Annotated in this window: 219 protein-coding genes, 2 tRNA genes, 1 other RNA gene and 1 riboswitch (1 of these 223 only partly in view); of the genes, 87 read left to right on the top strand and 135 right to left on the bottom strand. The window is 69.7% G+C overall.

Going from position 1 to position 224,805, the window contains the following annotated elements:
- Both gltX and ABTX24_RS03820 read right to left on the bottom strand, forming a co-directional pair.
- Positions 1-1,326, bottom strand: the 5' portion of a protein-coding gene (gltX, locus tag ABTX24_RS03825; protein ID WP_350716443.1) for a glutamate--tRNA ligase. It extends 201 nt beyond the left edge of the window; only the first 1,326 of its 1,527 coding nucleotides appear in the window; it begins with the start codon at positions 1,324-1,326; the stop codon falls past the left edge of the window.
- 11 nt (positions 1,327-1,337) lie between these two features.
- Positions 1,338-2,150 (bottom strand): fumarylacetoacetate hydrolase family protein, encoded by an 813-nt coding sequence (locus tag ABTX24_RS03820; protein ID WP_350837525.1) that lies wholly within the window; start codon positions 2,148-2,150, stop codon positions 1,338-1,340.
- 70 nt (positions 2,151-2,220) lie between these two features.
- On the opposite strand from ABTX24_RS03820, the gene ABTX24_RS03815 reads away from it, so the two are divergent.
- The 3 genes from ABTX24_RS03815 (at position 2,221) to ABTX24_RS03805 (ending at position 4,879) form a co-directional block, all read left to right on the top strand.
- Entirely contained in the window at positions 2,221-3,066 is an 846-nt protein-coding gene (locus ABTX24_RS03815; protein WP_350837523.1) for a 3-methyladenine DNA glycosylase, read from the top strand.
- Between the two features lie 67 nt (positions 3,067-3,133).
- A complete protein-coding gene (locus ABTX24_RS03810; protein ID WP_160024570.1) occupies positions 3,134-4,222 on the top strand; it encodes an alpha/beta fold hydrolase in 1,089 nt (362 codons plus the stop codon).
- A 48-nt stretch (positions 4,223-4,270) separates the two neighbouring features.
- Positions 4,271-4,879 (top strand): pentapeptide repeat-containing protein, encoded by a 609-nt coding sequence (locus ABTX24_RS03805; protein ID WP_350837521.1) that lies wholly within the window; start codon positions 4,271-4,273, stop codon positions 4,877-4,879.
- Positions 4,880-4,886: 7 nt separating this feature from the next.
- Here the strand turns inward: ABTX24_RS03805 and ABTX24_RS03800 are convergent, their stop codons facing one another.
- Positions 4,887-5,456, bottom strand: coding sequence for a TetR/AcrR family transcriptional regulator C-terminal domain-containing protein (locus tag ABTX24_RS03800; protein ID WP_160024572.1), 570 nt, complete (start codon positions 5,454-5,456; stop codon positions 4,887-4,889).
- A 111-nt stretch (positions 5,457-5,567) separates the two neighbouring features.
- Between ABTX24_RS03800 and ABTX24_RS03795 the strand changes: the two genes are divergently transcribed.
- Genes ABTX24_RS03795 through ABTX24_RS03785 form a run of 3 tightly spaced genes read left to right on the top strand, consistent with a single transcriptional unit; the run spans position 5,568 to position 7,464 of the window.
- Entirely contained in the window at positions 5,568-6,179 is a 612-nt protein-coding gene (locus ABTX24_RS03795) for a biotin transporter BioY (protein WP_350837520.1), read from the top strand.
- Positions 6,176-6,865: an energy-coupling factor ABC transporter ATP-binding protein gene (locus ABTX24_RS03790; RefSeq protein WP_160024574.1), complete on the top strand. Its 690-nt coding sequence runs from the start codon at positions 6,176-6,178 to the stop codon at positions 6,863-6,865. The genes ABTX24_RS03795 and ABTX24_RS03790 overlap by 4 nt, the downstream gene beginning before the upstream one ends.
- Positions 6,862-7,464 carry an energy-coupling factor transporter transmembrane component T family protein gene (locus tag ABTX24_RS03785; RefSeq protein ID WP_350837519.1) on the top strand — a complete coding sequence of 201 codons (603 nt, stop codon included), beginning with the start codon at positions 6,862-6,864 and terminating at the stop codon, positions 7,462-7,464. The genes ABTX24_RS03790 and ABTX24_RS03785 overlap by 4 nt, the downstream gene beginning before the upstream one ends.
- A 117-nt stretch (positions 7,465-7,581) precedes the next feature.
- Here ABTX24_RS03785 and ABTX24_RS03780 read toward each other — a convergent pair whose 3' ends face one another.
- From ABTX24_RS03780 to ABTX24_RS03745, 8 genes are all read right to left on the bottom strand, one after another.
- Complete coding sequence (locus tag ABTX24_RS03780) at positions 7,582-8,988, bottom strand: amidase (RefSeq protein WP_350716430.1); 1,407 nt, start codon at positions 8,986-8,988, stop codon at positions 7,582-7,584.
- Between the two features lie 9 nt (positions 8,989-8,997).
- Entirely contained in the window at positions 8,998-9,957 is a 960-nt protein-coding gene (locus tag ABTX24_RS03775; RefSeq protein WP_160024577.1) for a GNAT family N-acetyltransferase, read from the bottom strand.
- A gap of 102 nt (positions 9,958-10,059) precedes the next feature.
- Positions 10,060-10,599 (bottom strand): NADPH-dependent FMN reductase, encoded by a 540-nt coding sequence (locus ABTX24_RS03770; RefSeq protein ID WP_160024578.1) that lies wholly within the window; start codon positions 10,597-10,599, stop codon positions 10,060-10,062.
- Positions 10,600-10,663: 64 nt separating this feature from the next.
- Positions 10,664-12,274, bottom strand: a complete 1,611-nt coding sequence (cimA, locus tag ABTX24_RS03765; RefSeq protein WP_350837517.1) for a citramalate synthase — start codon at positions 12,272-12,274, stop codon at positions 10,664-10,666.
- A 180-nt stretch (positions 12,275-12,454) separates the two neighbouring features.
- On the bottom strand, positions 12,455-13,960 hold the full coding sequence (locus tag ABTX24_RS03760) for a protein kinase domain-containing protein (protein WP_350837515.1): 1,506 nt from the start codon (positions 13,958-13,960) through the stop codon (positions 12,455-12,457).
- A 224-nt stretch (positions 13,961-14,184) separates the two neighbouring features.
- Positions 14,185-15,264, bottom strand: coding sequence for a branched-chain amino acid aminotransferase (locus tag ABTX24_RS03755; RefSeq protein ID WP_350837513.1), 1,080 nt, complete (start codon positions 15,262-15,264; stop codon positions 14,185-14,187).
- Positions 15,265-15,367: 103 nt separating this feature from the next.
- A complete protein-coding gene (locus ABTX24_RS03750) occupies positions 15,368-16,423 on the bottom strand; it encodes a 3-isopropylmalate dehydrogenase (protein WP_350837511.1) in 1,056 nt (351 codons plus the stop codon).
- Positions 16,424-16,432: 9 nt separating this feature from the next.
- On the bottom strand, positions 16,433-16,588 hold the full coding sequence (locus ABTX24_RS03745) for a hypothetical protein (RefSeq protein ID WP_160024583.1): 156 nt from the start codon (positions 16,586-16,588) through the stop codon (positions 16,433-16,435).
- 267 nt (positions 16,589-16,855) lie between these two features.
- Between ABTX24_RS03745 and ABTX24_RS03740 the strand changes: the two genes are divergently transcribed.
- Positions 16,856-17,425, top strand: a complete 570-nt coding sequence (locus tag ABTX24_RS03740; protein WP_160024584.1) for an O-methyltransferase — start codon at positions 16,856-16,858, stop codon at positions 17,423-17,425.
- 19 nt (positions 17,426-17,444) lie between these two features.
- Here ABTX24_RS03740 and ABTX24_RS03735 read toward each other — a convergent pair whose 3' ends face one another.
- Complete coding sequence (locus tag ABTX24_RS03735) at positions 17,445-18,140, bottom strand: DsbA family oxidoreductase (protein WP_350837509.1); 696 nt, start codon at positions 18,138-18,140, stop codon at positions 17,445-17,447.
- A 148-nt stretch (positions 18,141-18,288) separates the two neighbouring features.
- Here ABTX24_RS03735 and ABTX24_RS03730 point away from each other — a divergent pair, with 148 nt between their 5' ends.
- Together ABTX24_RS03730 and ABTX24_RS03725 are read left to right on the top strand one after the other, a co-directional pair.
- On the top strand, positions 18,289-19,206 hold the full coding sequence (locus tag ABTX24_RS03730) for an ABC transporter ATP-binding protein (protein WP_160024589.1): 918 nt from the start codon (positions 18,289-18,291) through the stop codon (positions 19,204-19,206).
- The gene (locus tag ABTX24_RS03725) at positions 19,203-20,036 is read left to right on the top strand and encodes an ABC transporter permease subunit (RefSeq protein WP_160024590.1); all 834 of its coding nucleotides are present in this window, start codon (positions 19,203-19,205) and stop codon (positions 20,034-20,036) included. The genes ABTX24_RS03730 and ABTX24_RS03725 overlap by 4 nt, the downstream gene beginning before the upstream one ends.
- 105 nt (positions 20,037-20,141) lie before the next feature.
- Here ABTX24_RS03725 and ilvC read toward each other — a convergent pair whose 3' ends face one another.
- The 3 genes from ilvC to ABTX24_RS03710 are packed head-to-tail and all read right to left on the bottom strand — an operon-like array spanning position 20,142 to position 23,517.
- Entirely contained in the window at positions 20,142-21,167 is a 1,026-nt protein-coding gene (gene ilvC, locus ABTX24_RS03720; RefSeq protein ID WP_160024591.1) for a ketol-acid reductoisomerase, read from the bottom strand.
- Between the two features lie 35 nt (positions 21,168-21,202).
- Positions 21,203-21,766: an acetolactate synthase small subunit gene (gene ilvN, locus ABTX24_RS03715; RefSeq protein WP_141792540.1), complete on the bottom strand. Its 564-nt coding sequence runs from the start codon at positions 21,764-21,766 to the stop codon at positions 21,203-21,205.
- Positions 21,766-23,517, bottom strand: a complete 1,752-nt coding sequence (locus ABTX24_RS03710; RefSeq protein ID WP_160024592.1) for an acetolactate synthase large subunit — start codon at positions 23,515-23,517, stop codon at positions 21,766-21,768. Before ABTX24_RS03710 ends, ilvN begins: the two co-directional genes overlap by 1 nt.
- 362 nt (positions 23,518-23,879) lie before the next feature.
- Here ABTX24_RS03710 and ABTX24_RS03705 point away from each other — a divergent pair, with 362 nt between their 5' ends.
- Positions 23,880-24,404: a nitroreductase/quinone reductase family protein gene (locus ABTX24_RS03705; protein ID WP_350837507.1), complete on the top strand. Its 525-nt coding sequence runs from the start codon at positions 23,880-23,882 to the stop codon at positions 24,402-24,404.
- Here the strand turns inward: ABTX24_RS03705 and ABTX24_RS03700 are convergent.
- Positions 24,345-26,465, bottom strand: a complete 2,121-nt coding sequence (locus ABTX24_RS03700; RefSeq protein ID WP_350837505.1) for a prolyl oligopeptidase family serine peptidase — start codon at positions 26,463-26,465, stop codon at positions 24,345-24,347. The two genes, ABTX24_RS03705 and ABTX24_RS03700, sit on opposite strands and share 60 nt — an antisense overlap.
- A gap of 134 nt (positions 26,466-26,599) precedes the next feature.
- Here ABTX24_RS03700 and ABTX24_RS03695 point away from each other — a divergent pair, with 134 nt between their 5' ends.
- Entirely contained in the window at positions 26,600-27,937 is a 1,338-nt protein-coding gene (locus ABTX24_RS03695; protein WP_350837503.1) for an ABC1 kinase family protein, read from the top strand.
- A 3-nt stretch (positions 27,938-27,940) separates the two neighbouring features.
- Here ABTX24_RS03695 and ABTX24_RS03690 read toward each other — a convergent pair whose 3' ends face one another.
- Both ABTX24_RS03690 and ABTX24_RS03685 read right to left on the bottom strand, forming a co-directional pair.
- A complete protein-coding gene (locus ABTX24_RS03690) occupies positions 27,941-28,351 on the bottom strand; it encodes a VOC family protein (protein ID WP_350837501.1) in 411 nt (136 codons plus the stop codon).
- Between the two features lie 33 nt (positions 28,352-28,384).
- Positions 28,385-28,702, bottom strand: coding sequence for an SHOCT domain-containing protein (locus tag ABTX24_RS03685; RefSeq protein ID WP_350837500.1), 318 nt, complete (start codon positions 28,700-28,702; stop codon positions 28,385-28,387).
- 158 nt (positions 28,703-28,860) lie between these two features.
- On the opposite strand from ABTX24_RS03685, the gene ABTX24_RS03680 reads away from it, so the two are divergent.
- Genes ABTX24_RS03680 through ABTX24_RS03665 form a run of 4 tightly spaced genes read left to right on the top strand, consistent with a single transcriptional unit; the run spans position 28,861 to position 32,867 of the window.
- A complete protein-coding gene (locus tag ABTX24_RS03680) occupies positions 28,861-29,892 on the top strand; it encodes an iron-siderophore ABC transporter substrate-binding protein (protein WP_160024598.1) in 1,032 nt (343 codons plus the stop codon).
- A 1-nt stretch (position 29,893) separates the two neighbouring features.
- The gene (locus ABTX24_RS03675; protein WP_350837498.1) at positions 29,894-30,952 is read left to right on the top strand and encodes a FecCD family ABC transporter permease; all 1,059 of its coding nucleotides are present in this window, start codon (positions 29,894-29,896) and stop codon (positions 30,950-30,952) included.
- Positions 30,949-32,028, top strand: coding sequence for a FecCD family ABC transporter permease (locus tag ABTX24_RS03670; RefSeq protein ID WP_350837496.1), 1,080 nt, complete (start codon positions 30,949-30,951; stop codon positions 32,026-32,028). The genes ABTX24_RS03675 and ABTX24_RS03670 overlap by 4 nt, the downstream gene beginning before the upstream one ends.
- Positions 32,025-32,867 carry an ABC transporter ATP-binding protein gene (locus ABTX24_RS03665; protein ID WP_160024600.1) on the top strand — a complete coding sequence of 281 codons (843 nt, stop codon included), beginning with the start codon at positions 32,025-32,027 and terminating at the stop codon, positions 32,865-32,867. The genes ABTX24_RS03670 and ABTX24_RS03665 overlap by 4 nt, the downstream gene beginning before the upstream one ends.
- On the opposite strand, the gene ABTX24_RS03660 is transcribed toward ABTX24_RS03665, so the two are convergent.
- From ABTX24_RS03660 to ABTX24_RS03630, 7 genes are all read right to left on the bottom strand, one after another.
- Positions 32,864-33,565, bottom strand: coding sequence for a GNAT family N-acetyltransferase (locus ABTX24_RS03660; protein ID WP_350837494.1), 702 nt, complete (start codon positions 33,563-33,565; stop codon positions 32,864-32,866). The genes ABTX24_RS03665 and ABTX24_RS03660 overlap by 4 nt on opposite strands.
- A 62-nt stretch (positions 33,566-33,627) precedes the next feature.
- On the bottom strand, positions 33,628-34,860 hold the full coding sequence (locus ABTX24_RS03655; RefSeq protein ID WP_350837492.1) for an MFS transporter: 1,233 nt from the start codon (positions 34,858-34,860) through the stop codon (positions 33,628-33,630).
- Between the two features lie 91 nt (positions 34,861-34,951).
- Positions 34,952-35,515, bottom strand: a complete 564-nt coding sequence (locus tag ABTX24_RS03650) for a pyridoxamine 5'-phosphate oxidase family protein (RefSeq protein ID WP_350837490.1) — start codon at positions 35,513-35,515, stop codon at positions 34,952-34,954.
- Positions 35,516-35,520: 5 nt separating this feature from the next.
- The gene (gene ilvD, locus ABTX24_RS03645) at positions 35,521-37,368 is read right to left on the bottom strand and encodes a dihydroxy-acid dehydratase (RefSeq protein WP_350716395.1); all 1,848 of its coding nucleotides are present in this window, start codon (positions 37,366-37,368) and stop codon (positions 35,521-35,523) included.
- Positions 37,369-37,424: 56 nt separating this feature from the next.
- Entirely contained in the window at positions 37,425-38,399 is a 975-nt protein-coding gene (locus tag ABTX24_RS03640; protein WP_350837488.1) for a M28 family metallopeptidase, read from the bottom strand.
- Positions 38,396-39,295, bottom strand: coding sequence for a CapA family protein (locus tag ABTX24_RS03635; RefSeq protein WP_350837486.1), 900 nt, complete (start codon positions 39,293-39,295; stop codon positions 38,396-38,398). Before ABTX24_RS03635 ends, ABTX24_RS03640 begins: the two co-directional genes overlap by 4 nt.
- Positions 39,296-39,522: 227 nt before the next feature.
- On the bottom strand, positions 39,523-40,590 hold the full coding sequence (locus tag ABTX24_RS03630) for a WD40/YVTN/BNR-like repeat-containing protein (RefSeq protein WP_350837484.1): 1,068 nt from the start codon (positions 40,588-40,590) through the stop codon (positions 39,523-39,525).
- 128 nt (positions 40,591-40,718) lie between these two features.
- Here ABTX24_RS03630 and ABTX24_RS03625 point away from each other — a divergent pair, with 128 nt between their 5' ends.
- The 5 genes from ABTX24_RS03625 (at position 40,719) to ABTX24_RS03605 (ending at position 46,341) form a co-directional block, all read left to right on the top strand.
- Positions 40,719-41,474, top strand: coding sequence for an HAD family hydrolase (locus tag ABTX24_RS03625; RefSeq protein ID WP_350837483.1), 756 nt, complete (start codon positions 40,719-40,721; stop codon positions 41,472-41,474).
- A complete protein-coding gene (locus ABTX24_RS03620) occupies positions 41,471-44,116 on the top strand; it encodes a glycoside hydrolase family 65 protein (protein ID WP_160024609.1) in 2,646 nt (881 codons plus the stop codon). The genes ABTX24_RS03625 and ABTX24_RS03620 overlap by 4 nt, the downstream gene beginning before the upstream one ends.
- Before the next feature lie 29 nt (positions 44,117-44,145).
- The gene (locus ABTX24_RS03615) at positions 44,146-45,045 is read left to right on the top strand and encodes an EamA family transporter (protein ID WP_160024610.1); all 900 of its coding nucleotides are present in this window, start codon (positions 44,146-44,148) and stop codon (positions 45,043-45,045) included.
- A gap of 118 nt (positions 45,046-45,163) precedes the next feature.
- Positions 45,164-45,421 carry a hypothetical protein gene (locus tag ABTX24_RS03610; protein ID WP_160024611.1) on the top strand — a complete coding sequence of 86 codons (258 nt, stop codon included), beginning with the start codon at positions 45,164-45,166 and terminating at the stop codon, positions 45,419-45,421.
- Complete coding sequence (locus ABTX24_RS03605) at positions 45,418-46,341, top strand: alpha/beta fold hydrolase (protein ID WP_350837480.1); 924 nt, start codon at positions 45,418-45,420, stop codon at positions 46,339-46,341. Before ABTX24_RS03610 ends, ABTX24_RS03605 begins: the two co-directional genes overlap by 4 nt.
- Here ABTX24_RS03605 and ABTX24_RS03600 read toward each other — a convergent pair.
- Genes ABTX24_RS03600 through ABTX24_RS03585 form a run of 4 tightly spaced genes read right to left on the bottom strand, consistent with a single transcriptional unit; the run spans position 46,338 to position 50,204 of the window.
- Positions 46,338-47,120: a GumC domain-containing protein gene (locus ABTX24_RS03600; protein WP_160024613.1), complete on the bottom strand. Its 783-nt coding sequence runs from the start codon at positions 47,118-47,120 to the stop codon at positions 46,338-46,340. The genes ABTX24_RS03605 and ABTX24_RS03600 overlap by 4 nt on opposite strands.
- Positions 47,117-48,706, bottom strand: a complete 1,590-nt coding sequence (locus tag ABTX24_RS03595; protein ID WP_350837478.1) for an ABC transporter ATP-binding protein — start codon at positions 48,704-48,706, stop codon at positions 47,117-47,119. The genes ABTX24_RS03600 and ABTX24_RS03595 overlap by 4 nt, the downstream gene beginning before the upstream one ends.
- Positions 48,703-49,818: a CbiQ family ECF transporter T component gene (locus ABTX24_RS03590; RefSeq protein WP_350837476.1), complete on the bottom strand. Its 1,116-nt coding sequence runs from the start codon at positions 49,816-49,818 to the stop codon at positions 48,703-48,705. Before ABTX24_RS03590 ends, ABTX24_RS03595 begins: the two co-directional genes overlap by 4 nt.
- Positions 49,815-50,204: a hypothetical protein gene (locus ABTX24_RS03585; protein ID WP_350837474.1), complete on the bottom strand. Its 390-nt coding sequence runs from the start codon at positions 50,202-50,204 to the stop codon at positions 49,815-49,817. Before ABTX24_RS03585 ends, ABTX24_RS03590 begins: the two co-directional genes overlap by 4 nt.
- A 12-nt stretch (positions 50,205-50,216) precedes the next feature.
- Between ABTX24_RS03585 and ABTX24_RS03580 the strand changes: the two genes are divergently transcribed.
- Positions 50,217-50,345: a hypothetical protein gene (locus ABTX24_RS03580; protein WP_350837472.1), complete on the top strand. Its 129-nt coding sequence runs from the start codon at positions 50,217-50,219 to the stop codon at positions 50,343-50,345.
- Between the two features lie 86 nt (positions 50,346-50,431).
- On the opposite strand, the gene ABTX24_RS03575 is transcribed toward ABTX24_RS03580, so the two are convergent.
- Positions 50,432-51,505: a prenyltransferase/squalene oxidase repeat-containing protein gene (locus ABTX24_RS03575; RefSeq protein WP_350837470.1), complete on the bottom strand. Its 1,074-nt coding sequence runs from the start codon at positions 51,503-51,505 to the stop codon at positions 50,432-50,434.
- A 255-nt stretch (positions 51,506-51,760) separates the two neighbouring features.
- On the opposite strand from ABTX24_RS03575, the gene ABTX24_RS03570 reads away from it, so the two are divergent.
- The gene (locus ABTX24_RS03570; RefSeq protein WP_350837468.1) at positions 51,761-52,408 is read left to right on the top strand and encodes a hypothetical protein; all 648 of its coding nucleotides are present in this window, start codon (positions 51,761-51,763) and stop codon (positions 52,406-52,408) included.
- A 10-nt stretch (positions 52,409-52,418) separates the two neighbouring features.
- Here the strand turns inward: ABTX24_RS03570 and ABTX24_RS03565 are convergent, their stop codons facing one another.
- From ABTX24_RS03565 to ABTX24_RS03545, 5 genes are all read right to left on the bottom strand, one after another.
- Positions 52,419-53,183, bottom strand: coding sequence for an NYN domain-containing protein (locus tag ABTX24_RS03565; RefSeq protein ID WP_350716369.1), 765 nt, complete (start codon positions 53,181-53,183; stop codon positions 52,419-52,421).
- Between the two features lie 129 nt (positions 53,184-53,312).
- Positions 53,313-54,806, bottom strand: a complete 1,494-nt coding sequence (gatB, locus tag ABTX24_RS03560; RefSeq protein ID WP_350837466.1) for an Asp-tRNA(Asn)/Glu-tRNA(Gln) amidotransferase subunit GatB — start codon at positions 54,804-54,806, stop codon at positions 53,313-53,315.
- Positions 54,803-56,296, bottom strand: a complete 1,494-nt coding sequence (gene gatA / locus ABTX24_RS03555) for an Asp-tRNA(Asn)/Glu-tRNA(Gln) amidotransferase subunit GatA (protein WP_350837464.1) — start codon at positions 56,294-56,296, stop codon at positions 54,803-54,805. The genes gatB and gatA overlap by 4 nt, the downstream gene beginning before the upstream one ends.
- Positions 56,293-56,592, bottom strand: coding sequence for an Asp-tRNA(Asn)/Glu-tRNA(Gln) amidotransferase subunit GatC (gene gatC / locus ABTX24_RS03550; protein WP_091049380.1), 300 nt, complete (start codon positions 56,590-56,592; stop codon positions 56,293-56,295). The genes gatA and gatC overlap by 4 nt, the downstream gene beginning before the upstream one ends.
- A gap of 66 nt (positions 56,593-56,658) precedes the next feature.
- Positions 56,659-58,926 (bottom strand): glycosyltransferase, encoded by a 2,268-nt coding sequence (locus ABTX24_RS03545; RefSeq protein WP_350837462.1) that lies wholly within the window; start codon positions 58,924-58,926, stop codon positions 56,659-56,661.
- Between the two features lie 145 nt (positions 58,927-59,071).
- Between ABTX24_RS03545 and ABTX24_RS03540 the strand changes: the two genes are divergently transcribed.
- Positions 59,072-59,632 (top strand): mycothiol transferase, encoded by a 561-nt coding sequence (locus ABTX24_RS03540; RefSeq protein ID WP_350837460.1) that lies wholly within the window; start codon positions 59,072-59,074, stop codon positions 59,630-59,632.
- A gap of 28 nt (positions 59,633-59,660) precedes the next feature.
- Here ABTX24_RS03540 and ligA read toward each other — a convergent pair whose 3' ends face one another.
- Complete coding sequence (gene ligA, locus ABTX24_RS03535; RefSeq protein ID WP_350837458.1) at positions 59,661-61,760, bottom strand: NAD-dependent DNA ligase LigA; 2,100 nt, start codon at positions 61,758-61,760, stop codon at positions 59,661-59,663.
- 243 nt (positions 61,761-62,003) lie between these two features.
- Here ligA and ABTX24_RS03530 point away from each other — a divergent pair, with 243 nt between their 5' ends.
- Entirely contained in the window at positions 62,004-63,515 is a 1,512-nt protein-coding gene (locus tag ABTX24_RS03530; RefSeq protein ID WP_350837456.1) for a hypothetical protein, read from the top strand.
- A gap of 6 nt (positions 63,516-63,521) precedes the next feature.
- Here the strand turns inward: ABTX24_RS03530 and ABTX24_RS03525 are convergent, their stop codons facing one another.
- From ABTX24_RS03525 to ABTX24_RS03510, 4 genes are read right to left on the bottom strand one after another with little or no spacing between them, the layout of a single operon-like run.
- A complete protein-coding gene (locus tag ABTX24_RS03525; protein WP_350837454.1) occupies positions 63,522-64,619 on the bottom strand; it encodes a hypothetical protein in 1,098 nt (365 codons plus the stop codon).
- Positions 64,620-64,628: 9 nt separating this feature from the next.
- Entirely contained in the window at positions 64,629-65,627 is a 999-nt protein-coding gene (locus tag ABTX24_RS03520) for a uroporphyrinogen decarboxylase/cobalamine-independent methonine synthase family protein (protein ID WP_350837452.1), read from the bottom strand.
- On the bottom strand, positions 65,624-66,724 hold the full coding sequence (gene mnmA / locus ABTX24_RS03515; RefSeq protein WP_160024627.1) for a tRNA 2-thiouridine(34) synthase MnmA: 1,101 nt from the start codon (positions 66,722-66,724) through the stop codon (positions 65,624-65,626). Before mnmA ends, ABTX24_RS03520 begins: the two co-directional genes overlap by 4 nt.
- Positions 66,721-67,914 carry a cysteine desulfurase family protein gene (locus ABTX24_RS03510; protein ID WP_350837450.1) on the bottom strand — a complete coding sequence of 398 codons (1,194 nt, stop codon included), beginning with the start codon at positions 67,912-67,914 and terminating at the stop codon, positions 66,721-66,723. The genes mnmA and ABTX24_RS03510 overlap by 4 nt, the downstream gene beginning before the upstream one ends.
- A gap of 108 nt (positions 67,915-68,022) precedes the next feature.
- Between ABTX24_RS03510 and ppk2 the strand changes: the two genes are divergently transcribed.
- Positions 68,023-68,913, top strand: coding sequence for a polyphosphate kinase 2 (gene ppk2, locus ABTX24_RS03505; protein ID WP_160024629.1), 891 nt, complete (start codon positions 68,023-68,025; stop codon positions 68,911-68,913).
- Positions 68,914-68,926: 13 nt separating this feature from the next.
- On the opposite strand, the gene ABTX24_RS03500 is transcribed toward ppk2, so the two are convergent.
- Positions 68,927-69,733, bottom strand: coding sequence for a phosphotransferase enzyme family protein (locus ABTX24_RS03500; RefSeq protein WP_350837448.1), 807 nt, complete (start codon positions 69,731-69,733; stop codon positions 68,927-68,929).
- A 648-nt stretch (positions 69,734-70,381) separates the two neighbouring features.
- Positions 70,382-71,653, bottom strand: a complete 1,272-nt coding sequence (locus tag ABTX24_RS03495; protein WP_350837446.1) for an HNH endonuclease signature motif containing protein — start codon at positions 71,651-71,653, stop codon at positions 70,382-70,384.
- 449 nt (positions 71,654-72,102) lie between these two features.
- Between ABTX24_RS03495 and ABTX24_RS03490 the strand changes: the two genes are divergently transcribed.
- A complete protein-coding gene (locus ABTX24_RS03490; protein WP_350837444.1) occupies positions 72,103-72,642 on the top strand; it encodes a GNAT family N-acetyltransferase in 540 nt (179 codons plus the stop codon).
- A 12-nt stretch (positions 72,643-72,654) separates the two neighbouring features.
- On the opposite strand, the gene ABTX24_RS03485 is transcribed toward ABTX24_RS03490, so the two are convergent.
- From ABTX24_RS03485 to obgE, 3 genes are all read right to left on the bottom strand, one after another.
- Positions 72,655-73,629, bottom strand: a complete 975-nt coding sequence (locus tag ABTX24_RS03485; protein ID WP_350837442.1) for an endonuclease/exonuclease/phosphatase family protein — start codon at positions 73,627-73,629, stop codon at positions 72,655-72,657.
- A complete protein-coding gene (gene proB / locus ABTX24_RS03480; protein ID WP_201451076.1) occupies positions 73,626-74,738 on the bottom strand; it encodes a glutamate 5-kinase in 1,113 nt (370 codons plus the stop codon). The genes ABTX24_RS03485 and proB overlap by 4 nt, the downstream gene beginning before the upstream one ends.
- Before the next feature lie 97 nt (positions 74,739-74,835).
- Positions 74,836-76,386: a GTPase ObgE gene (gene obgE, locus ABTX24_RS03475; RefSeq protein WP_160024634.1), complete on the bottom strand. Its 1,551-nt coding sequence runs from the start codon at positions 76,384-76,386 to the stop codon at positions 74,836-74,838.
- A gap of 86 nt (positions 76,387-76,472) precedes the next feature.
- Between obgE and ABTX24_RS03470 the strand changes: the two genes are divergently transcribed.
- Positions 76,473-77,327 (top strand): LLM class flavin-dependent oxidoreductase, encoded by an 855-nt coding sequence (locus tag ABTX24_RS03470; RefSeq protein ID WP_350837440.1) that lies wholly within the window; start codon positions 76,473-76,475, stop codon positions 77,325-77,327.
- A gap of 66 nt (positions 77,328-77,393) precedes the next feature.
- Here the strand turns inward: ABTX24_RS03470 and rpmA are convergent, their stop codons facing one another.
- Both rpmA and rplU read right to left on the bottom strand, forming a co-directional pair.
- The gene (rpmA, locus tag ABTX24_RS03465; protein WP_141803598.1) at positions 77,394-77,651 is read right to left on the bottom strand and encodes a 50S ribosomal protein L27; all 258 of its coding nucleotides are present in this window, start codon (positions 77,649-77,651) and stop codon (positions 77,394-77,396) included.
- 36 nt (positions 77,652-77,687) lie between these two features.
- Positions 77,688-77,990: a 50S ribosomal protein L21 gene (rplU, locus tag ABTX24_RS03460; protein ID WP_160024636.1), complete on the bottom strand. Its 303-nt coding sequence runs from the start codon at positions 77,988-77,990 to the stop codon at positions 77,688-77,690.
- 298 nt (positions 77,991-78,288) lie between these two features.
- Between rplU and ABTX24_RS03455 the strand changes: the two genes are divergently transcribed.
- The 5 genes from ABTX24_RS03455 to ABTX24_RS03435 all read left to right on the top strand — a co-directional run bounded on the left by ABTX24_RS03455 (position 78,289) and on the right by ABTX24_RS03435 (position 83,821).
- Positions 78,289-79,071 (top strand): DeoR/GlpR family DNA-binding transcription regulator, encoded by a 783-nt coding sequence (locus ABTX24_RS03455; protein WP_350716332.1) that lies wholly within the window; start codon positions 78,289-78,291, stop codon positions 79,069-79,071.
- Between the two features lie 166 nt (positions 79,072-79,237).
- Complete coding sequence (locus ABTX24_RS03450; protein ID WP_350837438.1) at positions 79,238-80,557, top strand: ABC transporter substrate-binding protein; 1,320 nt, start codon at positions 79,238-79,240, stop codon at positions 80,555-80,557.
- The gene (locus tag ABTX24_RS03445) at positions 80,557-81,516 is read left to right on the top strand and encodes a carbohydrate ABC transporter permease (RefSeq protein WP_350837436.1); all 960 of its coding nucleotides are present in this window, start codon (positions 80,557-80,559) and stop codon (positions 81,514-81,516) included. The genes ABTX24_RS03450 and ABTX24_RS03445 overlap by 1 nt, the downstream gene beginning before the upstream one ends.
- Positions 81,513-82,349, top strand: a complete 837-nt coding sequence (locus tag ABTX24_RS03440; RefSeq protein ID WP_160024640.1) for a carbohydrate ABC transporter permease — start codon at positions 81,513-81,515, stop codon at positions 82,347-82,349. The genes ABTX24_RS03445 and ABTX24_RS03440 overlap by 4 nt, the downstream gene beginning before the upstream one ends.
- Positions 82,346-83,821 carry a mannitol dehydrogenase family protein gene (locus ABTX24_RS03435; protein WP_350837434.1) on the top strand — a complete coding sequence of 492 codons (1,476 nt, stop codon included), beginning with the start codon at positions 82,346-82,348 and terminating at the stop codon, positions 83,819-83,821. The genes ABTX24_RS03440 and ABTX24_RS03435 overlap by 4 nt, the downstream gene beginning before the upstream one ends.
- A 58-nt stretch (positions 83,822-83,879) precedes the next feature.
- Here the strand turns inward: ABTX24_RS03435 and ABTX24_RS03430 are convergent, their stop codons facing one another.
- Positions 83,880-87,434: an Rne/Rng family ribonuclease gene (locus tag ABTX24_RS03430; protein WP_350837432.1), complete on the bottom strand. Its 3,555-nt coding sequence runs from the start codon at positions 87,432-87,434 to the stop codon at positions 83,880-83,882.
- Between the two features lie 481 nt (positions 87,435-87,915).
- Between ABTX24_RS03430 and ABTX24_RS03425 the strand changes: the two genes are divergently transcribed.
- Positions 87,916-88,812, top strand: a complete 897-nt coding sequence (locus ABTX24_RS03425) for an ABC transporter ATP-binding protein (RefSeq protein ID WP_350837431.1) — start codon at positions 87,916-87,918, stop codon at positions 88,810-88,812.
- On the top strand, positions 88,809-89,534 hold the full coding sequence (locus ABTX24_RS03420; protein WP_350837429.1) for an ABC transporter permease: 726 nt from the start codon (positions 88,809-88,811) through the stop codon (positions 89,532-89,534). Before ABTX24_RS03425 ends, ABTX24_RS03420 begins: the two co-directional genes overlap by 4 nt.
- 21 nt (positions 89,535-89,555) lie before the next feature.
- Here the strand turns inward: ABTX24_RS03420 and ABTX24_RS03415 are convergent, their stop codons facing one another.
- Entirely contained in the window at positions 89,556-90,752 is a 1,197-nt protein-coding gene (locus ABTX24_RS03415) for a winged helix DNA-binding domain-containing protein (protein WP_350837427.1), read from the bottom strand.
- A gap of 24 nt (positions 90,753-90,776) precedes the next feature.
- Complete coding sequence (locus tag ABTX24_RS03410; RefSeq protein ID WP_350837425.1) at positions 90,777-91,505, bottom strand: TIGR03936 family radical SAM-associated protein; 729 nt, start codon at positions 91,503-91,505, stop codon at positions 90,777-90,779.
- Between the two features lie 100 nt (positions 91,506-91,605).
- Between ABTX24_RS03410 and ABTX24_RS03405 the strand changes: the two genes are divergently transcribed.
- Together ABTX24_RS03405 and ABTX24_RS03400 are read left to right on the top strand one after the other, a co-directional pair.
- Complete coding sequence (locus ABTX24_RS03405; RefSeq protein ID WP_350837423.1) at positions 91,606-92,595, top strand: endonuclease/exonuclease/phosphatase family protein; 990 nt, start codon at positions 91,606-91,608, stop codon at positions 92,593-92,595.
- 47 nt (positions 92,596-92,642) lie between these two features.
- The gene (locus tag ABTX24_RS03400) at positions 92,643-93,395 is read left to right on the top strand and encodes a DUF4190 domain-containing protein (protein WP_350837421.1); all 753 of its coding nucleotides are present in this window, start codon (positions 92,643-92,645) and stop codon (positions 93,393-93,395) included.
- A gap of 19 nt (positions 93,396-93,414) precedes the next feature.
- Here ABTX24_RS03400 and ABTX24_RS03395 read toward each other — a convergent pair whose 3' ends face one another.
- Positions 93,415-93,783, bottom strand: a complete 369-nt coding sequence (locus ABTX24_RS03395; protein WP_160024648.1) for a nuclear transport factor 2 family protein — start codon at positions 93,781-93,783, stop codon at positions 93,415-93,417.
- A gap of 48 nt (positions 93,784-93,831) precedes the next feature.
- Here ABTX24_RS03395 and ABTX24_RS03390 point away from each other — a divergent pair, with 48 nt between their 5' ends.
- The 3 genes from ABTX24_RS03390 to ABTX24_RS03380 all read left to right on the top strand — a co-directional run bounded on the left by ABTX24_RS03390 (position 93,832) and on the right by ABTX24_RS03380 (position 95,439).
- Positions 93,832-94,254 (top strand): GNAT family N-acetyltransferase, encoded by a 423-nt coding sequence (locus tag ABTX24_RS03390; RefSeq protein ID WP_350837419.1) that lies wholly within the window; start codon positions 93,832-93,834, stop codon positions 94,252-94,254.
- Between the two features lie 51 nt (positions 94,255-94,305).
- Positions 94,306-94,689 carry a RidA family protein gene (locus tag ABTX24_RS03385; RefSeq protein ID WP_160024650.1) on the top strand — a complete coding sequence of 128 codons (384 nt, stop codon included), beginning with the start codon at positions 94,306-94,308 and terminating at the stop codon, positions 94,687-94,689.
- 72 nt (positions 94,690-94,761) lie between these two features.
- The gene (locus ABTX24_RS03380; RefSeq protein WP_350837418.1) at positions 94,762-95,439 is read left to right on the top strand and encodes a hypothetical protein; all 678 of its coding nucleotides are present in this window, start codon (positions 94,762-94,764) and stop codon (positions 95,437-95,439) included.
- 119 nt (positions 95,440-95,558) lie between these two features.
- Here ABTX24_RS03380 and ABTX24_RS03375 read toward each other — a convergent pair whose 3' ends face one another.
- From ABTX24_RS03375 to ndk, 10 genes are all read right to left on the bottom strand, one after another.
- The gene (locus ABTX24_RS03375) at positions 95,559-97,529 is read right to left on the bottom strand and encodes a TIGR03960 family B12-binding radical SAM protein (RefSeq protein WP_201451078.1); all 1,971 of its coding nucleotides are present in this window, start codon (positions 97,527-97,529) and stop codon (positions 95,559-95,561) included.
- A 114-nt stretch (positions 97,530-97,643) separates the two neighbouring features.
- Positions 97,644-97,997 carry a hypothetical protein gene (locus ABTX24_RS03370; RefSeq protein ID WP_350837416.1) on the bottom strand — a complete coding sequence of 118 codons (354 nt, stop codon included), beginning with the start codon at positions 97,995-97,997 and terminating at the stop codon, positions 97,644-97,646.
- A gap of 102 nt (positions 97,998-98,099) precedes the next feature.
- Positions 98,100-99,317: a S8 family peptidase gene (locus ABTX24_RS03365; RefSeq protein ID WP_350837414.1), complete on the bottom strand. Its 1,218-nt coding sequence runs from the start codon at positions 99,315-99,317 to the stop codon at positions 98,100-98,102.
- Between the two features lie 361 nt (positions 99,318-99,678).
- On the bottom strand, positions 99,679-101,361 hold the full coding sequence (locus tag ABTX24_RS03360; protein ID WP_350837412.1) for a S8 family peptidase: 1,683 nt from the start codon (positions 101,359-101,361) through the stop codon (positions 99,679-99,681).
- 93 nt (positions 101,362-101,454) lie between these two features.
- Complete coding sequence (gene rodA / locus ABTX24_RS03355) at positions 101,455-102,678, bottom strand: rod shape-determining protein RodA (protein WP_160024655.1); 1,224 nt, start codon at positions 102,676-102,678, stop codon at positions 101,455-101,457.
- Between the two features lie 18 nt (positions 102,679-102,696).
- Complete coding sequence (gene mrdA / locus ABTX24_RS03350) at positions 102,697-104,799, bottom strand: penicillin-binding protein 2 (protein ID WP_160024656.1); 2,103 nt, start codon at positions 104,797-104,799, stop codon at positions 102,697-102,699.
- A gap of 1 nt (position 104,800) precedes the next feature.
- Positions 104,801-105,355 (bottom strand): rod shape-determining protein MreD, encoded by a 555-nt coding sequence (mreD, locus tag ABTX24_RS03345; RefSeq protein WP_160024657.1) that lies wholly within the window; start codon positions 105,353-105,355, stop codon positions 104,801-104,803.
- Complete coding sequence (gene mreC / locus ABTX24_RS03340; protein ID WP_350837409.1) at positions 105,352-106,305, bottom strand: rod shape-determining protein MreC; 954 nt, start codon at positions 106,303-106,305, stop codon at positions 105,352-105,354. Before mreC ends, mreD begins: the two co-directional genes overlap by 4 nt.
- A 73-nt stretch (positions 106,306-106,378) precedes the next feature.
- Entirely contained in the window at positions 106,379-107,404 is a 1,026-nt protein-coding gene (locus tag ABTX24_RS03335; protein ID WP_160024659.1) for a rod shape-determining protein, read from the bottom strand.
- A 261-nt stretch (positions 107,405-107,665) separates the two neighbouring features.
- Complete coding sequence (gene ndk / locus ABTX24_RS03330; RefSeq protein ID WP_008358543.1) at positions 107,666-108,070, bottom strand: nucleoside-diphosphate kinase; 405 nt, start codon at positions 108,068-108,070, stop codon at positions 107,666-107,668.
- A gap of 102 nt (positions 108,071-108,172) precedes the next feature.
- Here ndk and ABTX24_RS03325 point away from each other — a divergent pair, with 102 nt between their 5' ends.
- Together ABTX24_RS03325 and ABTX24_RS03320 are read left to right on the top strand one after the other, a co-directional pair.
- The gene (locus tag ABTX24_RS03325; protein ID WP_350837407.1) at positions 108,173-110,599 is read left to right on the top strand and encodes a Tex family protein; all 2,427 of its coding nucleotides are present in this window, start codon (positions 108,173-108,175) and stop codon (positions 110,597-110,599) included.
- 82 nt (positions 110,600-110,681) lie between these two features.
- Positions 110,682-111,047 (top strand): hypothetical protein, encoded by a 366-nt coding sequence (locus tag ABTX24_RS03320; RefSeq protein ID WP_350837405.1) that lies wholly within the window; start codon positions 110,682-110,684, stop codon positions 111,045-111,047.
- Positions 111,048-111,100: 53 nt separating this feature from the next.
- On the opposite strand, the gene ABTX24_RS03315 is transcribed toward ABTX24_RS03320, so the two are convergent.
- Positions 111,101-111,796, bottom strand: a complete 696-nt coding sequence (locus ABTX24_RS03315; protein WP_350837403.1) for a pyridoxamine 5'-phosphate oxidase family protein — start codon at positions 111,794-111,796, stop codon at positions 111,101-111,103.
- Positions 111,797-111,869: 73 nt separating this feature from the next.
- Here ABTX24_RS03315 and pdxR point away from each other — a divergent pair, with 73 nt between their 5' ends.
- The gene (pdxR, locus tag ABTX24_RS03310; RefSeq protein WP_350837401.1) at positions 111,870-113,219 is read left to right on the top strand and encodes a MocR-like pyridoxine biosynthesis transcription factor PdxR; all 1,350 of its coding nucleotides are present in this window, start codon (positions 111,870-111,872) and stop codon (positions 113,217-113,219) included.
- On the opposite strand, the gene ABTX24_RS03305 is transcribed toward pdxR, so the two are convergent.
- From ABTX24_RS03305 to ABTX24_RS03295, 3 genes are read right to left on the bottom strand one after another with little or no spacing between them, the layout of a single operon-like run.
- Positions 113,216-113,485, bottom strand: coding sequence for a competence protein CoiA family protein (locus ABTX24_RS03305; RefSeq protein WP_160024663.1), 270 nt, complete (start codon positions 113,483-113,485; stop codon positions 113,216-113,218). The genes pdxR and ABTX24_RS03305 overlap by 4 nt on opposite strands.
- 10 nt (positions 113,486-113,495) lie before the next feature.
- Positions 113,496-113,927, bottom strand: coding sequence for a DUF4233 domain-containing protein (locus tag ABTX24_RS03300; protein ID WP_350837399.1), 432 nt, complete (start codon positions 113,925-113,927; stop codon positions 113,496-113,498).
- The gene (locus ABTX24_RS03295) at positions 113,917-115,359 is read right to left on the bottom strand and encodes a bifunctional folylpolyglutamate synthase/dihydrofolate synthase (protein WP_160024664.1); all 1,443 of its coding nucleotides are present in this window, start codon (positions 115,357-115,359) and stop codon (positions 113,917-113,919) included. The genes ABTX24_RS03300 and ABTX24_RS03295 overlap by 11 nt, the downstream gene beginning before the upstream one ends.
- Before the next feature lie 103 nt (positions 115,360-115,462).
- Here ABTX24_RS03295 and ABTX24_RS03290 point away from each other — a divergent pair, with 103 nt between their 5' ends.
- Positions 115,463-117,241 carry a M48 family metallopeptidase gene (locus tag ABTX24_RS03290; RefSeq protein WP_350837397.1) on the top strand — a complete coding sequence of 593 codons (1,779 nt, stop codon included), beginning with the start codon at positions 115,463-115,465 and terminating at the stop codon, positions 117,239-117,241.
- A 71-nt stretch (positions 117,242-117,312) separates the two neighbouring features.
- Here the strand turns inward: ABTX24_RS03290 and ABTX24_RS03285 are convergent, their stop codons facing one another.
- Complete coding sequence (locus ABTX24_RS03285) at positions 117,313-118,182, bottom strand: GNAT family N-acetyltransferase (RefSeq protein WP_160024666.1); 870 nt, start codon at positions 118,180-118,182, stop codon at positions 117,313-117,315.
- A gap of 79 nt (positions 118,183-118,261) precedes the next feature.
- On the opposite strand from ABTX24_RS03285, the gene valS reads away from it, so the two are divergent.
- Positions 118,262-120,889: a valine--tRNA ligase gene (gene valS, locus ABTX24_RS03280; protein ID WP_350837394.1), complete on the top strand. Its 2,628-nt coding sequence runs from the start codon at positions 118,262-118,264 to the stop codon at positions 120,887-120,889.
- A gap of 149 nt (positions 120,890-121,038) precedes the next feature.
- Here the strand turns inward: valS and ABTX24_RS03275 are convergent, their stop codons facing one another.
- From ABTX24_RS03275 to ABTX24_RS03255, 5 genes are all read right to left on the bottom strand, one after another.
- Complete coding sequence (locus ABTX24_RS03275; RefSeq protein ID WP_350837392.1) at positions 121,039-121,965, bottom strand: hypothetical protein; 927 nt, start codon at positions 121,963-121,965, stop codon at positions 121,039-121,041.
- A 116-nt stretch (positions 121,966-122,081) separates the two neighbouring features.
- On the bottom strand, positions 122,082-123,374 hold the full coding sequence (clpX, locus tag ABTX24_RS03270) for an ATP-dependent Clp protease ATP-binding subunit ClpX (RefSeq protein WP_160024669.1): 1,293 nt from the start codon (positions 123,372-123,374) through the stop codon (positions 122,082-122,084).
- A gap of 100 nt (positions 123,375-123,474) precedes the next feature.
- Positions 123,475-124,080, bottom strand: coding sequence for an ATP-dependent Clp protease proteolytic subunit (locus ABTX24_RS03265; protein WP_091049270.1), 606 nt, complete (start codon positions 124,078-124,080; stop codon positions 123,475-123,477).
- A gap of 4 nt (positions 124,081-124,084) precedes the next feature.
- Positions 124,085-124,747, bottom strand: a complete 663-nt coding sequence (locus ABTX24_RS03260; RefSeq protein WP_396982905.1) for an ATP-dependent Clp protease proteolytic subunit — start codon at positions 124,745-124,747, stop codon at positions 124,085-124,087.
- Positions 124,748-124,868: 121 nt separating this feature from the next.
- Positions 124,869-125,855 (bottom strand): lipase family protein, encoded by a 987-nt coding sequence (locus tag ABTX24_RS03255; RefSeq protein WP_350837390.1) that lies wholly within the window; start codon positions 125,853-125,855, stop codon positions 124,869-124,871.
- Between the two features lie 209 nt (positions 125,856-126,064).
- On the opposite strand from ABTX24_RS03255, the gene ABTX24_RS03250 reads away from it, so the two are divergent.
- Positions 126,065-126,832 carry a hypothetical protein gene (locus ABTX24_RS03250; RefSeq protein WP_350837388.1) on the top strand — a complete coding sequence of 256 codons (768 nt, stop codon included), beginning with the start codon at positions 126,065-126,067 and terminating at the stop codon, positions 126,830-126,832.
- A gap of 71 nt (positions 126,833-126,903) precedes the next feature.
- On the opposite strand, the gene tig is transcribed toward ABTX24_RS03250, so the two are convergent.
- The 7 genes from tig to ABTX24_RS03215 form a co-directional block, all read right to left on the bottom strand.
- A complete protein-coding gene (gene tig / locus ABTX24_RS03245) occupies positions 126,904-128,292 on the bottom strand; it encodes a trigger factor (protein WP_160024672.1) in 1,389 nt (462 codons plus the stop codon).
- Positions 128,293-128,349: 57 nt separating this feature from the next.
- Positions 128,350-128,422: transfer RNA gene (locus ABTX24_RS03240), tRNA-Pro, on the bottom strand.
- A 35-nt stretch (positions 128,423-128,457) separates the two neighbouring features.
- Positions 128,458-128,531: transfer RNA gene (locus tag ABTX24_RS03235), tRNA-Gly, on the bottom strand.
- A 117-nt stretch (positions 128,532-128,648) separates the two neighbouring features.
- Positions 128,649-129,725 carry a PP2C family protein-serine/threonine phosphatase gene (locus tag ABTX24_RS03230; RefSeq protein ID WP_350837386.1) on the bottom strand — a complete coding sequence of 359 codons (1,077 nt, stop codon included), beginning with the start codon at positions 129,723-129,725 and terminating at the stop codon, positions 128,649-128,651.
- 66 nt (positions 129,726-129,791) lie between these two features.
- Positions 129,792-130,634 carry an Fpg/Nei family DNA glycosylase gene (locus tag ABTX24_RS03225; protein ID WP_350837384.1) on the bottom strand — a complete coding sequence of 281 codons (843 nt, stop codon included), beginning with the start codon at positions 130,632-130,634 and terminating at the stop codon, positions 129,792-129,794.
- 7 nt (positions 130,635-130,641) lie between these two features.
- Positions 130,642-131,160, bottom strand: coding sequence for a ribose-5-phosphate isomerase (locus ABTX24_RS03220; protein ID WP_141792457.1), 519 nt, complete (start codon positions 131,158-131,160; stop codon positions 130,642-130,644).
- 503 nt (positions 131,161-131,663) lie between these two features.
- Positions 131,664-132,935, bottom strand: coding sequence for an HNH endonuclease signature motif containing protein (locus tag ABTX24_RS03215; RefSeq protein WP_350837382.1), 1,272 nt, complete (start codon positions 132,933-132,935; stop codon positions 131,664-131,666).
- Between the two features lie 596 nt (positions 132,936-133,531).
- Between ABTX24_RS03215 and ABTX24_RS03210 the strand changes: the two genes are divergently transcribed.
- Positions 133,532-134,593, top strand: coding sequence for an inositol monophosphatase family protein (locus tag ABTX24_RS03210; RefSeq protein WP_350837380.1), 1,062 nt, complete (start codon positions 133,532-133,534; stop codon positions 134,591-134,593).
- 10 nt (positions 134,594-134,603) lie between these two features.
- Here the strand turns inward: ABTX24_RS03210 and ABTX24_RS03205 are convergent, their stop codons facing one another.
- The 3 genes from ABTX24_RS03205 to ABTX24_RS03195 are packed head-to-tail and all read right to left on the bottom strand — an operon-like array spanning position 134,604 to position 136,745.
- Positions 134,604-135,176 (bottom strand): LURP-one-related family protein, encoded by a 573-nt coding sequence (locus ABTX24_RS03205; protein ID WP_160024677.1) that lies wholly within the window; start codon positions 135,174-135,176, stop codon positions 134,604-134,606.
- A gap of 19 nt (positions 135,177-135,195) precedes the next feature.
- Complete coding sequence (locus ABTX24_RS03200) at positions 135,196-135,840, bottom strand: class I SAM-dependent DNA methyltransferase (RefSeq protein WP_160024678.1); 645 nt, start codon at positions 135,838-135,840, stop codon at positions 135,196-135,198.
- Entirely contained in the window at positions 135,837-136,745 is a 909-nt protein-coding gene (locus tag ABTX24_RS03195; RefSeq protein WP_350837378.1) for an alpha/beta hydrolase, read from the bottom strand. Before ABTX24_RS03195 ends, ABTX24_RS03200 begins: the two co-directional genes overlap by 4 nt.
- A gap of 597 nt (positions 136,746-137,342) precedes the next feature.
- On the opposite strand from ABTX24_RS03195, the gene ABTX24_RS03190 reads away from it, so the two are divergent.
- From ABTX24_RS03190 to ABTX24_RS03170, 5 genes are read left to right on the top strand one after another with little or no spacing between them, the layout of a single operon-like run.
- Positions 137,343-138,929 carry a TROVE domain-containing protein gene (locus tag ABTX24_RS03190; protein WP_350837376.1) on the top strand — a complete coding sequence of 529 codons (1,587 nt, stop codon included), beginning with the start codon at positions 137,343-137,345 and terminating at the stop codon, positions 138,927-138,929.
- Positions 138,922-139,182, top strand: coding sequence for a hypothetical protein (locus tag ABTX24_RS03185; RefSeq protein ID WP_350837374.1), 261 nt, complete (start codon positions 138,922-138,924; stop codon positions 139,180-139,182). The genes ABTX24_RS03190 and ABTX24_RS03185 overlap by 8 nt, the downstream gene beginning before the upstream one ends.
- A 40-nt stretch (positions 139,183-139,222) precedes the next feature.
- Positions 139,223-140,671: a cardiolipin synthase gene (gene cls, locus ABTX24_RS03180; protein WP_350837372.1), complete on the top strand. Its 1,449-nt coding sequence runs from the start codon at positions 139,223-139,225 to the stop codon at positions 140,669-140,671.
- Between the two features lie 44 nt (positions 140,672-140,715).
- Positions 140,716-141,195: a thioredoxin gene (locus ABTX24_RS03175; protein ID WP_350837370.1), complete on the top strand. Its 480-nt coding sequence runs from the start codon at positions 140,716-140,718 to the stop codon at positions 141,193-141,195.
- On the top strand, positions 141,192-141,908 hold the full coding sequence (locus tag ABTX24_RS03170) for a cytochrome c biogenesis CcdA family protein (protein ID WP_350837368.1): 717 nt from the start codon (positions 141,192-141,194) through the stop codon (positions 141,906-141,908). Before ABTX24_RS03175 ends, ABTX24_RS03170 begins: the two co-directional genes overlap by 4 nt.
- Here ABTX24_RS03170 and ABTX24_RS03165 read toward each other — a convergent pair.
- The 8 genes from ABTX24_RS03165 to ABTX24_RS03130 form a co-directional block, all read right to left on the bottom strand.
- Positions 141,892-142,659, bottom strand: a complete 768-nt coding sequence (locus ABTX24_RS03165) for a 2-phosphosulfolactate phosphatase (RefSeq protein ID WP_350837367.1) — start codon at positions 142,657-142,659, stop codon at positions 141,892-141,894. The two genes, ABTX24_RS03170 and ABTX24_RS03165, sit on opposite strands and share 17 nt — an antisense overlap.
- 36 nt (positions 142,660-142,695) lie before the next feature.
- The gene (locus ABTX24_RS03160) at positions 142,696-143,127 is read right to left on the bottom strand and encodes a hypothetical protein (RefSeq protein ID WP_350837365.1); all 432 of its coding nucleotides are present in this window, start codon (positions 143,125-143,127) and stop codon (positions 142,696-142,698) included.
- A 1-nt stretch (position 143,128) separates the two neighbouring features.
- Positions 143,129-143,539 carry a RelB antitoxin-like protein gene (locus ABTX24_RS03155; protein WP_350716248.1) on the bottom strand — a complete coding sequence of 137 codons (411 nt, stop codon included), beginning with the start codon at positions 143,537-143,539 and terminating at the stop codon, positions 143,129-143,131.
- Positions 143,540-143,618: 79 nt separating this feature from the next.
- Positions 143,619-144,245 carry an RdgB/HAM1 family non-canonical purine NTP pyrophosphatase gene (gene rdgB, locus ABTX24_RS03150; RefSeq protein WP_350837363.1) on the bottom strand — a complete coding sequence of 209 codons (627 nt, stop codon included), beginning with the start codon at positions 144,243-144,245 and terminating at the stop codon, positions 143,619-143,621.
- On the bottom strand, positions 144,235-144,942 hold the full coding sequence (gene rph / locus ABTX24_RS03145) for a ribonuclease PH (protein WP_350837361.1): 708 nt from the start codon (positions 144,940-144,942) through the stop codon (positions 144,235-144,237). Before rph ends, rdgB begins: the two co-directional genes overlap by 11 nt.
- Positions 144,943-144,951: 9 nt before the next feature.
- Entirely contained in the window at positions 144,952-145,710 is a 759-nt protein-coding gene (locus ABTX24_RS03140; RefSeq protein ID WP_350837359.1) for an SGNH/GDSL hydrolase family protein, read from the bottom strand.
- A gap of 73 nt (positions 145,711-145,783) precedes the next feature.
- Positions 145,784-146,623: a hypothetical protein gene (locus ABTX24_RS03135; RefSeq protein WP_160024688.1), complete on the bottom strand. Its 840-nt coding sequence runs from the start codon at positions 146,621-146,623 to the stop codon at positions 145,784-145,786.
- Positions 146,620-147,549 carry an ABC transporter ATP-binding protein gene (locus tag ABTX24_RS03130; RefSeq protein ID WP_201451081.1) on the bottom strand — a complete coding sequence of 310 codons (930 nt, stop codon included), beginning with the start codon at positions 147,547-147,549 and terminating at the stop codon, positions 146,620-146,622. The genes ABTX24_RS03135 and ABTX24_RS03130 overlap by 4 nt, the downstream gene beginning before the upstream one ends.
- A 133-nt stretch (positions 147,550-147,682) precedes the next feature.
- Between ABTX24_RS03130 and ABTX24_RS03125 the strand changes: the two genes are divergently transcribed.
- Together ABTX24_RS03125 and ABTX24_RS03120 are read left to right on the top strand one after the other, a co-directional pair.
- A complete protein-coding gene (locus tag ABTX24_RS03125) occupies positions 147,683-148,843 on the top strand; it encodes a sensor histidine kinase (RefSeq protein WP_350837357.1) in 1,161 nt (386 codons plus the stop codon).
- Positions 148,840-149,526, top strand: coding sequence for a response regulator (locus ABTX24_RS03120; protein ID WP_160024691.1), 687 nt, complete (start codon positions 148,840-148,842; stop codon positions 149,524-149,526). Before ABTX24_RS03125 ends, ABTX24_RS03120 begins: the two co-directional genes overlap by 4 nt.
- A gap of 118 nt (positions 149,527-149,644) precedes the next feature.
- Here ABTX24_RS03120 and ABTX24_RS03115 read toward each other — a convergent pair whose 3' ends face one another.
- Together ABTX24_RS03115 and murI are read right to left on the bottom strand one after the other, a co-directional pair.
- Positions 149,645-150,415 (bottom strand): MBL fold metallo-hydrolase, encoded by a 771-nt coding sequence (locus ABTX24_RS03115; RefSeq protein WP_160024692.1) that lies wholly within the window; start codon positions 150,413-150,415, stop codon positions 149,645-149,647.
- Positions 150,412-151,269 carry a glutamate racemase gene (gene murI, locus ABTX24_RS03110; protein WP_160024693.1) on the bottom strand — a complete coding sequence of 286 codons (858 nt, stop codon included), beginning with the start codon at positions 151,267-151,269 and terminating at the stop codon, positions 150,412-150,414. The genes ABTX24_RS03115 and murI overlap by 4 nt, the downstream gene beginning before the upstream one ends.
- Positions 151,270-151,387: 118 nt before the next feature.
- Here murI and ABTX24_RS03105 point away from each other — a divergent pair, with 118 nt between their 5' ends.
- The 4 genes from ABTX24_RS03105 (at position 151,388) to ABTX24_RS03090 (ending at position 155,155) form a co-directional block, all read left to right on the top strand.
- Positions 151,388-152,386 (top strand): alkaline phosphatase family protein, encoded by a 999-nt coding sequence (locus tag ABTX24_RS03105; RefSeq protein WP_350837355.1) that lies wholly within the window; start codon positions 151,388-151,390, stop codon positions 152,384-152,386.
- A gap of 42 nt (positions 152,387-152,428) precedes the next feature.
- Positions 152,429-153,478 carry an alkaline phosphatase family protein gene (locus ABTX24_RS03100; protein ID WP_350837353.1) on the top strand — a complete coding sequence of 350 codons (1,050 nt, stop codon included), beginning with the start codon at positions 152,429-152,431 and terminating at the stop codon, positions 153,476-153,478.
- 75 nt (positions 153,479-153,553) lie between these two features.
- Positions 153,554-154,780 (top strand): FAD-dependent oxidoreductase, encoded by a 1,227-nt coding sequence (locus ABTX24_RS03095; protein WP_350837351.1) that lies wholly within the window; start codon positions 153,554-153,556, stop codon positions 154,778-154,780.
- Between the two features lie 30 nt (positions 154,781-154,810).
- Positions 154,811-155,155 (top strand): hypothetical protein, encoded by a 345-nt coding sequence (locus ABTX24_RS03090; RefSeq protein ID WP_350837349.1) that lies wholly within the window; start codon positions 154,811-154,813, stop codon positions 155,153-155,155.
- Positions 155,156-155,165: 10 nt separating this feature from the next.
- Here ABTX24_RS03090 and ABTX24_RS03085 read toward each other — a convergent pair whose 3' ends face one another.
- The 3 genes from ABTX24_RS03085 to ABTX24_RS03075 all read right to left on the bottom strand — a co-directional run bounded on the left by ABTX24_RS03085 (position 155,166) and on the right by ABTX24_RS03075 (position 156,903).
- Positions 155,166-155,462, bottom strand: coding sequence for an addiction module antidote protein (locus tag ABTX24_RS03085; RefSeq protein ID WP_350837347.1), 297 nt, complete (start codon positions 155,460-155,462; stop codon positions 155,166-155,168).
- Positions 155,452-155,772: a type II toxin-antitoxin system RelE/ParE family toxin gene (locus ABTX24_RS03080; protein ID WP_502890860.1), complete on the bottom strand. Its 321-nt coding sequence runs from the start codon at positions 155,770-155,772 to the stop codon at positions 155,452-155,454. Before ABTX24_RS03080 ends, ABTX24_RS03085 begins: the two co-directional genes overlap by 11 nt.
- A gap of 183 nt (positions 155,773-155,955) precedes the next feature.
- Positions 155,956-156,903 (bottom strand): PLP-dependent cysteine synthase family protein, encoded by a 948-nt coding sequence (locus ABTX24_RS03075; protein WP_350837345.1) that lies wholly within the window; start codon positions 156,901-156,903, stop codon positions 155,956-155,958.
- 90 nt (positions 156,904-156,993) lie between these two features.
- Between ABTX24_RS03075 and ABTX24_RS03070 the strand changes: the two genes are divergently transcribed.
- Genes ABTX24_RS03070 through ABTX24_RS03055 form a run of 4 tightly spaced genes read left to right on the top strand, consistent with a single transcriptional unit; the run spans position 156,994 to position 160,520 of the window.
- Positions 156,994-157,929, top strand: coding sequence for an ABC transporter ATP-binding protein (locus ABTX24_RS03070; RefSeq protein ID WP_350837343.1), 936 nt, complete (start codon positions 156,994-156,996; stop codon positions 157,927-157,929).
- Entirely contained in the window at positions 157,926-158,669 is a 744-nt protein-coding gene (locus ABTX24_RS03065) for an ABC transporter permease (protein WP_160024699.1), read from the top strand. Before ABTX24_RS03070 ends, ABTX24_RS03065 begins: the two co-directional genes overlap by 4 nt.
- A gap of 13 nt (positions 158,670-158,682) precedes the next feature.
- Positions 158,683-159,897, top strand: a complete 1,215-nt coding sequence (locus tag ABTX24_RS03060) for a sensor histidine kinase (protein WP_350837341.1) — start codon at positions 158,683-158,685, stop codon at positions 159,895-159,897.
- Positions 159,894-160,520 (top strand): response regulator, encoded by a 627-nt coding sequence (locus tag ABTX24_RS03055; RefSeq protein WP_350837339.1) that lies wholly within the window; start codon positions 159,894-159,896, stop codon positions 160,518-160,520. The genes ABTX24_RS03060 and ABTX24_RS03055 overlap by 4 nt, the downstream gene beginning before the upstream one ends.
- 5 nt (positions 160,521-160,525) lie before the next feature.
- On the opposite strand, the gene ABTX24_RS03050 is transcribed toward ABTX24_RS03055, so the two are convergent.
- From ABTX24_RS03050 to ABTX24_RS03040, 3 genes are all read right to left on the bottom strand, one after another.
- On the bottom strand, positions 160,526-160,801 hold the full coding sequence (locus ABTX24_RS03050) for a MoaD family protein (RefSeq protein ID WP_008358635.1): 276 nt from the start codon (positions 160,799-160,801) through the stop codon (positions 160,526-160,528).
- A gap of 32 nt (positions 160,802-160,833) precedes the next feature.
- Complete coding sequence (locus ABTX24_RS03045; RefSeq protein ID WP_350837337.1) at positions 160,834-161,262, bottom strand: M67 family metallopeptidase; 429 nt, start codon at positions 161,260-161,262, stop codon at positions 160,834-160,836.
- Positions 161,263-161,345: 83 nt separating this feature from the next.
- Positions 161,346-163,178, bottom strand: a complete 1,833-nt coding sequence (locus tag ABTX24_RS03040) for an ABC transporter ATP-binding protein (RefSeq protein WP_350837335.1) — start codon at positions 163,176-163,178, stop codon at positions 161,346-161,348.
- Between the two features lie 74 nt (positions 163,179-163,252).
- Here ABTX24_RS03040 and ABTX24_RS03035 point away from each other — a divergent pair, with 74 nt between their 5' ends.
- Positions 163,253-163,681 carry a MarR family winged helix-turn-helix transcriptional regulator gene (locus tag ABTX24_RS03035; protein ID WP_350837333.1) on the top strand — a complete coding sequence of 143 codons (429 nt, stop codon included), beginning with the start codon at positions 163,253-163,255 and terminating at the stop codon, positions 163,679-163,681.
- Here ABTX24_RS03035 and ABTX24_RS03030 read toward each other — a convergent pair whose 3' ends face one another.
- Together ABTX24_RS03030 and clpS are read right to left on the bottom strand one after the other, a co-directional pair.
- Positions 163,682-164,272 (bottom strand): DUF2017 domain-containing protein, encoded by a 591-nt coding sequence (locus ABTX24_RS03030; protein ID WP_091049194.1) that lies wholly within the window; start codon positions 164,270-164,272, stop codon positions 163,682-163,684.
- On the bottom strand, positions 164,272-164,565 hold the full coding sequence (gene clpS / locus ABTX24_RS03025) for an ATP-dependent Clp protease adapter ClpS (protein WP_201451084.1): 294 nt from the start codon (positions 164,563-164,565) through the stop codon (positions 164,272-164,274). Before clpS ends, ABTX24_RS03030 begins: the two co-directional genes overlap by 1 nt.
- A gap of 26 nt (positions 164,566-164,591) precedes the next feature.
- Here clpS and ABTX24_RS03020 point away from each other — a divergent pair, with 26 nt between their 5' ends.
- From ABTX24_RS03020 to ABTX24_RS03010, 3 genes are read left to right on the top strand one after another with little or no spacing between them, the layout of a single operon-like run.
- Entirely contained in the window at positions 164,592-165,884 is a 1,293-nt protein-coding gene (locus tag ABTX24_RS03020; RefSeq protein WP_350837331.1) for a nicotinate phosphoribosyltransferase, read from the top strand.
- Between the two features lie 36 nt (positions 165,885-165,920).
- Positions 165,921-166,505, top strand: a complete 585-nt coding sequence (locus ABTX24_RS03015) for an isochorismatase family protein (RefSeq protein ID WP_502890826.1) — start codon at positions 165,921-165,923, stop codon at positions 166,503-166,505.
- Between the two features lie 55 nt (positions 166,506-166,560).
- On the top strand, positions 166,561-167,805 hold the full coding sequence (locus ABTX24_RS03010) for an MFS transporter (RefSeq protein WP_350837327.1): 1,245 nt from the start codon (positions 166,561-166,563) through the stop codon (positions 167,803-167,805).
- A gap of 13 nt (positions 167,806-167,818) precedes the next feature.
- Here ABTX24_RS03010 and ABTX24_RS03005 read toward each other — a convergent pair whose 3' ends face one another.
- On the bottom strand, positions 167,819-168,421 hold the full coding sequence (locus ABTX24_RS03005) for a TetR/AcrR family transcriptional regulator (RefSeq protein ID WP_350837325.1): 603 nt from the start codon (positions 168,419-168,421) through the stop codon (positions 167,819-167,821).
- Between the two features lie 59 nt (positions 168,422-168,480).
- Here ABTX24_RS03005 and ABTX24_RS03000 point away from each other — a divergent pair, with 59 nt between their 5' ends.
- Positions 168,481-169,998 (top strand): flavin-containing monooxygenase, encoded by a 1,518-nt coding sequence (locus ABTX24_RS03000; RefSeq protein WP_350837323.1) that lies wholly within the window; start codon positions 168,481-168,483, stop codon positions 169,996-169,998.
- Positions 169,999-170,020: 22 nt separating this feature from the next.
- Here ABTX24_RS03000 and ABTX24_RS02995 read toward each other — a convergent pair whose 3' ends face one another.
- Positions 170,021-170,560 (bottom strand): DUF1697 domain-containing protein, encoded by a 540-nt coding sequence (locus ABTX24_RS02995; protein WP_160024711.1) that lies wholly within the window; start codon positions 170,558-170,560, stop codon positions 170,021-170,023.
- A 58-nt stretch (positions 170,561-170,618) separates the two neighbouring features.
- Here ABTX24_RS02995 and ABTX24_RS02990 point away from each other — a divergent pair, with 58 nt between their 5' ends.
- A complete protein-coding gene (locus tag ABTX24_RS02990) occupies positions 170,619-171,092 on the top strand; it encodes a MarR family winged helix-turn-helix transcriptional regulator (protein WP_160024712.1) in 474 nt (157 codons plus the stop codon).
- Here the strand turns inward: ABTX24_RS02990 and ABTX24_RS02985 are convergent.
- The 5 genes from ABTX24_RS02985 to ABTX24_RS02965 all read right to left on the bottom strand — a co-directional run bounded on the left by ABTX24_RS02985 (position 171,089) and on the right by ABTX24_RS02965 (position 175,185).
- The gene (locus tag ABTX24_RS02985; RefSeq protein WP_350837321.1) at positions 171,089-171,820 is read right to left on the bottom strand and encodes a copper homeostasis protein CutC; all 732 of its coding nucleotides are present in this window, start codon (positions 171,818-171,820) and stop codon (positions 171,089-171,091) included. The two genes, ABTX24_RS02990 and ABTX24_RS02985, sit on opposite strands and share 4 nt — an antisense overlap.
- 14 nt (positions 171,821-171,834) lie before the next feature.
- Entirely contained in the window at positions 171,835-173,616 is a 1,782-nt protein-coding gene (locus ABTX24_RS02980) for a DEAD/DEAH box helicase (RefSeq protein WP_160024714.1), read from the bottom strand.
- Positions 173,613-173,891 (bottom strand): DUF3039 domain-containing protein, encoded by a 279-nt coding sequence (locus ABTX24_RS02975; protein WP_160024715.1) that lies wholly within the window; start codon positions 173,889-173,891, stop codon positions 173,613-173,615. Before ABTX24_RS02975 ends, ABTX24_RS02980 begins: the two co-directional genes overlap by 4 nt.
- A gap of 21 nt (positions 173,892-173,912) precedes the next feature.
- Complete coding sequence (locus tag ABTX24_RS02970) at positions 173,913-174,479, bottom strand: YqgE/AlgH family protein (RefSeq protein WP_160024716.1); 567 nt, start codon at positions 174,477-174,479, stop codon at positions 173,913-173,915.
- A gap of 175 nt (positions 174,480-174,654) precedes the next feature.
- Positions 174,655-175,185 carry a hypothetical protein gene (locus ABTX24_RS02965; RefSeq protein WP_350837319.1) on the bottom strand — a complete coding sequence of 177 codons (531 nt, stop codon included), beginning with the start codon at positions 175,183-175,185 and terminating at the stop codon, positions 174,655-174,657.
- Between the two features lie 125 nt (positions 175,186-175,310).
- Here ABTX24_RS02965 and ABTX24_RS02960 point away from each other — a divergent pair, with 125 nt between their 5' ends.
- Positions 175,311-176,000, top strand: coding sequence for a TetR/AcrR family transcriptional regulator (locus ABTX24_RS02960; RefSeq protein WP_350664140.1), 690 nt, complete (start codon positions 175,311-175,313; stop codon positions 175,998-176,000).
- Positions 176,001-176,018: 18 nt separating this feature from the next.
- Here ABTX24_RS02960 and ABTX24_RS02955 read toward each other — a convergent pair whose 3' ends face one another.
- From ABTX24_RS02955 to ftsE, 13 genes are all read right to left on the bottom strand, one after another.
- A complete protein-coding gene (locus tag ABTX24_RS02955) occupies positions 176,019-177,059 on the bottom strand; it encodes a DUF3048 domain-containing protein (protein WP_160024718.1) in 1,041 nt (346 codons plus the stop codon).
- Positions 177,060-177,158: 99 nt separating this feature from the next.
- Positions 177,159-177,926 (bottom strand): SDR family NAD(P)-dependent oxidoreductase, encoded by a 768-nt coding sequence (locus ABTX24_RS02950; RefSeq protein ID WP_350837317.1) that lies wholly within the window; start codon positions 177,924-177,926, stop codon positions 177,159-177,161.
- 107 nt (positions 177,927-178,033) lie between these two features.
- Positions 178,034-179,185, bottom strand: coding sequence for a glycerophosphodiester phosphodiesterase (locus tag ABTX24_RS02945; protein WP_350837315.1), 1,152 nt, complete (start codon positions 179,183-179,185; stop codon positions 178,034-178,036).
- Between the two features lie 76 nt (positions 179,186-179,261).
- Positions 179,262-180,173 (bottom strand): glycerophosphodiester phosphodiesterase, encoded by a 912-nt coding sequence (locus ABTX24_RS02940; RefSeq protein WP_350837313.1) that lies wholly within the window; start codon positions 180,171-180,173, stop codon positions 179,262-179,264.
- Positions 180,174-180,288: 115 nt separating this feature from the next.
- The gene (locus ABTX24_RS02935) at positions 180,289-180,696 is read right to left on the bottom strand and encodes an HIT family protein (protein WP_350837311.1); all 408 of its coding nucleotides are present in this window, start codon (positions 180,694-180,696) and stop codon (positions 180,289-180,291) included.
- Complete coding sequence (locus ABTX24_RS02930) at positions 180,693-181,520, bottom strand: hypothetical protein (RefSeq protein ID WP_160024723.1); 828 nt, start codon at positions 181,518-181,520, stop codon at positions 180,693-180,695. The genes ABTX24_RS02935 and ABTX24_RS02930 overlap by 4 nt, the downstream gene beginning before the upstream one ends.
- Positions 181,521-181,557: 37 nt before the next feature.
- Complete coding sequence (locus ABTX24_RS02925; protein WP_350716189.1) at positions 181,558-182,439, bottom strand: phenylalanine 4-monooxygenase; 882 nt, start codon at positions 182,437-182,439, stop codon at positions 181,558-181,560.
- Positions 182,440-182,661: 222 nt separating this feature from the next.
- Positions 182,662-183,033: a transfer-messenger RNA gene (gene ssrA, locus ABTX24_RS02920) on the bottom strand.
- Between the two features lie 73 nt (positions 183,034-183,106).
- Positions 183,107-183,586 (bottom strand): SsrA-binding protein SmpB, encoded by a 480-nt coding sequence (gene smpB / locus ABTX24_RS02915; RefSeq protein WP_350716188.1) that lies wholly within the window; start codon positions 183,584-183,586, stop codon positions 183,107-183,109.
- Between the two features lie 53 nt (positions 183,587-183,639).
- Positions 183,640-184,911: a peptidoglycan DD-metalloendopeptidase family protein gene (locus tag ABTX24_RS02910; protein ID WP_350837309.1), complete on the bottom strand. Its 1,272-nt coding sequence runs from the start codon at positions 184,909-184,911 to the stop codon at positions 183,640-183,642.
- 76 nt (positions 184,912-184,987) lie between these two features.
- On the bottom strand, positions 184,988-186,253 hold the full coding sequence (locus ABTX24_RS02905; RefSeq protein WP_350837307.1) for a murein hydrolase activator EnvC family protein: 1,266 nt from the start codon (positions 186,251-186,253) through the stop codon (positions 184,988-184,990).
- A gap of 23 nt (positions 186,254-186,276) precedes the next feature.
- The gene (ftsX, locus tag ABTX24_RS02900) at positions 186,277-187,185 is read right to left on the bottom strand and encodes a permease-like cell division protein FtsX (protein ID WP_160024728.1); all 909 of its coding nucleotides are present in this window, start codon (positions 187,183-187,185) and stop codon (positions 186,277-186,279) included.
- A gap of 84 nt (positions 187,186-187,269) precedes the next feature.
- Positions 187,270-187,959, bottom strand: coding sequence for a cell division ATP-binding protein FtsE (gene ftsE, locus ABTX24_RS02895; protein ID WP_008358693.1), 690 nt, complete (start codon positions 187,957-187,959; stop codon positions 187,270-187,272).
- A gap of 74 nt (positions 187,960-188,033) precedes the next feature.
- On the opposite strand from ftsE, the gene ABTX24_RS02890 reads away from it, so the two are divergent.
- Positions 188,034-188,657: a hypothetical protein gene (locus ABTX24_RS02890; RefSeq protein ID WP_350837305.1), complete on the top strand. Its 624-nt coding sequence runs from the start codon at positions 188,034-188,036 to the stop codon at positions 188,655-188,657.
- A gap of 207 nt (positions 188,658-188,864) precedes the next feature.
- Here the strand turns inward: ABTX24_RS02890 and ABTX24_RS02885 are convergent, their stop codons facing one another.
- From ABTX24_RS02885 to ABTX24_RS02860, 6 genes are all read right to left on the bottom strand, one after another.
- Positions 188,865-189,566 (bottom strand): alpha/beta fold hydrolase, encoded by a 702-nt coding sequence (locus ABTX24_RS02885; RefSeq protein WP_350837303.1) that lies wholly within the window; start codon positions 189,564-189,566, stop codon positions 188,865-188,867.
- 4 nt (positions 189,567-189,570) lie between these two features.
- Positions 189,571-190,689, bottom strand: coding sequence for a peptide chain release factor 2 (gene prfB, locus ABTX24_RS02880; protein WP_160024731.1), 1,119 nt, complete (start codon positions 190,687-190,689; stop codon positions 189,571-189,573).
- Positions 190,690-190,812: 123 nt separating this feature from the next.
- A complete protein-coding gene (locus tag ABTX24_RS02875; RefSeq protein ID WP_350837301.1) occupies positions 190,813-191,628 on the bottom strand; it encodes a C40 family peptidase in 816 nt (271 codons plus the stop codon).
- Between the two features lie 2 nt (positions 191,629-191,630).
- Positions 191,631-191,793: riboswitch (cyclic di-AMP (ydaO/yuaA leader) on the bottom strand.
- Positions 191,794-192,020: 227 nt separating this feature from the next.
- Complete coding sequence (locus ABTX24_RS02870; protein ID WP_176884042.1) at positions 192,021-192,701, bottom strand: response regulator transcription factor; 681 nt, start codon at positions 192,699-192,701, stop codon at positions 192,021-192,023.
- A 14-nt stretch (positions 192,702-192,715) separates the two neighbouring features.
- Positions 192,716-193,633 carry a non-homologous end-joining DNA ligase gene (gene ligD, locus ABTX24_RS02865; RefSeq protein WP_350837299.1) on the bottom strand — a complete coding sequence of 306 codons (918 nt, stop codon included), beginning with the start codon at positions 193,631-193,633 and terminating at the stop codon, positions 192,716-192,718.
- Positions 193,633-194,601: an ATP-dependent DNA ligase gene (locus ABTX24_RS02860; protein WP_350837297.1), complete on the bottom strand. Its 969-nt coding sequence runs from the start codon at positions 194,599-194,601 to the stop codon at positions 193,633-193,635. Before ABTX24_RS02860 ends, ligD begins: the two co-directional genes overlap by 1 nt.
- Positions 194,602-194,711: 110 nt before the next feature.
- On the opposite strand from ABTX24_RS02860, the gene ku reads away from it, so the two are divergent.
- From ku to kynA, 7 genes are all read left to right on the top strand, one after another.
- On the top strand, positions 194,712-195,566 hold the full coding sequence (ku, locus tag ABTX24_RS02855; protein WP_160024736.1) for a non-homologous end joining protein Ku: 855 nt from the start codon (positions 194,712-194,714) through the stop codon (positions 195,564-195,566).
- A 110-nt stretch (positions 195,567-195,676) separates the two neighbouring features.
- Positions 195,677-196,036, top strand: coding sequence for a YciI family protein (locus ABTX24_RS02850; RefSeq protein WP_160024737.1), 360 nt, complete (start codon positions 195,677-195,679; stop codon positions 196,034-196,036).
- Positions 196,033-197,352 (top strand): RNA polymerase sigma factor, encoded by a 1,320-nt coding sequence (locus ABTX24_RS02845; RefSeq protein ID WP_350837294.1) that lies wholly within the window; start codon positions 196,033-196,035, stop codon positions 197,350-197,352. The genes ABTX24_RS02850 and ABTX24_RS02845 overlap by 4 nt, the downstream gene beginning before the upstream one ends.
- Positions 197,353-197,360: 8 nt before the next feature.
- The gene (locus ABTX24_RS02840) at positions 197,361-198,176 is read left to right on the top strand and encodes an alpha/beta fold hydrolase (RefSeq protein WP_350837292.1); all 816 of its coding nucleotides are present in this window, start codon (positions 197,361-197,363) and stop codon (positions 198,174-198,176) included.
- A 128-nt stretch (positions 198,177-198,304) separates the two neighbouring features.
- The gene (gene kynB, locus ABTX24_RS02835; RefSeq protein ID WP_350837290.1) at positions 198,305-198,937 is read left to right on the top strand and encodes an arylformamidase; all 633 of its coding nucleotides are present in this window, start codon (positions 198,305-198,307) and stop codon (positions 198,935-198,937) included.
- The gene (gene kynU, locus ABTX24_RS02830; protein ID WP_350837288.1) at positions 198,934-200,190 is read left to right on the top strand and encodes a kynureninase; all 1,257 of its coding nucleotides are present in this window, start codon (positions 198,934-198,936) and stop codon (positions 200,188-200,190) included. Before kynB ends, kynU begins: the two co-directional genes overlap by 4 nt.
- Positions 200,187-200,984 carry a tryptophan 2,3-dioxygenase gene (kynA, locus tag ABTX24_RS02825; RefSeq protein ID WP_350837286.1) on the top strand — a complete coding sequence of 266 codons (798 nt, stop codon included), beginning with the start codon at positions 200,187-200,189 and terminating at the stop codon, positions 200,982-200,984. The genes kynU and kynA overlap by 4 nt, the downstream gene beginning before the upstream one ends.
- 19 nt (positions 200,985-201,003) lie before the next feature.
- Here the strand turns inward: kynA and ABTX24_RS02820 are convergent, their stop codons facing one another.
- From ABTX24_RS02820 to ABTX24_RS02810, 3 genes are all read right to left on the bottom strand, one after another.
- On the bottom strand, positions 201,004-201,924 hold the full coding sequence (locus ABTX24_RS02820) for a methylenetetrahydrofolate reductase (protein ID WP_350716160.1): 921 nt from the start codon (positions 201,922-201,924) through the stop codon (positions 201,004-201,006).
- A 71-nt stretch (positions 201,925-201,995) separates the two neighbouring features.
- Positions 201,996-202,904 (bottom strand): HpcH/HpaI aldolase/citrate lyase family protein, encoded by a 909-nt coding sequence (locus ABTX24_RS02815; protein ID WP_350837284.1) that lies wholly within the window; start codon positions 202,902-202,904, stop codon positions 201,996-201,998.
- A gap of 113 nt (positions 202,905-203,017) precedes the next feature.
- Complete coding sequence (locus ABTX24_RS02810; RefSeq protein WP_350716156.1) at positions 203,018-203,602, bottom strand: ArsR/SmtB family transcription factor; 585 nt, start codon at positions 203,600-203,602, stop codon at positions 203,018-203,020.
- 67 nt (positions 203,603-203,669) lie between these two features.
- Between ABTX24_RS02810 and ABTX24_RS02805 the strand changes: the two genes are divergently transcribed.
- Complete coding sequence (locus ABTX24_RS02805) at positions 203,670-204,971, top strand: MFS transporter (RefSeq protein WP_350837282.1); 1,302 nt, start codon at positions 203,670-203,672, stop codon at positions 204,969-204,971.
- A 59-nt stretch (positions 204,972-205,030) separates the two neighbouring features.
- The gene (locus ABTX24_RS02800; protein WP_160024746.1) at positions 205,031-207,088 is read left to right on the top strand and encodes an MSCRAMM family protein; all 2,058 of its coding nucleotides are present in this window, start codon (positions 205,031-205,033) and stop codon (positions 207,086-207,088) included.
- On the opposite strand, the gene ABTX24_RS02795 is transcribed toward ABTX24_RS02800, so the two are convergent.
- Complete coding sequence (locus ABTX24_RS02795) at positions 207,048-210,998, bottom strand: NAD-glutamate dehydrogenase (protein ID WP_350837280.1); 3,951 nt, start codon at positions 210,996-210,998, stop codon at positions 207,048-207,050. The genes ABTX24_RS02800 and ABTX24_RS02795 overlap by 41 nt on opposite strands.
- 184 nt (positions 210,999-211,182) lie before the next feature.
- Here ABTX24_RS02795 and ABTX24_RS02790 point away from each other — a divergent pair, with 184 nt between their 5' ends.
- From ABTX24_RS02790 to ABTX24_RS02780, 3 genes are all read left to right on the top strand, one after another.
- Positions 211,183-211,656, top strand: coding sequence for a DUF2505 domain-containing protein (locus ABTX24_RS02790; protein WP_160024748.1), 474 nt, complete (start codon positions 211,183-211,185; stop codon positions 211,654-211,656).
- A 51-nt stretch (positions 211,657-211,707) separates the two neighbouring features.
- Positions 211,708-212,184, top strand: coding sequence for a DUF2505 domain-containing protein (locus ABTX24_RS02785; protein ID WP_160024749.1), 477 nt, complete (start codon positions 211,708-211,710; stop codon positions 212,182-212,184).
- A gap of 124 nt (positions 212,185-212,308) precedes the next feature.
- Positions 212,309-213,901: a lysyl oxidase family protein gene (locus ABTX24_RS02780; RefSeq protein ID WP_160024750.1), complete on the top strand. Its 1,593-nt coding sequence runs from the start codon at positions 212,309-212,311 to the stop codon at positions 213,899-213,901.
- A gap of 1 nt (position 213,902) precedes the next feature.
- Here ABTX24_RS02780 and ABTX24_RS02775 read toward each other — a convergent pair whose 3' ends face one another.
- Both ABTX24_RS02775 and ABTX24_RS02770 read right to left on the bottom strand, forming a co-directional pair.
- Positions 213,903-214,247 carry a DUF6912 family protein gene (locus ABTX24_RS02775; RefSeq protein ID WP_160024751.1) on the bottom strand — a complete coding sequence of 115 codons (345 nt, stop codon included), beginning with the start codon at positions 214,245-214,247 and terminating at the stop codon, positions 213,903-213,905.
- A 15-nt stretch (positions 214,248-214,262) separates the two neighbouring features.
- Positions 214,263-215,717, bottom strand: coding sequence for a wax ester/triacylglycerol synthase family O-acyltransferase (locus ABTX24_RS02770; protein ID WP_350837279.1), 1,455 nt, complete (start codon positions 215,715-215,717; stop codon positions 214,263-214,265).
- 92 nt (positions 215,718-215,809) lie between these two features.
- Here ABTX24_RS02770 and ABTX24_RS02765 point away from each other — a divergent pair, with 92 nt between their 5' ends.
- From ABTX24_RS02765 to ABTX24_RS02755, 3 genes are all read left to right on the top strand, one after another.
- Positions 215,810-216,184 carry a hypothetical protein gene (locus tag ABTX24_RS02765; RefSeq protein ID WP_160024752.1) on the top strand — a complete coding sequence of 125 codons (375 nt, stop codon included), beginning with the start codon at positions 215,810-215,812 and terminating at the stop codon, positions 216,182-216,184.
- A complete protein-coding gene (locus tag ABTX24_RS02760; RefSeq protein WP_350837277.1) occupies positions 216,181-217,509 on the top strand; it encodes a hypothetical protein in 1,329 nt (442 codons plus the stop codon). The genes ABTX24_RS02765 and ABTX24_RS02760 overlap by 4 nt, the downstream gene beginning before the upstream one ends.
- Positions 217,510-217,632: 123 nt before the next feature.
- Positions 217,633-217,893: a helix-turn-helix domain-containing protein gene (locus tag ABTX24_RS02755; protein WP_091049065.1), complete on the top strand. Its 261-nt coding sequence runs from the start codon at positions 217,633-217,635 to the stop codon at positions 217,891-217,893.
- Positions 217,894-217,984: 91 nt separating this feature from the next.
- On the opposite strand, the gene ABTX24_RS02750 is transcribed toward ABTX24_RS02755, so the two are convergent.
- Complete coding sequence (locus ABTX24_RS02750) at positions 217,985-218,473, bottom strand: MarR family winged helix-turn-helix transcriptional regulator (RefSeq protein ID WP_350837275.1); 489 nt, start codon at positions 218,471-218,473, stop codon at positions 217,985-217,987.
- Positions 218,474-218,555: 82 nt separating this feature from the next.
- Between ABTX24_RS02750 and ABTX24_RS02745 the strand changes: the two genes are divergently transcribed.
- Together ABTX24_RS02745 and ABTX24_RS02740 are read left to right on the top strand one after the other, a co-directional pair.
- Positions 218,556-220,442: an FAD-binding protein gene (locus ABTX24_RS02745; RefSeq protein WP_350837273.1), complete on the top strand. Its 1,887-nt coding sequence runs from the start codon at positions 218,556-218,558 to the stop codon at positions 220,440-220,442.
- A complete protein-coding gene (locus tag ABTX24_RS02740) occupies positions 220,439-221,347 on the top strand; it encodes an LLM class flavin-dependent oxidoreductase (RefSeq protein WP_350837271.1) in 909 nt (302 codons plus the stop codon). Before ABTX24_RS02745 ends, ABTX24_RS02740 begins: the two co-directional genes overlap by 4 nt.
- Here the strand turns inward: ABTX24_RS02740 and ABTX24_RS02735 are convergent.
- The 3 genes from ABTX24_RS02735 to sigE all read right to left on the bottom strand — a co-directional run bounded on the left by ABTX24_RS02735 (position 221,344) and on the right by sigE (position 223,872).
- The gene (locus ABTX24_RS02735) at positions 221,344-222,741 is read right to left on the bottom strand and encodes a S1C family serine protease (protein WP_350837269.1); all 1,398 of its coding nucleotides are present in this window, start codon (positions 222,739-222,741) and stop codon (positions 221,344-221,346) included. The genes ABTX24_RS02740 and ABTX24_RS02735 overlap by 4 nt on opposite strands.
- Before the next feature lie 70 nt (positions 222,742-222,811).
- Complete coding sequence (locus tag ABTX24_RS02730; RefSeq protein WP_160024758.1) at positions 222,812-223,279, bottom strand: anti-sigma factor; 468 nt, start codon at positions 223,277-223,279, stop codon at positions 222,812-222,814.
- Entirely contained in the window at positions 223,276-223,872 is a 597-nt protein-coding gene (sigE, locus tag ABTX24_RS02725) for an RNA polymerase sigma factor SigE (protein ID WP_201451088.1), read from the bottom strand. Before sigE ends, ABTX24_RS02730 begins: the two co-directional genes overlap by 4 nt.
- Before the next feature lie 178 nt (positions 223,873-224,050).
- Here sigE and ABTX24_RS02720 point away from each other — a divergent pair, with 178 nt between their 5' ends.
- Positions 224,051-224,686, top strand: coding sequence for an O-methyltransferase (locus ABTX24_RS02720; protein WP_160024760.1), 636 nt, complete (start codon positions 224,051-224,053; stop codon positions 224,684-224,686).
- The last annotated feature ends 119 nt before the right edge of the window (positions 224,687-224,805 follow it).

Genomic DNA, 224,805 nt, shown 5'->3' with positions numbered 1-224,805 from the left:
GAGACCCACGAGCGCGTCGTACGAAGCCCGGACGACACCCAGGCCCTCCTCGTCGAGCAGCTTGGCGGCGTCCTCCTCGTCGAGCGCGAAGTCGGCCTCCGGGACGAAGAGGAACCGCAGCATGTCGGAGGCCTCGCCCAGCTTGTTGATCCGCTCGGCGACCAGCGGCATCGCGGCCTCGAGCATCTGCGCGTCGGCATCGTTGACCGGGTCGCTGATGATCCCGTCGGCCTTGAGGTAGGGAATCACCCGGTGGGTGATGTCCTCGACCGGCAGCAGCCGCATGTGGGAGGCGTTGATCGCCTCCGCCTTCTTGATGTCGAAGCGGGCCGGGTTCTTGACCACGTCGTGGATCTCGAAGGCCTCGACCATCTCCTCCATGGTGAAGATGTCGCGGTCGGCCGCGATCGCCCAGCCGAGCAGCGCGACGTAGTTGAGCAGCCCCTCCGGCAGGAACCCCTCCTCGCGGTACTTCAGCGCGTGCGCCTCCGGGTCGCGCTTGGAGAGCTTCTTGTTGCCCTGGCCCATGACGTACGGCAGGTGGCCGTACTCCGGTGCCCGCTCGGCCAGGCCGACCTCGACGAATGCGTCGAAGAGCGCGATCTGCCGAGGCGTCGAGGACAGCAGGTCCTCGCCGCGGAAGACGTGGGTGATGTTCATGGTGGCGTCGTCGACCGGCGCGGTGAGCGTGTAGAGCGGGTCGCCGTTGGCGCGCGCGAGCGCGTAGTCGGGGACGTGCTTGGTCTCGAAGGTCACCTCGCCGCGGACGAGGTCGTTGAAGGTGATCGAGCCGTCGGGCATGCGGAACCGCGGGACCGAGGAACGGCCCTCGGCCTCGTACGCCTTGATCTGGTCCTCGCTCAGGTCGCGGCAGTGGTTGTCGTAGCCCTGGGCCGGGGCCTCGCCCTTGATCCCCTCGGCCTTCGCGGCCTTGTAGGCGGCCAGGCGCTGCTCGTAGCGGGCGGTGGTCTCCTCGCCGGTGCAGTAGCACTCGTAGACGTGGGACGAGGCGCGCAGCCGGCCGAGCGCGTCGGCGTAGATCTCCGAGCGCTCCGACTGGCGGTAGGGGCCGTAGGGGCCGCCGACCTCGACGCCCTCGTCCCAGTCGAGGCCGAGCCAGCGCATCAGGTCGATGAGCCCGTCGTAGGACTCCTGGGTGTTGCGCGCCTTGTCGGTGTCCTCGATACGGAAGACGAAGGTGCCACCGTGGTGGCGGGCGAAGGCCCAGTTGAACAGGGCGGTGCGGACCAGGCCGACGTGGGGCGACCCCGTCGGCGAGGGCGCCATCCGGACCCGGTAGTCCTTGGGCTCGAGTGAGCCGGTCATTCCATTGCCAGTCAACGCTGTGCCACCTTGTTGGTCAGAGCTCCGAGCCCCTCGACGAAGATCTCGATCTCGTCGCCGGGCTCCATGGGGCCGACACCCTCGGGGGTGCCGGTGAGGATCACATCGCCCGGCAGCAGCGTCATCACGCTGCTGATGTGGGCGATCAGCTTCGGGATGTCGTGGACGAGGTCCTTCGTGGACCCGTCCTGGACGACGTCACCGTTGAGGAAGGTCTGGATGCGTACGCCGGCGGCGAGCTGCTCCGGCTCGACGTCGGTCTCGATCCAGGGGCCGAGCGGGCAGAAGGTGTCGTAGCCCTTCGCCTGGGAGAAGTGCTTGAGCCGCCGCTGGATGTCGCGCGCGGTGACGTCGTTGGCGACCGTCATCCCGTAGATGACGTCCTTCACCTTCTCCACCGGTACGTCGCGGCAGATCCGGCCGATCACGATCGCGAGCTCGCCCTCGAAGTGGAGGTCCTCGACCCCTGCCGGCCGCTGGATCGCGTCGCCGGGACCGCAGACCGCGGTGTTGGGCTTGATGAAGAAGAGCGGCTCCTCCGGCACCTCGTTGCCGAGCTCGGCCGCGTGCTTGGCGTAGTTGCGGGCGACCGCGACCACCTTGCTGCGCGGGATCACCGGCGCGAGCAGCTTGACGTCTTCGAACTTGTGGACCTGGTCGGTGATGTTGACACCCGAGAACAGCGGGTCGCCCTGGAGCGCGACGACGGTCGCGTCCTCGCTGAGCTGGCCGTAGCCGTCGAGGTCCCCCATGACGACGCCGAACTGGGGCTCGCCACCCTTGGTCGTGAATCTGGCGATGCGCACGTGCTGAGCCTATCCGGACCCGTCGCCACGATTCACTTCACTATGCGCCGCCTTCGTAGGCTTGTACGTCGTGGAGGTGCTGTCGCGTTCGGAGTGGACCGCTCGCGCGGCCGCTCACCGCGCGCGTCTGGCGCCCTATGTCGAGCCGCATCTCGCCCGCCGCGGCGCCCGGGTCAAGCACCCGGTCAACGACTTCCTCTTCACCTACTACTCCTACCGGCCCGCCCAGCTGCTGCGCTGGCACCCGGGGTTCGGGGTCGTCCTGGACGATGCGGCGGAGTACGAGTCGCTGCGCGGCTACGCCTCCGGCACGGTCTCCTCCGGCTTCCTCGCCGACAAGCGCCTGCTCGTCGAGACCCTCCTCAAGCTGCTCCGCGCCACCGCCTCCCGCGACGCCAACTTCGGCTGCTTCGGCCTCCACGAGTGGGCGATGGTCTACCGGCTGACCCCCGAGCAGGTACGCCACGCCGACTGGCCGCTGCGGCTCGGCACCACCGGCACCGACCGGGTGGTCGAGTCCCACCGCATCGCCTGCAGCCACTTCGACGCGTACCGCTTCTTCACTCCCCCGGCGGCGCCGCTCAACACCCTCTCCCCGCGCTCCGACGACCGGGCGGCCTTCGAGCAGCCGGGCTGTCTGCACGGCAACATGGACCTCTACAAGCACGCCTTCCGGCTCTCACCCCTGGTCTCCTCCGACCTCGTCGCCGACTGCTTCGAGCTCGCCTGGGACATCCGCACGATGGACATGAAGGCCGCTCCGTACGACCTCTCCGAGCTCGACCTCGACCCGATCCGCATCGAGACGGCCGCCGGGAAGCAGGAGTACGCCGCCGCTCAGCGCGCCTTCGCCGAGCGCGCCGCCCCGCTCCGCGAGCGCCTGATCACCGAGTGCGAGCGACTCATCGAGGCGTAACAGACGTCACACACCGTGCGCGCTCCTCCCGGCGTGACCCGGGAAGGCGGGTTACGTTAAGCCCACAATGGCCATCCTCCCCCACCCCCGACAAGCTGCCGCCTCGATCGCCACCACGGTCGGCGCCGCCGCGGGGAACGTCGCGCACTCGCTGCTCTACGGCGGGCTCGCCGACCTGCGGCCGATGCCGCGTACGTTGATCGACGACGGCAACCGACGCGAGCTCTACCACTACCGGCCGGTGGCGGGGACGACGCCGGAGGGCGACCCGGTGCTGCTGGTGACGCCTCTGGCGGCGCCGGCGATCTGCTACGACCTGCGGCGCGGCTGCTCGGTCGTCGAGCATCTGGTGGGGACGGACCGGCCGACCTACCTGGTCGAGTACGGCGAGGTGAACTTCGCCGACCGCAGCCTCGGCATCGAGCACTGGATCGCGCACGTCGTGCCGGAGGCGATCCGGTCGGTCTCCGAGCACGCCGGCGGGCGGCCGGTGCACGTGGTCGGCTGGTCGCTGGGCGGGATCTTCACGATGCTCGCCGCCGCGGACGCCCCCGACCTCCCGATCGCCTCGTTGGCAGTGCTCGGCTCGCCCTGCGACGTACGTCAGGTGCCGTTGATCGCGCCGTTGCGGCCGCTGCTCAACCTGCCGCCGGGCAACCTTGTCACCACGGCTTACCAGGCCTTCGGGGGCGCCCCGAAGCCGCTGGTCAGGTGGGCTTTTCAGATCTCCTCGGTCGACAAGATGTTCACCAAGCCGGTCGCGAAACTGTCCAACCTGGCCGACCGCGAGTTCCTCGCCCAGCTGGAGGCGGTCGACCGGTTCACCGACAACATCATCGCCTACCCGGGGCGTACGTTCGGGCAGCTCTACCACCACTTCTTCCGCACCAACGCGCTGTTCAGCGGGCAGATCGACCTCAGTGACGAGCACTCCGTCTACCTGCGCGACGTCAAGCAGCCCACGCTCGTCGTCGCCGGTGCCAACGACGGCATCGGCCCGGTCGCCTCGGTACGGCCGCTGGTCGACCTGCTCACCGGCGCCGAGGAGCTCCGCTTCGAGATCGTCCCCGGCGGCCATCTCGGCCTGCTCACCGGCCGCGCCGCCCGGGACAACACCTGGCCGCTCCTCGACGAGTGGTTCACCCAGCACGACTGAGAGCCCGCGCAGCCGGAAATGTCGGTGGCGGGTGGCAGGGTGTGCGCCATGCCGAACCCACCCGCCGAGGCGATCGACGAGCACTTCCGCAGCGAGGACTGGTACGCAGCGGACCTCACCGGGGCTCGGTTCGTCGACTGCGTCTTCACCGATGTCGATCTGACCGAGGCGACGACGTCGGCGGCGCTCTTCGAGAACTGCACGTTCCACGGCGGCCGCTTCAACGCCTCGACCCATGTCGGGTCGGCGTTCGTCGGCTGTGACTTCCGGCGTACGAACTTCTTCGACTCGACCTTCGAGGGCTGCAAGCTCAGCGGGAGCGAGTTCTCGAACTGCACCCTGCGGCCGCTGAAGGTCACCGGCGGCGTGTGGCGCGGGGTCTCGTTGCGCGGCGCCAACCTCGCTCGGCTCGACCTGTCCGGGCTGGACCTCCGCGACGCCGACCTGTCGCTGGCCGACCTCACCGACGCGGTCCTGCGAGACACCCAGCTCGACGGAGCCACGCTCCAGGAGACGACACTGCACGGTGCCGACCTCCGCGGGGCCGGGCTCGACCGCGTCGACCTCACGGCCGCATCGCTGCGCGGCACCAGACTCGACCTCGCCGGCGCCGTGATGCTCGCCGAGCAGCACGGAGCGGAGGTCGACTCCGTCTGAGCGTCCCTCAGCGGTCGGCCGAGGCCTCGCGGACGGCCTTGGCCATCGAGATGCCGGCGGCGATCAGGCCGAGGCCGGTGACGAAGTCGTCGGTGTCGCGTACGTCGTCCTCGATGGCGCCCGCGGCGGCGGCCTGGAGGTGGGTCTGCTCGTCGACGGCGTGACCGTAGACGAAGTGGAGCAGCGTGCGGGCGGCGACCGGGGCGAGATCGCCGAGGCCACCGTCGCTCAGCGCCGCGACGAGGTCGTCGTGGGGCTGGGTCGCGCCCAGTCCGAAGGCCCAGACGGTGGCGACGACCTCGGCGCCGTCGCGGTAGGCCAGCAGCGAGTCGCGCAAGTCGGTGCAGATGCCCGTGACGCGTACGTCCCAGGCGCCCGACGGCTCGTGCCGCCCCCGGAGCAGGATCTCGTCGGCCACCGCTGCCAGCAGGGACTGCTTGTTGGCGAAGTGGTGGTAGAGCGCGCTGGGGCGTACACCGAGCTCGGTGCCGAGCCGACGCATCGTCAGGTCGGCGAGACCGTAGTCGTCGAGGACCTGCAGCGCGCGGGCGACGACGTCCTCACGGCGGTATCGCATGTTGCTCCCAGGGGCCGGGTAGTGGGACGAAGTGGACGAAGACGTACGTCGACCTTAACCTGAACACCGTTCACCTGACCAAGGTTCAGGTCTGAGTACGCAGGAGCGAGTATGACCGAGTCCCCTACCAGTGCGACGTCGACCCCGGAGGCCGACGAGTCGAAGCCGGCCCGTTTCACCACCACCGACATCGCCCTGATCGCCGCGTTCACCGGGCTGATCTGCGCGTCCACCCTGGTCGGCGACATCCCGACCGGCACCGCCGTGCCGATCACCCTGCAGACCTTCGCGGTCGCGCTCTCCGGCGCGCTGCTCGGTCCCCTGCGTGGGTTCCTGGCCGTCGCTCTCTACCTGCTGCTCGGCGGCATCGGGCTGCCGGTCTACGCCGACCACACCTCCGGCTTCGCGAAGTTCGCCGGGATCTCCGGCGGCTACCTGATCTCGTTCCCGCTGATGGCGGCGCTGGTCGGCTTCCTGGTCAAGTACGTCGCCGGGCCCGCCCGCACCCGTGCCGTCGTGGTGTTCCTGTGCTCGATCGCCGGCTCGATCCTGATCGTCCACCCTCTCGGCATCGCGGGGATGATGATCTACTCCGGCGAGCCGCTGAGCACCGTGTGGAAGTGGGACCTGCCGTTCTGGTTCGGCGACCTGGTCAAGACCGGGCTCGTGGCGATCGTCGCGGCCGAGGTGCACCGAGCCTTCCCGAACCTCCTGCGCCGATGATCGAGCTCGACGCCGCCACGGTCGCGCTTCCGGAGGACGAGGGCGGCCGGGTGCTGCTTTCCCCCACCTCGCTGACGCTCACCGAGCGCCGGATCGCGATCATCGGCGGCAACGGCTCCGGGAAGTCGACGCTCGCCAGGCTGCTGAACGGCCTGGTGTCCACGACCTCGGGCCGCGTCCTGGTGGACGGCCTCGACGTCGCCCGCAAGGGCAAGGAGGTACGCCGCAGGGTCGGCTTCTGCTTCACCGACCCGGCCGCTCAGCTGGTCATGCCGACCTGCGTCGAGGACGTCGAGCTGTCGCTGCGGCGGCTGGTGCGCTCCTCGTCGGAGCGGCACGCCCGGGCTCTCGAGGTGCTGGCGCGGTTCGGGCTGGACGGGCTGGCCACGCAGTCGGTGCACACGTTGTCGGGCGGGCAGCGGCAGCTGCTCGCCCTGGCTGGCGTGCTCGCTGCGGAGCCGTCGATCGTCGTCGCCGACGAGCCCACCACGCTGCTCGACCTGGCCAACACCCGGCTGGTCGCCGACGCGCTCTTCGCGCTCTCGCAGCAGCTCGTCCTGGTCACCCACGACCTCGACCTCGCCGCGCGGTGCGACCGCGCGCTCGTCGTTGCCGGCGGGGCCGTGACCTTCGACGGACCCGCCCCCGAAGCCGTCGCGCACTACACGCAGTCGGTGGGCGTGTGAGCTACCTACTCGGCGCCTACCTGCCCGGCGACAGCCTCCTGCACCGGACCCCCGCCGGTGCGAAGCTGCTCGGGCTGCTGGTGTTCAGCACACTGCTCGTGGTGCTCCACGGGCTGGTCGCCACCGGGGTGCTCTTCGGGATCGCGGTCGTGGCCACGCTCGTCGCCCGGCTGCCGATGCGGCAGGTGGGACGGGCTGCCCGCGGCGTACTCCTGATCGCGCTCGTCCTCTCCGCGCTCCAGGGCTACGCCCACGGATGGCCGCGGGCGGTCGAGGCCGGCGTCGACCTGATCTCCCTCGCGCTCGGCGGTCTCATCCTCACCGCCACCACCGAGGTCAACGCGATGCTCGACCTGTTCACCCGGCTCATCACGCCGCTGAAGCCGATCGGCGTGAACCCGGACGGGGTCGCGCTCGTGATCGGCCTGGCCATCACCAGCATCCCGGCGAGCATCGCTCTGCTCCTCGAGACCCGCGATGCGGCTCGCGCTCGCGGGATCCGGCACCCCAGGGCGTACCTCTCCCCCTTCGTCATCCGCGTCGTCGCCCGCGCCCACGAAACCGGCGACGCCCTCAAGGCCCGCGGCCTCGGCGACTGACCCCCTGCCGAATCCGTAGTTCTGTCGCGCGAATCTGTAGTTGTGGGCGACGGAGGTCGACCTTCGTCGCCCACGACTACAGATTCGGCGCGCCATTTCTGCGGTCTCGGCGAGGCTTCACCAGCCGGGCGGGAGCCGGTGGTCCCAGAGGGCGGCGTCCTCGATCTGGGCCGCGAGGGAGAGCAGGAGGGGCTCCTCAGCGGGGCGGGCGGCGAGCATGACGCCGACAGGAAGACCGGACGGGGTCCAGTGGAGGGGCAGGGAGATGGCGGGCATGCCGGTGACGTTCCAGGCGGAAGTCCAGGGGGTGAACGCCTTCTGCGCCTCGAAGTCGGCGGCGGGGTCGGCGTCGTCACGGATCGCACCGACCTTCGGCGGCGGGGTGGCCAGGGTCGGGGTGAGCACGGCGTCGTAGGGCGCCAGCGCCTCCAGGGCCATGGCGGCGTACCGACGCAGCTCGGCGATCGCCAGCCCGAACTCCGGGCCGCTGAACGCCTCTCCCCGCTCGGTGAGCCAGCGGGTCAGCGGCCGGATCTGGGATCGCTGATCCGGGGTGAGGTTGACGACCGACATCGCGGTCCCGACCGCCCAGACCGTCTCGAAGACCGCGACCGCCTCGACCGGCAGCGGCCGCGGGATGTCGACGATCTCGTGGCCCAGCGATTCCAACAAGGCAGAGGCGTTCTCCCAGGCGGCGACGCACTCGGGATCGACCGAGGTCGGGGCGATCAGCGGCTCGATGAACCGGGCGATGCGCAGCCGCCCCGGCGGCCGCTCGCACGCGTCCAGGAACGGGAGCGGCTCCTCGGGAGCCCAGAAGGGATCGCCCGTACGCCGCCCCGCGAGCACGTCGAGGAAGGCCGCCGCGTCGCGTACCGTCCGAGCGATCGGGCCGGCGGTGGCGAGCCCGGCGGCGTCGCCGTACATCGGCGACGGGGATATCCGCCCGCGCGTGGGCTTGAGGCCGACCAGCCCGCAACACGAGGCCGGGATCCGGATCGATCCGCCGCCGTCGGAGCCCTGCGCGACCGGCACCAGGCCGGCGGCGACCGCGGCGGCAGCACCTCCGGAGGAGCCGCCGGCGATCCGCGTACGGTCCCAGGGGGTGACGGCGGGCGGCGCCACGTCCGGCTCGGTGTAGCAGGGCGAGCCGAACTCAGGAGTGTTGGTCTTCCCGAGCGAGATCATCCCGGCCGCCTCGATGGACAGGGTGACGTTGTCGGAGATGTCGGGTACGAAGTCGGCGAAGGCAGCCGACCCGAAGGTCGTACGCACCCCGCGGGTGAGGTTGAGGTCCTTGATCGCGGTGGGTACGCCCCACAGCGGTGAGGCACCGACCGGCTTGACCACGAGCTCACGAGCGCAGGTCGAGATCCGCTCCTCGGCCACGGTGACAAAGGCGCCGACGTCGTCGAGCCTCGCGATCCTGTCGAGGTAGTGCTCGGCGAGCTCTCCTGGGGAGACCTCGCATCGATGCAGCAGCTCTCCCTGTTCCAGGGCGGTCAGATCATGAAGCTCGGCCACCCCTGCAGACTAGTGGCCCGAGCGCCACTCGTCCTCGAGCATCGCGTAGTGCACCAGTGTCGTCCACTCACCCTTGAACCACTCGGCCTCGCGCTCGACGGCTTCCTTCCGCATCCCGAGCCGCTCGATCACCCGCGCCGAGGCGGTGTTGCGCTCGTCGACCCGGGCGGTCACCCGGTGCAGGCCGAGCCCGTCGAAGGCCAGCCCCAGGAGCGCCCGCGCGGTCTCGGTGGCGAAGCCGCGGCCGCTGAACTCGGGGTTGAAGGCATAGCCGATCTCCCCCGACCGCTGCTCCTTGCTGTGCCAGAAGAGCACCACGTCGCCGATCAGCCGGCCCTCGTGCTCGACGGCGAGGCAGAGCACCTCACCCTCGCGGCGCAGGACGGAGAGACGCCTCTCGGGTGCGTACGCCTTTCGCAGTTCGTCGCGGTCACGCGGAACCGGCGGGATGTAGCGGCACACCTCCTCGAGCGAGAGATAGGCGTGCAGGTCGTCGAGGTCGCGCTCGACGTCGATCGGGCGCAACGCCAGCCGCTCGGTGGTGACCGGATAGTCCGGCGCCAGAACGGGCTCGGCGAGCTCCTGGAAGACACTCAGATGCAGCCCCGCCGGCCCGTCGAGACGGGCGTTGAGCGACTCCCACGGGGTGCGGGTGGGTGGCGCGACGAGGGTGGCGCCGCCATCGACGAGCCGGGAGGCGACGGTGGCGGAGTCCTCGACCTCGAACGCCACCCGGACGTGCCCGGCCGCCGGCTGCCCGACCTCGACCTCGTCGATGTAGGCGTGCTGGGCGGAGTTGGCGAGCTCGAGCGTGGCCAGGCCGGCGTCGAGGATCGTCACATGGGCCTCACCGGGGCCGGAGAAGGCGGCCTGCTCCGGCAGGCCGAGGGTGTCGCGGTAGAAGGCCACCGCCTGCTCGTAGTCCTTCGCCTCGACGACCAGGCGGAGCTGTTTCACGGGTCCACTCATGGCCGCAACGTACGGCCGAATCGCCCGTCGCGCACGCGATAAATCACCAAGGGCAGGTCTCCCCCCGCAGAGACCTGCCCTCGTGGTGCTGCAGGTTGGGGCTCAGACAGCGGCGGGCTGGAAGCCCGCGAGCTTCTCGACGGCCTCACGGAAGCGGCCCTGGGCCTCGGCGTCGGTGAAGACGTCGATCTCGTGGACCGGCTGGGAGACGATGGCGTCCTCGACGACGATGGCGCCGCCGATGCCGGCCGAGCGGGCGGCGTCGGCGTGGGACCACTTGGCACCGTAGGGCGTCGGGGCGACGCCGACGACCGAGAGGATCTTGCCCTTGAGCACGCCGGCGGCGTAGGGGCGCGAGAGCCAGTCGATCGCGTTGTTGATGACGGCGGGCATCGTGCCGTTGTACTCCGGGGTCACGATGAGGACGCGGTCGGCCTCGTCGATCACCTTGCGGAGCTGGCTCACGGCCTCGCCCGGGTCGGCCTCGAGGTCCTCGTTGAAGAACGGCACGTCCGCGAGTCCGTCGACGATCTCCAGGACGACACCCTCAGGCGCTTCGGCGACGAGCTTCTCGGCGAGCTTGCGGTTGATGGAGTCGGCGCGCAGGCTGCCAACGAGTACGGCGATACGGGTGTCGGTCACGGGTTCTCCTCGTAGGACGCGGATAGTTCAATGTTGAAGTGTTCAACGCCCGCGTCCCGGGGATTCATTCCGTGACAACAGCCTCCGACGGTGTGGTCTCGCCCACATGCCGGCGCAGCCCGAAGGTGAGCCCGTCGACCAGCGCCTCCCACGACGCCTCGATCACGTTCGACCCGACCCCGACTGTCGTCCACGACGTCGAGCCGTCGGAGGTCTCGATCAGCACCCGCGTCCTGGCATCGGTGCCGTGTCCCTGGTCGAAGAGCCGCACCTTGAAGTCGATCAGGTCGAAGTCGGCGACCACCGGGAAGGCACGCGTGATCGCGGCCCGCAGCGCCTGGTCGAGCGCGTTGACCGGGCCGTTGCCCTCGCCGGTCTCGACGTGACGTACGCCGTCGGCGTGGATCTTCACGATCGCCTCGGTGGTCGAGCCGGTCTCTGCACCGCCACCGCGGGCCTCGGAGATGACCCGCCAGGACTCGACGTCGAAGAAGGACGGCCGGGCGCCCTCGACCTCCTCGATCAGGAGCAGCTCGAAGGAGGCGTCGGCCGCCTCGAAGGTGTAGCCACGCTGCTCGGCCTCCTTGACCCGCTCGGTCACCCGGGCCACCAGGTCGCGGTCGTCGGAGAGGTCGTAGCCGAGCTCGCGCCCCTTCAGCTCGATCGAGGCCCTCCCGGCCATGTCCGAGACCAGCAGCCGCATGTCGTTGCCGACACCGGCCGGGTCCATGTGCTGGTAGAGGTTGGGGTCCACCTTGATCGCGGAGGCGTGTAGCCCGGCCTTGTGGGTGAACGCGGAGGCACCGACGTACGGCTGGCGGCCCGCGGGCGGCACGTTGGTCACCTCGGCCACCGCGTGGGCGACGCGGGTCGCCTCGCCAAGCAGCCCCGTCGGCAGCACGTCGCGGCCCAGCTTCAGCTGCAGGTTGGCGACCACGGAGACGAGGTCGGCGTTGCCCGTACGCTCCCCGTAGCCGTTGATGCAGCCCTGGACGTGCATCGCGCCGGCGTCCACGGCGGCCAGCGAGTTGGCGACCGCGCACCCGGTGTCGTTGTGGCAGTGGATGCCGACCGCTCCCTGGGTGGCGCCGCGGACGTCGTGGACGACGTCGGCCACCCAGCCCGGCAGCATCCCGCCGTTGGTGTCGCACAGCGCGACCACCTCGGCACCCGCCTCGTAGGCGGTCTTCAGGACCTCCAGCGCGTAGTCGCGGTTGGCCCGGTAGCCGTCGAAGAAGTGCTCGGCGTCGAGGAAGACCTGCTGGCCCTCTTCGCGCAGGTGGGAGACCGTGTCGCGGATCATCGCGAGGTTCTCCTCGAGCGTGGTGCGCAACGCGAGCTCGACGTGGCGGTCGTGGGACTTGGCGACGAGGGTGACGACGGAGGCCCCGGAGTCGCGGAGGGCGGCGACCTGCGGGTCGTCAGCAGCCCGCACGCCGGCCCGGCGGGTCGACCCGAACGCCGCCAGCCGCGCGTGCTTGAGGTCGAGCTCGGAGACGGCCCGCTTGAAGAACTCGGTGTCCTTCGGGTTCGCACCGGGCCAGCCGCCCTCGATGAACCCGACGCCCAGACCGTCGAGGTGCCGGGCGATCGCGAGCTTGTCGGCGACGCTGAGGTTCAGGCCCTCCTGCTGCGCACCGTCGCGCAGGGTGGTGTCGTAGACGTGGAATTCCATGGCTCTGTGTCCTCGGGTCCTCGGGCTGGGCTGGGTTGGGTTGGGTTGGGCAACAAAAAACCCTCTCGGGAACGAGAGGGTGGCGCGTCGGGCAAGGCTCGACGCGCTAGCGAATGATGATGACGTACGTCGTCATAGCCCTGATACTGCCACGAAATCTTTCTCCATGGGACGGGCGTCTCACCAGCCGAGGAGCTCGACCCACCACGGCTCGTCGCCACCGGAGAACTGCGAGCCCTCGTCGGCGAGGGTCTGGATCGGGAAGAGCGCCAGGGTGATGACCACCGCGAACCCGAGGATCCACGGCACCCATCGCGCCGAGATCCGGTGGACCGCCTTGGTCACCGGGTCACGCAGCCGGTCGCGCCCGGAGCCGGTCCACAGAGCGCCGACGAACGCCAGGCCGGCAAAGCCCAGCGTCGCCTCGAGGGAGAGCTGCAGGGCGAAGCCGATCAGCACCGCCGCCACCACGAACCCGAAGCCCCACACCCCGACGACGAACGTCTTCGGGAGCGAGCGGACCAGGCGCCAGGGAGCGCCGATCAGCAGCCGGGGCGCGTCATGCCACTTGCGACCGCGATACCACCGCCACCGGCGCAGATCGCCGGCGGCAAGCGTGCCGGCGCGGATCAGCCACGCCGCGCCGAGCACGGCCCAGAAGCCGACGCTCGGGAACGCAGCGATCACGCCGACGGCGAAGGCGAGCAGGCCGAGCCAGACGGCACCCCGGCGCAGCTTCTCCAGGCCGCTGTCCTGGCGCGGGCCGAGCTTCTGGATCGGGGTGAACGGCGCGGCCGGCGTGGTGGCCTTCTCGCGCTCGGCCCGGTCGCTCAGCGAGAGCTGCTCCACCGGCCGGTGCACGAACGGCCGGCGCGGCGTACGCAGCCACTCGCGCACCTCGTCCAGCGTCGGGCGGTCTGCGGGGTCGGGCGACAGCGCCTGGCCGAGCAGCCCGCGCAGCGGCTGCGGCACCCCCTCGAGGTCGTGCTCACCGCGCCGGGCGCGGTCCATCAGCTTCATCGAGTTGCCCTCGCCGAAGGGCGGGCGGCCGGTCGCGGCGTACGCCACCACGGAGGCCCACGAGTGCACGTCCGAGGCAGGAGTGGCCGGCTCGCCGACCGCGATCTCGGGCGGAAGGTAGCCGGGGGTGCCGATCAGCAGACCGGTCACGGTGATCTTCGGGTCGTCGGCGACGCGGGCGAGCCCGAAGTCGATCAGGATCGGGGTGCGCCCCTCGACGATGATGTTGGCCGGCTTGATGTCACGGTGGAGGACGCCGACGGCGTGGCAGTCGGCGATGCCTTCGGCCAGGTCGCTGGCCAGCTGCTCGACGTCGTCGCGCGACAGCGGCCCCTCGTTGATGATCTTGTCGTGCAGCGTCGGCCCCGGCACGTAGCGGGTCGCCAGCCAGGGCACCTCGCCCCACGGGTCGGCGCCGACGACTCCGGCCACCCACCTGCTCCGCACCCGCTGCAGCGAGGAGACCTCGCGCGCGAGCCGATGGCGGCCCTCCTCATCCCCCACGAACTGGGTACGCAGCACCTTCAGCGCCACCCGCTCACCGCTCGTGCGGTGGCTGGCCAGATGGACCCGTCCCATCCCGCCCTGCCCCAGCAGGGAGAGCAGGTCGTAGTCACCAACGGTGTCCCGTTGGGTCGCCGGGAGACGGCGAGGGGCTGTCGTCACGAGACAAACCTTATCCGCCACAGACGACACCCCGCCCAGACGACCGGAGCGAGGTCGAGCGGCGAGCTTGCTCGTCCGCTCGCGCCGAGCGAGGGAGTAACCGCGCGAAGCGCGGAGGCGTCAGCTACGTCGGCCGAGGCGTCGCTCCCGTCGGCCGAGATGGCACCGATCTGCCATGTCGATTCGCGGGAGTGACGCCTCGGCCTGCGCACGTGACGTCTGGGCTAGACGATCTTGCGCATCCAGCCGAAGGTGTCCTCGGCCCGGCCGAACTGGATGTCGACGAGCTGCTTGCGGATGGTCTTCCAGACCTCGCCGTCACCGGCGGAGGCGATGGAGCCGCCGTTGTAGACGAGCTCACCGACCGGGGTGACGACGGCGGCGGTGCCGCAGGCGAAGACCTCGGTGATCTCGCCGGACTCGACGCCGGACTTCCACTCGTCGATGGCGAACTTGCGCTCCTCGACGGTGTAGCCGAGCTTGCCCGCGAGCTCGATGATGGAGGCGCGGGTGATGCCTTCGAGGATCGTGCCGGTCTCGGGGGTGACGATCCGGCCGTCGGCGTGGACGAAGTAGAGGTTCATGCCGCCGAGCTCCTCGACGTACTTGCCCTCCTGCGCGTCCAGGAAGACCACCTGGTCGCAGCCGTTGGCCGAGGCCTCGGCCTGGGCAACGAGGGAGGAGGCGTAGTTGCCGCCGGTCTTGGCCGCGCCCATGCCGCCGCGGCCGGCGCGGGTGTAGTCCTCGGTCAGCCAGATCCGTACCGGCTTCACGCCGCCCTTGAAGTAGGAGCCGGCGGGCGAGGCGATGACCATGTAGGTCACGTGCTGGGCCGGGCGCACGCCGAGGAAAGACTCCGAGGCGAACATGAAGGGCCGCAGGTAGAGGCTCTTCTCATCGCTCTCCGAGGCCTCGGGCACCCAGCGCCGGTCGACCTTGACGAGGTCGAAGACGGTCTGCACGAAGTCCTCGATCTCGAGGACGGGCAGCGCGAGCCGCTCGCTGGAGCGGGCCATCCGGGCGGCGTTGGCCTCGGGCCGGAACGACCAGATCGAGCCGTCGGCGTGCCGGTAGGCCTTCATCCCCTCGAAGATCTCCTGGGCGTAGTGCAGCACGGCTGCCGACGGGTCCAGGCTGAGCGGTGCGTACGGCTCGATGCGACCGTTGTGCCAGCCCTGTTCGGGCGTCCACTCGACGGTGAGCATGTGATCGGTGAAATGGTTGCCGAAGCCTGGGTTCGCCAGGACCTCCGCGAGCTGCTTGTCGGTGGCCGGTTGGGTCGACAATGTGGTGCTGATCTCCATGACCATGAGATTAGTCCTGTTCTGCGGTCGAAACGTAAGTGATGAGGACAGACGAAGGGCCGGGCGCAGAAACTCTGCGCCCGGCCCCTTCGGGGATGAGCGGCTAGCCGGCTACGCGGGCGGCGATCGCGTCGCCGACCTCGGAGGTCGTACGTGGCTCGGTGCCGCGCTCGGAGAGATCGGCGAGCACGGCGGCGTCGATGGCGGCGGCAGCCTCGGGGTGACCGAGGTGCTCGAGCAGAAGGGCCCCGGACAGGATGGCCGCGGTGGGGTCCGCCTTCTGCTGGCCGGCGATGTCGGGGGCGGAGCCGTGGACCGGCTCGAACATCGAGGGGAACTCCCGGGAGGAGTTGATGTTGCCGGAGGCGGCCAGGCCGATGCCACCGGTGATGGCGGCGGCGAGGTCGGTGATGATGTCGCCGAAGATGTTGTCGGTGACGATCACGTCGAAGCGGGCCGGGTCGGTGGCCAGGAAGATCATCACCGCGTCGATGTGGAGGTAGTCCACGGTGACGTCGGGGAACTCCTCGGCGACCTGCTGGCTGATCCGCCACCACAGCGAGCCGGCGTTGACGAGCACGTTGGTCTTGTGGACCAGAGTCAGCTTCTTGCGCGAGCGCGCCTGGGCACGAGCGAAGGCGTCGCGTACGACCCGCTCCACGCCGTAGGCGGTGTTGACCGAGGTCTCGGTGGCGACCTCGTGCGGGGTTCCGACCCGCATCGCGCCACCGTTGCCGGTGTAGAGGCCCTCGGTGCCCTCGCGCACCACGACGAAGTCGATCTCGCCCTTGTCGAGCACGGCCGGCGACAGCGGGGAGATCGCCCCCGGGAAGAGCCGCGACGGGCGCAGGTTGACGTAGTGGTCGAGCTCGAAACGGAGCTTGAGCAGCAGCCCGCGCTCAAGGATGCCGGGAGGCAGGTTCGGGTCGTTCGGCTTGCCGCCGATCGCGCCGAGCAGGATGGCGTCCTGCTCCTTGATCTCGTCGAGAACGGACTCGGGGAGCACCTCACCGGTGGCGAGATAGCGCTCGGCGCCGAGGTCGTAGCGGGTCTGCTCGAACTTCACCGGAGAGGCGATCTCGAGCACCTTCAGCGCCTCGGCGGTCACCTCCGGTCCGATGCCGTCGCCGGGGATCACTGCGAGGTTGGTCGTAGACATACGGCGAGACTAGTTGTCGTCGGGCAGCTGGCCGCCGTTGTCCCGCAGGTCGAGCGCCTGCTGCACCGCAGCGATGGTGTTCTCGACGCTGTGCGGGTTGTCCGGGTTGTGGCTCGCCGGCCCCCACTCGCGGTACTCAGGGCTTTCGGGGTACATCGCGTACATGGCTTCTTCCTTCACACTTCGGGTCAACAGAGGGGTGTGGGAGAGAAGCCGGGGTCTTTAGAAGACGGAAGCCACCGCGACGAGGTGGCTTCTCCTGCGGTCGTTACCGCCGGGCCCCGTCGCGGCACTCGAGTACGAGAAAAATGCTCCGCATGGTGTTCTGACGTTAACCCGGGAGACGCTTCCAGAGAGCAGATCTGGACGAATGGTCCGCCATCCGAGACACCCGTGCGCGCGCTCACACGCGATATCGGGAAGACTGGCCCTGTGAGTGCACCCCCAGAGCTTCCGGACATCGTGACCCGCGCCTTCGACGTCTCCCGTCGCGCGGGCTATGTGTCGTTCTGCCGCAACGAGACCGGGCGGCTGCTGGCGACTCTGGCGGCCACCCGAAGCGGCACGATGGCGGAGTTCGGCACCGGTTGCGGTGTCGGCACCGCGTGGCTGCGAAGCGGCGTACGCGGCCAGGCCGCCCAGATCGTCTCCGCCGAGCTCGACGAGCACCTCGCCAAGGAGGCCGCCGAGATCTTCGCCGACGACGCGCAGGTCGAGGTCATCGCCGCCGACTGGGGCATCCTGCGCGACCGTGGCCCGTTCGCGCTGCTGTTCCTCGACGCCGAGACCCCCGGCGGGGTCTCCCCCGACCAGCTCTCCGACCTCGTCGAGGAGGGCGGCATCGTCGTCATCGACGACCTCATCCCCACCGACCTGTGGCCGCCGATCGTCTACGGCCGCGTCGACAGCCTGCGCGAGTCCTGGCTCACCGACGAGCGCTTCACCACCGTCGAGGTCATGGTCGCCGCCGACACCAGCGTCCTGCTCGCCACCAAGCGCTAGGCCGTTCCGGCCCGGCGGCTCAGATCGCGCAGCCGTCGGGACCGCAGGCGTCGCCCTCGCCGACGAGCGTGAGCGCCGGCTTGGTCTCGGCGTGCACCTTCTCCAGGAGCTGGCTGAACAGGTCGGTCGGCTGAGCGCCTGAGACGCCGTACTTCCCCTCAACGACGTAGAAGGGAACCCCGGTCGCCCCGTAGGCGCGGGCCTGGTCGATGTCGGCCTGCACGTCGTCGGCGAACTCGTCGCCCGCGAGGACCTCGTCCACGCGGCCGGCGTCGAGACCGACGTTCACCGCAGCCTGCTTCAGGACGGCGTGGTCGCCCATCGACTCACCGCGGGTGAAGTACGCAGCGAGCAGCTCCTCCTTGAGCACGGCCTGCTTGCCCTCGGCCTTGGCCAGATGGAGCAGCCGGTGAGCGTCGATGGTGCGCGCGTGCGGGGTGTCCTCGTGACGGAACTCGAGACCGGCCGCGGCGGCGGGCACGTTGGCCTGCTTCATCATCTCGCGGGCCTGGTCGACGGAGGCGCCGAACTTCTTTGCCAGGGCCTCGACCGTGGTCTCGACGGGCACCTGCGGCGCGGTCGGGTCGAGCTCGAAGGAGTGGTAGACGATCTCGACGTCGTCGCTGTGCTCGAAGCGCTCCAGGGCTTCCTCGAGGTGGCGCTTGCCGATGTAGCACCAGGGACAGACAACGTCGGACCAGACATCAATACGCATGCCCTGAGAACGTTTCGTCCGGTACGAAACATTCCACAGTGGACCGATCTACCCCGAGACGGTCTCAGGGGAGATCAGGGGAAGGTCCAGGCACCCGCCAGGGATCTGCCCGACGCGCCCGGGGGTCGCCTGGCACCAGGCTCGGAGCATGATCCAGATCGATGCCCTCTCCAAGAGGTACGGCAGGTTCACGGCCGTCGACAACGTGACCTTCACCGCCGAGCCCGGTCGGGTGACCGGCTTCCTCGGCCCCAACGGCGCCGGTAAGTCCACGACCATGCGCATCCTGGTCGGACTCACCGATCCGTCCTCCGGCAGCGCCCACCTGCTGGGCCGCCACTTCTCCCAGCTGCCCAACCCCGGTCGCGAGGTCGGCGTGCTGCTGGACGCCTCCGCCCAGCACGGCGGGCGCACCGGCCGCGAGATCCTCACCCTGGCCGCCCGCACCATGGGGCTGCCGAAGTCCAGCGTCGCCGAGACCCTCGACCGGGTCAGCCTGACCGAGGAGGAGGCCGGTCGTCGCGTACGCAACTACTCACTCGGGATGCGGCAGCGGCTCGGCATCGCGACGGCTCTGATCGGCGACCCCGAGGTGCTGATCCTCGACGAGCCGGCCAACGGCCTCGACCCGGCCGGCATCCGCTGGATGCGCGACCTGCTGCGCGGCTTCGCCGACGACGGCGGCACCGTGCTGCTCTCCTCGCACCTGCTGCACGAGATCGAGGTGATCGCCGATGACATCGTGGTGATCGGCAACGGCCGGATCGTGGCGCAGGGCACCAAGCAGGAGCTGCTCACCAGCGGCGAGACGTACGCCCGCTCCAGCGACCCCACCTCGCTCGGCCGGGCCCTCCAGCGGGCCGGCCACACCGCCGAGCTCACCACCGAGGGGGCGGTCCTCAGCGACGCCGACCTCACCACCGTCGGCCAGATCGCCTTCGACACCGGGCTGGTGCTGACCGAGCTCCGCGCCGCCGACGGCGCCGGCCTGGAGGAGATGTTCCTCCAGCTCACCGCCGAGACCCAGCGCGACCACCTCGAGACTCCCGAAGGGAATGCAGCATGACCACCACGACCCTCGCCCCTGAGCCGGCCACGCCGGCCGGACGCAACCCCGAGGCAGTACGCCGCCGCGAGCGGGCCGTGCCCGCCCCGATCCCCTTCGGCCGGATCGCCGGCGTCGAGCTGCGCAAGATGTTCGACACCCGCTCAGGGTTCTGGCTGATGGCCAGCCTGGTCGTGCTCTCGCTGGCCGCGACCGCGGTGACGATCATCTTCGTCGACGCCGACAACCTCGACTACGAGGGCTTCGCCAGCGCCTGGGGCATGCCGATGTCGGTGGTCCTGCCGATGATCGCAGTGCTGGCGGTCACCAGCGAATGGAGCGCCCGCAGCGCACTGACCACCTTCACCCTGGTGCCCGGCCGCGGCCGCGTCATCGCCGCGAAGGCCCTGGTCACCGCCGTGGTCGGCGTCGTCGCCATCGCGGTAGCGGCGGCCGTCGGGGCGCTCGGCTACCTCGGCGTGGCAGCCGTCATGGACCTCGACCCGGTGTGGAACATCTCGTTCACCGAGCTCGCCCAGGTGACCCTGGCCAGCGAGATCGGCATGTTCATGGGCTTCATGCTCGGCACGGTCTTCCGCAGCTCGCCGGGTGCGATCGTGGCGTACTTCGTCTACGCCCTCGTCCTCCCCGGCGTCTCCTCGGCGCTCGCCTCGACCAACACCTGGTGGGCCGAGCACGCCACCTGGTTCGACCTCAACTGGGCGACGATGAACCTCTACTCCGAGATGACCGACAAGATGTGGGCCCAGCTGGGCGTCGCGGGCCTGATCTGGCTCGTGGTTCCGATGCTCGTCGGCCTCCGCCTGGTCCTCAAGTCCGAGGTCAAATAACCCGTCGAGTCGGCGCAAATTGACCACAGAACCAGCCGAGTCGGCGCGTTAGAACGCGCCGACTCGGCTGGGTTTTCTGTCAGTTTGTGCCGACTCGGCACCTTGTCAGCGGGCGGCTGAACCCTCGGTGTAGTCGTCGTCGGACTGGCTCCACGAGAAGTGGGCACGCAGGGCCTTGCCGGTGGCCTCGATCGGGTGACCGGCCTCCTCCTCGCGCAGCTTCTGGAACTCGGCCGCACCGTTGTCCTGGTCGGCGATGAAGCGGGCGGCGAAGGAGCCGTCCTGGATCTCGGCGAGCACCTGCTGCATGGTCTCCTTGACCTGCGGGCCGATGACGCGCGGGCCGGAGACGTAGTCGCCGTACTCAGCAGTGTCGGAGATCGACCAGCGCTGCTTGGCGATGCCGCCCTCCCACATCAGGTCCACGATGAGCTTGAGCTCGTGGAGCACCTCGAAGTAGGCGATCTCGGGCTGGTAGCCGGCCTCGGTGAGCGTCTCGAACCCGGCCTGGACCAGGTGGGACACACCGCCGCAGAGAACGGCCTGCTCGCCGAAGAGGTCGGTCTCGGTCTCCTCGGTGAAGGTCGTCTTGATGACGCCGGCGCGGGTGCCACCGATGCCCTTGGCGTACGACTTCGCGAGGTCCCAGGCGGAGCCGGAGGCGTCCTGCTCCACGGCGATGATGTCCGGGATGCCGCGGCCGGCGACGTACTCGCGACGGACGGTGTGGCCCGGGGCCTTCGGGGCGACCAGGATCACGTCGACGCCCTCGGGCGCCTTGATGTAGCCGAAGCGCACGTTGAAGCCGTGGCCGAAGACGAGGGTCTTGCCGGCGGTCACGTGGGGCGCGAGCTGGTCGTTGTAGAGACCACGCTGGTGCTGGTCGGGGGCGAGGATGACGATCACGTCGGCCTCGGCCGCGGCGTCGGCCGGCGCGAGGACCTTGAAGCCCTCCTCCTCGGCCTTGGGGGTCGACTTCGAACCGGGCTGCAGGCCGATGCGCACGTCCACACCGGAGTCACGCAGGTTGAGCGCGTGGGCGTGGCCCTGGCTGCCGTAGCCGATGACGGCAACCTTCTTCGCCTGGATCAGCGCGAGGTCGGCGTCGTCGTCGTAGAAAATCTCAGCCACGAGGGCTTCTCCTTTAGTTGTGTTTGATAGGGGATTCAGACCGCGGAAGGCGGAGCGGGCACAGCCACGGATCGCAGGCTGCGCTCGGAGATCGACCGGGAGCCGCGGCCCATGCCGACCATGCCGGACTGGGAGAGCTCACGGATGCCGAAGGGCTCGATGACCCGGAGGAAGTCGTTGAGCTTCCCGGTGTTGCCGGCGAGCTGGACGATGACCGTGTCGGTGGACACGTCGACGACCTTCGCCCGGAAGAGCTGGATGGTGTCGAGCACCTGGCTGCGGGTCTCCGTGGTGGCGGTGATCTTGACCAGCATGAGCGCGCGCTGGACGCGCGTCTCAGGCTCGAGCTCGACGATCTTGATCACCTCGACCAGCTTGTTGAGCTGCTTGGTGACCTGCTCGAGGGGGGTGTTCTCGAGATTGACCACGACCGTCATGCGGGAGAGCTCGTCGTGCTCGGTCGGACCGACCGCGAGAGACTCGATGTTGAAGCCGCGACGCGAGAAGAGCGCGGCCACGCGGGCCAGGACGCCGGGCTTGTTCTCGACCAGGACGCTCAGCGTGTGCTTGCCGCCGGTCTTCACGGGCTGAATGCTCATCACAGGTCGTCCTCGTCGAACTCGGGCGCGAGGTCGCGCGCGTACTGGATCTCGTCGTTGGAGGAGCCGGCGGCGACCATCGGCCACACCATGGCGTCCTTGTTGACCCGGAAGTCGACGACGACGGGCATGTCGTTGATCTCCATGGCCTTCTCGATGGTGGCGTCGACGTCGTCGGCAGAGTCGCAGGCCAGGCCGACGCAGCCCATGGCCTCGGCCAGCTTGGGGAAGTCAGGGATGCGCTTGGGCTGGCCGTGGGACTGCAGGTTGGTGTTGGAGTAGCGCTCGCCGTAGAAGAGCGTCTGCCACTGGCGCACCATGCCGAGGTTGTCGTTGTTGATGATCGCGACCTTGATCGGGATCCCCTCGATCGCGCAGGTGGCCAGCTCCTGGTTGGTCATCTGGAAGCAGCCGTCGCCGTCGATCGACCACACCGTGGAGTCCGGGCAGCCGACCTTCGCGCCCATCGCGGCCGGGACGGAGTAGCCCATCGTGCCGAGGCCGCCGGAGTTGATCCAGGTGTTGGGGTGCTCGTAGCCGATGAACTGCGCGGCCCACATCTGGTGCTGGCCGACGCCGGCGGTGAAGATCGTCTCCTCGCCGGAGATCTTGCCGAGCCGCTCGATGACGTACTGCGGAGAGAGGCCCTCGGCGGGAAGGTCGTAGCCGAGCGGGTACGCCTTCTTGATCCCGGCCATGAACGCGACCCAGCCCTCGTAGTCGCCCTCCTTGCCGGCTTCCTTCTCGGCGGTGAGCACCGCGATCAGGTCGGTGAGGACCTCACGCACGTCGCCCACGATCGGGACGTCGGCGTAGCGGTTCTTGCCGATCTCGGCCGGGTCGATGTCGGCGTGGATCACCTTGGCGTTGGGGGCGAAGGAGTCCAGGTTGCCAGTGACGCGGTCGTCGAAGCGGGCGCCGAGGCTGATGATCAGGTCCGACTTCTGCAGGCCGGCGACGGCGGGGACGGTGCCGTGCATGCCTGGCATCCCGAGGTGCTGCGGGTGGGAGTCGGGGAAGGCGCCGCGCGCCATCAGGGTGGTCACGACCGGGATCCCGGTGAGCGTGGCCAGCTGCAGCAGCTCGCGGTGGGCGCCGGAGCGGATGGTGCCGCCACCGACGTACAGGACCGGCTTCTTGGCCTCCAGCATCAGGCGCGCCGCCTCGCGGATCTGCTTGGCGTGCGGCCTGGTCACCGGGCGGTAGCCCGGCAGGTGGAGCTCGGTCGGCCACCGGTAGGTGGTGGTGGCCTGCAACGCCGACTTGGTGACGTCGACGAGGACCGGACCCGGCCTCCCGGAGGAGGCGAGGTGGAAGGCCTCAGCGACCCGCAGCGGGATCTCCGCGGGGTCGGTGATGAGGAAGCTGTGCTTGGTGACCGGCATCGTGATGCCGCGGATGTCCGCCTCCTGGAAGGCGTCGGTGCCGATCATCGCCGCGCCGACCTGGCCGGTGATGGCCACCATCGGCACGGAGTCCATGTTGGCGTCGGCGAGCGGGGTGACCAGGTTCGTCGCACCCGGGCCGCTGGTGGCCATGCAGACCCCGACCTTGCCGGTCGCGGCGGCGTAGCCCTGGGCGGCGTGGCCGGCGCCCTGCTCATGACGTACGAGAATGTGGCGGATCTTCGAGTCCATCAGCGGGTCGTAGGCCGGAAGGATCGCTCCTCCCGGAATGCCGAAGATGTTCTCGGCTCCCGCTGCTTCCAGCGACTTGATCAGGCTCTGTGCGCCTGTCATCTGCTCGCTCATGTCCGCCGTCCTACTCATCGGAGCTTCTACTCATGGGATCTCGTGGTGGGCTGCTTGTGCAACAAAAAACCCTCCGGCCCGGCGGGCAACGGAGGGAGACGCGTCGTCTGGGGCCAGTGGCTCCTAGGCGACGCGCCTGATAAGTACGAGAATGCTGTTCAGCATGCCCACACGTTAACCCCATGTGTCGCGCCGTGTCACCACACCCTATCGCGCGTCCCATGATCTGAGATCACCGTCCCAGTATCTGTCAGTCGTTCGGTTGCGGATCTCAGGGTTCTCACCGAGGCGAACGGCCCGCGGCCGTCGATACGCTGGCCGGACACATGGTTCTCGGGTCTGACTGCCCTACGGAGGCATCGATGTCGACCGACGAGAAGCAGAAGTCCCCGTGGCTGCCGCCACGCTGGTTCATCCGCGCCGCGTGGTGGTTCCACCGCCGGTTGTACGCCGCGGGCGGAGCCCGCTTCCTGCGCCGCCCACGCGCCGACCGGGCCGGCATGCTCCGGCTGACCACGGTCGGGCGCCGCACCGGACAGGAGCGCTCGGTGATCGTGTCCTACGTCCCCGACGGGTCGAGCTACGTCACGTTGGCGATGAACGGCTGGGCCGACCCGCCGCCCGCCTGGTGGCTCAACCTGCTGGCGCACCCCGATGCCGTCGTCGAGACCGTCGACGGCCGGCAGCGGGTTCGCGCCCGCGAGGCCACCGGGCCCGACCGGGAGCGGCTGTGGAAGGTGCTCGCGGCCTCCGACGACGGGTGGGGTGAGCTGGACGACTTCGCCGCCCGCCGCTCGCACCCCACTCCGGTCGTGGTCCTGGAGCTCTCAGACCAGTCCGAGCCGCTCGCGCAGGAAGGTCCACGCGAAGGCGGAGAGATGGGCTGACTGGGCGTTGTTGGCAGCGCCGCCGTGGCCGCCCTCGATGTTCTCGTAGTAGGTGACGTCCTTGCCGGTCGCGGCCAGGAGCGCGGCCATCTTGCGGGCGTGGCCGGGGTGGACGCGGTCGTCCTTGGTGGAGGTGGTGAGCAGGACGGGCGGGTAGGTCCTGGCGGCGTCCAGCAGGTGGTAGGGCGAGAAGGTCCGGATGTACTCCCACTCCTCCGGGACGTCCGGGTCGCCGTACTCGGCCATCCAGCTCGCTCCGGCGAGAAGATGCGAGTAGCGCTTCATGTCCAGCAGCGGCACCTGGATCACGACCGCGCCGAACAGCTCGGGGTAGAGGGTGAGCATGTTGCCGGTCAGCAGCCCGCCGTTGGAGCCACCCTGGATCCCGAGGTGCTGGGCGTCGGTCACACCGGTCTCGGCGAGGTGGCGGGCGACCGCGGCGAAGTCCTCGTACGCCTTGTGCCGGTTCTCCTTCAACGCCGCCTGATGCCAGGCCGGGCCGTACTCCCCTCCCCCGCGGATGTTGGCGACGGCGTAGACACCGCCCTCGCTGAGCCAGGACCGGCCGACACCGGCGGAGTAGCCCGGCGTCATCGGGATCTCGAAGCCGCCGTAGCCGTAGAGCAGCGTCGGCGCCGGTCGACCGCCGCCGGCGAGGGCAGCCTCGGCGCCGACGATGAAGTAGGGGATCCGGGTGCCGTCCGCCGAGGTCGCGAAACGCTGCTCGGCGCGGAGCCCCTCGGTGTCGAACCAGGCCGGCGCCGACTTGAGCGGCTCGATCGTCTCCGCGCCGATCTCGGTCAGCCCGTACGTCGTGGGGGTCAGGTAGCCGCTGGTGACGACCCAGACCTCGTCGGACTCGACCGCGTCGACGGCACGGGTGCCGACGGCGGCCACCGGGTCGGTCACGGGGAACTCCGAGCGCCTCCACTCGCCGGAGGGCGAGGGGGTCAGCACATGCAGCTGGTTCTTGACGTCCTCGAATACGTTGAGGACGAGGTGGTTGCGGGTCCAGGTCGCCCCGGCGAGAGAGGTCTTCGCGGTGGGCTCGAAGAGCACGGTCAGGTCGCGCTCACCGGCCAGGAACCGCTCCGCGTCGGTCGCGAGCAGCGAGCCGGCGGCGTACGTCGCTCCGGCGACCGTCCACTCCTCGCGCAGCTCGATGACCAGCCACTCGCGGTGGAAGCCGGCCTCGGCCGAGTCGGGGATGTCGAGCTTGGTGAGAGTCTGCTCGGGGGTGCCGGGGTCGGTGGCGACGTACGTCTCGGACTTGTAGAACGCGATCGAGCGGCTGACCAGGTCGCGCTCGAAGCCGGGGGTGTGGATGCGGCGGGCGGAGATGTACATGTCCTCGTCGGTGCCCTCGTAGACCACCGCCGCGTCCTCGAACGGGGTGCCGCGGCGCCACAGCTTCACGATCCGCGGGTAGCCGCTCGGCGTGAGCGATCCCGGGCCGAAGTCGGTGTAGACGTAGACCGCGTCGGGGCCGCACCAGGAGAGCGCGCCCTTGGCGCCGCCCTGCTCGACGGCACGGGTGAAGCCACCGTCCGCAGGCGCGACGAACGCCTTCTCGACGAGGTCGAACTCCCTGGTCACGTCGGCGTCCGAGCCGCCCGGGGAGAGGTCGACGAGCACCTTGCGCCACGGCTCACCGGGCTCGGGGCGGAGCACCGAGGCGCCGTGCCAGACCCAGCTCTCGCCCTCCTTCTCGGCGAGCGCGTCGAGGTCGAGCAGGATCTCCCACTCGGGATCGTCGGTGCGGTAGGATTCCGGCGTGGTGCGCCGCCAGATGCCGCGTTCGTGGTCGGCGTCGCGCCAGAAGTTGTAGAGATGCTCGCCGAGGCGCGAGACCTCGGGCACCCGGTCGTCGGAGTCGAGGACCTCGAGGATCTGCGCCTCGATCTTGGCGAAGACGGGATCGGCGCCGACGCTCGCGTGCGCCTCGTCGTTGCGGGCCCGGACCCAGGCCAGCGCCTCGACCCCTTCGACCTCCTCCAACCAGCCGAACGGGTCCTCCCCGGCGGGGTCGAGCGGGGTTACGATCGTCAGCTCAGAGGTCATGCCACCGCCTCCGTAGGGCAGGGCAAAGAGTACGGATGCGGTGGCATGACGCTTGTCGTCGTTCGCTGGCGCTCACTCATGCGGGAAGGCTACTTCGCGGTGTGCAAGTTGCAGCCGACAGGCACACTGGCCTCATGAGTGACGCGGAGGGGTCGTCGAAGGGGTTGCCGCGGCGAGCGGCGACACGGACGGCGAAGCTGGCCGCACTGCCTATGGGGTACGCCGGGCGCAAGGCGCTCGGGCTCGGGAAGCGGATCGGGGGCAAGCCCGCCGAGGCGGTGCTTGCCGATGTGCACCAGCGTACGGCCGACCAGCTGTTTCGCACCCTGGGCGAGCTCAAGGGTGGCGCGATGAAGTTCGGGCAGATGCTCTCGGTGATGGAGGCGGCGCTGCCGGAGTCGCAGGCGGCCCACTACCGCGCCCAGCTCACCCGGCTCCAGGACTCCGCTCCCCCGATGCCGACCGGGATCGTACGCGGCCTGCTGGCCCGCGACCTCGGCCCCGACTGGTCTGAGCAGCTGATCGAGCTCTCCGACGAGCCAGCGGCCTCGGCCTCGATCGGGCAGGTGCATCGCGGCCGGTGGGCGGATGGTCGCGAGGTCGCGGTGAAGGTGCAGTATCCGGGCGCCGACGAAGCGCTGCGCGCCGACCTGCGCCAGATCGGCCGGGTCGCGGCGATCGGCAACGCGGTGGTTCCCGGGATGGACGTCAAGGCGCTGGTCGCCGAGCTGCAGGAGCGGGTCGTCGAGGAGCTCGACTACCCGAAGGAGGCCGAGGCCCAGCGCGTCTTCGCCGAGGCGTACGCCTCCCATCCCCTCATCGACGTACCCGATGTCGTCGCCGTGGGCCCCTCGGTGCTCGTCACCGAGTGGGTGGAGTCGGAGGGCTCGATCGCGAAGGTGATCGCCGAGGGCACTCCCGAGGAGCGCGACCACTACGGCGAGCTGCTCGCCCGGTTCTGGTTCTCCGCGCCCGGGCTGACCGGGATGCTCCACGCCGACCCGCACCCCGGCAACTTCCGGGTCCTTCCCGACGGCCGTATGGCCGTGCTCGACTTCGGGCTCGCCGCGCGGCTCCCGGAGCGGGGCTTCCCCGAGCCGATGGGGCGGCTGATCCGGATCGCCGCGACCGGCGACGCGGACGCCCTGGTCGCAGGCCTGCGCGACGTGGGCTTCATCCGCGAGGGCATCAAGGTCGAGCCGCAGCACGTGCTCGACTACCTGGCGCCGTTCGTGACCCCGGCGCTGGAGGAGCGCTTCCGGTTCACCCGGGAGTGGATGCGGGAGGAGTTCAAGCGGATCAACGACCCCAAGGATCCCGCCTACACGGTCGGCCTCAAGCTCAATCTGCCGCCGTCCTACCTGCTCATCCACCGGGTCTGGCTCGGTGGTCTCGGGGTGCTGGCGCAGCTCAACGCGGAGGCGCCGTTCCGGGAGATCCTCGAGGAGTATCTGCCCGGGTTCGCGGGCTGAGGGTCAAGGCAGCACGGTCTGCCCCACCGGGCCGGGGTTGTAGGCGACCTCCCAGCGCACGCCGTCGGGGTCGGCGAAGTAGCCGGTGTAGCCGCCCCAGACCCGCTCCTCGGCGGCTGAGGCCTCACGCCCGAGCGACCGGGCGAGCTCCAGGACGCCGTCGACCTCCTCGCGGGTGGCGACGTTGTGGGCGAGGGTGAACGGCGCGACGCCGTCGGCGACGGCGATCGTGCCGACCTCCTCCTCGAACTCGCCCCGGTCCCACAGCGAGAGGATGACGTGCTCACCGACGCGGATCATGAGCACGCCGTCCGCTTCCATCTCGGGAGTCCAGCCGAGCCCGTCGACATAGAACGCCCGGCTCGCCGCCACGTCGGCGACGGCCAGGGTGATGAAGCTGATGCGCTGGTCCATGACAGCCACACTGCCATGGACCAGCGGAGGCCGTCAGGTCTCCTTCGTCCGGCCCGGCTTCTCGCGCAGAACGTCCCGGCGAGCCCGGTACTCGTTCTCGTCGATCTCGCCCGCGGCGTACCTCTCGGCCAGCCTGGCCTCACCCGCGCGCCGCGGCCCTTCGGCCACCCGCTTGCGGTTGTAGAGGACGACCGCGGTGATGATCGCCGCGATCACCAGGAACCACAGGATCGGGAAGATCGGCCAGAACGCCGGCGGCCCTCCCCCGTCCTGCCATGGTCCGTTCTCGCGCCACGGACCCCAGTTGTCGCCGGTCACGGCGAGGGTTGCCACCGTCTCGTTGATGCTCATTGCTCGTGTCCAATCTGTTGGGCTTCTCGATGCCCCCAGACTGCTGCGCTCCAGCCACCGGCACATCGGCTCAGGAGCGGAGAACAGGTACGCAATCCCGCGTAGAGTAAAGACGTCTAGTAAGGTACGCCTTACCTAATAACAGAAAGCGGGACGAGATGTTCATCGCACGGAAGGCGGCGGTGCCCGTCGCACTGATCGCGGTCGCGGCAGGCTTGGCAGCGTGTGGATCTGACGCCAAGGATTCTTCGAAGAGCGCCGCTGGCGACGGCTGGAAGCCGGTCACCGTGCAGCACGCCTTCGGCGAGACGGTCATCGAGGAGAAGCCCGAGCGGGTGGCCACCGTCGACTTCGCCAACCAGGAGGTCCCGCTCGCGCTGGGCATCGTGCCGGTGGGCATGTCGAAGATGACCTGGGGCGACGACGACGGCGATGGCGTCCAGCAGTGGACCGAGGACAAGCTGAAGGAGCTCGGCGCGGAGACGCCCGTGCTGTTCGACGAGACCGATGGCTACGACTTCGAGGCCGTCGCGGGCACGGATCCCGACGTCATTCTCGCCGGCTACTCGGGCCTGACCAAGGACGACTACAAGACCCTCAGCGAGATCGCCCCGGTGGTCGCCTACCCGGACGACCCGTGGGCGACCGAGTGGCGCGACTCCATTCTCCAGAACGCCAAGGGCCTCGGCATGGAGTCCGAGGGCAAGGACCTGGTCGCGGACCTCGAGAAGACCATCGCCGACGCCGCGGCGACGCGGCCCGAGCTCGAGGGCACGACCGGCATGTTCATGACCCACGTCGACCCGGCCGACCTGAGCGAGATCAACTTCTACAGCGCCGCTGACACCCGGTCCAAGTACCTCACCGACATCGGCATGGAGATCGCGCCGAGCATCGTCAAGGCCACCGGCGACAGCGCCGACTACTCCGGCTCGATCAGCGCCGAGCGGGCCGAGGAGCTCGCCGACGTCGACGTCATCATCACCTATGGCGGCCAGGAGCTCATCGACGCCCTCGAGGGGGACCCCGTGCTCTCCCAGCTGCCGGCCGTGAAGAACAAGGCGATCGTGACCCTCGACGGCGCCGAGGCCATGGGCACGGCTGCCAACCCGACCGCGCTGTCGGTGGCCGCCCTGGCGGAGGACTACGTCGGCCTGCTGGCCGACGCAGCTGCGTACACCACCAAGTGAGATGACGACGTCTCTCACCAGCCGCAGGGACTCCGCGCCCGCCGACCCCGCAGCCCAGCTGCGGGGCACCCGGCGGACGCGGAGCCTGGCGCTGCTCGTGCTCGCCGCGGCAGTGATGGCGGCCTCGGCCACCTCCATCATCATGGGCTCGCGCGAGGTGTCCTGGGCCGACATCTGGGCCGGGATCTCCGGCCAGGCAGAGGGATTCGCGCAGGCCGCTGTCGCCAAGCGGGTGCCACGTACCGTGCTGGCCGCCGTCGCGGGAGCCGCGCTGGCGGTATCGGGTCTGGTGCTGCAGGGCATCACTCGCAACCCCCTGGCCGACCCCGGCATCCTGGGGGTCAACACGGGCGCCTCGCTAGCCGTCGTCAGCGGCATCGCCTGGTTCGGTCTGGTCTCCCCGACCAGCTACATCTGGGTCGCCGTCCTCGGCGCAGCCCTCGCATCGGCGTTCGTGTGGACGGTCGGATCTCTGGGCCGAGGCGGGGCCACGCCGCTCAAGCTCACCCTCGCCGGCGCCGCCACCGCCGCCGCGCTGTCCTCCTTCGTCACCGCGGTCGTCCTCCCGCGACCCGACATCTCGGAGAACGTGGTCTCGTGGCAGGTCGGCGGCGTCGGCGGAGCCACCGACGACAAGCTGTGGATGATGGCGCCGTTCCTCCTCGTCGGCGCCCTGCTGTGCCTGTGGTGCGTACGCGGCCTCAACATGCTCGGCCTCGGCGACGACCTCGCCTCCGGCCTCGGCGAGCACGTGAACCGGACCAGGCTGCTGGCCGCCGCCGGCGCCGTCACGCTCGCCGGAGCCACCACCGCGATCACCGGTCCGATCGCGTTCGTCGGGCTGGTCGTGCCACACCTCGGCCGGCTCCTCATCGGGACCGACCACCGCTGGCTGCTGCCCTTCAGCATGATGGGCGGCGCCGTCCTGCTGCTGGTCGCGGACGTCCTCGGACGAGTCATCGCCCCTCCGACCGAGGTGGACGTCGGGATCATCACCGCCCTCGTCGGAGCGCCGGTCCTCATCGCGGTCGTCCGGCAGGCCAAGGTGCGTGAGCTGTGAGTCTCTCTCCGTACGTCATCGGGTCCGAGGCCGCGGGCGACGCCGACGCAGATCTGCGCCGGGTCGTCGCGGCACGGCGGAGCCGTGAGCGCCGGCGTCGCCAGCTGATCGCCCTTCTGGCGGCACTCGTGGCCGGCGCCTACCTCGGCAGCTTGATGCTGGGGTCGACCACCTACGGACTCGCCGAGGTGGCTGGTGTCGTGTTCGGCGACGACGCCGGCGGTGCCGAGTTCATCGTCGGACGGCTGCGGTTGCCCCGAGCCACCCTCGCCCTGCTGGTGGGGATCGCCTTCGGCCTGGCGGGCGTCACCTTCCAGACCCTGCTGCGCAACCCGCTCGCGAGCCCCGACGTCATCGGCGTCACCGAGGGCGCGAGCGCGGCCGCGGCCGTCGCCATCGTGAGCTTCTCGCTCGGCGGCCTCGTCGTCTCGTGGGTCGCGGTCGCGGCGGGGGTGGGCGTCGCGCTCACCATCTACCTGCTGGCCTATCGGCGCGGCACCGCTGCCGGCACACGCTTGATCCTCATCGGAATCGGCGTGGCCGCGATGATGCAGAGCGTCATCGCCTGGCAGCTCGAGCGCGCCACCAACTTCCAGCTCGCCGAGGCGCTGCGCTGGCTGACCGGCAGCCTGAACGGAGCACTGTGGCGCGACGTCCTCGTGGTCCTCACGGCGGTCGTCGTGCTGGGCGGCGCCGTGCTCCTCCAGACCCGTGCCCTCGCCGCCGCACAGCTCGGTGACGACGCGGCCTCCGCGCTCGGCGTACGCATCGAACGCACGCGGCTGCTCACCATCGTCGCCGCTGTCGGACTCGTGTGCGTCGCGACGGCTGCGTCCGGGCCGATCGCGTTCCTCGCTCTCCTGTCCGGGCCCATCGCCGCCCGGGTGGTCGGCTCCCGGGGCTCTCTCCTGGTTCCGGCGGCCCTGGTCGGCGCGCTGCTCACCCTGGTCGCCGACTTCGCGGGCCAGTACGCCTTTGGGACCCGGCTGCCGGTCGGCGTCGTCACCGGCATCCTCGGCGCCCCGTATCTCCTCTACCTCATCGTCCGTGTCAACCGAGTCGGAGGCACTCTGTGACCACCAACCAGCCCGCTGACCAGCCCGACGGCCCGCCGCGCCTTGAGATCGAGAAGCTGACTCTCGGCTACGGCGACCGCGAGGTCGTGCACGACCTGGATCTCGTCATCGCCCCGGGCGAGGTCACCGCCATCGTCGGCCCGAACGCCTGCGGAAAGTCGACGCTGCTTCGTTCGATGACGCGGCTGCTGCCGCCTCGGACCGGCCGCGTGCTCCTGGACGGCAAGGAGGTTCACGCGACTCCCGCCAAGCAGCTCGCCCGTCGGATGGGCCTGCTGCCGCAGTCGCCGATCGCGCCCGAGGGGATCACCGTCGGCGAGCTGGTGGGCCGCGGCCGGCACCCGCACCAGCGAGTTCTGGCGCGATGGTCGGAGGCCGACGACCGTGCGGTGACCGCTGCGCTTCGTGCCACGGACACCGTCGATCTGATGGGTCGCACCGTCGACGAGCTGTCCGGTGGGCAGCGGCAACGGGTCTGGATCGCGATGGCGCTCGCGCAGGAGACCGAGGTGCTGCTCCTCGACGAGCCCACCACCTTCCTCGACATCAGCCACCAGGTCGAGGTGCTCGACCTGCTGACCGACCTCAACCGCAGCGCCGGCACCACGATCGTGATGGTGCTCCACGATCTCAACCTCGCGGCACGCTACGCCGACCATCTCATCGCGCTGCACGACGGCCGCCTGCACTCCGCCGGCCGGCCTCATGAGGTCTTGGTCCCCGAGCTCGTGCGGGACGTCTTCGGCATGCGCAGCACGATCATCCAGGACCCCGTCTCGGACAAGCCGCTCATGCTGCCGATGGGGCGCCACCACGTGGTGGCGGTGGACGCGCCCTAGCCGACCTTCGGCCGGAGCCGGCTGAGCTGGCGGCCCTGCTCGTCGAAGTTCTCCGGCGCGAGCCAGCGCTCGTGGCTCTCGCGCACCTTCGGCCACTCCTCCGCGGCGACCGAGAACCAGTCGGTGTCGCGGTTGCGGCCCTTCACCACCATGTGGTTGCGGAACCTGCCCTCGTAGCTGAACCCGAGTCGTTCCGCGGCTCGCCGGGACGGTTCGTTGAGCGAGTCGAGCTTCCACTCGAAGCGCCGGTATCCCAGCGTGTCGAACGCGTGCCGCATGAGGAGGTGGATCGCCTCGGTCGCGGCCCTGGTGCGGGCCAGCGCGGACCCGAAGAGCACCCCGCCCACCTCGATGCTTCCGTTCGCCGGGTTGATCGCGTGGAAGCCCGCGACACCGCTCGCCCTGCCCTCTCCCTCGCCTTCCTTCGGGACGAACGCGAACGGCACGACGTCGGCCGCGTCGACGAGCCCCGCCAGGTGCATCCACAGGTCCTGCAGCGAGGTCGGCATGGTGATCGGCCGGTAGGTCCACAGGTCGGCGTCGTCGGGGCCACAGACCGCGGCGTAGAGGTCCGAGTACTGCGCCGACGAGAGCGGCGCGACCCGGACGTAGCTTCCCTCGAGAGTCACCGGCTCGGGCCACGGCCGCGCCTTCCAGCCTTCGACGACAGCACCTGCGGGATAGGAGAAATCGGTCACGGCGGTCATTGTCTCCGACCGCCGTGACCGTTGCTCAGGAGGCTGTTCTCAGGACGCGGCACTCAGGAGGCGGCCGCGTCCACCGTGGCGAGCGAGCGCCGGGCGCTGCCGAGGGCGAGCATCCCGACCAGGCAGCCCAGGAGCAGCACCCCGGCCAGGACCATCACCGACTCCACCGCGAACCTGTCCGCGAGCGGCCCGAAGACGATCATCGAGACCGGCATCGACACCGACATGACGATCCCGTAGAACCCGAACACCCGGCCGCGCATCGAGTCCTCGACCTGCTCCTGCAGGACCGTCGCGGCGGGCACCAGCAGCGTCTGGAAGAGGATGCAGATCACCAGGCCGGCGACCGAGAACACCCAGAAGTCGGTGGAGACGCCCAGCCCGATGACGAGCACCCCGACACCGACCGAGGCGGCCACCATCAGCCGCACCCGGCGCTTCACCTTGGGCCCGAAGATGGCGATCAGCGCGCCGCCGACGACCATCCCGACACTCCAGAACAGCTCGTTGACGCTCAGCATCCAGACCTCGTCGCCGAAGCTGCGCGTGATCATCAGCGGCGTGAGGTGCGCCGGGGCGCCCGCCATGAACATGACGACGGCCACGAGGCCCATCACCCAGCGCACCGAGGCGTTCCCCCGGACGTACCGCACCCCGGCGAGGAGGTCGCCGAAGTAGCTCACCGGTTCGGTCGAGCGGACCATCCGCGCCACCGGCACCAGAAGCAGCAGGAGTACGCCGGCCACGGCCGTGACCACGTCGATGAAGAAGACTGCGACGATGCCGGTGCTCGCGTAGACCGCGGCGGCCACCGCCGGCGCGAACAGCATCATCCCCGACTGGATCGTCTGCTGGGTCCCGTTGACCCGCATCAGGTGCTCGGCCGGGACGATCTGCGGGAGCATGGCGTTGACCGCCGGCCCCTGGATCCCGGCCAGCGCCGAGCGGACCGCCATCGCGACGAAGATCATCCACAGGTCACCGACACCGCTCAGCATCAGCAGCGCGAGCACCAAGGTCGCCACCGCGATCGCCGAGTCGGCCCCGATGATCAACAGCTTGCGCGAATGCCGGTCGGCCCATACGCCGCCGAAGACCGACACCACCGCCTGCGGCAGCATCCCGGCCGCGACGCTCAGGGTCAGCACCGCGGCAGACCCGGTCTCGACCGTGAGGTGCCACATCACCGCGTACCCGACGATCATCGATCCCAACGACGACACCGTCTGGCCGCCGAGGAAGACCAGCAGATTCCGCTTCCACCGAGCCGACTTCTGATTCGACATCGCAACCACTCCCGCATCAGGTGGGCCGCCGTGTCGGCCCCTCACCCATGCCACGAACGGATGGCGTCCGTTTCGACAGCTGCGGAGACGGCTATTCGGATGCCGGGTCGAAGTCGAATGCCGGGAGCCCGTCGAGACTGGCCAGGTTCTTCCGGCGCCGATACTCGGCCGAGCCCTCGACCCCCTTGCGCTCGAAGTACGCCGGGAGCAGGTCGCGCTCGCCGACGTAGGACATCAGCGGTACGGCGTAGCCACAGGAGTCGGAGACTCGCTCGATGTCCACGACGACGACCGCCCTGGCACCGGGAAGGTCCGTGAAGCGGCCGGCCAGGTCGGCGTACTCCTCGTCGTAGCGGGTCACGACCCGGCCGCGCCCGTGGAAGCGGACGATGTTCGGCGCCCCGTCGAAGGCACAGAACATCACCGTGATCCGGCCGTTCTCACGCAGGTGCGCGATCGTCTCGCTGCCGCTCCCGGTGCCGTCAAGCCACGCGAAGGTGAGCTCGTCCAGCATCCCGAAGGTGCCCGGGATGCCCCGGGGCGACAGGTTGACGTGGCCCTCGTCGGAGAGCGGTGCGGTGGCTACGAAGAAGACGACCTGACGATCGACGAACTCCCGCAGCCGGCCCTCGACGCGGGCATGAACCTTTCCCACGCCCGTTACTCCGGCACGAGGCGGTAGGCGCCGTCGGAGGCCGAGGTGGCCATCGAGGCGTACGCCCGCAGAGCCGCGGAGACCTTACGGTCGCGGTTGGCCGGGGTGTAGGGCTTGTCCCGCTTCTCCTGAGCGGCGCGACGCTGGTCGAGGACGAGGTCGTCGACGTCGAGGGAGATCGAGCGGTTCGGGATGTCGATGGAGATCGGGTCGCCGTCCTCGACCAGGGCGATCAGGCCGCCGCCGGCCGCCTCCGGGGAGACGTGGCCGATCGAGAGGCCGCTGGTGCCGCCGGAGAAGCGGCCGTCGGTGATCAGCGCGCACTTCTGGCCCAGGCCGCGGCCCTTGAGGAACGAGGTCGGGTAGAGCATCTCCTGCATGCCCGGCCCGCCCTTCGGACCCTCGTAGCGGATCACCACGACGTGGCCGGCCTCGACCTTCTTGGCGAGGATGCCCTCGACCGCGGCGTCCTGGGACTCGAAGACGATCGCGGTGCCCGTGAAGGTCAGGCAGTCGTCGGGGACCCCGGCGGTCTTCACGACACAGCCGTCGGGGGCGATGTTGCCCGACAGGATCGCCAGCCCGCCGTCTGCGGAGTAGGCGTGCTCGAAGTCGCGGATGCAGCCCTCGGCGGCGTCGGTGTCCAGGCTCGCCCAGAGGTTCTCGGTGGAGAACGCCTCGGTCGTACGCACCCCGCCCGGTGCGGCGAGGAAGAGGTCGAGCGCCTCCTGGCTGGGGTTCTCGGCGCGGATGTCCCAGGTGCCGAGCCACTCGTCGATGGTGTCGGAGTGGATGGTGTGGACGTCCTCGTTGAGCGCGCCGCCGCGGCGCAGCTCGCCGAGCAGGGCAGGGATGCCGCCGGCGCGGTGGACGTCCTCCATGTGGTACTTCGGGCTGTTAGGCGCGACCTTGCTCAGGCACGGCACCCGACGCGAGATCGCGTCGATGTCGTGCACGTTGAAGTCGAGCTCGGCCTCACGCGCGGCCGCGAGCAGGTGCAGAACGGTGTTGGTCGAGCCGCCCATGGCGACGTCGAGGGCGACCGCGTTCTCGAACGCGGACCGGTTGGCGATGCTCCGCGGCAGGACGGACTCGTCGCCCTCCTCGTAGTAGCGGCGGCACAGCTCGACGATCGTCCGGCCGGCCTCCTCGAAGAGCGCCCGGCGCTTGGCGTGGGTGGCCAGGGTCGACCCGTTGCCGGGCAGGCTGAGGCCGATGGCCTCGGTGAGGCAGTTCATCGAGTTGGCGGTGAACATGCCGCTGCAGGAGCCGCAGGTCGGACAGGCGGAGCGCTCGACCGTGTCGAGCAGCTCGTCGCTGACCGCCTCGTTGACCGAGAGCACCATCGCGTCGACCAGGTCGAGCTTGTCGTGGACCAGGCCTTCGACGGCGACCGTCTTGCCGGCCTCCATCGGGCCGCCGGAGACGAAGACGACCGGGATGTTGAGGCGCAGGCTGGCGAGCAGCATGCCGGGGGTGATCTTGTCGCAGTTGGAGATGCACACGATCGCGTCGGCGCGATGCGCCTCCACCATGTATTCGACCGCATCCGCGATCAGCTCACGGCTCGGCAGCGAGTAGAGCATCCCGGCGTGGCCCATCGCGATGCCGTCGTCGACGGCGATCGTGTTGAACTCCTTGGCCACTCCCCCGGCCTCCTGGATCTTCTCGGCGACGATCTTGCCGAGGTCACGGAGGTGGACATGGCCGGGTACGAACTCGGTGAACGAGTTGGCGATCGCGATGATCGGCTTGCCGAAGTCGTCATCGGTCATGCCGGTCGCGCGCCACAGCGCGCGGGCACCCGCCATGTTGCGGCCCGAGGTCGAGGTTGCGGAGCGAAGAGTGGGCATGCCAGAAGGCTAGACCGGTTCGGGTGGATCGTTCGACCAGCGACGAACCGCGGACGTCAGGCGAGCCACGCAAGCATGATCCGGCCGGTGCGCACGAGCTGGGCCGGGTCGACGACGTCGGGTGTGTCGGCGGGTGAGTGGTAGGCGGCGTATGGAGTCGAACCGAGGCGCACGCCGGGCAGGCCCGCCCGTACGAAGGACCAGTGGTCGCTGGAACGGTTGGGGGTCTGGGAGCAGCCGGTGGTCGGCACCTTCGCGCGCCTTGCCGCCGCTCGGAGGCTCGCCAGGGTGCGGTCGAGTCCTGGGCGTGCGCCGCACGCCGGGACAGCGTCCCCTACGCCGACCCGGTCCAGTGAGACCATGCCGGCCAGCGTTCTGCGCTCGACGGGCGTGAGGGACGCAACATACGCGCGAGAGCCGTAGTGGTGGTCGCCGTCGGTCTCACCTCGCGGCTCCTCGGAGCCGAAGACGACCAACCGCACCGGCACCCTCGTCGACCGTCCTGCGGCCGTCTCGGCGATCGCCAGCAGCACAGCCACGCCGGACGCGTTGTCCTCGGCACCCGGTGCCTGCGGCACGGTGTCGAGGTGGGCACCGACCAGGAGCCACGGCTGCCCGGGGCGTACGTCTCCTCTGTCGGCGACCAGGTTGACCGACTCCCCCGCGCGGACCGGGATGCCCCACGAGACTCCGGCAGGCGTCTGGAACCGCTGTCGGTGCACCTGCCAGCCGAACCCTGCCAGCTGTCCCTCGACCCAGGCTGCGGCTCGATGGTAAGCGGGCGACGTCCCGGGTCTCGGGCCGATCTCACCCGCCAGATGGCGTACGGCGTCGGTCGCTGTCCCGACGCGGAGCTGCTCGGGTGCCAATGGCGGGGCGGCCTGGGTCTCGCTCGGGGTGGGCGAGGGCTTGGCCGCGGTGGCCGGCGCTGTCGCGGTTGTTGTCGGAGAGGTCTCGGGGGTCGGTGACGCCTCACCGCACCCGGTGAGGACGAGGAGGGACCCGGCCGCGAACGCGATACGACGGATCATGGCCTCGCCTGCCCAAGGATCCGGGCCGCCTCACGACCGCCCACCACGCGTGGAGCAAACGTCTCAGGATCCATCCGGTAGGGCACGAGGTTCAGATCCTCCAGCGTGGCGCCGCGGAAGGTCGCCTCGAGAACGACGCCCTCCATCGTCTGGGACATGAAGTCCATGTCGAAGACGAAGTTTCCGAGCGAGTGGATGACCGGTACGCCGCCGACCCGCTCGAGCGGCTGGACCCAGTGCGGGTGGCCGCCGGCGACAAGATCCGCCCCGGCAGCGACGAGACGACGGGCGACATGGCGCTGGACTGCCTCGGGGCGATGGGTGTACTGCGTACCCCAGTGCGGCAGCACCACCACGACGTCGGCAACCTTCTCGGCGGCTCGGACCTCACGCTCGACCCGGCGCAGGTCGGCATCGACGAGAGGACCCGTACGTGGCGGCATCCGCACCGAGAAGGCGCCCGGGTCGCTCCTCGTCGCCCGGGGCGTCTCGCCGATCGCGTTGAACCCCAGGAACGCGAAGGTGATCCCGGCTCTCTCCAGCACGGCCGGCCGGGCAGCCGCGTCGAGATCCCGCCCTGCCCCGAACGGCACGATCCCTGCCCCCGATGACGCCTCGACCGTCTCCGTCAGCGCCCGGTCGCCGAAGTCACCTGTGTGGTTGTTCGCCAACGAGATCGCATCGAAACCGGCCTCCCGCAGAGGCCGCAGCACCTCCGGCCCAGCACCGAAGGAATCCCCACCCTGAGTCGGGCTCCCTGCTTTCGACAACGTCGACTCGAGATTGCCTACGGTGATGTCAGCGCCCGCCAAGCGAGCCTGCATCGGAGCCAGCGCCGCCGCCGCATCGGGCACCCCGCGGGTCAGCATCAGATCCCCGACGACGGTCAGCCGCACTCGCGGCTCCGCAGAAAGGGTGGGCGCCGGAACCAACGAGGACGAGGGCGGGGGCCGCGTCGTTGAGGACCCGACTGGTGTGCCGGCGCCACAGGCGGACAGCGCGCATACGAGCACGGCGGTGAGCCAGTGGCATCCCATACCTCCAGCATGCCCCCAGACCAAGGATCCTGTGCAGCCTCGACCGACCGCATCGAGGACGGCAACACGCTACGGATCCGTGCGCCTCAGATCTTCGCGGCCCTGACCACCAGCACGTCGGGGATGTCGCGGAGGATCTCGCGCCAGGTCTCGCCGGCGTCGGCAGACGCCCAGACCGAGCCGTTGCGGGCACCGAAGTAGACCCCGGCGGTCTCGTGGTCGTCGGCGCACATCGCGTCGCGCATGACGCCCACGTAGAAGTGGTCGGGCAGGCCCTTGTCGAGCGCCTCCCAGTGGTCCCCGGCATCGCGCGAGCGCCACACGATCGGCTTGGCCTCCGGTGGGTAGCGGGACTCGCCGGCGCCGATCGGGAAGGTGAAGATCGTGTCGGGCTCCTGCGGGTGGACGACCATCGCGAAGCCGAAGTCGGTGGGCAGCCCGTCGGCGATGGACTTCCAGGACAGGCCCTCGTCGTCGGAGCGGTAGACGCCACCGTGGTTCTGCAGGTAGAGCCGCTCGGGACGGGAGGAGTGGCGGGCGACCTTGTGGACGCACTGGCCGAACTCGGGGTACTGCTGCCCCTCGGGCAGGAAGACCGCGATGATGCCGTTGTTGCGGGCCTCCCAGGTCTCCCCGCCGTCGCGGGTCTGGTAGACGCCGCCGGTCGAGATCGCCGCGGTCACCGAGTCGGGGTCGGTCGGGTGCGGCAGGATCGTGTGGAACGCCTGCCCGCCGAAGCCCTCGTTCCACTCGGTGCGGTGCGGGTGGTCCCACAGCCCGCGCACCAGCTCGAAGCTCGCCCCACCATCACGGGACCGGAAGATCGCGCCGGGCTCGACACCCGCCCAGATCGTGCCTTCCGGGAGGCCGGGCTGGAGCTGCCAGACCCGGGCCAGGCTCGCGTCGACGTCCTCGGGGAACGACATCGAGGTCTCGGTCCAGGTCTCGCCACCGTCGGCCGAGGCGCGCACCAGCGCACCCAGCCACAGCGAGGAGCATCCGGCAAGGACTCGCCCGGTCCCGGGCTCGAGCATGGCGGAGTAGATCTCCTCCATGTCATGGTGCGGACCGGTGAAGTCCCAGTCCTGCCGGGCGTCGTCAGAGCGCCCTATCCACAGACCCTTGCGGGTCCCAACCAGCAGCTGCGTACCCATGTCTTCCAGCATCCACCCGCCCGGCTTCTGTGGCCAGGAGATTTCGGCGAAAGAACGGTGAGGGAAAACACCACCGCGAGCGGGGCCTGATTCTTCGGCCTGGGCCGCCCAGCCCCTAGCCTGAAGTCATGACCAGACCTGTTGCCTGGGAGACGTTCACCGCGATCCTCTTCGACCTGGACGGCGTGATCACGCCGACCGCGGTCGTGCACATGCGTGCATGGGAGGAGATGTTCAACGCCTACCTGCAGGAGAAGACCCCGGGTGCGCCGGCCTACACCGACCAGGACTACTTCGCGTACGTCGACGGCAAGCCGCGCTACGACGGCGTCCGCGACTTCCTCGCCTCCCGCGACATCCGGCTTCCCGAGGGCACCCCGGACGACGCGCCCGAGCTCGAGACCGTCTGCGGTCTCGGCAACCGGAAGAACAACGCCTTCAACATGGTGCTCGAACGCGACGGCGTCGAGGCCTACCCCGGCTCGGTGCGCTTCCTGGACTATCTGACCACCCTCGACGTCCGGCTCGGCGTGGTGTCCTCGTCGGTCAACGCGCCGACAGTGCTGAAGGCGGCGGGGCTGCTGGACCGCTTCGAGACGGTCGTGTCGGGAGCCGTCGCAGAAGAGCAGGGTCTTCCCGGCAAGCCTGCACCGGACACGTTTGTCTACGCCGGTAAGGTCCTCGGAGCCACCCCGAGCGAGGCCGTCGTCCTCGAGGACGCCGTCTCCGGGGTGCGCGCCGGCAAGGCAGGAGATTTCGCGCTCGTCGTCGGGGTGGACCGTGGCGCCGGCCACGACACCCTCACGGCCGCCGGCGCCAGTCTCGTCGTTTCCGACCTTGCTGAACTTGTCCCAGACGACCCTGCTCGAGGAGCACAGCAGTGAGAACCAACGTCGGCCCGAACCCCCTGGACCGGGCCCGTTACCCCATCGACCCGTGGCGGCTGGTGGAGACGAGCTACTCCCCCGACGACCTCGGCCTGACCGAGACGATCTTCAGCGTCGCCAACGGCTATCTCGGCATGCGTGGCACCCCCGAGGAAGGTCGCCCGACCTACGCGCACGGCACCTTCATCAACGGGTTCCACGAGACCTGGCCGATCCGCCACGCCGAGAACGCCTACGGCTTCGCCAAGACAGGCCAGACCATCGTCAACGCCCCCGACGCCAAGATCATGAAGATCTACGTCGACGACGAGCCGCTGACCTTCGGCACCTCGGACCTGGAGGAGTACGAGCGGGTGCTCGACTTCCGCGAGGGTGTGCTGCGGCGGCATCTGGTGTGGCGTACGCCCTCGGGCAAGCGGGTCGCGATCAAGTCGACCCGGATGGTGTCGATGACGCAGCGGCACCTCTCGATCCAGACCCTCGAGATCACGATGCTGAGCGGCGCGGCGCCGATCGTGGTCTCCTCCCAGCTGCTGAACCGGCAAGACGGCAAGGACGAGTACCACGTGCCGTCGGCGGCGCTGGGCGAGGGCATGGACCCGCGCAAGGCCTCCGCCTTCGACACCCGCGTCCTGCTCCCGCAGATGTCGGTCGCCGACGAGGAGCAGATGACCCTCGGCTACCGGTGTGCCAACTCCGGGATGACGATCGCGGTCAGCGCCGCCCACCAGATCGAGACGCCGGACCCGGTCGAGACCGTCGTCCGCGCCGAGGACGACCTGGCCAAGACGGTCTTCCGGGTCGACGCGACCGAGGGCAGCACGCTGCGGTTGCAGAAGACCGTGGCCTACCACACCTCCCGTGGAGTGCCGGTGCGCGAGCTGGCCGACCGCTGCGGACGTACGCTCGACCGGGCGATCCGCCTGGGCGTCAGCCACTTCGAGCGCGACCAGCGCACCTGGTACGACGAGTTCTGGTCCGCCGCCGACGTCGAGATCTCCGCCGCCCGTACGGAGGACGACGAGGACATCGCCGCGGCCCAGCAGGCGATCCGGTTCAACCTGTTCTCGCTGGCCCAGGCGACCGCCCGCACCGACGGTCTCGGCGTCCCTGCGAAGGGGGTCACCGGCTCGGGCTACGAGGGGCACTACTTCTGGGACACGGAGTGCTACGTCATCCCGTTCCTCTGCTACACCCAGCCCGAGGTCGCCCGCAACGTGATGCACGCCCGCTCGGTGATGCTCCCCGCGGCCCGGCAGCGAGCCTCGGAGATGGCCGCGAAGGGGGCGCTGTTCGCCTGGCGCACCATCAACGGGCAGGAGGCCTCGGCCTACTACGCGGCCGGCACCGCGCAGGTGCACATCGACGCCGACATCGCCTTCGCGCTGATGAAGTACGTCTACGCGACCGGTGACATCGGCTACCTCATCCGCGAGGGTGTCGACATCCTGGTCGAGACCTCGCGGATGTGGGCCGACCTCGGCTTCTGGCGCCACAACGGCGAGCCGTCCTTCCACATCCACGGCGTGACCGGGCCGGACGAGTACACCACGGTGGTCAACAACAACCTGTTCACCAACGTGATGGCCCGCTACAACCTGGAGAAGGCCGTCGAGACCATCGAGATGCTCCGGGCGGACTATCCGCGCGAGTATGCGCAGGTCATGGGCCGGCTCGACATCTCGCCCGACGAGGTCGAGGAGTGGGGTCGCTGCGCGGCCGCGATGCACATCCCCTACGAGGAGGGGCTCGGCATCCACCCGCAGGACGACAACTTCCTCGACCGCGAGGTGTGGGACCTGCCCAACACCCCGGACGAGGTACGTCCCCTGCTGCTGCACTACCACCCGCTGGTGATCTACCGGTTCCAGGTGCTCAAGCAGACCGACGTGGTGCTCGCCCTCTTCCAGCAGGGCAACCGGTTCACCCCTGAGCAGAAGCGGGCCGACTTCGAGTACTACGACCCGATCACCACCGGCGACTCGACGCTGTCGGCCGTCGTGCAGTCGATCGTGGCGGCCGAGGTGGGCTACCAGGACGACGCGCTCCGCTACTTCTACGACGCGCTCTACGTCGACCTCCACAACATGCACGGCAACACCGTCGACGGGATGCACATCGCCTCCACCGGCGGCGTGTGGGGCGGTCTGGCGTTCGGCTTCGGCGGGATGCGCGACTACGACGGCAAGCTCTCCTTCGACCCGCGCCTGCCGGTCCAGTGGGGCTCGCTGGTCTTCCGGGTCCAGTGGCACTCGACCCGGATGCAGGTCGCGCTGACCAGCGACCAGATCGTGTTCACCGTCGTGGACACCCCGGGCGAGGAGTACGACATCCCGATCAGCGTCCGCGGGGAGGAGTTCGTGGTCTCGAAGGGCTCGCCGGTCATCGTGCCGCTCGCCGACCAGGGGCCGCGGATCGGCACCCACCTCGACGAGGAGCCGCACGGCGGTATCCGCCCCGACGGATCGCGGATCACGGCCACCGTGCCCCCGCCGATCCCGCCGGAGCTCTACGAGCAGGACCACGTCGAGCATGCGATGGTCCCGCAGGAGTCGCGGCGTGGGTCCGAGCGGCTCGCGGAGGAGGCCAACAGGGCCATCAACCTCTCCAACGTCTCGCAGACGGACTCGGCGCAGTAGCGGTCTTTACGTGGTCCTAGACTGACCGGGTGGTCACACGCTTCTCAACCGGTGGAGGCTCTCTCCGGGCGAGGCTGGCCCACCCGGTCGTCCTGGTTCTGATCGGGATCGCGTCGGTGCAGGTCGGCGCGACCTTCGCCAAGTCGCTCTTCGACGAGGTCACCCCGACGGCCATGGTGTGGCTGCGACTGACTCTGTCCGCGCTGATCCTGCTGGCGATCACCCGGCCCCGGGTCCGTGGCCTCGCGCGCCGCGACTGGCTCGTCGTGATCGCCTTCGGGGCCTCGCTCGGGCTGATGAACTGGGCCATCTACCAGTCCTTCGCCCGACTGCCGATCGGGATCGCGGTCACCATCGAGTTCATCGGCCCGCTCACGATCGCGCTGGTCACCTCGCGGCGCGCCCGCGACCTGGTCTGGGTCGCGCTGGCAGCCGCAGGGGTGGTGCTGCTCGGTCTCGAGCCCGGTCGGATCTCGATCGTGGGCGTGCTGTTCGCGCTGCTCGCGGGGGCCTGCTGGGCTGCGTACATCGTGCTGTCGAAGGCGACCGGAGCGCGGTGGGAGGGGCTCGACGGGCTCGCTCTGGCCTCCACGGTCGCGGCGGTGGCGCTGACGCCTGCGGCGATGGCGTACGCCGACGGGCTGGGTTCTCCGCACGTGTGGCTGGTCGGGCTGATGGTGGGCCTGATGTCCTCGGTGATCCCCTACTCCCTCGATCTCGTCGCCCTGCGTTCGATCAAGTCGGGGCTGTACGCGATCCTGATGTCGCTGGAGCCGGCCGCCGGCGCGCTGGCCGCGATCCTGATCCTCCACGAGGGGCTCTCTGTCCTGCAGTGGCTGGCCATCGCGTGTGTCGTGGTCGCCTCCGCGGGCGCGACGCGCACCGGCAAGCCCGAACATCACGTGCCGGCGGAGTCCACCCCGGTGTAGTGCCGTGTTTCACACAAGCGACATCGGAACGTCACTGACTCCGAACGTTGAGGTCACTACAGTTCGGTGACAACTCCCCCTCGCCGCCCGGTCCCCGCCAGTCCTTGGAGTTGCTCCGTTGTCGACCATCACCGCACCCGTACACACCGCTGCCGTCGCCCAAGTCGCCGCCCTCCTCGCCGCTCGCACCGCGGGGCGAATGGTCGGTCCGTTCCTACGACCGATCCAGCTTCTGCTCGCCTGGCCGGTCGCCTCCCAGCTCGTCGCCCGGCACAACGCCAAGGCCGCCGAGGAGGCCATCCTGCTGCGTCGTGCCGAGCGTGAGGATGTGCAGAACTATCTCCAGCTGCTTGCTTCGGAGAGAATGTCTGCATGAGCATTCCACGGGCGATGGCCGAGTCGACGGTCGCGTTCCGGGACGTGCTCTCCGACGATGGCACCCTGATCCGCGCGTGGACCAACGACCCCGAAGGCGTGATCGAGGGGCCGACGGTGCTGCTGTGCAACGGCCTCGGCACCAGCCCCTGGAACTGGCCGGCGCTGCTGCACACCTCGTGCGGCGTACGCGTCGTCTCCTGGCAGCACCGCGGCACCTCTGGCTCGGCGCGGCCGAAGGATCCCGAGCAGACCACCTCGAGGCACTTCGCCGAGGACGCGCTGTCGGTGATGGACGCCTTCGCGCTCTCCCGGCCGGTCGTGATGGGCTGGTCGATCGGGGTCAACACCGCGTTCGAGCTGGCCGCGGACCATCCCGAGCGGGTCTCCGGCATCTTCGGTGTCGCCGGGGTGCCCGGCGACACGTTCAAGTCGATGCTGGGGCCTCTGCGGCTGCCCGCCCCGGCGGCCGCGATCGTGACCCGCACCGCCTCGAAGGTGCTGTGTCGCACCGGCTCCCTGATCACTCCCCTGGCGGCGCGCCTGGAGCTCGGCCCGCGAGCGATCGAGGTGTTCTCCAAGGCCGGCCTGATCGGCAAGGTCCCTGATCCCGAGCTCGCCGCGGCCGCGCTGGCGGAGTTCCTGACCACCCCGGTCGAGTGGTACTTCCACCTCGCGCTGCGCACCTCCCAGCGCCGCCCGGTCTCGCTGCGCCGGATCAAGGTGCCAGTCGTGCTGGTCGCGGGCACCCGCGACCTCATCGCCGGTGCGCGTCACATGTCGAAGGTCGCCGCCGGGGTCAAGAACGGCACCTTCGTCGAGCTCGAGGGCACCCACTTCGTACAGATGGAGCAGCCCGACCGTGTCCACCAGCTGCTGCTCGGCTTTCTCACCCGGGTCTCCGAGCACCAGCGCGTCTAGGGCGCCGAGACGACGCCGGTGACGGTGGCCCGGCGGGCGACGCGGCGCAGGGTGGCGAGGACGGCAGGACCGAGCAGGGCGATGGCGACCGCGGTGGTGATCGCGCGCACGGTGTCCCAGCTGCTGGTCGAGGTCACCAGGGTGTAGCGCAGGAACGTGGCCAGGTTCTCGCTGAGCGCGGCACCGGGTTCGTAGGAGAGGTTGCCGCTCGCGCCGGGCACCGTGACGCCGGTGAGCAACGGCCAGCCCTGCAGGTTGAGCAGGAGCCCGTAGGCGTACGAGGCGAAGATCCCGTACGCCGCCAGCAGCCCGATCTCCCGGCGGCCGCTCGCGCGCGGCAGGAGCCCGGCCCCCATCGCCACCCAGGCGGCGCCGAGCATCTGGTAGGGCAGCCAGGGGCCGACGCCCGCGGTGACGAGCGCCGCGACGAACAGGCTGGTGCAGCCTAGGACGAACCCGAAGGCCGGACCGAAGACCCGGCCGCCGAGGATGAGCATGAAGAAGACCAGCTCCACCCCGCCGGTGCCGGCGGAGACCGCGCGCAGGACGGCCTCGATCGCGCTGAGCACGCCGAGTACCGCGATCATCCGAGTGTCGATCCCGCCCGTGGAGAGCTCGCTCAGCAGCACCACCAGCATCAGCGGAATCAGCGCCAGGAAGATGAACGGAGGCTGCACCCGGTCGTAGCCGTGGAGCAGCAGCGGCCAGCCGAACATCATCAACCCGGCCACGGAGATGATCGCGAGCAGGACCGCGGTGCGGGGCGTGAACCTGATCATCTCTCGCCCACCGCCTCGACGATCTCGCGTACGTTCAGCCAGCCCGGGCCGAAGACCTTGCTCACCTGGGGCGCGAACGCCGGCGACTCCGCGGTGACGGTGCGTACGTCACCGGCGGAGACCACCTCGCCGTCGGCGAGGACCACCACGTCGTCGGCGGCCTCGGCGACGAACTCGACGTCGTGGGTCGCCACCAGGACCGCCTTGCCGGCCTCGGTGAGCTCGCGCAGGATCTCGGACAGAGCGTGCTTGGCGGCATAGTCGAGGCCGCGGGTGGGCTCGTCGAGGAGCACGACCGGCGGGTCGGCGCTCAGGATCAGCGACAGCGCCAGAGCCAGGCGTTGGCCCTCGGAGAGGTCGCGCGGGTGCTGGCCGTCGGGGATGCCGGGGACGAGGCTGTCCAGGATCTCCCTGGTCCGCGGGCCACCCGCGTCGCACTCCTCAGCGACCGTCTCCAGGTAGAGCAGATCGGCCGCGGTCTGCGGCAGCAGCCCGACGAGCTCGCGTCGCTCGTCGGGGTCGAGGGCCGCCGGATCCTTGCCGCCGACGTCCACCGATCCGGCCAGCCGCTTCTGGGTCCCCTGCAGTGTCCACAGCAGCGTCGACTTGCCCGAGCCGTTGCGTCCCATCAGCGCCGTCACCCGCCCCGCGGGCAGCTCGATCGAGACGTCGTGCAGGACCGGCGTACGTCCTCGGGTGACGGTCAGCGCGGAACTTCTCAGGCTTTTCCGTCGCTTCTCTGGCGTTGCATTGCCGGAGAAGTGCATGGATACCCGGTTAACCGGGGATTCCAACCCCCGCGCCCGCCGCCTCGCATCCCGCACGGTCAGCGGCAGCGGCGACCAGCCGAGCTCACGGCCGAGCTCGACGAGCGGCGGCACGATGGGCGAGGTCTTCAGGACCTCAGCGGGGTCGCCGACGGCGACGGAGCCGTCGCCGACGAGGAGCGCGATGCGGTCGGCGAACGGTACGACCCGCTCGAGCCGGTGCTCGGCGAGGACGACGGAGGTGCCGAGGTCGTGGACCAGCCGGGTGATGGTGGCGAGCACGTCCTCGGCGGCCGTGGGATCGAGTGCGGAGGTGGGCTCGTCCAGCACGACGACCCGGGGGTGGGTCGTGAGCACCGAGCCGATCGCGACGCGCTGCTGCTGCCCGCCCGAGAGGGTATGCAGCGACCGCTGCCGCAGCTCGGCGATGCCGAGCAGGTCGAGGGTCTCCTCGACCCGGCGCCGCATCGTCGCCGGCGGGAGGCCGAGCTGCTCCATCCCGTAGGCGAGCTCCTCCTCGACCGTGTCCGTGACGAACCCGGCCACCGGGTCCTGCCCGACGTAGCCGATGATCCCGGCGCGCTCGCGCGGCGGCGTACGGACGATCGAGGCGCCGTCCAGCAGCACGTCACCGTCGAGCACGCCGCCGGAGAAGCGCGGCACCAGGCCGGCGAGCACGCCGAGCAGGGTCGACTTCCCCGAGCCGGTCGGGCCGGAGACGAGCAGCAGCTCGCCCTCCTCGATGGTGAGGTCGACGTCCTTGAGCACGTGCTCGGAGGAGTCGGGCGGGGTGAACGTGATGCCTCGCAGCTCGATCATGCGACTGCCTCCTGGTCAACGAGCGATGATGCCGGTAGCGGGGCGGCGACGGCCGGGACCAGTCCGACGAGCACACCGGCCATGGCGATCAGCGTGACGTCCGGGACGGTACTCACGCCCGGGAAGGCGACCGGGACCTGGTAGCGGGCGACCCACCAGCCCACGGCGCCGACCATGATCCCGCTCAGAGCCACCACGACCTCCGGCCAGCGCCATCGGTCGGGTCGGTAGACGGTCCGCGTCACCCGGCGGCCGGCGAGCGCCAGCCCACCGGCGGCGGCGCCGACGCCGAGCGCGAGCATGGTGGCGGCCAGCCAGCCTGGCGTGGTGCCGTCCAGCACCGCGTAGACGCCGGCGCAGAGCCCGACGAGCGAGACCAGCATGAGCGCCGAGGTGATCCGCCTGGTGGCGACCGGGACGCCGGCCGTACGTCCGTAGCCCCGCGTGTCCATGCCCGCCGCCAGGGCCATCGACCGCTCCAGGGCGTCCTCGAGGACCGGCACCAGGAAGCGGCGCAGGCGCCTGACGTTTCCGGTCGCACCGGCACGCAGCCGTTGCGCGGCGCGCACCCGCTGCACCGACTCGGCCAGCTGCGGCAGCACCGTCACGGCGACCACGACAGCGGTGCCGATCTCGTAGAGCGCCGGCGGCAGCGAGCGCAGCAGCCGCTTCGGGTTCGCCAGCGCGTTGGCCGCGCCGACGCAGATCACGATGACGCCCAGCCGCATCCCGTCATAGAGACCGGCCAGCAGCGCCTCGCGGGTGAGCGGCCCGAGCAGCCGGATCCCGAGCACCCACTCCGGGAGCGGGATCTCGGGCAGGTCGAGGATCACGTGCCCCGGAACGGCGCCCAGCAGCACCCGGAAGAGCACCCGGGTCACGACGATGAACACCGCGAGGCCGATGTAGAGCCGGAACGCCTTCGCCCACGGTTGCTCGCCACGACGGGCGGCGACCACGACCGACACCACCCCGACCACGAGCAGGAGCAGCAGCGGGTTGATGGTGAAGGAGGCGTACGCAGCCATGCCGATCGCCCACACCCACCAGGCGACAGGGTGCAGATCACGGGGCAGGTGCGCGACCGCGGCCGTACGAAGCATGGCGCTCATCGCCGGCGCCACCACACGGCACCAGCGACGGTGAAGAGTGCGGCGATCCCCGCGGGCGCGACCCAGGCGGGCAGATGCTCGGTCTCGGAGGCCGATTCCGTCGGCTCCTCCGGAGATAACTCCGGCGACGGGCTTGAGGGCGCCCCCACAGCATCCCCAAGCTCCGTCGCCGGAGCGGTAACGACATCGTCGTCTATCCACGTGAACGCAACACCCTGCCCGGAGGTCACGCTGATTTCGGTAACATTTCTGGAGGCGTAGCTCCAGGCCCCCGAATCGTCGGTGATCCACAGCGACCAGTACGCGTCAGCAGGCGGCATCTGGGCGCAACCGGCGGCTTTCGGCCGCTCATCGATGCGACATACGACGCTGGGCATCGAGGTCACGTAGGTGAGTGGATGTCCCGCCTTCTCGAAGAGGTCGGCACCGGTGTCACCCTCCTCGGGCTGGACACAGGTGACCTCGGGGTCGCCACCCAGAGCGTTGGGCTCGACGACGACGGTGACCCCGTCGCACGCCTGAGCTGACGACGCGGAGACGGCGGAGACGGACGTGAAGACGGGGGCGGTGGCCCCGGCGAGGATCGCCAGAGCCACCGCAGCGGACCGCAGGATCAGCACGAGCTCTTCGCGGTCGCATCCTTGGGTAGGAAGACCAGCGACGGCAGCGCCTGGGCGGCGGCGAGGCGGTACATCCCCTCGGACTCCTTGGTCAGGCCCTTGGTGTTGCCCTCGGTCAGCGCGGCGTCGTCATAGGCCACCGCGCCGACGTCGTCGCCACAGGTCACGACGTGGTCGGCGACCCAGCTGGCCGCCTTCTCCGCGGCGTCGGTCTCACCGGCGCGACCGAACGCCCACCCGGCCAGGCCGGTGGTGTTGGAGTTGGCGATGTTGCCGGTGGCCGCCTTGAACGACCCGTCCTCCGCCTGGGTCTCCTTCAGCCAGTCCACGCCGGCCTCGACGGCCTTCTCAGCCTCCGGGGATGCGACCCCGGACAGGGCGATCAGCGCGAACGCGGTGGCGTCGGCGTCCGGGACGGCCTTCGGGTCGGCGTCGCAGGTCTGGTCAGCGGCGGTGGGGTCGGCCGCGAAGGTGACCCGGAACCACCCCTCTTCGCACTGCTGCCCGGCCAGGAACTCCGTCGCCGCCGCGGCCTTCTCGCTCTCGGCGTTGTTCAGTGCCCATACGGCGTACGACTGTCCGATGGTGTTGGAGTAGTCGGCCGCCTTCTTGTTCTTGGGGTCGAGCTCGTCGGCGATACGGCCGTTCTCGGCGACCGTGCCCTCGAGCTGCTTCAGCAGACCGGGGTCGGAGGCGTCGACGTTCTGCTGGAGGACCAGTGCCTTCGCGGTGGCCCCGGCCGAGGTGACGGTGCCGAACCCGGGCGAGGTGTAGGCCTTCTTGTTCTCCATCACCGCCGCGGCGATCGTGGAGATCTCCTCGTCGTAGCCGCCGACCTCAGCCAGCGCGATCCCGATGTCGGCGCTGAGCCCGAAGTCGTCGGTGCCGTACTGCGCGTTGCGGGCCACGCCCTCCGGCGCCTGGGCGACGAGCCAGTCGGCCACCGAGGTGGACACCTTGGCGTCGTAGGTGGGCTTCTCCCCCTCCTCGACGGCTTTCTCGCCACAGCCGGCGAGCGAGGTGAGGGCGAGGGTGGCGGCGATGCCACCGAGGACGGTCTTCTTCATGGTTCCTTCCGCGCTGTTCGTCGGGAAGGCCCAGGGCCGACCCGCTGCTTTCCACGACAGCGTCAGGTCAGTACGCGTCCGTCGGCAGGTGCTCCGGCTCGCTCAGGACACTCTCGGTGCCTGGGCCTACGGTTGCGGGTCAGCGCCGGGATTCGACCGGCTTCCCCCACCACGGCGTGTGTTGATTGAGACGCCCCATCCTATGCCGGGCGGGGGCCTCTTGCGGGATCGCCGTCGAGCAGTCACTCTGTCCCCATGCGCCACAGGATTCTCGGCCTTGTCGCAGCATCGATCTCGGCCACCCTTCTCGCCCTTCCCCCGACCGCGACGGCCGGCGCGCAGGAGGCACGGACATCGGTCACGTACGCCGATCTGGTCGCCATGTTCGGCGAGAAGGTCGGTGACCGGAGCACCGTCGAGACCGGGTTGCCGAGCCTGAACCGCGCGATGGCCGATGCCGGGATCACCACCGCCTACCGGCAGGCGGCGTATCTGACCACGCTCGCCAACGAGAGCTCCTTCCACCACGACGCCAAGGGCCGCGACAAGCGGAAGTTCACCGGCCGCGGCTACATCCAGCTGACCGGCGAGGCCAACTACACCGACGCCGGCGCCTACTTCGACATCGACCTACGCCGCCGCCCCGAGCTCGCCCGGTCGCTGGACTACAGCGCGCCGATCTCGCGGTGGTACTGGACCGTCGCCCGCGACATCAACCCGCTCGCCGACGCTCTCGACATGGGTGGGGTCAATGCGGCGATCGGCTACCCCCGCAACAAGGAGGAGGACACCGAGCGCTGCCGCGACTTCAAGGCCGCGCTGAAGCACCTCCACGGGTCCGTGCCCAAGGGGATCAAGTGCGCCCGCCCGAAAGCAGCCGACGACTCGGTGGCCAGGCGCTAGAAGACGTACGTCACTTCTTGGTGCGCTTGTCGCTGACCGCGATCGCGGAGGTGCCCTCGTCCTTGAGCTCGAAGAGGTCGATCGCCTTGATGAGCTTGGTCCAGGTGGCGTACCCGTAGTTGCGCGGGTCCTCGGAGGACTGGTTGCGGATGCGGGAGACCACGGTGCCGACCAGGGCCCAGCCGTCGTCGTCGGCGGCCGCGGCGATGGAGTTGCGCAACAGCTGGATCAACCGGGCGTTGCGCTTCAGCGCCTGCCCGTTGGTCGCCGAGGACGACTGCTTGCGGGTGCGCGTGGTCCCGGGCTCGGTGTCGGCCTCGGTCTCCTCCTCGGAGCCGCCGAGCTTCTCCACCACCGTGAACCGGGTGCAGGCGCTCTTGAACGGCGCCGGCGTCTTCTCCCGGCCGTAGCCGTAGACCGCGCGGCCCTTCTCCCGCAGGTAGTGCACCAGCGGGGTGAAGTCGGAGTCGGAGGAGACCAGCGCGAACGCGTCCGGGATCGCCGCATGCAGCAGCTCGACCGCGTCGATCGCGAGCGCCATGTCGGAGGCGTTCTTGTGCGCGGTCAGGTCGAACTGCTGCATCGGCCTGATCGCGGCATCGTGCAGCTCCTCGATCCAGCCCTTGAGCTCGGACTTCGTCCAGTTGCCGTAGGCCCGCCGGATCGTCACCTCGCCGTACTCGGCCAGGTCGTTCAAGATGTCGTCGATCTTCGAGGCAGGCGCGTTGTCGGCGTCGATGAGCAGTGCGATGCGGAAGGGCTCGGTCACGGTCACGCCGGACAGTCTGCCAGTGCACCCCGTCGCCGAGTCGGCTCATCCTGACCAAAACCACCGCCGAGTCGGCGCGTCATGACGCGCCGACTCGGCGGAGTTTGCTGTCAGAACGAGCCGACTCGGCGGGTCCTAGGAGAGCTTCTCCAGAATCAGCTCGCGGACACGCTTGGCGTCGGCCTTTCCGCCGGTCGCCTTCATGACCGCGCCGATGAGCGCACCGGCTGCGGCCTGGTTGCCGCCGCGGATCTTCTCGGCGACCGCGGGCTGGGCGTCGATGGCTTCGTCGACGGCTGCGCCGAGCGCGCCGTCGTCGGAGACCACGGCGAGCCCGCGGGCGTCGATGATCTCGGAAACTGTGCCCTCACCAGCGAGAAGACCCTCGAAGACCCGACGGGCCAGCTTGTCGGTCAGCGTCTTGGCGTCGACCAGCTTCTGCACCTCGGCGACCTGCACCGGGGTGACACCGAGCTCGGCGAGCTCGACGCCACGGTCGTTGGCGCTGCGGGAGAGCTCAGCCATCCACCACTTGCGAGCGGCCTGTGCGGAGGCACCTTCGGCGACCGTCGCCTCGATCAGCGACAGCGCGCCGGCGGCCCAGACGTCGCGCATCTCCAGGTCGGAGTAGCCCCACTCGACCTGCAGGCGGGCCCGCTTGTCAGCGGTGCGCTCCGGCAGGCTCGCTCGCAGCTCCTCGACCCACTCGCGCGACGGCGCGACCGGGACGAGGTCGGGCTCGGGGAAGTAGCGGTAGTCGTCGGCGTCCGACTTCGCCCGGCCGGCCGAGGTGGTGCCGGTGTCCTCGTGGAAGTGGCGGGTCTCCTGGAAGATCGCCTCCCCCGCGTCGAGGATCCCGGCGTGGCGCGACATCTCGAAACGTACGGCCCGCTCGACCGAGCGCAGTGAGTTGACGTTCTTCGTCTCGGTGCGGGTGCCGAGTTTGCCCGAGCCCTTCGGGGACAGCGACAGGTTGACGTCGCAGCGCATCGAGCCCTGGTCCATGCGTACGTCGGAAACACCCAGACCCAGCAGGATCTCGCGCAGCGCGGCGACGTAGGCCTTCGCCACCAGCGGCGCCTTGGCACCGGTGCCGAGGATCGGGCGGGTGACGATCTCGATCAGGGGGATGCCGGCCCGGTTGTAGTCGACCAGGGAGTAGTCGGCGCCGTGGATGCGGCCGGTCGCGCCACCGATGTGGGTGGTCTTGCCGGTGTCCTCCTCCATGTGAGCGCGCTCGATCTCGACCCGGAAGGTCTCCCCCTCGACCTCGACGTCGAGGTAGCCGTCGTAGACGATCGGCTCGTCGTACTGCGAGGTCTGGAAGTTCTTCGGCATGTCCGGGTAGAAGTAGTTCTTCCGGGCGAACCGGCACCACTCCGCGATCTCCCCGTTCAGGGCCAGACCGATCCGGATCGCGCTCTCCACGGCCTTGGCGTTCACGACCGGCATCGAGCCGGGCAGGCCGAGGCAGGTCGGGCAGACCTGGGAGTTGGGCTCGCCGCCGAACGTCGCCGGGCAGCCGCAGAACATCTTGGTGTTGGTGTTGAGCTCGACGTGGACCTCGAGGCCCATCGCCGGGTCGTAGCGCTCCAGCACCTCGTCGAAACCGACCAATGTCTCGGTCATCGGGCCACCTCCAGCTTGTCGATCGAGAGCACCTGGCCGACGGCGCCCTCGAGGGCGGCACCGACGCGGTAGAGACGGGCGTCCTCCAGGACCGGAGCCAGGAGCTGTACGCCGACGGGCAGCCCGTCCACGTCGGAGACCCCGGCCGGGATGGAGATGCCGGGCGTGCCCGCCAGGTTGGCCGGGATGGTGGCCAGGTCCTGCGCGTACATGGCGAGCGGGTCGTCGAGCTTCGCGCCCAGCGGGAACGCGGTCGACGGGGAGGTCGGCGAGACCAGCACGTCGACCTGCTCGAAGGCCTTCTTGAAGTCCTCGATGATCAGCGTGCGGATCTTCTGCGCCTGACCGTAGTAGGCGTCGTAGTAGCCGCTGCTGAGCGCGTAGGTGCCGAGGATGATGCGGCGCTTGACCTCGTCACCGAAGCCGGCGTCGCGGGACGCCTTCATGACGTCCTCCGCGCTCGGGTCGCCGTCGGGGGTGACCCGCAGGCCGTAGCGCATCGCGTCGAACTTGGCCAGGTTGGAGGAGCACTCCGCCGGCAGGATCAGGTAGTAGGCCGCCATCGCGTGCTGGAAGCTCGGCGTGGAGACCTCTACGACGTCGGCGCCCATCTTGGTGAGCAGGTCGACCGACTCGTTGAACTTGCGCATCACGTCGGGCGCCCAGCCCTCGCCGGCGAGCTCCTTGATGACGCCGACCTTGACGCCCTTGAGGTCACCGGTCGCACCGGCGCGGGCCGCGTCGACGAGCCCGGTCACCGGGGTCGTGGTGGAGGTCGAGTCGAGCGGGTCGTGACCGCCGATGAGCTCGTGCAGGAGCGCCGAGTCGAGCACGGTACGGGTCACCGGACCGACCTGGTCCAGCGAGTTGGCCAGAGCGACCAGGCCGTAGCGGGAGACGGACCCGTAGGTCGGCTTCACACCGACGGTGCCGGTGACAGCACCCGGCTGGCGGATCGAGCCGCCGGTGTCGGTGCCGAGCGCCAGCGGGGCCTCGAAGGCGGCGACGGCCGCGGCCGAGCCACCACCGGAGCCGCCGGGGATCCGGTCGAGCTTCCACGGGTTCTTCGTCGGGCCGTACGCGGAGTGCTCGGTGGAGGAGCCCATCGCGAACTCGTCCATGTTGGTCTTGCCCAGGATAGGCAGGCCGGCAGCCTTGATCTTCTTGACGACGGTCGCGTCGTAGGGCGGAACCCAGCCCTCGAGGATCTTGGAGCCGCAGGTCGTCGGCAGGCCGATGGTGGTCAGCACGTCCTTGACCGCGATCGGCACGCCGTCGAGAGCGTGCAGCGCGTCGCCGTTGGCCCGGCGCGCGTCGGAGGCGGCGGCCTGGGACAGCGCACCCTCGGCGTCGATGTGCAGGAAGGCGTGGACGTCGCCGTCGACCGCGGCGATCCGGTCGAGGTGGGCCTGGGTCAGCTCGACCGAGGTGGTCTCACCGGCGGCGAGCGCGTCGATCAGCTCCGCGGCGGTCTTTTCGATGAGAGTCACTGCTCGTCCCCCAGGATCCGCGGCACCGAGAATCGCTGCTCCTCGACGGCAGGCGCACCGGAGAGCGCCTGCTCCGGCGTCAGACCGGGCACGACGACGTCCTCACGGAAGACGTTGGTCATCGGAAGCGGGTGGGAGGTGGCAGGCACGTCGTCGCCGGCAAGCCCCTGGATCGAGGCGACGGACTCGAGGATCACCTGCAGCTGCGGGGCAAGGTGATCGAGCTCGGCGTCGCTGAGGTCGATGCGGGCGAGGTCGGCCAGGTGCGCGACCTCGTCGCGGGTGATTTCTGGCATGCGCACATCCTAGGTGTCAGCGGCTCCAACTCTCACGTCGGTAACGCCGAGGTGAGCAGATGACGCCTACTGCGTCTTGTTCGGGCCTCCACCGTTGGACGGCTTGTCGGTCGGCCGACCGCCGGAGCCCGGCTGGGTGGGCGCCGCCTGGGTCGGATCGGCACCGCGAGTGGGATCGGTCGTCGGGGTCGGATCGGCGGCCTGGGTGGGCCGGGTGCTGGCCGTGGCGCCGGCGGCGCCGCTCGATGACGGCTCCGCGGCCTGGGTCGGGTCCGCGGTCGGCTCCGGCGCCGGGCTCCGTGCGGGGGTGGGCCGGTCCTCCCGGTCGCGCGGCTTCTTCTCGAGAGCACCGTGGACGTCGCCGACCTCGGGTACGTCCGGGCTGCCCACCGGCGCCGCGAGCGCGACCAGCCCGGCGAGCATCACCGAGCTGAAGGCCAGCACCAGTCCACCGCGGCGAGCAGCGGGCGCTGCGGCGGCGCTCCATGCCCAGATCCGCTCCCGACGGCGTCGCAGGTCGGCGGGCAGGTCGCTGCGGATCGCCGCCCAGCTGTTGATGGGGGCCAGCAGGTAGCCGACACCCTGGAACGCAAGGAGCACGGCGATGGCGACGCCGGTCGCCCCGCCGCGCACGCCGACCACGAGGGCCATGACGAGACAGACCGACGCCGCGACGGTCTCCACCAGGTTGCCGCGAATCACGTCCCGCACCCGCGGCTGCCCCTTGATCTTCGGCGTACGCAGGAAGGTGCCCTCGCGCGAGACCAGCCCGAGCCAGGAGGCCCGTGCGACGGTCACCCCGAGCGCCAGCCAGAGCCCGAACGCGCCGAGCGCGTCGCCCCAGGAGGCACCGCCACGGAGCCGGACCAGGGCGATCGATCGGGCCGCGCCGAAGAGCACCAGCGCGACGGTGGCGAACAGGAGGAGCCCCGAGAGGCGGCGTACGACCAGTCCCCCACCCAGCATCAGGTCGAGAGCACCCGAGATCAGGAAGAAGGTGAACAGCGCTCCGGCGAGGTCGCCGAACCACTGCAGCCCGCCGACGAGGTAGGCCCAGCGCTGCGCCAGGGTCATCTGGTTGTCCTCGGTGCGGCGTCCGGGCAGCAACGAGCGCCAGTGCATGCGCAGGATCTGGATGCCACCGAAGCACCACCGGAACCGCTGCTTCTTGAGCGTCTCGAAGGTCAGCGGCATCACGCCACGGCCGTAGGAACGGTCGACGTGCATGCCGTTGTAGCCCATCTTCAGCAGCCTCAGCGACAGCTCGGCGTCCTCGGTGATGCACCACTCGTCCCAGCCGCCGGACCGGACCAGCGCGGAGGCGCGGATCAGTCCCATGGTGCCGCCGAAGATGGCGCCGTTGCGCTCGTTGCGAGAGACCTGGCTGACATCGAAGAAGTAGCCGTAGGAGTGGTAGAGCCGGCGGAAGTACGCCGAGACGTCCCAGTCCCGGTAGTCCTGCGGCGTCTGCACGAAGGCCACCGACTCGTCGCTGAACAGCGGGGCGTTATGGGCCAGGAAGTCGGGGGCGACGTGGTAGTCGGCGTCGACGATGCCGACGACCTCGGTGCGCGGGTTCATCCGGGTCAGCGCGTAGTTGAGCGCCCCGGACTTGAACCCGGGCCAGTTGGCCAGGTGGATGAAGGTGACCCCGTCGTACTGCTCGCAGAAGTCCTGCACCGGCCGCCACAGCGCGGGGTCGTCGGTGTTGTTGTCGATGACCAGGATCTCGTACGCGTCGTAGTCCAGCTCGAGCATCCGCTCGAGGGTCTCGATGACCATCTCCGGCGGCTCGTTGTGGGTGGGGACGTGCAGGCTCACGAACGGATGGCGCCAGCCCGGGTGGTGCTCGCCCCGGGTCGGCCACCCGCGCCAGCGGCGCCGCGCGAGCACGTCCACCATCTCCCACAGGTAGCCCACGCCGATCACGAAGACGAAGACCTCCAGCACCCACAGCAGGCTCGACAGCGTCGTCGTCCACACTCCGGGGTGGACCGTGACCGTCCACAGCCCCACATAGGTCAGGTAGAGCAGCCCCACGTCGATGGTGAGTGCCCAGGCGACCAGGCCGCGTACGTCCCAGTCCCGTGCCGCGGGCAGCCAGGCCAGCAGCGAGGAGCCGAGGACGACGGCTCCGATCGCGGCCTGGACGGCGTCCTGACCGAGCAGCAGGCCGGCCCCGAGGGCGACCACCGCGGTGAGGGTTGCCGCGACGACCGCGGTGCCCGCGGAGAGCGAGCCGGCACGCGGCGTACGGATCGTGAACAGCAGCACGGTCGCCGGAACCAGCAGGACCGCGGCGACCGTGAGGAGTGGGGGAAGAGCGTCGAGCACGACGCCACACTATGGGGGGTATTTTCTAGCCGAGTCCAGTCGAGCCCGCCTCCCGCAGGACCTTGAACGCCGCCTCGTCCGGGATCGGGAGGCCGGCGCTCAACTCTCACGTCGGTTCCGGCGGCTCGCGCCTAAGGTCAACACCATGAGCGAGGACAAGCGAATGAGCAGAAACCCGGGCGAGCCCGCCAAGACGGACCCGGCTGGAGCGGAGCGATGGGCCGGATACCTCGCCTGGGTGCGCGCCGACATGATCGACGCTGTCCTCGCCCTGCCTGCCGAGCAGCGCCGCCAGGCGCGCGTGCCGAGCAACTGGACGCCCATCGAGCTGCTCGGCCACGTGCTCCACATGGAGCAGCGCTGGTTCGTCTGGGGCTTCCTCGGCGAGCCGGTCGACGACCCGTGGGGCGACTGGAACGTCGAGGAGCCGTTCCGCTCCGACGACTCCGACGAGACCCGGCCAGCGGCACGGTGGGTCGTCGCTGACGACGTCACGGCGGAGCAGATCGCCGACCGGCTGACGGCGCTGGGGCAGCGTACGTCCCAGATCCTGGGGACATACGCACTCGATGCCGTCGCTTCGCCCGGCGGACGCTTCGCTGAGAACCGGCCGACGCTGGAGTGGATCTGCTTCCACGTGCTCGCCGAGTACGCCCGGCACGCGGGTCACCTCGACATCGTTGCCGAACTCAGCACCGACGGGTAGGCGTGGACGATGCCCGGCCCGTCATCGCTCAGAGCTCGGGTCCCCTCTCCAGCAGGACCTTGAACGCCGCCTCGTCGAGGATCGGCAGGCCCAGCTCCTCGGCCTTGGCGGCCTTGGAGCCCGCGCTCTCGCCGACCACGACGTAGTCGGTCTTCTTCGAGACCGACCCCGCGGCCTTGCCGCCACGGCTGATGATCGCCTCCTTGGCGCCGTCGCGGGAGAAGTCCTCCAGCGACCCGGTGACCACGATCGTCAGCCCTTCGAGCGTGCGGGCGACCGACTCGTCGCGCTCGTCCTCGAGGGAGACCCCGGCCGTACGCCACTTCTCGACGATCTCCTGGTGCCAGTCGACCTGGCGCCACTCGACGATGGCCTCGGCGATGATCCCGCCGACGCCCTCGGTGGCAGCCAGCTCCTCCTGGGAGGCCGCCCAGATGGCGTCCAGCGAGCCGAACTCCGTGGCCAGCGCCCGGGCCGCGGACGGGCCGACGTGGCGGATGGAGAGCGCGACCAGCACCCGCCACAGCGGGACCTGCTTGCGCTCCTCCAGGTTGCGCAGCAGTCCCAGCGCGTTGGCGTTGAGCACCCGGTCGCCGGCCCCGGCCTCCTTCTCGGCCTTCTTCGCGGCCCGGGTGAAGAACGCCGTGGTGGCGAGCTTGGCCTCGTCGAGCGAGAAGATATCGCCCTCGTTGGTGATCACCTCGGCGGCCAGCAGGGCGTCCGCCGCCTCGTAGCCCATCCCCTCGATGTCGAAGGCGCCACGTCCGGAGGCGAAGAAGACCCGCTCCCGCACCTGCGCGGGGCAGCCGCGGTGGTTGGGGCAGCGCAGGTCCTTGTCGCCCTCCTTCTGCTCGGCGAGCGTGGTGCCGCACGCGGGGCACTCGGTGGGCATCACCCACTCGGGCAGCCCTTCGGGTCGCAGCGGCAGCACCGGGCCGAGGATCTCCGGGATCACGTCGCCGGCCTTGCGGAGGATGATGGTGTCGCCGGGGCGTACGTCCTTCCGCTTCACCTCGTGGGCGTTGTGCAGCGTCGCGCGCTCGACGGTCGAGCCGGCGACCTTGGTCGGCTCCATGACGCCGAAGGGCGTGACCCGGCCGGTGCGGCCCACGCCGACGTCGATGGCGAGCAGCTTGGCGTTGACCTCCTCCGGCGGGTACTTGTAGGCGATCGCCCACCGCGGCGCGCGGCTGGTCGAGCCGAGGCGGCGCTGCAACGAGATGTCGTCGACCTTGATCACGACACCGTCGATCTCGTGCTCGGTGACGTCGTGGCGGTGCTCGCCGAAGTAGCTGATGAACTCCTCGACCTCGGCGAGGGTCTTGAGCACCTTGACCCGCTGAGAGGTGGGCAGCCCCCAAGCCTTCAGGGCGTCGTACGCATGCGACTGGGCGACCGGCTGGAAGCCCTCCCGGGCGCCGATGCCGTGGCAGACCATCCCGAGCGCGCGGGTCGCGGTCACTCGCGGGTCCTTCTGACGCAGCGACCCGGCGGCGGAGTTGCGCGGGTTGGCGAACATCGGCTTGCCCGCGTCGACCAGCGAGGCGTTGAGCTTGTCGAAGGCCTCGATGGACAAGAAGACCTCGCCGCGCACCTCGACCAGGTCAGGCACCGGGAACTCGTCGGTGCCGGTGAGCCGGTGCGGGATCGACTTGATGGTGCGTACGTTCGGGGTGACGTCCTCGCCGGTGCGGCCGTCGCCGCGGGTCAGCGCCCGGACCAGGCGGCCCTTCTCGTAGAGCAGGTTGATGGCCAGTCCGTCGACCTTGAGCTCGCACAGCAGCTCGGCCTGGCCGGCGCCGTCCTTGGCGATCCGGGCGTGCCAGCCGGCGAGCTCGTCGAACGAGAAGACGTTGTCGAGCGACTCCATCCGCTGGAGGTGGTCGACCGCGGTGAACTCCGTCGAGAACGTGCCACCGACCTTCTGGGTCGGCGAGTCGGGGGTGCGCAGCTCGGGGAACTGCTCCTCGAGCTCGTTGATCCGCCGCCACTTCTGGTCGTAGTCGGCGTCGGAGAGCGTCGGCTCGTCGAGCACGAAGTAGCGGTAGCGAGCATCCTCGATCTGCTCGACGAGCTCCTGGTGCTCGTTCTTCTGCTCGGGGCCCGCGTCGGTCACGTCATCGTTCACGGGCACCATCTTGCCTGGTCCCGCCGACAATTTCCGACCGCATACCCGCCCGGGCGTTTTCGGCGTTTCGTCGACCTGAACGACACTCAACCCCCTCAATATCGACGCAACCGATCAACACCTGGGTGACGCGGGTCACGACGGAAGGTAAAGACGGCTACCTTCCCCCGCGTCGGGCAAGGCGGGCCGACACCAGTCCCCCAATGACCGCCTTGTGAGGTCTCCGTGTTTTCTCGGATCGTGGTGACGCTGTCGACGGCGCTCGCGCTGGTGCTGGCCCCGGTCGGCGCCACGTACGCGCTTGGGCTGGGGAGCGCCTTCTCCGACGCCGAGGTCGAGGTGTCGATCCTCGAGCAGTCGAAGGACGGCGTGGTCCTCAGCGTCCACGGCACCGACTACACCGGCAAGGATCCGGGCATCGAGATCGCCCTCAACCCGGTCGGCTACCGCGGATCAGGCACACGGAGCACCTTCGTCAAGTCGGTCGTGATCAACCCCGACGACCCCGAGGACTGGACCTACACGTTCACCCTCGACGCCGCGCAGGTCGCCCAGCTCGACCCCGGCACCGACTACCAGATCATGACGATGCGTGCTGGTGGGCGCGACCTCTACGACTCGGCCGATTCGCGGGCGGTGGACGTTCCCTTCGACTTCGACGCGCTCTCCGAGCCCAGCAGCTCACCGACCCCGGAGGAGCCCTCGGACGACTCCGGGTCCTCGGACGGCTCGGGCTCCGGATCCGGCTCGGGCTCAGGCTCTGGCGGCGGTACGTCCTCGGGTCGACCCGCAGCCGGCGACTCCGGCGACGGCGCCGATGCCGGCTCCGGCGAGAAGCCGAGGAAGAAGGCGTCCAAGAAGCCGTGGAGCGCGCCCGAGGAGCCACCGACCGCGAAGGGTCTGAGCCTGACCGGGGTCGACGACGCCTCCGTGGACGCCGAGGACGTGATCCACGCCGAGGCCTCCGGCTTCAAGCCCAACGAGACCGGCATCAGGGTCGTCGTCTACTCGACGCCGCTGGTGCTCTCGACCAGCGTCAAGGCCAACGGTCGCGGCGTCGCGAAGTGGTCCGGCCGGCTTCCCAAGGACATCGGCCTCGGCAAGCACACCCTCACCTTCCAGGGCTCGGTGAACCGCGGGATCTCCTTCGTCGTGACCGGCACCCCGAGCGACGGCGAGTGCGTCCAGAGCGGCTGCGCCCCGAAGACGGAGGAGCTCAAGCTGGCCGCACCCGCCGAGGAGGGCGGCGTCGGCCCGCTCACCTGGATCATCGTGGCCTCGATGATCGTCCTCGCGCTCGTGGCCAGTGCCGTCGCGATGCTCTCCGGACGTCGCAGGCGTGAGCAGGAGTGGGACGAGCCGGGCTACGCCCAGGCGCCGCGGTACCCCGCTGACCCGCGACAGGCGTCGGGCCTCTACCCGGCCCACGCTCGCCAGCAGCCCCCGTCCCGGTCCGAGCCTCCGCTCCCGCGCCGGCTGCCCGAGGGCCAGGAGCCGATCCGGCGCCAGCCAGGTCCTCGCCAGCCGGGACCGCGCCAGCCCGGTCAACACCAGCCCGATCCTCGCCAGCCCGTTCCGCATCGGCCGAGCCACCGTCAACCGAGCCCCCAGCACCTGGAACCGCAGCACGCGTCTCCCCAGCAGCAGCCCGCGCATCGCCAGCCGCGTCCACCCGAGTCGTTCGCACCGCCGAGCCAGCGGGGCCAGGCCTACGACAGCCCGAACTACGAGGGTCAGCGGGTCGCCGGGCGCTGATCGCGCTCAGTCGACCAGCGACTCCCCTCGGCTGGCGGTCTCGGCCGCAACCGTCGGCCACAGCGTGCCCAGCGCCACCTCGAGCCCGGACAGGACCGGGTCGAGGTCATCACCGGGGAACGGTGCGGGCGCCTGCTCGCGTACGACCGCGCAGAAGGCGGGGAGGTCCCCCTCCGCCTTGTGGCAGCGGACGGTCTCGGCCGACCCGTCGGTCCAGCCGTCGTAACCGTCGGTATCGCCCTTGGAGCAGGTGAGGGTCGTGGGGCACTTCCGCTTCCCGGCGGGCAGGTTCGGAGCATGGATCGCGGTGACCGTGCCGCCGCCGGGGGTGGTGCCGACGACGCCGAAGGCACCCTTGCCGTAGCCCGCGACATCGGCCTTCTCGAAGGAGTCGATGTCGGCGTACGCCTTGGTCTCAAGCAGTCCCGCCGCGATCGCGCCGGCGGTCAGCGCGACCTCGTCGGTGCCGTTGGCGCCGTCCGAGGGAAAGCCGCTGACCTGGGCCTTCGTCATCTTCATGGTCGTCTTCGTGCCGAGGCGCGGGTCGGTGACCAGGGCGATGAGAGCGTCCACGCTCACCTCGAGATCGAGCTTGCGGGGGTCGCCGGTGATCTTCTCCCCGACGTACGCGGCCCGACGCTCCTCTCCCCTGGACGTGTGGGAGACCATCAGCTGACCGGGAGTGCCGTCGTCGGTGGCGACGTCCCAAGCGACGGTCGCCGTACCGGCCTCTGCCTTCACCTCGACACAGCCGGACATGCCGTCGCGACACCAGGTCGAGAGCAGGTCGTCATCGACCGCGCCGGCCTTGACCTCCAACGAATGGTCGGCTCCCCACAGGAGCACGGTGCCGACCTCGTCCTGCTCGAAGTAGAGGTCACCGCCCTCGAACTCCTCCGGCTGGACGGGCACGCGCTGGAGCGTGATCGCCGCGATCGCCTCGGGCGTCGCGGGCTGGTCACCGGGCCGCAGATCGGCCGGGTCGATGCTCGCCGTCTGCGTCGGTCTGGGCTTCTCGCCCGCGTCGTCCGCCTGACGGACCTCGTTGCCACAGCCGGCGAGCAGAAGAGCCGCGGCCAGAAGTGCCGTCCCCCATTTTTGCATGAGGGGACCCTACGCCAGGTGACGCGCGCTTTCGGTGAGGATTCGCAGGACGGTGCGAGCCCATCGCCCGTCGGCGCCGGCGAGGCCGCACGCGGGCGTCAGCACGATGTCGTGGGCAGCGTCCAGCCCGAGCATGTCGAGCCACCGCTCCACGGTCTCGGTGACCGACTTGTCGGTGGGCGCGGGGCCTGCCGGAGCGATCGCGGGGACCACGCCGAGAGCGACCGTGTCGCCCGCCTCCAGGGCCGTGGCCAGGTGGTCGTGATCGGCGGCGGTGAGCTGGGTCAGGTCGACGCTGATCCCCTTCGCGCCGGCCTTGCGGAGCAGGTCCAGCGGGGTCCCGGGTGCGCAGGAGTGCACCCACGGGATGGCGCCCTCCTCGGCGATCGCGCCGAGCACCCACTCCAGCGCCTGGGAGGCCTCGGGGAAGTCGATGCTGCGGTGCTTACCGAACCCGGAGGCGGTCGGCACCTGGGCGTTGAGCACAGCGCTCAGCGCCGGCTCGTCGACCTGGACGACCAGCGTGTCCGCGCCCGGGAGGCGGCGGCGTACGTCACGGATGTGGGTGCGTACGCCGTCGGCCAGCGCCTGCGCCAGGTCACGCCGGGCACCGTGGTCGGCGAGCAGCTTGTCACCGCGCGGCCGCTCGACGGTGGCGGCAAGGGTCCAGGGTCCGGCGACCTGGATCTTGAACGCGCCGCCGCCGGAGGTGAGCGGAGAGTCCTGGACCAGCTCCTCGATGACGTCGAGGTCCTGGGCGAGCAGGCTGCGGGCGCGCCGGTGATCGACCCCGGCGGAGCCGGAGGTGCCGGTCAGGCGCCAGCCCGCGGGCTGCAGGTCGGCGTCGAGACCCTCGAGGACCGCCAGCGCCCGGCCGGTCATGTTCGCGATCGCGCCACGCGCGGGCAGCTCGGGAAGGTGCGGCAGGTCGGTGAGCTCGCCGAGCACGACGCGGCAGGCCTCTGCGTAGTCCTCACCAGGCAGCGACCCGACTCCGGTAGCCCTCACGCGAGAGCCACCCGGCGGGTGTTGGAGATGGTGACCGAGCCGACGACGCGGGTGCCGTCGTAGATGACCGCGGCCTGTCCCGGCGCGATGCCGTAGGCGGGGTCGAGCAGCTCGATCTCGGCTCCCTCGGGGACCACGGTCACCCGGGCCCGGTGCTCGTCGCCGTGTGCGCGCAGCTGGACGGTGCCCTCGAGGACGCCCTCGGGTGCGCGTCCGGCCCACCGCGGCCGGATCCCGGAGAGGCCGTCGACGGCGAGGTGCTCCCGGGGCCCAACCGTGACGGTGCCGGAGACCGGCTCGATGTCGAGCACGAACCGTGGCTTCCCGTCGGGCGCGGGCTTGCCGAGGCGGAGACCCTTGCGCTGCCCGATCGTGTAGGCGTACGTCCCCTGGTGCTCGCCCAGGACCTCACCGGTCTCGTCGACGATGGGCCCGGACTCGTTGGGGGCCCGGTCGCCCAGCTTCTCGCGCAGCCAGCCGGCGTTGTCGCCGTCGGCGACGAAGCAGATGTCATGGGAGTCCGGCTTGTCGGCGACGAGCAGGCCACGGCGAGCAGCCTCCTCGCGCACCAGCGGCTTCGGAGTGTCGCCGAGCGGGAACAGCGAGTGCTCGAGCTGGGCCTGGTCGAGCACGCCGAGCACGTAGGACTGGTCCTTGCCGGCGTCGACGGCGCGGTGCAGCTCGACGAGCCCGTCGTCACCCGTCCGCAGCGTCGCGTAGTGGCCCGTCGCGACCGCGTCGAAGCCGAGCGCGAGCGCCCGGTCCAGCACGGCGGCGAACTTGATCTTCTCGTTGCAGCGGAGGCACGGGTTGGGGGTGCGCCCCTCGGCGTACTCCGACATGAAGTCCTCGACCACGTCCTCGTGGAAACGGTCGGAGAGGTCCCAGACGTAGAACGGGATCCCGATCACGTCCGCGGCACGGCGGGCGTCGTTGGAGTCCTCGATCGTGCAGCACCCACGGGCGCCGGTGCGGTAGGACGCCGGGTTGCGCGAGAGTGCCAGGTGGACGCCGGTGACGTCGTGGCCGGCCTCCTTCGCGCGGGCGGCGGCGACGGCGGAGTCCACTCCCCCGGACATGGCGGCAACGACTCTCATCGCTGCAACCCCGCAGCCCGGCCGCGCTCGACCGCAGGCCCGATGGCCGCGACCAGCCGGTCCACGTCCTCGGCCGTCGTGGTGTGGCCGAGCGAGAAGCGCAGCGAGGAGCGCGCCTGCTCGTCCGACTGGCCCATGGCCAGGAGCACGTGCGAGGCCTGAGGTACGCCGGCCGAGCAGGCCGCACCGGTCGAGCACTCGACCCCGGCGGCGTCGAGCAGCATCAACAGCGAGTCGCCCTCGCACCCGGGGAACGCGATCTGGGCATTGTTGGGCAGCCTGTGGCGGCCCAGCGGCGCGAGGGCCGGGCCGTTGAGGTGGGAGTCCGGAACGACCGCCAGCACCTGCTCGACCAGCTGGTCACGCAGGGCGCCGACCCTGGTCGCGTACGCCTCCTGCTCCTTGACCGCGAGCTCGACGGCGGCCGCGAAGCCGACGATGGCCGCGGTGGCGTGGGTGCCGCTGCGTACGTCTCGCTCCTGGCCGCCCCCGTGGACCAGCGCGGTCAGCTCGAGCTCACGGCGCACGACGAGCGCCCCGGCGCCCACCGGGCCACCGAGCTTGTGGCCGGTCAGGGAGAGCGCGTCGACGCCGCTGGTCGCGAAGTCGACCGGCACCGCGCCGACCGCCTGGACGGCGTCGGAGTGGACCGGGATGCCGTACTCGGCGGCGATCGCGGCGATCTCGGCCACGGGCTGCAGCGTGCCGACCTCGTTGTTGGCCCACATCACCGAGATGAGCGCCACCGACGCGGGATCGCGCTCGATGGCCTCCTGCATCGCGGCGAGGTCGATGCGGCCGGTCGCGTCGCACGGGATGAGCTCGACCTGAGCTCCCTCGGTCGACTCCAGCCAGTGCAGCGGGTCGAGAACGGCGTGGTGCTCCACGGTGGAGGCCAGGATGCGGGTGCGGGCCGGGTCCTGGCCGCGGCGGGCCCAGTAGGCCCCCTTGAGCGCGAGGTTGTCCGCCTCGGTGCCACCGGAGGTGAAGACGACCTCACCCGGCCGGGACCCGAGCGCCGCCGCGATCCGTTCTCGGGACTCCTCCAGCACCCGGCGGGCACGGCGGCCCGATGCGTGCAGCGAGCTCGCGTTGCCGACCAGCGCCAGCTCCGCGGTCATCGCCTCGATCGCCGCCGAGGCCATGGGCGTGGTGGCGGCGTGGTCCAGATAGACGGTCCGGGGGTTCATCGTCTACCAAGGGTACGGCGCAGCGGGTGTGCTCCACGAACCGCCGTCGACGGTCCGGGCGAGCTGCCGCGCTACCTGACGTTCACCTCGGATCTCTAGGTTCGTGCCATGTCCCAGGGATTCCGCGAATACATCGACAACCTGATCACCGAGGGTCACACGATCGGCGAGGATCACGATGACGACCCCGTACTCCTGGACCCGGCCGGCAAGGCCGTCGACACCTGGCGCGAGAACTATCCCTACACCGAGCGGATCGCCCGCGAGGTCTACGACGAGCAGAAGTACCTCCTCCAGGTCGAGCTGCTGAAGTTCCAGCGCTGGAACGACCGCGTCGGCGGCAAGCACGTGCTGATCTTCGAGGGCCGGGACGCGGCCGGCAAGGGTGGCACGATCAAGCGCTTCATGGAGCACCTCAATCCCCGCTACGCCCGCACCGTCGCGCTGTCCAAGCCGTCGGACCGGGAGTCGCAGCAGTGGTTCTTCCAGCGGTACGTCCAGCACCTGCCCACCGCCGGCGAGATGGTCCTCTTCGACCGCTCCTGGTACAACCGCGCCGGCGTCGAGCGGGTCATGGGCTTCGCCTCCGACGACCAGTACGAGCAGTTCATGCACCAGGTGCCGCTCTTCGAGCAGATGCTCGTCGACTCCGGCATCACGCTCACGAAATTCTGGTTCTCAGTGGGACGGTCGGAGCAGCGGACCCGCTTCATCATCCGCCAGATCGACCCGGTGCGGCAGTGGAAGCTCTCCCCGATCGACGTGCAGTCGCTGGACAAGTGGGACTCCTACACGGCTGCCAAAGAGGAGATGTTCCGCCGCACCGACACCGACTGGGCGCCCTGGACCACGATCCGCTCCAACGACAAGAAGCGCGCCCGCCTCAATGCGATGCGCTACTTCCTCGCCCACCACGACTACGACGAGAAGGACCCCGAGGTCGTCGGCACCCCCGACCCCCTCATCGTCCAGCGAGGCATCGACGCCGTCGGCGACTGACCGATCAGCCCGGTCACCGGATGCTCCGCACGTGTGCTTCGATGCCGTCCTCGAGCGAGCCGGCGTCGTCTTCCGCCAACGGAAGAACCGACTCGTACGCCGCGACGAACGCTCCGCGCACGTCGGCCGGTGTCGGGCGCCAGTGGTGATAGCGCGTCCCGAGCAGGACGGCGGCCTGAGCGAGGTCGTCCACCCGGCGGCGGTACGTCGTCTCCTCCAGGTCGAGGACCGCCGTGATCTTGCCGCCTGACCAGATGATGTTCGCCGACCTGAAGTCGTTGCCGACCAGCTGGGTGCCGAGTGCCGCCGGTTCGTCGGTGGGGATCCGCTCCGGGTAGTCGGCCATCGCGGCATGCATCCTCGCGAGCATCTCGCCCGCAGCCCGGACCTGAACGGGATCGGTGGCGTCCAACAGCTCCCCATCGATCACCCGCTGAAGCCCGAGCGAGAACCCGTCGACCTCCACCTGGACCCTGCCGTCCCGAGCCACCTGCGGCATCGACACAGGTATCCCACGCTCGCCCAGCCACACCGTGAGCCGCGCGATCGCCGCCAAGCGCGCGAACACGCGTGGGCGCATCGACCACTTGGCGATCATCCGAGAGTCGTCGACGGAGATCCACGCCAGACAGTTGGCATCGCTGATCACCAGCCGCTCACACCCGGTCACCCTCAGCCCCCAGTGCTCAGCCAGTACGCCGGTCACCCAGTCCGTCGCCTCGGCCGCGGAGGCGAAACCGAACCGCTCGATGAGCGCGGCACCTGGGTCGGCCGACTCCCAGAGCATGCTGATCCTCGGCAATTCTTCGGCTTCGGTCATGGGTTGAAGTCAAGCAGGTGGGGTCTGGCCGTTATGAGGTGTCGCGTGGTGCTCGATCTCGAATGGCTGATGGCCGCCGACCCGTTACGGATGGTGTTCTCGACGGCTCCCGGAGTCAAGGACGGCCTGCGGCCGCCGGCTTCGCCGGTCGCTTCGCGGTCCTTGACACCGGGATTCGCCGAGAATTTTGGCTGGCTATCGGGTCGGCGGCGGGGTATGGCGCGGATTCCCTGGGTTGCGTACGTGCTTGGGGACCGGCGTTGGTGAGTCCTCGAGGCTGGAGGCCTCCTCGGGCTTTTACAAGACGATGACACCTTGTGAACGCTTCACAAGGTGTCCCGGAGTACGGGGGCGACGGCCACGGCAGAGTGGACGCTGCTGCCTCAGGTGGCTACCGGCCATGCCGTTTCAGGCGGTCGCCTGACGGATGGGCATGGGCAGGGTCATCAGGTGGCGATTGATGCGCCGTGCACTGGGAGCGCCGCCGACTGCAGCGCCGTCCGGATCAGCCCTGCCCGGCGCGGAGCATCGGCAGGTTGGCCACCCGGCAAGAGTGGCACGACAGGACGGTATGAGGACACAGTTCAGCGAGCGGCCCATCGTGGGATCGGATGAGTACGGGCACGGCGGCGCTGGCCGGCCCGGGGATCAGCTGGTTCGGGTGCGCCGAGTGAACCGGATCCGCCCATCCGGAAGCCGCTCATAGGTGTAGTCGGGATCGTGGATCCGGCGATGATCGCTCCCACACAACAAGACCATGTTCGCCAGATTCGTGAGGCCGCCCTCGGACCACGGTTTCAAGTGATGCGCTTCGGTCCACGCGGCGGGTGCGTCGCAGTCCTCGGCCTGACAACACTTGTCGCGTAACCGGAGGGCCTTGTGTTGGACCGGATGCGCCAACCTCGCGGTCCGGCCGAAGTCGAGGATCTCGGAGTCGGTGCCCAACACCACCGGAACAATGTCGGCGTTGCAGGCCATCCGACGAGCCTCGGCGGCGGTGATCTGGTCCCCGTCGAAGCCCAGGGCTGCGGTGCCGAGGTCCTTGCGGAGGTCCTCGAGGCTCATGGTGATGAACACCGTGGTGCCGTGGCCACCGTGCCTGGGGAGCTGGTCGACGTCGTAGGTCTCGACCACCCGAGCGAACGCCTGGCCGAGCAGCCGGTCGTAGGGCGCTTTGCGGCCCTTGTCCTCGGCGGAGAGCTTCCTGGGCTGAGCCAGCGAGTCCAACACCGTGCGGAGCCGTACCCCGATCGCACGCGAGACCCGGGCGTGGAGGTCGATGGTGCCGTCGCCGTTGTCGCGGGAGGAGAAGAAGGTACGGCGTTGGGCGTGCTCTTCTTCCCGCTGCAGCGCCTTGGCTTCGGCGGCCTCGAATCGTTCCGGGTCGATCTCGGCCAGGATCCGGCGTCCGACGATCTTCAACTCGTTCGCGGTCAGCCGGGTCGCGTGATCGACCAGCAGTTTCTCGGCCAGGATCAGGTCCTCGACGCTGGCGGCGGGATCGGTCTCGATGGCGTGGAGGGCTTGGGTGATCACTCGGGCTTTGTCCTGAGATACGACACCTTCGGCGAGGCCGGTGGCGACGAGGGCGTACTTGCTCACCGCGGCCGCGAGTTTCACCTGGGAGCGAGCCACGCCCTTGTCGACGAGGAGTTCGGTCCGCATCCATCCGGAGGCGTCTTTGGCACCGGTCTCCTCGGCGATATCGCCAGCAGACGCCAGCACCCGCAGCTTCAACGCGGCTTGCTGGGCCTGGAGCTTCTCCAGCCGCTCCAGCAGGTCCTTCTTCTGCCTGGTCCGCCAGTAGGCCGGGTCGGTGGCCAGCAACTCTTGGAGGGCGGTCTCGATGGCGGCCAGGGCAGCGTCGATCGCATCCCCAGGGTTGGTGCCCCAGGGGTCGATCGAGCGGCCGAGACTCATCGTTCCATCCCTTCAAACGGGTGTTGTGATGGGTCTGATTCTACGCTTCCAACACCTGCTTGACCATCTATTTTCCCTGATCAACCGCCGTTTTCGCGGTGAGCGAACGACCTCGGATCTGTGGATGATAAGTGGCCCGAAGGGCCACCCTCCACCCCATCAACCTCACCCGTCCGATGCAAGATTCCGCTGCGCCACACCCGGGCCGCCGCCCCGATAGCCAGCCAAATCTTTTCTCGATCTGGTCCGGAGTCCAGGACCGCCGAAGGCGGCCGGCGAAGCCGGCGCCCGAAGGGCGTCCTTGACGCCTGTCCAGATCGAGAAGACCCTCCAAGAACGGGTCGGCGGCCCACCCCAGCCCCAAATCACAGCACTAGGACAAACCAGAACCACCCACGTACACCCAAAAAGAACCTGACCAGCCCCAAACCCAGCTACCGTCCAAGAACATGAAACCCCTGGGCGACGTCCCCTGGCCCCCAGCCCCGATCCACACCGAGCGCCTGATCCTCCGACACACCAAACCCGAGGACAGACCAGGACTGGTAGAGCTCCTCTCGGACGAGACCGTGCAGGCGTACCTCGGCGGCCCGCAGCACACCCGAGAAGAGCTGGAAGAGCTGATCCCGGAGGATCCGAACACCAGGCCCGGAATCTTCGCCGTCGAGCACGAGGGCGAGTTCATCGGCAGGATCACGATCCAGCGCCGCGATCGGGCGTGGGCGCACCACGTACGCGAGGAGGGCGACGAGGTCGAGCTCGGCTATGAGTTTCTTAGGACATCGTGGGGCGCGGGGATCGCGACAGAGGCGACCAGAGCCGCGCTCGGCTGGATCGAGAAGACGCTCCCGGGCGAGCCGGTCGTCCTCACCACCCAGGTCGCCAACGAGCGCTCCCTGCGCCTGGCCCGCAGGCTGGGGTTCGTCGAGGTGGAGCGGTTCCTGGGCTTCGGTGCCGAGCAGTGGTTCGGGGTGCTCAAGAGCAGCTAGCCCGGCGGAGCCTCACTCCTCGGGAGTTCCGAGGTAGGCGACCAGCGCCAGGTGGTCGGAGCCTGGCACCTCGACCGTCTCCGTCGCCAGCGCGACCAGGTCATCCCCGATCAGCACGTGGTCGATCGCGGTCGACGGCGGAAGAGGTACGCCGGCGAACCCCTCGGTCGGCCAGGTGGGCTGCCATCCGGCGTTGCTGGCCCGGGCCGCGTCCTGCAGGTCTGCGTCGTCGAGCAGCCGGCGGACCGTGTGGTGGTCGAGCGAGGCGTTCAGGTCGCCCAGGACGAGGTCGGGCTTCTCCGCGGCCGTCTCCTCGATCATCAGCTCCTGCTCGGCCGGCCAGGATGCGAGCGTGGGCGGCGCCGGATGCGCGACGACGACCCGCCGCTCCCCCACGTCGGCGACCCACGACCCCATCTCCGTCGCGATCCGGCGCGACTTGGTGATCGGCTGGTCGGCGAAGATCATCGTGCCCGCGGTGCCGGGGGCGGCCTCGCCGATCCAGTAGGGCAGCTGGACGCGCAGCGTCCTCGACAGCTTCGCGAACGCCTCCGGGGTGATCTCCTGGATGGCGAGCACGTTGACCTTGTGCGCACGCACCGTCTCGACCACGACGTCGGTGTCGCCCTTGCCTTCGAGAAGGTTGGTGGTCATCACGGTCAGCGGCTCACCGGCGCTGGTCGCGCGGGACCCCGCATAGAGCGGCGCCTGCCAGGCCACGTGCACCGCCAACAGCAGCGCGACGACCCCGGCGACGACCGCCAGCCGGATCCGGCCGGGGCCGCTGGCCAGCCAGACCAGAACCAGGACCGCGACCAGGCACAGCGCGTACATCCCGACGCCGAAGGGCGCGAACGCGGCCAGACGCACCGCCCGCAGATCCGTGCTCGCCAGTGCCCGGGAGAACGTGATCGCCAGCACCGGCAGGCCACAGAGGACGAGCACGCCCCACGCCAGCGCCAACGGCACCCACCGGGCCCGGCTCATAGGACGACCAGGTCGTCGCGGTGGATGACCTCCCGAGCGTACGCAGCCCCGAGGTTGGCCTCGAGATAGCCGGAGGAACGCCCGGCCAGCCGCGGGATCTCGTCGGCGTCGTAGTTCACCAGGCCGCGCGCGACGGCCACGCCCGACGGGTCGACGACGTCGACCGGGTCACCGGCGTGGAACGCGCCGGAGGAGCCGGTGACCCCGGCGGCGAGCAACGAGGCTCCGCGGCGACTGATCGCGGCGACCGCCCCGGCGTCGACGGTGATCGAGCCGACCGGCTCGGTGGCGTGCTGAAGCCACAGCAGCCGCGCCGGGCGCCGCTTCCCGACGGCATGGAACAGGGTGCCGACCGGCTCGCCCGCGAGCGCGGCCTCTGCCTGAGCGGCCGAGGTCAGCACGACCGGGACACCGTCGTCGACAGCGATCCGGGCGGCCTCCAGCTTGGTCACCATCCCCCCGGTGCCGACTCCGGCGGCGCCGGCCTTGCCGATGGTCACGCCATCGAGATCGGCCAGCGAGGCGACCTCGTCGATCCGCTGCGAGCCGGGCTGGGACGGCGGCGCGTCGTAGAGCGCGTCGACGTCGCTGAGCAACACCAGCAGGTCAGCCTTCACCAGGTGGGCCACCAGCGCCGCGAGCCGGTCGTTGTCGCCGAACCGGATCTCGGAGGTGGCCACGGTGTCGTTCTCGTTGACGATCGGGAGCACACCCAGGTCGAGCAGCTTCGACAGCGTCGCGTCGGCATTGCGATAGTGGGCCCGCCGGTTCAGGTCATCGACAGTGAGCAGCACCTGACCTGCGATGATGCCGTGCCGGGCGAGCTCGTCGGTGTAGCGGTGAACGAGCAGCCCCTGCCCCACGCTCGCCGCCGCCTGCTGCTTGGCCAGCGCCCGCGGACGCTTGGCCAGCCCCAACGGCGACAGCCCGGCCGCGATCGCACCCGAGGAGACCAGCACGACCTCCGCCCCGGTGGCACGGGTCTTGGCGAGTACGTCGACCAGCGCGCTGACGCGGGCCGGGTCGATGCCTCCCGCAGCCGTGGTCAGCGACGACGAGCCGACCTTGACCACCACCCGGCGTGCCCCGGTCACGACCTCGCGCTGCACCGATCCCCCTCGTACGTCAGCCTTCACACTTCGCTGCGCCGGATCCTACCGGCGCTCGCGCCGGTGGAAGCGCACGTTTCCGCTGGTCGAGCGCGCGCTACCGCTCCGAATCCGCCGACGGGTCGTTCTCGGCCCAGTCGCGGTCCGGGTCGTCCTCGCCACCGATCTCGTACGCCACCGGGCCGGCGCCGTCGCGCAGCCGGCGGGCGACGTCGGCGCGCGCTTCGTACTCTTCCTTGGTCTCCATCCCGGCGTCGATCTCGCGCCGGCGGGCGGCAGCGGGGCGCTCCTCGTAGAAGCGCTGGTCCTCGCCGCGGCGGCCGAGCATCTCGGCACCGGTCTCGATCGAGGGGCGGAAGTCGAAGACGACCGCGTTGGCCGGGTCGCCGATGATGACGGTGTCGCCCTCCTGGGCCCCGAGCTCGACCAGGCGCATCTCGACGCCGAGCCGGTTGAGGCGGTCGGCGAGGTAGCCCACGGCCTCCTCGTTCTCGAAGTCGGTCTGGCGCACCCAGCGCTCGGGCTGCGGGCCACGGACGAGGTATTCGCCGTTCTTCGACACCTTGACCGTGAAGCCGTTCTTGCCCTCGGCGCCCTCGGGCCGCAGCACGATCCGCGTCGGCGGAACCACCGGGACGTCCTTGCGGGAGGCGGCCACCAGCTCGGCCATCGCGTAGATCAGCTGCTGGGTGCCCTCACCGGAGGCCGCGGAGATCTCGAAGACCTTCATCCCGCGCTTCTCGAACTCGCCGATGGTCATCTCGGCGATCTCACGGCCGTCGGGGACGTCGACCTTGTTCAACGCGACCAGCCGGGGCCGGTCCTCGAGGCCGCCGTGGCGGGAGAGCTCGTTCTCGATGACGTCGAGATCGTCGATCGGGTTACGGCCCGGCTCGATGCTCGCGGTGTCGATGACGTGGACGAGCGCGGCACAGCGCTCGATGTGGCGCAGGAACTCGTGGCCGAGGCCGCGACCGTCGGCGGCACCCTCGATCAGGCCCGGTACGTCGGCGACGGTGAAGGTGATCTCGCCGCCCTTCACGACACCGAGGTTGGGCACCAGGGTCGTGAACGGGTAGTCGGCGATCTTCGGCCGGGCGCGCGAGATCGCCGCGATCAGCGACGACTTGCCGGCGCTCGGGAACCCGACGAGGCCGATGTCGGCGACGACCTTGAGCTCCAGCCCGATCTCTCGCGCCTCGCCCGGCTCGCCGAGGAGCGCGAAGCCGGGAGCCTTGCGCTTGGAGGAGGCCAGTGCCGCGTTGCCGAGCCCGCCACGGCCGCCCTCGGCGATGACCAGCTCGGAGCCCGGACCCACCAGGTCGGCCAGGACGTTGCCGTTCATGTCGGTCACCACGGTGCCGTCGGGGACCGGAAGCACCATGTCCTCGCCGTGGGCGCCGTTCTTGTGGTCACCCGCGCCCTGGCCGCCATTGGGGGCCTTGCGCTTGGGACTGTGGTGGTAGTCGATCAGGGTGGTCACGTCGGGGTCGACGCGGAGGATGATCGATCCGCCCGGGCCGCCGTTGCCGCCGTCGGGACCGCCGAGCGGCTTGAACTTCTCGCGGTGAACCGACGCCACCCCGTGTCCGCCGCGACCGGCCTCGACGTGGAGGGTGACGCGGTCGACGAAGGTGGGTACAGCCATGGCTCCAGCCTACCGACGGCACGCCCCACAGTCGCTATCCGCGATCGTCCAGCCCGCAGGCCTGCCGAGTCACTAAGTTTGAGCCCATGCGAGTAGGAACTGTGATGTGGCCGATCGAGGACTGGCCGGCGATGGGCGAGCGTTGGGTCCAGGCCGAGCAGCTCGGGTTCGAGACGGCGTGGGTCTATGACCACCTGGCCTGGCGCGGGCACAGCCCGTGGGAGGAGGCGTTCACGTCGATGGCGGCCGCGGCCGCGCTCACCTCCACGATCCGGCTGGGCACACTGGTGACCACCCCGAACTTCCGTACGCCGATCCCGACCGCCGCCGCGATCCGCAGCCTCGACCGGATCTCCGGTGGGCGCGTGACGATCGGCATCGGTGCTGGCGGTGACGACCACACCTCCGACGGAGACGTGCTCGGACGGGAGTTCACGCCTCGCGAGCGCGCCGACCGGTTCGCGGAGTGGACCCGCACCGTCGACCAGCTCCTGCGCGAATCACCGGTGACGATCGACGGCGAGCACTGGCAGACCCACGAGGTGACCGTCTCCCCCGGTCAGGTGCAGCAGCCCCGCACCCCGCTGTGGCTGGCCGGCAACGGCCCACGCGGGCTCCGGCTCGCGGCCGAGGTCGGCGACGGGTGGATCGCCAATCCGCAGAGCGACGACCCGAAGGCGTACGTCACCCAGCGGCTCGACATGCTCCGTACGGCCTGTGAGAAGGCGGGCCGAGACTACGACGCGATGCCGAAGCTCTTCATGTCCGGCTTCACCGACGAGCCCTGGACCGAGTCGGCCGACGCGTTCGAGGACCTCGCCGGCTCCTACGCCGAGATCGGGATCACCGACATCGCCCTCCACTGGCCGCGTGCCGGGACCCGCTGGGAGGTCCCGTGGGACACCTTCGAGGCGATCGCACAGCGCGCGACGGAGCTCTGAGACGTCCAAAAACCCGAAAGGGCGCTCCCCCAGCGGGGAGCGCCCTTTCGAAGAAGTGCTATCGACTCAGGCGTCAGCCGGAACGATGTTGATCACGCGGCGGCCGCGGCGCTTGCCGAACTCGACCGCGCCCGGCTGCAGGGCGAACAGGGTGTCGTCGCCGCCACGGCCGACGTTGGTGCCGGGGTGGAAGTGGGTGCCACGCTGGCGGACGATGATCTCGCCGGCGCTGACGACCTGGCCGCCGAAGCGCTTCACGCCGAGGCGCTGTGCGTTGGAGTCGCGACCGTTCTTGGTGCTTGCCGCACCCTTCTTGTGTGCCATCTTCTCAGTCCTTTAAGTGTCTCTAGAACGCCGGAATCAGGCGTTGATCGCGGTGACCTTGACCTGGGTGTACTTCTGACGGTGACCCTGGCGCTTCTTGTAGCCGGTCTTGTTCTTGTACTTCTGGATGATGATCTTCGGGCCCTTGGAGGCACCGACGATCTCAGCAGCAACCGAAGCCTTGTCGAGGCCGGTCGAGGTCACGTTCTCGCCGTCGACCAGGAGGACCACGGGCAGCGAGACGGCCGAGCCGTTCTCACCGTCGAGGCGGTCGATCTCGATGACGTCGCCGACAACGACCTTCTGCTGCTTGCTGCCAGCCTTCACGATCGCGTACACCGCGGTCTCCTTCATTGCTCCGAACTCAAAGTCTTGTGTCGACCCGCGGCAAGGCAGACCGGACCCCGAAGCGATAGGTGCCAGCAGATGCCTGCAGGAACGGCGCACTGCGCACGCCGAGATTCAATCTTACGTACGCGACGAGGTAGCCGCAAAACGCCGCGGCACCGTCCACCCCACACCGTCGTCATGGGTGCCTGCGACATGGTGCCTCAGAGAGCCCCGATCGCACCAACCGGGCGCCCGGTTCGGCCCCAACCCCTACGAACCGGGCACGATTCCGGGCATGATGGCGCCCATGACGTCGACCGAACCGTCGCTCGCGAACCAGGCCCGGCAGGAGGAGATCCTGGCGCGCGCACGTACGACCGGCCGGGTGTCGGTGACCGATCTCGCGCCCGATCTCGGGGTGAGCGTCGAGACGATCCGGCGCGACCTCAAGGTGCTCGCCGACCGCGGTGTCGTGGAGCGAGTCTACGGTGGCGCGGTCGCCCTGGAGAGCGGCAGCTTCGAGACCTCGCTCGAGTTCCGTGCGGGCCGCGACGTCGACGAGAAGCACCGGATCGCCCGGGCCGCCCTCCAGCACCGGCACGGCGCAGAGACGATCTACATCGACGAGGGCACGATGCCGCAGTTCCTCGCCGAGGAGCTTCTCGGCCAGGGACCCGCGACGATCATCACCCCCTCGCTCCCGGTGGCCACCCGTCTCTCCGCCGATCCGGACCTCACCGTGATCATCCTGGGCGGCCGGGTCCGCACCATCACCCGAGGCGTCGTGGACCAGTGGGCGACCCGGATGCTCGCCGATCTGGTGATCGACCTGGCCTACATCGGCGCCAACGGGATCTCCCGCGAACAGGGTCTGACCACCCAGGACCCCTCCGTCGCCGCGGTCAAGCGCACCGCCATCGAACGCTCCAGGCGGCGGATCTTCTTCGGCGCCCACACCAAGTTCGGGGCCTCCAGCCTGTGCCGTTTCGCCGGCGTACGCGACTTCGAGCTGCTCATCACCGGCACCGAGCTGCCGGCGTCCGAGGCCCGCCGTTTCTCGGCACTCGGACCCCGGGTCATCCGGGCCTGAGATCGGGCGGCAACCGGGCGCTTCGGGCGCAGCGACCGGGCTAGGGGGTCCGGCGAGAATTACGCCATCGTGGTCCGTGACGACAGTCACACTGCGAGGAGGCAGATCGATGCGGGTACGGAGACGGACCTCCGCAGCGCTGACAGCGCTATCACTGTGCACGGTTTTGTTGACGGCATGCGGCACCGGCGGCCTGGGCGCCGGCGGGACGAGCGCGGGCGAGCACAGCATCACGGTGCTGATGGTCAACAACCCCCAGATGCTCGAGCTCCAGGAGCTCACCGCGGAGCACTTCACGAAGGAGACCGGGATCGAGGTGAACTTCGTGGTCAAGGTCGAGCAGGACATGCGCGACACCGCGAGCACAGAGTTCGCCAATCAGTCCGGGATCTATGACGTGGCGACGCTGTCCAACTTCGAGATCCCCTACTACGCCGAGGCCGGCTGGATCTCGGACATGGAGAGCATCGCGAACGACCCCGAGTTCGACCAGGACGACATCCTGCCGCCGATGACCGAGGCACTCTCGGCCAACGGCAAGGTATACGGCCAGCCGTTCTACGGCGAGTCCTCGTTCCTGATGTACCGCAAGGACCTGTTCGAGAAGCACGGCATCGAGATGCCGCCGAACCCGACCTGGGAGCAGGTCGCCGGCTTCGCCGCCCAGATCGACGAGGCCGAGGCCGACATGCGCGGCATCTGCCTGCGTGGCCTGGCCGGCTGGGGCGACAACCTCGCCTCGATCACGACGGTGGTCAACACCATGGGCGGCACCTGGTTCGACGAGGACTGGAACGCCCAGGTCAACAAGGGCGGCTTCAAGAAGGCGGCCAACTTCTACGTCGACCTGGTCCGCGAGCACGGCGAGGCCGGTGCCGCGACCTTCAGCTTCCCGCAGTGCCTCAACGCCATGCAGCAGGGCAAGGTCGCGATGTGGTACGACGCCACCTCCGGTGCCGGGTCGCTGGAGGCCGAGGAGTCGCCGGTCAAAGGCAAGGTCGGCTACGTCGCCGCCCCGCACGACCAGACCGAGAACGCCGGCTGGCTCTACACCTGGGCATGGGCGATCCAGAAGGCGTCGCGGCACCAGGAGGACGCCAAGGAGTTCGTCGCCTGGGCCTCCAGCAAGGAGTACGAGCAGCTGGTGATGGCCGACACCGTGAACGACACCGGCGGTCCGACCAACGTTCCCGCGGGCAAGCGGGCCTCGACCTATGAGGACCCCGAGTACCTCGAGGTGGCCGGCTCCTTCGCGACCCCAACCATGAACGCGATCAAGAACGCCCAGGCCGACAACCCCGGCGTCCAGAAGCGGCCCTACAACGGCATCCAGTTCGTCGGGGTTCCGAGCTTCACCGACTTCGGCACCGAGTGCGCCAAGCAGCTCAGCAGCGCCATCTCGGGCTCGAAGACCACCGACGCGGCACTCGACCGCTGTCAGTCGCTCGCCCAGGCGTACGGCGACGTCCAGAAGGAGAAGCAGTGATGGCCACCGTGACCGCACCACTCCCCGAAACGACCGAGCCGACGGCGACCCGGCCGCCCGCGGCGTACCGGAAATGGGGGCGGGAGTCGTGGAAGCTGCGCGCGCCGCTGCTGCCCGCGCTGGTCTTCCTGATCGTGGTGACGCAGCTGCCGTTCGTGGCGACGCTGGTGATGTCGTTCATGAACTGGAGCGCCCAGCCCGACGCCCCGGAGCGCAGCTTCGCCGGTTTCGACAACTTCAAGACCGTGTTCACGACGCCGGCCTACCGTACGGCCGTCCTGAACACGATCGAGATGACCGTGGTCGTCGTCGGGGTCAGCGCCGTGCTCGCCCTCGGGATCGCGCTGCTGCTCAACCACGCCTTCATCGGCCGCGGTCTGGTCCGCACGATGATGATCGCGCCGTTCCTGATCGTGCCGATCGCGGCCGCGGTCTTCTGGGGCAACGGCATCCTGATGACCGGGTTCGGCCTGGTCGACGGTGTGCTCGGTCAGCTCGGGGTGCCCGGTGCCCAGGACATCGCGTTCCTCACCGACCATCCGAAGCTCGCCATCGAGATCGAGCTGATCTGGCAGTGGACGCCGTTCATGATGCTGATCCTGCTCGCCGGCCTGCAGTCGCAGGATCCTGAGGTCCTGGAGGCGGCGAGCATCGACGGCTGCAACGGATGGCAGACGTTCGTGCACATGACGCTCCCCCACGTACGCCGCTATCTCGAGCTCTCGATCGTGCTCGGCACGATCTTCATCGTCCAGAACTTCGACTCGGTCCTGGGTATGACCGGTGGGCTGAACTCCACCAACATCCCGTACGCCGTCTACGAGACGTTCTACTCGGCCAAGGACTACGGGGTCGCCTCCGCGCTGGGCGTCGTCGTGGTCATCGGCTCACTGATCATCGCGACCTTCGCGCTCCGCGTCGTGTCGTCCCTGCTGACCGACGAGGAGGCAAGCCGATGAACGCATGGAACCGGCAACGGGTGGCGAAGATCGTCATCCCGATCGCAGCGTGGCTGGTCGGCATCATCTTCGTGATCCCGATCCTCTACATGGTCCTGACCTCGCTGCACGCACCGCAGGACGCCCAGACGTACCCGCCGAGCTGGGGTGCCCCGCTGACCCTGGACAACTACACCGGCCTGTTCACCTCGGCGAACCCGATCACTCCGGCGCTGATCAACTCCGTCATCACCAGCGTGATCTCGACGCTGCTGGTGCTCGCCCTGGCCATCCCGGCGGCGTACGCCCTGGCGATCAAGCCGGTGAAGAAGTGGTCGGACGCGATGTTCTTCTTCCTGTCGACGAAGATGCTGCCGATGGTCGCGGGGATCCTGCCGATCTACCTGTTCACGACCCAGGTCATCAAGATGCCCGACAACGTGATCATTCTGATCCTGCTCTACACCGCGATGAACCTGCCGATCGCGGTCTGGATGATGCGCTCGTTCCTGGCCGAGGTGCCGCCCGCGATCATCGAGGCCGCCTCGATCGACGGCGCTTCGACGTTCCGGATCCTGACCCGGATCGTGGCGCCGATCTCGATGCCGGGGGTCGCGGCCACGTCGCTGATCTGCTTCATCTTCGCCTGGAACGAGCAGCTCTACGCCAAGGTGCTGACGTCGGTCGCCGCGCAGACAGGCCCGGTCTTCGTGAACACGCTGATCCAGACCGAGCACGCCTACCTCGCCGAGCTGGCCGCCGGAGCGACGCTGATCTCGCTGCCCGTGCTCATCGCCGGGTTCGCAGCTCAGGACAAGCTGGTGCAGGGCCTCTCCCTCGGGGCGGTCAAATGACTCACGCTCGACTCACGTCGGCTCGGCTCGGCGAGCTGTCTGCGGCCGTCGCCGTCCCCGCCTACGACCGCTCCGCCGTCACCCCCGGGATCGTGCATCTCGGGGTCGGTGGCTTCCACCGCGCCCACCAGGCGCGCTACGTCGACGACCTGCTCGCCTCGGGCGTCCGCGACTGGGGCATCGTCGGGGTGGGGCTGATGCCCCAGGACGTACGCATGCGGAATGCTCTCGCCGCGCAGGACCATCTCTACACGCTCGTCGAGCGGGCGCCGGACGGCGGCGTGCGGGGCCGGGTGATCGGCTCGATCATCGACTACCTCTTCGCCCCCGACTCCCCCGCGGACGTGTTGGACCTGCTCACCGACCCGCGGATCCGGATCGTGTCACTGACCATCACCGAGGGCGGCTATCACGTCAACCAGGCGACCGGCGGCTTCGACGCCTCCGACCCCGCCATCCAGGCGGACCTGGAGCCCGGGGCAGTGCCGTCGACGGCGTTCGGCTACGTCGTGGAGGCACTGGCGCGCCGTCGGGCCAAGGGGATCGCGCCGTTCACGGTGATGTCGTGCGACAACATCGCCGGCAACGGAGAGGTCGCCCGCGGGATGCTGTCCGCGTTCGCTTCCCTGCGCGACCCGGAGCTCGGCGACTGGATCGGGTCCGAGGTGGCCTTCCCGAGCTCGATGGTGGACCGGATCACCCCGGCCACGACCGACGCCGACGTCGAGGAGGTCGGCTGGCGGTTCGGGATCGGGGACGCCTGGCCGGTGGTCAGCGAGCCGTTCTCCCAGTGGGTGCTCGAGGACCACTTCCCGCAGGGACGGCCGCCGTTCGAACAGGCCGGGGTCGAGATGGTGCCCGATGTGGAGCCGTACGAGCTGATGAAGCTGCGGCTCCTCAACGCCAGCCACCAGGCGCTGTGCTACCTCGGCTACCTCTCCGGCTACCGCTACGTCCACGAGGTCTGCACGGACCCGCTGTTCGTCGACTTCCTGCTCGGCTACATGGCACACGAGGGCACCCCGACCCTGCCGCAGGTACCGGGGGTGGACCTGCCGGGCTACCAGCAGGAGCTGATCTCCCGCTTCGCCAACCCCTACATCCGCGACACCCTGGCGCGGCTCTGCGCGGAGAGCTCCGACCGGATCCCCAAATGGCTCGTGCCGGTCATCACCGCTCAGCTGGTTCGTGGCGGCTCGGTGCGTCGATCGGCGCTCGTCGTCGCCTCCTGGGCCCGGTACGCCGAGGGCGTCGACGAGCAGGGCGCGCCGATCGACATCGTCGACCGGCGCCGGGCCGATGTGACGGCCCGTGCGATCGCGCAGCGCGAGGACCCGCTCGCCTTCCTCCGCGACCCCGATCTCTTCGGCGACCTCGTCGACTCCCCTGAGTTCACCGAGCCGTACGCCGAGGCGCTGGCATCGTTGCACGCGGTCGGGGCACGGAAGACCCTCGAGATCTGGGAGGACTGAGAAGACAGCACGACGCCCCGGTGTCCGCGAGAGCGGGCACCGGGGCGTCGTGGTTGGGTCAGCTGTCCTCCGACGGCGTGGTCGAGCGGCTCGCGCCGCCGCGGGTGCGGGTCACGACCTTCGGCGCGGGGGTCGAGGCGGTGCCGTTGCTGACGATCGGCGCCTCGGACTTGGTCGCGGTCATCACCGCGCCCTCGCCGGTGCTCACGACCTCGCGGCGGGCTCCGCGGCGCTGCCGGGTGACCACCTTGGGCTTGGAGTCGACCGGCTCGGCCGCAACCGGCTCGGCCACGATCGGCTCCGGCTTCGACTCGGGCTCGGTCGCCTCGGGCTCGACGGCCGGGGCCACGGGAGCGGGCTCCTCCTCGGCGACCGGCTCGGTCGTAACCGGCTCGGACGGCGCCGGCTTCGACGCGGTCGAGCTGCCGACGACAGCGGCCAGGACCGGACGGCCGGTGGTGGCGGCACGGCGGGTGCGCGTACGCGTGGTGACCTTCGGGGCCTCCGGCTCGGCCGGGGTCGTCGGCTCGGCCGGAGTCTCGGCGGCCGGGGCCTCGGCGGGCGTCTCGACCGGCTCGGTCACCGGGGTCGACGCCTTGGACCGGCGCGAACGGGTGCGGGTCGTGACCTTGGGAGCCTCGACCGTCGCCGGCTCGGCCGCGGCCTCGACGGGCTCGGCGACCGGGGACTCGGCGGGGGTCTCGACCGGCTCGGCGACCGGGGCAGACGCCTTGGACCGACGCGAACGCGTGCGGGTCGTGACCTTGGGAGCCTCGGCGGGGTCGGCGGGGGTCTCGACGGGCTCGACGACATGGGCAGCCGGCTCGTCGGTCTTCTCCACGCTGTCGCTCTGTCCGGCCATGGCGGCGAACTCGGCGGGCGTGGGCGTCTTGGCGGACTCCTCGACGGGCTCGGCGCGGTGCTCGGTGCCGATCTCGTCCTTGCCCTTGCCGCGGCCACCGCGACCGCCACGACGGCGCGAACGCGGCTCGTCGGGGGCGACACCGGAGGACTTGCCGGCCTCGACCGGGTGCTCGTGGATCACGAGGCCACGGCCGCCACAGGCGTCGCAGTTCTCGGAGAAGGCCTCGAGCAGACCGGTGCCGATCCGCTTACGGGTCATCTGCACCAGACCCAGCGAGGTGACCTCGGCGACCTGGTGACGGGTCCGGTCGCGGCCCAGGCACTCGACCAGGCGACGGAGCACCAGGTCACGGTTGGACTCGAGGACCATGTCGATGAAGTCGACGACGATGATGCCGCCGATGTCGCGCAGCCGGAGCTGGCGCACGATCTCCTCGGCCGCCTCGAGGTTGTTCTTGGTGACCGTCTCCTCCAGGTTGCCCCCGGAGCCGGTGAACTTGCCGGTGTTGACGTCGACGACGGTCATCGCCTCGGTGCGGTCGATGATCAGCGAGCCACCCGAGGGCAGCCAGACCTTGCGGTCCAGGCCCTTCGCGATCTGCTCGTCGATCCGGTACGCGGCGAAGGCGTCGGCCTCGCCGTCGTACTTCTCCACCCGCTCCTCGAGGTCGGGGGCCACCGACTGGACGTAGTCCTTGACGGTCTCCCACGACGAGTCGCCGGAGATGACCAGCTTGGCGAAGTCCTCGGTGAACAGGTCGCGCACGACCTTGAGGGTCAGGTCGGGCTCGCCGTAGAGCAGCTGCGGGGCGTTGCCGTTGGCCTTCTTCTCGATGTCCTCCCAGCGCGCCTTGAGCCGCTCGACGTCACGCGTGAGCTCGTCCTCGGCGGCGCCCTCGGCAGCGGTGCGTACGATCACGCCGGCCGTGTCGGGGACGATCTCCTTCAGGAGGGTCTTGAGGCGGTTGCGCTCGGTGTCGGGCAGCTTGCGGGAGATGCCGGAGGTGGTGCCGTCGGGCACGTAGACCAGGAAGCGGCCGGCCAGCGAGATCTGCGAGGTCAGGCGGGCGCCCTTGTGGCCGATCGGGTCCTTCGTCACCTGGACGAGCACCTTCTGGCCGGAGGTCAGCACCGACTCGATCTTGCGGGGCTGGCCCTCCTTCCAGCCGAGCGAGGCCCAGTTGACCTCACCGGCGTAGAGCACCGCGTTGCGGCCCTTGCCGATGTCGATGAACGCGGCCTCCATGGAGGGCAGCACGTTCTGGACGCGGCCGAGGTAGACGTTGCCGATCAGGCTGGTCTGGCTCTCGCGGGCGACGTAGTGCTCCACGAGCACCTTGTCCTCGAGCACCGCGATCTGGGTGAGGTCCTCACGCTCGCGGATCACCATGACGCGCTCGACCGACTCGCGGCGGGCCAGGAACTCGGCCTCGCTCACGATCGGGGCGCGACGGCGACCGGCCTCGCGGCCCTCGCGGCGGCGCTGCTTCTTGGCCTCCAGGCGGGTCGAGCCCGCCAGCGCGGTGATCTGGTCGTCACCGGTGCGGCTCTGGCGAACCTTGGTGACGGTGTTCTCCGGGTCGTCCCCGGCGGCGGCGTCGCCCGAGGCCTCGCCGGCCCGGCGGCGACGACGGCGACGGCGCGAGGAGGTGCTGCCCTCGCCCTGCTCGGCGTCGGCGTCCTTGCCGGCGTCGTCGCTCTCGTCGGTGTCCTCGGACCTGTCCTCGGTGTCGGACGCGTCGGAGCCGTCGGCGTCGCCGTTGGCACCCTTGCGACGGCGGCGGCCGCCACGGCGGCGACGACGACGGCCGTTGCCGCCACCCTCACCGTCGTCGGCCGAGCTCTCGTCGGACTCGTTGCCGGTCTCGGACTCGGTCTCGGGCTCGGTGTCGGTCGCCTCGGGCTCCTCGTCGGCGGCCTTCTCCTCGACCGGCGCCGCGTTGCGCGAACCGCGCTTGCGGGTCCGGGTGGGGGCCTCCTCCTTCGCCACCTCAGCGGCGGGCTCAGCGGCGGGCTCGACGGCGGGCTCGGTGGCCTGCGGCTCCACCTCGGCGGGCGTCTCGACAGCGGCCTCGACAGGCTTCTCGACGGGCTTCGGCTCGGCGACCTTGCGCGTACGCCGGCGGGTGGTCGTCTTGGTCGGCGCCTGGAACAGCACCGCGGGGGCCGGCGGACCGGCCTGCTCGGCCCCGGTCTCCTCGAGGGTCTCGTCGGCGACCTCCTCGGCGGGGGTCTCGACGGGCTCCACGGGCTCGACGACGGGCGCGGCGGCCTTCTTGGCGGCCGTCTTCTTCGCGGTGGTCCGCTTGGCGGCGGTCTTCTTCGCAGCCGTCTTCTTGGCCGGAGCCTCGACCGTCTCGGCGGGAGTCTCGGGGGTCTCGGAGGTCTCGGAGGTCTCGGCCTCCGGCGCGGCGGTGGTCTCGGTGGTCTCGACCTCGGCCGGAGCCGGAGCGGCAGCCTTCTTGGTCGTACGCTTCCGGGTCGTCTTCTTCGCCGCCGTCTTCTTGGCGGGGGCCTCGTCGGCCTCAGCGGCCTCGGCGGTCCCGTCGGCGGGCGCCTCGGCAGCCTCAGCCGGGGCCGCGGCGGCCTTCTTGGTGGTGCGCTTGCGCGTGGTCTTCTTCGCCGCGGTCTTCTTCGCGGGGGTGGTCTCGCCGGTCGCTTCCGCGTCGGTCGTGGGGGTGTCGGTCACCGGAGCCTGCGCTGTTTCAGCGTCGTTCTCGGTGTTCTCGACAGTGGTCTCGTCGGCCATGCCGTTCTCCTCATCCAGGACCTTCACAGGTGCCGGATAGTCAGGTGCCGGGAAACGGGCGCTGCGCAGTATCTAACTTTTTCCACGTAGCAGCCGCGTCGCGGCGCAAAGCTTGTCAGGGGCGGCGGCATCCTCCGCAGCGGTGCGTCACAGGCAGCGGTTCGTCACCTGCCGCGGTCGCTCGGCCGTCCGGGACCTTCCCGGGCGAGTCGCTCTCACTGACCTGCTAGGCCTGCGTCGCGGTCTGGTGACGCCCTACCTCCTGTGTGCCGGAGTGCGGCCCCGGAGGACCCACGCCGGCGAGGCGTCGTCGGACTGTCCATTCCTCGGGGCGGGCCCGATTGTTTGAGCAGTCGTCTCGGAGTATCGCATACACCCTGTCAACAGATCGATATCTGGGACGACGTACGCCCCTGGACGGACCTGCCAGATCATCCCTCGGGCTGATTCGCGCGCCGGGCCGCGCGCCTAGGCTCGGCCCGTGATCCAGCTGCGCAACCTCACCAAGAGGTATGGCGACAAGACCGCCGTGGACGACCTCACCCTCGATCTCGAGCCCGGCTCCGTGACCGGCTTCCTGGGCCCCAACGGCGCCGGGAAGTCGACCACGATGCGTCTCATCCTCGGCCTCGACGCCGCGCCGTCGGGCACCGCGACCGTCGACGGCAAGGCGTACGCCGACCTCGACCGTCCCGCGCACACCATCGGCGCGCTCCTGGACGCCAAGGCGGTCCACCCGGGCCGTTCAGGACGGGACCACCTGCGCGCGATGGCTCGCAGCCAGGGCATCGCGGACCGCCGCGTCGACGAGGTCCTCGAGCTGACCGGCATGACCGCTGCCGGCCGCCGCCGTGCCGGGACGTACTCCCTGGGCATGAGCCAGCGCCTCGGCATCGCCGGCGCGCTCCTCGGCGATCCCAAGGTGCTGATGCTCGACGAGCCGGTCAACGGCCTCGATCCCGACGGCGTGCGCTGGATCCGTACGCTGCTGCGCGGCCTCGCCGCCGAGGGCCGCACCGTCTTCGTCTCCTCCCATCTGATGAGCGAGATGGAGCAGACCGCCGACCGGCTCGTCGTCCTGGGCCGCGGGCGTCTGGTCGCCGACGCACCGATGAGCGAGTTCCTCTCCCCCAGCGGCACCCGCGTACGCGGCCCCGAGCTCGGCCCGCTCGCCGAGCTGCTGGCCGGTCACGAGGTCACCTGGAACGGCGAGAACGAGCTGACCGTGGCAGTGCTGCCCCCCGAGGAGGTCGGCACGCTCGCCCATCGCGCCGGGGTGCTCCTGCACCTGCTCGAACCCGTCGAACCGACCCTGGAGGAGTCCTACGTGAAGCTGACCGCGGATGCCGTCGAATACTCCGCCGGAGGTGCCGCATGAGCGCCCTCGCCCGGGTCGTGAGCTCGGAGTGGCTCAAGATCCGGACCGTACGCTCCTCGCTCTGGTTCCTCGGCGGCGCCACCGCGATCATGCTGCTGACCTCGCTGCTCCAAGCCGACGACGGCGACCCGTCGGCGGTCGCCTCCACGGCGTCGGTGATCGGGTCGACGCAGTACTTCGTCCAGTTCCTGGCCGCCGCCTTCGGCATCCTCGCGATCACCGCGGAGTTCGCGTCGCGCTCGATCACCGTCACCTTCGCCTGTACGCCGTCGCGGACCCGGGTGCTGAGCGCCAAGGCACTGGTCGTCGCGGCGAGCGTGCTGGTGGCCGGGGTGGCCGTGGCCGGGCTCGGCCTGCTGGCCGCCGCGATCCGGCTCGGCGAGCTTGGCGACCTCACCGGCGACGACGTCGCACTCGTCCTGCGGCTCGGGGTGTTCCTGGCACTGCTCGCGACCGTCGGCCTCGGTTTCGGCGGCCTGTTCCGCCGCACCGCCGGCGCGCTCTCCTTCGTGCTCTTCCTTCTGCTGCTGATGCCGGAGCTGCTCGGGCTGCTCGCCCAGCGGTTCGGTTGGTCGTGGCTGGAGACCGCGATCGACTACACCCCGGCACCGGCCGGGTACGCGCTCGTCGCGGGTGACTGGCTCTTCGGCGGCGTACTCCTGATCTGGGCGGTCGGGCTGGTCGCCGGCTCCGCCTGGGTGCTGCGCCGCCGCGACGTCTGATCCTCGCCTGCGTACTCGCCGCTACGGGAGCCGCGCGTCCTTCATCTGCCGCGAGGCGTACACGTTGGTGATCACGACGCCGTCCAGCCAGGCAGTCAACCGCTCCGCCTCGGCCTCCAGCGCCGCGCGGCCCGCGGCGCCGATGTCGTGGCGGAGGATCACCCGCACCGTCGCGTCCGCGTCCTGAACCCAGCAGCCGACGATCCGGCCGTCCCACCAGGCGGTGTTGCCGGCGTTGCCGTTGGAGTCGAAGAGGTACGCCACGTCCTCGGCGTCCAGATAGAACCCGCGCTCCTTCCACCCCATGACGGTGGGGTCGAGGGTGGGCAGCAGCGCGGCCCACGGCTCGGTCTCGGGCTCCGGCGAGGTGGCGATCGGGTCGTCGGGAAGGACCCATCCCGTGCCACCGCCTTCGAGCCCGACCTCGGCGGCGCCGACCGCGGCGAGCGCGGCCCGTACGGCCGTCTTCGTGGACCCGAGCCACCAGACCACGTCGGCCTCGGTGCCCGGACCGAAGGTCCACAGCCAGCGGCGGACGAGCTCGGCGTAGCCCTCGGCAGAGGCGAGCGGGACCGGCACCTCGTCGAGCCATGACTCGGTCAGCGTCCAGGCAGGCTTGTTGAGCCGCCAGTGACCGAGGTTGGTCGCCCGCATCAGCCGGCCCTGCGCGGCGAGGGTGCCGATCACCCAGCGGCCGATCGCGAACTCACCGCCCCACTTCTTCCCCGGCGAGCCCATCCGGAAGCGGGCGTCGAGCTCCGGGACCAGCTCGCGCAGCTGCGTCGTGGTCCGTGGCTCTCCGTCGGCCAGCGCGGCCAGCGTCGCCGCGTACGCCTTCTCGATCCAGCCGTCCTGGTCCTCGTGAATGCCGCCGGCGGTCAGCCACTTGTGGAGGTTCTTCTCCTCCTGGGCGGCCACCCGGGCCGAGGCGCTCCCCAGCGCGGCCGGCAGCAGGTCGCGCGGGAAGGCGAAGAGGGTACGCCGCATCGCCAGCTGCTTGACCAGCGACCGCTGCTCGTAGAGCGCCCGATCGACGTCCTCGACGCCGAGGTCGTGGACCCGCGCGTGCAGGGCGAGGTGGACGGTCGCGGCCTCGGTCGCGTGCCAGGCGGTCATCGCCTGCGTCGCGGCCGCGACGTCGGCGTACCTGTGGGCGGGGGCGAGTCCGTGCCGGCGGGCCAGCCTCGCCCGTCGCTCACGGTCGGTGACCATTCTCATCGGCAGAGCCTCACCCAGGGCACGTTAGTGGAGCGGGTCGCCGATCGTGCCGGAAGCCTCGTCGAAGACTCCCTGGCTGAGCCGGGTCAGCAGCGGCAGCCCACCGTGCTCGGGGCCGACCTTCAGGCCGCCGACGCGCTCCAGACCGGTGACGACGTCGTCGGGACGTACGGTCGGGGTGCCGTGCTTGAGCAGGAGCTCCAACCGGGAGCCACGCTCGCGAGGCGCCGACCTGAGGCGTACGACCGCGCTTCGGGCATCGAACTCGCGCAGGCCCTTCTTGGTCATCCGGGAGACGATGACCTCCTCGGCTCCGAGGAACGCCTCGACGGCCGCAGCGGCGTCCTCCGGTGCCGTCGGCAGGTCGATGATCCACTCGCTGCCGGTGAGCAGGTCGGCCAGCGCACCCTTGGGCGAGGTGGCGGTGTCCACGACGTCGATCAGGTCGAGACCGTCGGGCATGACCTCGTCCAGGGCAGCCTTGGTCGCGGCCGGGTCGACCGTCTCGCGCAGTCCCAGCTCGACGTACTCGGCCTCGCTCGCCGCTCCCGTCGGAGCCGCACCGGCGTAGGAGATCCGCGGGTGCGGGTTGAAGCCCGAGGAGTACGCCACCGGGATCCGGGCCCGCGCGACCGCGCGCTCGAAGGCGCGGCTGAAGTCGCGGTGGCTGGTGAACCGGAGCCGGCCGCGCTTGGCGTAGCGGATGCGGAGGCGCTGGACCGGCGGGGCCTGCTGTTCGGGCTGTTGACGCACGAGGTCGATTATGTCGGTCCGGGGGCGCGATCACCCATCCGGCGAATGGAAAGCGAACGGTCTGTAACGGTTTGCGCACCAAAAATGGGAGACTCGCGCGGTGAGCCACCACAGAAGCAGGAAGTTCTCGGTACGCCTCAAGGAACTTTTGCCGATCTTCGCGGTGGTTCTGACGGTCGGCGCCATCGCCGCCCTGACCGTCCTCGCGCCCCGGCTGAGCGACTCCAGGCAGGCATCCGCGGACGCCTCCTCCTCGCCGAGCGCCGATCCCGAGGCCAGCCCGTCGGCCTCCGCCTCGGCGTCGTCGAAGCCGCTGCCGAAGTTCAAGACGCTCGACGCACCGCCGACGATCGACAAGGCCCCGAAGAAGCCGAAGATCGACCCGTGCGCGGTCCCGCGCAACCTGACCGTGATGACCTTCAACATCAAGGGCGGCCGGGTCTCCCCCGGCGAGCTCGGCGGCATCGCGAGCGTGATCCGGGCCTCGGGCGCCGACGTCGTACTCCTCCAGGAGGTCGACCAGAACCGCCGCCGCTCCGGCAACGTCGACCAGCCGGCGATCATCGCCTCGCACCTGGGCATGCAGTCGGTCTTCGGCGCCAACGCCTACATCACCGATCGCGGCGGCTACGGCACCGCGATCCTGTCGCGCTTCCCCATCGCCGAGTCCGGCAACACCCACCTGCCCAACCGCGACGGCAAGGAGCAGCGTGGCGTGCTCCGGGCCAACATCATGGTCGAGGGTCAGCGACTGGTCGTCTTCAACACCCACCTCGACCACACCTCCGACTCGCTGCGGCAGGCCCAGATCGGTGCGGTCATGGCCAAGGTGAACGCCTACGACGGCGCCAAGCTCCTCGGCGGCGACCTCAACGCCGGTGACGGCTCCAGCGTCCTGGGCACCGCACTGGCCACGCTGTCCGACGCCGGCGCCTCTCTCGGCGCCAGCCACGACGGCGGCGGCCGCGTCGACTACCTGCTCCCCAACTCCTGGCTCTCCGCCGGCGACGGCAACGTCACCCCCACCGGCCTCTCCGACCACCACGCGGTCAGCATCGACTTCGCCATGCGCGGCGCCGCGGACTGCTAGGACGGATTTTCCGCGGCGCGGGATCGTCCGCTGTGGGACCATCGAGAATGTCCTCCAACGCGCCGCCTCCGGGGTACGGCTCCGACCCGTACCAGCAGGTGGTGCCCGGCAGCCCGACTCCACCACCACCTCCTCCTCCTCCTCCGCCGCCGCCTGAGCAGCCCCCGTCGCAGACGATGGCCGTCGTCGCCCTCGTCCTGTGCTGCATCGTCTTCGTGCCGCTCGCGATGATCGTCGGCATCGGCCTCGCGATCGCGGTGCTGGTCAAGTCCACGCCCGGGCGGAACTACGGCACCGGAAAGGCGATCACCGGCATCGCGATCGGCGTGTGTGGGCTGATCATCTCGATCGGGCTGTTCGCGTGGCTCTCCTCGATGCGGACCGGCTCCAACGTCGACCGCGACGAGGACGGATCCGCCACCTCCAGCGGTACGGTGCTGACCACCGCGCTGCGGGTCGGCGACTGCTTCAACAGCAAGGCCGAGGTGCCCGAGACCGAGGTGGTCATGGTGGGCACCGTCGACCTGGTTCCCTGCGCCGAGTCCCACGACTGGGAGGCTTTCCACGGCTTCGAGCTCGAGGACGGCCGATGGCCCGGGGACGCGGAGGTCGCACGCCTCGCGGAGGGCGGATGTGTCGAGGCCTTCTCGGGCTTCACCGGCCAGGCCTACGAGGAGAGCACCCTCGAGGTGTACTTCTTCCTCCCCGTCGCGGAGAGCTGGGCCGAAGGCGACCGCGAGGTGCTGTGCAACGTCGGCACCGGGACGCCGACGACCGGGTCGCTGGAGGGCTCGCCGTGACGACGGACCCCGGCCGGCGTCAGTAGCGCTCGACCGACACGGTCCGCTCGGGCGGGTCGTACGCCTCCGGCCAGAAGTCGGTGACACGTGTGATCCGTCCGGCGTCGATCTCGAGGAACGTCTGCGACTGACCCGACTCGTCGCCCATCCGCCAGTCGAACCAGACCACCGCGCGCTCGTCGTCGGCGATCACCACCTTCGGTGTCAGGTGCCACTCTCCGGGATAGGTCTGATTGAACTCGAGGAACGACGCGCGCCCCTTGATCAGCTCGCGCGTCTGCGGCATGTCGTAGACGACGTCGGCGGCCAGCAGCGCCGTCCAGGCGTCCCAGTCCCGCGCCTCGAGGAGCTCGAGATATCTGCGTCCCAGTGCACTGTTGTCCGACATGGCGGCAACCTACCGGTGGGCGAGCGAGCGCGTGGGAGACTTCCCGCCGTGATCGAGTTGCGCCCCGCGGTTGTTGCTGACGTCCCCTCGCTTCTGGAGCTGTGGGAGGTGGCTGCGGAGAACGACTCGCGGCCGACGGACTCCGCGGCGAAGGTCGAGACGCTGATCGCGCGCGACCCGGAGGCCTGCACGGTCGCGGTCACCGAGGAGGGCCGCATCGTCGGCTCGTTGATCTCCGGCTGGGACGGCTGGCGCGCCCACCTCTACCGGCTGGCGGTCCACCCCGACGTACGCCGCCAGGGGCTGGCCCGCCGCCTCCTGGACCACGCCGAGACCCGCCTCGTGGCGCTCGGCGCGGGCCGGATCGACGCGATGGTCCTGGAGGGCAACGACCTGGGACAGTCGCTATGGAAGAGCTCGGGCTACGAGTCGCAGGCCGCGTGGCGCCGCTGGGTCCGCCCGGTCGGCTGATCGGCGGGTAACCGGTCGCCAAAGGGACCGAGTCGGGTCTACCTTCAGCGGATGGATTTCCTGACTCCCGAAGACCTCCCCGCACCCGCCGGCTACAGCCACGCGGTGATCACCGACCCCGGCGCCCGGCTGGTCGTGACCTCGGGCCAGGTCGGCGTCACCGACGAGGGCGCCGTGGCCGACGGCTGGGAAGCGCAGACCCGGCAGACCTTCGTCAACCTCGGCGTGGCCCTGGCTGCTGCGGGCGCGAGTTGGGCGGACGTGGTGAAGCTGACCTACTTCGTCGTCTCCACCACCGAGCTGCCGCTGATCCGGTCGGTGCGCGACGAGTTCGTCGACCTCGCGCACCCGCCGGCCAGCTCGCTGGTCCAGGTCGCCGGCCTCTTCCGCCCCGACGTACTCATCGAGATCGAGGCGACCGCCGCCATCAGCTGACCGGTCAGCCAGATCAGGTACGCCGACTCATTCCGGGGACGCCCAGGCGCTCGATGCCCTAGCCTCCGCGCCATGGATCACCCGCCGGCGGCGCTCAGCCCACAGGCCGAACAGTCGTCGCACCTGGCCTGGGTCGCTCTGGCGCTCACCTTGGTGTGGGTTCCTCCGCTCGGTCTGCTGATCGGTCCTCTGGACACGTTCTTGGGCCTGGCGTGCACATTCGGCGGCACGACCCTCGCCATCGTTGTGCTCCTGCGCTCACGCCACGGCGTCGACCACGGCAAGGTGCCGGCGTCGATCGCCTTGGCAAGTGCCGCGCTGCACCTGGCTGTCACTCTTGCGCTCGGCCTGATCCTGGTGACGACCACAGAAGCCATAGACGTTCCCGTGGTTGCGGAGGACGATATCGACATGGCGGAGGATCCCGGTTGGCCCGTTCCTCCGAAAGAATCCGTCACCGGGGACTGCCTGCTGAGTATCGAGAGCCCAACCCTCACCTCCTGCGACGAGCCTCACCGGGTGGAGGTCGCGGGCACCTACACGCTTGCCGACAAGGGCTGGTTCGAGGATGCGGAGGCCGAGGCTGATCCGCTCTGCTCCAACGCCGTAGCGAAGTACCTCGGTATCTCCGAGGACGAGGCTGCCTGGCGCTACGGATTCTCCGTCTCCGGAGACGAGCCCTACGTGGTCTCCTGCTGGGCCGTCTCCGAAGACTCCGTCACCGGCACGATGCGCGCCAATCGACCCTGACCAGGACCTATGCCGTCACAATCCCCCATGTGCGGGGAAATGACAGCTGAAGTCGCGCCGGTCCCTGCCACTTCCGTGCACATGCGAGAAAGTGACGCCTCCCAGACGAGTCGTACGACTCAGACCACGCTGAGCGGCAGCAGCTTCTTGCCGGTCGGGCCGATCTGGATGTCGGTGTTCATCTCGGGGCAGACGCCGCAGTCGTAGCACGGGGTCCAGCGGCAGTCCTCGACCTCGATGTCCTCGCCGTCGGCGACGGCGAGGGCGTCTTCCCAGTCGGCCCAGAGCCAGTCCTTGTCGAGGCCGGAGTCGAGGTGGTCCCAGGGGAGGATCTCGTCGTACTCACGCTCACGGGTGGTGTACCAGTCCAGGTCGACGCCGGTGCCGGCGAGACCGGTCTCGGCGGCGGTCATCCAGCGGTCGTAGGAGAAGTGCTCGCTCCAGCCGTCGAAGCGGCCGCCGTCGCGCCAGACGTGTTCGATGATGCGGCCGACCCGGCGGTCGCCGCGGGACAGCAGGCCCTCGACGATGCCGGGCTTGCCGTCGTGGTAGCGGAACCCGATCGCGCGGCCGAACTTCTTGTCGGCACGGACCACGTCGCGTAGCTTCTGCAGCCGCTCGTCGGTGGTCTCGTGGTCGAGCTGGGAGGCCCACTGGAAGGGGGTGTGGGGCTTGGGTACGAAACCACCGATCGAGACGGTGCAGCGGATGTCGTTGCGGCCCGAGACCTCGCGGCCCTTGGCGATGACCTTCTTCGCCAGCTCGGCGATCTGGAGGACATCCTCGTCGGTCTCGGTCGGCAGGCCGCACATGAAGTAGAGCTTCACCTGGCGCCAGCCGTGGGAGTAGGCGGCACCGACGGTGCGGATCAGGTCCTCCTCGGTGACCATCTTGTTGATCACCTTGCGCATCCGCTCCGAGCCACCCTCGGGGGCGAAGGTCAAGCCAGAGCGACGGCCGTTGCGGGAGAACTCGTTGGCCAGGGTGATGTTGAAGGCGTCGACACGGGTCGAGGGCAGCGAGAGCGACACGTTGGTGCCCTCGTAGCGGTCGGCCAGGCCGGTCGCGACGTCACCGATCTCGGTGTGGTCCGCCGAGCTCAGCGAGAGCAGGCCGACCTCCTCGAAACCGGACTTGCGGATCCCGTTCTCGACCATGTCGCCGATGGTGGTGATCGAGCGCTCGCGTACCGGGCGGGTGATCATCCCGGCCTGACAGAAGCGGCAGCCACGGGTGCAGCCGCGGAAGATCTCCACCGAGAACCGCTCGTGGACGGTCTCGGCGAGCGGCACCAGCGGGTTGCGCGGGTAGGGCCAGGCGTCGAGATCCATCAGGGTGTGCTTGCGCACCCGCCACGGGATGTCGGGGCGGTTGGGGACCACTGCCTCGATCTGGCCGTCGGCGGCGTAGTTCACGTCGTAGAACTTCGGGACGTAGACGGCGCCGGAGACGGCGAGTCGCCGCAGCAGCTCGTCGCGGCCGCCGGGGCGGCCGTCGTTCTTCCACTCACGCACGACCTCGGAGATCTTGAGCACGACCTCCTCGCCGTCGCCGAGCACGGCAGCGTCGAGGAAGTCGGCGATCGGCTCCGGGTTGAACGCGGCGTGGCCGCCGGCGAGCACCACCGGGTCGTCGTCGCCGCGGTCGACCGCATGCAGCGGGATCCCGGCGAGGTCGAGCGCGTTGAGCATGTTGGTGTAGCCGAGCTCGGTCGAGAACGAGAGCCCGAACACGTCGAACGCCTTCACCGGACGGTGGGCGTCGACGGTGAACTGCGGGATCGGCCCGTGCTCGTCGCCCTCGCGCATGATCTTCTCGAGGTCGGGCCACACGGCGTAGGTGCGCTCGGCGGCGATCCAGTCACGCTCGTTGAGCACCTCGTAGAGGATCTGGACACCCTGGTTGGGCAGGCCGACCTCGTAGGCGTCGGGGTACATCAGCGCCCACCGCACCTCGACCTCGTCCCACTTCTTGACGGTCGAGTTGAGCTCCCCACCGACGTACTGGATCGGCTTGGACACCAGCGCCAGGCGCGGCTCCAGCCGAGGGAAGACAGACTCAGGAACGAGGTCGCTCTGGGCGACGGTCACGATGGGCACCTCAAAGCTCGGGAACGATCAACCCCAAGCGTACGCCGCCTCCTGACTCCCCTACCAAACCTGGCGTCGCGGGGACGGAATGCCGGGGACGCGACCGGTTGCGGTTCAACACTCCACACGCAGGACATGGCGCCACTCCATGCCATCGACCTCGACCGGCACCACCCAGAGCGTCGTCCGAATACGGTCGCCGGGTTGAAGACAGGCCGGTCGGCCGTCCGCGTCGACGCCTGCGGAGTCACCCCACAACACGTCGGGGGGAACACCCACGGTCCAGCCGTCATCGAGCTCGCACGAGATGACCGGATCTCCAGCCACACAGTTCGCCGGCTCCGGCTGGGCCTGGGCATGACGCTGCCCGAGCTGGTAGGTGACGAGCGGAGCGACGACTGCCCCGAGGACCATCAGCCACACGAACCACACAGGACGGGAGCTGAGCCAGCTCATCGAATCAGTCACGAGGCTGGAGTCTCACACGGCATCGAGTCGAGCGGAGCGGAAATGGGTGTTGGGGCCGCCCCTCCCGGACGGCCCCAACACCCTGACCTCAGAGCCGGTGGCTCAGAACAGCGTGGTGAGCAGCAGGTTCGGGGAACCGGTGCCCGGGTTGGTGACCACGTCGGGGGTGGCGGCGCCGGTCAGGCCCGTGGCGACGTCGGCCGGGGTGGCCGACGGGTTCGCCTCGAGGAAGAGCGCGGCGGCGCCGGCGACGTGAGGGGTCGCCATCGACGTACCGGAGATGGTGTTGGTCGCGCCGTCGTTCCAGGCCGAGGTGATGTCGACGCCGGGGGCGAAGATGTCGAGGCACTCACCGGTGTTGGAGAAGTCCGCGGCGGCGTCGGTGTCGTCGGTGGCACCGACGGTGATCGCCTCCGGGACGGCCGCCGGCGAGGAACCGCAGGCGTCCGAGCTCTCGTTGCCGGCCGCGACGGCGTACGTCACACCGTCGGCGATCGAGGCCTGGACGGCCGCGTCGAGAGCGGCGTCGTTGCCGCCGCCGAGCGACATGTTGGCGACGGCCGGGCCGTCGGTGTGGTTCTCAGTGACCCACTCGATGCCCGCGACGACGCCCTCGGTGGTGCCGGAGCCCTGGTCGTCGAGCACGCGGACCGGGACGATCGTGGCCTCCTTGGCCAGACCGTAGGTGGTGCCGGCGACGGTGCCCGCGACGTGGGTGCCGTGGCCGTTGCCGTCGGTCGGGTCGGTGTCGCCGTCGACCGCGTCGAAGCCCTCACCGATCCGGCCGCTGAACTCCGAGTGGTCGGTCGCGACGCCGGTGTCGATGATGTAGGCGGTCACGCCCTTGCCGGTCTGCTCGTAGTGGTAGTTCTTGTCGAGCGGCAGCGCGGCCTGATCGACCCGGTCCAGGCCCCAGGTCGGGTCCGCCTGGTCACCCTGGGTGGTGTAGCGGTGGTTGGCCTGCACGTAGGCCACGTCCGGGTTGGAGCGGACCTCTTCGAGCGCCTTCTTGTCGAGCGAGGCCGAGAAGCCGTTGAACGCCGTGTTGAAGACCTCCCGTACGTCGCCACCGGCCTCGCGGGCGTCGCTGCGCACCGACTTGGCCTCGGACCTGGCCACGTCGCTGCGACCCTGCTTCTCCATCACGACGATGTACTCACCCTCGATTGCGGTCGAGGCGTCCGTGCCGCGCAGCGGTGCCGGACTGTCCGCGGCACCTGCCGGGACGGTGAAGGCGATCGCCGAGGCTGCTGCTCCCACAGCCACGGCGGAGATGACTGCCGGCGCCTTGAAGGCCCGGTTCTTGATGGTTCGGTTCACGAACTGACTCCCGTCATCGTGCGGCCCGATGGGGCCACAACCATTCATTGCACCGGACTTGGGAACCGCCTGTAGGCGGTCCCACGCGCAGACGTCGCACGTGCCGGCCGAACGCCCTGCGCCCTCCCTACGGCCGCAACCCGAAGCGTTCGGTCAACCACGTAATCACGTTACGTAGGACCCGTAACGACCCAACTCTTCGCATTGCAGCAACGTGCAGATACCAAAGGTGAACACCTGTAAACAGGCCATAAACAGGGCAGGAAAAATGGCCTTTCACCAACACACCGGGCCGCCCGCGTTACGCGAGCGACCCGGCGTGGTCAGGCCTCAGGTCAGGCCGTCAGATGAGTGCCCGAGATCAGGCGATGGAGGTGTCGTCGATCAGGAAGCTGGTCCCGAGCGAGGAGTCCTCGGTGCCGGTGAACGTCAGCGTGACGGTGCTGCCGGCGAAGGACCCGAGCGAGAACGACTTCAACGAGTACGACGAGCTCGCGTTCAGGTTGGAGTACGTCGCCAGCGTCGTCGACCCGACCTTGACGGTCAGCTTGTCGTAGGCCGTCGAGGTGGTCGTCTCGTTGGTGATCACCCGCAGGTAGAACGACAGGGTCTTACCGGTCGTGGGCAGGGTGACCGACTGCGACAGCGTGTCGGTGCGAGCGGTGCCATAGCCGTTCAGCCACGCCTTGTAGGAGCCCGTACGCGCCGGCGCGCCGCTCGAGTTGTCGATCACGCCGGAGGAGGCGGTCCAGCCGGTCGCGCCCGACTCGAAGCCCGGGTTGGTCAGCAGGTTGCCCGTGGTCGGCGGGTCCGTCGGGTCGGTGCCACCGCTCCACAGCGAGTAGAGGAGGCGGTTGGGTGAACCGGTCCCGGGCGAGGTGACCACGCCGGTGGTGGCGTTGGCGTTGATCGCCGAGGCGACGGCGGAGGCCGATGCCGTCGGGTTCGCCTGCAGGTAGAGCGCTGCCACTCCGGCGACGTGCGGGGTCGCCATCGACGTACCGGAGATCGTGTTGGTCGCCGTGTTGGAGGTGTGCCACGCCGAGGTGATCGAGGAGCCCGGGGCGAACAGGTCGACGCACGAGCCGATGTTGGAGAAGCTCGACCGGGCGTCGGTGTTGGTCGTCGAGCCGACGGTCAGGGCTCCGGCCACCCGGGCGGGCGAGCCGTTGCACGCGTTCGCACCGGAGTCGTTGCCCGCGGCCACGGCGTAGGTGACGCCGTCCGCCATCGAGCTGGAGACCGCGGAGTCGAGGGTCGAGGAGACCCCGCCACCGAGCGACATGTTGGCGACCGCCGGACCGGAGGTGTGGTTGGAGGTCACCCAGTTCACACCCGCGATCACGCCGGCGGTCGTGCCGGACCCGGAGGCGTCGAGGACACGGACGGGCACGAGGGTGACGTTCTTGGCGACACCGTACGTCGACCCGCCGACGGTGCCGGCGACGTGGGTGCCGTGGCCGTTCTCGTCCTCGGTGCTGGACCCGATGGCCGTGTAGCCGGAGGTCACCCGGCCACCGAAGTCCGCGTGCGCGGACCGGATGCCGGTGTCGATGATGTACGCCTTCACACCCGAGCCGGTGTAGTCGTAGTGGTAGTTCGAGTTCAGCGGCAGGTTGCGCTGGTCGATCCGGTTGAGCCCCCAGGTCGGGTTGGCCTGGTCGCCGCTGGCCTTCACGACCTGGTTGGCCTCGATGTAGTCGACATCGGGGTTGCTGCGGAGCGCGTCGAGCGCATCGGCGTCGAGCGTGGCGGAGAATCCGGTGATCGCCTTGTCGTAGGCGTACTTCACCGAGCCACCCTTCTCCTTGGCGAGCGCCCGGGCGTCGGCGGCGTTGGCCTTGGCCGCCGCACCGTTGCCCTTCATCACGACGATGTAGGAGTTGTCGATGGCCGTCGACTTCTCGGCACCGATCAGCGGTGCCGGACTGTCGGCTGCGCCGGCGGGACCGGACATGGCCAGGATGGTGGTGGCGGCACCGACGGCGGTGACCGTCGCTGCTGCCAGTGCGCCGAGGCGCTGGATTCTGTGGGGTCGGTTCACGATTACTGCTCCCGTCGTCAAGCAGCCTCGGGATGAGGGCTGCAAGGGGTAACAGATGCCCTGTAGGGCAACCGGGAGGGAACGTAATCGAGTTTAATTTCGATGAAACGCGACATCTTTTCGCACTGCAGCAACCTGCAGGCGATCACGCGAGCGGAGGTCCTGAAGTGGTCCGGACCGGTCCAGACCGGTGCGCCGCGAACGGGCCGAGATGCCGAGCAGCAGACCCACCGCCAGCAGTGCCGCGATCATCGAGGAACCGCCGTAGGAAACCAGGGGCAGCGGGACCCCGGTGACCGGCATGATGCCCAGGCACATGCCGATGTTCTGGAAGCTCTGGATGCCGAGCCAGCACACGATCCCGGCCGCCGCCACCCGCCCGAAGAGGTCGTCGGTACGCGCCGCGATCCGCAGTCCGCGCCACAGGACGACACCGATCAGCCCGATCACCAGCAGCGAGCCGACCAGCCCGAGCTCCTCCCCCACGACCGTGAAGATGAAGTCGGTGTGCTGCTCGGGGACGAAGCCCGCACGGGCCTGCGAGCCCTGGAACAGACCCTGTCCGAAGATGCCGCCGTCGCCGATCGCGATCCGCGCCTGCTGGACGTTGTAGCCCGCGCCGCGAGGATCCAGCGACGGATCGGTGAACGCCATGAACCGGTTGATCTGGTACTGCTTCAGCACCCCGGTCGCGACCACCGTCGTGGCACCCGCGACGCCGGCCAACGCCAGCAGCGCGAGCCATCGCCGCGGTGTGCCCGCGGCCGCGAGCACGCAAAAGACCGTCACACCGAGCACCAGCGTGGTGCCGAGGTCGGGCTGGAGCAGGACCAGGACGATCGGCACCGCCGCGACCAGGATCATCGCGACCACGTCGCCCAGCGACACCCGTGCCCGCCAGCGGCCCTCGCTGCGCTCGGCCAGGACCAGCGCCATCGCGATGACGACGGCCAGCTTGGCCAGCTCCGACGGCTGGACCTGCACCGGCCCGAGGACCACCCACGACTTCGATCCGTTGACCGTGGAGCCCATCACGAGCACCAGCACCAGGCCCACCACCGCGCCCAGGTAGACCACCGGCGTCAGGAGCCGGACCCAGCGGTGGTTGGTCGCGACCACGCCCACCATCAGCACCAGCCCGGCGGCCACGTTGATCGCCTGTTTGCGCAGGTAGGCGGTGGTGTCGCCACCGGTGATCGCGTCCCGGTGGATGGTCGCGGACCAGACCAGCAGCACCGAGAGCGACACCAGGACCAGCACCGCGCCCAGGAGGACCAGGTCGATGCGGCGTACGAAGGCCATCACGTCGTTCTTCATGCTCTGCCCCTCAACCCCTCAGTCCTTCGGGGCGACGATCGAGCCGTCGGCGCCGAACGCGGGCAGGTTCCTGGGTGGGTCGATGCCCCGGATCGCGGCCTTGTCGGGCCGCACCTCGGCGCCGCCCTCCTCGATCCCGTAGAGCGACTCCCACAGCTTGCGTACGGCATCGCCCACCGAGCCCGAGCCGGTGCCACCCTGGGATATGGTCATGATGACGACGTACTTCTTGTTGTACGTCGCGACCCAGCCGGTCGTCTGCTTGCCGGTGACCTCGGCGGTGCCGGTCTTGCCGCGCACCTTCACCTCGTCGAGCGGGAACCCGCCGAACTTCCAGGCCAGGGAGCCCGACTGGGGAGTGCCGAGCAGCGCCTCGTTGACGTAGTCGATGCTCTTGGCCGACATCTTCACCTTGCCGGCGACCTTGGGATCGATCCTCTCGACCACCGTCCCGTCGCCGCTGACGACCGCCTTCCCGATCCTGGGCTCGTAGAGGGTGCCGCCGTTGGCCAGGGACGCGTAGGCGCGAGCGAGCTGGATCGGGGTGACCATGGTGTCGCCCTGGCCGATGGAGAAGTTCACCGCGTCGCCGGTGCGGTAGTAGTTGCCCTCGATGCAGAACTCGTGGGCGAAGAGCTGCAGGAAGTCGGTGGGGGCGTTCTTCTTCTCGTCCATCCGGCAGTAGTAGCCCTTCATGGCCTGGTAGTACTCGGCCTTCCACTTCCGGTCCGCGATCCGGCCCGTCGACTCCCCCGGCAGGTCGATGCCGGTGCGCTTGCCGAAGCCAAATGCCTTGGCGGTCTCCACCAGCGGGTCCTTGGCGTTGACGTCGGCGGGGTTGGAGCCGTACTTCTGCCAGTAGTGGACCCCGACCTGGTAGAAGAACGTGTTGCAGGAGACCTGGAGCGCCTTGGCGAAGTCGATGAACCCGTAGGCGCCCGACTCGTAGTTCTTGAACACCCGGTTGCCCACCTGGAGCCCGCTGGAGCAGTTGAGCAGGGTGTCGCGGCTGTAGCCGTTGTTGAGCGCACCGACCGTCATGAACGGCTTCCACGTCGAACCCGGCGCGAACTGACCCTGCGTCGCCCGTGGCAACAGCGGGTAGCCCGCCTTCTCGGAGTAGAGCCTGTCGAGCTGCTTCTGGGTGATCCCGCCGACCCACTCCTCGGGGTCGTACGTCGGCTGGTTGGCCATCGCGACCAGTCGACCGGTCTGCGCCTCCATGACCACGACCGAGCCGGAGTCGGCCTCGAAGTTGCGGCCGGAGATCTTGTCGAAGGTGTTGCGCGCGGTCTCGATCGACTCGGCGAGCAGCTTCTCGGCACGGCCCTGCACCTTGGCGTCGATGCTGGTCACCAGCGTGTCGCCGGGCTGGGAGGCGACCGAGTCGCCGCGCCCGATCTCTCGGCCGAGCGAGTCGACGGTGACGGTGTCGTAGCCGGGCATCCCGCGCAGCCACTGGTCGTACTCCTTCTCGACACCGGAGCGACCCACCATCGAGGTGATGTTGAGCGACTCGTCGCCACGCTCCTTGGCGTTGTCGTTCTCGTCCTCGGTGATCGGGGAGAGATAGCCGAGCACGCCGGCGGCGTTGATGCCGAAGGGGCTCGGGTAGGAGCGCAGCGTCTGCTTCTCCGCGACCACCCCGGGGAAGTCCTCGGGCTGCTCGAGGATGCGCAGCGCGGTCGACTCGGAGACGTCGGTGGCGATCGGGACCGGCTGGTAGCGGGTGCCGGACCAGTTGGCGATCGCCTCGTCCTGCTTCTTCGGGGACACGTCGACGGCCTTGGCGACGCGAGCCATCAGCGTCTTCCTGTCGTCGTCGTCGAGCCCGTCGAGCACGCCCTGGTCGAGGCTGACCACCCAGGCGGAGCGGTTGGTCACCATCGGCCGGCCCTGGGCGTCGACGATGATGCCGCGCACCGGCTGGCGCACGATCTCGCGCTTGGACTGCGAGGCCGCCGCGGCCTGATAGGCGTCGCCGTGGCGTACCTGCAGGTAGAAGAGCCTGACCCCGAGCGTGGCCAGCAGCGAGAAGACGAGCGCCTGGATCACGATCAGCCGCAGCCGGCTGACCTGCGCGGTGGAGAGTCGTGCCCCCCGAGACGTGCTCCGCGGCATCTCAGAGATCTCCCTTGCCGATCAGCCACAGCAGCGCCGGGATCAGCAACGGCGCCAGCAGCAGGTCGTAGCCCACGCTGATCGCCACGGTCGGCAGCAGCGTCAGTGGCGCCTCACCGAGGATCAAGCCGCTGACCGCGAAGATGCTGACCCCGATGAACGCGCAGGTGGCCACCGTGGCCATCACGGTCATCGCGTTGGGACGGCCCAGACCACCGTGGATGCTGCCCTCGCCGATGCTGCCCTCGCGCACGCGTCCGGCGACGTAGCCGACGATCAGGAGCGCGAGCGCCCACCGGCCCGCGGTGTGGTCGGCGGGCGGGGCCAGATCGAGGAGTACGCCGGCGGCGAACCCGGTCACCAGGCCGGCCTGCCCGCCACGGGTGAGCGCGACCGCGAGGACGACCAGGAGCGCCAGGTCGGGAGTGATCCCGCGAATGGCGAAGGCCGGCGCGACGCTCAATTGCAGGACGACGGCGATGACGACCAGCATGCCGACCAGGACGTTGCGCAGCACCGGAGCGGCCCCGGAGGCACGGCCTTCCATCTCGCTCATCGCAGCTCTCCTTCCGGTGTGACGACGGCGCGGTCGCTCATGGTGTCGCCCGGCACCACCACACCGACGACGTCGAGCGAGCCGAAGTCGACGTACGGCTTGATCCGGACCGTCTGCGAGGAGTCACGCACGCTCTCGAAGCTGTCGGTCACCTCGCCGATCGGCAGCCCGGAGACGTACGGCGCGGCCCGGCCGTCACCCCAGGTGATGACCGTGTCGCCCTTGAGCGGGGTGGTGGTCTGGTCGACGAGGTCGAGGGTCAGCAGACCGGCGTTGGCACCTCCGGCGACCGCGCCGGAGCCCCGGACCATGCCGACCTGACCGGACTTCTTGCCGCTGCGGTCCTCACCGCCGACGCGTCCGCCGACGACCGAGGCGGCATCGACGATCAGCAGGACCGTCGCCGAGGTCTTGGTGACCCGCAGCACCCGGCCGACCAGGCCGTCGCCGGTCACGACCGACATGTCGGACCTGATCCCGGCGGCGCTGCCGGCGTCGATGGTGACGGTGCGGTTGAAGGTCTGGGCGGGGCCGTAGGCGGTGACCCGCGCCGGCACCATGGCGTAGCCGAGGTCCTCGGCGGCGCGGGTGATCGACTCGTACTCGGCGAGCTTGGCGCGGCCGTAGTCGGTGACCTCGACCTGGCGGCGCAGCGTGGAGTTCTCGGCCTCGAGCTTCGCGACCCGGTCGCGCAGCTCGTCGCGGGTGTCGAACCACTCCGGGATGTCGGTGAACGGGCGGGCCACCATCGCCGCGCCGGTCTCCAGCGGGGAGATCACCTCGCCGACCGCGGCGCGGGCCGGCTCCAGGACGGGGGTCTGGTCGAGCGTGGCCAGCGTCGCGCAGCACAGGATGAGCGCGATCAGCCAGGAGCGCTTCGGCCCACCGCCGCCGGCCTTGGTCTCGAGGCTGCCGCGGCGGTTGAGCCTCTCCCGCGGCGTACGGACCACGGGTTTGGGGCCTTTGCGTTGTTCCAGCCCTTTGCGCAGACGTTCGCTGGGGCGGGGGCTCAGCAACGACACGTCACCATCTCCTGTTCTCGTTCACCAGGACGGGGCGGAGCACGTCGTAGTCCTCGACGCAGCGGCCGGCGCCCATCGCGACCGAGGTCAGCGGGGACTCGGCGACGTGGACGGGCATGCCGGTCTCGTGGCGCAGGCGCTCGTCGAGCCCGCGCAGGAGGGCGCCGCCGCCGGTCAGGACGATGCCGCGGTCCATGATGTCGCCGGCCAGCTCGGGCGGCGTCTGGTCGAGGGTGGAGCGGACCGCGTCGAAGATGTCGTGCAGCGGCTCCTCGATCGCCTTGCGCACCTCGGCGCTCGATACGGTCACGGTGCGCGGCAGGCCGCTGACCAGGTCGCGGCCCCTGATCTCGGCCTCGGGCTCGTTGGGCAGCGGCCAGACCGAGCCGAGGGTCATCTTGACCTCCTCGGCGGTGCGCTCGCCCAGGAGCAGCGCGTGCTCCTTCTTCAGCCAGGTCATGATCGCGTTGTCGAGCTGGTGGCCGGCGGTCCTGATCGACTGCGAGGTGACGATGCCGCCGAGGCTGATCACCGCGACCTCGGTGGTGCCGCCGCCGATGTCGACGACCATGTTTCCGGTCGGCAGGTGCACCGGGAGCCCGGCGCCGATCGCGGCCGCCATCGGCTCCTCGATGATGTTCACCATCCGGGCGCCGGACTGGTAGCCGGCCTCCTTCACCGCGCGGATCTCGACCGCGGTGATCCCGGACGGGACGCAGATGACCATCCGCGGCTTGGCGAAGTAGCGGCGGCGGTGGACCTGATGGATGAAGTAGCGGAGCATCTGCTCGGTCGCCTCGAAGTCGGCGATCACGCCGTCCTTCAGCGGTCGCAGCGCGACGATGTCGTCAGGCGTACGTCCCAGCATCTTCTTGGCCTCATGGCCGACGGCGACCATCTCGCCGGTGTTCTTGTTGAGCGCGACCACACTCGGCTCATCGACAAGGACACCCTTGCCGCGGACGTAGACGAGTGTGTTTGCGGTGCCGAGGTCCACCGCCATGTCACGTCCAATGATGCTCGCCATACGTCCTCGCGTTCCCGGGGCGCCGCGTCGGGGATCTGTGCTGCAGGATGCGGGCCTGCCGACGAGGCTACGAAGGTCCGAGCCCCAAACCGGAGAGGCTCGCCGAAACCGCAACGATACGGGGTGCATCCACGCCGCCGAAGCCGGGGATACCTGGTTCCGGAGACCGTCGAAAGACCGGTGGAACGAGAGATCGCGCCGGTGGATTCACCGGCGCGATCGTTCACTTCCTCAGGCGTCTCCGCGCTTCGCTCGGTCGTCTCAGGCGCCGAACCAGAGCTTGATCTCGCGGTCGGCCGACTCGGGCGAGTCGGAGCCGTGGACGAGGTTCTCGCGGTTGGAGAGGGAGAAGTCGCCGCGGATGGTGCCCGGGGCGGCCTTGCGGCCGTCGGTGGCGCCGTTGAGCGCGCGGACGACCTCGATCGCCTCGTCGCCCTCGAGAACGGCGGCGACGAGCGGGCCGGAGGTGACGAAGTCACGCAGCGGCGGGTACCACGGCTGCTCGACGTGCTCGGCGTAGTGCTCGTCGGCCATGCCCGCGTCGATGGTGCGGTGCTCCAGTTTCACGATCGAGAGGCCCTTGGCCTCGTAGCGGGACAGGATCTCCCCCACCAGGCCCCGGCGGACGGCGTCGGGCTTCAGGATCACGAACGTGCGCTGCGTCATGGGGGCGAGCGTATCGGGGCGGGCCGGTCCGGGCACGTTCGGGCCCGTCGCCGTCGAGCCACGTTGAGACCATGTCGGTGGGATGCGGCAGGATGGCGCTCCGTGACGACAACCCCATCAGCTCCGACGCTCGCAGACTCGATGGCCGCCATCCCGGCCCGCATCGCCGAAGATCTCGGGGTGCGCCCGGCGCAGGTGACCGCAGCGGTCGCCCTGCTCGACGAGGGCTCGACGGTGCCGTTCATCGCGCGCTACCGCAAGGAGGTGACCGGCGGCCTCGACGACGCCCAGCTGCGTACGTTGGAGGAGCGTCTCGGCTACCTGCGCGACCTGGAGGAGCGGCGCGCGGCGGTGCTCGCCGAGATCGCGAAGCAGGACAAGCTCACCCCCGAGCTGCAGGCCTCGATCCTCGCCGCCGACACCAAGGCGCGGCTGGAGGACATCTATCTGCCGTTCAAGCCGAAGCGGCGCACCAAGGCGATGATCGCCCGCGAGAACGGGCTCGAGCCGCTGGCCGACGGGCTGCTCGGCGACCCGTCGCAGGACCCGAACGTGGTGGCCGAGGGCTTCCTCGGCGAGAACGTCCCCGACGTGAAGGCCGCGCTCGACGGCGCTCGCGCGATCCTGGTCGAGCGGTTCGGTGAGGACGCCGACCTGATCGGCACGCTGCGCGAGCGGATGTGGAAGCAGGGCCGTCTGGTGACCCGCGTCCGCGAGGGGCGCGAGAACGACCCCGCCGCGGCGAAGTTCTCCGACTACTTCGAGTTCTCCGAGGCGTACGCCTCGCTGCCCTCGCACCGCACCCTGGCCGTCCTGCGCGCGGAGAAGGAGGAGGTGCTCGACGTCACCCTCTCCCCCTACGCCGAGGAGCCGGAGCCGGGCGACGTGACCGACTACGAGCGCTCGATCGCCTCCCGTTTCGGGATCACCGACTCCGGCCGTCCGGCGGACAAGTGGCTGGCCGAGACGGTGCGGTGGGCGTGGCGTACGCGGATCCTCTTCCGCCTCGAGCTCGACATGCGCACCCGGATCCGCACCGCCGCCGAGGAGTCCGCGATCGCGGTCTTCGCCGACAACCTGCGCGACCTGCTGCTGGCCGCGCCGGCCGGCACCCGGGCGACGATGGGTCTCGACCCCGGCATCCGGACGGGCGTGAAGGTGGCCGTCGTGGACGCGACCGGCAAGGTGGTCGACACCTCGACGGTCTACCCGCACGAGCCGCGGCGTGACTGGGACGGATCGCTGGCGACGCTGGCGAAGCTGTGCACGAAGCACAAGGTCGACCTGATCGCGATCGGCAACGGCACCGCCTCGCGCGAGACCGACAAGCTCGCCGCCGACCTGCTCAAGCTGCTGCCGGACCTGAAGATGACCAAGGTGATGGTCTCCGAGGCGGGCGCCTCGGTCTACTCCGCCTCGGCCTACGCCTCCGCCGAGCTTCCGGATCTCGACGTGTCCCTGCGTGGGGCCGTGTCGATCGCGCGCCGTCTTCAGGACCCGCTGGCCGAGCTGGTGAAGATCGAGCCGAAGTCGATCGGCGTCGGGCAGTACCAGCACGACCTGCCCGAATACGGCCTCTCCAAGTCCCTGGACGCCGTTGTCGAGGACTGCGTGAACGGCGTCGGCGTCGACCTCAACACCGCCTCGGCTCCCCTGCTGCGCCGGGTCTCGGGGATCACCGAGTCGCTCGCTTCGGCGATCGTCGCCCACCGGGACGCCAACGGGCCCTTCCGCACCCGCCGCGAGCTCACCAAGGTGGCGCGGCTCGGCCCGAAGGCGTTCGAGCAGGCGGCCGGGTTCCTCCGGATCCGCGGCGGCGACGACCCGCTCGACATGTCCGGCGTGCACCCGGAGGCCTATCCGGTGGTCAACCGCATCCTCGACAAGGCGTCGGCGGACATCGGGTCGCTGATCGGCAACACCTCTGCGCTGAAGTCGCTGAAGCCGTCTGAGTTCGTCGACGAGAAGTTCGGTCTGCCGACGGTCACCGACATCCTCGCCGAGCTCGAGAAGCCCGGACGCGACCCGCGGCCGGAGTTCCGCACGGCGACCTTCTCCGAGTCGGTGCACGTGATCGCCGACCTGCGTCCCGGCATGGTCCTGGAAGGCACCGTCACGAACGTGGCCGCCTTCGGCGCCTTCGTCGACATCGGCGTCCACCAGGACGGCCTGGTCCACATCTCCGCGATGTCGGACAAGTTCGTCGAGGACCCGCGCGACGTGGTCCGCTCCGGTGACGTGGTGCGCGTCAAGGTCCTGGAGGTCGACGAGGCCCGCAAGCGGATCTCGCTCACGCTCCGGCTCAACGACGACGCTCCTGCGGATACCCCTGCCAAGGGCGAGTCCGGCCGCTCGGGTCGCCCCGGCGGTGGCCAGCGTGGCCAGGGCAAGGGCGGACCCAAGGGCGGCGGCAAGAGCGGCGGCGGGCGCCCCGGCGGCAACCGTGGCGGCCAGGGTGGCGGGCGCGGCTCGTCCGCTCCGGCCAACAGCGCGATGGCCGACGCGCTGCGGCGCGCTGGGCTCTCCTAGGCGGCGGCCGGGGAGGAGATCTGCACGAGACCTGCACATCTCCTCCCCGCATCCTCCCGGCCATGCGCCCTAGGTTCGGAGCATGACCTCCAAGAACCTGTACGTGCTCGGCGGGATCGCCACCGCTGGGACCGCGACTCTGCTTGTCCTCGGCGCCGGCGCGCCCGGGATCATCGGCGACGGCGGGCGCGCGGACATGATGTATCTCGCTCCGATCGGCATCGTCGTCCTCGGCGCGCTCGTGTTCCGGTTCCGGCCCCGCGGGATGGCGCTCTCCGACGGCGCCGCCGCCGTCGCCACCCTGGTCGTCGGCCTGATCGCGATCGTCGCCGGGCTTCACGACGACTTCGACGGCGCCCGGGACGTCGTGATGATCAGCGCGATGTACGCGGCGATGTTCGCGGCTTCGGGCTGGTTGTTCTGGCGATCCAACTCGCCGGCCCGGTAGTCCGGGGAGCTTCCGTCGGTCTACCAGCCGGTAACGGACGGAAACTCCCCGGACTACCCCACCTCGGCGCCCAGCTGGACGGCGCGGCGTACGACGTCTGCAGGGGGCTCGCCGTCCGCGTCGTCGGCCGTCACCGGGGTGCCGGCCACGCGGTGGATCGGGATCACGCCGGCCCAGGTGCCGGAGTCGATGTCGTCGGGGTCGTCGACCGGGCCCTCGGCGCGCGCCTTCATCGACGCCTCGGCGAGCGGGAGGGCGAGTACGGCGGTCGCGGCGAGCTCCTTGCGGGTGGCCGGACGCAGGGTCTCCCAGCGGCCGGGGATCATCTGATCGACGACCAGCGCGAGGGCGCGCTCGCGCTCCTCCGGGTCCTCGACCAGGCGCGCGCGGCCGATGACCACGGCCGAGCGGTAGTTCATCGAGTGGTGGAACCCGCTCCGCGCCGCGACCAGACCGTCGAGCTCGGTGATCGTGACGCACACGTCACGCTCCAGCGCCCGCGCGAGCCAGCCGGCGGCCACCGAGCCGTGCAGGTAGAGCGACCCGCCTGCATCCGGGCCGTCGAGATCGAAGCCGTACGCGGTGGGCAGGACGACCGGGTGGGCCTCCTCGCCCGACCCGACGGTGACGCCCAGGTGCGCGATGAGCGCCTCGCCGAGGAACGCGTGCAGGCGCTCGCGGTCGGGGACGGCGCGGTTCTTCCCGCGGCTGATCCGGGTGCGTGGGGTGGGTGACAACGTCGTGCTCATGGCACCATCCTGGTAGCAAAGTGGCCTGCACGCACGGGCCAATTCTGACCTACTCCGACAGGCCATTCGAACCATGCTCCCCGTGACCCTCGACCGCACCTCCGGCGAGCCGCTCCCCGCCCAGCTCGCCGCCCAGGTGCGCGCCCTGGTCCTCGCCGGCACCCTCGGGACCGGCGACCGGCTGCCCTCGAGTCGTGCGCTCGCGGCAGACCTGGGCGTCTCGCGCGCGGTGACCGAGCAGGCCTACGACCAGCTCACCGCCGAGGGCTGGCTCGAGGCGCGCCGTGGGTCCGGGACGTACGTCACCGCGACCCGCCCGACAGGGGTGACGTCTCGGCCGACGGGCGTGACGCCTCGGCCGACGCGGGCGACGTCTCGGCCGACGGGGGTGACGTCTCGGCTGGATACGGGCACACCGTTCTTCGACCCGCGGTTGGAGCCGGGGTGGCGGCGGGCGTGGCGGGAGGTCTCGGTGGCCACTCCCCCGCGCGGCTACGACGATCCGCGAGGGGTGCTCGAGCTGCGCGAGGCGCTGGCGGCGAGACTCGGACGCACTCGCGGCCTGGACCTCCACCCCGACGAGATCATCGTGACCGCGGGCACCAGCGACGGGCTCCGCGCGCTCCTGCCGGAACTGCGCCCAGGGCCGGTCGCCGTGGAGGATCCGGGATACCGGGCGGCGGCCGAGACGGTGCTCACCTACGGTCGCGAGGTCATCGACCTGCCGGCCGTGGACAGGGTCGCCGACCTGGGGCCTGCGGTCGCGGCGTACGTCACTCCGGCGCACCAGCACCCGCTGGGACGCGTCATGCCGGCGGCCGACCGGCTGGCTCTCCTCGAGGCCGCTCGACGGGCGGACGCGGTGGTGATCGAGGACGACTACGACTCGGAGTTCCGCTACGACGTCGCGCCGGTGCCCGCGATGGCGACGCTGGACCGCGGCCGGGTGGTCTATCTCGGCACCGCGGCGAAGTCGGTGGGCCCGACGCTTCGTCTCGGCTGGCTGGTCGCGCCGCCCGACCTGCACGAGCGGATCGTACGCCGCCGCACCATCACCCACGCCGGCGCCGCCTGGCCCTCGCAGCGCGCCCTGCTGACGCTGCTCCGCGACGGCTGGCTGGACAGGGCCGTACGCTCCGCCCGCCGCGTCTACGCCGAACGTGCCCCGCGGGTGGCGGAGGCGATGAGCCCGTACGCCACCCTCGCCGGCCCGCTCGCCGGGATGTACTCCACCTGGCTGCTGCCCGAGCCGGACGCGCGCAGAGCCCGCGAGGCCGCCCGAACGGCCGGCTTCGAGATCAACCTGCTCTCCACCTACGCGCGCTCCAGCGGCCTGACCGGCCTGGTGATCGGGTTCGGCGGTGTGACCGACGCGGAGCTCGATCAGGCGCTCGCAGCGCTCACCGGGGCCCTCGCGCGCTAGCGGCCGGGTGCGTCGTCCTCGATCAGGTCGAAGAGGTTCTCGAGGCTGTCCGGGTCGTCCTCGCCACCGCCGACGGCCCACCCGGAGCTGGTACGCCGCAGCTGCGCGCCGACGAGCCGGCACGACTCTCCGGCCTTGTGCGCGTAGTGGGCCGTACGCGTCCGCGGCCGCCGCAGCACCAGTGCGTTCCCGCACGCCGGGCACAGTGCCCAGTCGGTCGCCGTCTCGTCGTCGGTCGCCATCTGAAGCTCGTCGCGCTCCTCCACGGCAGCCAACCTACCTGGGCTCGGCCTCTTCGCCGGCCACTTCCGCGGCGTCGTCCCCAGCGCTCTCCTCGGCGGCGATCCGGTCGAACGCCTCGAAGGCCGCGGCCCGCTCGCGCTCGATCTTGCGACCGAGGATGTCGGCCATGCCCCACAGGACCGCGAAGATCACGCCGACGACGAACATGATCGAGATCAGGAAGCCCATCCCGATCGCGACGACCTGCAGCGCCCAGCCGAGCCAGTAGGCCCAGGGGCGGCGCAGCAGGCCGGCCACCACGATGCAGGCCACGAAGAACCCGAGGCCCAGCGGGAGCGCCAGCCCGGCGGAGACCCCGCCGATCGAGATCATCACGGGCGCGGCCAGCGCGACCGCGAGTCCCTCCATCGAGACGATCGCGGCACACATCCCGCGCCGCGGCGACTTCTCCCGCTCACTCGCCATCTGCGTCCGCCTCCAGGTAGGCCTCCAGCTCGGGGTCGGCGGTCGGGACGACGCGGGCGGTCGCGGCCGACCGGGCGGCCGGGCCACGGGAGCCCAGCAGCGTACGCGCCTCCCCGGCGGTCACCACGGAGCCGGTCACCAGCACCGCGCCCTCGGAGATCGAGCCTCCGCCGGAGGACTCCGACAGGCCGATCGCGGCGTCGATGGCGTCGGCCAGACGCGGCACCACCGAGACCCGCTCCTCGCCGTAGAGGTCGACGGCGATCTTGGCGAGCTCGATGGCCGGAAGGGCACGCTCGGTGGAGTTCTGGGTGACGACGAGGTGCTCCAGCACGGGCTCGAAGGCGGCGAGCAGGCCCTCGACGTCCTTGTCGCCCATCACCCCGATGACGCCGACGACACCGGAGAACGAGAAGGAGTCCTCGAGCGCGGCGACCGTCGCCTCGGCGCCGGCCGGGTTGTGGGCGGCATCCAGCAGGACCGTCGGGGACGACCGCATGATCTCCAGCCGGCCCGGCGAGTCGACCTTGGCGAACGCGTCGCGCACGAGCTCGTCGGCCAGCACGGTGTCTCCCAGGAACGCCTCGACCGCGGCCAGCGCCGTCGCCGCGTTCTGCGCCTGGTGGGCGCCGTAGAGGGGCAGGAAGAGGTCTTCGTACTCCCCCCGCAGCCCGCGCAGCGTGAGGATCTGTCCGCCCACCGCCGGGGTGCGGGACACGACCCCGAAGTCGGTGCCCTCCCACAGCAGCCGGGCGCCGACCTCCGCCGCGTGCTGATCCAGCACCGCGGCGACCTCGACGGACTGCTCGGCGATCACGGCGACCGCATCCGGCTTGATGATCCCGGCCTTCTCACGCGCGATGGCGACCGGGTTGTCACCGAGATACTTGGCGTGGTCGACCGCGATCGGGGTCACCACCGCGACATCGGCGTTCGCGACGTTGGTCGCGTCCCAGCCACCGCCCAGCCCCACCTCGACCACGGCCACATCGACCGGGGCCTCGGCGAACTTCGCGTAGGCCATCCCCACCATCGACTCGAAGAACGACAGCGGATGCGGCTGGTCGTCGTCGACCATGCCGAGGTAGTGGGCGACGTCGTTGAACGCGGCCACGAACTCGTCGTCGGTCAGAGGCTCTCCGTCGATCGAGATCCGCTCGTTGATCCGCTCCACGTGGGGCGAGGTGAACCGCCCCACGCGCAGGTCGAGGGACCGCAGCAGCGTGTCGATCATCCGGGAGGTGGAGGTCTTGCCGTTGGTGCCGGTCAGCTGGATGATCCGGAAGGCGTTCTGCGGATCACCGAGGATCTCGAGCAGGGCGCGGATCCGGTCCAGGGAAGGCTCGAGCCGGGTCTCGGGCCAGCGCGACTGCAGCGCTTCCCAGACCTCCTCGATCGTGGCCGCCAGACGCGGCGCGGGAGTCTCACTCATCGGGTCGAGTCTATGGCGTACACGCTTCCCAGCGAATTGCCAGACCCGCTACCCTCCCACTCATCTCGGACTGAACCCCATCCCCCCACAAGGTCCACCATTCATGCGTACGCTCCGGGCTGCTCTCGCGGTCTCGTTCCTGGCCGTTGCCTACGTCCTGGCTGCCTTCGCGCTGGTCGGTCAGCAGATGGCCCCACGGCGGCGCCCCAGGACCTCGGGCGACCCCGGCGGGCTCGTCCTCACCGAGCAGGAACAGCCCGGACTGTGGGCGGAGGTCCGCGCGCTGGCCGCCACCGCCGGGACCCGCGCCCCCGACGAGATCCGGCTGGTGCCGGAGGTCAACGCGGCGGTCAGCGAGGAGACCAGCCTGCTCGGGCTCAGGACCGGGACCCGGCGCATGTTCCTCGGCGTACCTCTCCTCCAGGGCCTCTCCCGCAACCAGCTGCACGCGGTCCTCGCCCACGAGCTCGGCCACCACAGCACCAGCCACACCCGGCTCGGCGCTCTCATCCACCGGAGCCGCCTGGCGATCGCCGAGGTCGCCGCGGGCCTCTCCAACCCGCTGGTGAAGCGGCCGTTCCGGACGTACGCCCGTCTCTTCTTCTCCCTGACCCGCCCGCTCGCGCACGCCCACGAGATCGACGCCGACCGGCTCAGCGCGACCGTCGCCGGGCCACTGACCGCGGCCACCACGCTGCGCACGCTCCCCGCGCTCGACGCCGCCTGGCGCATCTATCTGGAGCAGTACGTCGAGGCCGGCACCCACTACGGTCTGCGGCCCACGCGCTTCTTCGACAACTTCACGAACCTGATGAGCGACCCCGAGCGGCTCGAGGAGCTCGCCAGGATCAGCGCGGCGCCGCTCGAGGCGAAGACGTCGGCCTATGACTCCCACCCACCGCTGTCGGAGCGCATCGAGCGGTTGGAGTCGATGGCCTCCGCGGACGAGGCGGACAAGTCCGGCAACGCCGCCAGCATCCTGCGCTACCCGTCCCAGAACTTCCTCGCCCTCGAGGACAAGACGTTCGCCGGCTCGGGTCTGACGCCGGCGCCGATGGCCGAGATCGTGAGCGTCGCCGGCGCACGTGCTGCAGCGATCAACGCCGAGACGCTCCTGAACGCGATGCGGGACAACCAGATCGAGCCGGCCACCGTCCGCGGGGCCCTCGACCTGATCGCCTCCGGCAACCTCGACACGCTCCTGGACCTGGTCGAGGTCGACGACGCCGAGGCGAAGCGGAAGGTCATCGCCCGGCTCCTCGGTGCCGCCATCGCCCACGAGCTGGTCGGCGAGGACAAGGCCCGCTACGAGCTCAGCTGGGCCGGCCCCTGGCGGCTGGTCGACATCGCCGGCCAGGAGGTCGACCCCGAGGAGCTCGCCTACGAGGCCCTCGGCTCCCCCGGCTACGCCGCCGCGCTGCGCGCCTGGGTGCACCAGCTCGACGCGCAGGTCGACGCCGAGACGCCGGCCCCGACGCCGCCCGACGGCTACATCGGCGCCTTGGCCCCGATCTCCGGCGACGGCTTCCGTACGCTCCTGGTGACCGAAACCGGCCTGATGCTGCTCAAGCCCTCCGGCTCCGACCGACTCGCCACAGGCCTGGCCTCGGTGACCTCCGGATCACCCGGCAGGAAGCTGATCCAGCGCGCCCTGGACAGGTCGCCCGCCGAGCTGGCCACCGCCGCCAACGCCACCTACCTCCCCTGGGACCAGATCCGCGCCCTCCACCTCAAGCAGAGCAGCAGCGGCCGCCGCTCCGCCGACATCACCACCGCCACCGGCGGGGGCTGGTCCCTGCGCTGGACCAACGCCGCCGAGTCGGAAGGCCACATCTGGCCGGCCGTCGACCACTACCTCGGCCGCCGCTTCACCGTCGACTGAGACGCCGAGTCGGCTCATCCTGACCGCAACCCGCGCCGAGTCGGCTCGTTCGAACGAGCCGACTCGGCGGGTCAGGAGACGATCGTGTGGTTGGCCATGTCGACGACGGGGCGGTATCCGATCTTGGCGTAGACGTGGTTGGAGACGGGGTTGTCGGCGTCGGTGAACAGGCACAGCCGGCTGCCGTCGGCGCCGAGGAGGCGTGAGGCCTCGGCGGTCACCGCGGTGCCGTAGCCGTGGCCCCGCTGCTCCTTCGGCGTGTAGACCGGCGCGATCCGGACCACGCCGTGCGCCGGCGGGGTCGCGCCGACCAGGGACACGACCTCACCATCGACCTCCCACAGCAGCAGGAACTCCGCGATCCGGCGCCGCACCTCGTCCTCGCCGACTGCTGCGTGCTCGTGGGCGTAGGCCTTGTTCGTGGACTGCTCCCGGGCCGCGTGCCCGAAGTCGGCCAGCCAGTCCCGGCACAGCTCGAGGTCGTCGTACGTCGCCGGGCGGGCGTGCCCGGGCACTCCGGACGGCATCACCAGCGTGTCGAGCTCGTGCAGACGCGACGCCATCGCGACGCTCACCCGCCCACCCGCGAGCCGCGCGGTCTCCTCCGCCACCGTCCGGGCCGCCGGGAGTGCGCCGTTGGCCCCACCGGCGTACTCGCCCCTCGCGTGCAGCGCCCGCGCCAGCTCGAGAGCCGCAGGCTCGGGCATCGGGCAGACGTAGAGCGGGTACGGCTCGAAGTTGGCCGTCCGCATCGCCGCGCCGACGACCCGGTCTCCCTCGCGAGCGACGGCGAACCAGCGGTACGGCCCCTCCTGCTCCACCCGCGTGGCCTTCTCCGCGTTGGTGGCGAGCACGTTGGCGGTCACCGGCTCCCCGGCGAGATAGTCCTTGGCGACCGTGAGGAACTCGGCTGCGTCGGTGAAGAAGTCGATGGTGCCCATGACCGAAGCATGGCGAGTGTGCAACACCGGTCTCAACCGGTTTCGCGCCAGCCCCCGCGCGCCCATAGGATTTGGTCCCATGACTGAGACCACGCCCACGCAGACCGCACCGGAGACGACTACGCCCGCTGAGCAGCGCGTAGTCGCCGTACCGGACAAGCCGGTCCTCGAGGGCCTGGAGGCCAAGTGGGCCGAGCAGTGGAAGAACGAGAAGACGTACGCCTTCGACCGCACCCAGCCGCGGGAGAACGTCTACTCGATCGACACCCCGCCGCCGACCGTCTCCGGCAGCCTGCACGTCGGCCACGTCTTCTCCTACACCCACCCCGACCTGATCGCCCGCTTCCAGCGAATGAACGGCAAGTCGGTCTTCTACCCGATCGGCTGGGACGACAACGGTCTGCCGACCGAGCGCCGGGTCCAGAACTACTTCGGCGTCCGCTGCGACCCGAGCCTCCCCTACGACCCCGACTTCACCCCGCCGGAGAAGCCGGACCCGAAGCGCCAGATCTCGATCAGCCGGCCCAACTTCGTCGAGCTGTGCAACCAGCTGGTCGTCGAGGACGAGAAGGTCTTCGAGGACCTGTGGCGCACCCTGGGTCTCTCCTTCGACTGGGACCAGCAGTACACGACCATCGGCAAGGTCTCCCAGACCGCCTCGCAGAAGGCGTTCCTGCGCAACCTGGCCCGCGGCGAGGCCTATCTGCAGGAGGCGCCGACCCTGTGGGACGTCACCTTCCAGACCGCGGTCGCCCAGGCCGAGCTGGAGGCGAAGGACTACCCCGGCTTCTTCCACCGCGTCGCCTTCCACCGCGCTGACGGCACCCCCGTCCACATCGAGACCACCCGCCCCGAGCTGATCCCGAGCGTCGTCGCGCTGATCGCGCATCCCGACGACGACCGCTACAAGGACCTGTTCGGCAGCACCGTCACCAGCCCGATCTTCGGCGTCGAGATCCCCGTCCTGCCTCACGAGGCCGCGGAGATGGACAAGGGCGCCGGCATCGCGATGTGCTGCACCTGGGGTGACCTCACCGACGTCCAGTGGTGGCGTGAGCTCAACCTGCCCGCCCGCGCCCTGATCGGCCGCGACGGCCGCTTCTCCCGCGAGACCCCGGAGTGGATCACCACCGAGGCCGGCGTCGCGGCGTACGAGGAGCTGAAGGGCAAGACCGTCCACTCGGCCCGCGAGGCCGTCGTCGCGATGATCCGCGAGTCCGGTGACCTCGACGGCGAGCCGAAGAAGACCCAGCGGATGGCCAACTTCTACGAGCGTGGCGACAAGCCGCTCGAGATCGTCGCCAGCCGGCAGTGGTACATCACCAACGGTGGCCGCAACCCCGAGCTGCGTGAGCAGCTGCTGTCCCGCGGCGGTGACCTGACCTGGCTGCCCGAGCACATGCGCCACCGCTACGACAACTGGGTCGGCGGCCTCAACGGTGACTGGCTGATCTCCCGCCAGCGCTTCTTCGGCATCCCGTTCCCGGTCTGGTACGCACTCGACGCCGAGGGCAACCCCGACTACGACAAGCCGCTGCTGCCCAGCGAGGACCAGCTCCCGATCGACCCGTCCACGGACGTCCCGGCCGGCTACGAGGAGGCGCAGCGCGGCAAGCCCGGCGGCTTCCAGGGCGACCCGGACGTCATGGACACCTGGGCGACCTCGTCGCTGACCCCGCAGATCGCGGGCGGCTGGGAGGCCGACCCCGACCTGTTCAGCCGGGTCTACCCGATGGACCTGTGCACCCAGAGCCACGAGATCATCCGCACCTGGCTCTTCGGCCGCATCGTCCGCGCCCACCTCGAGGACGGCACCGTCCCGTGGAGCCACGCGATGATCGCCGGCTGGATCCTCGACCCCGACCGCAAGAAGATGTCGAAGTCGAAGGGCAACGTCGTCGTCCCGACCGAGATCCTCGAGAAGTTCGGCGCCGACGCGGTTCGCTGGCGTGCCGCGCTGACCCGCCCGGGCATGGACTCGCCGTTCGACGAGACCCAGATGAAGGTCGGCCGCCGCTTGGCGATGAAGATCCTCAACGCCTCCAAGTTCGTCCTCGGCAACGTCGGCGCGACCACGCTGAACCCGGTCGCGATCACCCAGCCGGTCGACTGCGCGCTCATGGCCCGTCTCAAGGAGACGATCACCAAGGCGACCGACGCGTTCACGGCCTACGACTACTCCACCGCGCTGGAGACCTCGGAGAAGTTCTTCTGGGAGTTCTGCGACGACTACCTCGAGCTGGTCAAGGAGCGTGCCTACGACGAGGACGGCGGTCTCGCCACCGAGTCCGCCCGCGCCACTCTCGCCACGGCTCTCCACGTCCAGCTGCGCCTGCTGGCGCCGTTCCTGCCGTACGTCACCGAGGAGGTCTGGTCGTGGTGGCAGACCGGTTCCATCCACACCTCCTCGTGGCCGCGTGAGCTCGAGCTCGGCACCGCTGCCGCCGCCGACCCGGCGGCGCTCGATGCCGTCGCGGCGACGCTGACCGGGATCCGCGGAGCGAAGTCGACCGCGAAGGTGAAGATGCGTCACCCGCTGGCGAAGGCCGAGGTCACCGGCCCGGCCAAGCTGGTCAAGGACGCCGAGGCCGCCGCGCCGGACCTCAAGCGGGTCGGCAACATCGTCGGCGACCTCTTCTTCACCGTCGACGAGAACGCGACCGAGATCTCCGTCACCGCTGAGCTGGCAGAGGTCCCCGAGGACTGAGCCTCAGACCGACGGAGCCCAACGACGGAGCAGGCCCCGGACCGCGACGCGGTTCCGGGGCCTGCTTCGTCCCTCACTCCAGCCAAGCGCCCGGGGGGACTCGCTCGGCCGGTCACTCTGGCGTGGTGCGGTCGCCATCGGAGTGATCCCTACTGCACCGACTTCTCGGCACAAGTCTGGTCGTCCTTGCTGCCTTCCTTCGGCTCCTCCGGCTCCGGTGCATCCGTCGTCTCAGCCTCGGACGGCTCGGTGTCGGACGGCTCAGCGGATTCGGTGGTGGCCTCGGGTTCGGCTGCGGGCGACGACCCTACCGGTGTCTTCGGCTCAGCGCACGCCTCATCGCACTCCGGCGTGCCCTCGGGTTCGGGAGCGCCGTTCGCTCCTGGCAACGTCTTGACGTCCTCGGCGATCGCGGCGGTGAGCTCGCAGGCGTCCTCGAGGACCCGTTCGGCCTCGGACTCCTGCTTGGTCGACTCCGCGTCGGGCTCCTTCGACTCCGAGGTCGCCTCATCGGTCTCCCGGTCTTTCTTGGGCTCTTCCAGCGGAAGATCCTCGACCGGGACGCCGGCGTCGGCAGCGATCAGCTGCCGCAGGAACATCGGCACGGCCTCGTCGACGGGGCGGGCGTCCTCCTCGGCCACGAACGGCCACAGCAGCGGGGCCATGATCCCCGGGATCGGTCCCACAGACGGGACCAGCGTGGGCGGCTTGCCGTTGCCGTTGCCCTCACCGGGGTCGGCGGGCGTCGTCGGCTCCTCGGAGGGCGGTGCTTCGGGCTGCTCGGCGGGCGCGGACGGCGCCCTGTCCGGCTTCTCTTCCTCGCGGCTCTTCGGCGGGGCGGAGTCCTCCGGGTCGCTCTTCCGGTCCGTATCGGGCGTGTTGCTGGGGATCGTCGACACACCGGAGACACCGGGAGACGGCGCCGGCGGGATCACCGTGAAGTCGGCCTGGCCCGAGAGCGTACGCGGCACCCGGTGCAACGCGGAGATGTCCGGGCTGAGGGTCTGGATGACCACGAGCAGGCCGATGAGCACTACGGCGGCGTAGGCCATCACCGGGCCCCTCTGGAACCTCACGTGCCCACTTCCCTACCGAGTGACGGAGCTGGAAAGGTACAGATGATCATCAGTGCGTATTGTGTCCGACCGCCCGGGCCAATACCGACCCGGGCGGCGAAAATGACCCAAACGGGCTACGCGGACTTCTTCTTGGTTTCCTTCTCGCGAGGAACGAGCGTCGGCATCTCGCCGTCGTCGACCACCTCGCGGGTCACGATCACCTTGCCGACGTCGCCACGGGAGGGGACGTCGTACATCACGTAGAGGAGAACCTCCTCGATGATCGCCCGCAGGCCACGGGCACCGGTGCCACGCTCGAGGGCCTTGTCGGCGATGGCGGTGACCGCGTCCTCGGTGAACTCGAGGTCGACGCCGTCGAGGTCGAAGAGCTTCTGGTACTGCTTCACCAGCGCGTTGCGCGGCTCGGTCAGGATCTGGACGAGCGCGGCCTGGTCGAGCTTCTCGACGCTCGCGATCAGCGGCAGCCGGCCGATGAACTCCGGGATCAGCCCGAACTTGGTGAGGTCCTCGGGACGCACCAGCTTCAGCAGGTCCTCGGACTCCTTCTCGGCCTTGCCCCGCACCTCGGCGGTGAAGCCGAGGGTCTTCTTGCCGACCCGCTGCTCGATGATGTGCTCCAGACCGGCGAACGCGCCACCCACCACGAAGAGGATGTTGGTGGTGTCGATCTGGATGAACTCCTGGTGCGGGTGCTTGCGGCCACCCTGCGGCGGCACCGAGGCGGTGGTGCCCTCGATGATCTTCAGCAGCGCCTGCTGCACGCCCTCACCGGAGACGTCGCGCGTGATCGAGGGGTTCTCCGCCTTGCGGGCCACCTTGTCGATCTCGTCGATGTAGATGATGCCGGTCTCGGCCTTCTTGACGTCGTAGTCGGCGGCCTGGATCAGCTTGAGGAGGATGTTCTCGACGTCCTCACCGACGTAGCCGGCCTCGGTCAGCGCGGTGGCGTCCGCGATCGCGAACGGGACGTTGAGCATCCGGGCCAGCGTCTGCGCCAGGTAGGTCTTGCCGCAGCCGGTCGGGCCGATCACCAAGATGTTGGACTTGGCGACCTCGACCTGCTCCTCCTTGGCGTGCTTGCCGGGGCCCTGCGGGCCGCCGGGCTGCAGGCCGGCCTGGACGCGCTTGTAGTGGTTGTAGACCGCCACGGCGAGCGACTTCTTCGCCTGCTCCTGGCCGATGACGTAGGAGTTGAGGAAGTCGAAGATCTCCTTCGGCTTGGGGAGGTCGGCGATCTCCACCTCGGAGCCCTCGTTGAGCTCCTCCTCGATGATCTCGTTGCAGAGGTCGATGCACTCGTCGCAGATGTAGACGCCGGGACCCGCGATGAGCTTCTTGACCTGCTTCTGGCTCTTCCCGCAGAAGGAGCACTTCAGCAGGTCACCTCCGTCGCCGATGCGTGCCACGAGTGGCCTTCCTTCCCCGACTTGTGCTGCTAGGTCCGAATAGTTACTGACGGTACCCCGCGCCGCGCCTTCAATGTGGGAGCGGCGCGGGGCCCGATGGTCAAACGAGAGCCGGCGTCTTGAGCGACTCGAGCACCGAGTCGATCAGGCCGTACTCGACCGCCTGCGCGGCGGTGAGGATCTTGTCTCGCTCGATGTCGTGGCTGACCTCGTCCATCGACTTGCCGCTGTGGTCGGCGATCATCTTCTCGAGCAGCTCACGCATCCGCAGGATCTCGTTGGCCTGGATCTCGATGTCGGAGGTCTGGCCGAAGGTGCCCTCGGTGTAGGGCTGGTGGATCAGGATGCGGCTGTTGGGCAGCGCCATCCGCTTGCCGTGCGCGCCAGCGCCGAGCAGGATCGCGGCGGCCGAGGCGGCCTGACCGATGCAGACGGTCTGCACGTCCGGCTTGATGAACTGCATCGTGTCGTAGATCGCGGTGCAGGCCGTGAACGAGCCACCGGGGCTGTTGATGTAGATCGAGATGTCCTGGTCCGGGTTCATCGACTGCAGGCAGAGCAGCTGGGCGATGACCGCGTTGGCGACATCGTCGCTGATCGGGGTGCCCAGGTAGATGATCCGGTCCTCGAAGAGCTTGGCGTAGGGGTCGATCCGGCGGACGCCGTACGACGTACGCTCCTCCCACTGCGGGATGTAGTAGTTCATGTCCTCAGTCCTTCTTGTGGGCGGGGCGGCCTTCGTCGGATGCTTCCTTGGCGCTCCTGATGACCTGGTCGACCAGGCCGTAGTCGAGTGCCTCGGCAGCGGTGAACCAGCGGTCGCGGTCGGCGTCCGTGGTGACCTGCTCGACGCTCTGGCCGGTGTGCTCGCTGATCAGCTCGAGCAGCACCTTCTTGATGTGCAGGGACTGCTGGGCCTGGATCTTGATGTCGGAGGCCGAGCCACCCATGCCCGAGGAGGGCTGGTGCATCATGATCCGCGCGTGCGGCAGCGCGTAGCGCTTGCCCTTCGCGCCGGCGCAGAGCAGGAACTGGCCCATCGAGGCAGCCAGGCCCATGCCGACGGTCGCCACGTCGTTGGGGATGTAGTGCATCGTGTCGTAGATGGCCATACCGGCATCCACCGAACCACCGGGCGAGTTGATGTGAAGGAAGATGTCGGCCTCGGGGTCCTCCGCGGAGAGCAGCAGGAGCTGCGCGCAGATCGCGTTGGCGTTCTGGTCGCGGACCTCGGAGCCGAGGAAGACGATGCGCTCCCGCAGCAGTCGGTTGTAGATGTTGTCGTCGAGAAGGCTCAGACCGCCGCCGTTGCCGCCCAGGCTCGGGGAGAGCCCTGGGGCACCGGCATGAGCGTCAGCCGCGCTGGAGTCGATGTTCACAGGATCGACACTAGCCGCCACATCCAGTTGTTCCACGGCTGGTGTGCCATTGTTCGCCGACGGCAGAACTATTGGCGATCGCGTCGCAATCCGCGCGGCGCCGCGATCCCCACGGCTACGCCAGCCAGCGCAGCAGGGCGTCGTGAACCGCCGGATGGTTCGACAGCGGCGTCTCGGCGGTCGAGAGCGTGAAGCGCTCCGCCGTCGGGAACAGGTCGCGCACCCGCCGCGACCGCAGCGGCGTCTTGTGCCGCCACCACAGCATCTCCCCGAAGAGTCGCCCGACCCGGTTGGGGCGCGAGGTCGCCTTGTCGGTGACCAGCAGATAGTCCACATCCGGGCGCGGCGGCAGCATCGCCTCGTCGGCCCCGACGACCGCGATCCCGGCGAGGTGCTCGTCGAGCTGCTTGCCGACCCCACCCGAGATCGGGGCCGAGGTGACCGCGTAGGGCGTCGTGCCGAGCGCGATCAGCTCCGAGACGTACGTCGTCCACGGGCGTGCCCCTGCGGTCGCCACACCGAGCGCGTTCCGGGCGATCAGGCCACCCCCGGCGTAGCCGACCAGGACGATGCGCGGCTCCGCCGCGAGGGCGTCGACGCACTCCTGGATCCGGCTGCTGAGCGCCACCGCGGCGGGCACCGACTTGCTCCCGGCCGAGACGTGCATGTGCAGCGGCATCCAGCCGAGCAGCTCGGCGAGCCGGTCGGCGTACGTCGCCCCGGTCGCCTGCGAACCCTCGTCCCAGACGGTCTCGTCCTTGCCCGCCGGCGGGATCAGGACCAGGATCCGAGGGCTCGTCCCGACCTGGCGCTGGGCGGCTGCCCACTCCTTCGGGCTGACCATGCGACCCTGATGCCGGACCGCGACCGCGGGTCCGGAGTCGGTGTTGACGACACCGCGGATGATCGGGGTCGCGAGCGCGAACGGGGCCGCGAACGGGCGCCGGGCGAAGGCCGTGATACGCCAGGCGAGCTTCGCCAGACCGACGAGGCCGGCCACCTTGCCCTGACCGCGGTCGAGCAGCTCCTCGGCGTCGGGGTCCACCGGAGCGTCCTCGACGTTGAGGACCACGGCGCGGACGGTCTCAGGGCTGGAGGTCACGCTGGCAGCGTAGGGCCTCTGCCCCGCCGAGCGGATCACCTGTGCCCACTGTCCGGCCCGCCTGTGTCTCAGATCACACCGGCGCGACCACATTCAGTACGTTTGCGTTCACTCACACGTATGGTGTCTGTGATGCTGTTGTTGCTGGTGTTGCGTGACGACAACGGCCTCCGCGGGTTACCGTCGGATGCGGAAGGGGGTGTCCGCGCATGAGCGATGAGGGCGACGAGAAGGAAGCACGCTGCCAGTCGTGCGGCGATGCTCTGCTGCCCGGGGCCATCTACTGCATCGGCTGCGGAACCCCGCTCCTGGCTCCCCCGGAGCAGCACCGTCCGCTCTTCGTGGACGAGCTCGGCGACGATGCGACCACGGGTCGCAGCACGCGGGGATACTTCTTCGACGACGCCGCCTCGCCGCCCCCGGCGCAACGGAAGGGCCGCACCGCGCCGATCCTGGTGATGATCGTGGTGCTGGTGCTCGTCGCCGGAGTGCTCGGGTTCATCTTCGGCAAGGACGGGGCCGGACCCGTGCAGTCCGAGGCGGAGCCGGAGCCTTCGACCAGCCCCACCAGCGAGCCGTCGAGCGTGCCCTCCGTGGACCCGGACGCCCCGCCGGAGCATCAGCTGCTCCGCATCTCCCGCCTCGACACCGAAGCGGCCACCAAGCTCATCGGCACCTGGATCCCGCAGCTGGCGGCGGTCGGTGCCGGTGACGGCGGCGACGCCGACTGGCACCAGGCGCTGACCCGCTACCAGAAGATCAAGACCGCCCACCCCGAGGCGCTCCTCCTCGACACCGGCGAGTGGCCGAGCTCGTACGTGAAGCCAGGAATGTACGCCGTCGTGGTCCCCCACCCCAGTGACACCTCCACACCCGCACTGGAGTGGTGTGTCGAGCAGGGCTTGTCGAAGACCGACTGCGCGGCCAAGCATCTGGAGGTCTCGGGCGACCCGACGGACAACTTCGACGCCCAGTAGCGCCGACTCAGCCGAAAACGACAGCGCCCCTGCCGTGAGGCAGGGGCGCTGTGACGTACGTCTGAGGGTGATCAGGCGTCAGCCTTCTCGGTCTCCTCGGGGGCCTCGGCCTCAGCCTCGGGCTCGTCCTCACCGATGGTGCCGTCGGGGCGGAGGTTCTTCAGCTCGACGTGGTTGCCGGACTCGTCGGTGACCTTGGCGGCCTCGACGAGCTGGGCGAGCGCCTTGCCGCGCAGGATCTCCTGGACCAGCTCGGGCACGTGGTTGTGCTCGAGCATGTGGTTGACGAACTCCTGCGGGTCCTGACCGGACTGCTGCGCGCGGCGCATCATGTGCTCGGTCAGCTCCTGCTGCTCGACCCCGATCTCCTTCTCCTTGGCGATCTGGTCGAGGATCAGCTGGGCGGCGACGGCGTCGCGAACGCGGCGCTCGAGGTCGGCCTCGAACTCCTCGATCGTCTGCTCCTCGTCCTCGAGGTACTTCTCGAAGGTGAGGCCGGCGAAGCCGAGCTGCTGCTCGATGCCCTCGCGGCGCGCGTTGAGCTCGTCGGTGACGATGCTCTCCGGCAGCGGGATCTCGACCTGCTCCAGGAGGGCCTCGAGGACGGCGTCACGGGCGGCGGCGGCCTGCTCGAGGCGCTTGCCGTTGCCGAGGCGGCCGCGAACGTCCTCCTCGAGCTCCTTGACGGTGTCGAACTCGCTGGCGAGCTGGGCGAAGTCGTCGTCGTACGCCGGGAGCTCCTGCTCCTGGACCTGGTTGACGGTGACGTTGACGTCGACCTCCTGGCCGATCAGCTCACCGCCCACGAGGGTGCTCTTGAAGTCCTTGGACTCGCCGGCGGACAGACCGACGATGGCCTCGTCCAGGCCGTCGAGCATGCCGCCCTTGCCGACCTGGTAGCTCATCCCGACGGCCTCGGCGCCCTCGACGTCCTCGCCGTCCTTGGTCGCCTTCAGGTCGATGACCACGAAGTCGCCATCGGCGGCGGCGCGCTCGACGTCCTTGAGAGTGCCGAAGCGCTCGCGCATCGCCTGGATCTGCTCCTCGACGTCAGCGTCGGTGAGCTCGATGTCCTCGACCTTGGCCTCGATGCCCTCGTAGTCGGGCAGCGTGATCTCGGGCTTGACGTCGACCTCGGCGGTGAACTCCAGGGTCTCGTTGTCCTCGAGCTTGGTGACCTCGATCTCGGGCTGCGCGAGCGGCTCGAGCGAGTTCTCCTGGAGGGCGTCGAAGTACATCTGCGGGAGGACGTTGTTGACCGCCTCGGAGAGCACCGCGCCGCGGCCGACCTGCTTGTCGATCACCTGGGGCGGGACCTTGCCCCGGCGGAAGCCGGGAACGTTGATCTGCTTGGCGATCTGCTTGTACGCCGCGTCGAGGCTCGGCTTGAGCTCCTCGAAGGGCACCTCGACGGTCAGCTTGGCCCGGGTCGGGCTCAACGTCTCGACGGCGCTCTTCACAGGGTGTCTCCTGTCGTTTGTTTCTGAGAATGATGTCGCGTGCAGGGCAATGAAATGTCGGGGCGACAGGACTCGAACCTGCGGTCTCCTGCTCCCAAAGCAGGCGCGCTAGCCACTACGCTACGCCCCGTCAAGGGCCCCTCCCCAATCAGCGGGAATGGCACTTGGAGCGGATGACGGGAATCGAACCCGCGTAATCAGTTTGGAAGACTGAGGCTCTACCATTGAGCTACATCCGCGCACGCGAGAGCCAGCGCCCTCGTGCGACCTGCGAAATCCTGCCATAGATCTGGCTCACACCTGTAACCGGCTCCCCTACTTGCCGGTTCACAGGTTCGGATCGCGGGTCGGTTCGGTCACCTTCGCCCGACCGCGACGAGCGCGCGATCGTCGGAGCTGGCGCTCAGTCCCTCGAGCAGGCGGCGCGCTCCCCCACCTCTGCCGGTGACCGCGAGGTGGTCGGCGGTGGCGACCAAGTTGCTGATGCCGCGCTCGAGGTCGACACCCCGCGCCTCCACGACGCCGTCGGTGTAGAGCATCACCATGTCGCCCACCCCGAGCACTCCCTCGCAGGCGTCGAACTCGACGTCGTCGATGAGCCCCAGCACCGGGCCGTTGCTCTCGGCCTCCTCCCAGCGGCCAGTGGCGGCTCGTCGCAGGAGGGCGGGCGGGTGGCCGGCCGTACGGATCTCGTACGCGCCGTTGTCGAGGTCGATCGAGAGGTAGACCGCGGTCGCGAAGCCCTCCTGCCAGTCCAGGCGCAGCAGGTAGCGGTTGGCGGCGGGGAGGAACTCGCTCGGCGGGAGCGCGCCGAGGAGCCCACCGAAAGCGCCGGAGAGCTGGAGCGCCCGAGTGCCGGCGCGCACCCCTTTTCCGGAGACGTCGACGACGACGACCTCGAGACGGTTGTCCACCCGTACGGCGACCACGAGGTCACCGGCGAACTGGGTGCCACCGGCCGGCAGGACGGCCGAGTCGGCGAGCCATCCGGGAGGCATCGGCGGGATCGCACCTTGGTCGAGCTTGCGGGTCAGGTCGCGGAGCATCACCTCGTTGCTCAGCCCACCCACGCCGAGGTCGGTGCGGCGCTCGCCGACGAACAGCAGGATGAAGCCGAGCATGAAGTGGACACCGATGGCGACGGCGTCCCTGTCGGAGAGGGTGACGCGGCTGGCGGCGACCACGATCATGATCATCACGAAGACGACGAACCAGCTCAACGTACGCGGCCCGAGCAGCACCCCGCCGAGCAGCAGCGGCACGGTGAGGACCGCCACCGGGACCACCTGCAGCCAGCCCGTCTGAGCCGCCGCGAGGACCGTCAGGACGATAGTCAGCAGCCCGAGCCACAGCACCGCTCGCAGCTCCGGGTCACGGAACCTGCGGCGGATCGCGTTGCTCCGCAGGCGGTCTGCGAAGGCATGGCTCGACATGGCCTCACTCTAGGTCTCGAGGTGGGGGCTGCGTGGTCGTTCTCGCAGGCCGGAGAGTAGTGCGGGCTACTTCTTTACGCTCGTCCGGGGCCGGTACGTGCGCTGGCACTTCGGGCACCAGAACAGGTTGCGCTGCTGCAGCTCGGTGGTCCGTACGCTCGTGCCGCACACCAGGCAGGGCTGGCCGTGCCGGCGGTAGACGTAGACCTCGCCCCCGTGGTCGTCCTGACGCGGGGGACGGCCCATCGCCTCTGGGGTGTGCTCGTCGCGGACGGTGTCGATGCGGTTCCGCTGGACGCCGAGCTTCATCAGCTCGACCAGGTCGTCCCAGATGGCGTCCCACTGCTGCCTGCGCAGGGTGTTGCCGGGGCGCATCGGGTCGATCCGGTGCCGGAAGAGCACCTCGGCCCGATAGACGTTGCCCACCCCGGCCAGGACGGTCTGGTCCATCAGCAGCGCGCCGATGGTCGTACGGCTCCGGCTGATCCGCAGCCATGCGCGGCCCGGGTCGGCGTCGTCGCGCAGCGGGTCCGGCCCGAGCTTCGCGACCACCGCGTCACGCTGGGCGGCGGTGACGAGGTTGCACGTGTTGGCGCCGCGCAGGTCCGCGTACGTCTCGCTGCCGGTCAGGCGGAGTCGGACCTGGCCGACGGGCAGCGGCGGCTCCGTGGCGTACGGCTTCAGGTCGAGCTTGCCGTAGAGGCCGAGATGGATGTGGACGTACTGCTCCCCCGGGAACTCGAGGAAGAGCTGCTTGCCCCACGCCTCGGCCCCGGTGAAGACCTGGCCGTCCAGCAGCGCGGCGGAGCCGGCGAACCGGCCCTGCGGGCTGCTGACCCTGACCTGCTGGCCGGCGAAGGCGTCGCTCAGGTCGAGCGCGAGACGGTGGAGGGTGTGCCCCTCGGGCATCCCCGGATCAGTCCTGGTCCTCGGCGGGCCCCAGGCCCTTGGCCGAGTCGGGAAGCGGCGGACGTACGCCGTCGGCGTCGTAGGCGTGGAGCTGGTCGATGCGGCGCACGTGCCGCTCGTCCTCGCTGAACGGCTCGGCCAGGAAGATCTCGACGAACTTCGTCATGTCCTCGAGGCTGTGCATCCGGCCACCGACCGCGACCACCTGGGCATTGTTGTGGTCACGGGCGAGCTTGGCGGTCTCCTCGCTCCACGCGAGCGCGCAGCGGATGCCGGTCACCTTGTTGGCCGCCATCTGCTCACCGTTGCCCGACCCCCCGATCACGACCCCGAGGCTGTCCAGCCCCTGCGCCCGGTCCCGGGCCACTCCCTCGGCGGCCCGGATGCAGAAGACCGGGTAGTCGTCGAGTGCGTCATAGACGAACGGGCCATGGTCGACAGGCTCGTAGCCGAGCTCCGTCAGACGGTTGATCAGGTGGGACTTCAGTTCGAGACCGGCATGGTCACAGCCGATGTGGACGCGCATGCGGCCCATCCTCTCCTACCTGTTGCTCATCTTCGGACTTGGCGGGGTTGGTGTCTCTTGTCGGGTTGGGGCCGCCGACCCGTTACGGAGGGTGTTCTCGCCGAATCCCGGAGTCAAGGACGGCCTTCGGCCGCCGGCTTCGCCGGTCGCCTGCGGCGATCCTTGACACCGGGATCCGTCGAGAATTTTGGCTGGCTATCGGGTCGGCGGCGGGGTGTGGCGCGGATTCCATGGGTTGCGACCGGGCTTGGGACCTTGGGCCAGTGATCCCTGGGGACGGAAGGGTTTCCTCGTGCTTTTACAAGACGATGACACCTTGTGAACGCTTCACAAGGTGCCGCCGCGAAGGGGCGGGGATGCTGCCCATTAAACCGCTCCCCACCCCCACGCGGGGGCATGGATCGGATCGGGTGGACGGGCAGCGGCCGTGCCGAGGACTGCGACGCCCGCGCTGAAAGGGAACGGGAGGAACCGGCACGGCGATGCGGCCGGCCCAGCCTCGATCAGCTGGTTCGGGTGCGCCTGGTGAACCGGATCCGCCCATCCGGGAGCCGCTCATAGACGTAGTCGGGGTCGTGGATCCGGCGATGGTCGCTGGGGCAGAGCAAGACCATGTTCGCCAGATCGGTTCGACCGCCCTCGGCCCACGGTTTCAGGTGGTGGGCTTCGGTCCACGCTGCCGGGGCATCGCAATCTTCGGCCTGGCAGCACTTGTCGCGTAACCGGAGCGCTCGGTGTTGGACCGGATACGCCAACCTCGCGGTGCGGCCGAAGTCGAGGATCTCGGAATCGGTGCCCAACACCACCGGAACAATGTCGGCGTTGCACGCCATCCGGCGAGCCTCAGCAGCGGTGATCTCCTCCCCATCGAAGCCGAGGGCAGCGGTGCCCAAGTCCCTGCGGAGATCCTCCACGCTCATCGTGATGAACACCGTGGTCGCATGCCCGCCGTGCCTGGGGAGCTGGTCGACGTCGTAGGTCTCAACCACCCGCGCGAACGCCTGGCCCAGCAACCGGTCATAGGGGGCTTTGCGGCCCTTGTCCTCAGCCGTGAGCTTCCTCGGCTGAGCCAACGAGTCCAACAATGTGCGGAGCCGCATCCCGATCACACGGGAGACGCGGGCGTGGAGGTCGATGGTGCCGTCGCCGTTGTCTCGCGAGGAGAAGAACGTACGCCGCTGGGCGTGCTCCTCCTCCCGCTGCAACGCCTTCGCTTCGGCGGCCTCGAACCGCTCCGGGTCGATCTCGGCCAGGATCCGGCGGCCGACGATCTTCAACTCGTTCGCCGTCAACCGGGTCGCGTAGTCCACGAGCAGCTTCTCGGCCAGGACCAGGTCCTCAGCGCTGGCGGCGGGGTCCGTCTCGATCTGGTCGAGGGCCTGGGTGATCACCCTCGCTTTGTCCTGGGACACCACACCCTCGGCCAGGCCGTCAGCCACGAGGTCGTACTTGCTCACCGCCGCCGCGAGCTTCACCTGGGAGCGAGCCACGCCCTTGTCGACCAACAGCTCGGTCCGCATCCACCCGGAGGCGTCTTTGGCACCGGTCTCCTCGGCGATGTCACCGGCAGTAGCGAGCACCCGGAGTTTGAGGGCGGCTTGCTGGGCCTGGAGCTTCTCTAACCGTTCCAGCAGGTCCTTCTTCTGGTCCGTGCGCCAGTAGGCCGGGTTGGTGGCCAGCAACTCTTGGAGGGCGGTCTCGATGGCGGCCAGGGCAGCGTCGATCGCGTCGCCGGGGTTGGTGCCCCAGTGGTCGATCGAGCGGCCGAGACTCATCGCTGCCCTCTCCTTCAGAGGTGTGCTGTGATGGGTCTGATTCTACGCTTCGCACGCCGTTCTGGCCACCTATTTTCCCTGATCAGAGACCATTTTCGCGGTGAGCGAACGACCTCGTTCCTGTGGATGGTAAGTGGCCCGAAGGGCCACCCTTGCGTCCCATCAACATCACGTGTCCCAAGGAAGATTCCGCTGCGCCACACCCGGGCCGCCGCCCCGATAGCCAGCCAAGTTTTTCTCGACGGGCCCCGGTGTCAAGGACCGCGAAGCGGCCGGCGAAGCCGGCGGCCGCAGGCCGTCCTTGACTCCGGGGTGCGTCGAGAAGACCCTCAAAGAACGGGTCGGCGGCCCACCCCAACCAAGAAGAACAGCCGAAAAGCAGTCCCCGAAAGACAAGCCCCCCGATAGATTCCCCCACCGTGGACCACTGGACGACGATGGACGAGATCCTCGCGGCACGATCAAGGTTCGAATCAGCGATCGAAGGCTGGAGGCCCCCGAACGCCCACGGCGTAGGCCTCCGCCCATCGACAGCACCCGATCACGGGCCAGAGCATTTCCCTCTGGTCAACGCCTACGGCCACCGCCTCCCGGCCGTGGTGATCGCAACAGTCGTCGGACACACGAGCGGCACCGCGGCGTACAGACTGTCCCGAGAAGACCTCGAGCGGGCGATCGAGCTGATCTCGCCCGCGGAGGCGTACGTCGACTATGACCATCCCAACCTGTGGAGCTGGCGCGACAAGATCCTGCCCAGCCTGGACGAGGATCCCGAGGCAGAGGTTGTGGCGGTCTTCATCGGCGACGAGCCGGAGCAGCAACCGGATCCGGCGATCGACGCCTTCCGGGCGGCGTTCCCGGACGAGGCCGTCGCGATCGCCGCGGCCACCGCCGGGGCAGCCGTCGTCAAGCAGATGTACGGCACCGACCTGAGCCACTTCGACAAGTCCCCGACTCGCCAAGAAAACAACAACAGCGCGACCGAGGCGGACATCGCCTCGGAGAAGGCGATCCGGGAGACGATCGCGACGTACCGGCCGGAGGACGCCTTCGAGGGCGAGGAGACCGGGCGCAGCGGGGACAGCGAGCGGCGATGGTTGGTCGACCCGCTCTGCGGGACGCTCAACTACGCCGCCCAGACCCCGCTCGCCGCGGTGAACGTCGCGCTCGTGACGCCCGACGGCATCCAGGCGGCTGTAGCGGCCGACCCGATCAGCGAGGAGATCTTCTGGACCGACGGCACCTCCGCCCGGCTGCGCCAGGGCGGCGGCGACACGGTCCTCACGCCGACCCCGCGCACCCGGCTCGTCGACATCCAGTGCGACGGCATGCTCGACCGGCCGTTCGTCGGCGGACAGCTCGTCGCCGACCCGCGCCTGCGAGCCCAGTTCGGCCCGCGGGTGATGTCCTCCACCCTCGCGGTCGCCTGGGTGGCGGCCGGCCGGCGAGCGGCGTACGTCACCGACGGCTACCTCGAGGGGAGCTTCCACTTCACCGCCGGCATCGCGCTGTGCCAGGCCGCCGGATGCGTCGTCACCGACCTCAACGGCGACCCGATCCACACCGGCCGCGGGATGATCGCCGCGGCCGACGCGGCCACCCACCAACTGCTGCTGGACCTGGTCCGCCCGCACCTCGCGGCGGCGGACGGACCCTGAGCCGAACGGCTCAGCGCTGCATCAGCGCGTCCATCGCGACGGCGAGAGCAGCGGCGACCCGGAAGTCGACGCGCGGGTCGTGGACGGTGACCGTGTACTTGTCACGGAAGGCGAAGCGGCGCTCGATCGAGATCAGCGGCTGGCCCTCGGAGGACACGTAGTCGAAGTGGATCGGCAGGAAGTCGAGCTCGGTGAAGCGGCGCAGGATGGCGATGACCTGGTTGCGCTCCTGACCGGTGCCGGAGTAACCCGGACCCTCCACCTGGAAGGTGGAGCGCAGCAGGCTCTTACCGAAGTCCTTGCGGAAGAAGCCCAGCGCCGCACCGCTCGGGTCGGTGACGTCGTAGCCGGCGTTGAGGTCCATCACCGCCCGCGCCTTGAACGCGAAGACGGCCTGCGACTTCGACTCGTCGGCGTAGAACGTCACCTGCTCCTTGAACGCCAGCCGCTTCTGCTGCGCGAAGGCGAGCACCTGCCCCTCCGAGCCGTCTGCGTTGGCGGCCTGAGCGACGTACTTGTTGGCGAAGGGCGTCACCTTCTGGCGGAGGAAGAAGCGAGGGACGTGGTAGGGCTGCTGCGTCATGCGCGCAACCTATCGGTCGTCAGCGACGGCGCGCGACGAGATACGCCTGCGGCGTCCGCTCCCAGTCCTCGGCGGAGCGCACCACCGTCCCGGTGACCTCGAAACCAGCCTCCTCGAGCAGGGCGCTGGTCGCCTCGACCGGGAGCCGGTAGCCGTCGAAGGTGACGTCGTGGCCGTAGGCGCCGATGTGGCGTACGTGCTCGTCCCCGACCTGGAACGCGGTCACGAACCGGCCGCCCCGGCGGGTGACCCGGGCGAGCTCGGCGATGACCTCGGGCCGGCGCGCGGGCGGGGTGTGGATGAGCGAGTACCACGCCAGCACCCCGGCGAGCTCACCGTCCCGGAGCGGGAGACGGGCCATGTCGCCGACCTCGAACCGGAGCGCCGGATGCCGCTCCTTGGCCTGCGCGATCATGCCCGTCGACAGGTCGACCCCGAAGACGTCGATCCCCCGCTCGGCCAGATAGGCCGTCACCCGCCCGGGCCCGCAGCCGATGTCGCCGACCAGCCCGCCACCGTCCTTGCGTACGTAGCTGATGAACGTGTCGAGGACACCGGCGTCGAACGAGGTCTCGGTCATCGTCGGGTCGACGATCTCGGCGTACGCCTTGGAGACGGTGTCGTAAGCAGCCCGGGTCTCGGTGACGTCGTAGGGCTCCGTCACTGACGTCCCCGCGAACTGTGCCGGTTCACGCTGTGCTGGATCAAGAAGCCAGCGGTCATCGCCATCACCGATTCCGCGGCGGGGAAGGTCTGGCCGTGGCGCCAGAAGCCGTGGATCTGGCCGACCGCGCGGAACGCGACCACCTCGACGCCGAGGTCGGCCAACCGGAGCGCGAAGTCCTCGTTCTCGTCGGTGAGGATGTCGCCCTCGGCGCTGACGATCAGGGTCGGCGGCAGGCCACGAAGGTCCTGGTCAGAGGCGAGGTACGGGCCGAGGTCGGGGTTGCGGAGATCGACCTCGGTCGAGGCGTACTGCTTCCAGTACCACGCCGCCTCCTCGTTCCAGCCGTCCTCCATCGCATAGCCCGGGGTGCTCATCGACGGGTCGAGGAACGGGTAGACGAGCACCATCGCGTCGAAGACACCCGGGTTGCGCAGAGCCGCGACGAGAGCGAGGTTGCCGCCGGCGCTGTCGCCGTGGACGTACGCCGGCAGCGTGCTCAGCAGCGGGTCGTTGCCCAGCCACTTGACGACCGTGTCGACATCATCGGGAGCCGCGGGATAGGGGTCCTCCGGAGGCCGGCGATAGTCGACCGACAGCACCCGCAGCCCGCTCCGGTTGGCCAGCCGCCGGCACGCGGCGTCGTGGACCTCGACGTCGTTGAAGACGAACCCACCGCCGTGGAGGTGGACGATCACCCCCTCGCGTACGTCCTCGGGGGTGTAGAGCCGGCACGGAACCCCGTCGGCGTCGATGCCGGTGACCTCCGCGACCTCCTCCTTCGCCTCGGCCGCGGCCAGCTTGCGGGCCTGGTCACGCTGGGCGGCCACGTCGACCTCCCAGACCGGCGGCGAGGCCTCCTCGGCGGCGATGGCACGGCGGGCGGCGGGGAAGAGTCGAACCATGAGGACAGATTGGCATACCCGGCCTTGAAACGAGGACCGGAATAAACCATTGGCGACGCCGGTGTGTAGACCCCTACAGTTTTCGACATCGAGAACTGAATAGGAAGATCGGGTGGGCCGGAGACGGTCGGTTATCACCTGTCACGTGGGAGACACGGGTTCGAATCCCGTCGCACCTTCGGGTTCGCGTAGCTCAGCGGCCTAGAGCGTCAAACACCGGCAGTCAGAACACGCCCGCCCGACCTTCACACCATGTCTGGACGGGCCGAAGGCCGTCGGTTATCGGATCATGAGGGTGCGGGTTCGAGTCCCGCCGTCCCATCGGGGACGTAGCTCAATCGGATAGAGCGTATGACAATCCGGCAGCCGCAAACATGTCCGTCCAGGCCAGAGTGGGCCGAGGTCGATCGGTTATCTGGTATCCAACGGTTCAAATCCGACGCTCTCCCTCCGGAGAGTCTGGCCCGGTCGACACAACCACGCCCACTCGTCTCGACCATCGCAGCGGTGGCGCCCGGCCGGCAAGTGCCTGCCCCGCCACCGCTTGCGATGACCTATGCCCGATGTCCCGGACGACCAGCAGAAAGGAAGTGACCCATGGACGTCCTGCGCACCATCTCCACCCGACACACGGCTCAGTCAGAGCCGGCCGACCCGCGCCAGGTCAAGAACTCGGCGGGCGGCTACACGTTCGTCATCGACGACGTCTCGCGGCTGCGGCGCTTCCTGATGCTCGGTGTCGACGGCGGCACCTACTACACCACTCCCAAGCCACTCGCGAAGGAGAACGCCGAGGTCGTACGGCGCCTGGCAACGTCCGATCCCGAGACCCTGGTCGCGACCATCGTCACCGTGTCCGTCTCCGGTGTGGCACCGAAGCAGCAGCCCGCGCTGTTCGCGCTGGCATGCGCGACGGCGATCCCGGAGTCTTCGGCGCTGGCTCTGGCGGCCCTGCCGCAGGTAGCCCGCACCGGAATGCACCTGTTGACCTTCGCAGCGTACGTGGAGCAGTTCCGCGGCTGGGGCCGTGGGCTTCGGCGCGCCGTCGCAGGGTGGTACACCGGCAAGGACGCCGATGCGGTCGCCTATCAGGCGGTGAAGTACCGCCAGCGTGAGGGCTGGTCGCACCGCGACCTGCTCCGGCTCGCGCACCCGGCCACCGACGTACCGTCCATGCGCGCGACGTTCGGCTGGATCGTGCGTGGCTCGCTCACCGCGGAAGTGCCAACACTGATCGAGGGGTTCGTCAAGGCGCAGGAGGCGACGGACGCCGTCACCTGGGCACGTCTGGTACGCGAGCACCGGCTCACGTGGGAGATGCTGCCCGACGCCGCGCTCGCCGAGACGGACGTCTGGGACGCATTGCTCGACAACGGTCTGCCGCAGACGGCGCTGCTGCGCCAGCTCCCGCGACTGACCCGACTCGGCATGCTCCCGGCATTCGGCGGTCGCACGAAGGAGATCGCTCGCCGCCTCACCGATGCCGACTGGCTGCGGAAGGCTCGCGTGCACCCGGTGAACGTGCTGGTGGCACAGCGGACGTACGCTTCCGGCCGCTCCGCCCGTGGGGTGGCGGAGTGGAAGCCGACCCGGCGCATCACCGATGCGCTCGACCAGGCCTTCTACAACGCGTTCGGAGCCATCGAGCCGTCTGGAAAGCGGACCTTCTTGGCGGTCGACGTCTCCGGGTCGATGGGCGTGCCGATCTCGGGACTGCCGATCACCGCTCGCGAGGCCTCGGCGGCGCTTGCGCTGGTCCAGCTGGCCACGGAACCGGATGCTGTGGCGTACGGCTTCGCCTCCGGAACGACCTGGAGCGACGCCAATCTCCGTGAGCTCGACATCTCCCCGCGCAAGCGGCTCGATGACGCGCTCAAGGTGATCGACGCGATGCCGATGGGTGGCACCGACTGCGCCGCGCCGATGGCGTACGCCCGGGCCAACGGGCTCGAGGTGGACACCTTCGTGGTCTACACCGACAACGAGACATGGGCCGGTGGCGTACACCCGCACCAGGCACTGGGCGACTACCGCCGGGCAACCGGGATCGACGCGAAGCTCGTGGTCGTCGGGATGACCGCGACCGGGTTCACGATCGCCGATCCGGACGACTCGGGGATGCTCGACGTGGTCGGGTTCGATGCGGCGGTGCCCGGCCTGATCTCGGAGTTCGCCCGTGGCTGAGCCGCCGACGGGCCAGCGACGCAGGCAGAGCGGCCCGGGGGTCTCGGACCCCCGGGCCGCTCGTGCACGTGAGCTCCACAGAAAGGCCTTGGAGGCCGACGAGCTCGCCGCGAGCTACCGGGCCGAGCGCGATCGCATCATCCATCGGTTGCGCGATGAGGACCCGGCACGTTGGACGTACGCAGCCCTTGCCCGGGCCCTGGGCGTCAGCCGTGAGCTGATAGCGCTCGTCACCCGTCGCCGATCCGACTGACATCCCGCGCGACCGGCGGCGGTGGTGCATGCTGATGCGCATGACAGTGGCGGGGGTCATGGGGACCTCGATCTACATCATCGACCTGCTGGTCAAGGTCGTCGCGCTCGGGGTGGTGCCGAAGAACCGGCGTCCGAGCAGTGCGATGGCGTGGCTGCTGGCCATCTTCTTCATCCCGGGAATCGGCCTGATCGGCTACCTGCTGCTCGGTCAGACCCGGCTCGACCGGCGGCGTCACGAGCGGCAGCGGGCGCTCAACGAGGAGGTGCTGAGCTACGTACGCGGCCTACCGAGGACGCCGCACGAGAAGACGATCTCCGAGGTCGACGTGGCCACGATCGAGCTGAACGAACGGCTCGGTTCGCTGCCTGCCAGGGCCGGGAACCGGATCGATCTGATCGGCGACTACGCCGCCTCCATCGAGGCGATGACGGCCGCGGTGGACGAGGCCGAGACGTACGTGCACGTGCAGTTCTACATCACCGCCTGCGACCACATGACCGAGCCGTTCTTCGACGCCCTCGACCGGGCTGCGGCGCGTGGGGTGAGCGTACGGCTCCTCCTCGACCACCTGGGCTCACGCGGCATCCCGCTCTGGCGCCAGCTCGTCAAGCGACTCGACGCCTCCGGCATCGACTGGCACCCCCTGCTGCCGATCGATCCCTTCCGCGGCCAGATCCGCCGCCCCGACCTGCGCAACCATCGCAAGCTCCTGGTGGTCGACGGCCGGGTCGCGTTCATGGGGTCGCAGAACCTCATCGAGCCCGGCTACAACAAGCCCAAGAACCACCGGGCCGGCCGGGAGTGGGTCGAGCTGAACGCCCGGATCGAGGGTCCGCTGGTGACTGCGCTGAACGTCGTCTTCGCCAGCGACTGGGACACCGAGACCGGCGAGCTGCTGCGCTCCGAGCTGGCCGCCACCGCGCCGCGCGCCGGCGACGTGACCGGTCAGATCGTGCCCAGCGGACCGGGTGTCGACGCCGAGAACAACCTGCGCGCGTTCACCCACCTCATGTACGCCGCCAAGAAGCGGATCTCGATCACCAGCCCCTACTTCGTGCCGGACGAGTCGCTGCTGTACGCCGTGACGACGGCCGCCCGCCGTGGCGTCGAGGTCGAGCTCTTCGTCAGCGAGGGCAAGGACCAGTTCATGGTCTTCCACGCCCAGCGCTCCTACTACGAGGCGCTGCTGGAGGCCGGTGTCCGCATCTACCTCTACCCCAAGCCAGCCGTCCTGCACTCCAAGCACTTCAGCATCGACGACGAGGTCGCCGTGCTCGGCTCGAGCAACATGGACATGCGTTCATTCGCCCTCAACTACGAGATCTCGCTGATGCTCTTCGACGGCGAACCGGTGGCACAGCTGCGGAAGGTCGAGGACAGCTACCGGGCCATCTCGCGCGAGCTGCTGCTCGAGGAGTGGCTCGCACGGCCGAAGGTCGCGGCGTACGTCGACAACGTGCTTCGCCTGACCGCCGCTCTTCAATGAGGTCGGTGCACCCACCAGTCCGGGGAGAGTTACGCTCCGAACCCATGCCCGTGAGCACCCGATTCCTGGCCCTGTTGACCATCCTCTGCGCGGTGACCGTCGGCTGCAGCGCGGCGGAGACCGCAGATGACTCCGCATCGCCGACCACCAGCGCGAGCACGCCGCCCACCGCGCCGGCCGCCGGGGACGACTCGTCCCCCTCGTGCGAGACAACGGGACGCTATGCCGACTACTCCGAGACGGCCGTCGCCGACGCGTGCTACACCGACACGATCCTCTTCTTCCACGCGCCCTGGTGCCCCGAGTGCCGCGGGTTCGAGGAGGCGATCAAGAGCGGCGAGGTGCCTGAGGGCGCCCAGATCCTGAAGGTCGACTACGACTCCTCGACCGATCTGCGCAAGCAGCACGGGGTGACGATCCAGTCGACCTTCGTACGCGTCGACCCCGCCGGCAAGACGGTCAAGCTCTGGTCCGGCTACGGCCAGGACAAGTCGGTCGACGCCATCCTCGAGAACACCCAGTGACGCTGCTGCTCGCGTCGTTCCTCGCCGGGGCGCTCTCGGTGCTCGCCCCCTGCGTGGTGGCCTTCGTGCCGGTGATCCTTTCTCGCGGGACCGGCGAGCGCCGGCCGTGGGTGGCGGTGGCGGCGCTCGGTGTCTCCGTCATCGTGTTCAGTGTCGTGCTCAAGTCGACGACCCTCTTGATCGACGTCCCACCACGGTTCTGGAGCGTCGTCTCCGGCGTGATCGTGGCGCTCTTCGGTGTGGTGATGATCTGGCCACGGCTGTGGGACGCGGTGGCGTTCCGGCTCGGGCTCGGCTCGCGCGCCCAGGAGCGTCTGGCCCGGGCGAGCACCCGTCGCGGGATCGGCGGCGACATCCTCCTGGGCGCGAGCATGGGGCCGGTCTTCAGCGCCTGCAGCCCGACGTACGCCTTGATCGTGGCGGCCATCCTCCCGGCTGAGCCGCTGCGCGGCCTCGGCTACCTGCTCGCGTACGTCGCGGGCCTGACGCTCCTGCTGGCCGCGGTCATGGCGGGCGGCCGGGCGCTGATCGCCAGGCTCAGGTGGGCGATCGACCCCGAGGGCGCCTTCCACAAGGTGCTCGGTGTCGTCCTGGTGCTCATCGGCGTCGCGATCGCGACCGGGCTGGACAAGGCCCTGCTCACGCTGCTCGTCGAGCAGGGGCTCTTCGACTGGCAGATCGGTCTGGAGGGCCAACTCAGCACGGATCAGTGAGCCGGTCTGCGGCCGACACGAACGACCGGCCGCGAAGGAGCGGAACCACCGACGAGCCGTCCACCTCGGAGGCCACGACCACGTCGTCCGCATAGCCCTTCGCGGTCAACTCCCGGCCGCCCGCGCAGGCATGGAGCGCGTCCGGAAGATCGGCCGCACGGAACGCGTCGCGCGCCATCGCGGCCTCGGGCGAGAGGTCGCTCGGGTCGAGAGCGGCCAGCACTGCCCCGGCACCCCAGAGGTCCTCGACCGCGGGGCGGAGGGTGCCGTCCGGCCAGCGCTCCCCCGACGCGATGAAGGCGACGCTCGCGCCCTCGGCGCAGCAAGGAGCGAGCCACTCGGCGACCGCGGTGCGGTTGCGGAGCGAGGCACCGACGACCGTGGCTCCGCCGTCGGCGAGCAGGGTGCTGATCGTCGAGCCGTTGGGCGAGGGCAGCACGAGCCGCCGGACGCCCTCGGCCCGGTGCAGCGAGGCGGGCGAGAGCGAGGGTCGGCCGGGCACCGCGTCCTGGCGCTGCACCGCGAGTACGGCGTCGCGCTCACGTGCGTACGCCTCCGCCCGGTCGTCCCGCCACCGGAACGGGAACACCTCGATCCCGCGCTCGACGGCGACCGTCAGGGTCGTGGTGAACGAGAGCACGTCCACCACGACGGCGATGTCCACCGGCCCGATCGCCACGGCGCCCACCGGGCCCCACTCGAGCCGGAACCGGTAGGCGTGCTGACGATGCTGCGCGTCGAAGGCGGTCACGCGCCGAGGCTAACCGGCCCGTTCACCCCGCGGCGATCACGAGCCGCGGGTGTAGAAGTCGGCCAGACGTTGGATGGCTTCCGCCTTGGTCATCGCCCGCACGTCCGCCTCGGGGATGTGCGCCTCCTGGATCAGGACCCGAAGCACTCCCAGCGGGATGGCCTCGCGCGGCTCCGGCATCTGGCTGCGCGAGGGAAGGGTCTTGTCCTCCACGCATGCCCAGAACTCCTCGGTGGTGACCTCGAGCTGATCCTTGAGGATGTGGCCCCAGATGCTCGGCCCGTAGTCCGTTCGGTCGACGGGATGACTGATGCGCGTGTAGAGGATGCGGCCGTCGGGCACGGCGAGCTCGTAGTTGACGTGATGAGTGCCGCGCTTGCCGGTGGCCCGCCGGCGCTCGATCCATCCTTCGGTGACGCAGAAGGACTGATGGTCGACCCTCGTCGCCGGACGCCTGCGCTCGACCATGTCAGGCCAGCAGCCAGTCGCGCAGCTGCTCGTCGGAGGCCAACCCCACGATCTGCACCAGGCCCCAGTTGTCGGCGTGGTTGGGCGCGGCGTGCAGCCGGTCGACCCAGTCCTCGGCGTAGTCGCGAAGCGCGTCGACCATCTCCTCGACCGCCTCGTCGAGCGTGACACCGTCGGCAGCCACCGGCAGGCCCGGGATGAAGATCGACCACGCGTCGTTCTCTGCGACTGCGACCGCACCCGAGGGACGAACGCTGATCAGAAAGTGGACCAAGCGGTCCGCGTCCACCGCCGCCACCCGGCGCGCCCCACGCGAAACGGTCGCCGGGCGGCCACCATCTGCGGCGTCGAGCATGTCCTTGAAGTGCTCTCGTGCCTCGCGGGCACTCTGGTAGTCCACTGACGCACCCATACGGCCTCCCTCCATGGCATGTGTACACAGTGTACACGGCGTTGCCGAAGCGACCGCCGCCCAGAGATGAGCAAGCGGATCAGGCGAGCAGCTTCGCGATCTGTGGCGAGATCTCGCGCAGGGCGCGGCCACGGTGGGAGATGGCGTCCTTCTCCTCGATCGACAGCTCCGCGGACGTACGTCCGTCCTCGGTGTCGACCGCGACGAACAGGACGTCGTAGCCGAAGCCGCCGTCACCGCGGACCTCGCGGATGATCCGGCCGTCCATGCGGCCCTCGACCACGATCTCGCCACCGTCCCAGACGAACGCGATCGCGCAGGCGAAGTGGGCGCCGCGGCGCTCGTCGGGGACGTCGGAGAGCTGAGCCAGGAGCAGCTCGTTGTTGCGCGCGTCGGACTTGGGCGGACCGCCCCAGCGCGCCGAGAGCACCCCGGGCATCCCGTTGAGCGCGTCGACGCAGAGACCCGAGTCGTCCGCGACGGTCGGCAGGCCGGTGGCCTTGAAACCGGCCCGCGCCTTGATCAGCGCGTTGCCCTCGAACGTCGGTGCGTCCTCGACCGGCTCGTCGTAGTGGGTGACGTCGTCGAGGCCGACGACCGAGACCCCGGGCACCAGCGGCGAGAGGATCCGGAACATCTCCTCCAGCTTCTTGGCGTTGCGCGAGGCGACGTGGATGCTGGGCTCGTTCCTGGGCTCAGCCGGCAAGTGCGGCCTCCTGCAGCTTGGTCAGGTCGGCGCAGCCCTTCTCGCCCAGCGCCAGCAGGGCGTCGAGCTCGGCGCGGTCGAAGGCGACGCCCTCGGCGGTGCCCTGCACCTCGACGAACTTGCCCTCGCCCGTCATCACGATGTTCATGTCGGTCTCGGCGCGCACATCCTCCTCGTAGGGGAGGTCGAGGCGCGGCACACCGTCGATGATCCCGACCGAGATCGCGGCGACGGAGCCGGTGAGCGCCTTCGAGACACCCAGCGAGGCGACCGCGTCGGCCAGCGCGACGTAGGCGCCGGTGATCGCGGCCGTGCGCGTCCCGCCGTCGGCCTGCAGCACGTCGCAGTCGATGTTGATGGTGTTCTCGCCGAGCGCCTTGTAGTCGATGACGGCGCGCAGCGAGCGCCCCACCAGGCGGGAGATCTCGTGCGTACGTCCGCCGATCTTGCCCTTCACCGACTCGCGCGAGGAGCGCTCATGGGTGGCGGCGGGGAGCATGGCGTACTCAGCCGTCACCCAGCCCAGCCCGGAGCCCTTGCGCCAGCGCGGCACGCCCTCGGAGGCCGAGGCGGCGCACAGGACACGGGTCTTGCCGAACTCGATGAGGACGGAGCCGGCCGCGTGGTCCAGCCAGTTGCGGGTGATCTTGATGGGGCGCAGCTCGTCGTCGGCGCGCCCGTCAGCTCGTGTGGTCACGGGACCACCCTATGCAACGGTCTCCCGTGCCCACGCCCGGCGTACGACCCACGGGCCCAGATCCCGCGCCCGGCGCCCCATCCAGGGCACGCCCTCGCCCGCCATCCAGGCCAGGTCCTGCCGCCAGGTGGTCGGCAGCCCGCCGGCCGGCTCCAGCGACGGCGGCTCGAAGGAGAGGCCGTACGCCACCAGCTGCTCGCCGAACGCGCGAGCCATCCGCCGGTGGCCGAGCTCGGAGGGGTGCAGCCGGTCGGCGGCCCAGAACCTTCGCTCGTGCAGGTCGGGAACCGCACCCAGGTCCAGCCGCAGGCCCCCGTAGGTGGCGTGGACCTCGTCCCAGATGGCGTTGAGATCGGCCGTACGCCGCTGGATCGACCGCTTCATCCAGCCAGGCATCGGCCACATCACCGAGTGGTCGTGGAAACGCGCCGTCATCAGCAGCGCACCCTGGCCCGCGAGCGCGTCGGCGCAGGTCATCAGGTCGTTGCGAAGACGCTCGGTGTCCCAGCTCGACCGCATCACGTCGTTGACCCCGACGATCAGCGAGGCCACGTCGGGCCGGTGCGCCACCGCATCGGCGAGCTGCTGCTCGACCACGACGGTCGAGGTCGCACCGATGATCGCGGTGTTGCAGAAGGAGATGTCGTACGTCTGTCCCAGAGCCTCGGCGAGAAGCCGGGCCCATCCTCGCCAACCCTCAACGGTGGGGTCGCCGAGGCCAACGGTGGCGCTGTCACCGAGCGCCGCGTAACGCAGGTAGGTGCCCACGTCCGACAACGGTGACGGGGGTGGGTGCCGAAGCACCCACCCCCGCGTGTCGTGTCGCGAACAGTCCGATGAACTACTTCACCTCGGACTTGATCACCCGGTAAGCGCCCAGCACGACCGGGACGACCACCCACAGGAAGATGCTGCAGATCAGTGCGAGCACCTGCTGCGTACCGACGTCGGGAAGATTCGCGCCGTCCGGCACAGATCCGGCACCTGCCGCGAACGGCGACAGCGCGTAGCCCATGTCGATGAACGGGATCACGTCGGCGGCCCAGTCGAAGATGAAGTAGAGCGTGGACCACACCATCAGCGGCAGGAGCAGCTGGTCGACGTAGACGACCACGATCGAGAACGGCGTGCTGAGCAGGCACATCGCGAGACCGAAGGCGCTCACGAAGTAGAGCAGCTGCTGGGCGATCGTCCAGCCCAGGACCTGACCGTCGATCGACCAGCTCGCGTCGTATCCGCCCACCGCAGCGGCGAGCACGTTCCCGACGATGCCGCACAGCAGCGCGACGGCGATCAGGACGAGGGCAAGCGCGACGACGGCGACCAGCTTGGCGCTCATCACTCGCAGCCGGCTCGGCTCGAGGCTGAAGGTGACCATGTTGGTGCGCTGGCCCCACTCCTGGGTGACGATCATGATCGCCAGGACCGGCGTCAGCAGCGAGAGCGGGATGACCAGGATCGAGGACCACGCCGAGAGCGAGACCTCGACGGTCTCGTTGAGCGCGGCCACCAGGACCACGATCGCCATGGCCAGCAGCAACAGTCCGGCCGAGATGATCAGCAGGGCGCGGCCGGCACGGGTGTCGGTCATCTTGCGCCACTCGACCAGCAGCAGCCGGCCGAACGGCACCTTGGTCACCGCCGGGAGCGGGGTGGACGGCGCTACGGATACGGCGCTCATGCGGAGACTCCTTCGGCGTGGATCTGGGTGGTGCTCTCGCGCTGGGTCTCGGCGGTGAGCTGCAGGAAGATGTCCTCGAGCCCGGCGCCGCCGTCACGGAGGTCGGTGAGCACGACGTTGGCCTCCAGAGCGGCCTTGCCCACCTCTGCCGGGGCGGCGGAGACGCGCATGCCGGTGCCGATCGGCTCGACGCTGTAGCCCTTGGCCTTGAGCGCGACGGTGAGCGCCTCGTTGTCCAGGGAGGTGACCAGCGACTGGCCGGCAGTGCCCTGCCCGGCGAGGATGGCGTCCTTGGTGCCCTCGGCCACGATGCGGCCGTTGCCGATGAGGATCAGCTCGTCGGCGATCTGCTCGACCTCGTGAAGCAGGTGGGAGGAGAGCAGGACGGTGCCGCCGCGGTCGGCGTACTCCTTCAGCAGGCCACGCATCCAGCGGATACCCGCCGGGTCCAGGCCGTTGGCCGGCTCGTCCAGGATCAGCACCTTGGGGTCACCGATCAGCGCGTGCGCGATGCCGAGACGCTGCTTCATGCCCAGCGAGTAGTTCTTGATCCGGCGCTTCGCCTCCGACGGCGTCAGCGAGACCAGCTCGAGCATCTCGTCGACGCGCGACTTGGGCAGGCCCATCGTCATCGCGGCGAGCGTGAGCACCTCGCGGCCGGTGCGGCCGTCGTGCTGGGCGCTGGCATCGAGCAGGACGCCGACGTGGCGGCCCGGGTTGGGGAGGTCGGCGTAGAGGCTGCCGTTGATCGTTGCCCGACCCTTGGTGGGGTTGGTCAGTCCGACCATGATGCGCATGGTGGTCGACTTGCCCGCGCCGTTCGGGCCGAGGAAGCCGGTGACTTTGCCGGCCTCGGCGGTGAACGACACGTCGTCGACCGCGGTGAAGGTCCCATAGACCCTCGTCAGTCCTTCGACTTTGATCATGTCGTACATCCTGCCGTGCCTCCGGCGCAGACTGCATCGGACATACGGATGACCCTCGACCCGACGAAAGTATGGGTCCTGGCGCGACCGCGGGATCCTGTGTCCCCGACCTCGGTTGACTAGCGTGTACGCCGTGCAGCAACCGTCACCTGAGGCCTATCAGCCACGCCTGAGCCTGTGGGGGCACGTGTGGCGGTATCTCCTCGCGCTGGGGATCAGCGCCATCGGCCTGATATCCAGCACCGACGGGTGGCCGGAATGGCGTTTCCTGCTCGACCTCGGCCTCGGCGTCGTCTGCATGGTCCTGGTCTTCTGGCGCCGCCGCTGGCCGGTGGCGATCGCCACGTTCACCATCGTCGCCGGGGCGTTCTCGATCCTTTCCGCCGGCGCGTCGAGCCTCGCCCTGGTCTCGCTGGCGACCCGGCGCCGCTGGCGCGAGATCATCCCGATCTCGCTGCTCAACGTCGCCGCCGGCATGTTCTGGTTCGCGGTCATGGAGACCACCCCCACCGAGGAGATCCCTGGCATCCCGCTGTGGGGCTTCAACCTCGGCGCCAACGTGGTGATCATCGCCGCGATGGTCGCATGGGGCATGTACATCGGCTCCCGTCGTGAGCTGATCGCGACGCTCCGGCTCCGCGCCGAGACCGCCGAGGCCGAGCAGGCGCTGCGCGTCTCCCAGGCCCGCGAGACCGAGCGCCGGCGGATCGCCCGCGAGATGCACGACGTACTCGCCCACCGCATCTCCCACATCTCCATGCAGGCCGGCGCGCTCGCCTACCGCGAGGACCTCTCCGCCGACCAACTACGGGCCGAGGTGGGCACCATCCGCGACGGTGCTCACCGGGCGCTCGACGACCTCCGGACCGTCCTCGGCGTGCTGCGCGGCAACGGCGAGGATCCCGAGACCGCGCCCCAGCCGACGTACGCCGACCTCAGCCGCCTCGTCGAGGAGGCCCGCGAGGGCGGCATGAACATCACCTTCGACGACGACGTCGAGGGCTCACCGCCGGAGGCGGTCGGGCGGTCGATCTACCGGGTCGTGCAGGAGGGCATCACCAACGCCCGCAAACATGCGCCCGGGGCGGCCCTGAAGGTGTCCCTGCAGGGCTCGGAGGAGCACGGGATCGAGGTGCTGGTGCGCAACCGGCTCGGCTTCGACTCCAACACGCCGGGCGCCGGGCTGGGCCTGATCGGGCTCACCGAGCGCGTCGACCTGGCGGGTGGACGCCTCACGCACCGCACGGAAAAGGATGTCTTCATCCTCGAAGCATGGCTACCGTGGGGCCAGTGAGCAGCCCAGGGACCAACCCAGAGAGTCCGGTCAAGATCAAGGTGGGGATCGTCGACGACGACCCGCTCGTACGCTCGGCCCTCGGACTGATGCTCGGCGGTCAGGCCGACATCGAGGTCGTCGGCGAGGCGACCGATGGCCAGGAGGCGCTCGCTCTGGTCCGTACGTCCGCCCCTGACGTGGTGCTGATGGACATCCGGATGCCGCGCATCAATGGCCTCGAGGCCACCCGGCGGGTGCTCACCGAATCGAGGTCGCCGAGGGTCATCGTGCTGACCACCTTCGGTGCCGACGAGTACGTCGTCGACGCCCTCGCGGCCGGCGCCGACGGGTTCCTGCTCAAGGACACGCCCCCGCCCGAGATCGTCGCGGCGATCCGCGCGGTCGCCTCCGGCGAGCCGATCCTCTCCCCCAAGGCCACCCGCACCCTGATCACCCGGCTCCGCGCCGAGCCGACCGGCGAGCGCGCCGCCGCCGCCAGCCGCCGGCTCGAGGCGCTCACCGAGCGCGAGCACGAGGTCGCCCTCGCCGTCGGGCGCGGACTGAGCAACGCCGAGATCGCCAAGGAGCTCTACCTCTCGATCCCGACCGTCAAGGCGCACGTCTCGCGACTCTTCGACAAGCTCGGCGCCACCAACCGGGTCCAGATCGCGATCACCGTGCACGACGCCGGCCTGGTCTGAGCCGCTCGCCTCACCGGCCACACGGGTCACACCGCTCAGGCTTTTCCTGCACTTCTCAGGTGTTGCAATGCCCGAGAAGTGCAGGGATACCCGGTTAACCGGGTATCCCAACCCGACCTCAAACCTCGTACACAGCCCCCGTCGCCGCCAGCTCGGTCGGACCGTCGTACGCCGAGCGCGCCTCACGGAGGGCGTCGGCGGAGTCGTGCCAGGGCGGGACGTGGGTGACGACCAGCTTCTTCACATGAGCCTTGGTGGCGTACTCCCCCGCGTGGACGCCGGTGATGTGCACGCCGGGCGGGTTGTCGACGCCGTCGCGGAAGGCGGCCTCGCAGACGAACAGGTCGGCGTCGGTGGCGATGTCGAGCAGCGCCTCGGTCTCGGCGGTGTCGCCGCTGTAGGCGATGACCTTGCCGTGCGCCTCGATCCGGAGCCCGTACGCGTCGACCGGATGCTCCACGGCCGTGGGGATGATCGTGAACGGGCCGAGGTGGATCGGCCCGGTGTAGGTCGAGAACGCGAACTCCTCGCGCATCCCGGGGCGCTTGGGCAGGTCGTAGGCCTTCGCCAGGCGCCGGCCGGTGCCCTTGGGGCCGTAGACGGGGATCGGCGGCTGCGGGCCGGTGGGGTGCCACTTCCGGAGCACGTAGTAGGAGGTCATGTCGACGCAGTGGTCGGCGTGCAGGTGCGAGAGCAGGACGGCGTCGATCAGCAGCGGGTCGATGTAGCGCTGCAGGACCCCGAGCGCACCGTTGCCCATGTCGAGCACGATCCGCCACGTACGTCCGTCCTCGTCGTCGGCCTCGACGAGATAGCAGGAGGCGGGGCTGTCGGGCCCGGGATAGGAGCCCGAGCATCCGATGACGGTCAGCCGCATCCCGGAGGTCATCCCATCCCTCCGGCGAACTGCTGTGCGGCGGCGAGCTCCGGGCCCAGGAACCGGGCGCCGATCGCCTTGAACTCGGCGGGGTTGCCGGTGGTGAGGAACGTGTAGGTCGGCTCGCCGCCCTCGCGCATCAGGTCGTGCTCGGCGAGGACGCGGTAGACGTCCTTCGCCGACTCCTCGGCACTGCTGACCAGCGTCACGTTGTCGCCCATCACATAGGAGATCACACCAGTCAGGAGCGGATAGTGGGTGCACCCGAGGATCAGCGTGTCGACCCCGGCGCTGGTCAGCGGGTCCAGATATTCGTGGGCGGCGGCGAGGAGCTCGTCGCCACCGGTGATGCCGGCCTCGACGAACGGGACGAACTGGGGGCACGCCTGGGTGTGCAGCGAGACGTGGGGAGCCGCGGCGAAGGCGTCGTCGTACGCCATCGACTCGGCGGTCGCATGGGTGCAGATGACCCCGATCCGGCCGGTGCGGGACGCCGCGACGGCGCGACGGGTCGCAGGCAGGATGACCTCGACGACGGGCAGCGGCTTGTAGCGCTCCCGGGCGTCGCGCAGCATCGCGGCCGAGGCCGAGTTGCAGGCGATCACCAGCGCCTTCACGCCCTGCGCGACGAGATGGTCGAGGCACTCCAGGGCGTACTCGCGCACCTCGGCGATCGGCTTGGGCCCGTAGGGGGCGCGGGCGGTGTCGCCGACGTACAGGATCGACTCGTGGGCGAGCTGGTCGATCACCGATCGCGCCACGGTGAGACCGCCGAAGCCCGAGTCGAAGATCCCGATCGGGGCGTCGCGGTCGGGCTGGGCTGAACCCAGGGGCGAGGGCGAACCCAGGGACGAGACGGACTGCACGATCGTCAAGGCTAGGCCCAAACAGCGCAACTTCGCAGTGCTGGGGGTCACTCGAGACATACCCGAGATCCATCTCACGTTCATGAGCGGGCCGGATCAGTGTTGTTAACGTCCGGTTATGACGATTTCTCGGCGCTCGCTGGTGCTGATGGTCCTGATCACCCTGTTGGGCGTGACCTTCGCGGTCGTCGAGCTGCCCGGGCGGCCCGCGCAGGCGGCGACCACGAAGCGAGTGCTGGCGATCTCCGTCGACGGCCTCAGCGTGACCGCGGTCGAGAAGCTCGGCCCAGGCAACCTGCCCAACATCTACCGGCTGATGCGCGGCGGCGCCTCGACCCGCCAGGCGCGCAGCGAGTACGAGCAGAACGTCACCCTGCCCAACCACACCTCGATGGTCACCGGCCGCCGGATCACCCGGTCCGCGCACGGCCACGGGGTCACCTGGAACGACGACCGGCGCTGGATGACGGTGCAGGAGGCCGCCGGTCACCCGGTCTCATCGGTCTTCAGCCAGGTCGAGCGCACCGGCCGGAGCAGCGCGCTGTTCGCGTCGAAGTCGAAGTTCGGCATCTTCGACCGCTCCTGGCCCTCGATCGACCGGTTCGTGGTCGACAGCGACGCCGACCTGGTGAGCCGGGCGGCTGCCGACCTGGCGGCCAGCAAGCGTGCCTTCACCTTCGTGCACCTGGGCTCCCCCGACCACTACGGTCACCGCGACGGCGGAATGAGCGCGGCCTACCGCGCCTCGGTGATCCGCACCGATGCCCGCATCGGCAGGCTGCTGAAGACGATCGACGCCTCGACGACGCTGAAGCGGTCGACGTACGTCATCCTCACCGCCGACCACGGCTTCAAGGCCGCCGCCAGGGACCACGGTGCGCACCTCTACTCCAACTACCGGATCCCGTTCGTCGTGTGGGGTCCCGGCGTCGCGCGCGGCGCCTCGCTCTACCGGCTCAACCCCGACTACCTCGCGCCGGGGACGACCCGGCCGACGTACGCCGGAAGGCAGCCGATCCGCAACGGCGAACTCGGCAACCTGGCCCTGGACCTGCTCGGCCTGGGCCCGATCCCGGGCAGCACGCTGAACTCAACTCAGTCACTAGACATTCGCTGAGCGTTCGCCCGGGGTGCCATCGGGTTCACTTAGGGTGTGCCGGTGCGTCGCCTCTTCCCTCTCGTCTCCTTCGGCATCTTCCTCGTCGTCGTGCTCGTCGTGGCGTTCACCGCCCTGCCCGACCGAGACAACGGCGGCGGCGGTGCCGATGACGACAGGGGCGATGGCCGCGTCCGTGCCGAGCGTGAGCCCACCCAGGTCGGCCGCAAGGTGCTCGCGATCTCGATCGACGGGCTCAACCCGGATGCGCTCGCGAAGCTGGGTCCGGCGAAGACGCCCAACATCCACCGGCTGATCGACGAAGGCGCCTCGACGCTCAACGCGCGCACCGCCTACGAGAAGAACATCACCCTGCCCAACCACACCAGCATGGTCACCGGCGACCCGATCGACGCCGACGACGGCGGCCACGGGGTCACCTGGAACGTCGGCGACCCCTCGAAGTCGATCTCGAAGAACGAGGAGTCGGTGTTCACCGTCGCCCACGAGGCCGGGCTCAGCACCGGGGTCTTCGTGACGAAGCAGAAGTTCGAGCTGTGGCAGCGAGCCTGGGAGGACGACATCGACCTCTACGTGCCGATCGACGACCACGACGACCTGGTCCCGGAAGCCGCCGAGGATCTCGCCGACGAGCGTCGGGACCTCACCTTCGTACACCTGTCCCTTCCCGACGCCGCCGGGCACGCCTCGGGTGGGATGTCGCCGGAGTATCTGGAGGCCGTCGAGGAGTCCGACGCCCAGGTCGGCGAGTTCCTCGAGGTCATCGACGCCGATCCGGGGCTGACGAAGGAGCTCGACGTCATCCTCACCGCCGACCACGGCTTCAAGCCGGGCATCACCAACCACTCCGAGAAGGTCTACGAGAACTACCGGATCCCGTTCATCGTGTGGGGCCCGGACGCCGGCGCCGGCACGGACCTCTACGAGCTCAACGCCGACGACTACCGCGATCCGGGCAAGGACCGGCCCGACTACGAAGGCCCTCAGCCCGTACGCAACGCCGACCTCGGCAACCTGGCTCTGGATCTCCTCGGCCTCGGGCCCATCGGGACCAGTGACATCGGCACGGAGCAGACCCTCGACGTCAAATGATGTTTGCCGTAACCGTCCACGAGCACACACGCCCCTGAGGTACGTTTCGAACGTAACCTCCCCAAGGAGCGTGCGATGTCAGTCACCCGGATGGCTCGGGCAGCTTTACGCAGGGATCGTCGTGCCCGGCGGGTCACGATCATCGGCGCCGGCATCGGCGGCCTGACTCTCGCCGTCGAACTGCGTCGCAGAGGCATCGATGTCGAGGTCTACGAGGCCGCGGCCGATCCACGCCCGGCCGGCGACGCCGTGCTGCTACCGGCCAACGCGACCCGGCTCCTGGCGCGCATCGGACTCGAGCCGGATCTCGGTGAGGCGGCGGCGACCGTCAATGGCTGGGTCTGGCGCGACGGCCACACCGGAGCCGCGATCGGCCGGGTGCTCTCCGCCGCGGAGTACGCCGACCGTGCCGGGGCGCCCTGCTATGGCATCGGTCACGCCGACCTGCACGCGCTTCTGAGCGAGGCGTTCGGCACCGAAGGGCTCCACCTCGGCCACCGTCTGGTCGGTCTCACCGATCCCGGCGACGGCCCCGCGACCTTGGAGTTCGCCGGCGGCGAGTCGGTCGAGGCCGACCTGGTCATCGGCGCCGACGGCGCCGGATCGAAGCTGCGCGAGCACGTCGTCGGCTACGACGACACCCAGTTCTCCGGCTGCATCGCCTGGCGCGGGATCGTCCCGCGCTCGCAGCTCACGCTGCTCCCCGACCCCGGCCGCGTGCAGGTGTGGACGGGGACCGACGGCCACCTGATGCATCATCCGGTCGGCGACGGCGACCACGCGTTCCTGCTGGTCAAGCGGCAGCTCGGGCCCTGGACACCGGACTCGTGGTCCTGGCCGGCCGACCCGGACGAGCATGTCCATGCGTACGCCGGCTGGCATCCGGCCGTGGTCCAGATGATCTCCGCGGCACCGTGCTCGGAGCACTGGGGCCTCTTCCACCGGCCACCCCTGGCCACCTGGTCGCGCGGCCGGGTCACGCTGCTCGGCGACGCCGCTCACCTGATGGTCCCCCACCACAGTCAGGGTGCCGCCCAGGCGATCGAGGACGCGATCGTCCTCGCCGACTGTCTTGCCGGCGACGACGACACGGACCGCGCCCGCGCGACCTACGAGGTACGCCGCCGCGACCGCACCCGCCGCATCCAGATCGCCTCGCTGGCCGCCGCCGACGTCCTCCATCTTCCCGACGGTCCGCGCGCCCAGGCCCGCAACAAGCGGCTCGGGTCAGGCGATGCGTACGACCGTCATCTCGCCTGGATCCACGACCACGACGTGGCCGTCTCCAGCCACCGCCCGTAACCCCGGGGCCTGCTGCCGCGTTGCCCAGGAGTGAGAGCCTTCCTCGGACGCACGGGGTTCCTGGCGCTCGGCATCTGGGCGATGTACGCATCCGCCGTCGCCGTAGCGCTGGTGCAGCTCGGCGCCGAGCCCGACGCCGGCAGCGTCTGGTCCGGCCGCCCGATGGCCCCCGGCAGCCCCGCCGCCCTCATCGAGAAGCACGACTGCTGGAGTGCCGAGGCCCCACGTGACATGACCGGCAGGCTCCCCGGCCACGCCATCGTCGCCACCGGCCCCGCCCCGCGCTACGTCGACGCCCACCTCACCGGCAAGGCCCTCGACCAGGTCTTCTCCGGCGAGGACCACGGCCTCGTCGTCTACGCCTTCTGCCGCTGACGCCTCACGCCTAAGCAACAGCGCGCAGCTCGAACCTGAGCCCGAGCGCGTTGGTCACCTTGAGGATCGTCGACCAGGTCGGGTTGCCGTCCGCGGAGAGCGCCTTGTAGAGGCCGTCGCGACTCATCCCGACCCGTCGAGCGAGCTCACTCATGTTCTGCGACCTGGCGATCACGCCGAGCGCGCGAGGCACCGCTGTCGGGTCGTCTGCCGACTCCTCGAGGGCAATCTCGAGGTACGCAGCGACATCCTCGAAGTCGTCCAAATAGTCGGCAGCGTCGAATCGCTTGTACTTGTCAGCGGCCATCGTGCCCACCGTCCTTGTCTGCATGCCACTCGTCAGCCAGGAAATGCGCGACCGCGATGTCCTCGCTCTGCGTCGACTTGTCGCCACCGCAGAGCAACAGAATCAGCTTCTCGCCATCCCGCAGGTAATAGACCCGGTATCCCGGGCCATACGCCAGCCGCATCTCGGAGATGCCATGACCGACTGGCTTCACGTCGCCGGGGTTGCCTCGGGCCAACCGGTCGACACGCTCCACGATGCGTAATCGGGCCTGACGGTCCTTCAGCTTCCTCAACCACTTGTCGAAGGCGTCCGTGCTGACGACTTCCATCAGTTGTCGACTATATCTGACACTAGAAGCGTTTCCAAGCAATCATCCATGGTGAGGCACTCCTTGCCGTGCATCCAGAACGCCTCGTCCGTCGAGGCTTTCTGGAACGCTAGCGGCGCCCACCGACAGGTTCGGGCGAGCGCCGACGTCACAGGCCGATCGACGCGGCTGACCTGCCTCGCCTTACGCCCAGAGCTGGCCCTCGAGGCCTTCCTCGGCGTCGTCGATGGTGCCTTCGTACGCCCCGGTGGAGAGGTACTTCCAGCCGCCGTCGGCGACGACGAAGGCGATGTCCGCCTTCTCGCCGGCCTTGAGGGACTTGGCGGCCTGGGCGAGGGCGGCGTGGAGGATGGCGCCGGTGGAGATGCCGGCGAAGATGCCCTCGAGCTCGAGGAGCTCGCGGACGCGGCGTACGGCGTCACGGGGGCCGACCGAGAAGCGGGCGTCGATCAGGGACGCGTCGTAGAGCTCGGGGACGAAGCCCTCGTCGAGATTCCTGAGCCCGTAGACGAGCTCGCCGTAGCGCGGCTCGGCGGCGACGATGCGTACCTCCGGCTTGGCGGCGCGGAAGTAGCGGCCGACACCCATCAGGGTCCCGGTCGTGCCGAGCCCGGCGACGAAGTGGGTGATCGAGGGGAGGTCGGCGAGGAGCTCGGGGCCGGTGCCCTCCTCGTGGGCGCGCGCGTTGGCGGCGTTGCCGTACTGGTAGAGCATCTCCCAGTCGGGGTGCTCGGCGGCGAGGCGCTTGGCGACCCGGACGGCCTCGTTGGAGCCACCGGCGGCGGGCGAGGAGACGATCTCGGCGCCCCACATCCGCAGCAGCTGGCGACGCTCCTCGGAGGTGTTCTCGGGCATCACGCAGACGATCCGGTAGCCCTTGAGCTTGGCGGCCATGGCCAGCGAGATCCCGGTGTTGCCGGAGGTCGGCTCCAAGATCGTGCAGCCCGGGCGGAGCCTGCCGTCCTTCTCGGCCTCCTCGACCATGCGAAGAGCCGGGCGGTCCTTGATCGAGCCGGTGGGGTTCCGGTCCTCGAGCTTGGCCCACAGACGTACGTCGGGAGAGGGCGAGAGGCGGGGCAGCCCCACCAACGGGGTGCCCCCGACCGACGCCAGCAGGTTGTCGTAGCGCATGGGGTCCATCGTCGCATCAACCGATCGACTGATGCCCACTCGCGCCGATCGCCCGATCCGTGAGACCGCGTCACCGACCAGGCTGAAGGTATGCATCAGGAGCGAGAACCAGCGGTCGTCGTGGACGGCCTGCGCAAGACCTATGGCGAGAAGGTGGCGGTCGACGAGATCAGCCTTCACGTCGAGACCGGAGAGATCTTCGGCATCCTCGGCCCCAACGGAGCCGGCAAGAGCACGACCGTCGAGTCGATCGCCGGCCTGCGGGTCGGCGACCGCGGCCGGATCCGGGTCCACGGCATCGACCCGTGGACGGATCGCGCCGCCGTGACGGAGGTGCTCGGCGTACAGCTCCAGGAGGCGAAGCTGCAGCCGAAGATCACCGTGCAGGAGGCGCTGGAGCTGTGGAGCGCCTTCTACCCCGAGCCGGAGCCGTGGGCGCCACTGGCCGAGCGGCTCGGCCTCGGCCCTCACCTGCGGCAGCGGTTCGAGAACCTCTCCGGCGGTCAGCAGCAGCGGCTCTCGATCGCGCTGGCGCTGATCGGCCGGCCGCGTGTCGTCGTCCTCGACGAGCTCACCACCGGCCTGGACCCGCGGGCCCGCCGTGAGGTGTGGGACCTGGTGCGAGACGTACGCGACCGGGGTGTGACCGTCCTGCTGGTCACCCACTCGATGGAGGAGGCGCAGACGCTCTGCGACCGGATCGCCATCGTCGACGCCGGCCGGATCCGGGCGCTGGACACTCCGGCGGGGCTCATCGACTCCGCCTCCGCCGCCACGATCACCACGTTCGAGACCACGGTCGCGATCGACCTGGCCTCGCTGCGCGAGCTCGCCGGCGTCACCGCGGTGCGCGCCGAGAACGGCACCGTCACCGTCGAGGGCGCGGAGGGAGTCGCGCTCGCGGTCATCGAGATGCTGCGTGCGCAGGGCGTCACCCCGCAGCGACTCCGGGTCGCCGCGGGCAGCCTCGACGCCGCCTACCTCGACCTCACCGAAACAGACACTCGCCAGGAGGCGCTCCGATGACCAGCCCGACCGTCGCCGTGATCCGTACGGAGTCCCGGCTCTTCGCCCGCGAGCGGCTCTCGCTCTTCTGGATCGTCCTGTTCCCGAGCCTGCTACTCGGGGTGCTCGGGCTGATCCCGAGCTTCCGCGAGGACAGTGCCGACCTCGGCGGCCGGAGCCTGATCGATGTCTACGTCCCGGTCACCGTGCTGCTCTCGATGATCATGGCGGCGATCATGACGATGCCGCCGACGCTCACCGGCTACCGCGAGAGCGGGGTCCTGCGGCGACTCGGGACCACGCCGGCCCGCCCCGCCTCGATCCTGCTCGGCCAGGTGCTGGTGCACGCCGTCGCGGTCGCGGCCTCCTCGGTGATCGTGATCGTGCTCGGCCGGGTGGCGTTCGGGACCCCGCTCCCGGAGTCGCTCCTCGGATACGTCGTCGCCTACGTCCTGGCACTGGCCGTCTCGCTCGGGATCGGCGCCGCGATCACCGCGGTCTCCCCCAACGCGAAGACCGGGCAGGTGGTGGGGATGGTGGTCTTCTTCCCGTCGATGTTCACCGCGGGGGTCTACTTCCCGGTCGAGGCCTTCGGCGGCACCGCCCGCGACATCATCTCGTTCACGCCCTACGGCGCTGCCTCCAACGCGCTCAACGACGCCGCCGGCGGCGCCTTCCCGCAGCTGGTGGATCTGGCGGTGATGGGCGGCTGGGCGGTCGTGCTCTACCTGATTGCCGTGCGCGCCTTCCGCTGGGAATGAGAAGGTCCTCCACATGACCTCGGCTGTCGGGCACGAGCAGCGCTGGGAGCGCAATCTCAAGGTGCTGCCCTTCGTGCTGCTCGCGCTCGCCTCGGCGATCTGCGTCGCGACCTTTCCCGAGATCGGGCCGCAGTCGCCCGGCGCACGCGTGATCTTCGGGATCCTCGTGGCGGCGACCGCGGTGTGGACGTGGCGATGGATGTACGTCTACGGCCGCCCCCATCCGGTCGGCTACATCGGCCGCACGGCACTGGCCGCAGTGCTGACCGCGATGCACCCGCTGTTCTGCATCTTCGCCTGGATCGGGTTCCTGGACGCGTTCGACTCCTTCCGCGGTCGGTGGCGATGGGTGGCCATGGCGGCCACCGCAGTGATCATGGCGATGGGTCAGACCGGAGGTCCGCCCCCATACGACAACCCGTGGCAGAGCCTGCTGCTGCCGCTGTTGTTCGTGCTCAACTTCGGTCTGGCCTCCCTCATGGGCCGCTACAGCGAGCACCTCGACGCCGTCAGCCGGGAGCGCGCCGCGACGATCGACCGCCTCGAGGAAGCACTCACCGAGAACGCCCGGCTCCAGCAGGAGCTGCTCGCCCAGTCACGCTCAGCCGGCGTACGCGACGAGCGCGAGCGCCTCGCCCGCGAGATCCACGACACCATCGCCCAGTCCCTGGCCGGAGTCGTGGCCCAGCTCCAGGCCGCCGAGGGATCCGCGGACGCCCAGGACGTACGCCGCCGGGTGACCCGGGCGACCGAGCTGGCCCGCACCGCGCTGGTCGAGGCGCGGCGGTCCGTGCAGGATCTCACCCCCGCCGAGCTGGCCGACGCGGGCCTCGCCGACGCTCTCTCGAGGCTGGTCACGAGCTGGCGCGACGACCATGGTGTCGAGGCCTCCTTCGTCGTCGTCGGCGATGCCACGGCGCTGCACTCCGAGGTCGAGGCGACACTGCTGCGGATCGCCCAGGAGGCACTCGCCAACGTCGCCAAGCACGCCTCCGCGCAACGGGTCGGCGTCACCCTCACCTTCGACGACGCCGACGTCATCCTCGACGTGCGCGACGACGGCTCCGGCTTCGACCCCACCGCTCCGCGCCGCTCGTCCTCGTTCGGGCTGGGCATGATGCGCGAGCGGGCCCAGCGCCTGGCCGGCACCTTCACCCTCGAGTCCGCCCCCGGCGCCGGCACCGCCGTCTCCGCCAGCATCCCCGCACTCCCCCGAGGACCCGCATGACTCAGATCAGGATCGTGGTCGCCGACGACCACCCCGTCGTACGCGACGGGGTGGTCGGCGTGCTCCGCGCGCAAGGCTTCGAGGTCGTCGGCCAGGCCGGCGACGGGGCGGAGGCACTGGCCCTCGTCGAGGAGCTCGAGCCGGACGTACTCGTGCTGGACCTGCGGATGCCCGGCACCGGCGGGGTCGAGGTGATCGATCGGCTCCGGGCGTTGGAGTCGCCGACCGGCGTACTGGTCCTGACGACGTTCGACACCGACTCCGACGTGGTCGCCGCGATCGAGGCGGGTGCGACCGGCTATCTGCTCAAGGACGCGCCGACGCCGGACCTGGTCGAGGCCGTCCGCGCGACGGCGGCCGGCGAGACCGTCCTCTCCCCCGCGGTCGCGACCCGGCTCGCCTCCCGGCTGCGCTCACCCGGTCCGACGGCCCAGCTGAGCCCCCGCGAGCGCGAGGTGCTCACCCTCGTCGCGCGCGGCACGACCAACCGCGCCATCGCCGCGAAGCTCTTCGTCAGCGAGGCGACGGTCAAGACCCACCTGGGTCACATCTTCGACAAGCTCGGGGTCACAGACAGAGCAGCCGCGGTCGCACGAGCGTACGACCGCGGCATTCTGGGCTGAAGGGTTCAGCAGCCGCCGGCGACGGCGGGAAGCACGACGACCTGGTCGCCGTCCTTGAGCTCGGCGTCGAGACCGCCGATGAAGCGTACGTCCTCGTCGTTGATGTAGACATTGACGAAGCGGCGCAGGTCACCGTTGTCGATGAGGCGCTCCTTGATGCCGGAGTGGTTCGCCTCGAGGTCGTCGATGAGCGCGCTCAGGGTCTTGCCCTCGGCGCTGACTGCCTTCTCACCGGCGGTGTAGGTGCGGAGGATGGTCGGGATCTTGACCTCGATGGCCATGGGTTCGTTCTCCTAGATGTAGGTGTTGCGCGTCACGACAACGTCGGGACGATGCTGATTTCTTCCTCGGTGACGGTGCCGTCGACGATCCGGTAGGACCGGAACTCGACCGGACCCTCGTCATTTCCGTGCTCTCGGGTGCTGACCAGCACGTAGTGAGCGTTCGGCTCCATCGCCAGCCCGATGTCGGTGCGGGACGGGTAGGCCTCGGTCGCCGTGTGGGAGTGGTAGACGACCACCGGCTCCTCGTCGTTCGCGTCCATCTCCTTGTAGAGCTGGAGCAGATCGGTCGAGTCGAACTCGTAGAAGGTCGGCGAGCCGGCGGCGTTGATCATCTCGATGTATCGCTCCGGCCGGTCGGACCCCTCAGGGCCCGCGACGATCCCGCACGCCTCGTCGGGATGGTCGCGCTTCGCGTGGGCGACGATCGCGTCGTACGTCGCCTGGTCGATGGTCAGCACGCTGCTCAGCGTATGCGCCCGAGCACCGGATCCTGAACGTGACCGGCCCTCGGACGCCGTCCGCATCGCGCACCGGATCCGTGCTAGGCGGCCGCCGTCAGACCCCCGCGTACGAGGTCGGCGTAGGCGCCGCCCCGCAGCAGCAGCTCCTCATGGGTGCCGACCTCGACGACCCGGCCCTGGTCGAGCACGGCGATCTGGTCGGCGTCGCGAACGGTGGAGAGGCGGTGGGCGATGGTGATCGTCGTACGTCCCTCCGCCAGGCGGTCCAGGGCGGCCTGGACCTCCCGCTCGGTGGTGTTGTCGAGCGCGGAGGTGGCCTCGTCGAGCACGAGCACGCGCGGGTCTCGCAGCAGCGTGCGGGCGATCGCCAGCCGCTGTTGCTCACCGCCGGAGAAGCGGTGGCCGCGGGAGCCGACGAGCGTGTCGTAGCCGTCGGGGAGCCCGACGATCAGATCGTGGATCCGGGCAGCACGCGCAGCTTCCTCGATCTCGGCGTCGCTCGCCTCGGGGCGCGCGTGGCGCAGGTTGTCGCGAACGCTCGCATGGAGCAGATAGGTCTCCTGGGTGACCATGCCGACGTTGGCGGCCAGGTCGGCGAGAGTCAGGTCGCGCAGGTCGACCCCGTCGAGCAGCACCCGGCCAGAGGTCGGGTCGTGCAGCCGCGCGACCATCCCGGCCAGCGTCGACTTGCCCGATCCGGTGGCCCCGACCAGCGCCAGCGAGCCGCCAGCGGGCACCCGCAGCGAGATGTGCTCGAGGACGGGTTGCGAGCCGTCGTAGGAGAACCCGACGTCGTCGAGGACGACCTCCCCGCGAGCCTCAGCCAGAGGCACCGGGGAGGCCGGGTCGTCGATCTCGACCGGCAGGTCGAGGTACTCGAAGATCCGCGAGAAGAGCGCCAGGGAGGAGGTCACGTCGACCCCGACGTTGAGCAGACCCATCAGCGGCCGGAAGAGCGAGCCCTGGAGCGAGACGAAGGCGACCAGGGTCCCGATGGTCAGCGCACCGGAGGTCGCCGGGAAGCCCGCGGCGAGGTAGAGCGCGGCCGGAACCGCGGCGAAGACCACCTGCATGGTCGCCATCCGCCACCGCCCGGCGAGCTGGCTGCGTACCTCCAGACCGACGAGGTCGTGGGAGGTCTGCTCGAAACGGGAGGCCAGGGCCGGCGCGGCACCGAGCGTCTTGGTCAGCAGGATGCCGCTCACCGAGAGCCCCTCCTCGACCTGCACGTGCAGGTCGGCCATCTTCGCCTGACGCTGCGTCGTGACCGCATAGCGCATCTGCGCCACCTTGCGGGTCGTCCACACCGCCGGCGGCAGCACCACCAGCGAGATCAGCGCGAGTCGCCAGTTGAGCGCCATCATCGCGACCACGGTGCCGACGACGACCGTGACGTTGGCCGCGATCGAGGTCGCGGTGGAGGTGACCACCGACTGCATCGAGCCGATATCGTTGACCATCCGCGACTGCACCTCGCCACCCCGGGTACGGGTGAAGAAGTCCAGCGACTGGCGCTGCAGGTGCCCGAAGAGGTCGGTACGCAGTCGGTGCATGACCCGCTGGCCGACCTCGGTCGAGATCAGCGTCTGGGCCACGCCGAGGGCGGCGGAGGCGATCGCGACGAGCACCATCGCGGCGACGCTGAGCACGAGCAGCGTGGTGTCGCGCTCGGGCAGGGCGGTGTCGATGACGTGCTTGACCAGGAACGGCTGCGCCAGACCGATCACCGAGCTCACCACGATCAGCGCCACGACGAGAAGCAGGCGCCCACGGTAGGGCGCGAAGAGGCGGGCGATCCGCCGCAGCGAGACCGGCTTGGCCTCGAGCTGGGCGCGATCGGCGCGCTTGCTGCCGGGATCACGGCCGGATCGGCCGGATTCGCCGGAAGGTCTGTACGGGTGCGGCTCACTCATTCGAACACCTCGATCCTATTTACTGAGGTTTGCTCACAATGAGGCCAACGCACGATGGCGTTAGGATTATTCCTGTGGACGAGACCGCCGACCTGCTGATGGCGGCAGCGCGCACCCTTCGCCGCCGCTTCGGCGACGCGACCGCCCGTTGGGGCGTCACCCCCTCGCAGGCCCGTGCTCTGCGGATGGTGCTCGCCGCCGATGAGCCGATGCGCCTCTCGGCGCTCGCCGAGAGGCTCCGCATCGTCCCTCGGTCGGCCACCGAGGTCATCGACGGCCTCGAGCTCCACGGCCTGGTCGTGCGCCAGCCGGATCCCGCCGACCGTCGGGCGGTCTGCGTGGTCGCGACCGAGGAAGGCGTACGCCTGGGACGACTGATCGAGGAGGCTCGTCAGCAGGCGGCCGACGAGCTGCTGCGGCCCCTGCCCGAGGAGGACCGGAGGACGCTCACCCGGATCCTGGTCACCCTTCTGGACGGCCGTGCAGCCGAACGCTCGCCCTAGTCAGGACGCCGCCCACAGCGCTTCGACCATGGTCTCCTGCAGGATCCCGACCCACTGGTAGATCCCGTAGACCTGGCCGGCGGGGTCGTCGTCGGGCAGCGAGTCCCAGAAGTCCTCGTCGCCCTCCTCGACCCCGAGCCGGGTCGCCAGCGCGAGCCGGATGTCGGTGAAGGAGCGCATCCACGCCTCGGCGTCGGGGATCGGCAGCTCGACGTCGATGACCAGCCCGTCCTCGTCGAGCTCGGGCGGGAGGCCCGCCTCCTCGAGCGAGTCGATGATCGTGGACGCGGCCCGCGCCTTGCCGTCGCGCAGCCCACCCTCGGTGAACCGCCGAAACTCCCCGGCGGCCTCTTCGTCGTTCCCGTACGCAGAGGGGAAGAGCCGCTTCAGGACCGGGTCCTCGGGCTCGGTGGTCGGCCCCGAGAAGTCGAGCAGGGCCTCGAGCGGGTCGTCGCTCTCGGCAGGTGCGGCGACCTCGTTGCGCAACAGCTCGACGAGCTGCGAGGCCAACGAACGGAGCAGGTCGGCCTCGAACCCGGAGAAGGTCGCGATGATCTGCTTGCTGCGGCGGTGGTAGCTGAACCCGCCCATCACTCCTGCTTCTCCAGTGTCGCCCAAAGGCCGTACTCGTGCATCGCCTGCACGTCGCGCTCCATCTCCTCGCGTGACCCTGAGGAGACGGCCGACTTGCCGTCGTTGTGCACCTCCATCATCAGCTTCTCCGACTTCTTCTTGGAGTAGCCGAAGTACTTCTGGAAGACGAAGGTGACGTACGACATCAGGTTGACCGGGTCGTTCCAGACGATGGTCACCCATGGGGTCGACGGTGCGACGACGTCGTCGATCTCCGGCTCGTCGAGCTCCACGGGGCTTGGCGCGCTCATGCAGTCCATCGTGCCACGATGTGCCCGTGGACTCGACAGCGGACTCGACCGCGCTCCTGACAGATCACTACGAGCTGACCATGCTCCAGGCCGCCCTGAAGGCGGGCACCGCGGAGCGTCGCGCCGTCTTCGAGCTGTTCCCCCGGCGCCTGGCCGGCGGGCGCCGCTACGGCGTGGTGGCCGGGGTCGGGCGCGCGCTCGACGCCCTCGAGGCGTTCCGCTTCGGCTCGGAGCAGCTGGCCGTCCTGGAGGGCGTCGTCGACGGCCCGACCCTGGAATGGCTGGCCGGCTACCGCTTCACCGGCGACATCTGGGGGTACGCCGAGGGCGAGACCTTCTTCCCGCACTCGCCGCTGCTCGTGGTCGAGGCCAGCTTCGCCGAGGCGGTCGTCCTGGAGACCGTGCTCCTCTCGATCTACAACCACGACTCGGCCATCGCCACCGCGGCCTCCCGGATGACGCTCGCGGCCGGTGAGCGCCCCTGCATCGAGATGGGCTCGCGCCGCACCCACGAGGCGGCCGCGATCGCCGCCGCCCGCGCGGCCTACGTGGCCGGTTTCACCGCCACCTCCAACCTCGCCGCCCGCGCCCGCTTCGGCGTGCCCACGACCGGCACCTCCGCGCACGCATTCACCCTTCTGCATGACACCGAGGAGCAGGCCTTCCAGGCTCAGGTCGCCTCCCTCGGCAAGGGCACGACGCTGCTCGTGGACACCTACGACATCGCCGAGGCCGTGGCGAAGGCGGTCGAGATCGCCGGTCCCGAGCTCGGCGCGGTGCGGATCGACTCCGGCGACCTGGGGCTCCTCGCCCATGACGTACGCCGCCAGCTCGACGACCTCGGCGCCACCGAGACGAAGATCATCGTCACCAGCGACCTGGACGAGTACGCCATCGCCGGCCTCGCGGCCGCCCCGGTCGACGGCTACGGCGTCGGCACCCAGCTGGTCACCGGCTCCGGCCACCCGACCGCCGGCTTCGTCTACAAGCTGGTCTCCCGCGAGGGTGCCTCCGGCGACCTGGAGCCGGTCGCCAAGAAGAGCGCGTCCAAGGCGTCGATCGGCGGCCGGAAGTACGCCCTGCGCCGCCGCAACCGCAAGGACGTCGCCGACGCCGAGGTGATCGGCATCGGCACCGCACCCGAGGGCGACGGCAACGACCGGCCGCTGCTCACCCAGCTGGTCAAGAACGGTGAGGTCGTGGGCCGCGAGCCCCTCGACGCCGCGCGCGAACGTCACCGCGCCTCGGTCGCCGAGCTCCCCGTCATCGCCCACTCGCTCCTGAAGGGCGATCCGTCGATCCCGACGCTCTTCCAGTGATGTCTCGCGGGGCCGGTCTCCCCAGGCCGGTCTAGGCTGACGGGCATGACGCGTGCACTGATCGTGGTCGACGTACAGAACGACTTCTGCGAGGGCGGGTCCCTGCCGGTCGACGGCGGGGCCCGGGTGGCCTACGACATCGGTCAGCTGCTGCGGGAGCGGGCGGCGAGCAAGGACCCGGAGCAGACGTACGGGCTGGTCGTGGCCACTAAGGACCACCACATCGACCCGGGCGACCACTTCGGCAACCCGCCGGACTACGTGAACTCCTGGCCGGCGCACTGCGTGGTCGGCACCGACGGCGAGGCCTTCCACCACAACCTCGACCCGGTCACCTTCGACGAGATCTTCCGCAAGGGCGAGTACGCCGCGGCCTACTCCGGCTTCGAAGGCGCGGCCACCGGCGGCGCCAATCTGACCGACTGGCTCCGGGCCCACGGCGTCGAGGAGGTCGACGTGTGCGGGCTGGCGACCGACTACTGCGTACGTGCCACCGCGCTCGACGCGCGAGCCGCCGGTTTCCACACCACGCTGCTCGCCGACCTGACCGCAGGCGTGGCCGCGGCGAGCACCTCGGCTGCCATCGAGGAGATGCGATCGGCCGGGATAACGGTCTCGTGACAGAATTGAGAATTTTGGGCAGATAGAAATCACCCGAAGGTCTATTCTCTCTCGAATGGCTCGGATCTCGGCGACAGCCCCCCTTCGCGAACCCCACTTCCGCTGGTTCTTCGCGTCGCGATCGATCAACCTGGTCGGCAACTTCATGGCGCCCGTCGCCCTGGCCTTCGCGGTCCTGGAGATCAGTGACGCGCCGATCGCGATCGGCGCCGTCCTCGCGGCCCGCACCATCCCGATGATCGCCTTCATGCTCATCGGCGGCGTGCTCGCCGACCGGATGGGCCGAGCCCGGATCCTGTTCGCCTCCAACCTGGTCTCGGGCCTGAGTCAGGCGGCCGTCGCCGTCCTCGTCATCGCAGGTGTCGCCGAGTTGTGGCACCTGATCGCACTCTCCGCGCTCAACGGCATCGTCTCCGCCGCCGGTCTGCCCGCCCAGCAGGGGATCATCCCGCTCGTGGTGCCTCGCACCATGCTGCAGGAGGCCAACGTGCTGATGTCGCTGACCCGGGCGATCGTCGCGGTCGCCGGTCCCGGCACCGCCGGCCTGCTTGTCCTCAGCGTCGGCGCTGGCTGGGCGCTCGCGCTCGACGCCGCCACCTGGATCATCGCGGCTCTGCTGCTGCTGCCGGTCAAGATCAGCGGCGCGGTCGGCAAGGCCTCGGTCATCGGCGATCTGCGCACGGGGTGGGACTACTTCCGCTCGACGAGCTGGCTGTGGCTCTGTGTCGGCGCCGCGACGATGCTCAATGCGCTCTATGAGGGCGGACTCCTCACGCTCGGCCCGCAGCGGGCCGAGGGCTCAGGCCTGGGAGCGGGCGGCTGGGGCCTGATCCTCACCTTCCAGGGGATCGGCGTGCTCGTCGCGACCCTCGTGCTGATGAAGGTGCGGCTCGAGCGGCCGCTGTTCTACGGCATGATCGGCATGGCCCTGTTCGGGCTGCCGATCGCCGCCCTCGGCTTCTCCACCGACCTCGCCGTACTGTTGCCCGCGGCCGCCCTCTCCGGCGTCGGCATCCAGGTCTTCAGTCTCGGCTGGCAGCTCTCGATGCAGGAGAACGTCCCGAGCGACCTGCTCTCCCGGGCGTCCTCCTACGACCAGCTCGGCACCTACATCGCCATCCCCGTCGGACAGCTGGCGATGGGGCCGCTGGCCGCTGCGTACGGGATCGAGAACATGCTCGCGATCGCCGGCATCGCCTACGTGGCGATCTCGCTGGCGACGCTGCTGAGTCCGGCCGTACGCCGCCTGAACCGGGTCTCCTTCCCGGCACCCGAGCGCAACGGCGCCCCGGCCCACTAGGGACTCGCGCGACCTACGACGCAGGCGTCGCGCTCTCCAGCAGCGACCGCAGCAGGTCGACCAGGCTGGTGACCGAGAGGTCGGGATCGAACGCACGCTGGACACCGAGCCCGATGCCGAGCGAGAGCACCTGGACGGCGGCATCCTCGGCCGGCGAGGCCAGGGTGAGGCCGAGGTCGGCGGCCTGCTGCTCGATGAGGCCGGCGATGGTCGCGGTGAGCTCGCGACGCCGGCCGGCGAGCTGCTGGCTCACCTCGGGGACGCGGCGGGTGCTGGTCGCGAACTCGACCTCGAGCGCGGTCCAGCCGACGTCGCCGATGTTGGCCTCCGCCCACGCCGCGAAGGCGTCGATCCTGCCCTCGACGGTGTCGACGCCGCTGACGGCGTCCGCCAATGACTGCGCTCGCTCCCGGTGGATCACGTCGAGCACGGCCAGGCCGAGCTCGTGCTTGGTCGAGAAGTTCGAGTAGACCGCGCCCTTCGAGAAGCCCGCCGTGGTGGCGACCTTGTCGAGCGAGGTCGCGTTGTAGCCGTCGGAGAGGAACATCCCGTGCGCGGTGGCGATGAGTCGCTCACGCGTCTGCGCGTGCGACTCCTTGCGCGTGATCCGGCCCACGGGTCAGATCTTACCTGCTCGACCTACCGTCGGTATTCAAATACCATTAGTATCCCAACATGAGTCGACGACGCGCACGCACGAGCACCCACCACGAGGTCGTCGTCATCGGCGCCGGCATCTCCGGCATCGCGGCCGCGATCAAGCTGCGCGAGGCGGGCGTCGAGGACGTCGTCATCCTCGAGAAGGCCGACACCTACGGCGGCACCTGGCGGGCCAACACCTATCCGGGGTGCGCGTGCGACGTACCGTCCAACCTCTACTCGTTCTCGTTCGCGCCCAACAGCGACTGGTCCCGGGTCTACGGCAACCAGCCGGAGATCCTCGCCTACATCGACGGCGTGGCCCGGGATCGCGGCCTCGAGGAGATCACCCGGTTCGGGGTCGAGGTCCGCGGCGCGACCTGGAACGCCGAGTCCGCCGGGTGGCGCCTGGAGACCAGCGACGGCGAGATCGCCACTCGCTTCCTGGTCGCCGCCGCCGGGCCGTGGAACGAGCCAAAGATCCCGGACCTGCCCGGTCTGGCCGACTTCCCCGGCGACGTCTGGCACTCGGCCCGGTGGAACCACGACGTCGACCTCGACGGCAAGCGGGTGGCCGTGATCGGCACCGGGGCGTCGGCGGTCCAGTTCGTACCCGAGGTCCAGAAGCAGGTCGCCGATCTGCACCTCTTCCAGCGCACCGCCCACTGGGTGCTGCCCAAGGTCGACCATCCGGTGCCGAACGCGGAGAAGTGGGTCAAGCACCACGTGCCCTTCTTCGAGAAGGCGCTCGGGGCGGTCGAGTACGCCGCCATGGAGGCCGTCGGTATCGCCTTCCGCCGCCCGCAGCCGCTGATGCGGGGCTTGCAGCAGATCGGCGGGGCCTACCTGCGCACCGTCGTCCGGGACAAGGAGCTCCGGGCGAAGCTGACGCCCGACTACCTGCTCGGGTGCAAGCGGATCCTCTTCTCCAACAACTACCTCCAGTCGCTGACGAAGCCGAACGTCGAGGTGCACGCCACCGGCGTCGAACGGGTCGAGGGCGCACGCGTGATCGGCACCGACGGCAGCACGGCGGAGGTCGACGCGATCATCCTCGGCACCGGCTTCCACATCCTCGACATGCCGGTCGCCGACCTGATCCGTGGAGCCGACGGCCGCACGCTCGCCGAGCACTGGGCCGGCTCCCCCGAGGCCTACCAGGGCACCTCGGTCACCGGCTTCCCCAACGCGTTCGTGGTGCTCGGCCCGAGCCTCGGCACCGGTCACGGCTCGGCCTTCGCCGTCGCCGAGTCGCAGGTGGCGATGATCACCGAAGCCATCACGACCGCCCGCGCACAGGGCTGGACGAAGCTCGACGTCAGCCCACAGGCCCAGGCCGCGTACGTCGCGGACGTGCAGGCCGCGCTCGCCGGCACCGCCTACAGCGGCGCGTCCTGCCACAGCTACTTCATCGACGCCAACGGTCGCAACAGCTTCTCCTGGCCGTGGTCCACCGGCGAGCTGGTCCGCCGGATCAGCCGCTTCGACCCGGCAGACTTCGAGGTCACTCGGCGATCGGTGGTCGAGGCTGCCGAGACCGAGGTTCCCGCCTGACCGGATCGAGGCGCAGCAGGGCTCACGCCCACTTGTCGGCGAGCGTACGGATCACGTTGACGTTGCGGTTGGTGCTGATGGCAATGTGGCGCTCGACGACGGCGTTGGTGATCTTCGTCTGATGGAAACCCTCGGTGAGCAGGTGCACGGCGCGGCCGATGACGTAGACCCGCTCGCCCTCCCCCGCCCGAGCGACCAGCGCGTCCCGGGAGCCGGAGTCGGTGAGCTCCTTGCACAGGAACACGAACTGCTTGCCCTCGTGACCCATCCCGACCGCCGCGGCATCGTTGGCGATCACCTTCAGCTCAGCGGGCGTCACACAGATCGTCGGCACCTCGAAGAATCGGTCGGCCGCGAAGGCCTCCTCCAGGATCGCCTCCATCTCGGCCCGGTCGCCGACCGGGTGGTCGAAGCGTACGTTGCCCGTGTTGATGTAGGTCTCGACGTCGGTTCCGCCCGCCCTCACCACGGCGGCTGAGATCGCCTGTTTCGGGAATTTCCGGGTCGCACCGAGGTTGATGGCGCGCAGGAACGCGATCCAGGTGTGCCGTTCCGTAGTCATTCTCAGATAGTCTCCACCCGTTCACCGCGCCGCAACCCCCAACTCTGGATTCCGATCGATGCCTTCACAGCAGCTGCTTCCCTCGGAAGCCCCGACCGCCTCGGGCTCCGCCTCGGCGAAGACCCTGGACCTCTCCAGCGACCTCGTCGTCTACGCGGCACGGCTCATGCGCCTGGTCCGCCGAGCGCTCGACCTTCCGGCCAGCGTCCGGGTCCTCACGATCCTCGACGCCATCGGACCGCTGGGCATCACCGACCTGGCTCGCGCCGACGGCTGCTCGCAGCCGACCATGTCGGCCCAGATCGCCCAGCTGGTGGAGACCGGCCTGGTCAGCAAGGAGCCCAACCCCGCCGACGCGCGGGCGAGCCTGGTGACGCTGACCGATGCCGGTCGCGCCGACCTCGCCGACGTACGTGAGCGCATCTCCCACCTCATCGCCGAGCGGCTGGAGTCGCGCCACCGCACCCAGGCCGATCTCGAGGGCGCCGTCGCCGTCCTGCGTGACCTGGTCGAGGGCGACTCCCCCGCCTAGGCCAAGGCGGCGGCCGCTGCGGCGACCACATCGGGATCGGTCACCCAGTGACCGCCGTCGTCGGCGACTCCCAGCGCCACCCCGCGGGTCGTGACGACCCGTCGCTTGGCGGAGAGGTGCACGCCCTCGACACCGAGCTCCGCGAGCGCCCTGATGGCGTCCACGGTCACCCCGCCTCCGGCCAGTACGTCCGGTCCGCCGACCGCGACCATCTCGGCGATCTTCGCCGCCCCGGCCGCAGCGGCCGGCGCACCACCTGAGGTCAGCACCCGGTCGACCACGCCGTCCAGTGCCCGGATCGCGGCGACCGGGTCCGCGCTGAGGTCGATCGCCCGGTGGAACGTCACCGTCGCCTCGTACGCAGCGGCAGCACCCGCCAGCTCCCGGACCAGCTCCACGTCGGGCTCCCCGTGCGGGGTGAGCGCGCCGATCACGATCCCGTCGGCTCCCGCCTCCAGGACCGTCTCGACCTCGCGCCGCAGCAGGTAGCGCTCCTCGAAGGAGTAGCCGAACCCGCCCGGCCGCGGCCGGACGAGCACATGGACGCCCTGCCAGCCGTCATCGGCGTCGACGCCTCCGACCTCGTCGAGGACTCCCTCGACCAGGCCCTGCGACGGGGTGACGCCACCGACCTCGAGGGCGGAGCAGAGCTCGATCCGGTTCGCCCCGCCCGCACGCGCGGCGAGCGCGCCGGCCACCGACGTCACCGCGATCTCGAGCGCCGTCATCGCCCCGAACTACCTCAGGCCGAGCCGCGCGCGGCCCAGTCGCGCAGGGTGTCGATGCGGGCCTTGAGCTGGTCGGCGTTGGCGACCGCGGCCGGCGGGCCGCCGCACTCCTTGCGGAGCCTGTTGTGGGTCACCCCGTGGGGAGTCTTGGTGCGGTGGTGCCAGGCGGCGACCAGGCCGTTGAGCTCGCGGCGGAGCACGGCGAGCTGCTCGTGGGCGGCGACCGCGGCGACGGGCTCGTCGGCAGCGACCGGCGCGGAGGCCGACTTCTGCTTGCGGGCCCGGTCGCTCTGCCGCTGCTGGAGCAGCGTCTTCATCTGGTCGGCGTCGAGAAGCCCGGGGATGCCGAGGAAGTCCATCTCCTCCTCCGAACCAACGTGCACCTCGCCGGAGTGGCCGAACTCGCCGCCGTCGAAGAGCACCCGGTCGAAGCGTGCCTCGGAGCCCATGGCCTCCCAGGCTCCCAGCTCCTCCTCGGAGGCGCCCTCCTCGGCGTTGGCCGCGGCCATCAGCGCGTCCTCGGCGGCGAAGATGTCGTCCTCGCTGGTGACCTTCTTGCCGAGCACGTGGTCGCGCTGCAGCTCCAGCTCGGAGGCGAAGCCGAGCAGGTTCGGGACGGACGGCAGGAAGACGGAGGCGGTCTCACCCCGCGTACGAGCACGTACGAAGCGCCCCACCGCCTGCGCGAAGAAGAGCGGCGTCGAGGTGGTGGTCGCGTAGACCCCGACCGCGAGCCGGGGCACGTCGACGCCCTCGGAGACCATCCGGACCGCGACCATCCAGCGGTCGTCGGACTCGGAGAACTTGGCGATCTTCTTCGAGCCGGCCTTCTCGTCGGAGAGCACCACGGTCGCGCTCTGCCCGGTGATGGTCTTCAGCGTCTTGGCGTAGGAGCGCGCCGAATCCTGGTCGGTCGCGATGACCAGCCCGCCCGCGTCCGGGACGTGGCGCCGCACCTCGGTCAGGCGCTTGTCGGCGGCCGCGAGCACGGACGGGATCCACGATCCGGCCGGGTCGAGCGCGGTCCGCAGCGCCTGCGAGGTCAGGTCCTTGGTGAGCGGCTCGCCGAGGTGGGCGGCGATCTCGTCGCCGGCCCGGGTGCGCCACTGCATCTGTCCCGAGTAGGCCATGAACAGCACCGGGCGGACGACGTGGTCGCGCAGCGCCTCGGCGTAGCCGTAGGTGTAGTCGGCCGCCGAGCGCGGGATCCCGTCCTCGCCGGGTGCGTAGGTGACGAACGGGATCGGGTTGGTGTCGGAGCGGAACGGCGTGCCGGTCAGCGCCAGCCGCCGCGCGGCCGGCTCGAAGGCCTCCCGGACCCCCTCTCCCCACGAGAGCGCGTCGCCGGCGTGGTGCACCTCGTCGAGGATCACCAGCGTCTTGAACCGCTCGGTGCGGATCCGCATCGCCAGCGGGTTGACCGCCACCCCGGCGTACGTCACCGCGATCCCGACGTAGTCGGCCGAGGTCTTGCCCTGGCCCGCTGAGTAGGTCGGGTCGATCGGGATCCCCGCCCGCGCGGCGGCCTCGGCCCACTGGACCTTGAGGTGCTCGGTGGGGGCGACGATGGTGACCCGGTCGACCAGCCTGCGGCCGAGGAGCTCGGCGGCGACGGTCAGCGCGAAGGTGGTCTTCCCGGCCCCGGGTGTCGCGACGGCGAGGTAGTCACGGGGCTGTTCGGACAGGTACTTGGACAGCGCCTCCTGCTGCCAAGCACGCAGCTTGGGCGCAGTGCCCCACGCGGCCTTGTTGGGCCACGCGGGTGTGAGGGCGCCGGGAAGCTCGGCGCTACTCACTCGTCGTCGCCCTCGCCACCGCTCGGCGGCATCCCCTCGAAGATCTCTTTGCAGTCGGGGCAGACCGGGAACTTGGACCCGTCGCGGCTCGGCACCCACACCTTGCCGCACAGCGCGACCACGGGCGTACCCATGACCATCGCCTCGGTCAGCTTGTCCTTCTCCACGTAGTGGGAGTAGCGGTCGTGGTCACCCTCCTCGGTGGGGACGTCCTGCTCGCGGATGTCCTCCCGTTCCTTGACGGCTTCTTTCGTGCCGAATCCCAGGATGCCCATGCCCCCAACCTTACTAGCCCGCTAATTCAGTTCGGGGTCGGGCGGTCGCGTGGCGTGGAAGGCCAGCTCACCGGGCTGGCGCCGGAGCACCGCTGCCCACATCGAGCTCACGTCGTCGAGGAAGGAGTCGTACGGCTCGCCGTCGACCACATACCAGGACCCTTCGTCCACCTCACCCTGGAGCTGAGCCGCGCCCCAGCCGGCGTATCCGGCGAAGATCCGCAGCCGCGACAAGGTGCCGTCGACCAGCTCGACGGGCGTGTCGAGGTCGAGCAGCCCGAGGCGTCCGACGACGGGCCGGAAGCCCAGCGGCGGGTCGTCGGAGTCGACCAGGAGCGCGACCGCGATCGCGGAGTCCTTGCTCACCGGGCCGCCCTGGAAGAGGACGTCGGGATCGGCGACGGAGGTCGCCCACGGGTGCAGCACCTCGGCGACCGGCACGGGCGAGGGCCGGTTCAGCACCACGCCGAGCGCACCGTCGTCGTTGACCTCGATCAAGAGCACCACGGTGTCGACGAAGTTGGGGTCGCGAAGCTCCGGGGTGGCTACCAGCAGCCGCCCGGCGCGTACGTCCTTCTGCTCCGTCATGACGCCATGATCGCACCACCCCGGTCACGCCACCCGCAACAAGAAACCAACAATGCCCGCTGATCGGGACGAGACAGGAAAAGGCCCCGGGGCCGGCACTTAGGGAGGTGCGGAGGGAGTCCGCGGAGGGAGCGCACCGGCGCCCGGGGCCTGGTCAGACGGCCCGTACGCAGCTTCAGGCTGCCGAGCGGACCGCTCGGAGCATGTCGACGAGGCCGGCGAAGGGCCCGCGCTCGACGACTTCGGCGGCCGGTGCGTACTCGGCACGGGCACGCGCCTCGATCATCGAGCCGAGACGGACGCACTCGGCGTCGGCGAAGGCGCCGCGGCCGGCCATGACCGCGAGGGTCAGGTGCTCCTTGGTCTGCGCCTTGGCCAGCGCGGTGGCCATCGCGTCGTCGACCGGAAGGGCGTGGTAGCGGTCGAGGACCGCGCGGATGCCGGGCAGGTCGTCGGCAGCGCCGTGCCAAGCCCGGACGACGGCGTCCTCGAGGTCCATCGGCTGGTTGGCGAGCTCGGACTCGATGCGGCCAGAAAGGCGCGTGTGCCAGCGCAGCTGCAGGGCGGCGAGCAGGTCGAGCTCGTCGGTGAAGGTTTCGGTGACGCCGGGAAGATCCATGGGCAGCAGACCGTCTCGACGCTCGTCGATGACGGTGACCACGCCGCGGAGGATCTCCCCGCGCTTGTGATGGCTGGTCCAGCTCATTTGTCGGCTCCTTGCGGAAGGTGAGCACTCACATACCGTGAGTACGTACCTATAGTATTGGACATACTGACGGTATGGCCAACACCTGGGACGGTGATTCCGAACACGGCCGTTAGAGTGGACGGGTGGCAAAGTCGTCCGTGAGCAAGCTCGTCCCCAAGGTTCCTCCGCTTCCGTCGGTGCCGGGGATGTCACGGAGGCAGCAGTTCTCCGCCTCGACCAAGAAGACGCTCGTCGAGGTCGCCGAGCGGCTCTTCACCGAGCACGGCTACGCAAGCACCTCGCTGGACGCCATCGTGGCCGGAGCCGAGGTCACCAAGGGTGCGCTCTACCACCACTTCAGCGGCAAGCAGGCGCTCTACGAGGTCGTCTTCGAGAAGGTCGAGGCCGCCACCGCGCAGAGCATCGACGCCGCCATGCGCGAGACGAAGGACCCCTGGGAGCAGGCCCGGGCCGGGCTGCGTACGTTCCTGGAGGCCGTCCAGCAGCCCACCTACCGCCGCATCGTCGTGCAGGAGGGTCCGGCCGTCCTCGGCTACCAGCGCTACCGCGAGCAGGAGGAGCGCTCCACCTTCACCGTCGTCGAGGACATCGTCGCCGCCGTCCTGCGGGCCGGTGACCGGACCGTCGACGACGAGATGGTGGCGACCTTCGCCCGGCTCTTCTTCGGGGCGATGTCGGCGGCCGGCGAGTCCGTCACCGAGGCCAGCGACCCCGAGGACGCGGCCGAGCGCATCGAGCTGGCCGTGACCTACCTGCTGACCGGGGTCCAGACCCTGGCGAAGCAGGGCGTCAAGGTCGAGGACATGCGCTGAGAGCCCGCTCTCTCCGCACTACTTGACGATCACGCCACCGGGCTCGACCTGACCGTTGCCCTTCGGGATCAGATCCAGCCAGACCTTGCCCGGCGGGATCTCGATCGCGGCGCCGCTGGCGTCGGTGAACGTCACCGCACCCTTCTCGCCCTTCTTCACCCAGGTCGCCTCGACGATCTGGCCGGCGCGCATGATCCACGCCTTGCCCCGGCCGGTGAAGTGGGAGACCGGCACGATCGCGCCGCCCGGGTCCTTGTAGGGGGCGATGGTGGTCTTGGTCTGCGCGACCACGACCGTGTCGGCGAGGAACTGGCCGCTCTTGGACATGTAGTTGTTCTGCAGGCGGTACTTGCCGCCCTTGAAGACCCAGTTGTCCGTGCGCGCCTGGGAGAACTTCACGTCGACGGCCTTGGCGGGCTTGCCACCGGCCAGCTTGGTGGTCGCGTCGCCCCAGGGCATGAAGTCGCCGGGCCGCTTCGCCTTGCCGTCCTTCGCGGCCGCGTTGCCGGCCTTCGCGACCTTGCCGACCACGCTGTGCAGGAAGTCGTGGGGCTTGCTGGTGTCACGTACGACGTAGGGGGTGGACATGTCGATCCACGAGATGTCGTGCTTCTTCAGCTGCGCGAAGGTGTACGGCGCCGCACCGCTGGTCATGATCTTGGCATTGATCGGCGCGGCGATACCCGCGTCGGTCGCCCGCATCGAACGGACCGGACCGGCCTCCTTGGGAAGCTGGGAGTAGTACGCGACGGCCAGCCGGGTCACGCCACCCTCGACCAGCTCCTGGACGACCATGTCGGCCTTGGCGAGACCGTACTGCGGGTCGCTGGCCGCGGTGTTGTCGATCTTGACGATGTAGGCGGGGTGCTTGCGTGCGGCGGTCTGCCCCTCGGGGAGCTCGACGCCCGTCAGCGGCTCGTGGTCGGGCTCAGCGGGCGCGGACGGCGACGGCTTCGCCTCCGTGGGCTCCTCAGAGGACCCACAGCCGGTCAGGACCAGACCCGCAGCGGTCAGCGTCGCCGCTGCTCGCAGGAGGAACCCCGGGCGGGACGTACGCATCATCGATCTCCATCTGAATCGGCTCACTACCAAGACGAGTGTCAGACGGTAATCGTTGCGGTCAACGGGCCCGCGCCCGGGGTTCCTTCTTCGGAGGACTCAGGCGACGGTGGCGCCACCGTCGACGTAGAGCGTCTGGCCGGTGATGTAGGACGCCTCGTCGCTGGCCAGGAAGACCGCGGCGGCGGCGATGTCGGCGGGCTCGCCGACGCGCTTGACCGGGTTGGCGTCGGCCGAGAGCTTGCGGAACTCGTCCACGTCGAGGCCGAGGCGGGCCGCGGTCTGGTCGGTCATCTCGGTGGCGATGAACCCCGGCGCGATGGCGTTCACGTTGACGCCGAACGGACCGAGCTCGAGCGCGAGGGTGCGGGTGAAGCCCTGCACGCCGGCCTTGGCCGCGGAGTAGTTGGCCTGGCCACGGTTGCCGGTGGCCGAGGTGGACGAGACGTTGATGATCTTGCCGTACTTCTGCTTCACGAAGACCGCCTGCGCGGCCTTCGACATCAGGAAGTGGCCCTTGAGGTGGACGTTCATGACCAGGTCCCAGTCGTCCTCGGTCATCTTGAAGAGCAGGTTGTCGCGGGTGATGCCGGCGTTGTTCATCAGGATGTGCAGGCCGCCGAGCTCCTCGACGACGCGCGCGACCGCGGCCTCGGTGTCTTCGGCCTTGGCGACGTTGGCGCCGATGCCGACCGATTTGGCGCCCTCGGCGAGCGGAAGCTTGGCGGCAGCCTCAGCGGCGGCGGCCTCGTCGAGGTCGATGATCGCGACCGAGGCACCCTCCTCGGCGAAACGCGTGGCGACTCCGAAACCGATCCCGCGCGCTGCACCGGTGATGACTGCGACGCGTCCGTCGAAACGACCCATGACTCAAACTCCTTTGGTTGTGACCAGGCCCACGAACACGTGCGGCCCCCGCCGACAATAGCGAGGGCCGTACGTCATGTCGCGAGGTGTCTACTGATTGGTAGCCACTACTGGTTCGCCAGCCAAGCGTCGCGCGCGGCCACGCCCAGGTCGGGGTGGTCGGTGAAGAACGCGTCCACACCGGCGTCGAGGTAGGGACCGACCTCGCAGCCGAGATCGCCGATCGCGATCGGGTCGGTGCCGACGCGGCACTCGGTCGGGAGGTACTTGTTCTCGGCGCGCATGGTCCAGATGACGGTCGGCAGCCCGACGCGCTCGGCGCGGTCGGCGAGGTCGGTGGCCTCGCCCAGGGTGCCGTCCGCGTTGCGCGGGATGAAGTAGAACTTGTACGGCGCCACCTGGTCGGCGTACCGCTTGATGCCGCGCAGACCCTTGTCGGTGACCAGGTAGTCGTTGGTCACGCCGGTGCCGGCCACCACCTGGTCGTAGGGCGCACCACCGAAGTCGATCAGCTGCACCAGCTTGGTGTCGACCATGCGGTTGAGGTCCTTGAGGTTGCTGACCTCGAAGGACTGGATGACAGCCGCGGCGCGCTTGCCGCCGAGACCGTGGCGCTTGAGGCTCTTCGCGAGCGGCTCCTCCAGCGAGAGACCGATGGAGTCGAAGTACGTCGGGTGCTTGGTCTCCGGCGCGACGCCGATGGTGCGGCCGGTCTCGGCCTCCTTGGCGTCGACCAGGTCGAGCACCTCGTCGAGGGTCGGCACCTCGTAGAGGCCGTTGTACGCGGTGTTGGCCGGACGGTCGCCCGGGATGCGCTCCTTGGCGCGCAGCGTCTTGAGCTCGGCGAGGGTGAAGTCCTCGGTGAACCAGCCGGTCAGCGCGTTGCCGTCGATGGTCTTGGTCGTCTTCCGAGCCGCGAACTCGGGGTGGTCGGCGACGTCGGTCGTGCCGGAGATCTCGTTCTCGTGGCGGGCGACGAGCACGCCGTCCTTGGTCGAGACCACGTCGGGCTCGATGAAGTCGGCACCCTGCTGGATGGCCAGGTCGTACGCCGCCAGGGTGTGCTCGGGCCGGTAGCCGGAGGCACCGCGGTGACCGAAGACGATCGGGTCGGCCTGCTTGTGCTTGGCCGCCTGGGCGGCGGTCGTGGTGGTGGCCGTCGCGGAGGCGGGGTGCGAGACCAGAACGGTCCCGGCGGCGAGCGCCGCGACGGCGGCAAGCGCGAGAGTACGCATGCGAGTGGGGTTCAGCGTGATCATGCCCAGATCACACCGGCCCCGGGAGTCGCTGGGGCCGGTGTGCGGTGAACGCGGCGTGACGATCTGCCGAAGCGACTCAGGCGGCATCGCCCAAGTCTAGGGACGGCGTACGCCGCCCGGCGATCACTTCACGGAGCACGTCGGGGTTGTTGGTGATGATGCCGTCGACACCGCGGTCCAGGACGGCGCTCATGGTCGCGGCGTCGTTGACCGTCCAAGAATGGATGTGCATCCCGAGCGCGTGCACCCGAGCGACGTAGCCCGCGTCGAAGGAGCCGAAGTGCGGGTTGATCTGGTCGGCCCAGGTGTAGCTGTCCAGGTCGGCGTAGGCAGGGGTGCCGAGCAGGCCGACCGGCACCTCGGGCTGGATGCCCTTGTAGGTCTTCATCGAGTCGAAGTCGAAGCTCTGCACCGCGAGACGGCCGGCGGCGACGGCGGAGTCGATGTAGCCCGGGAACGAGTCGAACTCGGCCGCGACCTTCTTCTCGATCCCCGGGTAGAGCGCCGGCGACTTGAGCTCCATCAGGATCCCGGACCGTGTCGGCCGCACCTGCTCGACCATCTCCTTCAGCGTCGGCACCGGCTCGCCGGCGTACTCCTCGCTGAACCAGGAGCCGGCGTCCAGCGTCTTGATCTCGGCAAGGGTGAAGTCCTTGACGTTCCACGGCGAGCGGCCGGGGAAGCGCTGCTCGACGTCGGTGGTGCGCGACAGGGTGGTGTCGTGCATCAGCACGAGCACGCCGTCCTTGGTGGCCTGCACATCCGACTCGATCCAGTCGGCCCGCTGCTCGATGCCGACGGCGAAGGCCGCGAGGGTGTTCTCCGGGGCGTACGCGCTCGCCCCACGGTGGGCGGTCACGGTGATGTCGTCGGCCCGGTTGGCCTCGACGGCGTTGACCGCCACCGGAACGATCATCGTGCCTGCTGCCAGCGCGACGCCGGCCAGTGTTGAGGTGAAGGTCTTGGACGCGACGGACGACAGCGACATTGCGCACTCCCGGGATCAGTGGACAACAACTGATCTCGAGTGAATCGGCCCTCCCCGACCTCGCCCCGACGCCTTGATGGCCGAAGCCGTACGCCTCGGTGAACTCAGCCTGGAGTCAGCCCAGCACGGCACGGAGCCGGTCGGCGTACTCCTTCTGCTCGCCGGCGGCGTACTTGTGGCGAGGCCAGAAGAAGCCCTTGAGGCCGTCGCCGCGGGTGCGGGGGACGACGTGCAGGTGGAGGTGTGGGACGGACTGACTGACCACGTTGTTGACCGCGACGAAGCTGCCCTGGGCGCCGAGTCCGTCCACGACGGCAGAGGCCAGGCGCTGGGCGTTGGCGACGAAGCGTTCGTGCAGGTCAGGAGGGAGATCGAGGAGTGTGGCGAGATGCTGTCTGGGCACCATCAGGATGTGGCCCTTCTGCACCGGCCGATGGTCGAGGAAGGCCAGGAAGCCCTCGTCCTCGAAGACGACCTCGGCCGCGAGGTCACCGGCGACGACGTCGCAGAAGACGCAGCTCACGACTCGTCTCCCCACGACAGCGTCGCGACCACGAGGTCGACGGTCGGCAGGGCCAGGTCGGCGAGGTCGGGGTGCGGGAAGGAGTAGATCAGCCGCGACTCGTAGAGCCGGTCGGGCGAGGCCACCCACCGCTCCCCCACCGTCGTCGTCTCGGCCTGCAGCGGGTGCCGCACCATGCCGAACGGGGCGGGCCGGCTCAGCGCGACCGCCAGCCCGGCCGGGCGCCGCCCGACCCGCTGCAGCCAGAAGGCCAGGAACGCCGCGCCCTGCTCGACGGCCGCATCCTTGGCGGCAGCCATCCACTGTGCCCAGTCGGGCTGCTCGACCCTGGACCGCTGCACCTTCGGGAGGACCTTGGCGGCCAGGTCGGCGAGCTGGTAGTCGCGTACGTCCTCGTCGGACATGTCCACGACGTACCACTCCTGCGCCTTCGGCAGCCGCAGGTCGACGTGCGGCTTGGGACCGATCGCCTTGAGCACATCCTTGATCCCCGCCCGAAACCGGTTCGGCCCGGCCGGGTCGAAGGTGACGTACGCGATCTCCTCGATGTTGGCAGTGAGGAACTCCCGCAGCCCGTCGGCGTTGCGCAGCTGCGCGCGCCGCCGGGTGTCCTCGGCGAGGAAGGTCTCCAGCGCCTCCTGGGAGGAGAAGAGCATCGCCTCGTACGGTGGCCGGTTGCCGCGATCCCCTGGAAAGACCCTGATCCGGGCCTCGTCGAGCTGGGGAACGACAACCTGCCCCGTACGCAGCGCGGCACCGACCGCGTCGGCGTCGGCGGCGGCGAGCGCCGCCTCCAGCGCGCGGTTACGGTAGCCGTCGATCATCATCCGAGGCTAACGCCTCGGAACCGGTCGAAACGGTCTAGACGGCACCGAGACGCTGTGGCGTGTCGTCGTCGCAGGTCGCGAAGAAGTTGCCGACCTCATCGACCATGTGGCTGAACGACTCCGCCGCGAAGAGCACCGGCTGGTAGTGGGTGATGTCGTAGTCGACCGTCGCCATCTGGGCGAAGTCGAGCGGACGTACCTCCACCTCGTGCATCTCCTCGATCTCGCCGTAGGAGGAGAGCAGCCCGGCCCCGTAGGCCTTGATGTCACCGTCCTCGTACAGCACGCCGAACTCGATGGTGAACCAGAAGACGTCGGCGACGACCTGGAGCGCCTCCCTGGTCTGGACACGACGCGCAGCGGCGCCGGCCAGGCGCTTGACCTCGGCGACCTGAGGATCGGCGAGGAGGTTCCCATGGCCGATCACCTCGTGGATGATGTCGGGCTCCGGGGTGTAGAGCGGCACGGCGTGGTGACGCAGATACTGCGTCGAGTGGAACTGCCCGTCGGCCAGGCTCCCGTAGAACTCCTCCAGCGGGACGATCCCCGCGGCCGGGACGTACTCGAAGCCGGTCAGCGGCTTCAGGCCGGCGCTGACCTCATCGAGCTGTGGCACCCGGTCCTGCGGGAGGTTGAGGGCCTCCACGGCCGCGATGTAGTTGCGGCAGGCGTACTTCGCGTGCAGCGGTGCGATCTCACGGCACACCGTGCGCCAGATCTCGTTCTCCGTGTCTGTGTAGTCGATCCGGGGCACCGGCTGCCCCGGCTTCCAACCGAGCGCCGCGCCAGCGATCTCGCTGCGTCGTGCCCGGTAGTCCTGGTCCGCGAACCCGGGGTGGTTGTCCCCCAGATGCACCTCGACCTGCCCATCCTCGCCCACGGTGACGGGCGAGTAGAGCTGTCCTTCCTCGAACATCCTTACCTCCATGTGACGTACGCCTCACAACCCTATCGCGCACGCAAGAGAAGTCATCTCGCCAGGGAGGTGAACAACAGGAAGTCTTCCGCCCACCGAAACATCAGCCACACGGAACCAAGGGGGTGCGGGTGGCGAAGCCCCCGCCGCGACGCGAAGCGTCGCCTGAAAATGACAAACCGACGTGGCCCTCCGAATGGAGGGCACACGTCGGCCAAAGGTTTGTGGAGCTGCGGGGAATCGAACCCCGGTCCTCGAGCGCCGTGCCAGGTCTTCTCCGGGTGCAGTCTGTGGGTGGCGTTCTCTCATCCCCGGGGCTCGACGCAGACACGTCCCCGACAGGCTCAGCCGACTAGATGTCCCTCATGCCCCGTCGGCATGTGCATGAGGTGGAGTCTCCTAGATGACGCCTGGATCCGAGCCGGAGACGGATACTCGGTCAGACGCTTCGATCACCGCGTCAGGCGGCGAGAGCGAAGGAACTGCGCTTAGCGTTGGCAGTTATTGGTTTCCAGCGATCGTTTACGAGATGACGCTGGCTCCTCGACCCGCTTCCCCTGGGAGCAACGTCCCAAGTCGAAACCGATCAGCCCCTTTTGATTTGTCAATGCCCGTTGTGCAGGCAGTAAGAGAACACTACCGCCCCAGGCGGGTATTCCCCACTCGGTTATCCCTTCATCCCCTTGAGCTTCCGGCCGACCTCGACCTCGGCCTCCCGCTTGGCCGTACGCTCGGCGATGGTGTTGCGCTTGTCCCACGACTTCTTGCCCTTGGCGACGCCGATCTCGACCTTGGCGCGACCGTTGAGGAAGTAGAGGGCGAGGGGGACGACGGTGAGGCCCTTCTCGGAGACCTTGCGCTCGATCTTGTCGATCTCGGCACGGTGCAGGAGGAGCTTGCGCTTGCGGCGGGCGGAGTGGTTGGTCCAGGTGCCGTTGAGGTATTCGGGGATGTGGATCCCGTGGATCCAGGCCTCGCCACGGTCGATGTCGACGAAGCCGTCGACCAGGGAGGCGCGACCCTCACGCAGCGACTTCACCTCGGTGCCCTGCAGGACCATGCCGGCCTCGTAGGTGTCCTCGATGTGGTAGTCGTGTCGCGCCTTCTTGTTCTGCGCGATCATCTTGCGCCCCTGCTCCTTCGCCATTCCTCCATTCTCTCAGGCGCAGGGTCATGACCGCGAAACGTTTAGGGACCGAGTCACAGACCCAGCAGCGGCATCGGGTCGATGATCTCGCCGTCCCGGAGGATCATGAAGTGCAGATGGCATCCGGTGGACCAGCCGGTAGTCCCGGCGAGCCCGATGACATCGCCGCGCGCGACCGTGTCGTCGACGTCGCTCCGGTACGCCTCGAGGTGGTTGTAGACGGCCGTGTAGGAGTGCCCGTTGATGTTGCCGAGGAACAGGTGCAGTCGGTTTCCGTACGCGTCGTTCCACTCCTGCGCGATGACCGTGCCCGACTCGGCAGCCCGCAGGGGCGTGCCGCAGGGGGCGTGCAGGTCGACGCCGTCGTGCAGCTTGTACTCCCCCGTGGTCGGGTGGGTGCGCATCCCGTAGGGCGAGGTGACGTAGGAGTCCGCGACGGGCATCGCCAACATGCCCACGAGCGTGTCGACGGTCCGGTTCTGCGCGCCCTCGGCGAGCGCGGCGATCTTCTCCTTGAGCGCCGCATCCTGCTTCTCGAGCTCGGCGAGGACCTTGCGGTCCTCCTCGGCGAGCTCGGCGGCCTTCGTCCTGGCCGCCGCGGTCCGCGTCACCAGGGCCGAGATCTCGTCGCGGGCCTCGGCCGCGCGGGCTCGGAGCCGCTTGACCTCGGCGACCTTCCTGGCGGCAGTCCTCTCGGTCGCCGCCACCGCCGCGGTGGCCCGGCGCTGGCCGCGTTCGCGACGGGCAACCAGGCGCTCCCCGGCCTGCAGCCGCTCCAGCGTGCTGGCCTTCGAGGAGGTCACCGCGTCGGTGTAGTTGCGCCGCCGCATCAGCTCCTCCAGCGTCGCGCCCTCGAGCAGCGCCGAGAACTCCTGGAGCCGCGGGTCGCCGACGGCGGTGAACTCCTCCAGGATCGTGTCGCGCAGGTCGTCCTGGGACGCGGCCGCCCGTTTCCGCGCGGTGCGCAGGTCCGTACGCGCAGCCTCGAGCACGGCTCGCTGCCGCTCCAGGGACGCCTCGGCACGGCGGTGCTCACGGGCGGCCGCCCGCAGGCGTACGTCGATCTTCTCGAGCCGGGACCGGGCGCCGGCCAGCTTCTTCTGGGCGGCGGCCAGGGCCCTGGTGGCCCGCTGCAGAGCGTCGCTGGAGTGCTCGACGGCGTGCTGGGCCGCCTCCTTCTCCTTCTCGATCTGCTCCTGCTGGTCCTCGAGCGAGTCGTCGGCTCGGGCGAGCGGGGTGATCAGCGTCCCGGCGAGCACGCAGCCGATGAGCAGCGCGAGCAGGGGACGGCTCAGACGGATGGCGCCGAGTCGCGCGGGGTGCATAGCATTGCCTCCGGTGGCAGTGGGGGATGACCGGACGAGCAGGTGACGATACCCCCCAGGGCTCAGCCGCCAGAGTTCAGCCCAGCAGTGGTGCCGGGTCCACCGGAGTGCCGTCGCGCAGGATCGTGAAGTGCAGGTGGCAGCCCGTGGACCAGCCGGTGGTCCCTGCGTACGCCACGGTCTCACCGCGTCCGACGGACCCCGAGGTCCTCGCGTAGCTCGAGATGTGGTTGTAGACGGCGGTGTAGGAGTGCCCGTTGACCTTGCCGAGATACAGGTGCAGGCGGTTGCCCCACACGCTGGAGTACGAGGTCGAGATGATCTGCCCCGAGTCGACGGCGAGCAGCGGGCGGCCACAGGGCGCGGAGAAGTCGGTGCCGTTGTGCAGCGAGACGTAGCCGTAGATCGGGTGCTTGCGGATGCCGTAGGGCGAGGTGACGTAGGTGTCGGTCACCGGCGGCCCGAAGAGCCCGCCGACCGACCCGACGTTGCGGTCGGAGCCGGAGCTCGCCGAGGCGAGCGACCGGATCTTCGTACGCAGCGCCGACTCCTCGGCCTCGAGCTTGCGCAGCTCGGCGGCGTCCGCCGCCCGGGCCGCCTCGGCCGACTGCTTCGCGGTGGCCGCCTGGTCGGCGAGCGTGGACATCTCGGCGTGGGCCGCGGCGGCCTGGTCCCGGAGCGAGTCGACCTCGGCGACCAGCTGCCGGGCCTCCTTCTCCTTGGCCGCGATGGCGTCGGTCGCCTCCTGCACCTCGCCCTCGCGGACGACGAGCATGGTCTCGGTCGCCTCCATCCGCTGGAGGGTGGCGTCCTGCCCGGCGGAAGCCGCGTCGACGTACGTCTGCTGCCGCATCAGGTCCTCGAGGGAGCCTCCGGAGAGCAGCGCCGCCGCCTGGGCGAGCCGCGGGTCTCCCCCGGTGAACCGGGTCAGGATCGCGTCGCGCATCTCCTCGCGCTGAACCTTCACCTCGGCCTGGCCCTCGGCGAGCTCCCGCTTCGCCTCGGCGAGCAGCAGCTTCTGCTCGGCGAGCTCGGCCTCGAGCTTGGTGTGCGCGGCCTGCACCTCGACCAGCTTGGCGTTGAGCTCGTCGAGGCGGGTCTGGGCCTGGTCGAGCTTCTTCCGGGCCGCGGCGTACGTCGCCGACGCCTTGCGCAGGCCGGCGCTGGAGTGCTCGAGATCCTCGGCGGCGGCCTTCTGGTCCTGCTGGACCTCGCGCTGCTCCTGCTCGAGGCGGTCCTTCTCGTCGGCGGAGGAGGGAAGGGTGGGCGAGAGCAGCACGGCGGCCACCACGGCGCAACTGAGCACAGCGGCGAGCGAACCGGCACGGGGGAAGACGTGCACGGCTCGACGGTAGGGGATCCGGGTCAGACCTTGATGTATTTGCGGGTGAGCAGGAGTGTCGGGACCAGCGTGAGCAGGATGCCGAGGATCGCGACGATCGCGAAGGAGCTGAAGAACTCCTCCCAGCCGACCCACTGGGTCACCGCGGTGGACGAGAGCCGCTGCTCGACGCCGAAGTACATCACCGCGGCCAGCGCGATCCCGGACAGCCCGATCCCGACCAGGGCCACCACGAGCGACTCCAGGAGGAACGGCAGCGCGATGTAGAGGGTCGAGGCACCGACCAGTCGCATGATCCCGATCTCACGACGGCGGGCGAAGGCCGCCAGCCGGATGGTGTTGGCGACCAGCAGCAGCGCCGCGATGACCAGCACGATCGCGCCGACCAGCGCCGCGCTCTGCAGCCCGTCGACGGCGGCGAGGATGGGTCCGGTGACCTCGTGGACGTCACCGACGTGGTCGATGCCGTCCAGGCCGGCCACCGCCTCGATGATCTCCGCGGAGTGGTGCGGGTCGGTCATCGTGACCCAGTAGGACTCCCACATGTCGCTGGACTTGACCACCGGGTCGGGACCGCTGACGCCTTCGACGTCGAGAGCCTGCAGCCGCTCGTAGGCCTGCTCCTGGCTCTCCTCCTCGATCTTGTCGACGTACCTGTTGTCCTCGAGGGCGTCGGTGATGACCTTCTTCTGGCTGTCGTCGACGGCACCGGCGCACTGCGGGTTGCGGTCGTTGGCGCCGTTGCACATGTAGAAGGTGATCTGCAGCTCGTCGCCCCAGACCTCCTCGGTCAGCTGGGCCTGCTCACGCAGCAGCAGGCCGACGCCGGCGAGGGTGAGCGAGACGAGCAGCGTCAGGGCCACCGCGACGTGCATCGACAGGTTGCGGCGTAGCCCCTGGCGGAGCTCGGTGAATACATAGCGCAGCTGCATGGCGGGTCGAGGAACCTTTTCTGGGTTGTGGGACCTGGTCGAGAACGAGGGTCAGCTCAGAGCTGAAGCCTCAGAGCTGGCGCCTCAGAATTGGGCACCGTAGCCGCCCTGGACCTGGTCGCGTACGAGGTGGCCGTGCTCGAGCTCGATGACGCGCTTGCGCATCTGGTCGACCATCTGGACGTCGTGGGTCGCCATCACGATCGTGGTGCCGGACCGGTTGATGCGGTCGAGCAGGCGCATGATGCCGACGGTGTTGCCGGGGTCGAGGTTTCCGGTCGGCTCGTCGGCGATCAGGATCATCGGCCGGTTGATGAACGCGCGGGCGACGGCCACGCGCTGCTGCTCACCACCGGAGAGCTCGTCGGGCATCCGGTCGCCCTTGCCGTCGAGACCGACCAGCTCGAGCGTCTCCGGGACGCGCTCCCGGATCTCGCGGTTGGAGTGACCGGTCACCTGCATCGCGAAGGCGACGTTCTCGGCGACGTTCTTGTTGGCCAGGAGGCGGAAGTCCTGGAAGATCGTGCCGACCTGGCGGCGCAGCCGCGGCACCTTCCAGCCGGCGAGCCGGTTGATCTCCTTGCCGGCGACGTAGACCCGACCGGTGGTCGGGCGCTGCTCGCGCAGCATCAGCTTGAGCGCCGTCGACTTCCCCGAGCCGGATTGGCCCACGAGGAAGACGAACTCCCCCTTCTGGATGTCGATCGAAAGGCTGTTGAGGGCGGGGCGCGCCTGCCCTGGGTAGGCCTTGCTGACCTTCTCGAAGCGGATCACCGCACCGAGGGTAGTGCAACGGTGGTGGGCTCAGCACTTCGGCTCGGACATACCTGCCCCTGTACTCTGACGGCGTGCGCTCTGCAGTCCGGATCCTCATCGGTGCCGTAGTCCTCACCGCGATCGCGGTCGGGGTCGGCGTACTCACCCTGAAAGACGACGAGCCCGAGGTCCCCGAGGTGAAGGGCGACCTGAGCACCACGGACACCACCACGATGCACGTACGCCGCGGCGCGTTCTGCGACCGCGTCCCGACCGAGGACGCGACCGAGGCGCTCGGCGGAGCCGCCGCCGAGAAGAAGGCGTACGGCGACGGCGACCAGACCGCCATCTCGGGCCAGGTCAACGACGTCGCGCAGGAGTACGGCTGCATCTGGACCGGGCCGGAGGACTCGGCCACCTCGGCGCGGGCCTGGGTCTTCGCGCCGCCGGTCACCCTGGACTGGGCCACGCAGATGACCAAGAGCGTGCCCAAGGGCTGCAAGGCCGCGTCGACCCCTGCGTACGGGAAGCCGTCGGTCGCCCTCACCTGCACCGACGCGAAGAAGCAGACGAAGGTGGTCCACCGCGGCCTCTTCGGCGACGCCTGGCTCTCCTGCGAGCTCACCGGCAAGGCCGGCGAGGCGCCCGCGACGGTCCAGAAGCGCGCCTCCCGCTGGTGCCTGGTGACCCTCACCGCGGCCGCCGCCGACGCCTGAGGTTCTCGATCGAGGCCCGGTCCCGGCGCGTCGTTTGCGCCGACCCAAAGTCGAGTGCTTTAATCGACTTAGTCGCTCGGGCCGGGTAGGCACCTCACCGGGCGGCGCGCGCCGCCGCGGGCACTGAGTCAGAGCAGAGCCGGCTGGCGAGAGCGGGTGGGGTCCTTAGGGATGGGGATCCCACCCGCGACGCGGGACGCGTCGGATTCAGGACCGCGACGCGAGCCAGGCCAGGACGGTGTCGGCGAACTCGGCCGGCTGGTTGCGGTGCACGAAGTGACCGACGTCGAAGTGGACGAGGTCGGCCTGCGGGATCCGCTGGGCGACCTTCTCCAGGTCCGACTGCGGGATGTGGCTGTTGCCGCCACCGGCCACGAGCAGGGTCGGCATGGGCAGCAGCTCGAGCTGCTCCCACATCCACGCGTCGTACATCGTCGCCTCGACCAGCAGAGACGCGATGCACTCCCAGTCGTGGGGCATCGGCCGTACCGGGCGCCCGGGCGACCTGCGCTGGCGCGGCGCGGGTGGCACCACGTCCTCGATGATCAGCCGGGAGACCAGGTCGGGCCGGTGCATCGCGACCAGGAGGGCGACGTTGCCGCCGGTCGAGTGCCCGACGACCACGGCGCCCGAGATCCCGAGCGCGTCCATCGCCACGATGACGTCGTCGGCGATGAGCCGGTGGGAGTACTCCGAGGCCCAGTCCGAGTCCCCGTGCCCACGCATGTCGAAGGCATGCACCCGGTGGGCATCCGCGAACGGCGGCACCACACCCTGCCACCGTTTCGCACTGCCACCGAGCTCGTGCAACAGCACCATCGGCACCCCGTCCTCAGGGCCGTAGGCGTCAAAGACGTACGCCGCGCCTCGGCCTGGGAGTGGAAGCCTGGTGCGCGTCAGCGCAACCATCGGGTCAGTTCTGTTCGGCCTTCTCGGCGCCGCGGCGCCACCGGATGCCGGCCTCGAGGAACCCGTCGATGTCGCCGTCGAAGACCGCCTGCGGATTGCCGACCTCGTAGGTCGTACGCAGGTCCTTGACGATCTGGTAGGGGTTGAGGACGTAGTTGCGCATCTGGTCGCCCCAGGAGGCGGCGACGTCGCCCTTGAGCTCCTTGATCTGCGCCTCCTCCTCGGCCTTCTTCAGCGCGAGCAGCTTGGCCTTGAGGACGATCATCGCGGCGGCCTTGTTCTGCAGCTGCGACTTCTCGTTCTGGCAGGAGACGACGGTGCCGGTCGGGATGTGGGTCAGCCGGACCGCCGAGTCGGTGGTGTTGACCGACTGGCCACCGGGGCCCGAGGAGCGGTAGACGTCGACCTTGATGTCGTTCTCGTCGATCTCGATCTCGTCGGTCTGCTCCAGCACGGGCACGACCTCGACCGCGGCGAAGGAGGTCTGACGACGGCCCTGGTTGTCGAAGGGGCTGATCCGCACCAGACGGTGGGTGCCGGCCTCGACGGAGAGGGTGCCGTAGGCGTAGGGGGCGTGGATCGCGAAGGTGGCGGACTTCAGCCCGGCCTCCTCGGCGTAGGAGGTGTCGAAGACCTCGACCGGGTACTTGTTGCGCTCGGCCCAGCGGACGTACATCCGCATCAGCATCTCGGCGAAGTCGGCGGCGTCGACGCCACCGGCGCCGGAGCGGATCGTCACCAGGGCCTCGCGGGAGTCGTACTCCCCCGAGAGCAGGGTGCGGATCTCCAGGCTCTCGACGGCCTTCTTCACCCGGCCCAGCTCGGCCTCGGACTCGGCGAGCGAATCGGCGTCGCCCTCCTCCTGGGCCATCTCGACCATCAGGCCGAGGTCCTCGATGCGGGTGCGGAGCTCGGTGAACTTGTTGAGCTCGCCCTGCAGCAGGGAGAGACGTCCGGTGACGCGGGTGGCGTTGTCCTGATCGTCCCAGAGGTCGGGCGCGGCGACCTGCTCGCCGAGGTCGGCGATCTCCTTGCGCATCGCGTCCAGGTCCAGCACCTGGCCGATGGTCTGCATCGTTGCCTGGAGCTGCTTGATCTCGGTGTCGAATTCGGGGCCTGCCACGTCTTACAGGTTACTTGACCGGTGGTTCGCCGCCCGATTCGCCGACCCCGCAAATATGCGCTCGCCCTCCGGTAGGGGAACCGGAGGGCGAGCGCCAGGGGGATATATGGGTCCCGAGAAGCCTCAGGCCTGGTGGGTCGAGCCGGCGAACCAGCCGTCCCAGGCAGCCTCTTCACGAACGGACGCGCCCGGCTTGGGGGCGTGCAGCATGATCGCCTGACCATTCTCCCAGCGCAGGAAGATGCCCACGTGGTAGACCGGGCTGCCCCAGAACATCAGGTCGCCGCGCTGGATCTGGTCGTTCGGGATCGTCGGCAGCGCAGCCGCCTGGTCGCGCGAGACCCGGGGGAGCTCGATGCCGGCGGCGCTGAAGGCGTACTGCGTCAGGCCGGAGCAGTCGAACGAGCTCGGACCGGTGGCGCCCCAGACGTACGGGTCGCCGATCTGCTCCGAGGCGACGCTGATCGCGCGCTCGATCTTGCCCTCCTGGCTCGCGGCGAAGGCCTTGGCCTCGGCCTCGGCCTTCTTCTTCGCCTCCGCGGCCTTCTTGGCGGCGATCGCTGCCTTGCGCTTCGCCTCGGCGGCCTTGCGGGCCGCCTCGGCCTTGCGCTCCTGCACCTCGACAGCCCTCTCGAGCTGCTTGATGTCGGTGAGCATCGCCGTGGGGGTGGCCGAGGCCTCCAGGGTCGGAGCCTCCACCACCTTGGCCGGCTCGACGGCCGACTCGACGGAGGTGGTCTCATGGGAGGCCGGCGCGGCGTTGGCGGCGGGGACTGCCACCAGGGCACCGGCGGCGATGCCGCTGGCGAGGGTGATGCGGCCGAGGAGCTTGCCGTGGCCACTGAGAGATCCTGCGATCGTCCGGGCGATCGAGACGTTCGGCGACCGGAACGGGCGGGGCGCGCCTCGATGGGCAGGATGAGATACGGACTTGGACATGCGTGAGTTCCTTCCCACGCCTGCGAGGTGAGCTGTCGGGTTCGGGCTAGAAGGTTGCCCGGCCATCGTGGCGATGGCTTCACCCCAAGCGACCGTCCGAGTTAGTCGCGTGGAACTTGGGTCCCCCGCTCCTGTCCCATACGTACTGCTGAGTGTGAGGGTAAAGGGGGTTCAGTAGTAGGGGCCGGCGTCCGGAGGGACAGGATTCGGCGTGTACCGGGGCCGGTCGTGCGTTCTGCACGGCTCATCCAAGGTGACATGCGATCTGGAACGGATCCAATCCCGAATGGCCGAATCTGAAGCACAAACGGCGTGTTCACGCGTGACTTTGCCGTCGTTTGTGAAACATCTCACGCACTGAACACGCGTATGACACCGTGTCGAACTTGCGTTTACTCCGCTGCTTCGAGACGGAAACCGACGCCGCGGACGGCGACGACCTTCTCCTGCACACCGGCTGCCTCGAGCTTCTGGCGCAGGCGTCCGACGGTGACGTCGAGCGTCTTGGTCGAGCCGTACCAGTTCTCGTCCCAGACCTCGGCCATCAGCCGGTCGCGGGAGACGACCTTGTCGCGGGAGGCGGCCAGGACGGCCAGCAGCGCGAACTCCTTGCCGGTCAGGGTCACCTCGCGCTCGCCGGCGTAGACCCGGTGGGCAGCCACGTCGATGCGCAGGGCGTCGTCGTCGGCGCCGGGCTCGACCGGGCCCGAGCGGCGCAGGAGGGCGCGGACCCGCGCCTGGAGGACGGCCAGCGCGAACGGCTTGGCCAGGTAGTCGTCGGCACCGGCGTCGAGCCCCACGACCAGGTCGATCTCGGCGTCACGGGCGGTGAGGATCATGATCCCGCCCTCGTAGCCGTTGTCGCGAGCGGCCTTGCAGACCTCGAGCCCGTCCATGTCCGGAAGGCCCAGGTCGAGCAGCACCAGCTCGGCGTCGTACGGAGGTGCCAGCAGCTCCAGCGCCTTCTTGCCGGAGTCGACCCAGGTGACGTCATAGCCCTCACGCTGGAGCGTGCGCACCAGGGGAGCAGCGATGTCCTCTTGGTCTTCTACGACAAGCACGGAGTTCGACATGAAGAGAACAATAGTTACAGCCCCGTAGGGCTTGTGAAGAGATCCCCCCTTTCAGATAAGCGCGTGATCACATTGTTAGGTCCGAGCTGGTCGATAGCGAGCGGATCCTCGGCCCCTTGGGCGACCTCGTCCCAGGTCACCGGGGCCGCGACCGTGGGGATCCCCTTGCCCCGCAGCGAGTAGGGACAGATCGTCGTCTTCGATCCCGAGTTCTGCGACCAGTCCAGGAAAACCTTGCCTGACCTGCGACTCTTGGTCATCGTCGCGGTCACCTTGCTCGGGTGCGCCTTCTGGAGGTCCTCGGCGATCTCCCTGGCCAGCGCCGTGGCGACGTCCGGCTCGACAGGCTCGGGCAGGGCGGCGTACAGGTGCACGCCCTTGCTCCCGCTGAGCACCGGCGTCGCGGCGAGGTCACGGGCGCCCAGCGCCTCGCGCACCAGCAGCGCCACCTCGCAGCACTCCTGCAGGCCGGCCGGCTCACCGGGGTCGAGATCGATCACGATCCGGTTCGCGCCTGCCGGGGTGCCGTCGCTGCCGACCGTCCACTGGTGGACGTGCAGCTCCAGCGCGGAGAGGTTCGCGGCCCAGGTGAGGGCGGCGAGGCTGTCGAGGATCGGAAAGGTGAGTGTTCCCTCCCTGTGGTCGGCGGTTCGGGATCCCGTTGTCGGAACGATGACCGTACGGACCCAGCTGGGCGTGCCGGCCGGTGCGTTCTTCTCGAAGAACGACATGTCGCCGACGCCGTGCGGCCAGCGGATCCTCGTCACGGCACGGTCCTGGAGCTGCGGCAGGAGCGCCGGCGCGACCTGGGCGTAGTAGTTGAGCACCTCGCCCTTCGTCATGCCGGTGCGTGGATAGAGCACCTTGCTGAGGCTGGTCAGGGTCAGGACCCGGCCGTTGACCTCGACGCGTACCTCTTCTCGTTCGACCATCACAGATCCTCCGGCTCGATGTCCTCGCGGATGCCGATGAAGCTCGGCTGTCGCAGCCGGCCCTTGTAGCTCGCCGACGCGACAGCAGTGCCGTGGGTCTCCACCTCGACGACCAGGAGCGGCTCGACCCAGTGGGTGCCCCGAGCGTCCAGCGACGGCACTCCCCCGTCCGGATCGACGTCGGGTCCGGCGAAGGGGCTCCGGCTGGTCTCGCGCAGCAGCTCCCCGAGCCGCTGGGCCCGCTTGCCGGTGATGCCGCTGCCGACCCGCCCACGGTAGATCAGGCCCTCGGGCGTCGGCTGCCCGACGAGCAGGGCGCCGAGTCGTTCGGTGCCGCCCTCGGTGCCCACCTCGGGTCGCCAGCCGCCGACCACCAGCGAGGCCCGGTAGCGGTGGGCCAGCTTGATCCAGTCCTTGCTCCGCTCCCCCGGCCGGTAGCGGCTTCCGCGCCGCTTCGACACGATCCCCTCCAGCCCCTGCTGCTTCGTGACCTCATGGAGCATCCGGCCGTCGTCGTACGTCGCCGGCACCTGCCAGGAGCCCAGATCGCCGTCGGCATGGACCGCCTCGAGGATCTTGCGGCGCTCCGCCCAGGGCTCCTCGATGAGCAGCCGCCCATCGAGCCGGAGCAGATCGAAGACCATGTACGTCGCGGGTATCCGCTCCGCGAACCGCGCCGCCCGGCGGACGTCGCGGTTGTGCATCCGGTCCATGAGCACCCGGAAGTCGGGCAGCCCGGCGTCGTTGAGCGCGATCACCTCACCGTCGACGACGATGTCGCGCGTCGGCCCGGTCGCGATCTCGGGCCAGGCGGGGGTCGCGTCGTTGCCGTTGCGCGTCGCGAGGCGGGTCTGCGTACGTCCCTGCTCGGACTCTCCGACCAGCCGGATGCCGTCCCACTTGACCTCATGGACCCACTCCTCCCCCGGGGGAACGTGGGCGCCGGGCGTGGCGAGCATGGGCCGCATGTGTCCATCTTGCCTCCAGGAGGCCGTGTGACGCGTGGGGTTAAGGGGTACCGCGAAAACGGAATACGGCAGATACTGGGCAAGACGTTGCCGTTACGGAGGGAGTCACCATGCGTGCGATCTGGAAGGGCGCGGTGTCGTTCGGGCTGGTCAGCGTGCCCGTGAAGCTCTATTCGGCGACGGAGTCCCACGACGTCTCCTTCCGTCAGGTGCACCAGTCCGACGGTGGCCGGATCCGCTATCAGCGGATCTGTTCGATCGACGGCGAGGAAGTGCCCTACTCCGAGATCGCGAAGGGCTATGAGACCGAGGACGGCGAGATGGTCGTGCTCACCGACGACGACTTCGCCAACCTGCCGACGACCTCCTCGCGCGAGATCGCGGTGGAGAAGTTCGTGCCGAGCGACCAGATCGACCCGATGCTCTTCGAGAAGAGCTACTACCTGGAGCCGGAGAACACCGGGATCAAGCCCTACGCGCTGCTGCGCCAGGCGCTGCTCGAGGCCGATCGGGTCGCCCTGGTGACCGTCGCGCTGCGCCAGCGCACCACAGTCGCGGCGCTGCGGGTGCGGCCGACCGACAACGGCGACGTGATCGTGCTGCAGACGATGATGTGGCCCGACGAGATCCGCGTGCCCGACTTCAAGGTCGAGGCCGGCGAGATCAAGGACTCCGAGATCAAGATGGCCAACATGCTCGTCGAGACCCTCGCGGGCGACTTCCATCCCGAGGAGTTCTCCGATGACTACGCCAGCGCCGTCGAGGAGATGGTGAAGGCCAAGATCGAGGGCGGCGAGGTCGAGCGGACCCCCACCTCCACCAAGACCTCCGGCGAGGTCGTCGACCTGCTCGCCGCCCTGCAGCGCTCGGTCGCCGCGGCCAAGAAGTCGCGCGGCGAGGAGGTCCCCGAGGAGGCCGAGGAGAAGAAGACGACGAAGAAGTCGAAGGCATCAAAGGCGTCGTAGGCGACACGTACCGAAATCTCTGGTGCGGGCGTGTCGAAAGCGGCAGGCTCTCCTCGACGCGTAGGCGACGACGCGCAACGGACGCGACGCCGACACGCAAGGAGACGCAGATGCGCTACATGATGTTCGTGAAGATGGCCCCCGACGCCGGGCCGCCGCCGGCCGCGCTGATCGAGGCGGTGGAGGCCGAGATCAAGCAGCAGTACGCCGACGGCATCCTGCTCGACGCCGACGGGCTCGGTCCCGCGGTGGAGATCCGGCTGACCGCCGGGGAGGTGACCCACATCGACGGGCCGTTCGCGGAGGCCAAGGAGGTCGCCGGCGGGTTCTCGCTCTTCGAGGTCCGCTCGCCCGACGAGGCGATCGAGCTCGGACGCCGGATGATCCAGCTCCACGAGGAGCTGTGGCCCGGACAGGACGTGGCCGTGGAGATGCGGCCGCTGTTCGGTCCGCCGACCCCGGCTGAATGAGCTCGCCCACCGAGGACGCGATCGTCGCGGTCTGGCGCAACGAGTCCGTACGTCTCCTCGCCGGTCTGGCGCGGATGACGCACGACCTCGACCTGGCCGAGGACCTCGCCCAGGATGCCCTCGTCGCGGCGCTGGAGCAGTGGCCGCACGAGGGCATCCCTCGCAACCCCGGCGCGTGGCTGATGTCGATCGCGAAGCGGCGCGCGATCGACGGGTTCCGCCGTGACGAGGTGCTGCGCCGCAAGGTCGCCCTGCTGGGCCATGAACTGGAGGAGGGTGAGATGCCTGACCTGGCTGCCGCGGTCGACCACATCGAGGACGATGTGCTGCGGCTGATGTTCCTCTCCTGCCATCCGGCGCTGGCGCCCGACTCCCGCACGGTGCTGACGCTGCGGCTCGTGGGCGGTCTGACGACCGCCGAGATCGCCCGGGCCTACTTCGCCAAGGAGTCGGCCGTCGGCCAGCGGATCTCGCGGGCGAAGCGCACTCTGGCCGAGGTCGGGGCCTCGTTCGAGCTGCCCACCGGCGAGGAGCGGACGGCACGGCTGCGCGACGTGATGCAGACGATCTACCTGGTCTTCAACGAGGGGTACGCGGCGACGTCGGGGCCGTCGTGGACGCGCCCCGAGCTGTGCCTGGAGGGGATGCGGCTGGCCCGCATGCTGGCCGCGCACGCCCCGGGGGATCCCGACGCGCAGGCGCTGCAGGGGCTGCTGGAGATCCAGGGGTCACGGCTCGCGGCCCGGGCCGATGCCGAGGGTCACCCGGTGCTGCTCGAGGACCAGGACCGGACCCGCTGGGACCAGCTGCTGCTGCGCCGTGGCCTGGCCGCGGTCGACCGGGCGACGGCGCTGGCCTCCTCCGGCACGCCCGGCGGGAGCTATCTGGTGCAGGCGATGATCGCCGCGTGCCACGGCCGCGCCCGGCGGGCCGAGGACACCGACTGGGCCGAGATCGCACGCCTCTACGACATGCTCGCGACCGGCGTCCCGGGCGCGATCATCGAGGTCAATCGCGCGGTGGCGCACGGGCGCGCCTTCGGTCCCGATGCCGGGCTGGCCATCTTGGCGGCACTCCCCGAGGGAGCGCTTCCGGGGTCGCATCTGCCCGTCGGCGTACGTGGTGACCTGCTGCACCGGGCCGGACGGCACCTCGAGGCCGCGGCGGCGTTCGACGAGGCGGCCTCGTTGACCACCAACGCCGGCGAACAGGAGCTTCTCGAGAAACGTGCGGCCGCGTGTCGAAGCGACGAGGTCTCGTCCGACGCGTCAGTATCAACCGGGTCTCCTGGGGCTCGACCACCGCGAGAGAAGTGAGCAGAACGATGACCACAACCACCACCTCCGCCGACGGCACCACGATCGCCTACGACGTCGTCGGCACCGGCCCGGCGCTGGTCCTGGTCGACGGGGCGATGTGCTACCGCGGCTTCGGGCCGTCGAAGGAGCTGGCCGACGCGTTCTCGGACCGGTTCACCGTCTACCGCTACGACCGTCGCGGCCGCGGCGACAGCAACGTCGCCAAGCCTGCTGCCGCCGGCACCATGGAGGCGGTCGAGCAGGAGGTCGCCGACCTGGGAGCGGTGATCGAGGCGGCCGGCGGGCACGCCCATCTGCTGGGCCTGAGCTCGGGTGCGTTCCTCGCCCTGGAGGCCGCGCGGGCCGGGCTGCCGATCGACAAGATCGTCGCCTACGAGGCGCCCCTCATCCTCGATGACACCCACCGCCCCAACGACGCCGACCTGGCGCAGCAGGTCCAGAAGCTGGTGGAGAAGGGCAAGCGGGCCGCCGCGATCGAGCTGTTCATGCGCGTGGTCGGCATGCCGCTGGTCGCGGTCAAGATCATGCGGCTCACCCCGGCCTTCAAGAAGCTCACCCCGGTCGCCCACACGCTGGTCTACGACCTGGGCATGTGCGTGCCGTTCCAGCAGGGTCTGCCCCTGCCGGGCGGCTACTTCAAGAACGTGTCGGTGCCCGTGCTGTCGATGGCGGGTAGCAAGAGCCCGACCTACATGACCAACGCCCAGCAGGCGATCTCCCAGGCCGTTCCCGAGGGCCGCTACGTCGTCCTCGACGGGCAGGACCACATGGTCAAGGCGTCGGCGCTGGCTCCGGTGGCGACGGAGTTCTTCTCCGCCTGAAGCGCCGAGTCGGCTCGTCATGACGCGCCGACTCGGCGGGATGATCGGTCACGATGCGCCGACTCGACGGGATGACCTGTCACGACGCGCCGAGTCGACGGAAAATCGGGTCGTCTAGGCTGCGGAACATGGCGCAACTGTGGGACATCTCACCACCCGTTCACGTCGACTCGCCGGTCTTCCCCGGTGACCACGCGACCGAGGTCGGCTGGACGTTTCGGATCGGCCCCGGCTGCCCGGTCAACGTCGCCGAGCTGACCCTGTCGGCCCACGTCGGCGCGCACGCGGACGCTCCGCTGCACTTCACCGACGGTGGCACGCCCGCCGGCGAGATGCCGTTGGAGCCGTTCCTCGGTCCGTGCCGCGTGGTCGACGTCTCAGGGGTGCGGCCGCTGGTCACCGTCGACGACATCGACGTCACCGACCTGCCGCCGCGCGTGCTGTTCCGGACGTACGCGACCCAGCCGACGACCTGGGACGACGACTTCTGCGCGATCGACCCCGCCCTGATCGATCTCCTGGCCGCCCACGGCGTGCAGCTGGTCGGCACCGACGCGGCCAGTCTGGACCCGTCCTCCTCCAAGGATCTTCCGGCCCACTTCGCGACCCACCGTCATGACGTACGCATCCTGGAGAACCTGCTGCTCGACGAGGTGCCCGCGGGCGACTACGAGCTGATCGCGCTCCCCCTCAAGCTCACCACCGCCGACGCCGCGCCCGTGCGGGCCGTGCTCAGGCCGATCAAGGAGATCAACGAATGAACCGCGACGATGCGGTCGCTCTCGACCAGGCCGACCCGCTGGCTCCGCTGCGGGACCTCTTCGACCTGCCCGAGAAGACGATCTACCTCGACGGCAACTCGCTCGGCGCCCTCCCCCGAGCCACTGCCGGCCGGGTGGCCGAGGTGGTCACCCAGGAGTGGGGCCAGGGGCTGATCGAGTCCTGGAACACCGCGTCCTGGATCACCCTCCCCCAGCGCGTCGGCGACAAGATCGCCCGGCTCGTCGGCGCCGGTCAGGGCGAGGTCGTGGTCGCCGACTCGACCTCGCTCAACGTCTACAAGGTGCTCGCCTCGGCGCTCTCGATCGCGTCCGTCGACTCACCTGAGCGCCGGGTCGTGGTCAGCGAGCGGAGCAACTTCCCCACCGACCTCTACATCGCCTCCTCGCTGTGCCGCGAGCGCGGCTACGAGCTGATCCTGGTCGACTCCCCCGACGAGATCGAGGGACTGCTCGACCGCACCGCGGTGCTGATGCTGACCGAGGTCAACTACCGCACCGGCTACCTGCACTCGATGGCCTCGGTGACCGCGCTCGCGCACGAGCACGGCGCGCTCGCCGTCTGGGACCTGTGCCACTCGGCCGGCGCGGTGCCGGTCGACCTTCGCGGCGCTGACGCCGACTTCGCGATCGGCTGCGGCTACAAGTTCCTCAACGGCGGCCCCGGCTCGCCGGCGTTCCTATGGGTCAACCCGCGCCACGTCGACCGCTTCGAGCAGCCGCTGTCGGGCTGGATGGGTCACGCGGCACCGTTCGAGATGTCGCCGGGCTACCGGCCCGCGGAGGGGGTCTCGCGCTACCTGTCCGGCACCCCCGCCGTCATCGGCATCTCCGCCCTGGAGTGCGGCGTCGACACGCTGCTGGCCGCCGAGGCGTACGGCGGTCTCGAGGCGATCCGGGAGAAGTCGCTCGCGCTGACCCGGCTCTTCGCCCACCTCGTCGCGTCCCGGCTTCCCGGGTTCGCCATCGAGTCGCCGTTGGACGACACCCAGCGGGGCAGCCAGCTGTCGCTGAGCGTCGCCGACGACGGGGCGTACGCGATCGTGCAGGCGCTCATCGAGCGCGGTGTGGTCGGCGACTTCCGAGCAGGTACGCCGGACATCCTCCGTTTCGGCGTCACTCCGCTCTACACCCGCTACGTCGACGTCTGGAACGCCGTCGACCACCTGGTCTCGGTGATGGACAACGACGAATGGCGCGACGAGCGCTTCTGGACCCGAGGAGCAGTCACATGAGCACGCAGGACCTTCCGATGGACTACTCCGACTACCTCCACCTGCCGGAGGTGCTCGGCGCGCAGCACCCGCTCTCGGGCGACCACAACGAGATGCTCTTCATCGTGCAGCACCAGGCGATGGAGCTGTGGATGAAGCTCGCGCTGCACGAGCTGACCGAGGCTCAGCGCCTCCTCGCCGAGGATGCGGTGCGCCCGGCGTTCAAGGGGCTGGCCCGGGTCTCCCGGATCATGGAGCAGCTCGTGCACGCCTGGGACGTCCTCTCGACGCTGACCCCGACCGAGTACGACAAGTTCCGCCCCTACCTGGCCACCGGCTCGGGCTTCCAGTCGTGGCAGTACCGCTGCATCGAGTTCGCGCTCGGCAACAAGGCCGCCTACACGCTCCGCGTGCACGAGGGGCGGCCGCACGAGCAGGATGTGCTGGCGGCGTACGGACGTCCGTCGCTCTACGACGAGTCGCTGCGCCTGCTGGCCCGGCGCGGCTTCGACATCCCGGCCGACCATCTCGACAGGGACTGGAAGCAGGAGTACGCCGCCTCCGACGCCGTCGAAGCGGCCTGGGGCGAGGTCTACCGCGACCCGGAGAAGCACTGGGACCTCTACGAGCTCGGCGAGGAGCTCACCGACCTGGAGACCGCCTTCCGGGTCTGGCGGTTCCGGCACGTGACCACCGTTGAGCGGATCATCGGGTTCAAGGTCGGCACCGGCGGGACCTCGGGGGTCTCCTACCTGCGCAAGCAGCTCGACATCATCCTGTTCCCCGAGCTGTGGGCGATGCGTACGGGGCTGTAGCCGCTCCGCGCGACCGACCTCAGCGGGCCAGCTTGCCGCGGAGCCGCTCGGCCAGACGCACGGAGGCCTCGATCTCGACCTTGCGGATCGAGACGGACTCGATGTTGATGCCGAACGGCACACCGAGCTGACGGCAGAACGACATCAGCTCGATCGCCGTCGCCTCGGCCTGCTCGAGCGAGGCGTCGAGGGTGTCGGTGGCGTGGCGCAGCTCGTTCTCGATCCAGCGCGGGACGTCGACGCCGAGCCAGCGGAGGAACTCGAGGGTCTTCATCGAGCCGCAGACGGAGAAGGTGAACACGATCGGCACCGGCTGCAGGCCACGGGTCTCGCACTCGTAGCGGTAGTCGGAGACGAGGTTCTTGGCGGCGTTGACGTCGTAGACGACCTGGGTGACGAAGTAGGAGCAGCCCGCCTCCTGCTTGGCGATCAGGCGGAGGTGCTCGTCGCCCTTGGCCGTGTGCCGCTCAGGGATCGCGACGGCGCCCAGGAGCAGGTCGGGGTTGGCCTCGTTCCGGATCTGCTGGGCGCGGCGCAGGCTGGTGGCGACCCGCTTCTCACCCGAGGAGGCGCCGACGAAGACCGACAGCGCCTTGGCCGGGTCCTGGGTCTTGACCCAGTCGCGCAGCGTCGGCTCGTCGTACTTCCCGGTGGCCCGGTAGACGACGGCCGGCACGTCGAGACCGGCGAGGTTGCGCTCGAGGAACTCGGCGGGATCGAGGGTGCGTACGAACGGGAACGGTCGCTCCTCGGGGTTGCGGTCGGACTCGTCGTCGATGTCGTAGAGGATCAGCCCGTCGACATCGAGGGGCCGGATCCGCTCGAGCGTGACCTCCGCGATCTGCTGCACCCTCTCGGGTGCCGTCGTCACCCTCGGCGGGGTGACGGCGAACAGGAGAATCTCACCGGCCCGGTCATTGATGCGCTGCTGCAGATCCACGACATCAACGCTAGCTGAGCCGTGCCGACCCGGCGCGTCTGTCCCATCCCAGAGCGCCGAGTCGGCGTCGATCAGTAGACGCTCGGCCCCAAGGAGGGGGCGTCGTAGGCCTCGGTGTCCGGCTTGATCTTGAAAAGCTCGGCACGGCGCTTGATCGTCTCGGCGCGGGCCAGACGGGGCTTGTCGCTGCCGTCGCGGATCACGCGGCCACCCTCCTCGAACTTGTGGAGGAACTCGTAGGCCCAGGTCACGTCCGACGGGGACGGGCTGAACGACTCGTTGATCACCGCGGGCTGCTCGAGATCGAGGCAGAGCTTGCCGGTCATGCCCATCGCGACGCCGTCGGCGCCCTGCTCACGGAGCAGCGGGTGGCTGCTGCCGACGGTCGGGCCGTCGATCGGGCCCGGGAGGTTGCCGATCCGCGAGGCGAGGACGAGCTTGGTCCGCGGGTAGGCCATCGCGAGCGGGTCGTTCTCTGCACCGGTGTCGCGGCGGTAGTCACCCGAGCCGAACGCGAGCCGATAGGCACCGCGGGCGCGAGCGATCGTCGCGGCGTCCTCGATCCCCAGCGCCGACTCGAGCAGCGGGATCACCGGGGTCGAGCCGCCGAGCCGCTGGAACGTGTCGGTCACCTGGTCCGGCGACTCGGTCTTCGCGAGCATCACCCCGGCGAGCGTCTCGATCCCGGCCAGCGCCGCGAGGTCCTCGCTCCAGTCCTCGGTGGTCCAGTCGTTGATGCGCACCCAGGCACGGCCGCCACCCTTGAGCCAGCTGGTCACGTTCTCGCGCGCCTGCGACTTGAGGGAGGTGTCGATCGCGTCCTCCATGTCGAGGATGATCTGGTCGGCTCGGCTCAGCTGGGCGTCATCGAAAATCTCCGTACGCATCGCGGAGACCAGGAGCCAGGACCGGGCGTTGTGGCCCTCGACTCGGTTGGCTTCGCGGACCTCGCGCTTCTCGGCGATCTGGCTCGTGCTCATCGTTCGTCTATCTCCCTACTGGCGTCCTGGAATGGCCGCGACTTCGGACGGTAAACCAACTTCTCGGTGACTCGCGAGTAGGAGCAGGCCTGAGGCGCGCGTTGAGACATGACTCACGTCGCCGCCTCCGGATCGGGCTCACCGGCCAGGTCCGGCATCGGTTGGACGATCTGGTAGACCGAGTAGAGGTCCCGTTCCTCGCCGGATGGCTGGCGGCCGGTGTCGCGGTAGCGCGCCACGATCTGGTTCAGCTCCTGCTGCAGCTGGAGCGCCTCGTCGCTGGTCAGCCGCAGGGAGGACTCCGACACGTAACGCTTCGCGGGATCGTCCTCCGGAGAGACCTTGAAGGCCTCGTCGACCAGGTGGTGGCCCCAGGCGACGGAGCTGCGCTGGAACACCGTGTACGCCGCCTCGCCTCCGGGCTGCTGGACCATCTCTCTCGGGCTGATGGTGATGTCGTCGTCGGTGAGCCGCCAGACACGGTCGCGCTTGTCCCGGCCGGCGTCGGGGTCGACCTCCACCAGGCCGTACTTCGCCAGCTGGCGCAGGTGGAAGCTGGCCTGGTTGGCCGGGATGCCGGTGCGCTGCGCGACATCCGCGGCGCGGAGGGATCCCGCTGCGGACAGCTCGTGCAGCACCCGGTTGCGAGTCGGGTGGGCGATCGCGCGCAGGATCCGCGGGTCGTCGTACGTAGCCATGGCCGCAGTCTACAGAATTCCGCAACACATATTGCGCAACATATCTTGCGCACCCTATGGTGCGAGTATGCCCTCCTACCGCCAGCTCGCCCGCAACCACGACTTCACCGCCCTCTGGATCGGTGCCACCGTCGCCGAGCTCGGGACCCGGGTGAGCCTCTTCGCGATGCCCCTGGTCGCCTACGCGATGACCGGATCCGCCTTCTGGGCCGCGTCCGCGGAGGCGATCCACCTCATCGGGATGGTGGGCATGCTGCTGCCCGCCGGGGTGATCGCCGACCGCCGCCATCGGCTGCGGATCATGCGGTTCGCGCACGGGTCGGGCATCGTCCTGTACGCCTCGCTCGCGGTCGCCGGGATCCTCGGCTCGCTCACCCTCCCCCACCTGCTCCTCGTGGCCCTCCTCACCGGAGCGCTCAACGGGCTCTTCCTCCCGGCCGAGAACTCAGCGATCAGATCGGTCGTCGCGGCCGACGACCTCCCGACGGCCCTCTCCCAGCAGCAGGCACGCCAGCACATCGCCGGACTGCTCGGCGGGCCGCTCGGCGGCGTGCTGCTCGGCGTCACCCGCTGGGCGCCGTTCGCCGGGAACGCCATCGCGTACGCCGCCGGCTGGCTGCTCCTCGGACGCGTCCGAGCCGACCTCTCGGCCCCGCCCGCTCTCGCCCGCGTGCCTCGCGAGAAGGCCTCGGCCGACCTGGTCGCCGGACTGCGCTACAGCTGGCGGCAGCCATTCCTACGTACGCTGCTCTTCTTCGGGCCCGCCGCCAACCTCGCCGTCAACGCGCTCTTCTTCATGGCCCTGCTGCGACTGATCGAGGCCGGGTTCCCGGCCTGGCAGATCGGACTGGCGGAGGCGGCGATCGGAGCATGCGGGATCCTCGGCGCGCTGGTCGCTCCCTGGCTCATCGACAGGATCCCGACGGGCAGACTCACCGCCCTGGTCGCGTGGAGCTTCGTGCCGCTCTCGATCCCGCTGGCGTTCTGGACCCACCCGGCGGTGATGGCCCTGGCGGTCTCCGTCGGCCTCTTCCTCAACCCCGCAGGCAACGCCGGCGTCTCGGCGTACCGGATGGCGATCACCCCACCGGAGCTGGTCGGACGCGTGCAGTCCGCGGCCCAGTTCGTCTCCATGCTCTCGATCCCGCTGGCGCCCGCCCTGGCCGGGGCACTGCTCGCCGTCACCGACGGCACCACCGCGGTGCTCGCGGTCACGGCGCTGGTCGCTCTCGCCGCTCTCATCCCCACGCTCGCCCGTTCGGTGAGATCGATCCCGCGCCCCGCGGACTGGCAGACCCTGGCCTCGAACGACGACAACCTCGGCCACACACGCACTTCAGAGCGTAAAAATCCGGTTCCGCAAGGCTAACCTTCTCAAAGTCCCCCAACGCAACGTTTTGCTCCTCGGAAGCAAAGGATCCCCTCGCAATGTTCAACCGGGCCTGTCTGGCGTTGGCACTTCTGGCCGGCGTGTTCGTCACGGTGATGTCCCCGGGACCGGCTCACGCCGTGACCGACTCGTGGGCCGAATGGGCGCCCGTCTCCGGGACGTCCAACGACTACTCCACCACGATGACCCAGCGGTCCGCGGGCTTCCCCGCGGCTCAGATGGCCAGCGACTCCCGGGCCAACGTCGCCCTTCCCAGCGGCGCGAGCACGTTCCTCGACGCCAGCACGCCTCCCGGAGCGAAGTACGGATCTAGCCGCAACTCGGCCTACATCAACCTGCGCCCGAAGGCCGACACCCCGACAGGCGCCTCGACCACGACGTACGCCTTCGCGAACCCCACGCCCGACACCGGCTGGGCGTTCGTGCTCGGTGACATCGACTCCGACCAGGTCCAGGTCCAGGCGACCGACGAGAACGGCGAGGACGTCCCGGCCACGGAGATCTCCTCGTGGTTCCAGGGGCCGTTCAACTACGCCGGTGGCACCGACCAGCCGACCTGGAACCCGGCGACCTCGACGCTGACCGGCAACCCCACCGCCACCGACACCAACGGCGCCAGCGGCTGGTACGAGCCCGACATCCGGCTCACCAGCCTGACCTTCGTCTTCACCCGCCGGGCCGGGTTCCCGGTCTACCAGACCTGGTTCGTCAGCCGGGCGCGGCCGATCGGCGGCACCGTCGCCGACGTGTCGACCTCCGGGTCCTGCCCGGTCGAGAGCTCGGTGCTCACCCTCGTCTCGCCCTACGGGGAGACGCTGGCCACCACGAGCCCCGCCGCCGACGGCACCTACTCCTTCGGCGACTTCGCCACCCAGGACGGCTACACCGTCCGGCTCAGCCAGCCCGACGGATGCGCGATCGTCGGGCAGACCGAGGCGACCGTCAGCAACCGCGGCGAGGACGGCGACCCCGCCTCCCGGGCCGACTTCGAGGTGCGCCAGGTGATCCCGCAGGCGATCAGCGGCACCGTACGCGACGACGCCGGCGCTCCGGTCCCGGGCGCGACCGTGACCCTCACCCGGCCCGACGGGACCACCGCGACCACGACCACCGGCACCGACGGCAGCTATCTCTTCGACGACAACGCGGTCGGCACCGGCTACTCGGTGACCCTGACGGTGCCCGAGGGCTACACCGCGGGCCCCGACGGTACGACCCGCTCCGACATCACCGTCGACGACACCCCCATCACCGACCAGGACTTCGTGGTCAACCAGCTGGCCGGCGTCTCCGGCACCGTGACCGGCGGCGGCAGCGGGCTCGGCGGCGTCCAGGTGCGCCTGGTCCCCGCCGGCGGCGGCGACCCGATCACCACCGTCACCGACGGCGACGGCAGCTACCGGCTCGACGGGGTGCCGCCCGGCGACTACACCGCCGAGATCGACGCACCCGAGGGATACACCGGCGCCACCACGCGACCGGTCACCGTGGCCACGAGCGACGTCACCGGGGTCGACTTCGACCTCACCCGCCCCGGCACGATCACGGGCCGGGTCACCGACGCCTCCACCGGAGACCCGGTCGCCGGCGTCACCGTCACGGTCGACGGGCCCGACGGCCCGGTCACCGCCACCACCGACGACGCGGGCGGCTACATCGTCGAGGGTCTCCCGCCGGGCGACTACACCATCACCGTCACCGCACCCGATGGGATGCGGGTCGTCGGCGAGGCCTCGCGTACGGTCACGATCACCTCGGCCGGCGAGATCCGTGGCGGACAGGACTTCAGGGTCGACGAGGTTCCCTCGCCGAGCCCCACACCGGACCCGACACCGACCCCGGACCCGACCCCGGATCCCACGCCGACCCCGGACCCGACGCCCACGCCGGACCCGACCGACGTGCCGATCCCCGGCGGAAATGAGAATCCGCCGACGGCCCCGAACCCGGGACCGCCGACGGAGACCTCACCTCAGAGCTCGCTGCCGGATACCGGCGGCCCGTCGTGGGTGTTCGCCGCGCTCGGCATCTCGCTCCTGCTCGCCGGCACGGTGCTCACCGTGACTGCGCGTCGAGCGTCCCGAATGCGAGGTTGACCTCCTCGTTGACCGCCGAGGTCGCCCAGATCTCCCACCGCAGCGGGTGATCCACGATGGCCTCGGGGAACCGCTCGCGGATCGCGGTCGGGAAGTACGCCACCAGGCGCTCCGTCATCTCCGGGTCCGCGGCCGGGTCGGGGACGCCCTTGGCGACCAGCTCGCGCCGGCGTTCGATCTTGGTCCAGGCGAGCACGACGGCGAGCTCGGGGGCGGTGAGCCCCTCCCCCGCCTCCAAACGGCGCGCGACCTCGGTCGAGGAGGGCAGGCCCTCCACGTCGCGGTCGAGCAGGCCTGCCGTGACCCACTCCGCGATCTGGCGCTCGTGAGCCTCCAGGAGCTGCGGGGCCGAGGCCACCGCACGGGTCAGGGTCACGTTGTGGGCCTCGTTGTCGGCCAGCACCAGCGCGGCGACCTCGTCGGTCATCTCCTCGAGGAGCTCGTCACGCGCGGCCAGCGTCAGCGAGCCCGCGCGTACCTCACGGTCCAGCAGGATCTTGAGGTTGACCTCGTGGTCGGAGGTGTCGACACCGGCGGAGTTGTCGATCGCGTCGGTGTTGATCAGCCCACCCTTGCGGGCGAACTCGACGCGGCCGGCCTGGGTGATGCCCAGGTTGCCGCCCTCACCGACGACCCGCACCCGCAGCTCGGCGGCGTCCACGCGGACCCCGTCGTTGGCGTGGTCACCGGCGTCGGCGTCGGTCTCGCTGGACGCCTTGACGTACGTCCCGATCCCACCGTTCCACAGCAGGTCGACCGGCGCCCGCAGGATCGCGCTGATCAGCTCCTGCGGCGTGAGCCGCTTGACGTCGGTCGCCAGACCGAGCGCCTGCCGCACCTCGGGGCTGATCGGCACCCACTTCAGCTGCCGCGACCACACGCCGCCGCCCGCCGAGATCAGTGAGGTGTCGTAGGACTCCCAGGTCGACCGGGGCATCTCGAAGAGCCGCTTCCGCTCCTGGAAGCCCACCGCCGCGTCGGGCGTGGGGTCGATGAAGATGTGCCGGTGGTCGAAGGCGGCCACGAGCCGGATGCGGTCCGAGCGCAGCATGCCGTTGCCGAAGACGTCACCGGACATGTCCCCGACGCCGACCGCGGTGATCTCATCGGTCTGGGGGTCGATGCCGAGCCGCTTGAAGTGGTGCTGCACCGAGACCCAGGCGCCACGGGAGGTGATGCCCATGGCCTTGTGGTCGTAGCCCGCCGAGCCGCCGGAGGCGAACGCGTCGCCGAGCCAGAAGTCGTACTCCGCCGCGACCGAGTTGGCCAGGTCGGAGAACGTCGCGGTGCCCTTGTCGGCGGCGACGACGAGGTAGGAGTCGTCGGCGTCGTGGCGCACCACGTCGGGCGGCGGCACGATCTCACCGTCCACCCGGTTGTCGGTGACGTCGAGGAGACCACGCAGGAACGTGACGTACGCGTCCGGACCGGCCACGCCCTTGGGGACGAAGCCACCCTTCGCGCCGCCCGGCACGATCACGGTGTTCTTGACCTGCTGCGCCTTCGCCAGCCCGAGCACCTCGGTGCGGAAGTCGTCGCGCCGGTCGCTCCACCGCAGCCCACCACGGGCCACGGCGTCGAAGCGCAGGTGCACGCCCTCGACGTCGGGCGAGTAGACGAAGATCTCGTACGCCGGCCGCGGCAGCGGCAGGTCGGGCAGCTGCTGCGGGTCGAACTTGAACGCGAGGTAGCTGCGCCCGCGGTAGTAGTTGGTCCGCGTCGTCGCCAGGATCGCGGTGACGTAGCTGCGCAGGATCCGGTCCTGGTCCAGGCTCGCCACGTCGTCGAGGGCCTCGATGATCGCCTCGGCCCGCTTCGTCTCGTCACGCGTGGTGAGCGTGGGGTCGAAACGGGTCTCGAACAGCTCCACGATCTGCCGGGCGATGCCCGGGTTGGTGCACAGCGCGTTGCCGATCGAGAAGAACGAGCTCGGAGTGCCGGCCTGGCGCAGGTAGCGGCCATAGGCACGCAGCATGGTGACCTGACCGTGGTCGAGTCCCGCGAGGACGAGCGCGTTCAGACCGTCGATCTCGCTGCGACCGGACCAGGCCTGGTGCAGCGCGGCGACCAGCTGGGTGGGCGTGCCGACCGGGGTGCCGGGGTAGGCGAGCCCGAAGTCGTAGATGAACCACTCCTCCGACCCGGACGTGCCGACGCCCTCGAGGTCGTAGGGCCGCTCGTCGGTGACCTCAAAGCCGAACGAGGACAGGATCGGGAGCATCAGGGACAGCGAGAGCGGGCCACCGGTGCGGAAGATCTTGATCCGGAAACCGCCAGGGCTCTCCGGGTCCTTGTAGAAGGAGAAGTCGACCGCCTCGCCCTGGTGCGAGAGCATCTCGAGCCGGGTCAGGTCGGCGGCGCCGGTGTCGGCGTCGAAGTCCTCCTTGTACGCCTCCGGGAAGGCGTCGAGCACGTGCGCGAGCCGGGCGGCGCCGTCCTCGCCCGCATGGGCGATGACCGCGCTGACCAGGTCGTCGCGCCAGCTCCGCGCGGCCTTGCGCAGCCGCGACTCGAGGCTGTCGACCAGCCCCGGGGTGTCCAGGGCCTTCCCCAGCGACTCGGTGGTGCCGTGGACCACGAAGTGCACCCGGGCGGTGGTCGACTCGCTGATGCGTACGGTGAACTCCAGGTCGGTGCCGCCGAGCGCGTCGAGAAGCACCTTCGAGAACCGCTCGCGGACCGTCGTGTTGTAGCGGTCACGCGGCAGCGACACGAGCACCGAGACATAGCGCCCGTACGTGTCGGGCCGGACGGCCACCCGCAGGATGCGACGCTCGATCGCTCCCAGCGCGGCCTCGGCGAGGTCCATCAGCTCCTCGGTGGAGGCGTGGAACAGCTCCTCGCGGGGGTAGGACTCCATCGCGTCGAGCATCGCCTTGCCGGTGTGGCTGCGGGCGTCGTAGCCGGTGTGGTCGAGGACCGCGGCGACCTTGCCGCGTACGACCGGGATCCGGGTCACCGACTGCCGGGCCGCCTTCGTGGTGAAGAGGCCGAGGAAGCGGTGCTCGCCGATCACCTCGCCGGCGCCGTTGAAGATCTTGATGCCGACGTGGTCGAGGTAGGCGGGCTCCCCGACGGTCGAGCGTGAGTTGGCCTTGGCCAGGACGAGCATGACCTTGTCGCGGGCGTGGGCGGCGACCTTGGGCGGCATCTTGCCGTGGTCGGGTGCCTGCGGCGGGTCGGCGCGCAGGATGCCCAGGCCGGTGCCGGAGCGACCGCGCAGGTAGTCGCCGTCGAGGCGGTACTCGCGGTAGCCGGTCAGCAGGAAGTGGTCCTCGGCCAGCCAGGCCAGCAGCTCGGCGGCCTCGGAGGCCTCCTCGCGCGGCACGCTGTTGGGCGGGGTGTAGCGCAGGCCGGCCGCGATCTCCGCCAGCCGGCGGTGCAGCCTCGGCTCGTCCTCGACGACCTCGCGTACGTCCTCGAGGACTCCCTCGAGGCCCGAGACGATCTCCTTGGCGGCGTCGGGCGCGAGACGGTCGATCTCGATGTGCATCCACGACTCGCTGATGTCGCCTTCGTTCACCCCCTCGAGCGCACCGGTCACGTCACGGGCGACGTCGATGACGGGGTGGACGACGAGATGTACGTCGAGGCCACGACGGTAGAGCTCGGTCTTGACCGAGTCCACGAGGTAGGGCATGTCGTCGACGACGATCTCGACGACGCTGCGGCCTCCGGCGGACCAACCGTCTGCGGCGGTGGTCGGGGTGAGGATGCGCACGGCGGCGGTGCCCTGCGGGCGGTTCGCTGCCAGCGCCAGATGCGATCCCACCGCGCCGGCGAGATCAGCCTCGCTGCGGCCGGTGAGCTCCTCAGGGGCTACGTGGCGGAAGTAGGTGGTGCTCGGCAGGCGGTTCTGCAGGACGTTCTGCTGAGCTTGGACAGGTTTGATATGCGTCTCCGTTGACACACCAGTCACGGTATCCCGCGAGGGCTCTGAGTAGGCGGCTGGATCCGAAGGAATCGCCGATGTGAGTCATAGGCTGACGACCTCTCAGCACCCTGGGGGTAAAGAGCATACTCCTGGAATGTGTCCGTTCTCTCGGCGGCTCTGTTGATGACTCTGACCGCACTAGGCGTCATGATGTGTGGTTATGAGCAAGAAGCTGTCGATCGACCTGGCCTACGACGCGCCGATCGCAGCCGTCTCGGGGATGCTCTCCGACGCGGCGTTCCGCGAGCAGGTCTGCGACGCCCAGCACGCGCTGTCCAAGAGCGTGGCGATCACCGGTTCGACGGTGAGCATCCGCTACGCCCAGGCGGTCAGCGGAGTGCCCGGGTTCGCGAAGAAGTTCGTCGGCGACACCATCGAGGTGCACCAGGACGAGATCTGGTCGGGCGACTTCACCTCCGGCGACCTCAAGGTCACGCTTCCGGGCAAGCCGGGCTCGCTCTCCGGCATCGCACGGCTGGCTGAGAACGGCACGAAGACCATCGAGACGGTCACCCTGACCGCTACCGTGAATGTGCCCCTGGTCAGCGGAAAGCTGGAGGATCTCATCCTCTCGATCTTCAAGAAGGCACTCGAGAAGGAGCATGAGGTAGGCACCCGCTGGCTCGCCGCCTGAGCCTCCTCATCCCCCATCCCAACCCGCAGAAGAGCCCCAAAGGATTCGGCAATGACGACGACCCTTCAGCACGAGCTCGTCTACGACGCCCGCATGGGCGAGGTGTCCGCGATGCTCGCTGATCCGGGCTTCCGCGAGCGGGTCGCCGACGCCCAGGGAGCGCTCCGTCGCCGGGTGACCATCGGCGGTGCGCCGCGGGAGGTCCGGATCGACCGGGTGCAGTCGACCGTCGGCGTACCCTCCTTCGCGAAGCGCATCGTCTCCGGCGACCTCACCGTCCATCAGAACGAGGTCTGGTCCTCTGACACCGTCGCCGTCGTCGACATCACCGTCCCCGGCGGCCTGGCCACCCTGCGCGGCAACATCTCGCTGTCCGAGTCCGACGGGCGCACCACCGAGAGCGTGCGGCTGAACATCAAGGTGCCCGTGCCGCTGGTCGGCGCCAAGCTCGAGGAGTACGTCGAGGAGCTGATGCTCAAGGCCTTCGACCTCGAGCAGGCGGTCGGAGCGGCGTACCTCTCTCGGTGATTCTCTCGATCCGATGCAACCGGATCGAAAAGTTAACCGTCCCAATAGGTGGCTGGCAATAAGTTGCCGGTACTCGGGCCCCGGATCAGGAGGGATTCGGGCCACACACTGGAGGGGCATCTCGATGGTCAAACCTCGTACTCGCACTCGGCAGCTGGTCTCGGCCGGCATCGGGCTGGTGGCAGCCGCACTCGTCGTCACGACGACGGTGACGGCGAACTCCGGTCCCGCGAGCGGCAGCACCGGCAAGGGAGCACTCAAGCTCGTGGCCGCCTCGGACACCGTCGAGGTCGAGGCCTGGGGCGGGGAGGCGTACGTCCAGCCGTCGGTCTGGCTGGCCGCCTACGACGCAGGCTTCGAGTTCCGCGCGACGCAGTCGGCCTATGACAAACCGGTCAAGCTGACCAAGACCGTCATCCGGGGCAAGAAGCGCACCACCACGACCGCGCCGGCCGCGATCGTCGACGGCATGAAGGGCTTCAAGAACGGGCTCCGGGTCACCCTGAAGAGCAAGTCCGGCAAGGTGATCCTCGACGAGAAGCGCCCGCTCTGCCCCGGCGGCTATGACCGGCAGCGGGTGCAGACCGACGGCGCCACCGGCCCGGTCTACCCCGAGTTCTGCGGCGGCAACTGGTTCACCAAGGGCGTCCTGTACGGCATCGAGCGCGGCATGGCGGTCCCGACCGTCTCCGACCTCGGCTTCCAGACCAAGGGCGAGACCGAGCTCGTCATGACGATGAGCATCGACAAACCGGTCGCCGACTTCCTCGGGCTGTCGACGTCCAACCGCACCGCCAAGCAGAACCTGGTCATCGTCGACCAGTGCCCCGACGGCAACTGCGAAGGGGAAGGCGGCGAGGGAGGCGTCGGCATGGGCGCCATGGCGGCCCACGGAGCCGACGACGGCCAGGGCGCCCGCACCGTGGTGCCGCGAGAGACGCTGGAGGGCGGCGAGAACGGCCGCGGCCGGCTCCCGCTGGGCGGCGCCCGCGGCGAGATCACGCCGGGCAAGCCCAAGAGGGACACCCTGCCCGACCTCATCTCGCTGCCCGCCTGGCAGATCTCGACCGAGGTAGACGAAGGCGGCACCGACCGCCTCAACTTCGCCGCCAACGAGTGGAACGCCGGCCCCGCGCCGATGATCGTGGAGGGCTTCCGCCGCGGCACCGCGCCGGTCATGGACGCCTACCAGATGTTCTACCGCGACGGTAAGCAGGTCGGGGTCAAGAAGACCGGCACCATGGAGTTCCACGAGGCTCCCGAGCACAACCACTGGCACTTCCTCGACTTCGCCAAGTACGAACTGGTCGACGCCAAGGACAAGGTCATCTCGACCAGCGGCAAGCAGTCCTGGTGCCTCGCGCCCACCGACCCGGTGGACCTGACCGTGCCCGGCGCGACGCTGCGGCCCAGCCAGACCGGCCTGGAGTCGGCCTGCGGCGAGAAGTCCGCACTCTGGCTGCGGGAGAGCATGCCGACGGGTTGGGGTGACACCTACAACCAGGCCCAGACCCAGGCCTTCGACCTGAGCAAGGTCAAGAACGGTACGTACCGGATCAAGGTCACCGTCAACCCCGACGGCAACCTCTACGAGCGGACCCGGTCGAACAACGTCAGCTACCGCACCGTCACCATCGGCGGCAAGGCCGGCGCCCGCACCGTCAAGGTCCCGCCGTATCAGGGCGTCGACACCGAGACCTGGTGGAACGAGCGGTGATCTAGCCGATCAGGTCGGGGATCTCCTGGGTCGCGAACCAGCCCAGATCCTCGTCGGGGTCCGCGTCGGCCGGGCGATCCGCCAGGTCGGCGTGGACCGCGGCGACCAGCTTGAGCGGAACCACCTGATCGCCCAGAGCCGCAGGGGCGTCGACGACGATCACGACCCTGCGCCCGGGACCTGCCAGGAGCGCCGCCGAGTCGTCGGCGGCGCTCATCAGGGCGGCGTACTCGGCCTCTTCGCTGTCGTCGGGGGCCGCGTAGCCGTCGGCGGTGCCGGGCAGCTCGCCCTTGGCGTACCAGTCAGCGAGGAGCTCGAGCGTGGCGGGTACGTAGATGCGGGTCACGGGTCGGATTCTGCCTCACTCGCCGGAGTTCTTGACCACGCGCAGGCCCCGGGGCGCCCGGAACCGGCGTCCGGAGACGGTGTCGAGGAGCTCGTCGAGGGCCTCGCTGATGCATTGGCCGACCAGCGACGCGTCGGGCACCAGGTCGCGGTCGGCGGTGATCGCGAAGAAGACCTGCCCGTCGTAGGAGGTCACCCCGATCGCGAGGGTGTGCCCCTCGGCCAGCGGGTGGATGGGATAGGAGGCGACCAGCCGGGAGCCGGCGGCATAGCGCGGCTCCTGCGGTCCGGGCACGTTGCACACCGAGAGCAGGTAGTCGTGCTCGCTCTCCGCGGCCACCCGGGAGCCGATCACGTGGAAGGTCGCCGGGGCGAAGCCGCTGATCCCGGCGAGCCGCTGCGCACTGACCGTGCGGGCGTGCGCCTGGTGCTGCTCGAAGGAGTAGGACACCTGGTGGAGACGGACCACCGGCGACGGCTCCGCGACCGGGAGCACCACGAAGTGGGGCGCCACCGCGGAGCCGAGCTGGGTGGGGTCGAGCTCCTCGTCGATCACCGAGACCGGCACCAGCGCCGGCACCTGGCGTACGCCGGCCAAGGACTGCTGCCGGGTCATCAGCCAGGCGCGCAGACCGCCGGTGACGGCAGCCAGGATGACGTCGTTGACGGTGCCGCCGTGGGTGTCCCGGATGCGGCGGAAGTCGGCCAGGTCGGCCTGGAGCGTGACCACGAGCCGCTGCTGGGAGAGCGTCCCGTTGAGCGGTGTCGGCCGCTCCGGCGTGCGGCGGCTGAGCGCCCGGGCGATGCCGACGCCCGCGTTCTGGACATCCTTCGCCACCCCGGTGACCCGCCCCAGGGCATAGCCGCCCAGGCTGCGTGCGGTGCCGGTCAGGCCGCTGACCGAGGTGACTGCGTCGAAGACCGCACCCGCGACCAGACGCGCGCTCGACTGCGGCTCCGGCGGCTCCCACAGGTCCGGCACGATCGGCCCGACCTCGGGCTTGTCGTCGAGGAGCAGCTGGACCAGGTCGACGGTCTCGGCACCGTCCACCAGCGCCTGGTGGGTCTTGGTGATCAGCGCGACCCGGTCCCCGGCCAGGCCCTCGATGACGTACAGCTCCCACAACGGCCGGGAGCGATCCAGGGGCCGGGAGACGATCCGTCCGGCGAGGTCGAGGAGCTGATCCATCGAGCCCGGACGGGGCAGCGCGGAGCGGCGTACGTGGTAGGTGAGGTCGAAACGGTCGTCGTCCGCCCAGACGGGGTAGGCGATGCGGCCGGGCACGACACGGACCCGTTGGCGGTAGCGGGGCACGAAGGCCAGCCGGTCCTCGACGTGCTCGAGGAACGCGCCGTAGTCGAAGCCGTCGGACTTGGGCTCGATCAGCTCGATGCTCGCCACCTGGTGCGGCACCGCCAGCGTCTCCCCGTCCAGGAAAGCCACCTCGCGTGGCCGAAGTCGGTCACTCACGCTGCCTCCTCATGCCCTCTCAGCCCCCTCTTTGGTTCATGTGCGATTGTGGCAGACGCCAGCTTGAACTTAGCCCACGAAACGGGGGAGCAATGCGCCTCACGGCCCGGATCATCGCGGTCGTGGCAGCAATCTGCGGGATCGCGTGCGCCGCGACAGCCTGCGGAAACGACGTCGCCACCGAGCCCAGCAAAGACAGCGACCCGGTGGTCGTCGAGATCAACTTCTCCGGTGACTCGGTCGACCCGCACGGGACCCAGATCGACGTCCCCGTCGGCCACGGAGTCGAGCTCGACGTGACCGCCGACGCCGCCGGCGAGATCCACGTGCACTCCGACCCCGAGCAGTCCGCCGCTTACGGCGTGGGCACCACGCGGATCAGCCTGGGCGCATTCGACATCCCTGGTCAGTACGAGGTGGAGTCTCACACCCTCGGCAAGACCATCGTCACCCTCGAGGTCAAGTGATCCTCACCCACGGCGTGGGTGGTCGCCAGGACCTCCCGCTGCCGCTCGAGTACGTCATCGCGGGCGCAGTCCTCGCCCTCCTCGTCTCCTTCGGGCTGCTGGTGCTGACCACCAAGCGCGCCGCCGAGGGTCAGGCGGTGGGCGTACGGAATCCACGCGGATGGCCGGTGCCCCGTCTCGGGCGTGTCGTCGACTCCCCCGCCTGGATCGCACTGTGGCGCGTCGTCGGGCTGCTGATCTTCGCCTACTTCGTGCTGGTCGCCTTCGCCGGCTCCGACAACGCCAACAACCCCATCTTCGGGATGACGTACGTCTGGCTGTGGGTCGGCCTGGTCCCGTTCTCCCTGCTCTTCGGGCGGGTCTTCCGGGCGATCAGCCCGGCCCGCACGATCGTGGCCGGACTGACGTGGCTGCGCGGTGCCGGCGATCCGCCGCTGCGGCTGCCCGAGCGGCTCGGCTACTGGCCGGCGGCGTTCACGCTGCTCGCCTTCGCCTGGCTCGAGCTGGTCTACCCCGAGAACAACTATCTCGGCCCCGTACGTCTCTGGCTGGCCGTCTACCTGGCCGTGATGATCCTCGGCGGCGTGCTCTTCGGCGAGGAGTTCCTGGAGCGCTGCGACCCGTTCGAGGTCTACTCGTCGCTGACCGCGCGGCTGTCGGTGTGGGGACGTACGCAGGCCGGCAACCTGGTCCTGCGGACCCCGCTCGGCAACCTGGACACCCTGCGTCCGACGCCAGGGCTGGTCGCGGTCGTCTCGGTGCTCTTCGGCACCATCGTCTACGACTCCTACCGGGAGTCGCCGCCATGGCTCCAGTTCGTGCAGAACCCGGAGATCTCGGGCAGCACCGCCTACCTGATCAGCAACGTCGCCCTGATCGCGTTCCCGCTGCTCGTAGCCGGTTTCTACTGCGCCGGGACGATGATGACCGGCGTCGGGGACGTGCCGCGCCGGGCGCTGCCCGGCGAGCTGGCGCCATCGCTGGTGCCGATCATCGTCGGCTACGTGGTGGCCCACTACCTCAGCTACTTCTGGGAGAGCGGGCTGGCAACGCTGCGCAACGCCTCGGATCCGTTCGGAAACGGAAGCGACTGGTTCGGAACCGCGGACCTGCCGGTCTCCTACTTTTTCGCCTTCCACGCGACGCTGCTGGCCGTCATCAAGGTGGCCGCGGTGATCATCGGACACGTGCTGGGGGTCTGGTCGGCCCACATCCGGGCGCTCCAGGTGCTTCCGCCGCAGCACCTGGTGACCGGGCAGATCCCGCTTCTGCTCACGATGGTCGGCTTCACTGTTGGTGGGTTGTATCTGCTGTTCGCTGCCTAGCGCGTCTCTGCTTCACGGTTCACCCACCACGCATCCACAAAGCAGCGCAACAGTACCTAATGCGGACTAACAGGTTGGCGCGATGGTTTACGGCCGCTTGCAGAGTCTGGGAGACTGATCCTTATGTCTGGTACCCCCCGCTTCCTGACTCTTGCCGACGTCGCCGAGGTGCTCAACACCTCGAGCGCACAGGTCTATGCCCTTGTCCGCCGTGGTGAGCTCCCCGCCATCAAGATCGGCGGACGCGGCCAGTGGCGCGTTGAGTCCAGCGTCCTCGAGAAGTTCATCGATGACATGTACTCGCAGACCAAGGCCTTTGTGGCCGACCACCCGTTCGTCGAGGCCGAGGCGCCCGCGCCCGCTGCCACGCCGGACGCTTCTTGAGTCACAGCAACCTCAACCCCCACAACTAAACCTTCCCCACAACAACGCGAAGAGCTGCCAGGCATGCTGCCGAGCAGCTCTTCGCGTCTTTTCACGCCTCGGGGTCCTCGCCGGTGACCACCGCACAGGCTTCCGGGCTGTGCGCGGGGGCCGCGCCGGCCGCCTTCCGGAGCAGCTGGCGCAGCATGCCGCGCTCCTCGGGCTCCAGACCGGAGAGCACGCCCGCCTCGGCCGCGGCGACCTGGCGGCACAGCGCGGCGACAGCCTCCGCGCCGGCCTCGGTCGCGACCACCTGGCGCTGGCGACGGTCGGCGGGGTTGGCACGCCGCTCGACCAGTCCGGCCTCGACCAGGTCGTCGACGAGGTAGGTCATCACCGTGCGATCGATGCCCAGGTGGGTCGCCAGGGCGAGCTGGCTGGGCTGGTCGCCCCGGACGACCGCGCACATCGTCTCGTAGCCGCGCTGCCCGTGCGGGAACTCACCGATCGCGGCGTTGACGTGCTCCCGGTAGCCGCGCAGCAGGGTGCCGAGGCTCCATCCGAGGTCGGCATCGGTCTGCTCGTCTGCGTTCGTGGTCACGGGAACATCCTAGCAATTCCTGCTGTTGAACCAATCGTCTGTTTCACATACGATCTTCAACACCGCGTATTGGAGGATGTGCATGACGATCGAACTGGGCGTCGCCCTCGCTCCCGGCCTCGCCCCGGAACGACTGCTCTCCCTGGCCCGCCGGGCCGAGGAGGGTGGCCTGGACCTGGTCGTGCTCGACCCTGGCGCCGACGATCCGTGGACCGTTGCTACCTGGCTGCTCGGCAGCACGAAGGCGATCCAGATCGGCGTCGGCATCGAGGCGGCGGGCGCGGCGGACCCCTCGGCCTCTGACGGATGGTCTCCACAGGTCGCCGAGAAAGCGAGGCAGAACCTCGACCAGCTCGCCGGGGCCCGCCTGCTCGCCGACACGTCCGCCTGGATCGTCGCTCCCGCGGGGGCGACCGCGGACTCGCTGACCTCGTTGATCTCGCTGACCTCGCTGACCTCCGACGAGCTGAGCGGCCACGGTGGCCGTGCGCTGGTCGTCCCGGCCACGACCGAGGCCGAGGTCGACCGGGTCGCGGGGCTGCTCGCCGAGCTCGGCGGCCCGGCTTCGGGCAGGCCCCGGCGTCCCGCGGCGGTGCGCGCGCTGCGCCGGCCGGGGATCGCCTACGACGACATCCCGGCGACCCTGGCGGCTGGCGCGGTGGAGCCGGGCGACCCGGGCTATCGCAGCGTGCGCTCGACCTATCTGCGCGGCGGAAACCCAGGCCTGGTGCTGCGGCCGCGTACGCCGGCGGAGGTGTCCGACGCGATCGGCTTCGCCCGCCGCCACACCGACCTACCCCTCGGGATCCGCAGCGGCGGCCATGGCGTGAGCGGGCGCTCTACGAACGACGGCGGGATCGTGATCGACCTGAGCGCCATGAACCGGATCGAGGTGATCGACCCGGCGCGGCGCCTGGTCCGCATCGGCCCCGGCGCCACCTGGAAGCAGGTGGCCGCGGCCCTCGACGCGTACGGCTGGGCGATCGGCTCCGGCGACTACGGCGGCGTCGGTGTCGGCGGTCTGGCGACCGCGGGCGGTATCGGCTTCCTCTCGCGCGAGCACGGCCTGACCATCGACCATCTGATCGCGGTCGAGATGGTGCTCGCCGACGGGTCGCTGGTCCGCGCCACCGCGACCGAGAACCCCGACCTGTTCTGGGGCGTACGCGGTGCCGGGGCCAACTTCGGTGTGGTCACCGCCTTCGAGCTCCAGGCCCACGAGGTCGCCGAGGTCGGTTCCGCCCAGCTGATGCTGGTCGTTCCGGACCTCGAGGAGGCGCTGCTCCGCTTCGGCGAGATCGCCACCTCCGCGCCTCGCGACACCACGGTGTTCCTGGTGACCGGCCCACCGCAGCCAGGGGGTTCGGTGATCCAGCTCTACGGGCTGGTCGACTCCTCCGACCCCGAGACCATCATCGAGCGGCTCAACCCGTTCGCCGGCCTCGGCAGTCTCGTCCAGCAGCAGGTGGTGTTGGCCCGCTACACCGACGTCATGAACCAGGCGCCGGACGTCGGCAGCGACGGGCACCACGGCCATGGGGAGCCGCACTCGCACTCGGGTCTGATCGCCGCGCTCACCCCGGAGTTCGCGCGCGACGCGGCCGCCATGCTGCGTACGGGCGGTGTGCAGTTCTTCCAGCTGCGCACCATGGGTGGTGCGATCGCCGAGATCGACCGGGGCGAGACCGCGTTCCCGCATCGTGAAGCCGCCTTCCAGGTGACCGGTCTCGGCGGGAACCGGCGTGCGCTCGACGCAGCCTGGGACGGCTTGCGCAACCATCTGGACGGTCTCTATCTCAGCTTCGAGACCGACACCGATCCGGGCCGGCTGGCCGACGCCTTCGGGGACCGGGCGCTGGATCGGCTGCGGGAGATCAAGCGACGCTACGACCCGCAGAACCTGTTCCGCGACAACTTCAACATCGCACCACACTTCAACTCGAACAACGACCCGGCGGAGGAAGCATGAGCGACTACGGACACGACCTACTCTTCGGCACCTTCGTCACCCCCAGCGCACGGACGCCGCAACGCGTCGTCGACCTCGCCGTCACCGCCGACCGAGCCGGACTGGACCTGGTCACCTTCCAGGACCACCCCTATCAGCCGGCGCTCCTCGACGCCTGGACCCTGATCTCGTACGCCGCTGCGCGCACCGAGCACATCCACCTGGCCGGCAACGTCCTCTCCCTGCCGCTGCGCCCGCCCGCGACGCTCGCCCGTGCGGTCGCCTCCCTGGACCGGCTGACGGGAGGCCGCATCGAGCTCGGACTCGGCGCCGGGGCCTTCTGGGACGGGATCGCCGCGATGGGCGGTCGCCGGCTCGGCGCCGGCGCGGGGGTCGACGCGCTGCGCGAGGCGATCGGCATCATCCGGGACGTGTGGGACACCGACAGCCCCGGCGGCGTCCACTTCCGCGGCGACTACTACGTCGCCGACGGCGTCAAGCGGGGCCCCGCCCCTGCCCACGACATCCCGATCTGGGTCGGCTCCTACAAGCCCCGGATGCTGGCGCTGACCGGTGCGCACGCCGATGGGTGGCTGCCCACGATGGAGTACATCGAGGGTGGTCCGGCCGCGGTTCCCGGCCTCAACGAGCGCATCGACGAGGCGGCCGTCTCAGCGGGCCGCTCGCCCGGCGACGTACGCCGTCTTCTCAACATCATGAACGTCTCCCTCCAGCCGGCCAGCCGCGGGCTGCTCGACGGACCGGTGGACCAGTGGGTCGAGGATCTGGCCGGACTCACCCTGGAGCACGGCTTCTCCGCGTACCTCATCGGAGGCGACGACCCTGCCATCACCGAGCGCCTCGGCGCCGAGATCGCCCCGGCTGTGCGGGAGCTGGTCGCGGCGGAGCGTGGTGTCGATGTCTAGGCGAGGTTCTCGGTCTGGGCCTCGAGCTTGATCTTGAGCTCGTGGCGGGCGCCGTTGCGCATCACCGTGAACTCGACCGTCTCCCCGGGCTGGTGGGCACGGATGGCGACGATCATGCCGATCCCATCGGTGACGGTGACGTCTCCGACCTTGGTGACCCGGTCGCCGTCCTTGAGCCCACCGGCGGCGGCCGGCGAGCCGGCGTCGACCACCGAGATCAGCGCTCCGTTGTGGTCGGCGGCCTGCACGTCGACGGAGGCGCCGACGATCGGGTAGGTCGCCTTGCCGGTCTTCAGGATCTGCGCGGCGGTCACCTTGACCTGGTCGATCGGGATCGCGAAGCCGACGCCGATGCTGCCGCCCTCTCCGCCCTCTCCCCCGCCGGCGGTCGCGATGGCCGAGTTGACCCCGATCACCTGGCCGACGAGGTTGACCAGCGGACCGCCGGAGTTGCCGGGGTTGATCGCCGCGTCGGTCTGGACGGCGTTGATGTAGGAGGTGTCGTCCTCGGTCTGCCCGGTGCTCACCGGGCGCTGGAGCGCACTGACGATGCCCGAGGTCACCGTGGAGCTGAGGCCGAGCGGCGACCCGATGGCGACGACGCCCTCACCGATCCTCAGCCGTGACGTGCTGCCGAGCGAGGCCGGCTCGAGCTCCTTGACCTCGGGAACGTCGAGGACCGCGAGGTCGTAGACCGCGCTGCGCCCGACCACGTCGGCCTTGTAACGGCGGCCCTTGTGGTCGACCACCTCGATGCTGCCCTTCGCCTTGGCGGCGTCGGCGACCACGTGGTTGTTGGTCACCACATGGCCGTTCCGGTCGAAGACGAAGCCGGAGCCGGTCGCGGCGTCCTCGACGCCCTGGTACTCGGCAAAGATCTGGACCGTCGAGGGCAGCAGCGTCGCGGCCACCTTCACGATGCTGGCGTCGTCACCCTCGAGGGGCGCGTCGGTCTCGATCGAGCCTGGCTCGAGCCCACCGCCGGCCAGGCTGGACATGTCGTCCTGGTCCTCGAGTACGCCGCCGGCATAGCCGCCCAGCACGCCGAGCAGGAACGCGACGGCGGCCGCGAGCGCCCAGATCGGGCCGGGGACACGGCGGCGCTGCGAGGAGTCGGTCCGGGGTGAGGACGGTGGCGGCGCGGGCGGACTGTCGAACCCGGGCAGGGAACCGCCCGGCGGTGGCGGCGGCACCATCGGCGGCAGCGGAGCGGTGTCGGCGGCCGGAACCGGCTCCACGGCAGGTCTCGGCATACCCGGCAACGGCACCTCGGCCGTGTCCCGCTCGTCGTCGACAAGGTCGTCGGGGGACGACTGCCCGGCCGGGGGCACGTCGGACGGTGGTGCCCAACGGGAGATCGGCCGCGACTGGTCGTCTTGTGGTTCCTGCGTCACGACACCCATTCTTCCCACTCGCCCCAACAATGGGCAGCCCGGGTCTCGTGTCGGGTCGCCAGGCCGATGCTCAGCGGCGTACGTGGGCGACGACGGGGGCGCCCGGAGTGCCCGGCACCTGGGTGACCGCGGTGACCGGAAGATTCCTGGGAACCGGCGCGTCGGCCGGCGCGGCGGCGAAGGCGAACATGCCGAAGACAGCGGCACCGACAGCACCGCCACCGGCGGCGACCATCACCAACGTACGCCGCATCGACCGGGGGTCGGAGTAGGTCTCGTCGAGGTCGTCGGCGGGCCACATCGAGGCGGCCAGGACACCTCCGCGGAGCGAGCCCTTGAGGTCGGCTGGTGCGGTGACGCCCGGGTCGACGCTGAGACCGGCCAGGCGTCGCTTGAGCCAGCCCTCGCGCTCCACCGCGCGGCGGCAGGCGCAGCACTCGTGCACGTGCGCCCAGGCCCGCTCCTCGTCTGCTGCGGGGAGCTGTCCGTCGAGAAGGGCGCTGATGCGCGCGCCGAGGTGGTTGCCCAGAAGACTCATGAAGCCCCGCCCCACAACACCTTGGGCCCGGAGTGACGCAGTCGTCCGCCGCGCGGGGCGCGGTGGGCGAGGTTGTCACGGAGCATCGCCCGGCCGCGGTGGATACGCGAGCGGACGGTGCCGAGCTTGGCACCGAGGATCTCGGAGATCTCCTCGTAGGAGAGCCCCTCCACGTCACAGAGCACGACCGCGGCCCGGAAGTCGGGCGGCAGCGTGGCCAGCGCTCGCTCGATGTCGTCATCGAAGCGCTGGTCGGTGTAGGCCACGTCCGGCGTCGGGCCGCTGCTCGTCAAGCGCGAGGCGCGCTCGTCGGAGAGGGCATCGAAGCGGATCCGCTGCTTACGACGGGCCTGGTCGAGGAAGAGGTTGGTGGTGATCCGGTGCAGCCAGCCCTCGAAGGTGCCGGGGCTGTAGGTGTCGAGAGAGCGGAAGACGCGCACGAAGACCTCTTGGGTGAGGTCCTCCGCGTCGTGGCGGTTGCCGGTGAGACGGTAAGCGAGCCGGTAGACCCGGTCGGAGTGCTTCTCCACGATCTCGTCCCACGTCGGAACACCCGGCTCTTCGGTCGGGGTCTGCATGGGCTCCGCGGTCATGGTGCTCCTGTCGTCTGTCTCGCTGATCGCTGACATCTCCTACGGTAGATCGCCTAGGACCGGAAGGGCTGAGAGTTGCCTGTGAGGCTCCTATTTTTCCTCTTCCTGTGCTCTTCCAACGCACAAGTTGGATCAGGCGTTCCCGCACCGTTACGCGAAACAGGTTAGGTTTTGCGGTGTGACCAGCCCTGTCTCGACCGCAAGTTGGACCTACGCCGACGAGTTCGTCGCGGAGGACGACCTCCTCGCAGCCGCCCGATCCCGGGCCGAGGAGGTCGGAGTCGCACCCATCGGGCCGGGCGGCGGTGCGGCGCTGCGCTTCCTCGCCTCCGTCCTGGATGCGAAGAACGTCGTCGAGGTCGGCACCGGCACCGGTGTCTCGGGGCTGTGGCTGCTGCGCGGGATGCGCCCCGAGGGGGTCCTGACCACCGTCGACATCGAGACCGAGCACCAGCGGCTGGCCCGGCAGAGCTTCACCGAGGCCGGTTTCGGCCAGCGGCAGGCGCGGTGCATCGCCGGCGCCGCCCTCGACGTACTCCCCCGGCTCACGGACAACCACTACGACCTGGTCTTCGTCGACGGCGACAAGACCGAATACTCGGCCTACCTCAAGGAAGCGCTCCGCCTGCTCCGTCCCGGCGGCGTCGTCGCCTTCGACAACGCGCTGTGGCACGACCGCGTGGCGGACCCGTCCGTACGCGACGAGGAGACCGCCACCATCCGCGAGCTCAACCAGCAGGTCGCCGACAACGACGGCCTCATCCCCCTGCTCCTCCCGGTGGGCGACGGCCTCCTGCTCGCCCGGAAGATCTAGCCGAAACGTCACGTACGTCGGCCGAGATGGCATCTGCATGCCACTCGTCAGCCAGGAAATGCGCGACCGCGATGTCCTCGCTCTGCGTCGACTTGTCGCCACCGCAGAGCAACAGAATC

Origin of the sequence: Nocardioides sp. NPDC127514 (genome assembly GCF_040302125.1) — a bacterium.
In the GTDB taxonomy this organism is placed as follows: domain Bacteria; phylum Actinomycetota; class Actinomycetes; order Propionibacteriales; family Nocardioidaceae; genus Nocardioides.
Note: the sequence above shows the minus strand (reverse complement) of the source record. Positions and strands in the feature narration are given on the sequence as shown.

Bases quoted from the DNA above. Each gene is read 5' to 3' on its own strand.
- kynU (WP_350837288.1), top strand. From the start codon at position 198,934: ATGAACCGCGACGATGCGGTCGCTCTCGACCAGGCCGACCCGCTGGCT.
- ABTX24_RS02885 (WP_350837303.1), bottom strand. From the start codon at position 189,566: ATGGTTGCGCTGACGCGCACCAGGCTTCCACTCCCAGGCCGAGGCGCG.
- ABTX24_RS03335 (WP_160024659.1), bottom strand. From the start codon at position 107,404: ATGGCGAGCATCATTGGACGTGACATGGCGGTGGACCTCGGCACCGCA.
- ABTX24_RS03385 (WP_160024650.1), top strand. From the start codon at position 94,306: ATGGATTTCCTGACTCCCGAAGACCTCCCCGCACCCGCCGGCTACAGC.
- rodA (WP_160024655.1), bottom strand. From the start codon at position 102,678: ATGAAGAACGACGTGATGGCCTTCGTACGCCGCATCGACCTGGTCCTC.
- ABTX24_RS03690 (WP_350837501.1), bottom strand. From the start codon at position 28,351: ATGGACCAGCGCATCAGCTTCATCACCCTGGCCGTCGCCGACGTGGCG.
- ABTX24_RS02785 (WP_160024749.1), top strand. From the start codon at position 211,708: ATGACGACGACCCTTCAGCACGAGCTCGTCTACGACGCCCGCATGGGC.
- ABTX24_RS02860 (WP_350837297.1), bottom strand. From the start codon at position 194,601: ATGCGGCCCATGCTCGCCACGCCCGGCGCCCACGTTCCCCCGGGGGAG.
- ABTX24_RS02945 (WP_350837315.1), bottom strand. From the start codon at position 179,185: ATGATCACGCTGAACCCCACTCGCATGCGTACTCTCGCGCTTGCCGCC.
- ABTX24_RS02870 (WP_176884042.1), bottom strand. From the start codon at position 192,701: ATGTCGAACTCCGTGCTTGTCGTAGAAGACCAAGAGGACATCGCTGCT.
- ABTX24_RS03115 (WP_160024692.1), bottom strand. From the start codon at position 150,415: ATGACCTCCGGGATGCGGCTGACCGTCATCGGATGCTCGGGCTCCTAT.
- ABTX24_RS03195 (WP_350837378.1), bottom strand. From the start codon at position 136,745: ATGGTTCGACTCTTCCCCGCCGCCCGCCGTGCCATCGCCGCCGAGGAG.
- ABTX24_RS02730 (WP_160024758.1), bottom strand. From the start codon at position 223,279: ATGAGTCTTCTGGGCAACCACCTCGGCGCGCGCATCAGCGCCCTTCTC.
- ABTX24_RS02930 (WP_160024723.1), bottom strand. From the start codon at position 181,520: ATGATCGACGGCTACCGTAACCGCGCGCTGGAGGCGGCGCTCGCCGCC.
- ABTX24_RS02740 (WP_350837271.1), top strand. From the start codon at position 220,439: ATGAGCGACTACGGACACGACCTACTCTTCGGCACCTTCGTCACCCCC.
- ABTX24_RS03640 (WP_350837488.1), bottom strand. From the start codon at position 38,399: ATGATCCGTCGTATCGCGTTCGCGGCCGGGTCCCTCCTCGTCCTCACC.
- ABTX24_RS02985 (WP_350837321.1), bottom strand. From the start codon at position 171,820: ATGACGGCGCTCGAGATCGCGGTGACGTCGGTGGCCGGCGCGCTCGCC.
- ABTX24_RS03705 (WP_350837507.1), top strand. From the start codon at position 23,880: ATGTCGACCGACGAGAAGCAGAAGTCCCCGTGGCTGCCGCCACGCTGG.
- ABTX24_RS03810 (WP_160024570.1), top strand. From the start codon at position 3,134: ATGGCCATCCTCCCCCACCCCCGACAAGCTGCCGCCTCGATCGCCACC.
- ABTX24_RS03225 (WP_350837384.1), bottom strand. From the start codon at position 130,634: ATGCCCGAGGGGCACACCCTCCACCGTCTCGCGCTCGACCTGAGCGAC.
- ABTX24_RS02970 (WP_160024716.1), bottom strand. From the start codon at position 174,479: ATGACGGAGCAGAAGGACGTACGCGCCGGGCGGCTGCTGGTAGCCACC.
- sigE (WP_201451088.1), bottom strand. From the start codon at position 223,872: ATGACCGCGGAGCCCATGCAGACCCCGACCGAAGAGCCGGGTGTTCCG.
- ABTX24_RS03160 (WP_350837365.1), bottom strand. From the start codon at position 143,127: ATGGTCGAGCGCAGGCGTCCGGCGACGAGGGTCGACCATCAGTCCTTC.
- kynA (WP_350837286.1), top strand. From the start codon at position 200,187: ATGAGCACGCAGGACCTTCCGATGGACTACTCCGACTACCTCCACCTG.
- ABTX24_RS03000 (WP_350837323.1), top strand. From the start codon at position 168,481: ATGAGTCGACGACGCGCACGCACGAGCACCCACCACGAGGTCGTCGTC.
- ABTX24_RS03630 (WP_350837484.1), bottom strand. From the start codon at position 40,590: ATGGGTACGCAGCTGCTGGTTGGGACCCGCAAGGGTCTGTGGATAGGG.
- ABTX24_RS03230 (WP_350837386.1), bottom strand. From the start codon at position 129,725: ATGTCGAGCCATGCCTTCGCAGACCGCCTGCGGAGCAACGCGATCCGC.
- ABTX24_RS03800 (WP_160024572.1), bottom strand. From the start codon at position 5,456: ATGCGATACCGCCGTGAGGACGTCGTCGCCCGCGCGCTGCAGGTCCTC.
- ABTX24_RS02790 (WP_160024748.1), top strand. From the start codon at position 211,183: ATGAGCAAGAAGCTGTCGATCGACCTGGCCTACGACGCGCCGATCGCA.
- ABTX24_RS03470 (WP_350837440.1), top strand. From the start codon at position 76,473: ATGCGAGTAGGAACTGTGATGTGGCCGATCGAGGACTGGCCGGCGATG.
- ABTX24_RS03295 (WP_160024664.1), bottom strand. From the start codon at position 115,359: ATGAGTGAGACTCCCGCGCCGCGTCTGGCGGCCACGATCGAGGAGGTC.
- ABTX24_RS03655 (WP_350837492.1), bottom strand. From the start codon at position 34,860: ATGTCGAATCAGAAGTCGGCTCGGTGGAAGCGGAATCTGCTGGTCTTC.
- ABTX24_RS03430 (WP_350837432.1), bottom strand. From the start codon at position 87,434: ATGGCCGACGAGACCACTGTCGAGAACACCGAGAACGACGCTGAAACA.
- ABTX24_RS02955 (WP_160024718.1), bottom strand. From the start codon at position 177,059: ATGCGTACGTCCCGCCCGGGGTTCCTCCTGCGAGCAGCGGCGACGCTG.
- ABTX24_RS02875 (WP_350837301.1), bottom strand. From the start codon at position 191,628: ATGTCCAAGTCCGTATCTCATCCTGCCCATCGAGGCGCGCCCCGCCCG.
- ABTX24_RS02975 (WP_160024715.1), bottom strand. From the start codon at position 173,891: ATGGGCATCCTGGGATTCGGCACGAAAGAAGCCGTCAAGGAACGGGAG.
- clpS (WP_201451084.1), bottom strand. From the start codon at position 164,565: ATGAGCGCGCCAAGCCCCGTGGAGCTCGACGAGCCGGAGATCGACGAC.
- ABTX24_RS03700 (WP_350837505.1), bottom strand. From the start codon at position 26,465: ATGACCTCTGAGCTGACGATCGTAACCCCGCTCGACCCCGCCGGGGAG.
- ABTX24_RS03495 (WP_350837446.1), bottom strand. From the start codon at position 71,653: ATGAGTCTCGGCCGCTCGATCGACCCCTGGGGCACCAACCCTGGGGAT.
- ABTX24_RS03175 (WP_350837370.1), top strand. From the start codon at position 140,716: ATGCCCGTGAGCACCCGATTCCTGGCCCTGTTGACCATCCTCTGCGCG.
- ABTX24_RS03685 (WP_350837500.1), bottom strand. From the start codon at position 28,702: ATGAGCATCAACGAGACGGTGGCAACCCTCGCCGTGACCGGCGACAAC.
- kynB (WP_350837290.1), top strand. From the start codon at position 198,305: ATGGCGCAACTGTGGGACATCTCACCACCCGTTCACGTCGACTCGCCG.
- ABTX24_RS03055 (WP_350837339.1), top strand. From the start codon at position 159,894: ATGACTCAGATCAGGATCGTGGTCGCCGACGACCACCCCGTCGTACGC.
- ABTX24_RS03205 (WP_160024677.1), bottom strand. From the start codon at position 135,176: ATGACGCAGCAGCCCTACCACGTCCCTCGCTTCTTCCTCCGCCAGAAG.
- ilvD (WP_350716395.1), bottom strand. From the start codon at position 37,368: ATGCCCACTCTTCGCTCCGCAACCTCGACCTCGGGCCGCAACATGGCG.
- ABTX24_RS03130 (WP_201451081.1), bottom strand. From the start codon at position 147,549: ATGATCAAAGTCGAAGGACTGACGAGGGTCTATGGGACCTTCACCGCG.
- ABTX24_RS03445 (WP_350837436.1), top strand. From the start codon at position 80,557: ATGGCCACCGTGACCGCACCACTCCCCGAAACGACCGAGCCGACGGCG.
- ABTX24_RS03625 (WP_350837483.1), top strand. From the start codon at position 40,719: ATGACCAGACCTGTTGCCTGGGAGACGTTCACCGCGATCCTCTTCGAC.
- ABTX24_RS03285 (WP_160024666.1), bottom strand. From the start codon at position 118,182: ATGGGCACCATCGACTTCTTCACCGACGCAGCCGAGTTCCTCACGGTC.
- ABTX24_RS02925 (WP_350716189.1), bottom strand. From the start codon at position 182,439: ATGTTCGAGGAAGGACAGCTCTACTCGCCCGTCACCGTGGGCGAGGAT.
- ABTX24_RS03730 (WP_160024589.1), top strand. From the start codon at position 18,289: ATGATCCAGATCGATGCCCTCTCCAAGAGGTACGGCAGGTTCACGGCC.
- ABTX24_RS03300 (WP_350837399.1), bottom strand. From the start codon at position 113,927: ATGGCGAGTGAGCGGGAGAAGTCGCCGCGGCGCGGGATGTGTGCCGCG.
- ku (WP_160024736.1), top strand. From the start codon at position 194,712: ATGCGTGCGATCTGGAAGGGCGCGGTGTCGTTCGGGCTGGTCAGCGTG.
- pdxR (WP_350837401.1), top strand. From the start codon at position 111,870: ATGCTCCCCGTGACCCTCGACCGCACCTCCGGCGAGCCGCTCCCCGCC.
- ABTX24_RS03265 (WP_091049270.1), bottom strand. From the start codon at position 124,080: ATGAACTACTACATCCCGCAGTGGGAGGAGCGTACGTCGTACGGCGTC.
- ABTX24_RS03790 (WP_160024574.1), top strand. From the start codon at position 6,176: ATGATCGAGCTCGACGCCGCCACGGTCGCGCTTCCGGAGGACGAGGGC.
- ABTX24_RS03440 (WP_160024640.1), top strand. From the start codon at position 81,513: ATGAACGCATGGAACCGGCAACGGGTGGCGAAGATCGTCATCCCGATC.
- ABTX24_RS03315 (WP_350837403.1), bottom strand. From the start codon at position 111,796: ATGAGCACGACGTTGTCACCCACCCCACGCACCCGGATCAGCCGCGGG.
- ABTX24_RS03675 (WP_350837498.1), top strand. From the start codon at position 29,894: ATGACGACGTCTCTCACCAGCCGCAGGGACTCCGCGCCCGCCGACCCC.
- ABTX24_RS03575 (WP_350837470.1), bottom strand. From the start codon at position 51,505: ATGAAGAAGACCGTCCTCGGTGGCATCGCCGCCACCCTCGCCCTCACC.
- ABTX24_RS02780 (WP_160024750.1), top strand. From the start codon at position 212,309: ATGGTCAAACCTCGTACTCGCACTCGGCAGCTGGTCTCGGCCGGCATC.
- ABTX24_RS03220 (WP_141792457.1), bottom strand. From the start codon at position 131,160: ATGCGCGTCCACATCGGCTGTGACCATGCCGGTCTCGAACTGAAGTCC.
- ABTX24_RS03395 (WP_160024648.1), bottom strand. From the start codon at position 93,783: ATGTCGGACAACAGTGCACTGGGACGCAGATATCTCGAGCTCCTCGAG.
- ABTX24_RS03775 (WP_160024577.1), bottom strand. From the start codon at position 9,957: ATGAGTGGACCCGTGAAACAGCTCCGCCTGGTCGTCGAGGCGAAGGAC.
- ABTX24_RS03105 (WP_350837355.1), top strand. From the start codon at position 151,388: ATGACGATTTCTCGGCGCTCGCTGGTGCTGATGGTCCTGATCACCCTG.
- ABTX24_RS02950 (WP_350837317.1), bottom strand. From the start codon at position 177,926: ATGGGTCGTTTCGACGGACGCGTCGCAGTCATCACCGGTGCAGCGCGC.
- ABTX24_RS03070 (WP_350837343.1), top strand. From the start codon at position 156,994: ATGCATCAGGAGCGAGAACCAGCGGTCGTCGTGGACGGCCTGCGCAAG.
- ABTX24_RS03510 (WP_350837450.1), bottom strand. From the start codon at position 67,914: ATGAACCCCCGGACCGTCTATCTGGACCACGCCGCCACCACGCCCATG.
- ABTX24_RS03030 (WP_091049194.1), bottom strand. From the start codon at position 164,272: ATGGGCGGGTTCAGCTACCACCGCCGCAGCAAGCAGATCATCGCGACC.
- ABTX24_RS03380 (WP_350837418.1), top strand. From the start codon at position 94,762: ATGGATCACCCGCCGGCGGCGCTCAGCCCACAGGCCGAACAGTCGTCG.
- ABTX24_RS02815 (WP_350837284.1), bottom strand. From the start codon at position 202,904: ATGAGCACGAGCCAGATCGCCGAGAAGCGCGAGGTCCGCGAAGCCAAC.
- ABTX24_RS02990 (WP_160024712.1), top strand. From the start codon at position 170,619: ATGCCTTCACAGCAGCTGCTTCCCTCGGAAGCCCCGACCGCCTCGGGC.
- mrdA (WP_160024656.1), bottom strand. From the start codon at position 104,799: ATGCCGCGGAGCACGTCTCGGGGGGCACGACTCTCCACCGCGCAGGTC.
- ABTX24_RS03570 (WP_350837468.1), top strand. From the start codon at position 51,761: ATGCGCCACAGGATTCTCGGCCTTGTCGCAGCATCGATCTCGGCCACC.
- ABTX24_RS03435 (WP_350837434.1), top strand. From the start codon at position 82,346: ATGACTCACGCTCGACTCACGTCGGCTCGGCTCGGCGAGCTGTCTGCG.
- ABTX24_RS03075 (WP_350837345.1), bottom strand. From the start codon at position 156,903: ATGCGCTACGACAACCTGCTGGCGTCGGTCGGGGGCACCCCGTTGGTG.
- rpmA (WP_141803598.1), bottom strand. From the start codon at position 77,651: ATGGCACACAAGAAGGGTGCGGCAAGCACCAAGAACGGTCGCGACTCC.
- ftsX (WP_160024728.1), bottom strand. From the start codon at position 187,185: ATGCAGCTGCGCTATGTATTCACCGAGCTCCGCCAGGGGCTACGCCGC.
- ABTX24_RS03290 (WP_350837397.1), top strand. From the start codon at position 115,463: ATGCGTACGCTCCGGGCTGCTCTCGCGGTCTCGTTCCTGGCCGTTGCC.
- ABTX24_RS03215 (WP_350837382.1), bottom strand. From the start codon at position 132,935: ATGAGTCTCGGCCGCTCGATCGACCACTGGGGCACCAACCCCGGCGAC.
- ABTX24_RS02840 (WP_350837292.1), top strand. From the start codon at position 197,361: ATGACCACAACCACCACCTCCGCCGACGGCACCACGATCGCCTACGAC.
- ABTX24_RS03320 (WP_350837405.1), top strand. From the start codon at position 110,682: ATGACCTCCAAGAACCTGTACGTGCTCGGCGGGATCGCCACCGCTGGG.
- ABTX24_RS03190 (WP_350837376.1), top strand. From the start codon at position 137,343: ATGGACGTCCTGCGCACCATCTCCACCCGACACACGGCTCAGTCAGAG.
- ABTX24_RS03135 (WP_160024688.1), bottom strand. From the start codon at position 146,623: ATGAGCGCCGTATCCGTAGCGCCGTCCACCCCGCTCCCGGCGGTGACC.
- smpB (WP_350716188.1), bottom strand. From the start codon at position 183,586: ATGGCGAAGGAGCAGGGGCGCAAGATGATCGCGCAGAACAAGAAGGCG.
- ABTX24_RS02850 (WP_160024737.1), top strand. From the start codon at position 195,677: ATGCGCTACATGATGTTCGTGAAGATGGCCCCCGACGCCGGGCCGCCG.
- cimA (WP_350837517.1), bottom strand. From the start codon at position 12,274: ATGGAATTCCACGTCTACGACACCACCCTGCGCGACGGTGCGCAGCAG.
- ABTX24_RS03250 (WP_350837388.1), top strand. From the start codon at position 126,065: ATGAGCGATGAGGGCGACGAGAAGGAAGCACGCTGCCAGTCGTGCGGC.
- ABTX24_RS03805 (WP_350837521.1), top strand. From the start codon at position 4,271: ATGCCGAACCCACCCGCCGAGGCGATCGACGAGCACTTCCGCAGCGAG.
- ABTX24_RS03725 (WP_160024590.1), top strand. From the start codon at position 19,203: ATGACCACCACGACCCTCGCCCCTGAGCCGGCCACGCCGGCCGGACGC.
- ABTX24_RS03580 (WP_350837472.1), top strand. From the start codon at position 50,217: ATGTCCCGCCTTCTCGAAGAGGTCGGCACCGGTGTCACCCTCCTCGGG.
- ABTX24_RS02765 (WP_160024752.1), top strand. From the start codon at position 215,810: ATGCGCCTCACGGCCCGGATCATCGCGGTCGTGGCAGCAATCTGCGGG.
- ndk (WP_008358543.1), bottom strand. From the start codon at position 108,070: ATGACGCAGCGCACGTTCGTGATCCTGAAGCCCGACGCCGTCCGCCGG.
- ABTX24_RS02810 (WP_350716156.1), bottom strand. From the start codon at position 203,602: ATGGCTACGTACGACGACCCGCGGATCCTGCGCGCGATCGCCCACCCG.
- ABTX24_RS03750 (WP_350837511.1), bottom strand. From the start codon at position 16,423: ATGTCTACGACCAACCTCGCAGTGATCCCCGGCGACGGCATCGGACCG.
- mreD (WP_160024657.1), bottom strand. From the start codon at position 105,355: ATGAGCGAGATGGAAGGCCGTGCCTCCGGGGCCGCTCCGGTGCTGCGC.
- ABTX24_RS03080 (WP_502890860.1), bottom strand. From the start codon at position 155,772: ATGGAAGTCGTCAGCACGGACGCCTTCGACAAGTGGTTGAGGAAGCTG.
- ABTX24_RS02800 (WP_160024746.1), top strand. From the start codon at position 205,031: ATGTTCAACCGGGCCTGTCTGGCGTTGGCACTTCTGGCCGGCGTGTTC.
- ABTX24_RS03420 (WP_350837429.1), top strand. From the start codon at position 88,809: ATGAGCGCCCTCGCCCGGGTCGTGAGCTCGGAGTGGCTCAAGATCCGG.
- ABTX24_RS03710 (WP_160024592.1), bottom strand. From the start codon at position 23,517: ATGAGCGAGCAGATGACAGGCGCACAGAGCCTGATCAAGTCGCTGGAA.
- ABTX24_RS03085 (WP_350837347.1), bottom strand. From the start codon at position 155,462: ATGGCCGCTGACAAGTACAAGCGATTCGACGCTGCCGACTATTTGGAC.
- ABTX24_RS03795 (WP_350837520.1), top strand. From the start codon at position 5,568: ATGACCGAGTCCCCTACCAGTGCGACGTCGACCCCGGAGGCCGACGAG.
- ABTX24_RS03415 (WP_350837427.1), bottom strand. From the start codon at position 90,752: ATGAGAATGGTCACCGACCGTGAGCGACGGGCGAGGCTGGCCCGCCGG.
- ABTX24_RS03500 (WP_350837448.1), bottom strand. From the start codon at position 69,733: ATGACCGAAGCCGAAGAATTGCCGAGGATCAGCATGCTCTGGGAGTCG.
- ABTX24_RS03595 (WP_350837478.1), bottom strand. From the start codon at position 48,706: ATGATCGAGCTGCGAGGCATCACGTTCACCCCGCCCGACTCCTCCGAG.
- ABTX24_RS03735 (WP_350837509.1), bottom strand. From the start codon at position 18,140: ATGCGTATTGATGTCTGGTCCGACGTTGTCTGTCCCTGGTGCTACATC.
- ABTX24_RS02995 (WP_160024711.1), bottom strand. From the start codon at position 170,560: ATGACTACGGAACGGCACACCTGGATCGCGTTCCTGCGCGCCATCAAC.
- ABTX24_RS03490 (WP_350837444.1), top strand. From the start codon at position 72,103: ATGAAACCCCTGGGCGACGTCCCCTGGCCCCCAGCCCCGATCCACACC.
- ABTX24_RS02845 (WP_350837294.1), top strand. From the start codon at position 196,033: ATGAGCTCGCCCACCGAGGACGCGATCGTCGCGGTCTGGCGCAACGAG.
- ABTX24_RS02755 (WP_091049065.1), top strand. From the start codon at position 217,633: ATGTCTGGTACCCCCCGCTTCCTGACTCTTGCCGACGTCGCCGAGGTG.
- ABTX24_RS03600 (WP_160024613.1), bottom strand. From the start codon at position 47,120: ATGATCAGGTTCACGCCCCGCACCGCGGTCCTGCTCGCGATCATCTCC.
- mnmA (WP_160024627.1), bottom strand. From the start codon at position 66,724: ATGAGAGTCGTTGCCGCCATGTCCGGGGGAGTGGACTCCGCCGTCGCC.
- ABTX24_RS03695 (WP_350837503.1), top strand. From the start codon at position 26,600: ATGAGTGACGCGGAGGGGTCGTCGAAGGGGTTGCCGCGGCGAGCGGCG.
- ABTX24_RS03095 (WP_350837351.1), top strand. From the start codon at position 153,554: ATGTCAGTCACCCGGATGGCTCGGGCAGCTTTACGCAGGGATCGTCGT.
- ABTX24_RS02965 (WP_350837319.1), bottom strand. From the start codon at position 175,185: ATGAGCTGGACCAGCCATCACAAGCGCGGGGAGATCCTCCGCGGCGTG.
- ABTX24_RS03155 (WP_350716248.1), bottom strand. From the start codon at position 143,539: ATGGGTGCGTCAGTGGACTACCAGAGTGCCCGCGAGGCACGAGAGCAC.
- ABTX24_RS03040 (WP_350837335.1), bottom strand. From the start codon at position 163,178: ATGAGTGAGCCGCACCCGTACAGACCTTCCGGCGAATCCGGCCGATCC.
- ABTX24_RS03680 (WP_160024598.1), top strand. From the start codon at position 28,861: ATGTTCATCGCACGGAAGGCGGCGGTGCCCGTCGCACTGATCGCGGTC.
- ABTX24_RS03540 (WP_350837460.1), top strand. From the start codon at position 59,072: ATGAGCGAGGACAAGCGAATGAGCAGAAACCCGGGCGAGCCCGCCAAG.
- ilvN (WP_141792540.1), bottom strand. From the start codon at position 21,766: ATGAGCATTCAGCCCGTGAAGACCGGCGGCAAGCACACGCTGAGCGTC.
- ABTX24_RS02910 (WP_350837309.1), bottom strand. From the start codon at position 184,911: ATGCACCCCGCGCGACTCGGCGCCATCCGTCTGAGCCGTCCCCTGCTC.
- ABTX24_RS03605 (WP_350837480.1), top strand. From the start codon at position 45,418: ATGAGCATTCCACGGGCGATGGCCGAGTCGACGGTCGCGTTCCGGGAC.
- gatC (WP_091049380.1), bottom strand. From the start codon at position 56,592: ATGCCAGAAATCACCCGCGACGAGGTCGCGCACCTGGCCGACCTCGCC.
- ABTX24_RS03755 (WP_350837513.1), bottom strand. From the start codon at position 15,264: ATGGAGATCAGCACCACATTGTCGACCCAACCGGCCACCGACAAGCAG.
- ligD (WP_350837299.1), bottom strand. From the start codon at position 193,633: ATGGTCGAACGAGAAGAGGTACGCGTCGAGGTCAACGGCCGGGTCCTG.
- ABTX24_RS03400 (WP_350837421.1), top strand. From the start codon at position 92,643: ATGTCCTCCAACGCGCCGCCTCCGGGGTACGGCTCCGACCCGTACCAG.
- ABTX24_RS03065 (WP_160024699.1), top strand. From the start codon at position 157,926: ATGACCAGCCCGACCGTCGCCGTGATCCGTACGGAGTCCCGGCTCTTC.
- ppk2 (WP_160024629.1), top strand. From the start codon at position 68,023: ATGTCCCAGGGATTCCGCGAATACATCGACAACCTGATCACCGAGGGT.
- ABTX24_RS03060 (WP_350837341.1), top strand. From the start codon at position 158,683: ATGACCTCGGCTGTCGGGCACGAGCAGCGCTGGGAGCGCAATCTCAAG.
- valS (WP_350837394.1), top strand. From the start codon at position 118,262: ATGACTGAGACCACGCCCACGCAGACCGCACCGGAGACGACTACGCCC.
- ABTX24_RS02745 (WP_350837273.1), top strand. From the start codon at position 218,556: ATGACGATCGAACTGGGCGTCGCCCTCGCTCCCGGCCTCGCCCCGGAA.
- ABTX24_RS02940 (WP_350837313.1), bottom strand. From the start codon at position 180,173: ATGTCGCTGTCGTCCGTCGCGTCCAAGACCTTCACCTCAACACTGGCC.
- ABTX24_RS02805 (WP_350837282.1), top strand. From the start codon at position 203,670: ATGCCCTCCTACCGCCAGCTCGCCCGCAACCACGACTTCACCGCCCTC.
- ABTX24_RS03455 (WP_350716332.1), top strand. From the start codon at position 78,289: ATGACGTCGACCGAACCGTCGCTCGCGAACCAGGCCCGGCAGGAGGAG.
- gatB (WP_350837466.1), bottom strand. From the start codon at position 54,806: ATGACCGAGACATTGGTCGGTTTCGACGAGGTGCTGGAGCGCTACGAC.
- ABTX24_RS03050 (WP_008358635.1), bottom strand. From the start codon at position 160,801: ATGGCCATCGAGGTCAAGATCCCGACCATCCTCCGCACCTACACCGCC.
- ABTX24_RS03485 (WP_350837442.1), bottom strand. From the start codon at position 73,629: ATGAGCCGGGCCCGGTGGGTGCCGTTGGCGCTGGCGTGGGGCGTGCTC.
- ABTX24_RS03525 (WP_350837454.1), bottom strand. From the start codon at position 64,619: ATGCAAAAATGGGGGACGGCACTTCTGGCCGCGGCTCTTCTGCTCGCC.
- cls (WP_350837372.1), top strand. From the start codon at position 139,223: ATGACAGTGGCGGGGGTCATGGGGACCTCGATCTACATCATCGACCTG.
- ABTX24_RS03010 (WP_350837327.1), top strand. From the start codon at position 166,561: ATGGCTCGGATCTCGGCGACAGCCCCCCTTCGCGAACCCCACTTCCGC.
- ABTX24_RS03590 (WP_350837476.1), bottom strand. From the start codon at position 49,818: ATGAGCGCCATGCTTCGTACGGCCGCGGTCGCGCACCTGCCCCGTGAT.
- obgE (WP_160024634.1), bottom strand. From the start codon at position 76,386: ATGGCTGTACCCACCTTCGTCGACCGCGTCACCCTCCACGTCGAGGCC.
- ABTX24_RS03745 (WP_160024583.1), bottom strand. From the start codon at position 16,588: ATGTACGCGATGTACCCCGAAAGCCCTGAGTACCGCGAGTGGGGGCCG.